Raw genomic sequence first — 230686 nt, 5'->3', positions numbered from 1 at the left:
GGCGTGGGCGAAGCCCGCGAACCCGGAATCTGGAGGTGAAGCGATCGGAGTTTCCAAACTTCGAGATTGCGGGTTCGCGATTTCATCGCGCCCCGGAATGACGTCAGCGTTGCACCACGTCCTGGTTGCTGTGATTGGAGGCTTGGCGCCCACGCGCGCCCATTGCCGCCACCTCCGTCTTGAGCAGCGCCCCCGGACGCACGCGCTGCAGGCCGTTGACGACGATGCGGTCGCCGGGCTTCAGGCCTTCGGTCACGACGCGCAATCCATCTACGGCGCCGCCGAGCGTGACCGCCCGGTACACCGCGCGGCTGTCGTCGCCGACCGCCATCACAAACTTCTTGTCCTGGTCGGTGCCGATTGCGCGCTCGTCGATCATCACCAGCGCCTGCTGCTTCGGCTGGCTCATGCGCACGCGCGCGAACTGACCGGGGATGAGACGGCCGTCCTCATTCCGGAACACCGCCCGGACCCGGATCGTGCCGCTCTGGCCGTTGACCTGGTTGTCGATGAGCTGGATGTGGCCTTTCGCCGAGAGGCTGCCGGAGGTTGTCATCTCCACGGGGATTTGGTCGAGCTTGCCGCGCTGGCCGGAGGCGTCGGCGATCGAGTTCAGTGCGCGCAGCACGACCTCTTCATCTGCATCGAACGAGGCGTAGATCGGATTGACCGAGACCAGCGAGGTCAGAACCGGGGAGGCGGTGCCGGCGGCGACGAGATTGCCGACGGTGACCTCGATCTTGCCGACGCGGCCGTCCACGGGCGCGCGCACCTCGGTGTAATCGAGATTGAGCTTTGCGGTCTGGAGCGTCGCCTCGGCCGCCTTCACATTGGCGATCGCTTCGCGGTTGGCGTTCTCGCGTTGGTCGAAATCGCGCCGCGTCACCACGGCGTTGCCGACGAGCTGTGCGCCGCGTTCGACCTCGCCGGTGGTGAACACCACGCGCGCCTTCGCCGCCTCGAGCTGGGCGTTGGCCTTGTCGACCTCGGCCGCATAGGGCGCCGGGTCGATCTTGAACAGGACGTCGCCGGTCTTTACCAGCGCGCCTTCGGTGAAGTTGGCGGAGAGGATCGCGCCCGCAACGCGCGGGCGCAGCTCGACGCGGTGGATGGCCTCGAGCCGGCCGGAGAAATCGTCCCACAGCACGGTCTGCTTCGGCTCGATCAGCGCAACGGTGACGGGCACGGCCTGTTCAGCCGCGGCGGCCGTTGCCGTCGCCTGGGCTGTGTGGAAGTAGTGGCCGGTCGCGATCGAGCCTGCGGCGGCGAGGGCGCCCACGACGGCGACGCCGCCGAGGAGACGGCGAAAACGGCCGGCGGAAGACGTTTCTTGGGAGGGGGCATTTGCGCGCTCCAGATATGTAGTGTTCACTACAGATGTGGAGCTGGATACCGCAGCGCAAGATACTTATGTACCGGTTGCTAAGAAAAATGTACGCCGATACCGCGACAATTGGAAGACACAAGAAAAAGAAAGCCAGAACAAATAGATAGGAACTGGCGTTAGGCTGATACGATCCGCCGATTCCGAGGAGACAGGCACATGCGCATGGGACGCCCCCGCGAATTCGACGCCGAAACGGCGTTGGACCAGGCGATGGAAGTGTTTTGGCGCCATGGCTATGAGGGCGCCACCATTGCCCAGCTCACCGAGGCCATGGGCATCAATCCGCCAAGTCTCTACGCCTGCTTCGGCAACAAGGAAGGCCTGCTGAAGGCTGCGCTCGACCGCTACACCAAATTGCGCGGCGTCTGGATGGACGAGGTGGTCGCAGCCCCCACCGCCCGCGACGTCGCCGAGCGGATGCTGATGGGCATTGCCGACAAGCAGACCGATCCCGCCAATCCGCCCGGCTGCCTGCTGGTGCAAGGCGGCATCGCTTGCGGCTCCGGCTCCGAGAGCGTCCCCTTCGAGCTCGCCGCGCGCCGCGCTCAGAACGAGGACCAGCTGCGCGAGCGCTTCATCCGCGCCAAGGTTGAAGGCGATCTGAAGCCGTCGGCCGATCCCGCAGCCCTCGCGCGCTACGTCTCGGCGGTGGCCGTCGGCATGGGCGTGATGGCGTCCTCCGGTGCCGATCGTGAAGCGCTGCGGCAGGTGGCGAGCGTGGCGGTGCAGGCGGTTGAGGCGCAGTCGGCGGGCAAGACGTAGTCGACCATCTTCATAGCGCGGACTGCTTCTCAGACAGCGACGGCGCCGTCGCAGAGAGGGGCGGTCGCTGGACATCGACGACCATGTTTGCCCTGACATTCCTCGGCACCTCGGCAAGCGTTCCCTCCGCGGAACGCAATCATCCGGCTCTCCTCGTCGAGGCCGCGGGCAAGCGTGTCCTGGTCGATTGCGGCGAGGGCACGCAGCGCCAGCTCTTGAGGAGCGGCTCGGGCTTTCGGCGGCTCGACCGCGTGCTGCTGACGCACGCTCATCTCGATCACGTGCTCGGCCTCCCCGGTCTGTTTTCGACACTGGGGCTGCGGCAGAGCGCCGAGGTGATGCGCATTCATGGCGGGCCAGGCACGCTCGACATCGTCATCCGAATGCTCGCCGGGTTATGGGGTGAGGGCAGGGCGCCGATCGCGGTCGAGTTCGCGGCGCTGTCCGAAGGAGAGGTCGTCGATGCCGGCGATTTCACCATCGGCTGCTTTCCGGTCCGTCATCGCGACACCGATAGTTTTGGATTCGCCTTCCAGAGCCCCTCGCGCCGCCACCTTCGGCCGGATCGGCTCGCGGCGCTGGGCGTTCCCGACGGTCCCTTGCGCGGCGAGTTGGCCGCAGGTCGAGCGGTCGTGATCGAGGACGATCGCAAGGTCGACCCGGAGGATGTCCTGGGGCCGCCGAGCGGCGGCAAGAAGCTCGTGGTGATCGGCGACACCGAAACCACCGAGGGATTGTCGCAATACGTCGCTGGCGCCGATATGCTGGTGATCGAGGCGACCTTCCTCGAGCGCGACGCCGCAACTGCGCGGGATTACGGCCATCTGACGGCGGCGGAAGCGGCCGCACTCGCGGCCGCCAGCAACGTCCGCCAGCTCGTGCTGACCCATCTGTCCGGACGATACGAGGACGACGAGATCCTGGCCGAGGCGGTGCGGATCTTTCCGAACACCCGGATCGCCGCCGATTTCGATCACATCGTGATCTAAAGCGCGCCGGCCGGCGCTCAGCTCGTCAATCCCGACTTGATCGCGAGATCCTGCACTTGGGCCGTCACCTGCATCAGCCTCGGCAGCGCCTGGTCGCGGAAGGCTGCCATCTCCATGCGCATCGCATCGACGGTAACGCTCAATCCTCCGATGACCAGTCCCTGCGCGTCGAAGATCGGCGTTGCCAGCGTGCGCAAGCCATAGGCGTTCTCGCCGTCGGAGACGGCGTGGCCTTTCTTCTTCACCTGGTCGAGCCGGGCGAGCAGGGCATCGAGATCGGTCAGGGTCCGCTCCGACAGTTTGACGCGCGGGCGCGATTCCAGCCGCGCGATCTGCTCCTCGCGCGACAGATGGGCCAGCATGACGTGGCCGAGCGCGGCGCTGTAGGCGGGAATGCGCGTGCCGGGCCGGCGGTCCATCTTGTGGCGGTCAAGGCCCGCGCCGACCCGCGCGAGATAGACGACGTCGCCGCCGTCGAGGATGCCGAGGGAGGCGGCATCGCCGACATCAGGCACGAGCTCGCGCAGCAGCGGCTCGGCGATCGGCCGCAACGATCCGCGCGACAGCACGGTGTAGCCGAGGTCGAGACAGGCAATCCCGAGGCGGAACCGCCGGCTCTGCGGAACGGCCTGGAGATAACCGAGCTCGACCAGGGTCTGGATCAGGCGAAACGCGGTCCCGCGATCGAGACCGGCAGTTGCGGCAATCTCGCTCAGGGTCAGCTCGAAATGCTCGCTGCTGAAGCTGCGGAGCACGGCAAAGGCCTTCCCGACGGAAGCAACATGGTTCTTTGGATTTTTCGGGAGCGAGTCCGATTTGCGCTTGGTGGCCTTCTTCTCGGCCTTGGCCATGCTCGAATACCTTGCCAATGGCAACCATCGCCCTTGACGTGGCGGCCGGCTGATTTTACGACAGGTCACGCTAATAACAAATGTTCGCATTCCGAACAATGCTGATGTGACGATCGGAGGAAGCTTGTCGACACCATCGCTGCACCCCCGTGGCGTGTTCTCCGCCGCGCTGACGCCGCTCGATGCCGAGCTCGCCCCCGATCACGCGCGCTTCGTCGCGCATTGCCGCCATCTTCTGGATGAAGGCTGCGACGGCATCGCGCTGCTGGGTACGACAGGGGAGGCGAACTCCTTCTCCGTCGCCGAACGCACGGCTCTGCTCGAGGCGGTGGTGGCGGCCGGAGTCGCTCCGCAACGTCTTCTGCCGGGCACCGGTGTTGCCGCACTCAGCGAGACCATCGCCCTGACACGGCACGCGCTTTCGGTCGGCGTCGATACCGTCGTGATGCTGCCGCCGTTCTACTACAAGGGCGTCAGCGACGACGGCATCTACGCCTCCTATAGCGAGATCGTGCAGCGCATCGGCGATGCCAGGCTCAAGGTCGTGCTCTATCACATCCCGCAGATGTCGGCGCAGCCGATCTCTCATGCGCTGATCGAGCGGCTGCGTGCGGCTTATCCGGCGACGTTCGTGGGGATCAAGGATTCCTCGGGCGACTTCGCCAACATGACCGCAATAGTCGACCGCTTCCCGGGCTTTTCGGTTTTGGTCGGAGCCGATCCCTTGCTGCTGCCGTTGCTGCGCAAGGGCGGCGCGGGCTGCATCACAGCGACCTCCAATCTGGTCGCGCGCGATCTGGCCTATGTCTACAAGCATTTTAACGACAGCGACGACGACGCGGCGCTCCAGGCGGCGCAGGCGCGCATCGTGAAAGCGCGCGAGCTGGTCTCGCGCTTCCCGCAGATGGCGTCGCTGAAGACGCTGGTGGCCGAGCGCACCGGCCATACCGGATGGCAGCGTTTGCGGCCGCCGCTGGAATCCTTGCCGTCGGCTCAGGCGAAGGAGCTGCTCGCAACGGCCGCTGCATTCGCAGCCGCCGCTTAAGGCCAGGCCCGAGAGGCGAGGATCCGATGTCCGACTCTTTGCAGGATGTGGTGGCCGGGCTTGCTGCGATCGTCGGCGACAAGCACGTCATCGCACCCGGATCCGACCAGGAGCCCTACGTGGTGGACTGGCGCGGGCGCTATCACGGCCGCGCCGCCGCGGTGGTGAAGCCCGGCTCGACCGCAGAGGTCGCCGCGATCGTCAAGTTCTGCGCGGCACGCCAGCTCGCGATCGTGCCGCAGGGCGGCAACACCGGCATGTGCGGCGCCGCGACGCCGGACGATCGCGCGGGCAATGTCGTAATCCGGCTCGACCGGATGCGGGCGGTGCGCAACGTCAGTCCGCTCGCCAACACGATCACGGTGGAGGCCGGCTGCATCCTGTCCGAGGTGCAGAACGCGGCCCGTGACGTCGATCGGTATTTCCCCTTGAGCCTGGGCGCCGAAGGCTCCTGCCAGATCGGCGGCAACATCTCGACCAATGCCGGCGGCACGGCCGTGCTCCGCTACGGTCCGACGCGCGATCTCGTGCTCGGGCTGGAGGTCGTGCTGCCTGACGGACGCGTCTTCGACGGCCTGCGCGCATTGCGCAAGGACAACACCGGCTACGCGATCAAGCAGCTCTTCATCGGGGCAGAGGGGACGCTCGGCATCGTCACCGCGGCCGTGCTGAAGCTGTTCGCGCCGCCGCGCAGCTCGGCGCTAGCGCTGCTGAAATTGCAAGGGGTGGAGCAGGCGCTCGAAATCATGCAGCGGCTGCGCGGCACGGTCGGCGACCGGCTCGGCAGTCTCGAAATCATGTCGCGGTCGCAGATCGAGGCGATCGCGGCGACGGTGCCGCATGTCGCGATCCCCTTCGAGCTGACGACGCCGTGGTATCTGATCGTCGAGCTGACCGACGCGCTTCCCGGCGTCGACCTCGACGAGCCGCTCGCCACGGTGCTGGCGGAGGCGATGGAGGCGAAGCACGCCGAAGACGTGATCCTCGCGTCAAGCCTCGCGCAGGCCAAGGCGATCTGGGCGGTCAGGCACAGCGTGTCCGAAGGCAACAAGCGTAGCGGCTACGTTGTGTCGCATGACAGCGTGGTGCCGCTGGAGCGGCAGGCAGCCTTCGTCGCCAACGTCGAAGCCCGGATCAAGGCCGCTGTTCCCCATGCTAACGTGGTGATGCACGGCCATATCGGCGACGGCAACATCCATGTCATCGCACTGATCGATCGCGCCCGTTGCCAGGACCCGGCCGCGACGGCCGCTCTGGTCGCCGAGATCAACGGGATTGTCGACGACGAGACCGCGGCGCAGAATGGGGCGATCAGTGCCGAGCACGGCATCGGCATCACCAATCGCGGCCGACTCGCCCGCGTCACCGACCCGCTCGACATCGAGCTGATGCGCGATATCAAGCGGCTGTTCGATCCGAATGGCCTGATGAACCCGGGCAAGATCTTCGGCGCGGGAGCGGCACGATGACGAGCATCCGCCTGCTGGCCGACGATCTCACCGGTGCGCTCGACACCGCGGCGGAGTTCGTCGGGCTGGGCGGACCGTTCGACGTCGTCTGGTCGGAAGCGTTTGCGCCGCGGGAGTCCGGCAGCTTCGCCATCGATAGCGGCACCCGCGAGCGCTCGAAGGCCGACAGCGTCGAGATCGTCGGGCGACTGGTGCCATACCTTCAGAGCGGGACGATCGCTTACAAGAAAGTCGACAGCCTCCTGCGGGGCGCTTGGGCGGCCGAGCTGGGCGCCTGCCTGCGCAATGGCCATTGGGCCTCGTGCGTGGTCGCGCCCGCGTTCGACTACCAGGGGCGCCGCACCGTCAGCGGCCAGCAATTCGCCCGAACCGTGCATGGCGATTGGCATAAGGTCGGCGACAATCTGCTGGATCAATTGAGGCAAGAGGGCATCGAGGCACGACAGGGCACGGCCGACACGCTCTCGCAAGGCGCCGTTCAGGTGTTCGATGCAGAGAACGATCTCGACCTCGATCGCGCCGTCGAGATGGCGCGGCGCATGCCGGGGCCGGTGCTGTGGTGTGGCAGCGGCGGCCTCGCCGGTGCGCTGGCCCGCAGCCATCGTGCCGATGCACCGAACCAATTGAAGCCGCCGGTGCTGGGCCTGTTCGGCTCCGATCAGGCGGCCACCGCATCGCAACTCGCGGCATGCGGCGAAGTCGCCATCGCGCTGGCCGAGGGCGAGGGCGGCGCGGGCGTTCGACGCAAGCTGGCCGACGAGGGCGTGGCGCTGGTCAAATTCTCCCTGGCCGACGGTCTGTCGCGCGTCGAGGCGGCGCGGCGGATCGCGCGCGAGATGAGCGGGCTGATCACGTCGCTCGAACCACCGGGCACGCTGATCGTGGCCGGTGGAGAAACCCTGAAGGCCGCCTGCGTTGCCCTCGGCGCGCATGCGCTCCAGGTGACAGGACGTATCGTGCCGGGATTGCCGCGCTCGATCCTGCAGGGCGGCCGCTGGGCCGGTGTCGACGTCATCTCGAAATCAGGCGCATTCGGCCCGAGCGCGCTGTGGCGCGACCTGCTCCGGGACAATCATCTGCTCAGAATGGAGAGTCCGACATGACCTCTCGTCATCTTGCCATCACCATGGGCGATCCGGCCGGGATCGGGCCGGAGATCATCGTCAAGGCCTGCGTCGGGCTGAAGGACCGGATCGCGAGCGGCGATCTGCGCCTGCTGGTCATCGGCAGCGGCGCGGCGCTCGATGGCGCGAAGGCTGCGCTCGGCACCGACATCGCGATCCCCCAGGTCTCAGCGGAGGACCGCGACTGGCCCAACCTCTGCTACCTGCAAGCCGACGCCGAGGGCGATCCGATCAAGCCCGGCGTGCTCAGCGCCGATGGCGGCCGCTTCGCCTACAAGGCGATCGAGCAGGGCGTGCGCCTGACGCAGGCCGGCCGGACCGCGGCGATCGTCACCGCGCCGCTCAACAAGGAAGCGCTCAACAAGGCCGGCTATCATTTCCCAGGCCATACCGAGATGCTGGCGCATCTCACCGGCGTGCGCGGCTCGGTGATGCTGCTCGCCCACGGCAACATGCGTGTCAGCCACGTCTCGACCCACGTGGCACTGGAGGACGTGCCGAAGCGTCTGACGCCGGAGCGGCTGCGCATGGTGATCGACCTCACCAACGATGCCTTGCTGCGGCTCGGCATCGCCAAGCCGAAGATCGCCATCGCCGCGCTCAATCCGCATGCCGGCGAGGGCGGCCTGTTCGGCCGGCAGGATATCGACGTGTCCGCGCCGACGATCGCCAAAGCAGTTGCGGATGGCCTCGATGTCGTCGGGCCCGTGCCCGGCGACACCATCTTCGTCAAGCTGCGCGCCGGCCAATACGATGCAGCGGTCGCGATGTATCACGACCAGGGGCACATTCCGGTCAAGCTGCTCGGCTTCCAGGTCGATCCCGCGACCGGCCGCTGGCAGGAGCTTTCCGGCGTCAACATCACGCTCGGCCTGCCGATCATCCGCACCTCGGTCGATCACGGCACCGCCTTCGACATCGCCGGCACGGGCATCGCCAACGAGCACAGCCTGATCGAGGCCATCGACTATGCCGAACGGCTGGCCGCCGGCGCCTCCGCATCCAAATCATGAGATCGAACGCACGATGACCAACGCCTTTACGCCCATCGAAATTCAGCGCCCCACCATCCTCGAGTTCGGCAACGGCACGATCGTCGCGGCGGCGCGCTTTGCCGAGCGGATCGGCGCCCAGCGGCCGCTGGTGATCTCGGATCCGTTCAACGCGCGGCGCGTCGACCTGCTGGCGCTGCCGGGCGCCGTCAAGGTGTTCGGCGAGGTCAAGCCAGAGCCGGACCTGCCCAATCTCGAGAAGGCGGTGGCGATGGCGAAGGACGTCAATCCCGATCTCGTCGTGGGTTTTGGCGGCGGCAGCGCGATGGACCTCGCCAAGCTGGTTGCGGTGATGTGCAGGGGTGACGTGACCTTTGCCGACATCGTCGGGCCGGAAAAGGTGGCGGGCCGCGGCGTCGCGCTGATGCAGATTCCGACGACGTCCGGCACCGGGAGCGAGGCCGGCACCCGCGCGCTCGTCACCGATCCCGTCAGCCAGAACAAGCAGGCGGTGCAGAGCCGCTTTATGCTGGCCGACATCGCTATCGTCGATCCGGACCTGACAATGACCGTGCCGAAGGAGGTCACCGCGGCGACCGGGGTCGATGCGCTGGCGCATTGCGTCGAGGCCTATACCAGCCGCAAGGCGCATCCGGCGATCGATCTCTACGCGCTCGAAGGCGCCCGCTTGGTCGGACGTTATCTCAAGCGCGCGGTGGCCGACGGCGACGACCGCGAGGCGCGTGCCGGCCTCTCGCTGGCCTCGCTCTACGGCGGCTATTGCCTGGGACCGGTCAACACGACCGCCGGCCATGCGGTGGCCTATCCGCTCGGCACGCGTCACCATGTGGCGCATGGACTGGCCTGCGCACTGATCTTCCCGCACACGCTGGCCTTCAACATGCGGGCCGTGGAGGCGAAGACGGTCGCGGTGCTGGGTGCGCTCGGCTTGCCGGAACGGACCGATCCGCAGCTCGCATTCGACGCCACCTACGCCTTCTGCAAGGATCTCGGCATCGAGATGCGGCTCTCCGCGCTCGGCGTGCCCAGGAACGATCTCGGCGTGATGGCCGACGAGGCGCACGCCATTCGTCGCCTGCTCGACAACAATCCGCGCGACCTCGGCCGGGATGCGATCCTGACCATGTACGAGGCCGCGTTCTAGCCCATCTGCCGCTCGCGGCAGTCAATCAACAACAACACAGTGAAAGCAGAGGAAACTTCGATGAGATCGATGTGGTTTGGTCTTGTGCCGGCACTGGTGCTGGCGATGTCGCCGGCGAAGGCGCAGGAGGCTTATCCGTCCAAGCAGGTGACGGTGATCGTTCCCTTCGCCGCCGGCGGCACAGCCGACATCTTCGCGCGCATGGTCTCCAACCATTTGCAGGCAAAGTTTGGCAAGCCTTTCGTGGTCGAGAATGTCGGCGGTGCCGGCTCGATCCTCGGGGTGACGCGGCTGGCGAAATCGGCGCCGGACGGCATCACGCTCGGCGTTGCCAGCACGTCCGCGCTTGCGATCAACCCGTCGCTCTATGGGCCCAAGCTCAGTTACCAGCCGGACAGGGATCTGGTGCCGGTCGCGCAGATCAGCGTCGTGCCCAACGTGCTCGTCGTCAATCCCAACAAGATCAAGGCGCGCACTGTACCGGAGCTGATCGCCTATCTGAAGGCGAATCCGGACAAGATCTCTTTCGGCTCGGCCGGTGTCGGCACCTCGCAGCATCTTGCCGCCGAGCTGTTCCAGCAGATGACCGGCACCAAGATGGTGCACGTGCCCTACAAGGGCTCGAGCCAGATGCTGACGGACCTGCTGAGCGGACAGATTGATCTCGCCTTCGACAACGTGCCGCTGCTGCTGCCGCAGGTGAAGACCGGCCAGCTCGCGCTGCTCGCGACCGCAACGCCCAAGCGCGCCGACTTCGACCCGCAGGCCCCGGCCGTTGCCGAATTCCTGCCCGGCTTCGAGGCGGTGGCCTGGCACGGCTTCTTCGTTCCTGCCGGAACGCCGAAGCCGATCGTCGAGAAACTCTCGGCAGAGATCCGCGCCTTCATGCAGCAGCCGGAGACGGTGCAGAAATTGGCCGAGCTCGGCGCCACCGCGGTCGCCGTCGATTCCGAGCCGTTCGCGGCCTACATCGCCGCCGAGACGGCGCGCTGGAAGAAGGTGATCGAGGCCGCAAACATCAAGCTGGAGTAGGAATGATCCATCCACCGCAGCGCTTGCCAGCCCGGGGACGAGCGGGTAGAACGCTGCCACGCCTGAGCCGTGATTTGCGCCATACGCGCTGCCGGCGACAGTCGAACAAATCAGCAAGTCATTGAATTTGTTCGACTATTCTGTTGGGGAATGGTGTAACGGTAGCACAACAGACTCTGACTCTGTTTGTCTTGGTTCGAGATCCAGGTTCCCCAGCCAGTTCCGGGCGCTTTTCAAAGTCCAGCTTCCGTGTAGAGCGTCGGCAGGGACGTTCGCGCCATTGGCCGCGCCGCCGCTCGCGACGGTTTGCCTCATCCTGAAATCGTATCTCGACGTCGGATCGCGGCGCGCTCCGTCGTCCTTGGGCCATACAACCCAAGGAGATCCGTGATGCCCTATGTCGATGGTTTCGTTCTGGCGGTGCCGAAGGACAAGCTCGAGGCCTACAAGACGCTGGCGACGACCGCCTGCACGATCTGGATGGAGCACGGTGCGCTCGATTATGTCGAATGCATCGGTGACGACGTTCCCTATGGCGAGCTCACCTCGTTCCCGCGTGCCGTGATCGCGAAGGAGGACGAGATCGTGGTGTTCGCCTGGATCGTCTATCGGGACCGCGAGAGCCGCGATGCCATCAACAAGAAGGTGATGGCTGACCCGCGGCTGAAGATGGAGGGCATGCCGTTCGACGGCAAGCGCATGATTTATGGCGGCTTCAACACCCTGCTGCGGGCAAGCGACGTGATCGGCTGACGAGAGGCGAGCTACTTGATCTTGTCGTAGGCCGCAGCGAAATCGCCGAGCGGCATCGGAATCGTGATGGTCTCCTTGGCCATGTTCTGGAAGGAGACCTTCAACTGCTTGCCCGCCCTGAAAGCGGCGAGCAGGTCCGCCGCGATCGGGGTCGAGGCGTAGCAGCCGCGGTTCTCGCAGGTCTGGATCTGCAGGTCGAAGGTCTTGCCTTCGTCGACCTGGAGCTTGGCGCCGACGGGAAGGTTGAGGCCGAGCGGCAATTGCAGCAGCGCGATCGGCGTGCGGGTGTCGGGCGCAATGCGGATGTTGATCAGGACGACGGTCTGGCCGGTCTTGGTCAGCACCGCGTTCTGCTCCATCGCGCATTCGAGCGGAGCCTCGCGGCTGGCGCTGGTGCAACGGACGATCCAGCCGGGCTGCCCGGGAGCACCGTCAGCCTGTGCTTGGGTCGGCGCGGGCGAGGACTGCGCGGCGGGGGCAGGCGCTGCGTTCTTCTTCGCGCTCTGCTGGGCCTGCGCGGCGGCCGCCGACAACAGGATAGCGGCGGCGAGAGCGGCAAGTCTGGATTGCAAGAGCATGGCGAAACCACGTTGGCGTTAACCGAGGCCTCGCTGTAGCGTCGCGGCGGCCGCGGCGCAAGCTTACTCGGCGGCTTCCTTCACAGTGCCCGGTGCGGGCGCCTCGTCGCCTTCGTCGTCACCCGAACGGCCCCAGGTCGAGAACCAGTTGTTGAGCTTGTCGAGATAGAGATAGACCACGGGGGTGGTGAACAGCGTCAGCGCCTGGCTGACGATCAGGCCGCCGACCATGGCGTAGCCGAGCGGCTGGCGGATCTCGGCGCCGGTGCCGTGGCCGAGCATCAGGGGCACGCCGCCCAGCAGCGCGGCCATCGTCGTCATCATGATGGGGCGGAAGCGCAGCAGCGCGGCCTGGCGGATCGATTCCTCCGGCGTCTTGTGCTCGTCGCGTTCGGCGGCGATCGCAAAATCGACCATCATGATGCCGTTCTTCTTCACGATGCCGATCAGCAGGATGATGCCGATCAACGCAATCAGGCTGAAGTCGAAGCCGGCCGCCATCAGGATCGCAAGCGCGCCGACACCGGCCGAGGGCAGCGTCGACAGAATCGTGATCGGATGGATGTAGCTCTCGTAGAGAATGCCGAGGATCAGGTAGACCACGACGAGCGCGGCGAGGATCAGCAGCGGCACGGTGCCGAGCGACTGCTGGAACGCCTGCGCCGTGCCCTGGAAGCTCGAATTGAGCGTAGGCGGCGCGCCGAGATCGGCCATCGCCTTCTGCACCGCCTCGGTCGCCTGGCCGAGCGCGACGCCTTGCGCGAGGTTGAAGCTGATGGTGATTGACGGGAACTGGCCCTGATGGCTGATCGAGAGCGGACGGACCGGATCGGTGGTCCAGGTCGCGAATGTCGACAGCGGCACCTGGTCGCCGGTCAGCGGCGATTTGAGATAAAGCTTGTTGAGGCTGTCGAGATTGCCCTGCATCTCCGGCAGGATCTCCAGGATCACCTTGTAGGTGTTGAGCTGGGTGAAATATTGCGTGACCTGCCGCTGTCCGAACGCGTCATACAGCGTGTCGTCGATCAGCTGCGGCTGGATGCCGTAGCGAGCGGCGGTATCGCGGTTGATCTTGAGCTGGACGGTGGTGCCCTGCGTCTGCTGGTCGGTCGCGACGTCGCGCAGCTCCGGCAGGGTCTGCATCTTGGCGAGGATCTTGGGCGCCCATTCGTTGAGCTCGTCAAGATTGGCGTCCTGCAGCGTGAATTCGAACTGCGTGCGCGTCGGCCGGCCGCCGAGCCGCACGTCCTGGGCCGCCTGCATGTAGAGGCGGGCGCCCTCGACCTTGTCGAACTGCGGACGCAGTCGCGCGATGATCTGCTGCGCCGAGGCCTCGCGCTGGTCGCGGGGCTTCAGCGTGATGAACAGGTTGCCGTTGTTGCCGGCGCGGCCGCTGCCGCCGATCGACATGGCAACGCTGGCAACGTCGGGATCGGCCAGGATGATCTTGCCGAGCTCCTCCTGGCGCCGGGTCATCTCCTTGAACGAAATGTCCTGCGAGGCTTCCGAGGTGGCGGTGATCAGCCCGACGTCCTGCTGCGGGAAGAAACCCTTCGGGATCAGGACGAACAGGTAGATCGACAGTCCGAGCGTGACGAAGAAAATCGCAAGCGTGGTGCGCCGCCAGGCGAGGGCGTGATCGAGCACATATTCGTAGCCGCGCAGCATCGCGTCGAAGGCGCGCTCGCTCCATTGATAGAAGCGGCCGTGCTGCACCTCGCCATGGGCGCGCAGGAAGCGCGAGGCCATCATCGGCGTCAGGGTCAGCGACACGAACATCGAAACGAAGATGGTCATCGCCAGCACCACGGCGAATTCGCGGAACAGGCGCCCGATGATGCCGCCCATCAGGAGCAGCGGGATCAGCACCGCGACCAGCGAGATGCTGATCGAGACGATGGTGAAGCCGATTTCCTTGGAGCCCTTGAAGGCGGCCTCCATCGGCGAGTCGCCTTCCTCGATGTAGCGGGTGATGTTCTCGAGCATCACGATGGCGTCGTCGACCACGAAACCGACCGCAATGGTGAGTGCCATCAGCGACAGATTGTCGAGCGAATAGCCGACGGGCCACATCAGGGCGCACGCACCCAGCAGCGCCAGCGGAACCGTGACGGTAGGAATGACCGTCGCCCAGAAACTGCGCAGGAAAATGAAGATCACCATGACGACGAGCGCGATGGTCAGCAGCAGCGTGAATTGGACGTCCTCGACCGCGGCGCGGATGGTGGTGGTACGGTCGCTGATGAGCTCGATCTTGATCGCGGGCGGGATCGCGGCCACGAGGCGGGGCAGGGTCGCCTTGATCCGGTCCACGGTCTCGATGACGTTGGCCCCGGGCTGCTTGAAGATCACCAGGAACACGCCGCGCTTGCCGTTCGCCCACGCCGCCTGCTTGGCGTCTTCGGCGGCACTGACCGCCCGGCCGACGTCGCGGATTCGCAAGGGACCGCCGTTGCGATAGGCGATGATGACGTCGTTCCAGTCCTTCGCCTGCGTGAGCTGGTCGTTGGCGTAGATCGTGTAGGCGCGCTTCTCGCCGTCGATATTGCCCTTGGGACTGTCGACGGTGGTGATCGCGATCTGGCTGCGGACGTCCTCCATCGACAGGCCCTTGGCGACCAGCTTCGCGGGGTCGACCTGGATGCGGATGGAGGGTTTCTGCTGGCCGCCGATGAAGACCTGCGCCACGCCCGACAGCTGACTGATCTGCTGGGCGAGCTGGGCATCGACCGCGTCGCTGACGCTGGTCAGAGGCAGCGTATCCGATGTCGCCGACAGCAACAGGATCGGCGCGTCGGCCGGGTTGACCTTGCGGTAGGTCGGCGGCGAGGGCAGGTTCTTCGGCAATTGGCCGCTGGCAGCGTTGATGGCGCCCTGTACGTCGTTGGCGGCGCCGTCGATGCTGCGGTTGAGGTCGAACTGGATGGTGATCGACGCGGTGCCGAGATAGCTCGTCGAGGTCATCTGGGCGATGCCGGGGATCTGGGCGAACTGGCGCTCCAGCGGCTGGGCCACGGACGAGGCCATCGTCTCGGGGCTGCCACCCGGCAAGTTGGCGGTGATCTGGATGGTCGGGAAGTCGACCTGCGGCAGCGGTGCGACCGGAAGCAGGGGATAGGCGACGAGACCGACAAAGAGGATGCCGGCCATCAGCAGCGAGGTGCCGATGGGATAACGGATGAAAGGTGCCGAAATCCCGCCCTCGGTCATTCCTGTCGCACCTTGTTCTGGGCCGGGTTCGAGCTCGCCACCGCCGTCGAGACCAGGCTTCCGGGCTGCACCTTGAACTGGCCGCCGGTGATCACCTGCTGCCCCGGGCTCAAGCCTTCCTCGATCACCGAACGTCCGTCGATGGCGTAGCTGACCTTGACCTTGTGCAGCTCGGCCTTGTTGTCCTGATTGACGGTGTAGGCGTAGAGGCCATTGGTGGAGTGCTGGACCGCGTCGTCCGGAACCACGGTCGCATCCTTCAGCGTCCGCACCAGAAGCCGCGTCGAGACCGATTGGCCCGGCCACAGCGCGTGGTCCTTGTTCTCGAACACGGCCTTGAGCCGGATCGTCCCACTGCTGGTGTCGACCTGGTTATTGATGACTGCAAGCTTGCCCTCGGCCAGCGTCTTCTTGCCGTCGGTGGTAAAAGCAATCACCTTGAGCGCGCCGCTCTTCTGGCCTTCGCTGATGTAGGGAAGCTGGTCTTCCGGCGCGGTGAAGATCACGGAGATCGGCTCGACCTGCGAGATCGTGACGATGCCCGTCTGCGTCGAGGCGTTGACGATGTTGCCGACGTCGACCTGACGCAGGCCGGCGACGCCGGTGATCGGCGCCTTGACCTGGGTGTAGTCGAGCTGGGTCTGGGCGTTGGCGATCGCGGCTTCGTCGGCGGCGATCTGGGCGGTGAGCTGGGCGACGGTCGAGCGCTGGGTGTCGACCCGCTGCGCGGTCGCGAATTCGCCGAGCTTCATGGCGCGCTGAAGCTCCAGATTGGCGTTGGCGAGGCTCGCCTCATCCTGTGCCTTCTTGGCCTTGGCCTGGTCGAGCGCGGCCTGATAGGGACGGGGATCGATCGAGACCAGAAGCTCGCCCTGCTGGACGATCTGGCCTTCCCTGAACGTGAGCTTGTCGATCTGACCGTCCACCCGGCTGCGGACTTGGACGGTGTTGAAACCCTGAACCGTGCCGAGACCGGTCAGGTAGACCGGGAAGTCGATCTTCTGGACCGGCGCAACGCTCACGGGGACGGAGGGCGGGCGTGGCGGCCCCTTCTGGGCGGTCTGGGTTTTTCCGGCCCCCGGTCCGAATTTCTGCCAACCATAGTAACCCGCGGAGGCCACGGCCGCGATGATCAGAAGCCAGAGGATCGGCCGGGACTTTTTCATGTCGTCTCGTGTCGGCTCGTGTGCCCTCAGCTTAGAATAATAGGGCAATCGCAGGGTTCCAGCGCGTTGTATAATACACGCCAAGTTCCAGTGTAAACAGCACTATCCGTTGATAATCCTAAACAATTGGAAAGCTTTGCACCATGTGGGCAGTGCTCTGGCGCGGCACTGTGCAGCGCTGCATTTTCGCGGACGGGGCGGTCGGAGAGCAAGTCTTGGACGATACCTCTTGGATGATACCCGCAGACGGTGTGCTCGAGCCGACGCCACGGCCGAACCCCGCCCGTGCGGCTAACAAGAACAGTTCTAAATCGTGCGGACGCCGTTTCGGTTGTCAGCAATTCCGACATCATTCATATCGGCGCGCCACCAATGGAGCGCAGCATGGACGAATTGAACGGCAAGCTGATCGCGTGTCAGATTCTGATCACGGGATTGATCGCGCGCGTGGCCAACGAGCAGCGCGATCCATTGCGCTTCCTCACCGACTTTCGGGACGAGATCAAAGCCGTGGTGAACGGCATCAACATCGTGGGCATGGACAGTACCGATCGCGTGCGCGCCGTGGCGCAGAAAACCGTCGACGAATTGTTTTCGCTGATGAAGCCGCCAAGCAGCGATTGATGCTGTGAGGGAGGCTGCGATTGCGCGGCGAGCGGCGCATTTCTTAGAAACGAGTCCAATCGCAGTTTAGAACGGTTTCAAACTCTAATTTAGAATTGTTTTGATCTGGATCGATTCAAGGGTTCTTGCGAGGTGCTCGCATTGACCCACTATTTTGCGGCCGATACCAACACTCGTTGTTCGCCGAAGAGGATGAGCGAACAGGAAGATGGGGCGTTTGGTAATGGGACAGGTGGTCGCACCGAAGTCGTTGCGTTCGGTCGCAGCATTCGATCTGGTGGATGAGAAATTCGCGGGCGTTTCCGGCAAGAAGGTTTCAGCGGTTGCGAGCTTGATCGCGGCGGCATCGGTGTCGAGCGGCGCGCAGGCGCAGCAGTCGAACCTGCCGCCGGTGACGGTCGACGCACCGATCGAGCGGCCGCGTCCGACGGCATCGAAGCCCTCGCCGGAGCAGGTCCGCGCCCGCAATGCTATTCGTCGCGCCGCGCAACGCGAGGCGGCCCAACAGACGGCTCCGACGACGCCGTCAGGCGCTCCCGACGGCAATCCCTATGCCGATCCGGCCGCACCCTACAAGGTCGACCACGTCCAGGCCTCGGGCAAGTTTCCCGAGAAGATGCTGAATACGCCGAAGTCCATCACGGTGCTCAGCAAGGAAGTGCTGGAGGACAAGAACGCCACGACCCTGAAGGAGATCGGCCGCTCGACCGCGGGCGTGACGCTGGGCTCGGGTGAGGGCGGCAACGCGTTCGGCGACCGCTTCTTCATCCGCGGCTTCGACGCGCGCAACGACGTGTTCATCGACGGCATCCGCGATCCCGCCGTGTCCATCCGCGAGAACTTCTTCACCGAGCAGATCGAGATCCTGCGCGGCCCGGCATCGTCCTACGCCGGCCGCGGCACTGCCGGCGGCGCCATCAACATCGTCACCAAGCAGGCCGGCGACGTCAATTTCAAGCGGATGGACTCCGAGTTCGGCACCGACCAGACCAAGCGCGTCACGCTCGACGTCAACCAAGTCATCGATCCGACCTTCTCGGTTCGCGCCGGCGGCCTGTTCCAGGACGCCAACGTCGCCGGCCGCGACCACGTGACCGACAATCGCTGGGGCAGCTTCATCTCGACCAAGTACACTCCGACAAACGACATCAAGATCACGACGAACTACGTCCACACCGACCTCAGCGGCTATCCGGATTTCGGCGTGCCTTACTACAAGCAGGGCAACGTGCCGGTGACCTCGGCCGGCATTCCGCGTCAAAACTGGTACGGCTTCCTCAACCGCGACTTCCAGACGGCGCGGCAGGATTTCGGCACCGGCATCATCGAATACAAGGTCAACGAGGCCATTACGCTGACCAGCAAGGTGCGCGGCGAGCACTCGCTGCTCAACTATATCGGCACGCTGCCGCAGAATCCGAATACCACCAGTCCCAATCCGCTGCTCTGGACCACGACGGCGAGCGCGCAGAGCCGCTACCAGAACGTGGACGTGTGGGCCAATCAGAACGAGGCCACGTTCAAGCTCGACACCGGCGGGGTCAAGCACACGGCGGTGTTCGGTGTCGAATATTCGAACGAGAACATTTCGATCGATCGCTATGCAGGACTGGCGTCGGAACTGTCCGGCTCCGCCTTCACGAGCAACGGTGCCGTGACCGGCGTCAATCTCTACGCGCCGCAATACACCTACATTCCGTTCGGGATTCCTTCGCTGCTCGGAAACCCGACGCGCTACGGCGTCAACACCAGCAGCGTGTATGTCATGGATACCGCGAACTGGCAGGACACGATCATCGTGAACGGCGGCGTGCGCTATGACGGCTACAGCCAGAGCGCGTCGAACAATGGTCCGCAATATGTGAAGCAGAGCTCCGATCTGGTGAACTACAACGTCGGCCTGGTCTACAAGCCGATGTCGATCGGCAGCATCTATGGTGCCTACGCGACCTCGGCCAATCCGTTCGGCTCGGAGCTCGACGCGACCGGCACCGAGTACGGCGGCGTTCCCGCCAACTCGACCATCTTGCTCGGGCCCGAGCGCAACAAGGCGATCGAGCTCGGCACCAAATGGGAGCTTGCCGATCGCCACCTGCTGGTCACCGGTGCGCTGTTCCAGACCACCAAGGACAACGCGCGCGAGACCGTCAACGGTCTGCTTACCTCGGGTGCTGCCTACAGGATCCAGGGCATCGACATCGAAGCCGAGGGCAAGATCACCGATCGCTGGAGCATCTTCGGCGGCCTGGTGCTGATGCAGTCCAAGGTCACGCAGAGCGGCGTTGCTTCGAATCTCGGGTTGCAACTGGCCAACATTGCGCACCAGTCGTTCAGCATACTAACCAAGTACAAGTTCGACGACGGCTGGGAGCTTGGCGGCCAGGCGGTATACCGTTCCAAGGTCTATGGCGGCACGTTCGCGGCCAACACCAACGAGCTGCCGAGCTATTGGCGCTTCGATGCGTTCGTCGAGAAGAAGATCGACAAGAACTGGACCATGAAGTTCTACGCGCAGAACCTGACCAACAAGCTCTATTACGACTCGTTCTACCGCAGCAACGTACCGTTCGTGGCGGTCGCGCCTGGCCGGGCGTTCTACGTCGTGACCACAGCGAAGTTCTGATCATGTTGACGTGCCTGCCAGGCGTTCTCGGCAAGGATGATGTGGCGGACTTCCGCCGCATCATGGACACCAGCGAATGGGAGGACGGGCGTTCCACCGCGGGCGCGCAGTCGGCCATGGTCAAGCGCAACGAGCAGTTGCCGCCGGACAGCGACGTCGCGCGCAAGCTCGGCAATCGCATCATCTCGGCGCTGACGTCCAACCCGCGCTTCATTGCGGCGGCTGTTCCGCTTCAGATCTTCCCGCCGCTGTTCAACCGCTATGCGGCGAGCAGTGGCCATCATTTCGGACTGCATGTCGACAACGCGATCCGCGGCGACCGTCTGACCGGCCTACGCATCCGCACAGACCTGTCGGTGACGCTGTTTCTCGCTGAGCCGGAAGAGTACGATGGTGGCGAACTTGTGATCGAGGACACTTACGGCTCGCATGAAGTCAAATTGCCGGCCGGCGATTGTGTGCTCTATCCCTCCACCAGCCTCCATCTCGTCACCCCCGTGACGCGGGGAACGCGGGTTGCGTCTTTCTTCTGGCTTCAGAGCATGATACGGGACGATCAAGCCCGGAGCATGATCTTCGACCTCGACACCGCGATACAGGCGCTGGTGGAACGGCTCGGGCGTGACGATCCCGAAACGGTCAAATTGACGGGTATCTATCACAACCTCATTCGCTACTGGGCCGAAGTATGAAGACCATGACCTTCCAAGCAAGCCTTGCCGCAGCCGTCATGCTGACGGCGGCCTGGCTCGCGCCCCTGTTTCCGCCCAGACACAGAGCCCGCCCGCGGCGGCGCAGCAGGTGGCCCAGCCGCCCGTGGCCAGTCCGGCACCGCCGGCTGCACCCTCGGCACCTGCGGCTGCGACGGCGACCGCGCCGGCTGCCCCGTCCGTGGCCGCCGCTCCGGCGCCCGCAAAGTCCGAGACGGCCTCCGCCGTCGCGCCGGCGATGAAGGAGCTGTCGCCCTGGGTCATGTTCATGTCGGCCGACGTCATCGTGAAGGCGGTGATGATCGGGCTCGCCTTCGCATCGCTGATGACCTGGACCGTCTTCATCGCCAAGTCGATCGAGCTGTCGGTCGCCTCCACCAGGCTTCGCTCGGCCCTGAAGAAGATCGCCGAGACGCGCTCCCTTGCCGAAGCGCAGATGGCGCTCGGCGCCAAGCAGGGCGTCCTGTCGTCCTTCCTGGCGGCGGCCCTGCGCGAGGCGCGGATGTCGGCCGGCCTGTCCAGCGATGCCGGCATCAAGGAGCGCGCGGCCTCCAGCTTTTCCGAGATCGTGCGCGCCGAGGCGCGCCGCATCCGGATCGGCATGGGCGTGCTGGCGACCATCGGCTCCACGTCGCCCTTCGTCGGCCTGTTCGGCACGGTCTGGGGCATCATGAACAGCTTCATCGGCATCTCGAAGTCGCAGACCACGAACCTCGCCGTCGTCGCGCCCGGCATCGCCGAGGCGCTGCTCGCCACCGCGATCGGCCTCGTCGCGGCGATCCCCGCCGTCATCATCTACAACCACTTCTCGCGCGTGACGAAGGGCTATCTCGAACTCGTCAACCGCGCCTCGGGGGCAGCAGGACGGCTGCTCTCGCGCGATCTCGACCGCAGCCACGGCAGCGTGCATTCGCGCGCAGCGGAGTGAACCATGGCCGTTTCGCTCGCAGACAACGATGACGACGATGACTTCTCGGAAACGCATGACATCAACGTCACGCCGTTCATCGACGTCATCCTGGTGCTGCTGATCATCTTCATGGTCGCCGCGCCGCTCTCCACGGTCGATTTGCCGATCGACTTGCCGACGTCGAGCGCGACGCCGCAGAAGAAGCCGGACAAGCCGACCTATCTCAGCATCAAGCCCGATCTGACCCTTGCGATCGGAGAAAACGCGGTGCACCGGGCCGAGTTGATCGGGACGCTCGACGGCCTGTCGGATATGAGCAAGGATAAGTACGTGTTCCTGCGTGCCGACAAGTCGGTACCGTATGGGGAGTTGATGGGGGTCATGGAGCTGTTGCGCTCGGGCGGCTATACGCGGGTGAAGCTGGTGGCGCTGGAAGGCGCTCCGGGAGCGCCTGCGGCCGGCGCCGCTCAGCCTTGAGAAGGCCTGCTATGTCGGACGAACCCAGACCATCCCGCAAGCTCTGGATCCTGGCCGCAGTGGCGGCGCTGGCGCTGCATCTGGGCGGCGCTGCGCTCGCGCTGGCGCATCTGCGCGCCGACGACGACGGCGACGGCCTGGGCGCGAACGGTGCCGAGTTCGCCGTGGAGATGGCATCGCCCAAGGCGCCCGAAACCGATTTGCCGCCCGGACCGGACAGCGAAGCGATGCAGGAGCAGCAGGCGCTTCCCGAGCAGAAGGCCGAGACCCAGGAGACGGAGCTTCCGAAGGATCAGCCGCAGGAGGTCGAGGATCCCGACCGCGTCGTGACCGAGAACAACGCGAAGAAGCCGACTGAAGACGATCCGAAGATTCAGGCGGTCGAAACGCCGGCCGCCGAAGCCTCGCCCAAATCGGTTGCGACGGCACGGCAGACGCTCGATGAGGATGCGCGCGAGGCCGAGAAGGCGCTGGCGCCCGTCCTTGGCATCGGCAAGGACATCCTGAAGCTGACCGCCGACTGGAACCGCAAGATCAGCGCGCATCTGTCGCTGCACAAGATCAATCCGGAAGGCAAACATCCCAACAATCAGAAGGTCAAGGTGAGCTTCGCGATCAACCGGAAGGGCAACGTGCTGTCGGTGGATGTCGTGGAATCGTCCGGGGACACCGCCTACGATGCCGCCGCGGTCTCGATCGTCCGCAAGTCCGATCCCATCCCGCAGCCGCCCGCCGGCCTGACGGAGGACCGGTTCGAGCGGACCGTCGATATCATCTTCACGCCGCCGGACGCGAAAAAGAAGAAGACCGCTCAACGCCAGTAGAGCCGGATCCCCACATAGACCACGACCAGGCACGCGAAGATCAGCGCGACCGGGAGCGGTCGCTTCTGGGGCCGGCGAATGCCGCCGCCCCGAAGGAGGCGGACTTCTTCGGCGCCGGTGCGGGGCGGCGGAAGGCGGTAACATTGTCCGCCTCCGGCTCGGCCGCGCGAGGGCGGACGTCAGGCGCAGTTCCCGCGCCGCCCATCTCGGCATAATAGGCCTTGTAGATCGCGCCGATGGTGGCCTCGGTGGCCTCGCCCTCGGTCATCTGCGCCAGCAGGTTCTGGTAGCTCGCCAGGAATTCCTGGGCCTCCGGGGGCAAAGCGGACGCCCCGTTGAGCTTGGCCATCATCTTCCAGGTGGCGAAATCGGCGCGGGCACGGGTGTCGGCGCGTCGCGCGATCAGCATATCGGCAGCTTTGACCAAGTCGGCCTCTGGCCCTTCGGCTTGTGTTCGGTGTCGTTCGTCAACTACGCGTTGCCGGTCAGGAAGAGAACAGCCTGAATCACATGCCCGGTCAACGTCCGCAGTATTGCTGAAATAACATCAAGATTTAGACCGAACTGGGAACCCGCAAGGGGCAGCAAGATCAACAGCCCGATCAGGATCAGCATCCCAAACGGCTCGAGCCGGGCCAGCGGAAGAGCGAGCGGCCGCGGCAACAGCCCGACCGCGACGCGCCCGCCATCCAGCGGCGGGATCGGCATCATGTTGAAGACCGCCAGGATCGCGTTGATGATGAGGGCGTTCTTGAGGTTGTCGGCGACCCATTTCGCCGAGCTCGCCGGCACCAGGGGCAGGGCATGGAAGGCGAAGGCGGCGGCCAGTGCCAGCAGGATGTTGGTGGCAGGCCCCGCCAGCGCCACCCAGACCATGTCGAGCCTCGGGTTGTTCAGCTTGCGGAAGTTCACCGGCACCGGCTTGGCGTAGCCGAACAGGAACGGCGAATGCGCGAACAACAGCATCGCCGGCAGGATCAGGGTGCCGAACGGATCGATGTGCCTGACAGGATTGAAGCTGACCCGTCCGAGCTGCGCGGCCGTGTTGTCGCCGAGCCGGTCCGCGACGAAGGCGTGCGCAGCCTCATGAAAGGTGATGGCGAGCAACAGCGGCAGCACCCAGACGGAAAGGTCATAAAGGGAAATGTTCACGGCTCGTTGATCCCGGTTAGCCTGCGGCCTTGCAGCCGTCCCAGCCAACCGGCGGTGCAGCAACGCTTCATCTCAACATAGGGTGGCCGGTTCCGAAATGCCACGCTGGAGGTGATCGGCCAGCATGGCCGCCGGGCATGACAAATTGTGCGCGCGGTGGAGACGGATGTCGGCCGCCGGCAGCGGTGGCAGGCCTTCGCGCTCCGACAGTATGCGCAGGCGGGCGGGCAGGGTGCCGGCCTTCATGACCGTGACCGCAAGGCCCTGCGCCGCGATCGCTTCCACCGCGGCAAGGGTCCGGCTGACAAAGGCCAGTCGCCAGGGCCGGCCGGCGGCATCAAGGGCCTCTGCCGCCCATTGCCGGAACAGGCAGGCCGGCGGGTAGAGCGCAACAGGCAGTGTGTCGTGCCCAGCCTCGACTTGATACGACTGGGCCGCCGCCCAGACCGCCTGCTCGCGCCGCAGCAGCTCGCCACCGCCGCGTCCTTCCGGATGCATGGCGATGACGAGGTCAAAGGCCTCGCCGAGCCGGGCCGGCATCGTTGCCGTCAGCCCGGTCTCGATCTCGACCCGGATCTGCGGATGGCTTCTGGCGAATTGCGCCAGCAAGGGCGGAACGACGATGGTGCCGTAGTCGTCCATCACGCCGAGGCGGACCACCGCTTCGCGCTTGCGCGCGCGGAGTGCATCGATGGCCTCTGCGTTGAGATCGAGCAGCCGCTTTGCATAGACGAGGAGTTCATCGCCTGCTGCGGTCAGCGCGACGCCGGCGCGGGTGCGGTGAAACAGTTTTGCGCCAAGCCGTTCTTCCAGGCGCCTGATCTGGACGCTGACCGCCGATTGGGTCCGGTTGAGCGTCGTGGCGGCGCGCGTGAAGGATCGATGCTCGGCGACGGCGGCAAACGCCGTCAGCAGATCAGGATCGAGAACGGGTGAGCTCATGACGAAAGCTTATCCTGGCATGACGGAAATTCCATTCCCTGTTTCGGCGCGCCTCCTATGCTGCCCGCAAAGCATCAACGGGAGGAAGTGTGGGCGAGATTCTTGGCGTTCTGGCCGCGGTGCTGTCGAGCGCGCTGGGCGGCACTTCGATCGGCGCCACGCGCTATCTCGTGAGCAGTCTCGATCCGCTCGCGATCGGCTCGTTCCGGTTCGGCATCGGATTCCTTTTGCTGCTGCCGCTGACGCTGCTGCGCGGCGATCGCTGGCCGGGGCGAGGGGACTGGGCCGCCGCGATCGGACTCGGCATCCTGTTCTTCGCGCTGTTCCCGATCCTGTTCAACGCATCGCTGATCTTCACGACCGCCGCGCGCGGTGCGCTCGCGCTGTCGACACTGCCGCTGTTGTCCCTGGTGATCGGGGCTGCGCTCGGCGCCGAGGCGCTGACCTGGCGCAAATCGATCGGTGTGGTGATCGCGACCTTGGGCGTCGCCATCGCGCTGCTCTCCGACCTGACCTCGGCGCCCTCAGGCGCCTGGCGCGGCGATCTCCTGATGACGGCGGCGGCGCTGTGCATGGCGCTCTACGGCATCTGGTCAAAGCCGTTGATCCGGCGCTCCGGCCCGATCGCCTTCACCACGATGAGCATGGCGGCGGGCGCGGCCTGCCTGATCCTGCTCTCGTATGTCCGCGGCAGCTTTGCGCCGGTCGCAGGCTTCGGCACGCCGCAATGGCTGGCGGCTGCCTATCTCGGTGCCTTTGGCGCGGCGTTGACGTTCTATCTCTGGGCCTTCGCGCTGGAGCGCACGACGCCGACGCGGGTCGCGATCTCGGTGACGGTCAACCCGATCACGGCGTCGCTGGTTGGCGCCTGGCTTTTGAACGAGCCGCTGCGCTGGAATCTGGCGGCCGGCATCGTCGCAGTCTTTGCCGGAATCTTGATCGCGACGACGAGCGGGCGTACTCAGCCGGCACGTGCGCCTGCGTCAGATCAGGCCTGACGTCACGCCGGGATCGTTCCCGGATATTGCACCAGGCCGTCGTCGAGCTTGAGCCAGGCGGGCTTCTCCGAGATCCAGATGTGCTCGGTCGGCACGAAGGCGTTGCGATCATCGAAAACGGAAAGGGATACGCCCGCCAGCGTGCCGTTGCGCCGCCAGGCGAACAGGCGCGTGCCGCAGCGCTTGCAGAACACGCGGTCGATGGCCTCGGATGAGGCATAGCGCTCGGTGTCGCCGTCGACGGAACTGCGCCCTGGCGAAGAAGGGCGAACCCATCGCCTTCTGACAGATGCGGCAATGGCAGATTCGGACGTTGAGCGGCTCGCCCTCCGCCTTGAACCGCACCGCGCCGCACAGGCAACCGCCTTCCCGGATCATGCTGTCCTCAATAGGTTGCGCGCCCGCCCGAAATGTCGAACACCGCGCCGGTCGAGAAGGCGCAGTCCTCCGAGGCCAGCCAGCTCACCATCGCGGCCAGCTCTTCCACCAGCACGAAACGCCCCTTGGGGATCTTCGACAGCATGAAGTCGATATGCTGCTGCGTCATCTGGTCGAAGATCGCGGTCTTGGCGGCCGCCGGCGTCACCGCGTTGACGAGGATGTCGTGCGCCGCGAGCTCCTTGCCGAGCGACTTCGTCAGCGCGATCAGGCCGGCCTTGGAGGCCGAGTAGTGCGCTGCGTTCGGATTGCCTTCCTTGCCGGCGATGGAGGCGATGTTCACGATCCGCCCGTATTTCTGCTTGAGCATGGTGGGCACGATCGCCTTGCTCACGATGAAGGGGCCGTCGAGGTTGATGCGCAGAACTTTCCGCCATTCCTCGAGGTCGGTCTCCCAGACCGGCTTGTTGATTCCGGCAATGCCGGCATTGTTGACGAGGATATCGATCTTGCCAAAGGCGGCCAGCGTCGCATCGCGGGCCTGCTCGACACCCGCAGTGTCGGTGACGTCGACCTTGAACACGCGAACGCCGTCGCCGATCTCCTTTGCGGTCTTCTCGGCCAGCGCCGCGTCGAAATCCCAGATCGCGACCTTGGCGCCGGAGGCGACGAAACGCTCGGTGATGGCGCGGCCAAAGCCCTGCGCGCCGCCGGTGACGACGGCGATGCGCCCGTTGAGATCGATCTTGTTCATGCCGCAGGCCCCTGGCGTCAGAGCATGTAGCCGCCGTCGACGATGAGGTCGACGCCGGTGGTGAAGGCGCTCTCGTCGCTGCCGAGATAAACCGCCATGGACGCGATCTCCTCGGCGGTGCCGAGTCGGCCCATCTTCTGGCGCGAGATGAACATCTCCTTGCCCTGCGGTCCCTGCGCGGCGGCGCGGTCGAGCATCGAGGGCGTCTCGACGGTGCCGGGGCAGATCGAGTTGCAGCGGATGCCCTTGGTGATGAAGTCGAGCGCCACCGCGCGCGACAGCAGCGACACCGCGGCCTTCGACGAGCTGTAGACGTAGCGGTTCGCCGGCGGCCTCAAGGCCGCGCAGGACGAGATGTTGACGATGCTGCCGCCACCGCCGGCGATCATGTCGGGCAGGAACGCCTTGATGGTCCGGTGCATCGACTTGACGTTGAGGTCGAACGAGAAATCGAAATCCTCTTCCGAGCATTCCAGGATGGTGCCGTGGTGCACGAATCCCGCCGCGTTGAGCAGGATGTCGATCTTGCCGACACGCTTGGCAAAGGCGTTGACGTCGGCCGTGTTGCGGACGTCGAGCTTGGCGACTTCAGTGATGCCTTCCTTGGTCAGGCTCGCGATGCCGGCCTCGTTGATGTCGGTGGCGATCACGGTAGCGCCTTCACGCGCGAATGCGACGGCGCAGGCGCGCCCGATGCCTGCCGCAGCAGCCGTGACGACGGCGCGCTTGCCCCTGAGGCGGTTGGCCATGTTGTGGTTCTCCTTGGCTTGAAAGTTCTATTTGATCGTTATTGCGAGCAAAGCGAAGCAATCCAGAATCTCACCGCGGAGACGGTCTGGATTGCTTCGTCGCTTCGCTCCTCGCAATGACGGTGTGGCTGTCAGTGATTATCCCGCGCCACACCGAACGTGCCGGCGACGTTCTGGTAGCGCGTGGCGAGCTCCATGCAGGCGCCGGTCGATTGCTGGCCGACGGTGTTGCGGTAGATCTCCTGCCACGGCGTCTGGTTCGGCGGATGCTTGAAGCCGCCGCTGGCCTTCAGCTCGGCGTGGCGCTTCTTCAGCTCCTCGTCCGAGATCAGGATGTTGGCGCTGCCCTTGTTCAGGTCGATGCGGACCTTGTCGCCGGTCTTGAGGATCGCAAGGCCGCCGTTGGCCGCCGCTTCCGGCGAGGCGTTCAGGATCGAGGGCGAACCCGAGGTGCCGGACTGGCGGCCGTCGCCGATGCAGGGCAGGGACAGGATGCCGCGTTTGATCAGCGCCGCCGGCGGCTGCATGTTCACGACCTCGGCGCCGCCGGGATAGCCGATCGGGCCGGTGCCGCGGATGAACAGCACGCAGCGCTCGTCGATGTCGAGCGAGGGATCGTCGATCCGCGCGTGATAGTCCTCCGGACCCTCGAACACGATGGCGCGGCCCTCGAAGGCGTTGAGGTCCTTCGGGTTGCTGAGATAGCGGTCGCGGAATTCCTTGGAGATCACCGAGGTCTTCATGATCGCGGAATCGAACAGATTGCCCTTCAGCACCAGGAAGCCGGCGTCCTTCACCAGCGGCTTGTCGTAGGCCCAGATCACGTCGTTGTCGGGCTTTGGCGCATTGGCGCAGTTCTCGCCGATGCCGCGGCCGTTGACCGTGACGGCGTCCTCGTGGATGCGCTTGTGCTTCATCAATTCACGCACCACGGCCGGCACGCCGCCGGCGCGGTGGAATTCCTCGCCGAGATAGAAGCCGGCCGGCTGCATGTTGACCAGGAGCGGCACGTCGTGGCCGACCTTCTGCCAGTCCTCGATCGTGAGCTCCACGCCGATGTGACGGGCCAGCGCGTTGATGTGGATCGGCGCGTTGGTCGAGCCGCCGATCGCCGAATTGATCACGATGCAGTTCTCGAACGCCTTGCGGGTCAGGATGTCCGAGGGCTTCAGGTCCTCCCAGACCATCTCGACGATGCGTTTTCCGGTCTCGTAGGCGATCTGGCCGCGCTCGCGATAGGGGCGGGGATCGCCGCGCAGCCCGGCAGCGAGAAGCCGAGCGCTTCGGCGAGCCCGTTCATGGTCGAGGCGGTGCCCATGGTGTTGCAATGGCCGACCGAGGGCGCGGAGGAGGCCACGATCTCCATGAACTCTTCATAGTCGATCTCGCCCGCGGCGAGCCGCTCGCGCGACTTCCAGACGATGGTGCCGGAGCCGGTGCGCTCGCCGGCATGCCAGCCGTTCAGCATCGGGCCCCCCGACAGCACGATCGCGGGCAAGTTCACGGTCGCCGCCGCCATCATGCAGGCCGGCGTGGTCTTGTCGCAGCCGGTGGTGAGCACGACGCCGTCGAGCGGATAGCCGTAGAGGATCTCGACCAGGCCGAGATAGGCGAGGTTGCGGTCGAGCGCCGCGGTCGGGCGCTTGCCGGTCTCCTGGATCGGATGGGTCGGGAATTCCATCGCAATGCCGCCGGCCTCGCGGATGCCCTCGCGGACCCGATGGGCCAGCTCGATATGGTGGCGGTTGCAGGGAGAGAGGTCATTGCCGGTCTGGGCGATGCCGATGATCGGCTTGCCGGACTGCAGCTCGGCGCGGGTGAGGCCGTAATTGAGATAGCGCTCCATGTAGAGCGCGGTCATGCCCGGATTATGCGGGTTGTTGAACCATTCCTGCGAGCGAAGATGGCGTCGCGCGCCGTTGCCGGCGGGCGCGTGCCCATTGGTTGGTTTCTTTGTCATTGGTTTCTCCTGCAATGCAAACGCACTGGCGTCCGTCCCGGGGTCTCGGCTTGTGCGATGCCCAGCGGCGCGAATGATGGATCGCTGGCCCGATGGCGGGTCGTTTCCTCACAAGTCGATACTAGTCATGACTACTTGGTAACGCTACCATTTTGTTCGCCGAACCCGCGCCTGATACGGCCGGCCTGCTGTCCGAATGGCGCGATGACGAGCTTTGCCGCTCGATCACCTTGAAGCCGAGATCGAGCACCGGCTGCTCGGGGCGCCGTCCGTCGATCGCCTCGATCAGCATGGTGGCGGCCGTGTTGCCCATCTCGTAGCGGTTGGTGCGCACGCTGGTGAGGGTAGGGACGGCGGACGCCATGAATTCGAGGTCGTTGAAGCCGACGATCGCGAGTTGGTCGGGGACCGCGATCTCGCGGCGCCGGCATTCGAACAGCACGCCGAGCGCGAGGTCGTCATTGGCGCAGAAAACCGCGTCGAGGTCGGGCTCGCGCGCCAGGAGATCGGTGAACAGGGCGCCGCCGAGCGTCACCGAGGTCGGCGTCGCCGTGGTGACGACGAGGCGCTGCTCGAACAGTCCGGCGTCCTTCATGGCGGAGACATAGCCGTCCAGCCGCCGCTGCACCCTGGGATCCATGCGCGCGCCGACGAATCCGATTCTGCGGCGGCCCTGTTCGAACAAGTGCGCAACCGCCGCGCGGGCCGCATCATAGTGCGAAAAGCCGATCATCATGTCGACCGGATCGGGGCCGATCTCCATGATCTGCACGATCGGGCAGTCGGCGGCCTCCAGCATCGCGCGCGATTCGGCGGTCTGGTCGATCCCGGTGACGATCAGACCAGCCGGCTTCTGCGCGAGAAACAGGCGCAGCAGCTTCTCTTCCTGGAGAATGCTGTAGCGCGTGTTGGACAGCTGGATCGAGTAGCGACTGCCTTCAGACGCATCGTAGATGCCGCGCAGCACGTCCGAGAACACGTTGTTGGTGAGAGAGGGGATCAAGACACCGATGACCTCGGTGCGTTGCGAGGCCAGCGCGCGTGCCGCAAGGTTCGGGACGTAGCCGAGCTCCTTGGCCGCGCTCTCCACCCGCGTCCGCTTGGCGACCGACAGGGCCTCCGGATTACGAAAGAAGCGGGACGCCGTAATCGGGCTGACGCCGGCAAGCTCGGCGACTTCCGCCAGCCGGATTTTGCCTGACTTGGTGCGTTTTCGACCCATTTGCTGCTCTTAACACAGTCGGTCCCGCAAACAAAGGAACGTTGACAGCGCTACCAGCAGCGACTAACCAAAGACAAATTGCCAAAACCGCACAAACTGCCGACAATGTTGTCCGCTACGGTCGGGCTTCGTTCGGCGAAGTCTGAAAAAACAAGACGGTCGCGGCGCCAAGGGCCGTCGTGGACTATCGAGGAGGGAGCTAGATGTCGTCTGTGCAAATCCGCGACGTGCGGAAATCGTTCGGCAATTTTGAAGTCCTGCACGGCGTGACCGTACCGATCGAGGATGGGCAGTTCGTCGTCCTGGTCGGCCCCTCCGGCTGCGGCAAGTCGACGCTTCTGCGCATGCTCGCCGGTCTCGAGAACATCACCTCCGGCACGATCTCGATCGGCGACCGCGTCGTCAACAATGTCCAGCCCAAGGAGCGGGACATTGCGATGGTGTTCCAGAATTACGCGCTCTATCCGCACATGACCGTCGCCGACAACATGGGCTTCTCTCTCAAGCTGCGGAACGCGAGCGCCGACGAGATCAACAAGCGCGTCAAGCGCGCCGCCGAAATCCTCGCGCTGGCGCCGCTGCTCGATCGCTATCCGCGCCAGCTCTCCGGCGGCCAGCGCCAGCGTGTCGCGATGGGCCGTGCGATCGTGCGCGACCCGCAGGTCTTCCTGTTCGACGAGCCCTTGTCGAACCTCGACGCTAAGCTGCGCGTCGCCATGCGCACGGAGATCAAGGAGCTGCACCAGCGGCTGAAGACGACGACCGTCTACGTCACCCACGACCAGATCGAGGCCATGACCATGGCCGACAAGATCGTCGTCATGCATGACGGTATCGTCGAGCAGATGGGTACGCCGCTCGAGCTCTACGACAAGCCCGACAACCAGTTCGTCGCCGGCTTCATCGGCTCGCCCGCGATGAACTTCCTGAAGGGGCATGTGCGCGTCAACGGTGTCGCGAGCTTCGAGGGGCCGAACGGCGTCAAGCTGCCGCTCAAGACCGCGCCCGCAGCGTCCGACGGCCGTCCTGCGGTCTACGGCGTGCGGCCCGAGCATTTCACCATCGCCGACGACGGTGCCGAAGCGGAGATCATCGTGGTCGAGCCGACCGGCTCGGAGACGCAGGTCTTCGCCAAGATCGGCGGCGAGCAGGTCGTCGCGGTCTTCCGCGAGCGTCATCAGTTCAATCCGGGCGACAAGATCCGGCTGAAGCCAGATCCGTCGCTGGTGCACTTGTTCGACGAGGCGACGGGAAAACGCCTGAACGCGTAGTATGAGTTTTACTTAAGAAAATAAGAGCATCACAGGGAGGACGACATGCAAGACTTTACCCGCCGCACGCTGCTTCAAGGCGGAACGGCACTGGCTGCGACCGGCATGCTCACCGGGCCGGCGCTGTTCGACTTCGCCAAGGCCTGGGCGCAGAGCGCGCCCTGGAAGCCGGAGGCGGGCGCCAAGCTGACCGTGATGCGCTGGAAGCGCTTCGTGCCTGCAGAAGACGATGCGTTCAACCAGATGGTGGCAGCGTTCAAGGCCGCGACCGGCACCGAAATGAACGTGTTCAGCGAATCCTTCGAGGACGTGCAGCCGAAGGCCTCGGTTGCGGCCAATACCGGCTCGGGGCTCGACCTCGCCTGGGGTCTGCACACGCTGCCGCAGCTGTTCCCGACCAAAGTGCTGAAGATGAACGACGTCGCCGATTATCTCGGCAAGAAATACGGCGGTTGGACCGATGCGGCCGCCAAGACCTGCAAGCAGGGCAACGACTGGCTCGGCATCCCCGTCGCGACCAACGGCGGCTACATGACGTACCGCAAATCGGCGCTCGACAAGGCAGGGTTCAAGGAATTCCCAAAGGACTTCCCGGGCTTTCTCGAGATGTGCAAGGCCCTGAAGAAGAACAACACGCCGGCCGGCTTCGCCCTCGGGCATGCCTCGGGCGACGGCAATTCGTGGCTGCACTGGGTGCTGTGGGGCCACGGCGCCTACACGGTCGACCAGAACGACAAGATCGTCATCAACTCGCCGGAGACGGCCAAGGCGCTGGAATATTGCAAGGCGCTCTACGACAACTTCATCCCGGGCACCGCGTCCTGGAATGATTCCTCCAACAACAAGGCGTTCCTCGCCGGCGAGCTCTATTGCACGGCGAACGGCATCTCGATCTACGTCGCCGCCAAGACCGATGCGAGCAAGAAGGAACTCACCGAGGATACCTATCACGCGCTCTGGCCGGTCGGACCGGTCGGCAAGCCGACCGAGCTGCAGCTGGCGCTGCCGATTCTCGCTTTCAACTTCACCAAATATCCGAACGCAGCGAAGGCCTTCGTCGCCTTCATGCTGGAGAAGGAGAACTACGAGAAGTGGCTGGACGGCGCGCAGGGCTATCTGACACAGACCCTGAACGCCTACGAATCGGCGCCGATCTGGAAGGCCGATCCCAAGAACGAGGTGTTCTCGCAGGCCTCCAAGCGCACGCTGCCGGCCTCCGGTATCGGCACGGTCGGCGAAAAGGCCGCAACGGCCATCGCCGACTTCATCGTCGTCGACATGTTCGCCAATTACTGCACCGGCACCAAGGATGCGAAGGGCGCGATGGCTGAAGCCGAGCGTCAGCTGAAGCGCATCTATCGCTAGAAATCACGGAGCGGGCGGCAGTCGCGCCGCCCGCTCGTCAACATTTCGATCAGGGATATCGGGCATGGCTGATGTCGCAATTCCCAGGGCCAAGCCTCAGATGAGCGAGGGCGGCGCCTGGACCCAGCTCAAACACAACCGCAACTGGCTCGGCTTCTGGTTCATGGTGCCGGCCATGGCGTTCCTGATCTTCTTCCTGGCCTATCCGCTGGGGCTCGGCATCTGGCTGTCCTTCACCGACACCCGCATCGGCAGGGTCGGGCAATTCGTCGGCACCGAGAACTATGAGTGGCTGTGGGACGATTCCATCTTCTGGCTGTCGGTGTTCAACACGCTGCTCTACACCTTCGTCGCCAGCGCCCTCAAATTCGCGATCGGGCTCTATCTCGCGCTGCTGCTGAACGAGAACATGCCGTTCAAGGCGATGCTGCGCGCGATGGTCCTGATCCCCTTCATCGTGCCGACGGTGCTCTCGGCATTGGCGTTCTGGTGGATCTTCGATTCGCAATTCTCGATCATCTCCTGGTCTCTGAGGCATCTGGGACTGATAGATCAGAACATCAACTTCCTCGGCGACACGACCTGGGCACGCATCTGCGTGATCTTCGCCAACATCTGGCGCGGCGTGCCGTTCGTGGCGATCACGCTGCTCGCCGGCCTGCAGACGGTGTCGCCGTCGCTCTATGAGGCCGCGACGCTCGACGGCGCGACGCGGTGGCAGAATTTCCGCTACATCACCTATCCGCTGCTGACCCCGATCATCGCCGTCGTCATGACCTTCTCGGTGCTGTTCACCTTCACCGACTTCCAGCTGATCTGGGCGATGACGCGCGGCGGCCCGGTCAACGCCACCCATCTGATGGCGACGCTGTCCTACCAGCGTGCGATCATCGCGGGGCAGCTCGGCGAGGGCGCGGCGATCTCCAGCGCCATGATTCCATTCCTGCTCGCTGCGATCATGGTGTCCTGGTTCGGCCTGCAGCGCCGCAAGTGGCAACAGGGAGAGAACAATGACTGATCTTCCTGCCTCCAAGGTCGATCTCAAGGGCGTCCTGTCGGCGTCCGCGCGGGTCGATAACAGCGAGGGCATGAGCTACCTGCAGTCGGTGCCGCGCCGGCTCGTGACGCTGTACCTGCCGCTCGCGATCATCGTCGTGGTCCTCCTGTTTCCGTTCTACTGGATGGCGCTGACCTCGGTGAAGCCGGACGAGCAGCTGCTCGACCTCGACAAGTACAACCCGTTCTGGACCTGGAATCCGACCTTCAAGCACTTCCACAAGCTGCTGTTCGAGAGCTACTATCCGTACTGGCTCTGGAACACGATGTACGTGGCGATCTGCGCCACCATTCTCTCGATCGTCGCATCGGTGTTTGCGGCCTACGCGATCGTGCGGTTGCGTTACAAGGGCGCCAATCTCGTCGGCGGGCTGATCTTCCTCGCCTACCTGGTGCCGCCGTCGATCCTGTTCATCCCGCTTGCCACCGTCGTGTTTCAGTACGGCCTGTTCGACTCGCCGCTGGCGCTGATCCTGACCTATCCGACCATCCTGATCCCGTTCTCGACCTGGCTCTTGATGGGCTATTTCAAGACCATCCCGTTCGAGCTCGAGGAATGCGCGCTGATCGACGGGGCGAGCCGCTGGCAGATCCTGATCAAGATCGTGCTGCCACTCGCCATTCCCGGCCTGATCTCGGCCTTCATCTTCTGCTTCACGCTGTGCTGGAACGAGTTCATCTATGCGTTGACGTTCCTGCAGTCGACCAGCAACAAGACGGTGCCGGTCGCGATCGTCAACGAGTTCGTGGACGGCGACATCTACCGCTGGGGCTCGCTGATGGCGGGAGCCCTGGCCGGCTCGCTGCCGCTCGTCATCCTTTACGCCTTCTTCGTGGAGCATTATGTGTCCGCGATGACCGGCGCCGTGAAGGAATGATCGCGGGCTTTGCCGAGGGCGCGCCAGGAGCGGCGCGCTCCGGCCGATGACAAGGAGTTGAGCTCTTGCACATTCTGGTTCTGGGCGCCGCCGGCATGGTCGGCCGCAAACTCTGTGAACGGCTGCTCCGCGACGGTCGGCTCGGCAAGAGCGACATCGCGAAGCTGACCATGCATGACGTGGTCGAGCCGAAGCAGCCGGAGAAGGCCGGTTTCCCCGTCGAGACGATGTCGGGCGATTTCGCCGTGCCGGGCGCCGCCGAGAAGCTGATCGCCGGCCGTCCGGACGTGATCTTCCATCTGGCTGCGATCGTCTCCGGCGAAGCCGAGCTCGATTTCGACAAGGGCTACCGTATCAATCTCGACGGCACGCGGATGCTGCTCGATGCGATCAGGCTCGTGGGCGGCGGCTACAAGCCGCGCGTCGTCTTCACGTCCTCGATCGCGGTGTTCGGCGCGCCGTTCCCGGATGCGATCGGTGACGAGTTCTTCCACACCCCGCTGCTCAGCTACGGCACGCAGAAGGCGATCGGCGAATTGCTGCTGGCTGACTATTCGCGCCGCGGCTTCCTCGACGGCATCGGCATTCGCCTGCCGACCATCTGCATCCGGCCCGGCCTGCCCAACAAGGCGGCCTCCGGCTTCTTCTCCAACATCCTGCGCGAGCCGCTGGCCGGCAAGGAAGCGGTGCTCCCGGTGTCCGAGGATGTCCGCCACTGGCACGCCACGCCGCGTTCGGCCGTCGGCTTCCTGCTCCATGCTGGCACCATGGATCTCGCCGCCGTCGGCCCGCGCCGCAACCTGACCATGCCGGGCCTGTCGGCCACGGTCGGCGAGCAGATCGCGGCCCTGAAGCGCGTTGCCGGTGAGAAGGTCGCCGCCCGCATCAAGCGCGAGCCCGATCCCTTCATCGTCGGCATCGTCGGCGGCTGGCCGCGCAATTTCAACCCGAAGCGGGCGCTCGAGCTCGGCTTCACCACCGCCGAGAAGACATTCGACGATATCATCCGCATTCACATCGAAGACGAGCTCGGCGGCAATTTCGTCGCCTGATCTCTGACTGAGCGGGCTTGGTGATGGCGAGCGTTGCTTGCATCGGCGAATGCATGGTTGAGCTCCGGCAGGCCCAGGGCGGGGCGTCCGCCGGGCAGGGCGGCGGGCTTTATTCACGCGGCTTCGGCGGCGATACCCTCAACACTGCCGTCTATCTGGCGCGGCTCGAGGTGAAGGTCGACTATCTCACCGCGCTCGGCGATGACGCCCTGAGCGACGAGATGATCGCGGCCTGGATGAGCGAAGGTGTCGGCACGAGGCGTGTCGTGCGGATCGCAGGCAAGCTGCCCGGCCTCTACATGATCCAGCTCGACGCCAAAGGCGAGCGCCAGTTCTTTCACTGGCGCGACAGCGCGGCGGCGCGCCAGTTGATGAACCTGCCGGAGACCGACGAGCTGCTCAATTCGCTGATGAGCTACGACATCGTCTATCTCTCCGCGATCACGCTCTCGATCTACGATGCGCCGGGACGCGAGCGCCTGTTCGCGGCGATCAGGCGCGCGCGCCTGCTCGGCACCCGCTTCGTGTTCGACACCAATTTCCGCGCGCGGGGATGGCCGGACCGCGACGTCGCGCGGGAGGTGTTCGCGTCGGCGTTTGCGGCCGCCGACATCGTGCTGACCTCGACCGAGGATCTGCTCGCGCTCTTTCCCGGCGAGAGTAACGACCAGCTGATGGCGCGCATCCCGGCGCCCGAGCTGGTGTTCCGCCTTGCCGAGCCGGTCAGCCTGCTGCGCTTCCCCGGGGCTACCCACGAGGTCCGCGCCGAACCGATGTCCAGGCCGGTCGTCGACACCACGGCGGCCGGCGACAGCTTTGCTGCCGCCTACATTGCCGCCCGGCTCGCCGGTTCCGATCCGGTCGAGGCCGCCCAGGCCGGGCATCGCCTCGCCAGCCTCGTGATCTGCTATCCCGGCGCCATCATTCCGGGATATGCCATGCCGCCGAAGAAGCGGCACCGGCCGGCGCCCACGCGTCAAGCGACCAAGTGAAATCGAGATTCCATGCCCACGACTGCCCAACAGAACCACCTCGTCGCGCTGTTCAGGGACGCGACCGTCATTCCCGTCCTCACCATCGAGCGCATCCAGGACGCGGTGCCGCTGGCGCGCGCGCTGGTTGCCGGCGGAATCCGCACGCTGGAGGTGACCCTGCGCACGTCAGTTGCGATCGAGGCGGCGCGGGCGATGATGGCCGAAGTGCCCGAGGCTGTCGTCGGCATCGGCACGATCCTCAATCCGGCCGACTTTACCCGCGTCGAGAAGCTGGGCGTCGCGTTCGGCATCAGCCCGGGCCTGACCCCCGATCTCCTCGAGGCCGCCACCCACAGCTCCCTGCCGTTCGCGCCGGGCATTGCCACGGCGTCCGAGCTGATGATGGCGCTGGCGCACGGCTTCGACGTCGCAAAATTCTTCCCGGCCGAGCAGGCCGGCGGCATCAAGGGCCTGCGCGCGCTCGGCGGTCCGTTCCCGAACGTGCGGTTCTGCCCGACCGGCGGCATCGGCGAGGCCAATGCGGCGAGCTGGCTCGCCGAACCCAACGTGGTCGCGGTCGGGGGCTCCTGGCTGTGCCCGACGGCGGAGATCCGGGCCGGGAACTGGGCCGGCATAACTGCCATCTGCCAGCGCACCCTGAAAGCCCTGAAAGCTGCGTGAAGTCTTGCCATCCGTGGGCTAAGACTTAGCTCAGGACAAGACCCCCAGGGAGAGATGACCATGACCGCCAGCATCGTCGGATGGGCGCATACGCCGTTCGGCAAGTTCGACACCGAGACCGTCGAAAGCCTCGTCACCCGTGTTGCCAATGAGGCGCTGGCGGATGCCGGCATTTCGGCCGGCGATGTCGACGAGATCGTGCTCGGCCATTTCAACGCCGGCTTCTCGCCGCAGGATTTTACCGCCTCGCTGGTGCTCCAGGCCGATCCGAAGCTGCGCTTCAAGCCGGCGACCCGGGTCGAGAACGCCTGCGCCACGGGATCTGCCGCCGTGCATCAGGGCCTGCGCGCGATTGCCGCAGGCGCCGCCAAGATCGTTCTCGTCGTCGGCGTCGAGCAGATGACCCGCACCCCCAGCGCGGAAATCGGCAAGAACCTGCTCAAGGCCTCCTATCTGCCCGAGGACGGCGACACCGTCGGCGGCTTTGCCGGCGTCTTCGGCAAGATCGCCAGCTCCTACTTCCAGAAATACGGAGACCAGTCCGATGCGCTGGCGCTGATCGCGGCCAAGAACCACAAGAACGGCGTCGCCAATCCTTTCGCCCAGATGCGCAAGGATTTCGGCTTCGACTTCTGCCGCGCCGAGAGCGAGAAGAACCCTACGTCGCCGGCCCCCTGAAGCGAACCGACTGCTCGCTGGTGTCCGACGGTGCCGCGGCGCTGATCTTGGCTGACGCCGAGACCGCCAAGGGCATGGCCAAGTCGATCGGCTTCCGCGCCACCGCGCATGCCCAGGACTTCCTGCCGATGAGCAAGCGCGACATCCTCCAGTTCGAGGGCTGCACCGTCGCCTGGCAGCGCGCGCTGGAGAAGGCGGGCGTGACGCTGTCCGATCTCTCCTTCGTCGAGACCCATGACTGCTTCACGGTCGCCGAGCTGATCGAATATGAAGCGATGGGCCTGACGCCGAAGGGGCAGGGCGCCCGCGCCATCAAGGAAGGCTGGACGCTCAAGGACGGCAAGCTGCCGGTCAACCCGTCCGGCGGCCTCAAGGCCAAGGGCCATCCGATCGGCGCCACCGGCGTCTCCATGCACGTGATGACCGCGATGCAGCTCGCCGGTCAGGCTCCCGAGGGCATGCAGCTCAAGAACGCCAAGCTCGGCGGCATTTTCAACATGGGCGGGGCCGCGGTCGCCAACTACGTCTCCATCCTGGAGCCGCTGAAATAAGCCTTGTAGGGTGGGTTGGCCCTGCAGATGCGCGAAGTGCATCTGCTGGGCGTAACCCACTTTTTTCTGTCTCCGCGGAGACAGAGTTGGTGGATTACGCCTGCGGCTAATCCACCCTACGACCTTTGCGCTAGATCATGGTGGGGACGCCGGGGGCCCTTAAAGCTCCTGATTGACTTGCAGGGAACGCATCATGGGCACTGACTACGAAGACTCGCTGTCGATGGACGCACTCAACGATCGCATCGCGATCCTCGAGGACAATATCCGCCAGCTCATCGAGCAGGCCGCGGCCGCCTCGGGCGAGCAGAGCGAGTCGCGCATCGCCGACCGGATCAGCCAGCAGAACGACGAGCTCGACCGGCTGCTCAGGATCCGCGAATCCCGCCAGAAGAAATAGCGGCCGGTATCGCCGCGCGGCGCATGCGGCCATACGCCGGCCGCCCTTGCGCGCACGGCCCCACTGTCTTTAGCTGGACCGAATTCGCGGGGCCGCGCCTTGAGCCCTGCGCAATCGGGAGCGAACGATGGGGCCGCTGAAGGGCGTCAAGGTCATCGACATGACGACCGTGCTGATGGGGCCCTATGCGACCCAGATGCTCGGAGACTATGGTGCCGACGTCATCAAGGTGGAATCGCTCGACGGCGACGTCACCCGGCTGATTGGCCCGACGCGCCACGCCGGCATGGGCCCGGTGTTCCTCAACACCAACCGCAGCAAGCGCTCGATCTGCCTCGACCTGAAGAAGCCTGCCGGCCGCGAGGCCGTGCTGCGGCTCCTGAAGGACGCCGACGTGCTCGTCTACAACGTCCGTCCGCAGGCGATGGCGCGGCTTCAGCTCGGCTACGATGTCGTGTCCGCCATCAATCCGCGTTTGGTCTATGCCGGCGTGTTCGGATTCGGCCAGGACGGGCCCTATGCCGCAAAGCCCGCCTATGACGATCTGATCCAGGGCGCCACGGCCCTTCCGGCGCTGATGGCGCAGACCGGCGACGGTGTGCCGCGCTACGTGCCGAACGCGCTGGTCGACCGCATCGTCGGCCTCACCGCCGTCGGCGCGATCTGCGCCAGCCTGGTGCATCGCGACCGCACCGGCCGCGGCCAGCGCGTCGACATCCCGATGTTCGAAACCATGGCCGGCTTCGTCATGGGCGACCACATGGGCGGTCTCACCTACGAGCCGCCGCTCGACAAGGGCGGCTATGCCCGCCACCTCTCGCGCGACCGCAGGCCTTACAAGACCTCGGACGGCTATCTCAGCGTCATCGTCTACAACGACAAGCAGTGGGAGAACTTCTTCAAGGCGACGGCACGCGACGACCTGCGCGCCGATCCCAAATTCGCGACCTTCGCGGGGCGCGCCGCCAACATCGACGTCGTCTATGCCGAGCTCGCGCGCATCTTCGAGACGCGCAGCACGGCCGAATGGATCGAGCTGCTGACCAAGGCCGACGTGCCGGTGATGCCGATGCATGACCTTGCCTCGATCCTTCACGATCCGCATCTGGAGGCGACGAATTTCTTTCCGGTCGTGACCCATCCGACGGAAGGCCCGATCCGCAGCATGAAGGTGACGGCAACCTGGTCGGAGACCGAGGCCGAGCCGGTGCGGCTGGCGCCGCGGCTCAACGAGCACGGCGCGGAGATTTTGCGCGAGCTCGGCTATTCCGCCGACGAGATCGCCGCCATGGTCCGCGACGGCGTGACGCGGTCGGCGCCGGAGTAGGGCATGACGATGAGTCTCTCATCCGTCATTCCGGGGCGATGCGTCAGCATCGAACCCGGAATCTCGAGATCCGGGCTCGGCCCTTCGGGCCGCCCCGGAATGACAGCGGAGAGAGAGCATGAGCTTCGTCACCGGCGTCGGCCTCACGCCGTTCGGCAAGCACGAGGGCTCGTCCTCGCTCGACCTGATGAGCAAGGCGGCGCAAGCCGCGCTCGACGATGCCGGCCTCAAGCGGAGCGACATCGACGGCATTCTTTGCGGCTATTCCACCGTCTCGCCCCACATCATGCTGGCGACCGTGTTCGCCGAGCATTTCGGCATCCGCCCTGCTTATGCCCACGCCGTGCAGGTCGGCGGCGCCACCGGCCTCGCGATGACGATGCTGGCGCATCATCTCGTCGCGTCAGGCGTGGCGCGCCACGTGCTCGTCGTCGCCGGCGAGAACCGCCTCACCGGGCAGAGCCGCGATGCCTCGATCCAGGCGCTGGCGCAGGTCGGCCATCCCGACTACGAGGTGCCGCTCGGGCCGACCATTCCCGCCTATTACGGCCTCGTCGCCAACCGCTACATGCACGAATACGGCGTGACCGAACAGGACCTCGCCGAGTTCGCGGTGCTGATGCGCAAGCACGCCTGCACCCATCCCGGCGCGCAATTCCACGATCCGATCACGGTCGTCGACGTCATGGCCTCGAAGCCGGTGGCGATGCCGCTCAAGCTGCTCGACTGCTGCCCGGTGTCGGACGGCGGCGCGGCTTTCGTCATCAGCCGCGAGCCAACCGGAGAGGCGGGGGTGTGCATCCGCGGCTGCGCCCAGGCGCATACCCATCAGCATGTCACGGCCGCGCCCGCGCTTCATGAGCTCGGCGCCGAGATCTCCATCGCGCGCGCCAAGCAGGCTTGCGGCCTTGCGATCTCCGATGTGCGTTACGCCGCGATCTACGACAGTTTCACGATCACGCTCGCGATGCTGCTGGAAGACCTCGGCCTTGCCGGTCGCGGCGAAGCCGCGGCCCGCGTGCGATCGGGTCATTTCGGCCGCGACGGCGCGATGCCGCTGAACACCCATGGCGGCCTGCTCAGCTACGGCCATTGCGGCGTCGGCGGCGCCATGGCGCATCTGGTCGAGGCGCATTTGCAGATGACGGGGCGGGCGGCTGCCCGCCAGGTGCGCGATGCCTCGATCGCGCTGCTGCATGGCGACGGCGGCGTGCTGTCGTCGCACGTGAGCATGTTCCTGGAGCGGGTGCGATGAGCGATTCTCCGGCGGACTGGACCAGGGGCGAAGCGGCCATCACCTACCAGGCCTGCACCTCATGCGCGCACGTGCAGTATTTCCACCGGGCCTTCTGCGCGGCATGCGGAGAATCGGATCTCCGCGTGCTGCGCGCCAGCGGCAAGGGCACGGTGTACGCGGCCTCGCTGGTCTGCCGGGCCGCCACGCCCGAGACGCGGGCGCACGTGCCCTATAACATCCTGCTGGTCGATTGCGCCGAAGGTTTTCGCATGATGGCGCACGGTGAGAATGACCTCGCCATCGGCGATTCGGTCATCGCGAGCTTCAGCCCGTTTGCCGGCAGACTCGTGCCGTTCTTCACGAAGGACACGTAGAGGGATTCGTCATTCGGGGGCGGTCATGCGACCGAGCCTGGAACGGGTATTCTGGGCCTGGCCTGTGCGAGAGCCACCCCGGAATGACGAAAACGCTAAAACTCCAACTAGCGCCCGTAGAACAAGATGCTGGCGATGACGAGCATCGCTGTCACCGCCAGCATATGCGCAAGCGCTCCCGAGGCCGCCCCCTTTGTGGCTTCCTTCATGCCGTTCTCTCCCTAGACTTGGGCGTGACTCATCGTTGTGCGGCTAGCGCACCCGACGGCCAATTGTTTTACTCGGAACACCCCACTTCTCAAGTACCCGCCGCGACGTGTCCCCACGCGGCGAATATCGATTGTCTCAGGGTCGATCAGCAATGCGGCGGCAATTTGACTCGATGATGTTGCTCCTGCGTCGGCGCAAGAATAGAGTTTCAAGGAACTCTCGCCGGCAATTGCAAAAAGCATCAAAGGCTCTGGGAAAACTTCAGGAAAATCATGGCCCGCATTCCGTACAGCGACCCGTCCAAGGCATCCGACCGCACCCGCGAGATCCTCGACAAGAACCGCAACGCCAACATCTTCCGCATGATGGCGCACTCGCCGAGCTACTTCGAACAGTATTGCCGGCTGGGGGGCGCGATCCGCCACAAGGGTGAACTCGATCCTGTTGTCCGCGAGATCGCGATCACCCGAACCGGGATCTTGTGCGAGGCGCCGTACGAGATCGTCGCGCACAAGCGGATCGGCAAGAATGTCGGCGTCACCGACGCGCAGAACGAGGCGCTCGAGAACTGGCAGGCGGCGACCTGCTTCAACGAGGTGCAGCGCGCCGCGCTCGCCTTCACCGACGAGATCGTTAAGCTGAGGAAGCCAACCGATGCGACTTTCAAGGCGATCGCGTCGAAGCTGACGCCGGGCGCGCTGGTCGAGCTGCAGCTCTCGGTCGGATTCTACATCATGACCTCGAAATTTCTGGAGACCTTCGAAATCGATCTCCAACCCGTCACCGAAGTGGTAGGCTGACCCAAAGACCCGGCGAGGGATGCTCATGACGATCGACGAGTACGCGGCCTGGGCCGCGACCATTGCCAAGGTCGGTGAGCATCCGTCCAACGAGCGGCTGTCCTATCTCGGCCTCGGTCTCGCCGGTGAGGCCGGCGAGGTCGCCGATCACATCAAGAAACTGCTGCGCGACGACTGGCTCGACAAGGCAGGTCTGGTCGATGAGCTCGGCGATGTCATCTACTACTGGGCCTGCCTGTGCGCCGCGACCGGCCAGCAGCCGTCGGCGCTGCTCGAAGCCAGCGCAAAGAAGATCAAGCGACGGCTGAGCGAGGCGGCCAGCCGCTGAGGCATCTCTCAGTGGCCCATCCTTCGAGACGCCCGCCGTTGGCGGGCCCTCAGGATGGGGATCGAGCGTGCGGCAGCAGTATCAACGAGCAGAGATGCCGCTTAGCCTCATCCTGAGGAGACCGCGAAGCGGTCGTCTCGAAGGACGAGGCGCGCGCTCACGTCGAGGTCAGAATATCCACCTTCGCGTTCGCGACGATCAGGCGGTCGGCGAGCAGCTGCGCGAGGTTGCGCATGACGCGCTCGCTGGCGCGCGGGTGCTGCTTGCGGAAGCGTTCGAACGCTTTCAGCGGCACTTCGAACGCGGTCGCCGCCATGTCGGCGAACACGTCGGCCGAGCGCGTCGGCTCCAGCAGCGCCATCTCGCCGAACGCCATGCCGGCGGTCAGCGTCGCGAGCCGCACGCCGTCGGGCAGCGTGACATGCACCGCGCCGCTGCGCAGGAAGAACAGGGACTCGGCGGGATCTCCCGTGGTGATGATCTTGGCGCCGGCCTGATAGGTTCGGATCGTGCAGATCGAGGCGAGGTCGGTCAGCTCTTCCTCGCTCATCCCGGCAAGCAGCGGCTGCTCGGCAAGCTCGGTGGTTTCGTGGAAGTCGATCGAGCCGCCATAGCGGTAGACGATCTGGTCTTCGGCCCATTCGATCGCGGTGTCGAGCAGGTAGAAATCGCGGACGTTCTTCAGCTCGGCGGTCCATTCCCGCAGGCTGTCCCATTCCCTGGAGGCGCGCCTGACGCCGGACAGCACCACCGTGACGTTCAGGGCCGCGAGCTCCTCGAAGGCTTCGGCGATCAGCCGCGCGCCCGCGCGGGTGGTGGACGTGACACGGTGCAGGTCGAACACGACGATTTGCGGCCGCGGCCGTCCGGCCAGCCGGCGCGAGACGTAGTCGACCGCCGACAGCGATAGCGTGCCGACCAGCTCGATGACCCGTACCTCCTGCTCGTGCGCGGCCAGGATCTCGCGCTCCTGCGGCCGGCGCACGCGGCGTGACGGGCTCTTGCCGATATCGTAATCGGCGATGACGGCGTTGCGGGCATCGTCGCTGCGGTTGAGCATGTGGAGGTCGTAATGCGAGGACAGGGCCTCGCAGACCTTGATGCCGCGCACGCTGTTGCCGTGCTTGTCGAGCTTTGGCGAATAGCTGCCGAGCCCGAGGCGGGCAGGGAGAGCGGCCAGGATGCCGCCGCCGACGCCGCTCTTGGCGGGAATGCCGATGCGATAGATCCATTCGCCGGCATAGTCGTACATGCCCGACGAGGTCATCACCGAGAGGGTGCGCGAGATCGCGTAAGGCGTCAGCACCTGCTCGCCCGTGACCGGATTGACGCCGCGATTGGCCAGCGTTGCCGCCATCACCGCGATGTCGCGCGCGGTAACGAGCACCGCGCATTGCCGGAAATAGACGTCGAGCACGGCGGCGACGTCGTCCGAGATCACCGCGTTGGTCTTCAGGAGATAGGCGATGGCGCGGTTGCGGTCGCCGGTCTGGCTTTCGGAAGCGTAGACGGCCTCGTCCACGGCGAGCTCGCGGCCGGCAAAGCGGCCGAGCGCGAGACGGATCTGCTCGAAGGCTTCTGCGCCCTTGCTGTCGTGGATCAGCCCGGTGCAGGCGATGGCGCCGGCATTGACCATCGGGTTGAACGGGTGGTTCTCGGAGTTGAGGCGGATCGAGTTGAAGGGATCGCCCGAGGGCTCGACGCCAATCGCGCGCTCGACCCTGCCGGCGCCGAGCAGGTCCAGCGCCAGCGCGAACACGAACGGTTTCGACATCGACTGGATGGTGAAGGGCACCCTGGAATCGCCGACCTCGTAGACGTGGCCGTCCAGGGTCGCGAGGCTGATGCCGAAACAGGCAGGGTCGGCCTTGCTCAGCTCGGGAATGTAGTCGGCAACGCTGCCTGAAGTTTCGGCAGAGAATTCGTTGAGGCAATTGTCCAGAAACCGCAGCAAGGGCGGTTTCGAGCGGGTCCAGGCGGCTGCAAGAGGCGAGAGCGGTGTCATCGCCTCACTTGTGCAACGCAATCAGGGGGCGCGCAACCCGTCCGGTACCATGGTCTGCCGCCGGACCAGCACAAGCGCCAGCAAGACGGTGGGCACGAGGATGGCAAGGCCAAGCAGTGTCACCTGCAGCTGCGACAGCGGCATGATGCCGCCGCCGGGCGTGGCTACCACGAAGCCGCCGATCACCAGCAGCACGCGGATTGGCCATTCCAGCGCGCCGGTGCCGCGCAAGTCACCGACAAAAGGCTGGTAACCCTGAATGCCGCCGCAGATGAACAGCGTACCGAAGGCCGCGAGCCCCATCAGGCCGAGGCCGGCCAGATACGGGCTCGGTCCCTGCAGCACCAGCGCCGGATTGAGCACGAAGAAGAATGGCAGGAAATAGATGATGCTGCCGACCCACATCGATTCCCAGCCGGTCTTCATCGCCGGCGAGCCGGCGATGCCGGCCGCGGCGAAGGACGCGATCGCGACCGGCGGGGTGATCGACGACAGCATGCCCCAATAGAAGATGAACATGTGCACCGCCATGCGGTTGAGCCCGAGCTTCTCCAGCGCGGGCGCGACCAGGATGGCGAGGAAGATGTAGCAGGCCGTCGTGGTCAGCCCGAGGCCGAGGATCAGGCTGGTCAGGGCGCACATGGCCAGCAGCAGGAAGGGATTGTCGCCGGCGATATGCAGGAGGTCGTTGGCAAGGCTCGACACCACGCCGGTCATCGAGAATGCGCCGATCAGCAGGCCGCAGCCGGCGAGGATGCCGACGAGCTCGACGAAGGTGCGCCCGTTGACCTCGAGGAACTTGCCGATGGTCGCAAGCGTCCAGCGCGTGTCCTTGGAGAAGAACTGGTTGAGCACGAGCAGCAGCGCGGTGGCATAGAATGGCGCATGGCTCTCGCGCTTGAAGTAGAGCAGCATCACGACCAAGAGCGCGATGACGAAGACGTAGTACCAGCCGTCCTTGATCGTATCCATGACGCGCGGCAGCTCGGCGCGCGGAATGCCCTTCAGCTTGTGGCGCGCGGCGTAGGCATCGACCTGCATGAACAGGCCGGCGTAATAGAGCACGGCCGGAATGATCGCGGCCACCGCGACGTCGGCGTAGCTGACGTTGAGGAACTGCGCGATCACGAACGCGGTCGCGCCCATCACCGGCGGTGCCAGCACCGCGCCGGTCGAGGCGCAGGCCTCGATCGCGGCCGCATAGGAAGCGCGGAAGCCGCTCTTCTTCATCACGGGGATGGTCATGGTTCCCGCGGTCAACACGTTCGAGATGATCGAGCCCGACATCATGCCGAGCAGGCCGCTGGCGAATATGCAGACCTTGGCCGCGCCGCCGCGAAACGTGCCGCACAGCGCGAAGGCGAGGTTGATGAAGAACTTGCCGGCGCCAGTCATCATCAGTGCGGTGCCGAACACCAGGAAGCCGATCACGGTGTCGGCAAAGGCCTGGATCGGAATGCCGAGCAGGCTCTCGCCCGACAGCACGTGATAGGCGGTCGCCTGCTCCAGCGTTGATTGCGTGCCGCGGAACGGTCCGAGCCAGCCGGCCTCGGCGAACAGCGGATAGACGGTGAAGGGCAGCACGCTCAGCAGCAGGCTCCAGCCCCCGGTGCGGCGCAGCGCCTCCATCAGCATCGCCCACATCACGAGGCCGGCGGCGATCACGTTGTGCGGCGCGCCGCCGAATTCCCAGCCGGCCTCCGCCGCCTTGCGTACGTTCGACATCAGCAGCAGCGCGGCGGCGAAGGTCGCGACGAACAGGACGAGGTCATACCAGGGAATGCGGTCGAGCGGCGCGCGCCCGGTGCCCGGGAAAATCAGGAACGTGAACGGCAGCATCAACGCGATCAGGAGGTAGAAATATTCGGTGTTGAGCTGGGTGTAGCCGACGAAGAATCGCAGCGAGAATTGCTGGTTGATGCACAGCAAGATCGTCGCCGCGGTCGCGGCCACCAGCATCCAGCGCCAGAGGCCGCGCAGCGTGCGCACGCGCGTGACCTCCGCTTCCTGCAGGTTGGCGGCGGCGCCATGCGGATCGTCGAACACGACCCGCGTGGCGGCGTCTTGCGGGATAGAGGTAGGGGCAGAAGACATCACCGATCCCGCGTCTGGGCTGGTCAGATAATTATGCGACGGCACGTTGGTTGACTCGATCGGGCCGCAGGCTCGTCAACCTCTCCCGCTTGCGGGAGAGGTCGCGCCCACCGGGTCGCGCGGAAGGCGCGCCCGATGACAGGCTCCGGCGCGGGTGAGGGCTTCCTCCTCTGGGGGATTGTCCCATTGCGGAGACACCCTCTCCCCAATCCTCTCCCGCAAGCGGGAGAGGAAGCGCACTTCTCGCGGGGCAGCCATCAAACCCAACAACGCCACCTTCTATTCCTCGAATCCGTTCGGCATATCCGCCTTTGCAAGCGCCGCCGCGCGGGCCTTCATCCAGCCCTCGAGAAACGCCTTGTCATCCGCGGGCGGATTGGACTTGCCGTAATCGGTCCACGCCGCGCCGAGCACCTCCTGCCGCTTGATCAGCTTGTTGTTGTGCGCCTCCTGCGCATCGCTCCATTGCCCGGCCTCCTTCAGCGCCTTCACCGCGCCGGGATGCACCGGCACCACCCAGTTCTTGGTCTGGCGATCGGCGGCAAGGCCGCCGGCGCCGGGCGCGGAATCCTTGTAGGCGTCGTAGTTGACGATCATCGCCTTGGTCATCGCATAGACCTGGTCGGCCGGCTGCGAGGCGTAGGCCACGAAGATCGGGTAGGGGTAGTTGCCGAGCTCGACCGGCTTCTCCGGCGAGATGCCGGCGCCGCAGGTCGCGACCTGCGGGAAGAAGAACGAGCCGACCTTCTGCATCCGCGCCCAGCCTTCCTTGTCCTTGGCGGGCAGCGGCGGCCAGATCAGGCCGCGCGGCGAGGTCTCGGCTTCCTTGGCAGGGCCCGTGATGGTGGTGCCGAAGGCGGCATCGACGTCGTTGTTGATCAGACCTTTCCACATCGCGCCGTAGCTCGCGAACTCGACGACCTTGACGTCCTTCTGCGTCAGGCCGGCGAAGGCGAGCACCGCGAGCGAGTTCTGGTTCAGCGCCGGCGAGCCGACCACGAAGCCGACGCGCTTGCCCTTGAGGTCCTTCAGCTCCTTCACGCCGGTGTCGGCGGCAACGCCGAGCGAACCGCAATTGCAGTCGACCGACGAGAGCAGGATCTGCAGCGGCTGCGGTCCCCATTCCTTCGCGCCGAACTCGAACACGCCTTCCTGCGCGAAATAGGTGCCCGATCCCATCGCCGAGGACACGGCGCGCTTGGCGCGCAGCGGCGCAAGCCGGGCGACGTCGTTGCCCGCGGGGAGCACGCGCACGTCGGTGCCGTACTTGTCCTTCATCATCTTGCCGACGCCGACCGCGATGTTGAAGCCGGCGGTGCCGGTGTCATAGGCGGTGAAGGCCAGCGTCGCCGGCAGCTTGAGATCCTCGGCGAACGAGTAGCGTGTAGACGCAAAAGAAATGCCTGCCACCAAGGCAGGCGCGAGCACGAGCAGCGCACGAAGCATGTTTCCCTCCCATCATCCTCGCTTTGCCGCGAAGATTTCTTTCTTTGTTTGAAACAACGTTTTGTTTGCAACAGATCATGTCACCGCGATCGGGCGATGGCAACGCCGTACCTCGCATGCGGGAATGAGGCTGACAGATTGTCGCGCAAACTCCGAACAGAACATTCAGCACGCGACGATCGCGATTGCCTGACCCTCCGCCACGACGTCGTCGAGCTTCACCAGCAGAGACGTGATCGTGCCGCTTGCGGGCGAAGACACCGGTATCTCCATCTTCATGGCTTCGACCACCACAACGTCATCGCCATCCGCGACGGTTCCTCCAACTTGCACGGGAGTTGCGCAGACGCGTCCCGCGATCTCCGTGACGATCTTAATTTCTGGCATGCCATCGCCTTTTTGTTGTCGTCGCAAAATGCCTGAGGTAGCGTCGTCTGCAAGTGGAATTTAATTCCGCAGAGCGGAACATACGGTAGGGAACATGGGACGACGATCGGAGCGGTTGAGTAGGCAAGGCGCACTCGCTGGCGATGCCGGCGAGGGTGATGTCATCCAGGTGGTCTCGCGCGCGTTCGACGTGTTGCGATGCTTCGAAGGCCACGAGGCGAGGCTCGGCAATCTCGAGATTTCAAATCGCTGCGGTCTGCCGCGCTCGACGGTGTCGCGGCTTACGCACACGCTGACGCGGATGGGACAACTGGTCTATCTGCCGCGCGATCAGAAATATCGCATCGGCCCGAGCGCGGTCGCGATGAGCGCCACGATGATGAAGGGCGCGCAGCTGCGCAGCATGATCCGCCAGCGGCTGCAGGAAGTCGCCGAGCAATTGCCGGGCACGGTCGGTTTCGTCGTTCCGGATCGCTTCCATCTCGTCTATCTCCTGTTCGCGCGCTCGGCGACCGCACTCGGCCTGCACGAAGGCACGGGCAGCCGCATCGCGATGGCCTCCACCGCCGCCGGCGCGGCCTACACCGCGGCGCTGGCGCCGGAGCTCGGCGATGCTTTCATCGCGGAGATGGAGCGGGAGGCTCCCGAGGCGGCGAAGATCCTGAAGCCGCGCATCGAAGCCAACCGGCAGATGCTGCGCGAGCGCGGCTATGTCGTGGCCTGCGGCCTGTGGAGCCCGCACATCAACGGTCTCGCGCTGCCGATATGGTCGCCGCAGTACCAGACCTTCGTGGTCATCACGATCGGCCTGCTCTCGGCTATGTATGACGAAGAGCGGCTGCATGCCGAGGTCGCGCCATTGATGCTGGAGCTCGGTCGTTCGCTCGGCGGCCTGCTCGAGGGCGCCGAAGGTGACGTCTTCAACAACCGAATCCCGCGCAAGCCGGTCGCAATGGCCCTGCACAACAATAACAAGCCGATCCATTCGGAGGGAGTGAATGAACTGGAAGCCGGAACTCGACGAGCTCGCCCGGCGCGAAGCCTTCGCGCGGGAGATGGGCGGCGTTGACAAGGTCAAGCGACAGCATGACCAGGGCCGGCTGACTGTTCGGGAGCGCATCGACAAGCTGACCGACAAAGGCAGCTTTCACGAGATCGGCGCCGTCTCCGGCATCGGCGAGTACGATGCCGGCGGCGAATTGCAGAAATTGACGCCGGCCAACTGCGTGTTCGGCCGCGCCCGCGTCGACGGGCGGCCCTTGGTCGTGGTCGGCGACGATTTCACGGTCCGCGGCGGTTCGGCTGATGCGTCCATCTCGGCAAAGCCGTTGATGGCCGAGGAGATGGCGCACGACTTGCGCCTGCCCATCGTCCGCATCATCGAAGGCTCCGGCGGCGGCGGCTCGGTCAAGACCATCGAGACCAAGGGCGCCGCCAACCTGCCGGGCGGCATCGGCGGCACGCGCTGGTATCGCTTCACGACGGAGAACCTGTCGCGCGTGCCGGTGATTGCGCTCGGCCTCGGCTCGGTGGCAGGCCTGGGAGCCGCGCGCCTTGCCGCCAGCCACTATTCCGTCATGACGCGGAAGTCCGCGATGTTCGTCGCGGGGCCGCCGGTGGTGAAGGCGCTGGGGCAGGACCTCTCGAAGGAGGAGCTCGGCGGCGCCGACATCCAGACCCGCGCCGGCGCAATCGACCATGCCGTCGACACCGAAGAGGAGGCGTTCGCCTGCGCGCGCCGTTTTCTGTCCTACCTGCCGTCATCGGTCTACGAGCTGCCGCCGACCTTGCCCTGCACCGACAATCCGGAGCGCAGCGACGAAGCGCTGATGAACGCGGTGCCGCGCAACCGCAAGCAGGTCTACAAGATCCGGCCGATCATCGAATCCGTGGTGGACAGGGGCTCGTTCTTCGAGGTCGCCAGGAATTTCGGCAAGCCTGTTATCGTCGGCCTGGCCCGGCTCGAGGGCAGGGCGGTGATGGTGCTGGCGAGCGACAGCTTCCACTATGGCGGCTCCTGGACGGCGGATGCCTGCCAGAAGGTGGTGCGCTGGGTCGACTTCGCCGAGACCTTCCACCTGCCGATCGTCTACCTGATGGACTGCCCCGGCTTCATGATCGGCCTCGATGCCGAGAAGGCGGCGACCATCCGCCACGGCGTTCGCGCCATGGCCGCGGTGAACCAGACCACGGTGCCCTGGTGCACTGTGATCCTGCGCAACGCCTTCGGCGTCGCCGGTGTCGTGCACCAGCCGGCCGATCGCTTCTCGATCCGCTACGCCTGGCCGTCGGCCTATTGGGGTTCGCTGCCGCTCGAAGGCGGCATCGAGGCCGCCTATCGCGCCGACATCGATGCGGCCGAGGACAAGGCCGCGAAGCTGGAGGAGATCCAGCAGCGCCTCAACAAGCTGCGCTCGCCGTTCCGCTCGGCCGAGAAATTCTGGGTCGAGGAGATCATCGATCCCCGCAAGACGCGATCGCTGCTGTGCGAGTTCGCGCGCCTCGCCGAGCCGCTGCGCAAGCCCGGGCCGCCGGAGAATTTTTCGATCCGGCCGTAGCGCAATGTTGTCGCATCCGTCTGCCAGAGACGACTCTCGGACCCCGGACGCAGCGCGCCGCTCCTTCAGCGGTGCGCTGCAGAGCCGGGGCCCATGCAGCAGCGAGCTCGCCGCCTCCTGGGCCCCGGCTCTGCGCCGCAAATGCACGAAGGCGTTGCAGCGCGTCCGGGACACGAGAGAAGTGGGCGCCGACGCAGTTCAAGATCCTTCCATAGCAAAACAATAACGGGCTAAGCTCGCCCAACAAGAACAACAGGAAACGCCAATCGTGTACGACTTCATCATCGTCGGCGGCGGCTCGGCGGGGTCCGTGCTGGCGCACCGGCTCTCGGCCAGAAGCGCCAACAGGGTCCTGCTGTGCGAGGCCGGACAGGACACGCCGCCCGGCAACGAGCCGGCTGAAATTCGGGACAGCTATCCGGGCACCGCCTATTTCGATCCACGCTTCCATTGGACCGAGCTCAAGGTCACGACCCAGGTCGTCAGCCACAACAATCCGAACGAGGCGCGGCCACCCTTGCGCAAGTACGAGCAGGCGCGCGTGCTCGGCGGCGGCTCCTCGATCAACGGCCAGATGGCCAATCGCGGCGCACCGACCGATTACGATGAATGGGACGCGCGCGGCGCCGAAGGATGGACGTGGAACGAGGTGCTGCCATTCTTCAAGAAGGTCGAGCGCGACCTCGATTTCGACGGTCCCTATCACGGCAAGGACGGCAAGATCCCGGTGCGCCGCATCCCCAGGGAGCACTGGACCAGGCACTCCCAGGCATTCGCAGAAGCCTTCCAGCAGGCCGGCCATCAGTTTCTGCCGGATCAGAACGGCGAGTTCGTCGACGGCTTTTTCCCGGTGACGCACTCCAATCAGGCCGAGCAGCGCGTCTCGGCCGCGATGGGTTATCTCGACCGCGACACCCGCAAGCGCGCCAATCTCACCATCTCCACCAATACCCAGGTGCGCGAGCTGCTGTTCGAAGGCACGCAATGCGTCGGCGTGAAGGCCGTCGTCGACGGACGCGAGCAGGAATTCCGCGGACGCGAGATCATTCTCTCCAGCGGGGCCATCCATTCGCCCGCGCATCTGCTCCGTGCCGGCATCGGGCCGGTCGGCCATCTCAAGGACTTGGGCATTCCCGTGCTGATGGGCCTGCCGGGCGTCGGCCAGCGCCTGATGGATCATCCCTCGATCTCACTGTCGTCCTTCGTTCGCCGCGGCGCGCGCATGAACGAGCACACCAGGCGCCACATGCAGCTCGGCCTGCGCTACTCCTCGGGCCTTGCAGGGGTACCGAAGGGCGACATGTTCGTCGTCCTGCTCTCCAAGTCGGCTTGGCACGCGGTCGGCGAGCAGATCGGCTCGCTGCTGACCTTCGTCAACAAGACCTATTCGGAGACCGGACAGGTCAAGCTGGCCTCGCGCGATCCCTCCGCGGAGCCGATCGTCGAGTTCAACCTGTTGTCCGACCGGCGCGATCTCGATCGCCTGATGAGCGGCTTCCGCAAGATGGCGGCGATCCAGATGAGCGACATCGTCAGGAAGGTGACGGACAAGCCGTTTCCGGCCGCCTACACCGACAAGGTGCGCAGGATCGGCGTGGTCAATACAAAGAACAAGATCCTCACCGCGATCGCCGCGGCCCTGATGGACGGACCGGCGGCGCTGCGCCACTACATGATCGACAATTTCGTGGTCGAAGGCTTCACCTTCGATCAGGTCATGAACGACGACGATGCCCTGGAGGCTTTCGTGCGCAAGGCCACCATCGGCGTCTGGCACGCCTCCTGTTCATGCCGCATGGGCCGTGCGGACGACCCGATGGCGGTGGTCGACAACCAGGGCCGCGTCAAGGGCATCCAGGGCCTGCGCGTGGTCGACGCCTCGATCTTCCCGGTAGTACCGTGCGCCAACACCAACTTTCCCGTGTTGATGTCGGCGGAGAAAATCGCGGCAGCGATCATGCAGCCCGGTTGAGTCCACGCGCGTGCTCGGCTTTCGCGCGATGTGAACATAACCTAAGTTAATGGCGTAGGCAGAAGTCCTTTTCTGCCGCCCTTTAGGCCCATTTCGGTCAAACCAATATTGGTTTCTCCGCAGCGGGGCAGGACCCTCCAGCTCAGAGTCCTGCAATGATCAAGCAAGTCGTTTCTGCGTGTCTTCTCCTTCTCGCCGCCTCCGGCGCTTCCGAAGCGCGGCCCAATCGCATTTCTCAAGCGCCCGAATGCAACGTCACCATGCCCTGTGACTTCTCGTATTCGCAAACGCGCACGCGGGCTTCCAGGCAGCCGCTACAGGCTTATCGCTCAATGCAGATGACGGTGAGTGATGCAGGTAGCTCCACCACGACAATCAGCGTCTCCGGCGATCGCGTCGTCGGCGGCCGTCCGGCCGGTTGTCCGTCGTCCTTCTGCGGCTGCGGCGCGTCCTTGCGCGTGTTCGGCCGCGTCGTGCCGGAATTGAATCTCGCGTCGAACTGGCTGCGTTTTCCGCGCGCGGCGCCGGCGCCGGGAATGGTCGCGGCGCGCCGCGGGCATGTCTTCGTGCTGGAGCAGCACCTCGGAGGCGATATGTGGATGGCGTATGATGCCAATTCGGGCGGCCGCGCGACGCGGATCCACGCGCGCTCGCTGCGGGGCTATACGGTCGTCAATCCCCGCGCTTAAGACGATGGCGAAGGTGCGCGGCGTGCATCACAGCCGCAGCACCTTGCCGGGATTCATGATGTTTTGCGGATCGAGCGCGCGCTTGATGGTGCGCATGATGTCGAGCTCGGTCTTCGAGCGGTAGTGGCTGAGCTCGTCCAGCTTGTCGATGCCGATGCCGTGCTCGGCCGAGATCGAGCCGTCCATGGAGGTGATAAGGTCGTTCACCGCCCGCGTGATGGCGGCCTTGTATTGCGTCAGCGTCTGCTGGTCCATGCCCACCGGGGCCATGAACGAGAAATGCAGATTGCCGTCGCCGATGTGCCCCAAAGGATAGGGCCGGATGGTCGGGAGAATGTCGAGCACGGCCTTAAGCCCGAGATCGATGAACTCCGGAATCCGGGAGATCGCCACCGAGACGTCGTAGCTCAGCCCCGGCCCCTCGGCGCGCGAGGCCTCTGCGACGCTTTCCCTGATGCGCCACATGTTGTGCGATTGATGTCCGGTCTGGGCGACGACCGCGTCGATCACGCGTCCGGCATCGAGTTGATCGGCGAGAAACTGCTCCATCTTTTCGGCGATGCCGCCGGTCCCGTCCTGCCGCGCCCGCGCGGACGACCATTCCAGCAGCAGGTACCATGGCGTGTCCGCCTTGAGCGGATCCTGCGTTCCGGGAATGTGGCGAAGCACCATGTCGACAGCGGCGCGGCTCATCAGCTCGCAGGAGCCGACATTGTCCTCGGATGCGCTGTGGGCCTCCGACAGGATCTCCAGCGCCGCGCGCGGATCCCGGATCGCCAGCCACGCCGTGCAGACGTCCTTCGGGGCCGGCCACAGCTTGAGCACGGCCTTGGTGATGATGCCGAGCGTTCCTTCGGCGCCCATGAAGAGGTGCTTGAGATCGTAGCCCGTATTGTCCTTCTTGAGCGCGCGCAAGCCGTCCCAGACCTCGCCGTTCGGCAGCACGACCTCTAGCCCCAGCACGAGATTGCGGGCATTGCCATAACGGAGCACCTGCACGCCGCCGGCGTTGGTCGACAGATTGCCGCCGATCATGCACGAGCCCTGGGCGCCGAGGCTGAGGGGCAGAAACCGGTCGTGCCGGCTTGCCGTCTCCTGCAGGGTCTGCAGCACGCAGCCGGCCTCGACCGTCATGGTGTAGCCGGTGGCATCGATATCCAGCACGCGGTTCATACGGCCGAGCGACAGCACGATGCCGGTGTGCGCCGGCCAGGGCGTGGCGCCGCCCATCAGGCCAGTGTTGCCACCCTGTGGGACGATCGCGATCCCATGCTCGTGGCAGAGCCTGACCACCGCCGCGACTTCCTCGGTGCTGCCGGGGCGAACCACGGCGCCGGCGCTTCCGGCCAGCAATCCGCGCCAATCCGTCACGTACGGCTGCTTGCCGTGCTCGTCCTCGATCAGGCCTTTCTCACCCACGATCGCGCGCAGCGAATCGCGCAATGGGTCGGTGAGCGGAACAGTTGGAATGATGGGTTCGGACGACGGACCGGCAACCGGCATTTGTTTCCCCTGGCGCATCTTGATGTGCACTGCGCACGCGGCGTGCGTCAGAGCATTGTCCACGTTTGCGCCGTGGAGTCTAACGGCAAAATGTCTCTCACCCGGGGTATCCAGGCGGGCGGGCCTGCGCAGGCGGCATGGGGTCGTCTTCGGATTTCCCGTTTGATCCGCGCCGCACCGGGCGACCGCGGCGCTCCGCCGGCCGGCGCACGTCACCTCCGGTATTTCTACGGGGCGATGCTTAGGGTTTAGCGCCAATGTCCGCGACCGGATTCAAGCGAAATTAATGATGCCTTCTCGATATGAGACATCCCGGTCCGCTTCGGCTGCTGTTTGCGGATTGCCCGTAAGCGTTGATTAAGAGAGCCATCGTCATATCCCGCCTGTGATGGGCGAGCGCCGGGATCGAAACCCGGCAGCCTCGTCCGGCGATTTCAGGAAAGGACCGCTGCCGCAACGACGGCAGCCAGGATGAACGACATGCTCCGCCGCGCAATGCTCTGTTTCGCGACAGACCGGAAGGCCAACGTCGCCATCATCTTCGCGCTGACGATGGTTCCTATCATCTTTCTTCTGGGCATGACCCTCGACTACACGCTGGCCTTGCGCAAGCGCGAGCAGCTGAACGCAGCCGCCGATGCGGCCGCGATCGCAGCCGTGCGGCCCGCGATGCTGACGCAGACCGACGAGGCCACCATCCGGAACACGGCGGCTGCCGTCTTCGCTGCGAAGGCGAAGCTTCCCGGCTCGCCTCCGTGCCGACGCCGACGGTCACGGTCACGGATGTCGGTCTGTCGCGGACCATCACGGTGTCCTACGCTGCGGAATCGGTCAACAATTTCCCCGGCGTGCTCGGCAAGCAGACCTGGAAGGTGGCGGGGGCGGCGACGGCGCAGGCGTCCAGCGCCCCCAACATGAACTTCTACCTGTTGCTGGACGATTCGCCGTCGATGGCGCTGGCGGCCACCCAGAAAGACATCGACAACATGGTTCTCGCCACGAAGAACCAGCCCACTTACGCGAAGAATTGCGCATTCGCCTGCCACGAGGCGCATCCCAACAACGCAAATCCCAGCACGACGAACAAGGACAATCTCACGGTCGCGCGTGCGAACAACATCACGTTGCGGATCGATCTCGTGACCAACGCCGTCAAGCAATTGATGGTCGGGCCGTGGACCTGTCCGCAGTCGGGCACCACGGGCGGCGTCATGCAGTGCATGTCGGCGATCAACAACACGACCTACAAGGCCGCCATCTACACCTTCGACTACGCCTTGAATACGATCCAGACGCTGACCACCCCGACCACCGCCGGCACGAAGATCGGCAACATTCAGCTCCTGAAGGTCGACCATCAGAACTGCCCCGTTCTCGACAGCAAGGGCGCCTGCATCTACACGACCGACTACGGCACCGACATCTCGAAGGGGCTGACGGACCTCAATGCCATCATGCCCAATCCCGGCGACGGTACCGCGGCCGGCACGCCGCAGGAAGTGGTCTTCCTTGTCACCGACGGCGTCGAGGACAAGCTGATTCCGAAGACGGGGGGCAGCTGCGATCCCAGTGCCACCTATCCGCTTCCGCAGGCCAACACCTCGACTTTGCGATGCCAGCAACCTCTCAACACCGCTATATGCGATACCATCAAGAGTCGGAACATCCGTATCGCGGTCCTCTACACCGAGTATCTGCAACTGCCGAGCGACGGCTGGTATAACGGCCGTATCGCGCAGTTCAACAACCCGACCTCGTCGACGGGCACGATCGCACAACGGCTGAAATCCTGTGCGTCGCCGGGCCTGTACGCAAACGTTCAGAATGGCGGCGACATCAGCAAGGCGCTGACGGACCTGTTCATCAAGGTTGCGTCCAGCACGGCCAGCCTCGTGCAGTAGGAAGAGGCCATGTCCGGATCCGCCGCCACAATGAGGAGACGCCGCGATCGCTGCGCCGGTTTCGCGCGGGATAGCAGCGGCGCTACGGCGGTCGAGTTCGCGCTCGTCGCTGCGCCGTTCCTCGCCCTCGTCATCGCGCTGATCCAGACCTTTCTGGTCTTCTTCGCCCAGCAGACGCTCGAGACCATCGTGCGGCAGTCGGCGCGCCTCGTCATGACCGGGCAGGTTCAGTCCGCGAACATGACTCAGGCCGTCTTCAAGCAGAAGGTCTGCGACCAGATCCTGATCCTGTTCAACTGCAGCGGCCTCATGGTCGACATGCAGGTGGCGACCTCGTGGACCTCCGCGAACACGGCGATGCCGACCCTAACCTACGACGGCTCAGGCAAGGTCTCCAACGTCTGGCAATTCAACCCGGGCCAGCCCGGTGATATCGTCGTGCTCCGCATCATGTACGAGTGGCCGGTCGTCCTCGGTCCGCTCGGCTTCAACCTGTCGAACCTCAGCAACGGCAACCGGCTGATCATGTCGTCCGCCGCGTTCCAGAACGAGCCATGAGCCATCCGATGATCTCCGCCCTGTCGTCCCGCGCCCGTCACCTGTTGACCGATGTCCGCGCCGTTGCAGCGACCGAGTTCGCCATCGTGACGCCGTTCATGCTGTTGCTCTACATCGGCGGCGTCGAGCTCGGCACCGCGCTCTCCATGAACGTCAAGGTCAGCGCGACCGCGCACAGTGTTGCCGACATGATCACGCAGAACACGTCCGTTAGCCCAAGCCAAATGGACGGTATCCTCGCGGCTGCGACCGCCATCATGGCGCCGTATCCCATCAAGAATGGCAGCACCTCCTTGATGACGATTACCGTCTCGGAAGTCTCGACCGACAGCAGCGGCAACGCAACGGTACAATGGAGCAAGTCGACCAGCGCGTCGGGGGCGAGAACGCCGGGGACCGCCATGACCTTGTCGTCCTTTACCGCACCGGGCGGCACCACCAACGCCAACATCTCACTCATCCTGAGCGAAGTGTCCTACGACTACACGCCCAATCTCGGTTTCACCATCGCGGGCACCGTCAAGCTGTCCGACAGCTATTACCTGTTTCCGCGCTGCTCGACCAACGGTCCCGGCGGCTCCTCCAGCCCGCCTTATTACGACGTGAAGTATTCCACGACTTATCCGACATCGACCACCTGCACCTGCGTCCAGCATTTGCAGCAGAAGACCTGCTAGTCCCGCGCGAGCGGGCAGGGCTATCGTATTTCGGAGCGGGTTTTGGCTTGCGGCCGTCCGTCGAGACGCTCGCCGCTGGCAGGCCCTCGGTATGAAGACCGCGTGCGCGGCACAGGCCTCGACGAACCCGGATACTGCCCCACCCGATCCTGAGCAGACCGCCACCGGCGCGCGGGGCTGGTCTACAGCAACCCGCATTGCCTTGCGACATCGAAGCGGGCATTGATTGCGAGGAACGACGCCCCGACGCGCTCGACGCATTCACCCCGTGGATTTCTTGCAATGACCGGGCCCAAGGACAAAGAAGGCGAGGGGAGTCCCATAGAAGAGCCCAAGGATATTCAGGCCATGACCCAGGCACCCGCCATCAGTCGCTTTCCCGTCCCTGATCTCGCCGACCTGCCGGACGACATCCGGGCCCGTATCCTGGCCGTCCAGGAGAAGTCCGGCTTCATTCCGAACGTCTTTCTGGTGCTCGCGCACCGGCCGGACGAGTTTCGCGCGTTCTTCGCCTACCACGATGCGCTCATGGACAAGCCGGGCAACCTCACCAAGGCGGAGCGGGAAATGATCGTGGTTGCGACCAGCAATCTCAATCAATGCCAATATTGCGTCATCGCGCATGGCGCGATCCTGCGCATCCGCGCCAAGGATCCGTTGATCGCCGATCAGGTCGCGGTCAATTACCGCAAGGCGGACATTACCGATCGGCAGAAGGCAATGCTCGACTTCGCCGTCCGCGTCTCGACGGAGGCCTACAAGGTTTCCGAATCCGATTTCGCCACGCTGAAATCGCACGGGTTCACGGAAGAGGACGTCTGGGACATTGCCGCGATCACGGCCTTCTTCGGCCTCTCCAACCGGCTTGCCAACGTCACCAGCATGCGTCCGAACGCGGAATTCTACGGCATGGGGCGCGGCTGACCGAGTCCGCACGTTCACGATCGGGGGCTGCGCGGCTCAGGTGCCGCGGGCGAAGCCGGAAGTCGATCCTGTTCGATCGGCCTCCTGGGAAGCGAAGGGAGAGGTGGAGACATGACGGATTTCGTAACGCCGCAGCAGATGGCGGAGATGATACCTTCTGGGTGCAAGCTCGGCCTGGCACCGGACGACTACGCTGCGGCCCCGGGATTGGTTCGGATGCTGATCGAGCGCGGCATCCGCGATCTGCACGTGGTCTGTGCGCCGATCGGCGGCATGCAGGTCGACATGCTCATCGGCGCCGGTGCCGTGGCGACGCTGGAGACGAGCGCCGTCAGTCTCGGCGAAGCGGGCGGCGCGCCATGTTTCAGCCGGGCCGTCCGCGACGGATCGATTCGCCTTCGCGACGCGACCTGTCCCGCGGTGTTCGCGGGCCTGACGGCCGCCGAGAAGGGCGTTCCGTTCATGCCGATCCGTGGCATCATCGGCAGTGACGTCCTTAAGAAACGGGACGATTGGAAGCTGATGTCCAATCCGTTCGACGACGGCGAGAAGATCGTGGCGGTCTCGGCGATCCAGCCCGACATCGCCTTGTTTCATGCGCCCGAAGCGGATCGCTTCGGCAACGTCCGGCTGGGGCGCCGGCGCGAGGTGATGTTGCTGGCGCACGCGTCGAAGCAGGCCTTCGTGACCGTCGAGCGCATTTCCGAAGTCTCGCTGCTCGAAGACGAGAAGATGGCCGCCGGCGTCCTGCCGGCGATCTACGTCAGCGCGGTGGCAGAGCTGAAGAACGGCGGGTGGCCCACCGGGCTCTACGCCGAATATCCCAGGGACGGGCAGGAGGTCGAGAAGTACGCGCGCGCGGCACGCTCGCCGGAAGGCTTCCAGGCCTATATCCGGGGTTCGGGGAGCGCGGCATGAGCGAGCCGTGCACCAGCCGTGAGTTGATGATCTATACGATCTCGCGGCTGCTGAAGGGGGTGCGGCATGTTGCGGTCGGTCAATCCTCGCCGATGCCCGCGGCGGGGGCCATGCTGCTGCGTGCGCTCAACGAGCGTGACGGACTGGAGCGCCTGCAGGTCTCGATCCTCGGCTCGGTCAAGCACAATTCGTTCACCGGCGGTGCCGAGGAGCTGTTCGATTGCGCCGCGCAGGGACGCCTGGATGCCTTTTTCCTCGGCGGCGGCCAGATCGACGGCCAGGGCAACGTCAATCTCGTCGGCGCCGGCGACTATCCGAACAATCCGGTCAGATGGCCCGGCTCGTTCGGCTCCGCCTACCTCTATTTCCTCGTTCCGCGGGTCATCCTGTTCCGGGAAGAGCACAGCCTGCGCTCCCTGGTGGAGCGCGTCGACTTCGTGTCTGCGCCCGGCGTCACCGACGAGACGGTCTATCGGCGCGGCGGCCCGCATGCGCTGCTGACCAACGCGGCGCTGTTTTCCTTCGTGCGCGAGGCGGGACGCTTTCGCCTCGAGAGCACCCATCCCGGTTATGATTGGCGCGACATTCGCGGCACGACGGGCTTCGCGTACGACAACGAGCAATGTGAGGTCACGACGCCGTCGCCGGACGAGGCGACACTCGCCTTGATCCGGGGCCGGATCCGCGAGGAGCTGCGCGAGTGCTATCCGCAGTTCGCAGGCAACATGCCGGGGCCAGGGTAGGATATCGCTGGCCTTTATGCGGTCGGCGCGAGCTTGCTCGGCCTCTCCCGCTTGCGGGAGAGGCCGACGCGCTCGCAATGACGAGCAGGAGGGAGTTGAGCGCCCTCTGTCCTACCGGTGCACGTCGCACCGGGGAGACATGCTTGTGCCGCCTTACGCTATCGCGGCCTGCGGCTTCGGTTGCCGCGACAGCGCCAGCACGATCAGCGCGGCGAACACGCAGAGCGCGCCGGCGATGAAGAACGCGGGCAGGTAGCTCTGATAGACCGTTCGCGAGAAGCCTGCCCCGAAGGCCGCGGCGCCGGCGCCGAGCTGATGGCCGGCGAAGATCCAGCCGAACACCAGGTTGGCGCGCTCGGGGCCGAACTTCTGCGCGGTGAGCCGCACCGTGGGCGGCACGGTCGCGATCCAGTCGAGCCCGTAGAACAGCGCGAAGAGCGAGAGGCCGTAAAACGAGAAATCGCTGAAGGGCAGGAAGATCAGCGAGAGCCCGCGCAGACCGTAATACCAGAACAGCAGATGGCGGTTGTCGTAGCGGTCCGACAGCCAGCCCGACATGATGGTGCCGAAGAAGTCGAAGATGCCCATCGCGGCGAGCAGGCTGGCGGCCTGCACCTGCGGGATGCCGAAATCGAGGCACATCGGGATCAGGTGCACCTGGACCAGACCGTTGGTCGAGGCGCCGCAGACGAAGAAGGTCGCAAACAGGATCCAGAACGCCGTCGACTTCGAGGCATCGGCCAGCGTGCCGAGCGCCACCGCCGTGATCGAGCTGTGGCTGACGGGCGGTGCGGGCAGGGGTTCGGTGCCTTCGTCGCCGAACGGTCGCTGGCCGACATCGCTCGGCCGGTCGCGCATTGCGAGCAGGACGGCTAGTGCGGAAACGCCGAGCATGATGCAGACGAAGCCGAGCGCGAGCCGCCAGCCGTAGCGTTCGGTGAGGCTCGCGAGCAGCGGCAGGAACACGAGCTGGCCGGTGGCGACGCTCGCGGTCATGATGCCGACGACGAGGCCGCGTCTTGCCGCGAACCAGCGCGTCGCGATCGTCGCGCCCAGCACCAGGGCCGTCATGCCGGTGCCGATCCCGATCACCACCCCCAGAGCGCGACGAGCTGCCAGACCTCGGTCATGCCGAGCGAGGCTACGAGGGCCGAGACGACGATCAGCTGCGCGGCCAGCGTGACGTTGCGCAGGCCATAGCGGTTGAGCAGGGCGGCCGCGAACGGCGCCATCAGTCCGAAAAGGATGAAACGAATCGACAGCGCAGAGGAGATTTCCGCTGTGCTCCAGCCGAACTCCTTCTGCAGCGGAACGATGAACACGCCGGGCGCGCCGACCGTGCCGGCGCTGATCAGCGCGGCAAGGAAGGTCACGCCGACCATCACCCAACCGTAATGGATGTTGCGGCGGGACAGTGCTGCCGCGAGCCAGTTCGAGATCATCGAGCCTCAATCATGGTTGTCGAGCCCCACGAGGACCCGCATCATCGTTGCAATCTGGCACAGGCGAGGGAAGTCTGAAATGGCATACTTCCCTCAATTTCAGACATTGACGTCAGCGGCCCGACCGCTCGACGGCGATGGCCGTGGCTTCGCCGCCGCCGATGCACAGCGCGGCGACGCCGCGCCTGAGGTTCTGCGCCTCCAGCGCATGCAGCAGCGTCACGATCAACCGTGCGCCGGTGGCGCCGATGGGATGGCCGAGCGCGCAGGCGCCGCCGTTGACGTTCAGCCTGTCGCGGGGAATGCCGAGGTCACGCTGCGCCGCCATCGCCACCACGGCGAAGGCCTCGTTGATCTCGAACAGATCGACATCGGAGGCAGCCCAGCCGACCTTGTCCAGCAGCTTGCGGATCGCCGGGATCGGCGCCGTGGTGAACCATTGCGGTTCCTGGCTGTGGGTGGCGTGACCCCGGATCTCGGCGAGAACCGGCAGGCCGTTCCGATCGGCGAGCGAGCGTTTCGTCAGCACCAGCGCCGCGGCTCCGTCGGCATTGGCGGAGGAAGCCGCCGGCGTGATCGTGCCGTTGGCGCGGAATGCAGGCTTGAGGCCCGGAATTTTGGCGGGGTCGACCTTCAACGGATGCTCGTCATTGGCGACGATGCGGGGGCCCGCCTTCTCGCTCAGCGTGATCGGCGCGATCTCGGCCTTGAACGCGCCGCCCTCGACCGCCTTGCGGGCGCGGGTCAGCGTCTCCATGGCGTAGGCGTCCTGGTCCTTGCGGGTGAACTGGTAGGCCTCCGCGGTGGCCTCGCCGAAGTCGCCCATCGAGCGACCGGTCTCGTAGGCATCCTCCAGGCCGTCCATCATCATGTGATCGATGATGCGGTCATGGCCGACGCGATAGCCGCCGCGCGCCTTGGCCAGCAGATACGGCGCATTGCTCATGCTCTCCATGCCGCCGGACACGACGATGTCGGCCGAGCCGGCGCGGATGATGTCGTGCGCCAGCATGGTCGCCTTCATGCCGGAGCCGCACACCTTGTTGACGGTGGTGGCGCCGGTGGCATCGGGCAAACCGGCGCTGCGGGCTGCCTGCCGCGCCGGCGCCTGGCCCTGGCCTGCCGGCAGCACGCAGCCCATGAAGACCTCGTCGACCTTCTCCGGCGCGAGCGTGGCGCGCTCCAGCGCCGCCCCGATCACATGCGAGCCGAGCTTGTGCGCGGCAAGCGGCGACAATTCGCCCATGAAGCGGCCGAGCGGGGTACGGGCGGCGGAGACGATGACGACGGGATCGGCGGCTTCGGCCATGACGGAACTCCCTGGCGATGGCGGGTAAGATTATGGTCATCATATGATGCGGCGCAGGAAATGCAACCGCGGCCGGGATGAGAAAATGTCGTGATGAGGATGAGATTTGTTGCGGCGGCGATGTCCGTGTCCCGGACGCGGCGCGACGTGCAATGTTGCGACGCAGAGCCGGGACCCAAATTCGCGCCGGCCTCGGTGCTGCTGGGCCCCGGCTCAGCAGCGCACCGCAAAGGGGCGCTGCGCTGCGTCCGGGGCACGCAAACCTGCGTCCTACCGCTTCCGGTTCACGAAGGCGGCCATCATCCGCGTCGGCTCGTCGGTCAGGAACGACTGCCCGAACACCTTCACGCTCAGATTCACCGATTCCGTCAGCGGCAGCTCCTCCCATTGTCGCAGCAACGCCTTCTGCGACCGCAGCGCCTCGGGGCCGCATGCGAGCAACGCCTCCACGAGGTGCTCGACCTCGGCATCGAGCCCGCCCTCCGGCGCGACCTTATTGACGAGGCCCCAGGCCAGCGCGGTGACTGCGTCGATATTCTCCGCCGTCATCACCAGCCAGCGCGCACGGGCCCAGCCGATCAGGCGCGGCAGCAGGGCCGCGTGGATCACCGAGGGGATGCCGACACGTACCTCCGGCATGCCGAAATGTGCATCATGGGCGGCGATCCGGAAGTCGCAGGCCGCCGCCACTTCCAGCCCGCCACCGAGGCACCAGCCGGGCATCCGCGCGATCACGGGCGTGGGGAATTGGCGCACGGCCTCGCAGAGATCGCGCAGGCGGCTGATGAAGACCTCGGCCGATGCCTGGTCGAGTTTTGCCATCTCCTTGATGTCGGCGCCGCCGATCATGCTCCTCTCGCTCTGTCCGCGCAGCACCACGACGCGGATGCTGCGGTCGGAGGAAAGCTGCTGCAGGCCCTCGCGCACGGCGCCGGTCACCGGCGAGCCGAGAATGTTGAGCGGGCCGGCGTTGCAGATCGCGACATGGACGACGCCGCGCGCATCGCGCGTTACGCCGCAATGGGGGTTGAGCATTTCCATGGTGGGATCCCGGTCGGCTTTGGGTGGCGCGCACGAGGCGCAGCGGTCGGAGTCACTTCCGGGCCGAAACCCCCAGCTTGTCAAGCCGGCAGTTGCCTGCGGGAAGTCCGTGACGTAGTATGAGGGTCATCATATGAAGAGGCGGCCATGACCCCTAGCGATCAACTCGACCTGTTTTCGCCGGCGCAGCGGCGTGAGCGCGTGGTGGACTGGCAGGTGCCTGCGCCGGTGGCGAGAGCGGCCATGGCGCTGTCCGGCATGGACGCCATGCTGGGCATTCGCGACGGCCGGCTGCCGCCGCCGCCTTTCGCGAAACTGATCGGCTTCACCATGGCCGTGGTCGAGCCGGGGCGGATCGTCATGGAATTGGAGCCGCGTGAGGATCTCGAGAACACCATCGGCCTCATCCACGGCGCGACCGCCGCGGCGCTGCTCGATACCGCCATGGGCTGTGCGATTTCGACCCGGCTCGAGGCCGGCCAGAGCTCGGTGACCCTCGACTTGAAGCTGGCGTTCCTGCGTCCGCTCTCGGTCCGTTCCGGGCTGATCTCGGCCGAAGGTAAGGTGATCAAGCTGGGGCGGCAGACCAGCTACACCGAAGGTTTCGTCCGCGACGGCAGGGGCGTCCTCGCGGTGCATGCAACTGCAACCTTTTCGATGATCGGAAGCAACTTGACATGAATTAATGCAGCCAATTCGGCCTCCGCGTGTTATGAGATGATTTCCGACATCCAATGAGACACGCATGCGCTATTCCCGGGAACACAAGCAGGAAACCCACGACCGCATCGTCAGGAAGGCTTCCGTGCGGCTACGCGAGAAGGGCGCCCACGGCATCGGCGTCGCCGATCTGATGAAGGAGGCCGGCCTGACCCATGGCGGCTTCTACGCGCATTTCGATTCGCGCGAGGCGCTGGTGATCGAGGCGTTCGGTTATGCGATGGACCGCTCGATGGAGCACTGGCGCAAGATCACCGACGAGGTTTCGCCGGAAAAGCGGCTGGCGCTGATCGCGGAGGCCTATCTCTCGGCGCTGCATCGCGACAATCCCGGTCATGGCTGCTCGATTCCCGCCCTCGGTGCCGAGATCGCCCGCGAGAGCCCGAAGGCGCGCAAGGCCTTTGCCGGCAAGCTCGACGAGATGATCGAGCTGTTGGCGGAGTATATCCCGAACCTGCCGCGCAAGGCCGCACGCAAGCAGGCGATCGCGACGCTGGCGACGATGGCCGGCACCATGCTGCTCGCGCGTATCGCCGGCTCCAGCGAGCTGTCCGACGAGGTGCTGAAGGCCGGTAGGGACGTTGCGCTCGAGGGTGCAAAGCGCGAGCCGAAGGTGGCGGCGGCGAAGAAGGCGAAGAGCTAGGATAGATCCTGTAGGGTGGGTTAGACTTGCGGGCTGCGCAACGCGCAGTCTGCGAGGCGTAACCCACCACTGAGCTTATCCGGAGACAGAAGAGGTGGGTTACGCCGTGCAAATGCGCTTCGCGCATCTGCACGGCTAACCCACCCTGCGCTCCGTCGCTACCGGCCCGCGAACAGCGCCCGCTCGCGCTCGACGATCTCGCCGATGTAATCCGCCACCGCGCGTATCCGCGCCAGATCCTTGCTGTCGGCGTGCATCAGCATCCAGAACGTGCGCGTGATCGAGATCTCGTCGGGCAGCACCGGAACCAGTTGCGGATAGTCGTTCGCCATGAAGTGGGGCAGCACCGCAATGCCGAAACCGGAGAGGGTGGCATTGAGCTGGGCGATCAGATTGGCGCTGCGGAAGCGCGCGGAGATCCGCGGCGACACCTGCGGCAGATAATCGAGCTCCGGCGTGAACAGGAGCTCCTCGATATAGCCGACGAAGCGGTGCTGCGGCAGCACCTCGCGCGAGGTGATCTTTGGGAAGCGGTCAAGATAGGCGGGCGCGGCATAGAGGCCGAGGCGGTAGTCCAGCAGCTTGCGGCCGACGATGCGGCCCTCCTTGGGCATGGTCAGGCTGATGGCGATATCGGCCTCGCGCTTGGAGAGGCTGAACAGCCGCGCGGTCGCCACCAATTGCAGATCGAGATCGGGGTACCGGTCGGCAAACGGTGCCAGTCGCGGCGCCAGGAAGGCGGTGCCGAAGCCATCGGGGGCCCCGATCCGCACCGTGCCGGTCAGCCGCGCCACCGAGCCGCCGACCTGCTCCTGGTTGGCGACGATGGTGGATTCCATGGCTTCGGCGCTGTCGGCGACGCGCTGGCCGGCCTCGGTGAGGAGGTAGCCGGTCTTGCGCCGGTCAAACAGTTTTGCCGAAAGGTGCCTTTCCAGCCGGTCGACCCGGCGGATCACCGTGGCATGGTCGACGCCCAGCTGTTTTGCCGCAGCCGAGACCGAGCCGCCCCGCACGATGGCCAGCACGAAGCGAAAGTCGTCCCAGTCGATAGCGCCTTGATCCAGCATTTTCGCACATCTATGGTGCATTATCTCAGACTTGAATCCTATAAAATGCAGGTCAATAGGATTTGTCAAAGCGTTCAGGCTCGGACCCCAGGAGATCATTCCATGCGTTCAATCGGACATTTCATCGGTGGCAAGGAGGTCAAGGGCACCTCGAATCGCACCGCCGACGTTTTCGAGCCGATGACCGGTGACGTTCAGGCCAAGGTGGCGCTGGCGTCCAAGGCCGAGGTCCGCGCCGCCGTCGAGAACGCGCGCGCCGCGCAGCCCGAATGGGCCGCCACCAACCCGCAGCGCCGCGCCCGCGTCATGATGAAGTTCCTCGAGCTGGTGCAGCGCGACTACGACAAGCTCGCCGAGCTGCTGGCCCGCGAGCACGGCAAGACCGTGCCGGACGCCAAGGGCGACATCCAGCGTGGCCTCGAGGTCGCGGAGTTCGCCTGCGGCATCCCGCACCTGATGAAGGGCGAGTACACCGAAGGTGCCGGCCCCGGCATCGACATCTATTCGATGCGCCAGCCGCTTGGGGTCGTCGCGGGCATCACGCCGTTCAATTTCCCGGCGATGATACCGATGTGGAAGTTCGCGCCGGCGATCGCCTGCGGTAACGCCTTCATCCTCAAGCCGTCGGAGCGCGATCCCGGCGTGCCGATGCTGCTCGCTGAACTCATGATGGAAGCAGGCCTGCCGGCCGGCATCCTCAACGTCGTCAACGGCGACAAGGAAGCGGTCGACGCCATCCTCGACGATCCCGACATCAAGGCCATCGGCTTCGTCGGCTCCACCCCGATCGCGCAGTACATCTACGAGCGCGCCGCGCAGACCGGCAAGCGCTGCCAGTGCTTCGGCGGCGCCAAGAACCATGCCATCATCATGCCCGACGCCGACATGGACCAGGCGGTCGACGCGCTGATCGGCGCCGGCTACGGCTCGGCCGGCGAGCGCTGCATGGCCGTCTCGGTCGCGGTCCCCGTCGGCAAGTCCACTGCCGACCGTCTGATGGAAAAGCTGATCCCGCGGGTCGAGAGCCTCAAGATCGGCACCTCGATCGATCCGTCCGCCGATTACGGCCCGCTGGTCACGCGCGAGGCGGTCGAGAAGGTCAAGAGCTATATCGACATCGGCATCAAGGAAGGCGCGACGCTCGCGGTCGACGGCCGCGGCTTCAAGATGCAGGGCTATGAGAAGGGCTTTTACCTCGGCGGCTCGCTGTTCGACAACGTCACCAAGGACATGCGGATCTACAAGGAAGAGATTTTCGGCCCGGTGCTCTCCGTGGTGCGTGCGCATGACTACAAGGAAGCGCTGGCGCTGCCGTCGGAGCACGACTATGGCAACGGCGTCGCCATCTTCACCCGCGACGGCGATGCCGCGCGCGATTTCGCGGCCAGGGTCAATGTCGGCATGGTCGGCATCAACGTGCCGATCCCGGTGCCGATCGCCTATTACACCTTCGGCGGCTGGAAGAAGTCGGGCTTCGGCGATCTCAACCAGCACGGCCCGGATTCGGTCCGCTTCTACACCAAGACCAAGACCGTGACCTCGCGCTGGCCGTCCGGCGTCAAGGAAGGTGCGGAATTCTCGATCCCGCTGATGAAGTAAGGCTGTAGCCCAGCCCGTCATTGCGAGCGCAGCGAAGCAATCCAGGATCTCACCGCGGATACAGTCTGGATTGCTTCGTCGCTTCAGTGCAAAATTGCTCCGCAATTTTGTCACGAGCTCCTCGCAATGACGAGAACAATGAGCAGCCCAGCATGCAGTTCGCTCTGAACGAGGATCAGATCGCAATCCGCGACATGGCGTTGGCGTTTGCGGCGGAAAAGATCGCGCCGCATGCGTTGCGCTGGGACGAGGAGAAGCATTTCCCCGTCGACGTCATGCGCGAGGCTGCGACGCTCGGCATGGGCGGCATCTACATCCGCGACGATGTCGGCGGCTCCGCCATGACGCGGTTCGACGCGGCGCTGATCTTCGAGGCGCTGGCGACGGGCTGCCCGACCACCTCGGCGTTCATCTCCATCCACAACATGGCGTCGTGGATGATCGACGCCTACGGCAGCGACACCCAGCGCCACCAATGGCTGCCAAAGCTGTGCACCATGGAGCTGATCGCAAGCTACTGCCTGACCGAGCCGGGCGCCGGCTCGGACGCCGCGGCGTTGCGCACCCGCGCCGTGCGCGACGGCGACCACTACGTCCTTAACGGCCAGAAGCAGTTCATCTCCGGCGCCGGCGGCACCGATCTGCTGGTGGCGATGGTGCGGACGGGCGGTGATGGCCCCGGCGGCATCTCGACCCTCGTCATCGACGGCAAGACGCCGGGCGTCTCCTTCGGCGCCAACGAGCGCAAGATGGGCTGGAACGCGCAGCCGACCCGCGCGGTGATGTTCGAGAACGCCCGCGTGCCTGTGGCCAATCGGCTCAGCGAGGAGGGCATAGGCTTCAAGATCGCGATGGCCGGCCTCGACGGCGGCCGCCTCAACATCACGGCGTGCTCGCTCGGCGGCGCGCAGACCGCGCTCGACAAGGCGCGCAGCTACATGAAGGAGCGCAAGGCGTTCGGAAAGCGCCTCGACGAATTCCAGGCGCTGCAATTCCGCCTCGCCGACATGGCGATCGAGCTCGAGGCTGCGCGCACCTTCCTGTGGCGGGCGGCTGCGGCGCTGGATCGCAAGGACCCCGATGCCACCATGCTGTGCGCGATGGCCAAGCGGTTTGGCACCGATGTCGGTTTCGAGGTCGCCAACCATGCGCTGCAGCTTCACGGCGGCTACGGTTACCTCAGCGAGTACGGCATCGAGAAGATCGTGCGCGATCTGCGCGTGCACCAGATCCTCGAAGGCACCAATGAAATCATGCGGCTCATCGTGGCGCGCAAACTGATCGAGGGCGCGCGATGAGCGGGGTGGAAGAGGGCGATCTCATCGCCCGCGTCGAGGGGGCGGCCGGCATCATCAGGCTCAACCGTCCCAAGGCGATCAATGCCGTGACGCTGGAGATGTTTCGCGACATCGAGAAGGCACTCGATCGCTTCGAAGCCGATCCTGAAGTCGCCGTGATCGTGCTGGAAGGCGCCGGCGAGCGTGGGCTCTGCGCCGGCGGCGACATCCGCGCGCTCTGGGAGAGCTCGAAGGTGAACGGCGACCTCGGCAAGATCCTGTGGCGCGAGGAATACATCCTCAACGCCCGGATCAAGAAATTCCCGAAGCCGTATGTCGCCTTCATGGACGGCATCGTGATGGGCGGCGGCGTCGGTCTGTCCGCCCATGCCAGCCACCGCGTCGTCACGGATCGCACCAAGCTGGCCATGCCCGAAGTCGGTCTCGGCTTCTTCCCCGATGTCGGCGGCACCTATCTGTTGTCGCATTCGCCGGGCGAGATCGGCACCTATTTCGGGCTGACCGGCCAGACCATGAATGGGCCGGATGCGATCCATGCCAAGTTCGCCGATTGGGTCGTGCCGGCGCTGAAGTTGCCCGAGCTGCGCGAGGCCCTGACGAAGCTGCGTTCCGGCGCGACCGCCGTCGAGGTCAGCAAGCTCATCAGCAGCCTTTCAACCGCCGAGGCCGGGGGGCCGGTGGCGGCGAAGGAGCCTGCCATCGACGCGCTGTTCGGATTCGACCGCATGGAGGACATCGTTGCGGCGCTCGAGCGCGACGGCTCGGACTTCGCGCTGGCCACGCTCAAGACTCTCAACGAAAAATCGCCGCGCGGCATGGTGGTGACGTTGAAGCTCTTGCGGCTCGCGCGCGCTTCATCGAGCCTGGAGGAATGTCTGGTGCGGGAATACCGCGCTGCGCTGGAAGTCTTCCGCAGCGATGATTTTCGCGAGGGCGTACGCGCCGCCGTGATCGACAAGGACCGCAACCCGACTTGGTCGCCGCGAAGAATCGAGGATGTGACGCCGGAGATGCTGGCGCCGTATCTCGCTGAGATCGGCACTGATGAGTTGAAGTTCAACTGACAACGCGACAGCGGAGGAAACGACAATGGCCACGATCGCATTCATCGGTCTCGGCAATATGGGCGGCCCGATGGCGGCTAACCTCGTCAAGGCCGGCCACAAGGTGGTGGCATTCGACCTCGTCGAAGCCTCGCGTAATCAGGCCAGGGCCGATGGCGCCGGCATTGCCGACAGCGCGTCCGCCGCGGTGAAGGGCGCCGATGTCGTCGTCACCATGCTCCCCGCGGGCAAGCACGTGCTCGGCGTCTGGAACGAGGTCGTTCCCGCCATGACCAGGGGCGCGCTGATCATCGACAGCTCTACGATCGACGTCGAGAGCGCGAGGGCCGCGCATGTGCTGGCGGCGAAGCACGGCGTGCTTTCGGTCGATGCGCCGGTCTCCGGCGGTACCGGCGGCGCCAAGGGCGCGACGCTCACCTTCATGTGCGGCGGGGAGGAAAAGGCCTTTGCCGCGGCCAAGCCGGTGCTGGAGAACATGGGCAAGAAGATCGTGCATTGCGGCGGCGCCGGCGCCGGCCAGGCGGCAAAAATCTGCAACAACATGATCCTCGGCATCTCCATGATCGCGGTCAGCGAGGCCTTTGCGCTCGGCGAGAAGCTCGGCCTTTCGCATCAGGCGCTGTTCGACGTCGCCTCGACCTCCTCGGGCCAGTGCTGGTCGCTGACGACCTATTGCCCGGTGCCGGGCCCGGTGCCGACCTCGCCCGCCAACAACGACTACAAGCCGGGCTTCGCTTCGGCGCTGATGGTGAAGGATCTGACGCTGGCGCAGGATGCCGCCAAGGCTGCCGGCGCCGCCACGCCGCTCGGCAAGCATGCGCAGGAGATCTATCAGTCTTTCGACGCAGCCGGCCAGGGTGGGGTGGATTTTTCCGGAATTATCAAGCACGTTAGAGTCTGGCCGGGAAAGCTTGATGACGACATTCCAGGAAGCGCGCGCGTTCCTTCTGCACCATCGCACGGATTACGAGACGGCGGTCAAAGACTTCCGTTGGCCGGATCCGGTCCCCTTCAACTGGGCGCTCGACTGGTTCGACGCCGAGCTGGCAACCAATGCGGAGAGCAGGGATCGTCCCGCGCTCTGGATCGTCGATGCCGCGCAGGATCGCCAGACAAAGCTGTCCTTTGCTGCGCTCTCCAAGCGCTCCAACCAGGTCGCGAATTTTCTCCGCGCGCAAGGCTTGCAGCGTGGCGATCATCTACTGCTGCTGCTCGGCAATGTGGTTCCGCTGTGGGAGACCATGCTGGCGGGGATGAAGCTCGGCGTCGTCGTGATTCCCGCGACCACGCTGCTCACCGCGGATGAGCTGCGCGACCGGCTCGATCGCGGCAAGGCCAAGGCAGTGGTTGCCGCCGAGGATCAGGTCGCGAAGTTTGCGAGCCTTGGTGCAGAAAACATCGCTCGCATCGCGGTCGGCGCGGCCTCCGACGGATGGCTGTCATACGATGACGCGGCAAAGGCTTCCGAAAGTTTTGCTGCCGATGGTGTAACCAACGCCGACGACCCGATGCTGCTCTATTTCACCTCTGGCACGACGGCGAAGCCGAAACTCGTCCGGCACAGCCAGCGCAGCTATCCCGTCGGCCATCTCTCGACCATGTACTGGATCGGGCTGAAGCCCGGCGACGTCCATCTCAACATTTCCTCGCCCGGCTGGGCCAAGCACGCCTGGAGCTGCTTCTTCGCGCCGTGGAACGCGGGCGCGACCGTGTTCGTGGTCAACCAGCCGCGCTTCGATGCGAAGGGCCTGCTGGCCACCATCGGCCGCTGCGGCGTCACCACGCTGTGTGCGCCGCCGACGGTGTGGCGGCTGTTCATCCAGGAGAACCTCGCCTCGTTCAAGGTGGCCCTGCGCGAGGTCTGTGGCGCCGGCGAGCCGCTCAACCCTGAAGTGATCGACCAGGTGCGGGCGGCCTGGGGCCTCACCATCCGCGACGGCTACGGTCAGACCGAAACCACTGCGCTCGCCGGCAACTCGCCGGGCCAGAAGATCAAGATCGGTTCGATGGGCCGGCCGCTGCCGGGCTATCGCGTGCAGATCAGCGACGCCGACGGCCATCCCGCCAGGGAAGGCGAGGTCACGTTGCTGCTGGGCACCGATCGCCCCGCCGGCCTGATGCAGGGTTACCAGGGCGACGATGGCAAGCTGTCCGGCGCCGAAGGTGAGCTCTATCGCAGCGGCGACGTCGTATTCGAGGACGACGAGGGCTATCTCACTTTCGTCGGCCGCTCCGACGACGTATTCAAGTCGTCCGATTACCGCATCAGCCCGTTCGAGCTCGAGAGCGTGCTGCTCGAGCACGAGCTCGTCGCGGAAGCCGCGGTGGTGCCGAGCCCGGATCCGATCCGCCTTGCCGTTCCCAAGGCCTTCGTGCTGCTGACCTCGGGCACGGAGCGGACGCCGGAGACGGCACTCTCCATCTTCAGGCATCTGCATAGCCGGCTGGCTCCGTTCAAGCGTATCCGCCGCCTCGAAATCGTCACCGAGCTGCCGAAGACGATCTCTGGCAAAATCCGGCGCGTGCAGCTACGGCGGCTCGAACGCGACGACGATCGCGAGGATCCGCTGCGCGGCCGCGAATTCCGCGAGGAGGATTTTCCGGACTTGTCGAAGGCGCGGGGCGAAAGCTAGTGAAGCTTGTCATTCCGGGGCGATGCGCAGCGTCGAACCCGGAATCCATTTTGCGGCCGCGTTTGCTGTCAAATGGATTCCGGGTTCGGGCTTTGCGCGCCCCGGAATGACGGCAATTGAGTCATCAATGAACCAAATCTGGAAGTCGCCGCCGATCACGCTCGATGCCTATCAGGCTCTGGTCGGCAAGGAGATCGGCGTGTCGTCCTGGCATCTGATCGACCAGTCCCGCATCGACACCTATGCTGACGTCACCGAGGATCACCAGTTCATCCACGTCGATCCCGAAAGAGCCAGGAAGGAAACCGCGTTTGGCACCACCATCGCGCACGGCTTCCTGACGATGTCGATGTTGTCGGTGATGTCGTATGAAGTGATGCCGGCGATCGCGGGCACCACGATGGGCGTCAATTACGGTTTCGACAAGCTGCGCTTCATCTCGCCGGTTCGATCCGGCAAGCGCATCCGCGGTCGCTTCGTGTTGGCGGAAGCCAAGCTGCGCAAGCCGAACGAATTGCAGTCCCGCACCAACGTCACGGTCGAGATCGAAGGCGAGGACAAGCCGGCGCTGGTGGCCGACTGGCTCGGGTTGATCTATTTCGAGTAACTCCGCCCGCCATGGCCGGGCTTGACCCGGCCATTTATCGCTGCTCAAAAGCTGACCAAAGTCGGGGCGTCCCCTCTCCCCTTGTGGGAGAGGGTGCCTCGCGAAGCGAGGCGGGTGAGGGGTCTCTCTCCGCGAACTCATCTGCCGAGAGAGACCCCTCATCCGGCGCTTCGCGCCACCTTCTCCCACAAGGGGAGAAGGGAAGAACAGGACGTAATTCATGGCAATCAGGTTCGACGGACGCGTCGCCATCGTCACCGGCGCGGGCAATGGTCTTGGCAAGGCGCATGCGCTGGGGCTCGCGAGCCGCGGCGCCAAAGTCGTCGTCAACGATTTCGGCGGCGCGCGCGACGGCACCGGCGGTTCGCTGTCGCCGGCCGAAGCCGTGGTCGAGGAAATTCGCAAGGCCGGCGGCACGGCGATGGCCGACGGCGCTGATGTCTCGAACTTCGAGCAGGTCACCGCCATGGTCGAGCGCGCCACCAAGGAATGGGGCAGCGTCGACCTCTTGTGCGCCAATGCCGGCATTCTGCGCGACAAGTCGTTCGGCAAGATGGAGGTCGCCGATTTCCAGAAGGTACTGGACGTGCATCTCGTCGGCACCTTCTATTGCTGCAAGGCGGCCTGGGCCGGCATGCGCGACCGCAATTACGGCCGCATCGTGCTGACGACCTCGTCCTCCGGCCTCTATGGCAATTTCGGCCAGGCCAATTACGGCGCGGCGAAATCCGGCATGGTCGGTTTGATGAACGTGCTCGCGGAAGAGGGCCGCAAGAACGACATCCGCGTCAACATCATCTCGCCGACGGCCGCGACCCGCATGACCGAGGAGCTGCTGCCGCCCCAGGCCCTGCAGCTGATGAAGCCGAACGCGATCACGCCCGCGGTCGAATACATGCTCAGCGAGGACGCCCCGACCCGCACCATCATGGGTGCCGGCGCCGGCTCCTTCGCAGTGATCAAGATTTTGGAGAGCGAAGGCATCAACCTGCCGGAGCCTGAATGGACGCCGGACGCGGTCGCCGCGCATTTCGCCGAGATCAGCGACATGTCGAAAGCCAGGGCGCTCACGGGCGCGTTCGAGCAGACGCAGAAATACGTGGCGCAGGCCGCGGCGCGGGCGGGGATCAAGCTCTGAGTTGTCATTCCGGGGCGCGCGGAGCGCGAACCCGGAATCCATCGCGCCTCAGAATCCGCCGCCTCATGGATTCTCAGGTGCGCAATTGCGCACCATAGTTCGCGCCAAGTGGCGCGCCCCGGAATGACGAGCGAGGCGTGAGAATCTGCCCTAAACTCCCGCCATGACCTCATCCGACTCCCACATCGCCGTCATCGGCGCCGGTCCCGCCGGGCTGATGGCGGCGGAGGTGCTGGCGCAGGGCGGCGCCCGCGTCACCGTCTATGACGCGATGCCGTCCGCCGGCCGCAAATTCCTGATGGCGGGCCGGGGCGGGCTCAATCTCACCCACAGCGAGCCGCTCGCCCAGTTCATGGCGCGCTACCGCGAGGCCGCCCCGAGGCTGCAGGCGGCGATCGCGGCGTTTTCGCCCGAGGCGCTGCGGGCGTGGAGCGAAGCATTGGGCGAGCCGACCTTCGTCGGCAGTAGCGGCCGGGTGTTTCCGAAAGCGTTCAAGGCTTCGCCCCTGCTGCGCGCTTGGCTGCGGCGGCTCGACGCCAGCGGCGTGCGGTTTGCCTTCCGGCATCGCTGGACCGGCTGGGACGGCGAGGGACGGCTGTTGTTTCGAACGCCTGCTGGCGAGGCGGCGGTTGTTGCCGACGCCACGGTCCTTGCGCTCGGCGGCGCGAGCTGGCCGCGGCTCGGCTCGGATGGCGGCTGGGTCGGGCTCCTCGCTGCCAAGGGCGTTGCCATTTCCAGACTGCGGCCCGCCAATTCCGGCTTCACGGTCGCCTGGTCAAACGTGTTCCGCGATCGCTTCGAGGGACAGCCACTCAAGGGCGTGGCGCTGACGATCGGTGCACACACGGTGCGCGGCGAAGCCATGATCACCCGCAGCGGTATCGAAGGCGGCGCGGTCTACGCGCTGTCGGCGGAGCTGCGCGAGACGGTGCTGGGTCTTGGCCAGGCGACGTTGCTGATCGCATTGCGGCCGAATCTCGACGCCGCTGCGCTGACCACGCGGCTGTCGGGCGTGCGCGGCAAGCAATCGCTGGCGAACTTCCTGCGCAAGGCGGCGCAGCTGTCACCGGTCGGCATCGGCCTGATGCAGGAGGCCGCCATTGCGTCCGGCCGAACGCTGGCCTCGTTCGCGCCGGCGGAGCTTGCGCAGCTGATCAACGCCATCCCGGTGCAGCTCACAGGCACAGCCCCGATCGAGCGCGCGATCTCGACCGCGGGCGGGATCGCCTTCGACGAGCTCGACGACCGCTTCATGCTGCGCAAATTGCCGGGCGTGTTCGCTGCCGGCGAGATGCTGGACTGGGAAGCGCCGACCGGCGGTTATCTCCTCCAGGCCTCGTTCGCGACCGGGGCTGCAGCGGGCAGGGGCGCGTTGGGCTGGCTCTACCCATCCTACCACCGCGCCGAACCGCCTACCGCAGCTTCCCCCGCGCGGCGACCGGCAGCGTGCCGATGATCTCCTCGCCGCGCACCATCACCACTTCGTCCATCATGTTGACGACGACGCAGACATGGTTCGGCACGATGCGGACGACGTCGCCGACATTGGGACGGGTGTTGCTGCGGGAGAGGTCGAGGAAGCCGTGCTCCTCGGCGAATTTGGCGATCTTCGCCTCGGGATGCTCCAGGATCAGGCCGTGGCCGTCCAGCCCGCCGGTATCCGTCGTCAGCGTCTTCGAGCCGGCGTCTAAAATGCCGCGCTCGGGCGCGGCCCGGCTCACCACCGTCGAATAGATGTGCAGCGCACAGTCGTCCCAGGTCGCCGAGCCCGCGGCAACCTGCATGCGGTCGTTGTAGATGTAGGTGCCGAAGCGGTGCTCGGTGCCGCCCTTGAGCTTGCCGATGTTGACGAGGTTCGGCGTGCCGCCGGTCGAGACGATCCTGGCATCCAGCCCGTGCGCGCGCACGCCGGCCAGTGCCTCGTCGTAGAACTTCTGCGCGTCCGCCCAGCCGGTCTCGGTCGGATACAGCATGAAGCCGGCGAATTCGAGCCCCTTGGACGCGGCGATCTCGCGCGCCAGCGCGATGGCTTCGGCCGGCGTCTCGACCCCTGCGCGCTTGCGCCCCGTATCGCATTCGACAACGACCGAGAGCGGGCGGCCGGACGCCGCCGCCGCCTTCGGCAGGCCGGCGACGACGGTGGAATTGTCGGCGGCGACCGTCATGTTGGCCTTGGCCTGCAGCGCCCCGAGGCGTGCCATCTTCTCGTCGCCGATCAGGTTGTAGCTGATCAGGATGTCGTCGATGCCGGCATTGACCATGATCTCGGCCTCGCCGAGCTTCTGGCAGGTGATGCCCTTCGCGCCGGCCGCGACCTGCATCTTCGCGATGGTCGGGTTCTTGTGCGTCTTGATGTGCGGGCGGTTGGCGATGCCGGCGTCGTCGCAGGCCTTTTGGATCCGCGCGATGTTGCGCTCGACCCTGTCCATGTCGATGACGGCGCAGGGCGTGCCGTATTCGCGGGCGATTTTTGCGGCGAGGGGAGTGGTCATGTGATGTCTCTATGTTCGGTCCTGTAGGATGGGTAGAGCGCAGCGAAACCCATCATTCGCAGCAACCGGGTAGGTATCGATGGGTTTCGCTGCGCTCTACCCATCCTACGGTTCAAGCCTGTTCAATCTCTTCACGCAGCATTTCGAGTTCGAGCCAGCGCTCCTCGGCGGCCGACAATTCTTCATGCGCCTTGGCGATGGCGGCCGACGTCTCGTCGAATTTTTTGCGATCTTTCGCATAGAGACTGGGATCGTCCAGCACGCGCTGCAGCCTGGCGATGTCGGCCTGCAACGTCTCCATCTTCTTCGGCAGCGTCTCCAGCGCGTGCTTCTCGTTGAAGCTGAGCTTGCGCTTGGGCACGGACGAGGGAGCGGCGGCGCGCTCCTCCTTCTTCTCCACAGAGGCTTGCGCTTTCGGCGCTTCGCGTTTCAAATCTGCACCGCGCTGCGTGAGCATGTCGCTATAGCCGCCGGCATATTCGATCCACTTGCCGTTGCCCTCGGGCGCGATCACGGAAGTGACGACGCGGTCGAGGAAGTCGCGGTCGTGGCTGATCAGGATCACCGTGCCCTCGTAATCGCCGAGCATCTCCTCGAGCACGTCGAGGGTTTCGAGATCGAGATCGTTGGTCGGCTCGTCCAGCACCAGGAGGTTCGAGGGCTTGGCCAGTGCGCGCGCCAGCATCAAGCGGCCACGCTCGCCGCCGGAGAGCACCTCCACCGGCGTGCCGCGCTGCTCCTGCGCGAACAGGAAATCCTTCATGTAGCCGACGACGTGCTTCGGCTTGCCGCCGACCATGATTTGGTCGCCGCGGCCGCCGGTCAGGGCCTCCGCCAGCGTCGATTTTGGATCGAGGCTTTCGCGGTGCTGATCGAGCGTGGCTACCTCCAGATTGGCTCCGAGACGTATCGTCCCGGAATCCGGCTGCATGCCGCCAGTGAGCAGGTTGACCAGCGTGGTCTTGCCGGCGCCGTTCGGCCCGATGATGCCGAGGCGGTCGCCGCGCTGGATGCGGGTTGAAAAATTGTCGACGATCTTGCGCTCGCCATAGGCCTTGGTGATGCCCTTCGCCTCGATCACCAGCTTGCCGGATTGCTCGGCTTCGCTGGCTGCGAGACTGGCGGTGCCAGCGGTGCCGCGATAATTGCGACGCTGGTCGCGCAACGCATGCAGGTTGGCGAGGCGCTTGACGTTGCGCTTGCGCCGGCCGGAGACGCCGTGGCGCAGCCAGTGCTCCTCGTCGACGATCTTGCGGTCGAGCTTGTGCTGGTCGCGCTCTTCCTCGGCCAGCACCTCGTCGCGCCAGCTCTCGAACGAGGCGAAGCCGCGGTCGATCTGCTTGATCCTGCCGCGGTCGAGCCAGGCGGTGGAGCGCGAGAGATTGGTGAGGAAGCGGCGGTCATGGCTGATGATGACGAGGGGCGCTGCGGCGGCTGTCGAGCTCCCGCTCCAGCCATTCGATGGTGGCGAGATCGAGATGGTTGGTCGGCTCGTCCAGCAGCAGAATGTCGGGCGAGGGCGCCAGCACATAGGTCAGCGCCGCGCGGCGGGCCTCGCCGCCGGAAAGATCGTGCGGGTTCTCCTCGCCGGTGAGGCCGAGCTGCTCCAGGAGATAGCGCGCCTGATGCTGGTCGTCGCCGGGCGCGAGCCCGGATTCGACGTAAGCAAGCGTGGTCTTGTGCGCGCCGAAATCAGGCTCCTGCGGCAGATAGCGCACGGTGGCGCCGGGCTGCACGAAGCGCGTGCCGCCGTCGGGCTCGACCAGCCCGGCCGCGATCTTGAGCAGCGTCGATTTGCCGGAGCCGTTGCGGCCGATCAGGCAGACCCGCTCGGATGGCGCGACATTGAGCTCGACGCCCGACAGCAGCGGCGTGCCGCCGAAGGTCAGCCTGATGTCCTTGAGTTGGATCAGCGGCGGCGCCATCGTCAACCCTGAGATGTTGCGGCTTGGCCCGCACGGCGGCGCTGGATCCGGCGCAGCGTCTGGTCGAGCGCCGAGAGGAAGGCGGAGCGGTCGCGCGGCGCGAACGATCTGGGGCCGCCGGTGACCTCGCCGGCCGAGCGCAGATCGGTCATCAGATTGCGAACCGCCAGCGTCATGCCGATCGATTCCTCCGTGAACGGCTTGCCGTTCGGCGCGATCACGTCGGCGCCGGCCTTGACGCAGCGGCTGGCGAGCGGGATGTCCGAGGTCACCACGACGTCGCCGGGGCGGGCGCGCTCGGCGATCCAGTCATCGGCGGCGTCCATACCGCTCCCTGCGGCAATACGCTCGATCAGCGGGTCCTGCGGCACGCGGATGAAATTGCCGGCGACCACGCTGACGGGCACGCCATGCCGGAGCGCCACGCGGTAGATCTCGTCCTTCACCGGACAGGCGTCGGCGTCGACATAGATGCGGGTGGGAGTGTCGGTCATTCGCCGCGTGGTACCCCATCCGGGCCGCAAAGGCGAGGGGATTGACCGCTGTTCCCCGGGGTCTACGATCGGCCTTGAAGCAACAAGAATATGGGGAACGCCGACCATGCCGAACCGGCTCGAAACCTACCGCGTCGAGGCCTACAACACCGCCAAACAATCCGAGAACAAGATGCATGACGACAAGGTGGCGCAGCGCTTCGGCTTTTCCGGCGGGCTGGTCCCGGGTGTCGACGTCTTCGCCTACATGATGCACGTGCCGATCGCGCGCTGGGGGCGTGATTTCCTGTCGCGCGGGCTGATCGAGGCGCGCTTCATCAAGCCGGTCTATGACGGCGAGACCGCCGATGTCGACGCCACCGAGCACAACGACGTGCTGACCATCGAGGTGTTCAGCCGCACCGAGCTCTGCGCGACCGGGACGGCCTCGCTGCCGGCGTCCGCGCCGGCGGTGTCGCTGGACGATTATGTCGCGGTGCCCGTGGCGGCCGAGCGCAAGCCGGTCGGTCCCGCGACGTTCGAGACGGGCAAATGGCTCGGCACGGCGCCGCGCCGATGGATCGGGCAGGACGCGGCGGACTATCTCGCCGACGTCAGGGAGAAGGATCCGATCTTCGCGCGCGAGGGGCTTGGCCATCCCGGCCTGATCCAGCGCGTGATGAACCGCGTGCTGGTCGACAACACCATTCTGGGCCCCTGGATCCATGTCGGCAGCCGCATGCAATTGCTGTCGGCCGCGCGCGCCGGCGACGAGATCACCGCGCGGGCCAGGGTCACTGCGAACTACGAGAAGAAGGGCCACCGCTTCGTCGAGCTCGACGCGCTGGTCGTCGCCAACGGCACCACGCCGCTGGCGCATTGCCAGCACACCGCGATCTACCAGCCGCGCGAGCAGGCGGCGGCGTAATTTACCGACAACGTCATTCCGGGGCGATGCGAATCATCGAACCGGAACGACTGGTGAGGTTCGAGCGCGGTGTCATGCCCCGGCTTGACCGGGGCATGCCCCGGCTTGACCGGGGCATCCAGTACGCCGAGACTTCTCGGCTGAATCACAACCGCCCCTAAAATACTGGATCGCCCGCCTTCGCGGGCGATCCAGTTGTGAGTGAGGAAGCGGAGAGTGTCCGTCTCTACAAACGGCCCCCCTTACGCCGCCTTGGCCTTCGCGTCCTGGATCGCGCGCCACACCCGCTCGGGGGTCAGCGGCATGTCGATGTGCTTGATGCCGTAGTCGGAGAGCGCATCGATCACCGCGTTCACCACCGTCGACAGGCTGCCGGCGCAGCCGGCTTCGCCGCAGCCCTTGCTGCCGAGCGGGTTGGTGGTGGCGGGCACCGGATGATCGCCGATCGTCATGTTGGGGACGTCCTCGGCGCGGGGCAGGGCGTAGTCCATCAGCGAGCCCGTGATCGGCTGGCCGCTGTCGTCGTAGCGGATCTGCTCCATCAGCGCCTGCCCGATGCCTTGCACGACGCCGCCATGAAGCTGGCCTGCGACCAGCATCGGGTTGATCACCGTGCCGAAATCGTTGACCGCGCTGTAGCGCACGATCTGCACCACGCCGGTGTCCGGGTCGATCTCAACCTCGGCGACGTGGCAGCCGTTCGGGAACGCCGAGGCGATCGGTTCGCTGGTGTGATCGACGTCGAGGCTGTCAGGCACGCCCTCGGGCACCTTGCCGTCATGCAAGCGCTTGGCGAGCTCCATGATGTCGATGCTGCGATCGGTGCCGGCGATCGTGAACCTGCCGCCTTCGAACTCGATGTCGGCCTCCGACGCTTCGAGCAGGTGCGCCGCCGCGCGCTTGCCTTTCTCGATGACGAGCTTGGCGGCGCCCACGATGGCCTGGCCGCTCGCCATGATCGAGCGCGAGCCGCCGGTGCCGTTGCCGGTGTGGATGATGTCGCTGTCGCCCTGCACCAGCTTGATGTTCTCGAAGGGAACGCCGAGCTGCGCGCTCAGCACCTGCGCGAACGGCGTGGCATGGCCCTGGCCGTAATCGAGCGTTCCGGTGATGAGCTGCACAGTGCCGTCGGCGTCGAACACGATCTTCCCGAGCTCGGGGCTCGGCGGCGCCGTGACCTCGAGGTAGGAGCCGACCGCGATGCCGCGCAGCTTGCCGGCCTTGCTGCTCTCCTTCTTGCGTTTGGCGAAGTTCTCGTGGTCGGAGATCTCGAGCGCCTTGTTGAACACGGCCTGGAAGTCGCCGCTGTCATAGGTGACGCCGGATGAGGCCGCGAACGGGATCTGGTTCGGCTTGATGAAGTTGCGCTTGCGCAAGGTGAGCCGGTTGATGCCCATCTCGTCGGCGGCGCGGTCGATCAGGCGTTCCATGTAGTAGTTTGCTTCGGGCCGGCCGGCGCCGCGATAGGCGCCCATCAGCGTGGTGTTGGTCAGCACCACCTTGATGTCGACCGCCATCAGCGGCGTACGGTAGACGCTGGAAAAATTCTTGCCGGTGTTGAGCGAGAGCGGCCCGGGCGCAACGCCGGTGATGTAGGCGCCGACATTGCCGTAGCCGGACAGCCTGGCCGCCAGGAAGTGCCCCTCGGCGTCGAGCGCGAGCTCGGCATGGATCTTCTGCGCGCGGCCGTGGCTGTCGGAGAGGAAGGCGGTCGAGCGCTCGTCGAGCCATTTCACCGGGCGGCCCAGCGCCTTCGCCGCATACAGGATGCACATGTATTCGGGATAGTTGATGTTCTTCATGCCGAAGGAGCCGCCGACATTGGCGGTGAGGATGCGCACCTTCTCGTTCGGCACTTTGAGGTTCTTGGCGAGGTTGGCGCGGTTGCCGGCGACGCCTTGCGTCGGCACCTGCAGCGTATAGCGCTCGGTTTTATTGTCGTAGGAGGCTAGCCCAACGCGCGGCTCCATCGAGACCACGGCGACGCGGGTGTTCTCGATGTCGATCCTGGTGACGTGGGCGGCGCTGGCGAAGGCGGCGTTGACCTTGTCGACGTCGCCATAATGGTAGTCGAGCACGACGTTATCAGGAATGTGCTCATAGAGCTGCGGCGCGCCGGGCTTGGCGGCTTCCTCGGGGTCGGTCACCGCCGGCAGCGGCTCGACGTCGAGCTCGACCGCTTCGGCGGCATCGCGGGCCTGCGCCAGCGTCTCGGCCACCACGAAGGCGACGGGATCGCCGACGAAGCGGACCTTGTCGGTCGCCAGCGGCTGGCGGTTGGTCTGCAGCAGGGGCGAGCCGTCGCGGCTCTTCAGCGGCAGGCCGCAGGTGAAGGGGCCGTAACCGGCGGCGTCGAGGTCCTTGCCGGTCCATACGCCCAGCACGCCCGGCATCGCGTTGGCGGCATCGATCCCGATGCCGCGGATGATGCCATGGGCGTGGGTGGAACGGACCACCACGGCATAGGCCTGGCCGGGCAGGTTGAAATCGTCGGTATAGCGGCCCTTGCCGCGCACCAGCGTGTCGTCCTCCTTCCGGCGGACGGGTTGCCCGACGCCATATTTTTGCAGTGCAATAGCGTTCTCGAGCGTGGACGATTTGGTGTGTTCTTGCATGGAATTGACCTGAAAAGCCGGCATTTGCGCATTTTCGCGGCAGCATGGCACCGGACTTATCTGAGATAGCCCACGACCCCGTTCACGACAACGCACGAATGGGCATGGTCCTATGTGATGCGTTGTTGCGCATACCCGCCGCGCTGCTAATGTTTCAGGCGAAAAAGCAATTCCAGACCGGCCCGACCGGCCGCGGAAAGACAGTTTGTATGAATGACCACACGCGGCTCCGCGACGGCCATGCGCCGCACGGCGAGCTGGAGCGGTCGATGGCGGCAGTGGCGTTGGCCACCGAACCGGCGGCAGGCGCACAGGCGTCGGGAACCGGCGTCTATGCGGCGCTGGACCTCGGCACCAACAATTGCAGGCTGCTGATCGCCTGTCCGACCCAGGACGGCTTTCGTGTCGTCGATTCCTTCTCGCGCATTATCCGGCTCGGGGAGGGTGTCTCGGCGACCGGCTGCATCAGCGAGGCCGCGATCGAGCGCGCCATCGCCGCGCTCAGCATCTGCCGCGACAAGATCAACCTGCGCAAAGCGCGCCGGCTGCGGCTGATCGCAACCGAGGCCTGCCGCGCCGCCTCGAATGCCGAGGGGTTCCGCAGCCGCGTGGCGGCCGAGACCGGCATCGAGCTGGAGGTGATCGACCGCGAGACCGAGGCCGCGCTTGCGGTGCTCGGCTGCTCGCCGCTGGTCGACCCGAGGGGACGCGGCGCCATCCTGTTCGACATCGGCGGCGGCTCGACCGAGCTGGTGCGGATCGAGCGCGACCCGGAAAACCCGGAGCCGCGCATCAAGGCCTGGATGTCGATCCCCTATGGCGTGGTCACGCTCGCCGAGCAGTTCGGCGGACGCGACGTGACGCCGGAGATCTACGCTGCGATGGAGCAGGAGGTCGCGAACCACGTCGCGCCGTTCGCGGAGGAGCACGGCGACGATCTCGCCGACATGCACCTGCTCGGCACCTCGGGCACGGTGACGACGCTCGCCGGCATCCATCTCAACCTCGCGCGCTACGACCGCCGCCGCATCGACAGCATCTGGATGAACGATTCCGACATCGCCGCGACCATCAACAAGCTGCTCGGCATGAGCTACGAGGAGCGCGCGTCCAACAACTGCATCAGCGTCGAGCGCGCCGATCTCGTGCTCGCCGGCTGCGCCATCCTCGATGCGATCAGGCGCGCCTTTCCGCTGCCGCGCCTGCGCGTCGCCGACCGCGGCCTGCGCGAAGGCATGCTGGTCGAGATGATGCGCGAGGACGGCGCGCTCAGGAGCTGGTGAGATGGCCAAGGACACCACCGGCCGCTTGCACGTCCAGGTCAAGACCAAGGTCAAGACCGGCGGCAAGCGCAAGCTGTCGTCGAAGCTGTGGCTAGAGCGGCAGCTCAACGATCCCTATGTCGCCAAGGCCAAGGCCGCGGGCTATCGCTCGCGCGCGGCGTTCAAGCTCTTGGAGATCGACGACAAGTATCGGCTGTTGAAGCCCGGCATGGCCGTGGTCGATCTCGGCGCCGCGCCCGGCGGCTGGAGCCAGATCGCCGCCAAGCGCGTCGGCTCCACGGAAGGCAAGGGCAAGGTCGTCGCGATCGATTTGTTGGAGATGCCCGAGATTCCCGGCGTCGATTTCGCGCAGCTGGACTTCATGGACAACGACGCGCCCGAAAAGCTCACCGCGATGCTGGGCGGCGGCGCCGACGTCGTGATGTCCGACATGGCCGCCAACACCACCGGCCACCGCAAGACCGACCAGCTCCGCATCGTCGGCCTGGTCGAGACCGCAGCCGCCTTTGCCTGCGACGTGCTCAAGCCCGGCGGCGCGTTCCTGGCCAAGACGTTCCAGAGCGGCGCCGACGCCGACCTGCTCGCCCAGCTCAAGCGCGACTTCGCCACGGTGCGGCACGTGAAGCCGGCCGCGAGCCGGCAGGATTCCTCGGAACGCTACGTGCTGGCCACGGGATTTCGCGGCGAGGTCACGGGATTTCGCGGCGAGGTGAAGGCTTAGCCAGTGGTACTCCGTCATTCCGGGGCGCCTCGAAGAGGCGAACCCGGAATCTATTTCTCAACACGTTCCGAGGCACGATGGATTCCGGGTTCGATGCTGCGCATCGCCCCGGAATGACGAGAGATTACCCCAGCCGCTGGTCCCGCACGTCCTGTGTGTCTTCGCTCGCCGCCTTGACGGCGGCCTTCTCTGCGCCCTTGCCGGCGCCCTTGCGGCTCGCGATCTCCACGGCCTTGCGGCCGGAGATCTCGTGGCCGGCATCCGCCGGCATCTGCCAGAAGAACCAGCTCGACGCCGCCGAGGCCAGCGCGACCACGATGAAGGCCGGCGCAAAGACCGTGGCGTTGATCTCGCTGACATGGCTGAACCACATCGTGGTCTCGACGCAAGCCGCGCCGACGGCGACGCCGGCCGAGATCGCCAGCTGCTGGTTGACGCTGACCAGCGTGGTGGCGCGGCTCATCTGTGCGGTCTCGACGTCGGCATAGGCGACGGTGTTGATCGCGGTGAACTCCAGCGAGCGGAAGAAGCCGCCGACCACCAGGATGACCATGATGATGAGCAGCGGCGTCGTCACCGTGAACAGCGCGCAGACGGCGAGGAAGAATGCGCTGACGATCGCGTTCACCGTCATCAGATTGCGGAAGCCGAAGGTGCGGATGATGCGTGCCGCCAGCGTCTTCATGCCCATCGCGCCGAGCGAGGAGGCGAAGGTGACGAGGCCGGAATGAAACGGGGAGAGGCCGAAGCCGATCTGCATCAGGAGCGGCAGCAGAAACGGCAGCGCGCCGATGCCGAGCCGGAACAGGAAGCCGCCGAACACGGCCGCGCGCAGGGTCGGCAGCCTCAACAGCGAGAAGTCCAGCACTGGCGACCCCGTGCGCCGGGCGTGCAGGACATACAGCGTCATCGAGATCGCACCGCCCACCACCAGCGCGGCGACCGTGCTCCACGGCAGGAGATTGAGCCCGGCCACCGAGAGTCCGAACGCGATGCCGGCAAGCCCGATGCCCGCGAGCACCATACCGTAGAGATCGAACGGCTCCCGGGTCTCGCTCTTGATGGGATCAATGAAGCGCAGCGCCATGAAGATGCCGAGCAGTCCGATCGGGATGTTGATCAGGAAGATCCAGTGCCATGACGCGTAGGTGGTGATGAAGCCGCCGAGCGGCGGGCCGATCACGGGACCTATCAGGGCAGGCACCGTCACCCAGGCCATGGCGTTGACCAATGCGCTCTTATCGACCGAGCGCAGCAGCACGAGGCGCCCGACCGGCGTCATCATCGCGCCGCCCATGCCTTGCAGGATGCGCGCGAACACGAAATCGGTGACGGAGGTCGAGAGCGCGCAGCCGACTGAGCCCACCATGAACACGCCGACCGCGACCGCGAACACCATCCGCGCACCGAAGCGGTCGGCGGTCCAGCCGCTCGCGGGAATGAACACCGCGAGCGACAGCAGATAGGAGGTGATCGCGAGCTTGAGCGTCAGCGGACTGGTGCCGATGTCGGCCGCGATTGCCGGCAGCGAGGTGGCGATGACCGTCGAGTCCATGTTCTCCATGAACAGAGCCGTAGCCACGATCAGCGGAATGACGCGTTGCTTGTCGACCATCAGGATAATGAAATCGGAAGGAGGGGTGGAGTTGCGGCTTATCACCGCCGCCCGCTGCCGACCATTGCGGATCGGCGCATGGCACCTAAATCCTGCGTAACAACGGTGTGACCCTCAGCCTCCGTCATTTCGGGGCGCGCCCGTTGGCGCGAACCCGGAATCTATTAGGCCGCAGCGTCGCTGCGGGATGGATTCCGGGTTCGCGACTTCGTCGCGCCCCGGAATGACTGCGGAGGGGCTTACACGGGCCATCTACGCCGAATTTACCTTGAAAAAGCCTGTGCATGGCTGGCCGGCGGTCCGAATTGCTTTGATTCGTCGCGCGGCCGTGCTATCGACCCGCGTCAACCCCACCGATGGGCTCCGATTCTCAAGGCGATGCCGCAAGGTACGCCGAGGGCGGCGCTCATCCATTAGCATTTGCGGCAGGGCCGCAGGAAGGAGTTGGCAAATGGCCACGGTGCAACTTCAGGGCATCCGCGAAGCCTTTACGTTCGACGACGTGCTGCTGAAGCCGGGCCTGTCGGACGTCATGCCCGGCGAGGTCGACATCCGCTCCCGCGTCACCCGCGCCATTCCGCTCAACATCCCGATCATGGCCTCGGCCATGGACACCGTCACCGAGGCGCGCATGGCGATCGCGATGGCGCAGGCCGGCGGCCTCGGCGTCATCCACCGCAATTTCGATCCCGAAGGGCAGGCCGTCCAGGTGCGGCAGGTCAAGCGCTACGAGTCGGGCATGGTGGTGAACCCGCTCACCATCAGCCCCGAGGCCTCGCTCGACGACGCGCTCAAGCTGATGAGCGACCACGGCATCTCCGGCATTCCCGTGGTCACCGGCGCCGGCAAGAACATGCCCGGTAAGCTGGTCGGCATCCTCACCAACCGCGACGTCCGCTTCGCCACCGACCGCCGGCAAAAAGTCTCCGAGCTGATGACGCATGAAGGCCTCGTCACGGTGCGCGAGAACGTCAGCCAGGAGGAAGCGCGGCGGATGCTGCATCAGCATCGCATCGAGAAGCTGCTCGTGGTCGACGAGCAATATCGCTGCGTCGGCCTGATCACCGTGAAGGATATGGAAAAGGCGGTCGCCCATCCGCTGGCCTGCAAGGATGCGCAGGGGCGGCTGCGCGTTGCAGCCGCCACCACCGTCGGCGACACCGGCTTCGAGCGGACCGAGCGGCTGATCGATGCGGGCGTCGATCTCATCGTCGTCGACACCGCGCACGGCCATTCCCGTCACGTGCTGCAGGCGGTGAACCGCATCAAGCGTCTGTCCAATTCGGTGCAGGTCGTCGCCGGCAACGTCGCCACCACCGAGGGCACCCAGGCGCTGATCGATGCGGGCGCCGATTGCATCAAGGTCGGCATCGGCCCGGGCTCGATCTGCACCACCCGCATCGTCGCCGGCGTTGGCGTTCCCCAGCTCACCGCGATCATGGACGCGGTGGAGGCGGCGAAGAAGGCCGACATCCCCGTCATCGCCGACGGCGGCATCAAGTTCTCCGGCGACCTTGCCAAGGCGCTCGCGGCCGGTGCCGACATCGCCATGGTCGGCTCGCTGCTCGCCGGCACCGACGAGACGCCCGGTGAAGTCTTCCTGTGGCAGGGCCGTTCCTACAAGGCCTATCGCGGCATGGGCTCGGTCGGCGCGATGGCGCGGGGATCGGCCGACCGCTACTTCCAGCAGGACATCAAGGACACGCTCAAGCTCGTGCCCGAAGGCATCGAGGGCCAGGTGCCCTACAAGGGCCCGGTCGGCAACGTCATGCACCAGCTCGCCGGCGGCCTTCGCGCCGCGATGGGATACGTCGGCGCGCGCGACATGAAGGAGCTGCACGAGAAGGCCCAGTTCGTCCGCATCACCGGTGCGGGCCTGCGCGAAAGCCACGTCCACGACGTCACGATCACGCGCGAGAGCCCGAACTACCCGGGCGGGGTTTAGGCTTTCTCCGCTCTGGCCCCGGACGCAGCGCAGCACCTCTTCGGTGATGCGCTGCAGAGCCGGGGCCCATGTCTCCGAATCCTGCCGTGTTGAATCCTGCCGTGTTGCAATCTGGGTTCCGGCTCTGCGCAGCAACGTTTCACGTTGCAGCGCGTCCGGGACACGAGACCTGTGCACGTCTCCGCATAACCGATCCACCGCTTTTGTATTGACGCGCTTCTCTCCCTCCGCTTCGCTCGCGCCAACGAAAACTCCGGAGGAAGTCATGTCCCAAGGCAAACGCATCGTTCTCGCCGCGCGTCCCGTCGGCGAACCCAAGCCGTCTGATTTTCGCCTGGAGGAATTCGCAGTTCCGACACCCGGGCAGGGTGAAGTCCTGCTGCGCACGATCTGGCTGTCGCTCGATCCCTATATGCGCGGGCGCATGAGCGAGGGGCCGTCCTACGCTGCGCCGGTGCCGGTCGGCGGGGTGATGGAAGGCGAGGCGGTCAGCGAGGTCGCGGCGTCCAACAATCCTGATTTCGCGGCCGGCGACATCGTGCGCATTCGTTCCGGCTGGCAGACCCATGCGATCTCGAACGGCAAGGGCCTGATCAAGGTCGATCCCAGGCTCGGCCCGATCTCGACTTCGATCGGCGTGCTCGGCATGCCCGGCATGACCGCCTACACGGGCCTGCTCGACATCGGCAAGCCGCAACCGGGCGAGACCGTCGTCGTTGCCGGCGCTTCCGGCGCAGTCGGCTCCGCCGTCGGCCAGATCGCGAAGATCAAGGGCGCACGCGCAGTCGGCATCGCCGGCGGCAAGGACAAGTGCGACTACGTGGTCAAGGAGCTCGGCTTCGATGCCTGCATCGATCACCGCGATCCCGATCTCGCCGCCAAGCTGAAGGACGCCTGCCCGAAAGGCATCGACGTCTATTTCGAGAATGTCGGCGGCGCCGTGTTCGAGGCGGTGTTCCCGCTGCTCAACCCGTTTGCCCGCGTGCCGGTCTGCGGCCTGATCGCCCATTACAACGATACCGAGGCCAAGCCGCCAAAATGGGCCGGCGCGATGATGCGCAACATCCTCACCAAGCGGCTGACCTTCCGCGGCTTCATCGTGTCCGACTTCGCCGCACGCCATGGCGACTTCCTGCGCGACATGTCCGGCTGGGTCCGCGATGGCAAGGTCAAGTACAAGGAGTTCGTCACCGAGGGCCTGGAGAGCGCGCCCGGCGCCTTCATCGGCCTGCTGAAAGGCGCCAATTTCGGCAAGCAGCTGGTCCGGGTCGGGCCGGACAAGGCCTGAGGCGACATGGGGCTGGGACTCCCGTGGCCGGAGCGCGACATGCCGTCTGGGAGATAGTTAACAAAGAGTCACCAAATGGCCACACCTGCCCGCAAAAGCCGCAGGTGTGACCGGCGGTTCATTGACGGGCTCGCGAAGGCATTGAATCATCGCGCATATTTTGGGTGTTGCGATGTTAGAGATCAGTGTTTTCTGCGTCATCCTGCTGGCGGCCGGCTATTGGACGACCATGTTCATCATGGGCCGTCGCGACGACGTCATCCACGGCAAGTTCGTCCATGCCGACGAGGAGGGCGATCAGACCCGTCCCGCGATGCCGGCACCGCCACCATTCCCGAAGCGCCCGGTCAAGGCCGTGCAACCTGCCAGGCAGCCATCCGCCAATGAGCTTGCGGCCAAGCCGGTGAACAGCGAGGCGCTACAATCCTTGCTCGCCGCGATCCAGCAGGATCTCAAGAGTATCGCCTAAGCCGATCGATGCGCTAGTGCTCGCCGTCCATCTGGGCGAGGAGCTCTTCGATGTCGACATCCACCTGGCCCGCGGCCCTGACGTGGCGGACCTCGAAACTGTCGGGGCGGAAGCGATATTCGACCAATCCGACTTCCTTGATCGCGACCCGGTCCTGCCGCCGATCGTTGATGATGAAGCCGGCCGACGGCGCCCAGACATGGCGGGTGTGGCGCCAGGTGAAGTCGCGCCGCTGATGCACGTGGCCGCTGGCGACGAGGCGCAAATTGATCGTCCCGAGCATCTCGAGCAGCCGTGCCCGCGCCGGCTGCGGCACGTAGCGGATCGAGGTCTCCGGCGTTTCAGGGGCGTCGGGCAGGTCGAGAAACAGCGGCTTGTGCAGGAACAGCGCGACCGGCCTGCCGTTCGTGCGCGCGAGCTCGAAGCTTAGCCAGTCGAATTGCTCCGCTTCGAAGGCGAGCCCTGAATTCAACACGAGCGAATTGAGGCCGATGAAGCGCCAGCCCGCGGCCTCGAATGTCCAATGATCCGCGCCGATGATGTCGCAGAACTGCAGCCGGTACGCCTCGCTGACCGGCGGCTTCGGCGCCGGCCCGATCGCGGTCGGATTATCGCCGATGTCGTGATTGCCGGGGATGTAGCGGCACGCGACGGGCAGGGCGTCGTGCAGGCTTTTCGCGAAGACCATATCGTCGCGGCCGGTCGGTCCGTCGAAGGAGACGTCGCCGGTGTTGACGACGAGATCGGGCCGATCGCCGTCGATACGCTCGCAAACCCGGTGGAAGTTGGCGATCAGGCCGGGGAAGCGGCGGCCGAGATGGGTGTCGGAAATCTGGGTCAGGCGAAATTCGGACATGCGATCAACTTACCCGGGGTCGCGCGTCGGAACGATGACGGCGCCGGCATGGATCGCAACGAACAAAGTTTAAAGCACGCGGTAGCGGATCGTGTAGCCGTCCTGCGGCGCGATCGGGCCGGCGAGCGGCGAGGCGATGCGGTCGGCGAGGTGCCAGGGGCCGAACTCGCCGGTGCGATGCGGTTCGGCGGGCAGGCGGAGGCGGAACTCGAACGTGCCCTTGCCCGGCAGGTTCACGACCAGCATGCGGTCCGCGGTGCGGTGGTTGAGCGCGACGGCGCCGCGCAGCAGGGCGCGGCCGCCATCGAGGTCGCGCACGCCGTCGATCAGCGCCAGCGTCTGGTTGCGGTCGGTGTGCAGCTCGATCTGGCTGTCGGTCATGGCCGTCAGCATCTCGCGGGGCATGCGGATCTCGAACTCGACGGCGGGCTTGGACGGATTGAGACCGAGATAGGCAAGCGCGGCGTGACGCATGTCGTAGGCGGCAAAGGCGAACAGGGCGAGCGCGGCGAGCGCCCCAAGGCCATGCCGGGCCACGTCGCGCCAGCTCCGGTAGCTCAGACGAAAATAGACCGTCATCGCCAGCGCGACCGCGAGTGCCATCGCGATGCCCGACAGCGCCGACATCAGGATACCGAGCTGGCCGTCGGCGGATACGGTCCAGAGGCTGGACAGGGTGGTCATGGCGCCATCTCGCCTTGGGCCCCGAGAGGGGCCGAAATCGCTTTAACTATCGGTGGTTGGTCGCAAGATCGGGAAGGCCGGTTCAACTCGCTGATTGTCAGCGTCGGAAGTCGCGGCTAATGACGGTCCGCACGGCGTTTCGCCTTCCGGGAAAGTTCCGATGTCCGTTCAAATGGTCTTGCTGCCGGTCTTCGTCCAGATCGGGCTCACCTTCGCCCTGCTGATCGGCATGGTCGTCGCGCGCCGCAAGACGCTGGTCTCGGGCGAGACCAGGATCCGCGACGTCGCGCTCGGCGAGCCGAACTGGCCCAAGGGCGCCACCCAGATCGCCAATTGCTACCGCAACCAGTTCGAGCTGCCGGTGCTGTTCTACGTCCTGATCGCGCTGGCTTTGCCGTTGCGCCGCGCCGATCTCTTCATCGTGCTGATGTCCTGGGTGTTCGTGGTGACGCGCTTCGCCCATGCCGGGGTGTTCGTCTCCTCCAACGATCTCGGCCGGCGCTCCACGGTCTGGCTCGCCGGCGTGCTGGTGCTGCTGGCGATGTGGATCTACTTCGCGCTGAAGCTCTTGTTGCTGATTTAGGCCCCATGCTGATCTGAAAGATCGAGAATGACCCCCGCTGCCCGGCTGTCCGCAGCCATCGAACTGATCGACACCATCGAGAAGGACCGCGTGCCCGCGGCCAAGGCGCTGAAGGAGTGGGGCACCGCGCATCGCTTCGCCGGATCCGGCGACCGCGCCGCCATCGCCGGCCTGGTCTGGGACGTGCTGCGCCGCTACGCCTCGAGCGCGTATCTGATGGATTCCGATACCGCGCGCGCCCGGCTGATCGGCATGCTCCGGCTCGAGCGCGACATGGACGCGGCGACGATGGGCGCCTTGTTCGACGGCAGCCGCTTCGCCCCGGCGCCGTTGACCGAGGCCGAGCAGGCTGCGCTCGCCTCGCGGTCCCTTGAGGGCGCGCCGGCCGCGATCGCCGGCGACTATCCCGAATGGCTGGATCCGCACCTTGCAAAGGTGTTCGGCGAGGACCGTGCGGCGGAGGCGGCAGCGATGGCCAGCCGGGCCCCGCTCGACCTGCGCGTCAACACGCTAAAATCCAATCGCGACAAGGTGCTGCGCAATCTTGCTCATCTTCATGCGAAACCGACGCCGTGGTCCGCAACCGGCTTGCGCATCGAGCTTTCGGCCGATGCGCGCAACCCCGGCATCCAGGCGGAAGAAGATTTCATCAAGGGCGCCGTTGAAGTGCAGGATGAGGGATCGCAGCTGGCGGCGCAGCTCACTGCGGCAAAACCCGGCGAGCAGGTGATCGACCTCTGCGCCGGCGCCGGCGGCAAGACGCTGGCGCTCGCTGCCCTGATGCAGGGCAAGGGCCGGCTGATCGCGACCGACCGCGACAAGCGCCAGCTCGCGCCGATCCACGAGCGGCTGTCGCGCGCCGGCGTGCACAATGCCGATGTGCGCACGCCCAAGGGCGAGGCCGATCCGCTGGCCGACATCCGCGCCTCGGCTGATCTGGTCGTGATCGATGCGCCCTGCACGGGAACCGGAACCTGGCGCCGTAACCCCGATGCGAAATGGCGCATGCGCCCCGGTGCGCTGGAGATTCGCCTGCGCGACCAGGCTGAGGTGCTGGCGCGGGCGGTTCCGCTGGTAAAGCCGGGCGGCCGTATCGCCTACATCACCTGCTCGGTGCTGGCGGAAGAGAACGGCGAGCAAGTGAGGGCGTTCGTCGCGCGCCATGGCGAGTTCGCGATCGTGCCGCCCGAGCAGACCGCAAGCGTGCTCTGGGACAAGGCGGACGATTTTGCGCAAGCCGCACGACGCTCGGACGAAGGCTGGCTGATGACGCCGCGGCGTACCGGCACGGACGGGTTTTTCGTGGCGGTGCTGAGGAAATCGGCCTGATCAACGCCGTCATTCCGGGCTCGCCCTGTGGGCGCCCCGGAATGACGGGGCCAAAAACAGACGGGACCAAAACAAAAGCCCCGCGAACCGGATCCCGGTCGCGGGGCTTTCTAACTCTGGCGTTCTGCCGGTACGTCCGCGGTCAGAACGTTGCGCGGGCGTTAGCCGACGCGGAGATTGTCAGCCGACGACTTGCCGCTGCGGCGGTCGGCGACGATGTCGAACGAGACCTTCTGACCCTCGTTGAGGGAGGAGAGGCCAGCGCGCTCGACGGCGCTGATGTGCACGAACACGTCCTTCTGGCCGTCGTCCGGCTGAATGAAACCATAACCCTTTTGGGTGTTGAACCACTTCACGGTGCCCATAGCCATGGGAATTTCCTTTAGTTAGTTAGAGAGAGTACGCACGTGGACCGGAACGCGGTTGCGCCCATAGCCCTGTTCAGTCGATGTTTGGAGAAGTCATCTGAAGCGTGCGCGCCCGTTAGCAACGAGGCGAAGCGGCCCAGTCGTTCGGCCAAGTATCGATGATCACAATATAGCGAGAATTTGGGGCCAGTTCAAGGCACCACCCGCGGCTCGGAACGTCGCAGGACTTTGCTATTTTGCGGTGCAAATTAACCGCTCGCCGCAACTCAGTCCACGATGAAGAGCGTCGCTCCGGTTGCGGTCGAGGACCGGTGCGCGGCGTCGCCGAAATCCGAGACCTGGTAGCTCATCCCCGCCGTCAGCTTGAAGGTGCGCCCGTCGCGCAGCTCGGAATCGAGCTCGCCCTTCAGCACGTAGAGCACGTGGCCGCGGTCGCACCAATGGTCGGCCAGATAGCCCGGCGAATATTCCACCATCCGCACCCGGAGCTCGCCGATATTAAGCGTGCGCCACAACGCCTGCCCCGTCTCACCAAGATGCGTGGTTGCCTCGATCTTGCTCCAGTCGGTGACGGTGAAGGGGGAGGTGGGGAGTTTCATGGGGGAGAATCCGGTCAATGCGGTTGTGCGGTCTCCCTCATAGCCCCAAACGCGACGGTCGCAAGTCATCGGCGCCGCCGGAGGGGGCCAGCGCCGACGGGCGGGCTGCTAGATATCGAGCTCGGCCCAGATTGCGGCATGATCGGAAGCGGCCTCGACTTCCCTGGTGATCGTCGGAAAATGAGGGAAGAGGTCGCCGTTCTTGCCGTCCCAGACGCCCAGGCGGAAGATGCCGCCGGCCGTCGCCTTGTCGAACAGGGCCGGTGACAGCAGGATGTAGTCGATCTTGTTCGACGCGGTGCCGTTCTTGAACGTGCCCGGGCGGCCGCCATCGTCGAACCCGTCGAGCTCGCTGATGTCCTTCAGCCCGGTTTGATGAAACAGCGGGCTGAGCGGATCGCTGTCCGGCGTGTCGTTGAAGTCGCCGATCACCGCGATGAAATCGTGCTGCTGGCGAAGCTGGCGATAGATGGTCGCGGTGCGTGCGGCCTGACGCTTGCGCTTGGCGTTGGACGTCGCCTGGGAGCCGAATCCCTTGCTCTTGAAGTGATTGGCGAGGATGATGAGCGAATTTCCTGCCGCCGTCTGGACCTCGAACTGCGCGCAATCCCGGCTGAAGATGAGGCCATCCTCGTCTTCGTCATCGACGTGGCTCGCGATCGAGACGATCTCGAACTTTTTCCTGGTCATGAGCCCGACATCGATGCCGCGATCGTCATTGCCGTCGATCAGCATGATGTGGTCGTAGGGCGTGGCCTCGACGGAGGGCATCACGTCCTTGCAGAACCGGACGAGGGCGGGCCGGCTTTCCGCTTCCACCACGCCGAGCACGTCCGCATCGACCTCCTTCATGACCCGCGCGGTGTTGCGTGTCGCCTCTTCGTTGACCTGCTCCATCGTCAGATCGACCCATCCGATCCAGTCGCCCCGTCCGTCTGCAACGACCTGGATCGGTCCGCTTTGCGGCCGCTTGACGAGATGGCCGCGATTCTGGCGCAGGATCGCGTATTTGTTCTCGTCGGACTTCTTGAGGCCGAGCACGTCCAGCAGCTCGACGATCTTCTTCTTGTCGTTCGCAGTGTATTTGTTCTTGCCGAGGATGGCGTTGATGTCGGCCTGCGCCTTCAGGATGGTCTTGCCTTCCTCCGAGAAGCCGGGACCGCTGAGCGCCCGCGCGCGCATGAAAAGGTTTTCCACGTTGAAGGATGCGAGCTTCATAGAAATCTCCCAGCGATGAAAAACAGAATTCAATCAATGGTAGAGATTATCAAAACCTTCGCATCAAGTCGAGGTGCTCGGTTGGTCGCAGGGCCGCGTGCGGCGAGCGGCGCCGGCCTTTCGTCATACTGTCACAATCAAGGTGCGGAGAACCGTCACCGCACCAGATGGTTTGCCGAGCCCTGCACGATCAGGCCCGCATCGTTCACCCGCAGATACTCGCAGATCTTCTTGCCGCGCTCGTTCGCGTAGAACACCACGACGCTGTCGGGGCTGACGAACAGATCGATCAGCGAAAAATGCAGCTGCGGCACCAGCCCGAGGGCCTTGCCCCAATAGGTGCGCAAGGCATCCTTGCCGCGCACCGTGCCGCTGGCGTCGAACCCGAGCATCGGGATGCGATCCGAGGTCATGACGGCGGCCTCGTCGTAGAGCGCGAGCACGCGCTCAAGATCACGCGCGTTCCAGGCCTCGACCCAGGTCCGGCCGAGCGCGGCCAGCGTTGCAGGTGGATGATGTTGTGACATGGCGTTTTCCCTGATCAGCCCCTGGTTCGAGCCGGTGGGCATAATAGGTCAATATTACTTACCTATCTGCGTTTGTCCATGCCCAAAGAAGCATGTGGGCGCGCCGCTACCGCGGTTGCGGCGCGCGCGGCGCCAGCGTATTTGCTGGCCATGACAGCAGCACAGAACGACCGCTCCGCGTCGACGCCATCCGTGGCCTCGGCGCATGACAAGATTCTCATCGTCGACTTCGGCAGCCAGGTGACGCAGCTGATCGCGCGCCGCGTGCGCGAGGACGGCGTCTATTGCGAGATCGTCCCGTTCAACAAGGCGGAAGCCGCCTTCGACGAGATGAAGCCGAAGGCGGTGATCCTCTCCGGCGGCCCTGAATCGGTGCATGAGGCCGGCTCGCCCCGCGCCCCGCAACGGATCTTCGAGTCCGGCGTGCCCGTGATGGGCATCTGCTACGGCCAGATGACCATGGCGGCGCAGTTAGGGGGCGAGGTCGAGGGCGGCCATCACCGCGAGTTCGGCCGCGCCGATGTCGAGGTGAAAGCGCCGAGCAAGCTGTTCGAGGACGTCTGGTCACCCGGCGGCAAGAACCAGGTCTGGATGAGCCATGGCGACCGCATCACAAAGATGCCGCCGGGCTTCTCCGTCGCCGGCACCTCGCCGAACGCGCCGTTCGCGATCATCCAGGACGAGACGCGCAAATATTACGGCCTGATGTTCCATCCCGAAGTGGTGCACACGCCGGATGGCGCCAAGCTGATCCGCAACTTCGTCCGCAAGATCGCCGGGCTCACCGGCGACTGGACCATGCGCGCCTTCCGAGAGGAGGAGATCGCAAAGATCCGCCAGCAGGTCGGCAAGGGCAAGGTGATCTGCGGCCTCTCCGGCGGCGTCGATTCCGCCGTCGCGGCCGTCCTCATCCACGAAGCCATCGGCGACCAGCTCACCTGCGTCTTCGTCGATCATGGCCTCCTGCGTCTCGACGAAGCCAAGACGGTGGTCGACCTGTTCCGCCACCACTACAATATCCCGCTCGTGCACGTGGATGCCTCCAAGCAGTTCCTGGGCGAGCTCGAAGGCGTCACCGATCCCGAAGCCAAGCGCAAGACCATCGGCCGCCTCTTCATCGAGGTGTTCGAAGCCGAGGCCAAGAAGATCGGCGGCGCCGACTTCCTGGCGCAAGGCACGCTCTACCCCGACGTGATCGAGAGCGTCTCCTTCACCGGCGGCCCCTCCGTCACCATCAAGTCGCACCACAATGTCGGCGGCCTCCCTGAGCGCATGAACATGAAGCTCGTCGAGCCCCTGCGCGAGCTGTTCAAGGACGAGGTGCGCAAGCTCGGACGCGAGCTCGGCCTTCCCGAGATCTTCGTCGGCCGCCACCCGTTCCCGGGCCCGGGCCTTGCCATCCGCTGCCCCGGCGAGATCACCCGCGACAAGCTCGACATCCTGCGCAAGGCGGATGCTGTCTACATCGACCAGATCCGCAAGCACGGCCTCTACGACGAGATCTGGCAGGCCTTTGCCGTGCTGCTCCCGGTGAAGACGGTCGGCGTCATGGGCGACGGCCGTACCTACGATTACGTCGTGGGCCTGCGCGCCGTCACCTCCACCGACGGCATGACCGCGGACTTCTACCAGTTCGACATGAAGTTTTTGGGCGAAACGGCGACGCGCATCATCAACGAGGTGAAGGGTGTGAACCGGGTGGTGTATGACGTCACCAGCAAGCCGCCTGGGACGATCGAGTGGGAATGATTCAAGCCCATCCGGGACTATCCCACAGTATCCCAAAAACCTCCGTAACACGCTGATAAACAAATTAAAATCATCCAGAGACGTTCGGGGACTATCGGCCGGCAGAGATCGCGGCTGACGTACTTCCTGACGGTGCGCCTCCGTATTGCGAAAACGGATTTTGTCCGATACCGTCAGGGTGAGAGCACCAAGTGACGGTCTTTTTTCGATCTAACTCACTGTAAGAGAAAGAGATTTTGTCGCGACGGTGCCCGAAAATGGCCTGACGGTCTTTTTTCGAGGAGATAGTCCCGATGTTGACGGATGCAGCCCTCAAGCACCTGAAACCAAAAGACAAAATTTACAAGGTGACGGACCGGGACGGCATGTATGTGCTCGTGAAGCCGTCGGGGACTCTCACTTTTCGGCTGGATTACCGGATGAATGGCCGGCGCGAGACCATCACGTTTGGCAAGTACGGCCCGGCTGGGCTGTCGCTCGCTCGTGCGCGAGAGTTGTGCATCGACGCTAAGCGGGCGATCGGTGAGGGACGATCGCCGGCGATTGAAAAGCAGCGGGAGAAGCGCCGGCTCCTGGAAGCGAAGAGCTTTGGTGAGTTCGGCGAGAAATGGCTGACCGCAGCGCCAATGGCGGACAGCACGCGGGCGATGCGCCGATCGATCTTCGAGCGTGAACTGCTCCCCAAATGGCGCAGCAGACTCCTGACCGAGATCACGCCCGACGATCTGCGAGCGCATTGCGGCGCCATCGTCGAACGCGGAGCGCCTGCGACGGCGATTCACGTCCGCGACATCGTCAAGCAGATCTACGGCTTCGCGATCTTGCATGGCGAGAAGGTCGCCAATCCAGCTAACGAGGTGGGGCCGGCCTCGATCGCGACGTTTGTGCCGAAGGACCGGTCACTCTCGCCGACTGAGATCAGGATCATGCTCAAGCTGCTCGAGAAGGTGGCGACGCTGCCGACCATCCGGCTCGGAATGCGGCTGTACCTGCTGACCATGGTGCGCAAAAGCGAGCTGCAGGATGCGACGTGGGATGAAGTCGATTTCGAAAATGCCGTCTGGACCATCCCAAAGGAACGGATGAAGCGCTCGAAGGCGCACAATGTTTATCTATCGCGACAGACCCTCGACATCATGATCGCGCTGAAGACCTGCGCCGGAAATTCGAGGTACCTATTGCCATCGCGCTACGATGCGGATGCACCTATGTCGCGCGCGACGTTCAACCGCGTCACATATGCGGTTGTTGAGCAGGCGAAGAAAGAAGGCCTGCCGCTGGAGCCATTCACGGTTCACGACCTGCGAAGGACGGGCTCAACCCTGCTCAACGAACTGGGGTTCAACAGCGACTGGATCGAGAAATGCCTTGCGCACGAGGACGGCCGCTCGTCACGGGGCGTTTACAACAAGGCGGAGTATGAGGTGCAGCGGCGCCACATGATGCAGGAGTGGTCGGACATCATCGACGCCTGGGTTGAAGGCAAGAAGCGCGTGCCGGTACTCATCCCGCCTTCGATGCCGCTGTTCGAGCCAGACCCGGCTCTCGAACAGGGCGCGACCGCCGTTGCCTGACGTCGGGCGACTGCGCGCGGGCAATGGGCGCCAATCTGCGCGTGGCCAACCAGGTTTCGACCTCCGCCAGATCCCAGACGACGCAGCGGGGTGAAAGGGCGAACCGTCGGGGAAACTCACCGCGCTGCTCCATTTCGTAGATTGTGCTGTCGGCAAGGGGCACGATTTCGCGCAGTTGCTGTCGACGGATGGTCCGCTTGATTGGAGTGTCATTTCGGTGAGCCATCATCGTCTCCTCAGCTCGTCTACTTGAGGAAATGAACGCGATAGGCCCCGAAAGGGAAGGGAGGAAATTCAGATGTCGGACAGCAGGATACTGTGGCGTACAAATAGAAAGCTGTCTGGCCTGGTATCGATGCGTTGCGCTGGTGGATTCGGATAGCGTGCTGCCCGGGACTTCGAGCCCGGCGCGATCACGCAGGTCATTGTGTAATCGCGTGCCACAGTCAGCCCGTTATGGTGCTTCCGATCCGTGTCAATCGTGATGAGGGGACCCGACCGCGACCGCCGTGGGCACGACGCTCTAACAGCCGGCGGCGATGATTTCGTCGGCAGCGCGCTCGCCCGACTCGATTGCGGTGGTCATCCAACCGATCAAAGGCGAGGTGTGCTCGCCGGCAAAATGCACGCGCTCCTCGGCCCTTCCTCTGGCTTGGAACGGGCCGCCCATCTCATTGAGCCCGGTCCAGGCCCAGCCGCCTTCCACCCAAGAGTCGTCCTGCCAGACCTTTTCGGCGGCGGCGGCAACCTGATCTGGTGTCAGCCCCGGCAAAAGCTTGTCATGGATGTGCTGGCGCATGGCCCCGATGCGATCGGGCAGCGACGCGTATTCGCTCGCGTCAACATCGAACATGTACGACTGGATCATCCCCATGTTCGGATCGGCCTGTTGAGAACTGGTGTTCCAGATGCGACTGGCGAAGGTGTCGGAACCGACAAGGCTCAGCCCGCCAAGTGGGCCAAGCGGATCGGTCATCCAGAAACGAGACTTAGTCTGGAAAGAGCAGCGTGCGACCGGCATGTAACGGAGGGTCTCAATGGCGCGCATCTTGTCGGCGGCGAAGGGCGTCGTAATGACGACCTTCCGCAGCGTCGAGAAGGGCAGCGTGCAGACGCAGCGGTCCGCGCGCACCTCGTTCTGCCGGCCCTGCGCGTCGAGGAAAGTCACTGTGACTTCGCTTGCGCTCTGCTCGAGGCGCACCACCTTGCACTGCAGCTTGACCTGGTCGCCGAGCGCCGCGGCCAACGCCTTGGGCAGCCTGTCGTTGCCACCAGGGATGCTGCTCGGCGGCTCGCCGTCAAAGCCGGCCAGGAGCCGCTCGGTGGCGAGGCCGGCGAATGCATTGAGCCGTTTGACGTTGCCCTCCAGCGCACAGAACCAGTCGACCCAGCCCTGCGAGGCGCCTTGGCTCAGCAGGAATTGCTCGACCGTCACCTTGTCGAGATCGAGCGCCCTCGGCTGGCTGTTCGGCCAGCCTACGGCGTTGGGATCGCCTAGCATCTCGAAACCGGCGCCCAGATATGTTCCCAAGAAGGCGAACGGGTTTGCCTTCTCCTCTTCAGACAGATCGGCAACAGGCCAGGGTCGCCCCGCAGGCGGCGGCGTGAACCGCTGGCCCCTCATGTAGAAGGCCCGCCCGCCCATATCGTATGGCACGAGCGGCCCCAACTCGAAGAGGTTAACGTACCTTAGCGTGGCCGTGTGTGTGCTGAAGATGCGAGTCGCGCCCATCTCGGCATGGCCGCCTGCTTCAAAGCCGTCCCGAACAGTCAGCACGCGTCCACCGACGCGGTTCTGTCCTTCGAGCACGATGACATCGTATCCTTGGCTCTTTAACTTGTAGGCGGCGGTCAGCCCTGCGAGTCCCGCACCGAGAACAACCACTCTTCGTCCGCCGCAATCTGGGCCTGCCTTATTGTCGGAGGTTTCCGCGCGCACTGAAATGCTCGGCAGAATAACGGCCGCTGCAATGCCTTGCAGAACCGTCCGACGGTTGGCGGTTTGCGCTTGCGGCGAAAATTGATCAGCCATGCTGGGCACCTCCTACTCGCTACGACCGGGGATTCGACGGTCGTCTCTGCTGCCCCCTTACGTTTTGTAGGTTCTACTATAAAATAAGAAATCCGCGCGAGCAAGCCGCGAAGAGTGCGGACCAACGGGGCTTGATGCTTTTTCGACAGACCGCGAGCAGGACCGCGCAAGAAACGGAGTCACGCTTTGCGTCGACTAATCGTCCTGGCTTGATATTGGAGGCAATCCCAGAAATCAGAGGGAGTGTCGCGACGCTGGGCTCGGGCGTGCAGCGGCCCCCCATGCGCTCATGTCCCAGCCTCACGACCAAGATTGGTCTGCTGGTGACTCAGGTCTCGCGCCCTGGAGCTGATCCGACGAACGATGTCGAGCTGCGCTCAGGTCGCGCGCCACAGGTACTCTAGTTGCAGCGCCACGAAGGCTGCCGACCTGATGCCGTATCGGTTGCTGATTCCCGACAGCGCGTTATCGAGGACGATTGCCGGCTTCTCGCCGTCGAACGGCGGGATCAGGTCATCGATTCCGTCATTGTTGACGCGGTCGATTGCGATCTCGATGCCGCCCAGGGTTCGGATTCGGGGCCGAGTCGCCATTGTAACGACGCGTGACCGGTATGTACGCGAGAAAGCATCCGCGACGAACGCGAGCGCAATCTCGTCGATGCCGTCGTCGATCTTCACTCCTAGCGTCTCATGTCCCCAGAACGTGAGCCAATTTTGAGCGGCTGTGACGGCGTGACGTGCCGTCAGATCAAAGGCGCCGCTGTTGTGGCGTGCGTCATAGCTTTCGGCACCAAGCTCGGTTGCCAGCCTCCGCGCTTGCTCGGGCCCTGCGATCGCCTCAACCAGCGCCAGCGAGACAGGGAGGGACGCTGTGACCCCTGTCGTGGTGACGACGCCCCTGTCCACGACGTAACGCCGGTCATGTTCTCGCACCATAGTGGGGTGTGTGCGCTGAAGTGCATCAATCGCGTGCCAGTGCGTGGTGGCCTTCCGTCCATCGAGAAGGCCGGCAGCGCCCAGCAGCTTCACGCCCTCGCACACTCCAACGATTGTGGCTCCGGTCGAAGCCTGTTTTCTGAGCCAGGCAACGATCTCGCTATCTTGCTCGTGCATGGCTGGGACAACGACATAATCAGCCCCGTCCGGATGTTCCGCATCGAAGCCGGCCAGTGTCGCCCGCGGCACAATTGAGAGTGCGGGCGTGAGGCGCACCGGTCCCTCGCTGACGCCAAGTGCCCGGACATCGGCAACCCCCGAGCGTGTGAGGACGCCGAATGGAACCAAAAATCAGTCGTTTCGCCGCCCTGCCGGCCTGCCACAACGGCCACAAGGGGACGCGCCCGTTTCGGAGGCGCTAGCGCTGCGATCGTGCGCGCATGCTCATCGGCGCCGATAGGCAAGGGAAGCGCGGGTTCGGTTGTCGGAAGCGAGAGAACAGCGAAGGGCGCACCGGCTACCAACGCGAGTCCCGCAACACTCGAAGTCATCAACATTCGCCTATTCACTCGGCCCCCTATCACGAAAGTGCTATCAGGCTTCAAGGCAGGTGCATGCCTTGCCTTTGCTATCTGCGCGTTCTGCTATGGCTCCCGCGACGCTTTTGGCCGAAAGCTCGCTGCCGCTTAGCCATCTCCGGCCAAGCCGCCATTGCCCCGTCGACGGCGGCTGTTAGATGCGCGCGGGACGCGCCGTCGCCGGCTCTGATCGCAAGACCTTGGGCGACGGTTGCGTAGAATGCTGTGATGCCGTCGATGTCGACGTTCTGCGGGACGTCGCCCTCTGCTACAGCTCGGCGGAGCCGTTCGCTGATCGCCTCGGGAGATCGCTGTCGAACGGCTAACAGATATTCCTGCGGCCCCTTGTTCGCGGGCGTGCACTTGGTCGCGCCGTGGAGGAGCAGACAGCCTTGGGGCTTGCCGGGTTGCGTAAACGACTCGACGGCTTGCCGTAGCATGGCTTCGATTCCGGCGCGCGCAGTTTCGGCTTCTTCCAGCGCGCGCAGGGGCGGCATGCACTCTGTTGCGATGTAGAGGTCGGCCACCTCCTTGAACAGTGCTTCCTTGGATCCGAAGGCGTTATAGAAGCTGGGAGGAGTGAGGCCGCCCATCGCGGTCTGTAGATCCTCTAGGGTCGCGCCCTCATAGCCGCGCGCCCAAAATAGCTCCATGGCGCGCTGCAATGCCTCGTCGCGGTCAAAACTTGCAGGTCTGCCCCTTTTAGCCATCGTTGGCCTTTCTGCGGGTTGTCGCTGGGAATCATTTCGTAATCTTCTAGATAGCAGCCGCGCATAATTTTCTATAGCCTGTCCTATAAATCTCTTGACACCCTACCGCAAGACGGGGCAAACATGCTCCATTAATATAGTCCAGACTATAAAACGTCAGGAGATGCGGGTGGAAAAGCTCAAGGGCAGGGTCGCGCTCGTCACCGGATCGGCTCGCGGCATTGGTGCCGCCATCGCGGAGCGACTCGCGGCCGACGGGGCGGCTGTCGCGGTGAACTACTCAAAATCCGCAAAGGAGGCAGAGGGCGTCGCCGAACGCATCCGTCGCAATGGCGGAAAGGCGGTGGTGCTCAAGGCCGACATGGGCGACTGGTCGCAGGCCAAGGCGCTCGTCGCCGATACGGTGAAGGCATTCGGGCGGTTCGACATCCTCGTCAATAACGCGGCGGTGCTCGGCTTCGGGCCCCTCGAGGAGGTAACCGAATCGGAGTTTGGCAGGCAGCTCCAGGTGAACGTCCTCGGCCCTGCTGCGACCATGCAGGCGGCAGCGCCGCATTTTTTCTGAGAAAGGCGGTCGCGTCGTTAATATCACCTCGCTCGCTCAACTTCACCTGATGCCCGGCAACACCACCTACGCTGCCGCGAAAGGCGCGATCGACGCGATGACGCGCGTCTGGGCCGCCGAGCTCGGGCCGCGTGGCGTGACGGTCAACGCGGTCGGCCCGGGCCTCACCGATACAGATGCGGTTCGCGCGAACCTGCCGCCGGAGGCCAAGGAGGCCTTTATTAGACGGACGCCTCTCGGCCGAATTGGCACCCCGTCGGATATCGCCGACGTCGTCGCTTTTCTCGCTTCGTCCGACGCGCGCTGGATCACCGGACACGTCGTGCTGGCGAGCGGCGGCTTCGCTCCGTGAGGACTCTCAAAGCCATCGACTCAAAACAACCGACAAGGAATCTACATGGCGACTCAATCGAAAAAGCCAGTCGCGCTCGTCACTGGTGGGACGACCGGAATCGGTTTCGCAACCGCGCGGTTGCTCCACGAGACGGGTTACGCCGTCCTGGTAACTGGCGCGAATTCTGAAACCTTGGCGGCAGCAAAGCGTACCCTGCCGGGCGAAGTCGTCGTCCTGAAGGCAGAGGCTCGGTCCTTGAGCGATGCGGCTGGTGTGGCTGACGAGCTGAGGCAGCGGTTCGGACGGGTTGATTTCGCCTATCTGAACGCGGGCGTCAGCCGCATGCTGCCGATCGAGGAAACGGACGAGGCCTTCTTCGACGAACATTTCGGCATCAATGTCAAAGGCCAATTCTTCACCCTCCAGAAGATTCTTCCGCTGTTCATCGATGGTGGGTCCGTCCTGTTCACGACTTCGGTCGGTGCGATCCGGGGTCTTCCCAATTATTCCGTCGCCTTGGCGACCAAGGGCGCCACAGCCTCGCTGGTGCCGGCACTCGCCGTCGAGCTCGCGCCGCGCGGAATCCGGGTCAATGCCATACGCCCCGGACCGATCGACACACTAGCGTTCGACAAGCTCGGACTGCCGGCCGATGTACTGGCGGGAGTGCGCGAAATGACGGCGCAGCGAGTGCCGCTGAAGCGTTTCGGGACGGCCGAGGAGGTAGCCGAAGTGGCCGCTTTCCTGGCGAGCCCGGCAGCGCGCTACATCACTGGAACAACGATCGACGTCGATGGGGGCATGGCTCACGCCGTGTGACCGCGCCAGGGCTGCCGCATGCTGCCCGCACGACCTCAAGTCTTCAAACGCTCGCAGCGCCGTTATCCATGAATGTAACGAAGTCGGAGATCCACATGATAAAAACCGTTCTGGTAACTGGCGCGACTGGAAAAGTCGGACGGCGAGTGATTCCGCGCCTGGCGCGGCGCGGAATGACGGTCCGCGCGGCCAGCCGATCGCCCAGGGTGTCTCTTCACAGCATCGATTCGGTCCGCTTCGACTGGACCGATGCGAGCACATATCAACCCGCGGTCGCGGGCGTCGATGCCATCTACCTCGTCCCCGGCCCGGTTCCGCAGGCCGACCATGCCGACAAGATCCGCTCTCTGCTGGATGTCGCGGGCGGGGGCGGGGTTCGGCGCGCGGTGTTGCTGTCGTCGTTTGGCGTAGGCCAAGCGCCACCGGAGAACCCGCTGCGGCGGATCGAGCTCGCGGTCGAAGCGTCGGGCGTGCCCTATACCATCCTTCGGCCCGTCGCGTTCATGGAGAACTTTTCTGAAGGCCTCCGGTGGCGCGAGTCCTTTGCCGTGGGCATCCGCGAACGCGACGAGATCGTGGGGCCGGGCGGCAAGGGAATCGTGAGCTACGTTTCGGCCGACGATATCGCCGCGGTCGCGGCGATTGCTCTCACCGAGGATGGTCATAGCGGCAAAGCCTATGCCCCTTTGGGGCCGGAGCCGCTGACGCTTGCGCAGGTCGCCGAGCAAATTTCCTGGGTCACGGGACGAAAGATCAAATACGTCGAAACCGATCGCACTCCGATCCGCGATGCGCTGCTCGCCTCGGGCGCGCCGCCCGAAACCGCGGAGCATAACAGCCAAGTCTACACCCATGCGTTCAGCTCGGGCATGTTCGGCGTGGTCAACGACGACATCCTCAATGTGATCGGCCGGCCGCCGCTGAGTTTCGGCGAGTTCGCCGCAGGGGCCGTGGCGGCATGGCGCCGATAGGTGCGTCCGAACGCGTGGGGCAGTGGGCGAGCCCATCGCGATCCGAGCGGTCCCGGCGACAGCGTGGCGGCTTTTGACGGCGGCGGCGCGGGCACGGCCCGCGCTGTGGTCGGTGTCACGTCGGCCGGCCGCCGTTGCGCCCGACCGAACCAGCGATCCCAAATCAGGAGACATGCAAATGACTCAGCCCACCATTCTCATCGTCGGCGCGACCGGCCAGCTCGGCACCAGACTCCGTCAGGCAGCTTGCTGCTGCGGACATCAAGCCGCGCGCGCTGGTGCGTAGCCGAGAAAAAGGCGAGTTGATCGCTTCGATGGCTTCTCCAGTCCTCGGCGATCTCCTGGTGCCCGAGAGCCTGGTGGATGCGTTCCGCGGTGCGGAGCACGTATTTATCGTGGCGCCGCCGACACCAGAGATGGAGGCGCTAGAGCGCAATGCGATCGACGCGGCGGTCGCCGCGGGCACCAAGCGGATCGTCTATCTCTCCAACTTCGCGGCGACCGAGGGCAGCGCGCTGCGGCCCATGCATATCCACGGCCTCCATGAGCGGGTGATCGCCTCGCTTGGCATCGATTGGACGGTGCTCGGTCCCACCCGCTACATGACCAACTTCCCGTTCAACTGGCCGTCCGTCCTGAACGATGGTCTGCTGCTCGAGACTGGCGGTTCGGGGATCATGACCTGCATTGACCCTGACGACGTCGCGGCAGTGGCAGTGAAGGCGCTGACCGAGAGCGGTCATGGCGGGCAGACCTATCGGCTGACCTCGGAGGATGCCTTCACGGCGGCCGATCTCGCAGCGCTGCTCTCAAAGTTCCTGGGGCGCAAGATCAAGGTCGTGGAGAACGCCGGCGATCCTGCGCCAATGGCCGCGTATTTCGGCCTGGTCGCTGCGAGCGTCTACACGACAACTGACACAGCCGCCAGGGTGCTCGGCCGCGCGCCGCGCGCTTATGCCGACTGGCTGAAGGATTTCCAACCACCGCTGTAGAGAGCTGTCATCGGAAGCCTGTCTCGGGCTTCCGTCAGCCGGCGCTGGTGGAGCGAGCCACTTGAAGGTCGAGATGCGCTATCTTGAAGCGAGAAGGTGATGAAGCTCCATGCTCAACGTTCGAAAGGACGCTCTCGCTGCGATGGCGTTGATTTGGCATTGTATTCGCTCTGGCTGACGCTCGGAAAGACATCGCGTGAGTATTCCGACGGGTTACGCTTCTATCCATCTATGGGGATGCCGGCTCGCAGCGATCAATCTCACCGGAGCTGGCCAAGAAAGTCGCGCTTGCCGAGGGGCACGCCGCGATGACGTAAGATGGCGTAGGCCGTAGTTACATGAAAAAAGAAGCTGGGCAGTGCGAAGCCGTACAGGTAACGAGATGCCGGCATTTGTGGCACGTCGAATGGCAACGTGATGATACGTTGAGGCGCAGTGTCAAACGCCGAGACAGGTAACGTTGCAATGTAGGCGAGTGTCGTCGAGATGCGCGTGTGAGCCTCGGCAAGACTCCGTTCATCGTCCGCGAACGGCGGCGGTTCGACGCCGGCGAGCCGTGCCGCGGCGCCCTTGGCATGATCGCTCGCTCGCTGCACTTGGCCGAGCAGCGTCAGCATATCGGGGGCGAGACGCGCCTCAAGCAGGGTTTCCGGATCTAGGCCCTGTTCGCACGCATGAACCTCGCCCTTGCGCAGCAGATCGGCAAGCACGTCGAGCATGTGGCGGAATACCGGAATGGAGGCGTCGTACAGCGGAGCGGTCATTGCTATCTCCAGCTTGGTCAGGATGCAGGTCTATTGGATTGGTCTCGACATCACTTGCTTCAATCAACTCGCTGCAGAGCGCTCGGATCAAGCGGTTCTGGCCTTTGAGCTGGCACAAGCATCGTCGTGAAGGTTCGTCATCGGCGCCAACACGGTTTCTGACATTCGGCCCATGCGTCGGCGCGCGAGAGGCGGATATCGCAAAGTTCTCGGTCCGACATCTTCCAGAGCTGCGCCCGTTGTCGCCGCCGGCAACGCCACTTGCTGACTTCACGCCCCAATCTCACAATGGCCAGCGGCAATGCAAAGCAGCAACGACTGATGCTCTTGGTGATCAGCATAGCCTAACAGGCCTTCCGCACCGGCTGAGGCACGTCGGCCGTTCGTCTTTCGCCGGGCAGCCACAGGGACAGCACGCCGCCCAGCGCCAACAGCGCCACATTGCAAGCAAGCGCGAGCGTGAAGGCCTGCCTATAGGCGTCGGAATCCGGCTTCGTCCCAAGCGCGCTATAGAAAACGCCGCCAATGACGGCGACCCCGAGCGCGGCTCCGATTTGGAAGGTGGAAATCATGATCCCCGACGCCAGCCCGGCGTGGCGCTGGTCGATAGCGCCGATGACCGCCTTGATGACGGACGGCATGACGATGCCAAATCCGATTCCAGCGCAGACGAGGCCGGCCTCCAGGGCACTTGGAAGGAACCCGGAGACGGAGAGCATCACGACACCGAACCCGGCGACCTGGAGCGCAAAGCCGAGCGTCAGAGCGCGAACGCCCAGCCGCCGCATGGCATACGACGATGCGAGAGAGCTCACGAAGAACCCCGTGGCGAAGGGCAGCGTGGCAAGTCCCGCCATCAGCGGCGACTTGTGCAGTCCGCTCTGCAGATAGACTGCGAATGTCAAGTAGAACGAGGAAAGCATGTAGAAGGCCAAGGTCATAGCGATGCCGATGGCGAAGGCGGTGTTGCGCAGCAGGTGGAGGGCGACCAAGGGGTCGCCGCCGCGGGCGGACAGACCCGCTTCGAAACGGACGAATGCCACGAGCGTGATCGGAGAAGCCAAAAGCATGGCGACGATCCATGCGGGCCACCCGGTCTCTCGACCTTGAATCAACGGATAGACCAGCAGGGCGAGGGTCAGCGATAGGAGGGCGACGCCACCGACGTCGAGCCTTTGTGCTTGTGGCGCATGCGACTCACTGAGGAGGAGCACGCCACCAATGAAAGCCAACAGGCCGATCGGCACGTTGATCAAGAAGATCGCCTGCCAGGCGAATCCGAAGGGCTGAGCTGAAACAAGAACGCCACCGAGCACTTGGCCGCAAATGTTGGCCAAGCCGAACGTAGCGCCATAGAGCCCGAGGGCTCGCCCTTGCTCGGCCTCCGGAAATAGCACGCGAATCGACGCCAGCACTTGTGGGGCCATTGCGGTGGCCGTCAGCCCTTGCAGTATGCGCCCGGCGATAAGAATGGAAGGCGACCATGCGATGCCGCACAACACGGAGGCGATTGTGAAGCCCGCCACCCCCAACAAGAACATTCGTCGTCGGCCAAAGAGGTCGCCGAGCCGGCCGCCTGTTATGAGGAACACCGCGTAGGTCGCGGCATAAGCCGATATGACGAACTGCACCTCGCTCGCCGTAGCATCGAGGTCCCGCCGAATTGCCGGCAACGCCAAGTTGACGACATTGAAATCAAGAATTGGAAGGAATGCGCCGGTGAGCAGCACCGGTAGAGCGAGCCACCGTCGAGGGTCTGCCTTCGAGTCGTTGCACAACCGGGATTGCGCTGGCTCGTCGACTTGGCTGGTCACACACCCTCCTCCACAGCTCGATCATTTGCGAGGCGTGCGCAGCCGATCGATGCCCGGAGTGGCTATGGCCTGTCCATTTGCGAAAGGATATTATCGATTTATAGGAACGGGGTTTGCAGCAATGCACAGCGGGTTGGAATGGGACGATCTACGTCTCGTCCTTGCAGTCTTTCGGGAAGGCACTCTCTCCGGAGCTGCGCGCATGCTGGGTGTGACACACTCGACGGTGTTTCGCCGGCTCGGCGCAGTCGAGGAAAGGTTGGGAGTTCGCTTGTTTGAACGCTTCCGCGACGGCTACACGCCGACTCCGGCGGGCGAGGCGGTGGCATCGGCGGCGGCCCGGCTCGAAGGTGAGGTGTTGACGCTGGAGCGCAAACTGTCTGGTCAGGACCTAAGGCCGTCCGGCACGGTCCGGATCGCGACGACGGACACTCTCACGCCGATCATCGTGCGGCATCTGCCGACGATGCGCGCCATGCATCCGGAGATCCGGCTCGAAATCACCGTATCGAACACGATGGCAAATCTCACCCGCCGAGAGGCTGAAATCGCAGTTCGGCCAACGCCGGAGCCTCCCGAGATTCTGGTGGGACGGCGCGTCGCGGATATCGCGCATGCGGTCTATGGATCACGCGCCTATTTGTCTCGGTGTGAAGAGACGGATCTGTCCTTATCCGACTGGATCGGGCTTGACGATGTGCTGGCGGGTACGGTCATCGCGCGGTGGATGCGCGAGAACCTGAGCGCGGTGCGCATCACCGCGCGTGTCGACGCGCTTCCTGCTCTACGCGACGCGGCCGTTGCCGGACTAGGTCTTGCACTACTTCCTTGCTACGTCGGCGATCTTGCATCCGATCTGCGCCGTGTCACGCCGAAGGCCCCAGCGGAGCCTCGATCGGCTCTTTGGCTGCTTACGCATGATGATCTCAAGCGCACCGCTCGCGTCCGTGCCACGCTGGACTTTCTGGCAAGCGCTCTTGCTTCGGAACGCAAGCTCTTTGAGGGGAAACGCAACTAATACCTCGCCGACGCGTCTTCGGCGATAGCCGGCGGTGATTTAGGTTCTCCTCTCCTGTTGAGAGGCGGTTGTGGTCGACGATGTCGACCGGCCGATCATACACCAGACATGCCATTGACGATTTGAGGGTCGCGTGAACGAGGCCGCTCGGTTCTTGCCGGGCTGCTCACGATCGCTGGGGGACGATGTTCACGAAAGGCCGATGCGAGCGTTCTAAGCGCCTCACGAGACTTTGCATCCGAAAGTGTCGAAAGCAGTAGGATCTCGGATGGAGGAAGGGCAGGGAGTCCGAGCCGCCGACTGACTTCGACCGTGCCGGGCGGTGCAAGCCGGCAAGAGAATACGGATGCGGCCAAGCCGGCCGAAACGGCTTCGGCGACGGCAAAGGAACCGCAACCGAGGAAGACCTCCGTCCAGGGTATGCCCGCGGCGTCCAGCGCGCGCGTGGCCAGATTCCGGATTCCGCAGGTCGGAGAGGATGCAGCCAACCGCAGCGGTTCGCCTTGCCGATAAACGAAGTCCGGAGTGGCAAACCAGCCAAAGTGTTCTGGAGCAAGGACCTCGCCGTCCCGTCGATCATCTTCGCGACGGATGATGGCTGCGTCGATCTCTCCGCGATCGAAGGCGTCGAGAAGGTCGCGCGAGTCATCGAGCCGCACTTCGATGGTGAGCGCCGGGTCATGCGCACTAAGCCGCGCGAGCAAAGTCGGAACTTCCGGTCCGCCGACATGGGTGGCAATGCCCAGTGAAAAGCGGCGACGAGCTGAAGAGAGGCCCGCGAGGGCGCGGTCATGCGCGGCCAAGAAGTCGCGCGCGGACTCGAGGAATACCGCGCCCTGGGCCGATAAGCGCACCAGACGCGGCGTGCGTTCGATCAATTTGTGGCCGAGCCGGTCTTCCAGTCTCTTCAGCTTCACACTGATCGCACCCTGGGTGCTGCCAAGTGCCTCGGCAGCGCGTGTGAAACTCTGGAAATCTGCGATGGCCACGAAAGCTTTGACAGCATCGACGTCCAGCGTGGTCATTAATCTATCCAAATTTGTTGTCTCTGAAATATTCAAGCATCCAGTTCTAAAATGATCAAGCGCCGCCTAGCTTACGCCCGAACGCGCAAATCCGCGGGCCGAACTGCGCTCCCTCTCGCCATCTCGGGTTCGTCGATTGCCGACCAGTATGTCGAAAGGCGGAACTATGCCTACCACTCTCACGCGTCGCGGCTTTGTTGTACTGATTGCGGTCTGTCTTTCGTGCCTGATGTTCGGGCTGGAGATCTCGAGCATCCCCGCGATCCTGCCGACGCTGGAGCAGGTGCTGCACGCGGACTTCAAGCAGCTCCAGTGGGTCATGAACGCCTATACGATCGCGGTCACGACGGTGCTCATGGCGACGGGCACATTGGCCGATCGCTATGGCCGCAAGCGCATCTTCCTGATCTCGATCGCCGCCTTCGGCATCACCTCGCTGGTCTGCGGCGTGGCCGAGAACGTCCCCACGCTGATCGTCGCCCGCTTCCTTCAGGGCATGAGCGGCGGCGCAATGCTGATCGGTCAGATCGCCGTGCTGTCGCATGAGTTCCAGGGAGGACGCGAGCGCGCCATCGCCTGGGGCTGGTGGGGCGTCATCTTCGGCATCGGTCTCGGCTTCGGTCCGATCATTGGCGGCGGCATCGTCGCGGTCGCGAGCTGGGAGTGGGTGTTCCTCATCCACGTGCTGTTTGCGGTCGTGGCCTTCGTGCTCACCCTGACCGGCGTCCACGAGTCGAAGGACCCGCAGGCCGGCCGCCTCGACATCGCCGGCATCCTCACGCTGTCGCTCGCCGTCTTCTGCCTCGCCTTCTACATCACCCAGGGACCGGACTTCGGCTTCGGCAGCCCGGCCGGCCTTGCCATCCTCGGTGTGTCGGTCGCGAGCTTCATCGCCTTCCTGATCGCCGAGAAGGTCAGCGCCCGGCCGATGTTCGACTTCTCGGTGTTCCGCATCCGTCCCTTCTCGGGTGCGATCATCGGCTCGTCGGCGATGAACCTCAGCTACTGGCCCTTCATGATTTATCTCCCGATCTGGTTCCAGGCCGGGCTTGGCTATGACAGCGTCTCCGCGGGCCTCGCGCTTCTCGCCTATACCTTGCCGACCCTCGTGATGCCGCCGATCGGGGAACGGCTGTCGCTGCGCTACCAGCCCGGCATCGTCATTCCGGCCGGGCTGTTCACGATCGGCCTCGGCTTCATCCTGATGAGGTTCGGCAGCGCCGCATCGCAGCCGGACTGGCTGACGATGCTGCCCGGATGCCTGCTCGCTGGCATCGGGCTCGGCATCACCAACACCCCCGTCACCAATACGACCACGGGTTCGGTCTCGAGCGACCGCGCGGGCATGGCCTCCGGCATCGACATGAGCGCCCGCATGGTCTCGCTCGCCGTCAACATCGCGGTGATGGGCTTCATTCTGGCGGGCGGCGTGCTGGCCAGTCTGAAAGCCGCGCTGCCGAACCTGGGCGCCAGCGAACTGCGACTGCTCGCCGAGCGCATCGCCGCCGGCAACGCCGTAGTGATGCCCGAGCTGTCAGATGCCGTCGTGCATCAGGCGCTCGCTAACGGTTTCGGATGGGTCATGCTCTACGGCGGCATCGGCGCCTGCATCATGGCCGCAATCAGCCTCCTCATCTTCAATCCGAGATCGGTTCGGCAGGTAAGGGTTCAGTGTTCGGAGTGAACCTCATCGTGCGTCGCTTTCCTATGCGTGCGGCACGGGCGGGTTGCGCGAGCGACGACGGCCGATCATCGCTACCTCAAGCTACGGTGGTTGTCGTGGAGGGGAGCACCTTCTCCTGCAGTCTGGTCGCGAGACGTGTTGGAGTGTGAGAGATTGACGGTCGAACTGCGCCATGTCCGGTACGTACTCGAGGCTGCCGAGCGCGGCAGCTTTCGGGCCGCAGCGCGGGCGTTGGGTGTCCAGCAGTCGGCCGTCAGCCGCAGGATACGTGATGTGGAGGACGAACTCGGTGTTTCGCTGTTCAATCGTGATCGTGCGGGGGTTCGTCTGACAGATGCCGGAAAGCGATTCGTCGCGCGGGCGCGCAGAGCGATGACCCATATAAGGATTGCGACTGACGATGCAGGGTGCTGTGGTCGAGGGGAAGTTGGCGTCGTGCGTATCGGGATTTTCTCATCCCTTGCAGGCGGCTTCCTAGCGGATCTGCTGCGCATTCATACGAAGCGCAATCCCGGTGTCCGTACGGATGTCGTGGAGGGCGGGCGAGCGGCCCACATCTCGGGAATCCAGAGGCTCCAGCTCGATATCGCTTTCCTGACAGGAACGCCAAGCGCCGAGGGATGCGAAAGCATGGACTTATGGAGCGAGCGTGTATTCGTGGCCGTGCCCAGCAGCGATGAAATTGCAACCGCGGATGAGGTTCGGTGGGACGATCTACGCGATCGACGCTTTGTCGTCGGCGAAGACGATCCTGGTCCTGAGGTTCATGACTATCTTGTGAGGCATCTTACCGAGCTTGGCGATACCCCAAACGTCGAGAGGCATGCAGTTGGACGCGATAATCTCATGCACTTGGTGGCACTCGGGCAGGGGCTGACGCTCACGAGCGAGGCGGCAACCGCTGCTCATTTTCCGGGCGTCGCCTTTGTTCCGCTGAGTAGTGAGATCTTGCGCTACTCCGCGATTTGGTTGCGACGGAATGACAATCCAGCGCTACGCCGACTTCTCAGCTTGGCGCGCACGATGGGGCGGCAATGGCCTGCAGCGACGGTGGCCCCGGAGATCGCTAAGCTTGAGGCGCGCCGTCTTGTCTCGATGCTTCACGCGCGTTCTGTCGCCCCTTGCGCGTCTTCGCAAATCCCCGATCGGTCGCCATGAACCTTTCGATCATTGGAGGGATGAGCTTTACAGGGTCCGACACGGGTCTTCCCGTCTCCTGCGCGAGCACTTCGGCATAGGCGAGCAGCTCCCTGTGGACGACAGCGGGGAGCTCCACCGATACCTTGACAGGCTTGTCGTCCTCCAGCGCGCCGAGCTTCAGCTTTGCCACTGATCATCCTCCGTAGGGCTCAAGAACGAGGTCGCGCGTCACGATGACGCGTACCGGGAAGCCAGGCCGGATCGTCAGTGTCGGCGGCACATTGAGCTGTCTGCGAATGATTTGCTGACCCGCGTCGTTGATCGTGTCCTGGCCGCCGTTACGAATCGCGCGTAATAGGCGGTCCTCGTCGTCAATCGCCAGCTCAGCACCAACACTCAGGAGCGTTGAGAGACCAGCGGCCTTGGCGAGCTCCCACCAGTGATAGTCCACGCCGTCCTCGAGGCCGGCATAGCCTTGCGGATCCGCGCCCGGCTGACGCTCGAGCACGATGGAGCGCCCGTTCGGAAAGATGAGGCGGTTCCAGACCAGCAGTACGCGACGCTGGCCGTACTGCACGGAATTGTCGTACTGGCCGATGATCCGCGTGCCTTGGGGCACAAGCAGAATGCGCCCGCTCGGACTATCGTAGATTTGCTCGGTGACCTGCGCCGTGATCTGTCCCGGTAGATCGGAGCGGATGCCGGTGATTAGCGCGGCCGAAATCACGGAGCCGGCCTGAAGCACGTAAGGCGAGGCCGGTGCAAGAACGCGGTCAGGCGCGACGGTGCGCCGATCGGCGGCGGCATTGAGGAACGCGACTTGTCGGTCCTGGGCGGTCGGCGCGCTGAACTGGCCGGGAAGACCGAGACTCGTCAGGTTCGTGGTTGTTGCGGGCACGCCCGATTGTCCGGGTCCAGCGATCGTCCGCGTTTCGGTTTGGAAGAAGACGCGGCTGGTGCGTGCTGCCTCTTCTTCGGCAAGACGGCGCTGCTCGTCGGGGTCGACAGTCGGACGGATCGTTGGCGGTACGACGGGCTGGCCGCGATTCTGGGCGTCGAGGATCGGGCGGCCAAGGTCTCCGGGTAGCGGCGGCCCGAGACGCGGGCCAGTATAGTCGCTCGGCAGTCCCGCCAAACCATCGGCCGTCGGCCGGTTGGTCGTCGAATAGAGTTCTTCATTTCCCGTTCCGGCGTTGCGAGTCTGGAGCGCATAGATCAGCGCGCCGCCGAGGCCAAGCTGAAGCGACCAGGCCAAGGCCGGCCAGCGCCTTGCGCGATAGGCGGGTGACGCGCGGGGGCTCGCCGCGCAGCCGCATCGGTTCGGCTGCAGACCCGTCCTCCGTTTCGGGGGCACGCCCGCGATTGTCATTGTCGGTCATGACGATGGCCTCCCGTCGCTGCGCACAATCCTGACGGTCTGCTGGCGGTTGCCACTGCCGAGGCGCAACTCGGCAGCGCCGAACAGGCGATCGACGATCAGAATGTTCTGGTGAATGCGGCTGTTGACGATCTGCAACTCGCCCTCGGAGCCGATGACGAAGAGTGGCGGCATCTCGCCCTGGACGATTCCGCGCGGGAATTCGACATATACGCGCCGGCCATCGTCGTAGACAGCAATCGGCCGCCAGGGCGGATTGTCGCCTGTGAGGCCATAACGATAATTGCGCGCCGCGGCGGCCGGAATGATTGGCGCCGCCGACACGCCCTGGCGCTGTGTGGCAGGGGGCTGCGGGTACGCCCAGGCCACGGCCGGCATGTAGGGATCTGCACCGGCGCGCAGCTCGATCATGTAAATGCGACGGTCCGTGGTGATAACGAGATTCGTGGTGATGTCGGCGCGTGTCGGCTTCACCAGCACATGGACGCGGCGCGTGACACCTGATCCGCTTTCGGTGTCGCCGATAATCCATCGCGCGGTGTCGCCCGCGGCGATTGGCCCAGCTCCCGTCAGGCTTTCGCCGGGCTCAAGCGCGATGTTCGTGATCTGCCCCGGTGCCGCATAGACCTGATAGAGCGCACCTTCGCTCCAGGGGTAGATCTGGATCGCGTTGAAGTAGCCTTCGCGACGCGGCTCGACGCGGGCGGCGACGTTAGCGTTCTCGACACGGGCCGTCGGCGAGTTCGCCGCTGCCCCACCGCGGCTGGGGGTCCACGTCGGCGGAACGTGCAGCGGTCGTGGTCGCTCGTCGGTGATCGCGGCTGGGACCGCGGGAAGTGGCGGCACATCGGAGTCGTAGCTGATCTGCGGCGGCTTCGTTGCGCATGCCGCTAGCAGCGTGGTCAACAGGAGCGTCGCGGCGAGCCCGGATTTGCGGAATGCCGCATTTGCGGCGCGGGCCTTGTCTCGGTTCATTGCCCCATCTCCCGCGACCAGTTGATCGCATTGATGTAGATGCCGAGTGGATTGGCGCGGAGCCGTTCGGCGTCGCGCGGCGCCTGGACGACGATGGTCAGGATTGCAGTCCAGCGTTCAGTCGTCGCGAGCTGGCCGTTCTCGTAGCGCCGCTCCACCCAAGCCACGCGAAAGCTGTCGGGTGACGCGCGGATCACGCTGGACACCTCGACCGCGATCTGCTGGCGTCCGACGCGTGTGAACGGATCGTTGGCGCGGGCGTAGTCATTCAGAGCGCTGGCGCCGCGATCGGTGGTGAACTCATACGCTCTGAGCCAGTTCTGACGGACGATGATCGGATCGGCCGGGATCGAACGAACCTGCTCGATGAAGCGGGCGAGGTGGAAGGCGATTTGGGGATCGGTCGGACGATAGTCCGCGACCGCGGGTGCGACCGCTTGCGCCTGGCCCACGTTGTCAACTTGGACGACCCAGGGAACGACGGTGCCACGCGCGGATTGCCAGACAAGTGCGACTGCGAGATCCGGCAGAAAGGAAGAGGGAGCCGAACGCCATCAGCCGCCAGTTCTTCGCCTGCACACGGGCGGAGCCGATGCGCTCGTCCCAAACTTGCGCGGCGCGCTGATATGGCGTTTCGGGCTCGGGTGTTCTCCCATAATGCGTGGTCAGTCGCTTGAACATTATCGGTCTCTTTCAGAGAGGTTGATGGAGGCGCCGCCGCTGTGGCTGTCGCCGCTGCGGATTGCGTGGGCAGCGGCCATGACGCCGTGGCTGAGCTGTTGGGATCGCTTCATTCGGCGCGCCCATGCTGGCGGCCGGTCAGACGCCGGGGCTGGTGCCGATGCATCGGCCGGGCCGCCGCCGGCGGTTCCCATGGTTGACGCGCCGCCTGTTGTTTCGAACGCCGACCGGGCGCCCTGAGAGTAGCTGGTCCGCATGCTTTCGGCGGCACGCGCCGCCGCGCGGCGAAGTGGAGAAGCGGCCGCGCCCCCGGCAGCGCGCGCAACGCCGCCAAGACCGGAAGCGACGCCGGCCACGCCGGATTGCCCTGCAGCACCGAGGCTGTAGCTCGTTGCCGCGCCTCCTGCGACGGCCGCTCCTCCCCGCGCCGCGGCCGCCGTCCCCCGAAATGGCGGCCGCTCCTCCGCGCAGTGCCAGTCCTCCAGCAGCGCCTGCAGCCATCGCCACACCGCCAGCCGCGAGGCCGGTGCCGACGGCCGCGCCGGCGCTGAGCTGGGGACCACCGCTCACGATGCCGTTGGCAATTCCAGGTCCAAAGATTCCGAGACCGACCAGCGCCAGGGCGGCAAGAACGATCGCCATCGCCTGATCGATGGTTGGACTTGCACCGCCGAAGCCGGCGGTGAACTCCGCGAACAGGGTCGAGCCGATGCCGATGATGACGGCAAGCACCAACACCTTGATGCCGGAGGAGATGACGTTTCCGAGCACGCGCTCGGCCATGAAGGCGCTGTGTCCGAACAGGCCGAAGGGGATGAGGATGAAGCCGGCCAAGGTGGTCAGTTTGAATTCGATGAGCGTCACGAAGAGCTGCACCGCCAAGATGAAGAAGGCGAGCAGCACGAGCGCCCAAGCAATCAGCAGAACGATGATCTGGATGAAGTTCTCGAAGAACGACCAATAGCCCATGAGGCCGGAGATAGACTCGATCAACGGCCGACCGGCATCGAGTCCAGTTTGTGCGACGCGGCCTGGACGAAGCAGATCGGCTGTCGAGAAGGTGGTCCCCGTCGCCTTTAGCCCGAGGCCGGCGAAGGACTCGAAGATGATGCGGGCAAGATTGTTCCAGTTGCTGATCAGGTAGGCGAAGACGCCGACGAACAGAGTCTTCTTGACCAATCTGGCAATAATGTCGTCGTCGGCGCCCCAGCTCCAGAACAGCGCGGCGAGCGTCACATCGATCACGATCAGCGTGGTCGCGATGAACGCAACCTCGCCGCCAAGCAATCCGAACCCGCTGTCGATATAGCGGGTGAAGACCTCGAGAAAATGGTCAATGACGCCCGTGCCGCCCATGATGCTACTCGCCGTTCGGCGCGCCGGCCTCGCCGGGTGCCTCTCCGTTCGGCAGGGTGGAACCAGAACCGCCTTGCGAACCCGGAGCGCTCGGCGTCAGAAAGCGCCGCCGGCTCTCCGCCCAGGCACGCAGGCAGGCCGGATTACGCGGCCCCGACTCGCCAAGGCTCTGGCATCGAAGCAGCTCTGCTTGCAGCGGGTCCGTTACGCTCCTTGGCGCCTGCCTCGCAGGCGCCAAGGCCGGAGGTTGCTCCTTCCGGGTCAGCTCGACGACCGTTGCGGTGATCGCGATCGCGACAAAGGCGATGGCGCCGAGACGGGCGAGCATGCTTCCGTCCATAACAGCGCCTCAGTTGCCGTCCGGGAACATGGTGGCGTTGCCGGGCTGGTAGCCCGCGCCCGGAGTGAGAAAACGACGACGCTGCTCACGACCTTGCTCCGCTGCGGCTGCGCGCTCGGCATCGGCGAGCGCGCGCGCGCGGCCATCTGCGGCAACGACGGCGGTCAGGTCGGTGAGCTGTTGCGCTTGAAGGGCTAGAATCTGATTGCCGGCCTGGGCGGCTTGCAGCGCGCCGGTGGCGCCTTGGCTCTGACCGACGAGCGCCGACATTTCTGCACGGTTGGTCTCGAGGTTGCCGACCACGGTGGCCTGAACACGCATGGCGTCCTGCAAGCCGCCGACAGTGTTCTGCCACCGTGTCCGCGCATCGGCTATGAGCTGCTGGTCGGACGCGGACAGCGACGCATTGCCGTAAGTCGTCTGAAACGCTCGATCGATCTGTTGAACGTCGAAGGCGATATTTTGCGCTTGCCCGAGAAGCTGCTGGGTGCGCTGCATCGACTGTTGCAAGCGCTGCAGGGACGAGTACGGCAGGCTGGCCAGGTTTCTGGCCTGATTGATCAGCATTTGCGCTTCGTTCTGAAGCGAGGTGATCTGGTTGTTTATCTGCTGTAGGGCGCGCGCCGCCTGCAGCACGTTCTGTACGTAGTTTGTCGGGTCGTAGACGATCCACTGCGCCGAAGCCGGGGTAGTCATGAGGGGCGAAATCGTGATCGGAAACGAGAGGATGGTCGCGGCAAGGAGCGCCGCGCGCGAGCGACGTATGATCATGACGTTGTCTCCACGTTGGTAAGTTCGGGAATGAGGTCGGCCGCCCAATCGAGGCCGCGAAGGCGCAGCCACGCCGGCAGAAAGCCATCGCGTCCATGTTCGGCCGTCACGCGTTCGATGGCGGCCTGATCGGTCTTGGAAGATGCGGCGCAGAGCGCCAGCGCGACGTCGGACAAGTCGAGTTCGAAAAGGCGATTTCCTCTTCGCGATTGACAGTAATAGTCACGCTTTGGCGTCGCGCGAGCGAGGATCTCGATCTGGCGATCGTTGAGGCCGAAGCGGCGATAGATCGACGTGATCTGCGGCTCGATCGCGCGTTCGTTCGGGAGCAGCAATCGCGTGTGGCAGCTCTCGATAATCGCCGGTGCGATGGCCGAATTGTCGATGTCGGAAAGCGACTGCGTGGCGAAGACGACGGAAGCGTTCTTCTTCCGGAGGGTCTTTAGCCACTCGCGAAGCTGGCCGGCGAAGCCGTCGTCGTCGAGGGCGAGCCAACCTTCGTCGATGATGAGCAGGGTCGGACGGCCATCGAGGCGATCCTCGATGCGATGGAAGAGATAGGCGAGCACGGCCGCTGCTGCGCCTGTCCCGATCAAGCCTTCGGTCTCGAAGGCTTGCACCGAGGATGCGCCGAGATGCTCGTGCTCGGCGTCGAGCAGACGGCCGTAGGCGCCGCAAACGCAGAAAGGTCGCAGCGCCTGCTTGAGGTCGTTGGCTTGCAGGAGGACCGCGAGACCTGTGATGGTCCGCTCGACCACCGGTGCGCTCGCGAGAGAGGTCAGCGCCGTCCAGAGATACTCCTTGACGTCAGGTGTGATCGGGACGCCTTCGCGCATGAGGATCGCGACGATCCAGTCGGCAGCCCAGGCGCGCTCCGGAACATGGTGGATGCCGGCGAGCGGTTGCAGCGAGACGCTACCGGCCGATCCGTCTGTCAGCCCTCCGCCCAGATCATGCCAATCGCCGCCCATGGCCAGCGCGGCGGCGCGGATGCTGCCGCCGAAGTCGAAGGCAAAGACCTGCGAGTCCTGATAGCGACGAAACTGGAGCGCCATGAGCGCCAGCAGCACCGACTTCCCGGCGCCGGTCGGTCCGACGACAAGCGTGTGTCCGACGTCGCCGACATGGAGGGAGAGGCGGAATGGTGTCGAACCCTCGGTCTTGCCGAACAGCAAGGGAGGCGCGCCGAAGTGATCATCGTGCTTGGGGCCGGCCCACACGGCCGACAGCGGGATCATATGCGCCAAGTTGAGAGTCGAGATCGGCGGCTGTCGGACATTGCCGTAGACATGGCCGGGCAACGATCCCAGCCAGGCGTCGACCGCGTTGATGGTCTCCGCCATCGCCGTGAAGTCGCGCCCTTGCACGACTTTCTCGATCAGGCGAAGCTTCTCGGCAGCGATGCGAGCGTCAGCGTCCCAAACCGTTACCGTCGCGGTGACGTAGGCCTCGCCGGCATAGTCGGCGCCAAGTTCCTGAAGCGCGAGATCGGCGTCCGCCGCCTTGTTTGCCGCATCGGTATCGAGGAGCGTGGAAGCCTCGTTCGTCATCACCTCCTTCAAGATGGCGGCGATCGACTTGCGCTTGGCAAACCACTGTCGGCGTATTCTCGTGAGGAGCTTGGTCGCGTCGGTCTTGTCGAGCAGGATCGCGCGCGTGCTCCATCGGTAGCTGAAGGCGAGGCGATTGAGGTCGTCGAGCAGGCCAGGCGTAGTTGCGCTCGGGAAGCCGACGATCGTCAGGACGCGCAGGTGTTCATTGCCGAGCCGGGGCTCGAGGCCACCGGTGAGCGGCTGGTCGGCGAGAAGAGCATCGAGGTGCATTGGCGTCTCGGGGACGCGCACGCGATGCCGCTTGGTTGAGATGCAGGAGTGGAGGTAAGTCAGCGTCTCCGCATCATCGAGCCAAAAGCACTCCGGCATGAACGTCTCGATGAGCTGGAGCACGCGATCGGAGCGATCGACGAAGGTGCGAAGGATTTCGTGCGGGTCGACGCTCCGGTCCGCCTTGCCCTCATAGAGCCAGTTCTCAGCTCGTGCCGCGTCCTCCGGCGGCGCCAGGTACGTGAAGGTGAGGAAATAGCTGGACTCGAAATGCGCTGTTTCTTCCTCGAAATCCGCCTTGCGCTCGGCATCGACGAGAGCGGACGCGGGATCGGGAAACCGGCTTGCAGGATAGGCGCCGACACCATGTCGCTGCGCTTCCACGAAGATCGCCCAGCCCGAGCCGAGGCGGCGGAAGGCATTGTTGAGCCTGCCAGCGACGGCGACGAGTTCGGCCGGTACGGCGGAGTCGAGATCAGGACCGCGGAAGCGAGCCGTACGCTGGAGGCTACCGTCCTTGTTGAGGACGACGCCCTCTCCGACGAGGGCCGCCCAGGGCAGGAAATCGGCGAGGCGCGCGGCAGTCCGGCGGTATTCGGCGAGGTTCATCATCTGCGACCTCACACGCCCAAGAAGCCGGGAATGCGCAGATGCCGGCGTATGACTTCGACGAACATCGGGTCCCGCTTGGCCGCCCAGACGGACGCGAAATGGCCGGCCGCCCAGAGTCCGAGACCGACCAGCCAGAGCCGCAGGCCAAGGCCGAGAGCCGCCGCGAGCGTGCCGTTGAGGATCGCGATCGACCGCGGCGCGCCGCCGAGAAGGATGTGTTCCGTCAGCGCGCGGTGAACAGGGACGGAGAAGCCGGGGATGTCGGCGGTGTCGAGGATGCCAGCCATCACACCACGGCCCCGCCGCCGAAGCTGAAGAAGCTGAGGAAGAAGGAGCTCGCCGCGAACGCGATCGACAGACCGAAGACGATCTGGATCAACCTCCTGAAGCCGCCGCTCGTGTCCCCGAACGCCAGGGTGAGGCCCGTGACGATAATGATGATCACGGCGATGATCTTTGCCACCGGCCCTTCGATCGACTGGAGGATTTGCTGGAGCGGTTGCTCCCAGGGCATGGAGGAGCCGCTCGCATAGGCGGGCGCGGCGTAGAAAAGCGCGGCCGCCGTGACGGCGACGCGGCCGATCTGGTCGAGCGCGGAGCCGGCGAACAGACGTCGCTTCAAGGTGGTTTCCAGGTGGGTGGTCATGCCAGGTCTCCTGCGGTTTCCGAGATTGCGGGGGTGATGCAGTAGTCGCCGTCGTGCGTGAGACCCTCGACGCGGGCGAGTTCTGCGAGGCGGCGCGCCGCGCCGCGTCCGCTCAGCACCGCGACGAGGTCGATGGTCTCGGCGATCAGCGCGCGCGGGACGGTGATGACGGCTTCCTGGATGAGCTGCTCCAGTCGGCGCAGCGCGCCGACTGCGGTTCCGGCGTGGATCGTGCCGACGCCGCCGGGATGGCCGGTGCCCCAAGCCTTGAGGAGATCCAACGCCTCGGCGCCACGGACCTCGCCGATTGGGATGCGGTCGGGGCGCAGACGCAACGAAGAGCGCACCAGGTCGGACAGGGTGGCGACGCCGTCCTTCGTCCGCATCGCCACGAGGTTTGGCGCGGCACACTGAAGCTCGCGTGTATCCTCGATAAGAACGACGCGGTCGGCTGACTTTGAGATTTCCGCGAGAAGCGCGTTCGTCAAAGTAGTCTTGCCGGTGCTCGTCCCGCCCGTGACCAGGATGTTGCGGCGATCGGCGACGGCCCTACGGAGTGCCTCCGCCTGGTCGGCGGACATGATCGCGGCGGCGACGTAATCCTGCAGCGTGAACACGGCGACGGCCGGCTTGCGGATCGCGAAGGTCGGCGCCGCCACCACTGGAGGCAATAGCCCCTCGAAGCGCTCTCCCGTTCCGGGCAGCTCGGCGGAGACACGCGGGCTGCCGGCATGGACCTCAGCGCCGACATGATGAGCGACCAGTCGGATGATGCGTTCGCCGTCTGGTGGCGGAAGTCGCTCGCCTGTATCGAAGAGGCCCTCGGACAGGCGGTCGATCCAGAGCCGCCCATCGGGGTTGAGCATCACCTCGACGATCGACGGGTCTTCAAGAAGCCGGCAATGGCCGGGCCGAGCGCCGTGCGCAGCATGCGCGTGCCGCGAAGGATCGCCTCGGATTGTTGGAATGCAACCGCCATGTCGTCCCCGTCCTGTGCGGGACCGCTCGCGAGCGGCCCTGGATCGGGGACAAGTAGAAGAGGCAGAAAAGTGCGCGGCGCAACAACCGCGATGCCGTCGTCGTAGTCTAGCGTGCAAAGACAGGAAGACGGCGAAGTCTACAACGACTTGTGAGCGGGGGTGTCGCCCCTAATCGAAGCTTGTGTCTCCCGGAACGTCCTCAGAAATTTCTTGTCGTAGTTTGGGACCCTTGGCGAGTCGGCGTCCAAGCGCCGCGACGAAGGCATCGTATCGTTCGCCGGCCTGCGCCCGCGCCGCAGCCTGAGCGGGCTCGGGAAGCGGCGGATTCGTCGCCAGCCAGTGCCGGACGAAAACCGCGAGCGTCTCGACTGCGATGCCGACATCACGTTCAAGGCGTGTCATGCGCCTGTCGAGCTGGTCGAGCCTCTTTGTAGTAGCGGCTTCCTGTCGTTCGGCTGCGTCCGGTGACAGGAAGGAGGCGATCGCCGCCTCAGCGACGAGTGAACGTGATTGGGCGCGGCGCGCCGCGTATTCAGCGAGCGCTTTCGTCACGGGTGGTTCAAGGTAAACAGAGAGGCGCTGCTTCTTGGTTGGATTCGGCATGGCGCACCTAGAGCTCCATGCCATCTTTGGGATCGAGGGATACCTGCCGAGCAATGCCCTGCATCAGGCGGTTCATGCGGCGTATCTGTGTGGTGTCGTCCTGCTCGTCGTCGGCCGGATCGATCTCGAACTCGTTCTCCAACAGGGGTTTTCCTTTCGACGGGCGCGGTTCGATTCAGTTCGGGTTGTCGCCGTTTCTCGGAGCCGGTCGGGTCCTCGTCGTTACTTTCGCCATTCGGTCGCAATGTTGCGTCGAGGACCGCGCGCGGCGGCACGGGCATGGTGCTCCAGTCACTCGGTCGCGCCTGATCCGGGCGTGCCAACGCTGGCGGCGGCAGGATACGTTCCTTGAAACGTGCATCCTCGAAGTAGCGTGCCTTCTTGGCGCGAACAGGAGGCGTGCCCGCGACCATGACGATCTCATCGGTGGGAGGGAGCTGCATGACTTCGCCGGGTGTGAGGAGGGGACGCGCGGTCTCCGATCGTGAAACCATAAGATGGCCCAGCCAGGGGCTCAGACGATGGCCGGCATAGTTCCGCATCGCGCGCATCTCGGTCGCAGTGCCGAGCGCATCACTGACTCTCTTCGCCGTCCTTTCGTCGTTGGTCGCGAAGCTCACGCGGACGTGGCAATTGTCGAGGATCGAGTTATTCGGTCCGTATGCCTTCTCAATTTGGTTCAACGACTGCGCGATCAAGAAGCTCTTCAGGCCGTAGCCCGCCATAAACGCCAACGCGCTCTCGAAGAAATCGAGGCGGCCGAGCGCTGGGAACTCATCGAGCATGAGGAGGAGCCTGTGCCGTCGCGTCTTTGTGTGGAGATCCTCCGTGAGGCGGCGACCGATTTGGTTGAGGATCAGCCGGATCAAGGGCTTTGTGCGCGCGATGTCGGAGGGCGGCACCACCAGATACAGCGTCGTCGGCCGAGATCGTCCGACGATGTCGGTGATCCGCCAGTCGCAACGGCGCGTGACCTCGGCGACGACCGGATCGCGGTAAAGGCCGAGGAACGACATCGCGGTCGACAAGACGCCCGATCGCTCATTGTCGGATTTGTTGAGCAGCTCGCGCGCCGCGCTCGCGATGACCGGATGCGGTCCGGCTTCGCCGTGATGCGCCGTCTTCATCATCGCGGCGAGAGTGGACTCGATCGGCCGGCGCGGATCGGAGAGGAACGAGGCCACGCCGGCGAGCGTCTTGTCCTCCTCGGCGTAGAGGACGTGGAGGATGGCGCCGACCAGAAGCGCATGGGAGGTCTTCTCCCAGTGGTTTCTTTTCTCCAGCGAGCCTTCCGGATCGACCAGGATGTCGGCGATGTTCTGGACGTCCCGGACCTCCCACTCGCCTTTTCGCACTTCGAGCAGCGGGTTGTAAGCGGATGAGGCTGCATTCGTCGGATCGAATAGGAGGACGCGTCCATGGCGGGCGCGGAAACCGGAGGTGAGCTGCCAGTTCTCACCCTTGATGTCATGGACGATAGCGCTGCCCGGCCAGGTGAGAAGAGAAGGGATAACGAGGCCGACGCCCTTGCCGCTCCTCGTGGGCGCGAAACAGAGAACATGCTCTGGTCCGTCGTGTCGAAGGTAGTCGCGGCCCATCTTGCCGAGCACGACGCCATCGGCCCCGACAAGGCCGGCCGACTTTACCTCATCGGGCCGCGCCCACCGTGCTGAGCCATAGGTATCGACGTTCTTCGCTTCGCGTGCGCGCCATACCGACATGCTGATCGCGACGGCGATCGCCATGAAGCCGCCTGATGCGGCGATGAAAGCGCCTTGCACGAAGATCGCAGGCGCGTAGGCGTCGTAGAAGTACCACCAGACGAAGAACGACGGCGGATAGTACATGGGCCAGCCGAGAAGCTCGAACCACGGTTCGCCGAGCTGCGCCTGGAAGCCCAACTGCCACGCCGTCCATTGCGTTGCAGTCCAGGTGGTCGTAAGCACGATCAGCGAGACAACGACGATCTGACCCCAGAGGATCTTGGTTGCTGACATTACGCGGTTCCCTTCTCCCGCCGGACCATCACAGGCCGATCCCGCGCTTTCGGCCGAAGCTCCAGTCGACTCCTCCGTCTCCGCGCGCGATGCCGGAGACATGGCGGCCAAGGTACCGTTCAAGGGACGGCGACCAAGGCACGAGCTGAAAGCCGAGACCGTCATCGAGCATCGCGAAACGGCCGGATGCGAGATCGAGGCGGCGCCGGTACGTGCCGGCGACATACTCGCCGGCTGATGTCTTCGTGGCGGGCTGACCGGTCTCGGCCGTCAGGCGGTCGGTCAGGGCGGCCAGCTCGCGACGACGAAGCGTGTCGATCAGGTTGCGGTTGAAGCTGACGCTGCGGCTCTGCCGCTGTGCCAGCCTTTGGCCGATAAGATGTTCGGCGCGCCGGTCGAGAGCTTCGCGGACCTCGGCGCCAAATCCGCCGCCGGCGAGCGGAATGGGCTCGCGGGCGATGGCCTGACGGTCAAGCCAGGTAGCGCCATTCGCGGTGACCTGCTGGTCGATCGGAAGGTCGGACCGCACGGCGAGCGCCGCGCGCCGTCGCCCCTGCGCGTCATCGAACTTGCGCAGCTCGACGATCGAACCGGGCGCAGAATCGGCGGCGGCTTCAAGGTCCGCCAGCGTGATGTGGTGCGTCCGCCCGTCGACGCCATCAATGACAGCGTAGGCCGTCCCCTTGAGCTCGTCGTTTAGGCCACGCGCGACCAGCCGGCCGATGATCGGATCGTCCAGGCTTTCGCCCGCGAGGACATAGCTTGCCGTGCCCCGGTCGATGCCGCGCTCCGTGAGGCCGCGGTGAATCCGCTTGATGATGTCGCCGCGCTGGCCAAGTTCGCGCAAGCGCGCCTCGGCTGACTCGGACATGACCCATTGGCCAGGCCCGAGCTGGTCAGCGAGGCCGAGCGCCTCAAGTTTGCGAAGCCGTCCGACTTTCAATGCATGGAATTCGTCGGGCTGACGGTCGGCTCTTGGTGCGAGATCGATTACGCCCGTTCGGTAGCCGTCGCGCGCGAGCTGCCGGTCGAGGTTGGTCCAACGCTCGGCCCCGATCTGTCGTTCCAGCGCGCGGCGGATGTCTTGGTCGGTGCGGGGTCCGAGCTCCTGCGTAATCAGGTCACGCACACGGTCGCGCATTCCCTCCCTGATGTAATCGCGCGAGATGACGAGGTTCTCGCCGTCGTCGCGAACGCCGCGCACAATCAGGTGAACGTGCGGGTGCTCCGTATTCCAATGATCGACGGCGACCCAATCGAGCTTCGTGCCGAGATCCTTCTCCATCTGGCCGACGAGGTCGCGCGTGAAGCTCCTCAGGTCGGACATCTCCAAGGCGTCCTCCGGTGACACGATGAAGCGGAAGTGATGGCGGTCGTCAGCGCACCGCTCCGCGAACGCTTTCGGATCGGCCTCGTCCGCGCCGGGACCGAACAGCCGGGCCTTCTCCCCATCCCGGGTCACGCCCTCGCGGCGCAGATAGCTGAGGTGGGTGGCAAGTGGGGCGCTGCGCGCATTCTGGCGGACGACGCGCGCCTTCACCACGGCGCCGCGCGAGCGCGACGTGATGAGGCGGTTGGCCTGGACGGATGCGCGCCGACCTCGGCCGAAGCGCGAGCGATGCCCTGGCCCGATCGTCCCCGTGCGGGAGACGGCTCCGCCAGCGCGCTGCGCGGCGGCGAGCGCCTGGGCGATGAAAGGCCGCGCGCGCTGGGCGCGGGTTGAGCGAATGCGGCCTGGCCGGATGCGGAAATCGTCCTCGGCGCTCATAGCCAAGGCCCCGCACATCGCGTCAAGGCGAGGATTTCGTTGAGAAAGTGCCGAAGCCGCAGGCTGCGCCGGTGAGGCGCACCTCGCGGTTTCGGTATGTAAGCCATTGAAAAAGCACAACCGTCATGGCGCGCACATCGCGCCCCTTTATCCTGCCATCGTGCGGCTGTGGTTGTGCGCTCCCGCCTCAACGCGCTCCACTGCACGCCGGGATACGCGATGCCGCGAATGGTGACACGAATTGTCATTGCGGCCTCTCGCTTCCGTTATGCGTGACAAAGAGGCTTGGTGAGCGTTCGGACAACGTCTCCCCGTCTTGCGCTTGTCGTGCACTCAGAACGTCATCGCGCTGACGTTCGCCGTGCACTGAGGTTGGCGTCTGCAAGCCGTCGGATCGAGCGACAAACAAGGGAGCGTTCATCCACGCGAGCGGATCAGGGCGCGCCAAGGTGGATGTGAACGCCAGTGGTTCGGCGCCGATAAGGGGCACGAGCGTGGCGACATAGGCGCGGGTTTCGGCCGGCAAAGCGCGCCTTCCCGCAAGATAGTCATCGTAGCGCTGTGGTCCCGCATTGTAGGCCGCCAGCATTGCGGTGACGTTGCCGTAGCGGTCGTACATTTCGCGCAGATACGCCGTACCCGCGAGGATGTTGTCGCGAACATCGAAGGGATCGCGGCCGAGACCGTAGCGTGCGCGCAGCTCAAGCCAGGTCTCGGGCATGACTTGCATGAGGCCCATCGCGCCGGCCGAGGATACGACGCGGACGTCGTGGGCGCTCTCGGCACGCATGACGGCGCAGATCCAGGTAGCGGGAATGCGGAAGCGTCGCGCGGCTTCGTCGATATGTCGAGCAAACTGGGTGCCTGCGTCGGCGCGCGTTACCCGCGGGGTCTGTGCCTCGCTTATGGCAGGCCATGCGACAGCAAGAACGAGGCCGGAAAGGAGAAGGGCGGCGAGACGCCGGGCGCTCGGATGTCGCCCGGTGTCCGCGATCCGCGTTGACGAGATACGACGGAATCGCATGTCGTCAGTCCCGCTCGGTCCGCTTTAGCGGGCGGGTCCAGTGCAGTCCCCAGAGGGACTTTCCTTCACCCGACTGAAACAGGTTTGCACGGATCGGCTGCCCGAGCGTGGGGTCGTCGATCTGAAGGGAGACGTAGTCGCCGGCCTTTTCGCCCGTCCGCTTCCAACCGGCGCCGATCTCAGGACCGTCGCCATCGCCGAGATGCGCGCGATAGTCCGGCGCATTTTCGGCGTCAGAATGTTCGGCGGGAACCAGCACCAATTCTATGTCGAGTGAAAGGGTGTGGAGACGCCCAGTATAGCCGTTCTTCGTGCGGGTGAACTCTCCAATCTGTGGCATGTTATCCTCCGTTGTGTCGCGGTGAAACAGGATAGGCGCACGCCGTCACCGCGTCGGTGCGCGCCACTCGAACTGTCCGGTGCCTTCTTCGTCGGTCCACAGCGGCGTCGCGCGGCCGACGATCGACGTGATGGGGAGTGGGCCGAAGTAGCGACCGTCGAGGCTGTCCTCGACCCACCAATTCATGAGGAAGACCTCGTGGTCGGCGATGCGCCGGCAGCCTTGCCAGGCCGGCAATTCGCGGCCGAGCTTGTCGCGGCCGAGCGCATCGCCCATGTCGATGCCATCGACGGTGACGTGCGCGCCGTTGCGGCAGACCTGCTGCCCGGGAAGGCCGGCTACCCGTTTCAGAAGAGGCACGCCTCGCGGCAGATAGCGGCGCTCGGCCAGGAAGGAGGCGAGCGGCTCTGGTGCAGCGACGGCGACCAGGTCGGTCACGTCGAGATGCTCCGCCGGCGCGATCGTGTAGAAGCCGATCGGCATGCTCGCGGACGCGTTCCAGATCAGCTTCGGTGTGATAGGAAAGAAGGAAAGGATGCCGACAGACATCGCAGAGAAGTACGTCGTCATGACGTAGCCGAAGCGCGTCAAGGCTCGACGCTCCGCCGCAGAAGGATCGCCCGATGCTGCTCGACGGTGTAGCTGCGCGGCTCCTGGCCGGCGGTCAGGCGATTGTGGACATGCCGCCAGTGATGTGGCGACACCTCGGCCGGATCGATGTCGATCGCCTCGATCGCATCGACAATCTGAAGGACACGCTCGACCTTCGGCCAGCCCTCCATCTTGAGGAGGATGTCACCACCGGGACGCACGAACGGGAGCGTCTGAAAATGCTCGCCGGGCGTGATCGCGCGCACGATGTCGATGCGCGAGATGACCGTGCCGTGGTCGTTCGACGCCCAGCGCACGAGCGCGAAGATGCTGTTCGACGCAAAGCTGAGAGTCCGGCGACGCCGGTCGAGGATGTGCTCCTCCTTCTCCTTGCCGAAGCGAATCCAGTATTCGACCTTTCTCTCGATCCACGTCAGCTCGACGCGCGTCAGGCCGTCGACGGGAAGCGGCGGCGGCACGAGGCGCAGATGGGACGGACTGTTCATGGGAGGTCTCCTTCGGCTGGAGGAAATTCGCGGGCGAGCAGGTCGCGCAGCATGTCCGCGACGGTCAGGCCGCGCTGAAAGGCGACGACCTTGATGCGGCCGCGCAGCTCCGGTGTGATGTCGACCGTCAGGCGGGCGGTGAAAGAGGCCGCTTCGCCGTTGCCGCCGGCGCGCGGGTCCGGCGCCTTGATCCAGCGCTCGGGATCGGCCGGTCGCGCGATGAAGGCGCGCCTGGAGGGGCGCTTGGTCATCGCGCCAGCCTCCCAACTTCGGCCGCAAGGGCTGCGATTTCTTGCGCCGCCGGACTCGCTGTGTGTGCTTCCCAGACGAGGCGGCCGGATTGGGCGGCGTCGGCGAATGCGACACGCTGACCGATCTTTGATGCGAGCAACGGCGGGTCGTGATCGGCGAGCGTCAGCGCCGTCTCACGCATGATGGTGCGCGCAGCACACCGATTGAGAACGAAGCGGGCGATGAGGTGCGGGCGATAGATGCGCGCCTCGCTCAGCAACGCGAGCATCTCGGCAGAACCCCAGCCATCGAAGGGCGACGGCTGCACCGGGATAAGGACACAGTCGGCTGCCAGCAGCGCCGAGCGCAGGAGCCCGGCGACGCGCGGAGGTCCATCGATGACTATGTGATCGACATTGCGCGCGAGCTCGGGCGCTTCACGATGGAGGGTATCGCGCGTCAGGCCGAGGACGCCGAAGAGGCGGGGAAGGCTCTCGCGTGCGCGCTGCTGCGACCAGTCGAGGGCCGATCCTTGCGGATCGGCGTCGATGAGCGTCAGACGCTGGCCGCGCCTCGCCCACTCGCCGGCGAGATGGAGAGCGAGCGTGGTCTTGCCGACGTCACCCTTCTGGTTCAGCAGCGCGACGATCATGGCGCGCCCCGCTGTTGGCGGTGCTCATGCACAGGTGTGGAATGCGGACTGGCCGTTAGAAAGATTCCGAAGGAATCTTGGTTAGAAGAGTTACGCCGCGCGCAACGTCTTGAATCGGCGTCCGGATTCGACGATTCCGGTCCCCGATAGCACGAGGATCGGGTCCCCGATGGCCCGATGGGTCGGGTCCCCGATAGCACGAGCCGATTCACAGCTTATCCCCAGCGCGAGCGGTCCTGCGCGGCCGTGGCGGAGCGAGGGCAGCGGCATCGACGGCAGCGAAGGCGAGGCGTTCGGGGGCGTCCGGCGGCTGCTCGATGGTCAGCCGGTAGCCGGGCAGCGTCTGCCGGCGAACGATGTTGCGCAGGTCGTAGGCGAAGTGCTTGAGCGGCGAGAGGCTGCCGGACTTCGCGTGAAGATAGGCGACGTCGAAGCTCCAGCCGAACTGCTGGCGGCCGCCGTGCTTGCGCACGAGGCGGTAGAGCCAACGCTCGAGACCGCCGGTCAGCCGGAAGTAGGTTCGGTCGATCGTGAGGACCAGCGCGTCGTCGAGGACCGCGGCAAAGAACCAGTCTGGGACGATCAGTTCGAGGCCCAGCGGACGGCCGTGGGCGTCCGCTCGCTCCTTCCACTCGTTGATCCAGGAGAAGCGGTGCATCCGCCGTTCGTTCGGCTGTCGGATCGAGGTCGCGACCGTGGTTGATTGCAAGCGGTCGAGCCCGGCTTTGAGACGGTCGTAATCTCGGACGCTCACGCCACGGCCGATGAAGGAGAGAATCTCATAAGGGGTCGCCGCCATCAGGCGTGACGGTCGCAGGCCGCGATCGCGCGCCTCGACGATTTGCGATGCCGCCCAGATCAGCACGTCGGCATCCCAAATCGTCGCCATGCCGTGCTCTGGCACCGCCTCGACACGGATGACGATCGTGCCGGCTTTGAAGTCGATGGGAGTGAGCCGCTTCGACTTCGCAAGCGAGAAGAACGGATAGGCCATGAGGTCCTGCGCGTCGCGCGGCGCGAGATCGCCGGGTAGTGCCCGGAAGAGATCGAGCTGGTCACGTTCGCTGTTGCGTCGCGCGGAGGACATGCGTCGCCTCTCAACGACGGCTGCGACCGGCCTGCGCTAAGGCCGGGTCGTGGCGCTTGGCGGGCAGCACGGAGCCGCGCGGGTCGGATGTCGACGTGACGGCGCCGCGGTCTGCCCAGGCTTTGAGATCGTCGAGGGCGTAGACAACGCGCCCGCCCAGCTTGCGATAAGCGGGTCCTGTGCCGTAGGTCCGATGCTTCTCAAGTGTCCGGCTGGAGAGGCCGAGGAAGTCGGCGGCTTCCGGCGTTCGCAAGAAGCGCGGCGGCAAGCCGGCGAGATTCGTCATATCGCACCTCCGGGCGTTCGTTCAGGTTGCCGGCGGGCACCGGCGAGCGAAGGCCACGGTGGCGGAGAAGAACTGCGCGCGGGGATGGCGAAGATGGGAATGTAAAAAAGCACCCCCCGCGAGGATGCGGCGAGCTAGTGACGTCTGCGGCGCCGGAGCAGCATGCGATAGCCGCCGGCGATGAGGGCCAAGCCGTCTTTCACGAGGTCAATCGTTACGTCGCGCAACGCCGACGTCTTCCACGGAGTCTCGCTGACACGTCGTTGGCCGAAGAGGGCGTGCGCGATCTCGCGATAGCTCGCAAGTTCGGCGTGACCATCGACTGCCTGAAGCATGTGGCGCAGGCGGCGGCGCTGTTGCGCGGTCAAGCGCGGGTCCGGCGGGACCTGGTGATCATTGACCGCGCGCCAGAGACGCGTGAGCGCGTCGATGCGATCGAGACCATCGGCGCCGAGCGGGACGATCGCGACGACCGGCTGATCTGGCACGGCATCGTGTGCGAGGAGGAGTCGAATTGAAGTCTCGCCGCGACCGTAGATGACGCTAAGACCATCAGCTCCAGTGCGCGCGGTGTCGAGATCGAGTTCACGCGCGATGGCGCTACTAATCGTCCGCAGCATCCTTGCTGGCCCGAGGATCACCGTGCCGGGGTCCGCTTCGGGTGCCCAAAACACCGAAGTATCGCGTGCCGCAAGGGCCGGATCTATCGGGAAAGCGCAACCCCCAGCGATCGCGGATCAGTGTAGCCGACTGATCCGGATCGACTGTCGAGCGCGCGGCATCGGCAAAATCGCGACGATAGTCGACGTTGCGCCGCAACCACTCCCACGCGAGATCGGGAGCGATCAGATTATCGACATAGTCATACGACGCGGATGAGCGCCATCGTGAAGTATCCGGTCCCATTGTTGTCCTCCACGACTGCGAGTGCGGAGCGAGTGACGGAGAACGACGATTACCGGTTGTACGCAGTCCGTGAAGTCGGGCGGATGGCAACAGGTGATGCCACGCCGGCAACGCCAATTTATCGGGCGGGGCCTGTCTCGCGTGCCAACTGGCGGTAGCCGTAGTCGCTCATCCAGCGGGCACGAGCGAGATGGCTCCGATGCACGCGGTTGGCGCGCTCGGGTTCCTTTGACGGATCAATACCAAAAAGGACTTCGACAGCCTCACGCCAATCGGCGCCGTCTGTTTCCGCGTCGAGCAGGCGCATATAGAGCGTCATGTGCGCGCGGTCATACGTCGTTAGCACCGCGCTCTGCGGCGGTTCGTCGATGAACGTCTCGTGTATCAAATCGAACCTCGCGGGTCGTCGAGGGCCTGCGGTAAGGGTTTCTTAACGCTATGCAGTTTGAGGCGTAGTGCAAGATGGCGCAGGCGAGTGACACCCGAGCAGCCGCGATTTTTTGCGACCTTATCGCTTACGACCGGCACCGACTTTCGCGCGGACAAGCATCACTCCTTCGCCCTGGTCGGACGACAGGAACACGATGCCAGCGGCCTCGATCGTGCGGCGGACCTGATCTTCGGTTGTCTCGTAAACGGCCTTGTTGCCTGATTCCAGGCGTTTCAGTGCCGTGAGCGATACCAGGGCCCGGTCAGCAAGCGTTTCCTGCGTCCATCCCAGCAACGCGCGCGCGGCCCGCAATTGTCGGGCGGTGATCATGCATGATCACCTCCCACTTGGCCGATCGAGCGTGCCAGAACTACGACTAAAATAGTCGTTCTTGGCCGACATAGCGAGTGAAAATGGTGGCCGAAGACGGGCGGTTGGTCGAATCGCGCCGAACTGATTCGGTCGCCCTGCCGACCTTACCCTCTGAGCGGACAAGTCCCCGCCCGGTCGGGCCGGGCGGGGGTTCGGACCTGCGCCTCACTCACCGTTACGGCGGTTGGGGCGTGACCAGATCAGGCTATAGCCCTCGCCTTCCTCGTCGTCGAAGAGGTTGGCGTAGATGGGAGCCGTGAACGACGGGTCGTCCAGCTTGAGACCCAGATAGTCGCGGCCCTCGTTGGAGCGCTTGGCCCAGGCGGCGCCGATCTCAACACGGCCCGCGAAGACGCGATGGCTGGGGGCGTTTTCGCCCGAGCGGCTGGCTTCGGGAACGATGCGGACGTTCTTGGCCTGGACGCTGAGGGTGACGATCTGGCCGACGAACTCGTTGCCGGACTTCTTGAAGGTGCCGATGGTCGCCATGGTAGTTCTCCTTGATCTCTGTTTCGAGCCCGCACCATTGCGGCCTCGATGGCGATCGGTTGGCCGGAGGCGATCGACGGCGCACCCCTTTAGGGGCCTGACAGCTAAGGAGAGACTTTCTTGTCTCGCGAGGAATGGCGGCGAAGCCGACGGGGAAGAAAGTCATGACGCGGCTGTTGCGCCATAGGCGATCAAGGCGAAGCCGGCCTTCGGCTAGATCAGCCCATCAAAGAGGCCGCTTGGAGCGTTCGATCAGACAGAGAAGGATCAAGGAGAATCTGGCGATCCCACGTGCATCGCAGAGGTCTGGCAGCGTCGGCGCAAAGTATCTCACTCTGTCGGGGCAATCGGTACGCGCATCATGGGCTCCCGATGAGGAGAAACGGCGAGCGCCCCCGGCCGCCACCTTCGTGGGTAGCGTCGTCGTCGTGCGACACCGGCCCTGCGTTCCGACGCGACCAGCGACCAATGGCTTAAGCGCACTTCCCGCGTTCTTTCGCAAACCGCCTTGCCAACAGACGATGAGGAAGGCGAGGGCTATAGCCTGATCTGGTTATGCACCGAGGCTGAAATAGCGTTAGGCGCGAGCCACGCCCTGACCGGTCTGACCGGGCGGTGCCAGCGTTGCGAGGCGGGCGAAGGCAGTGACGCCGACAACAATGGCCCCGACCACCGAGAAGGCGACCTGCCAGGTTTCCGAGGGCATCGTGTGCTTCACGATGCCATGTGTCGCGTGATAGCCGGCGATGGCTGCTGGCGCGACAAAGACCGCCGCGACCATCAAGCGGAGCCAGAGAGGTTTGACGAACGCGAGCAGGAGGTGACCGATGAGGAGCGTCGCGAGACCGGCAACGAAACCGACTGCGATGCCCCCGAGCCAGCCCGCGCCGGTGCCGTAGGCCCATACGCCGGCCGTCACGCCTGCGAACAGCGGCAGTGCATAGACGGCGAGATAGAACAGCAGGAAGCAGATGACGCCTATAGCGGCAATGCTTGCGAGAATGCTGAAGACAAGCATGATGGCGGCCTCCGTGAGAAGAATCTGACGGTCGCGCCTTCCACCACCACCACCTCGGCGCCGGCAATTATCTTAGCAAATGATCAAAGGCAGCGGCGAGTTGAAATCGCCGCGGGACTCCGATTCAGGCTGGTGTTGACGGCGCTTACTTTGGTCTGTCGCCATAGCGCCAGACGGGAACTCCGAGCTTGCGGGCCTTGTCGGCCAGGTTCTCCTGGATGCCCGTGCCTGGGAAGACCATGACGCCGATCGGCAGGACGGCCAGCATGGCGTCATTGCGCTTGAAGGGCGCGGCCTTGGCGTGCTTCGTCCAGTCGGGCTTGAAGGCGATCTGCGGCACGTTGCGGTGATCGGCCCAGCGTGCGGCGATGCGCTCGGCACCCTTTGGCGAGCCGCCATGCATGAGCACCATGTCCGGGTGCTTGGTATGCACCTGGTCGAGCTTGGCCCAGATCAGCCGGTGATCGTTGAAGTCGAGCCCGCCGCTGAGCGCGACCTTCGGACCGGCGGGCAGCATCACCTCGGTCTCGGCGCGCCTCTTCGCGGCGAGGAAGTCGCGGCTGTCGATCATCGCCGCGGTCATCGCGCGATGGTTGACGAGCGAGCCGTTGCGCGGCCGCCAAGCTGAGCCGGTTTGGCGCTCGAAGTGATCGCAGGCCTGGTCGCGCATCAGCTCGAAGGCGTCGCGGCGCTCGATAAGCGTCTGTCCTTCGGCGATCAGTCGCTCGAGTTCGACGGACTTGACCTCGGTGCCGTCCTGTTCGCGCTGGCTGCGGCGCTGCGCCTGCTCGTTATCGTCGAGCTCTCGGGCGATGCGGTCGGCGGCGCGGTGAAAGACGTTGGTGGTCGACCACAGCAGGTCCTCGAGATCGGGTTCGAGGCGTGTGCCGCTGAGCGTGGCGACGAGAGCATCGAAGATGTCGGCGATGGCGCCGGCCACGGCATTGCCCTCGGGGAGCGGCCGAGGGTCGGGTTCGTCCTGGAAGGGGCGGAAGCCGTACAGTTGAAGCTCGGCGAGGACGTGATCGGTCGGAGACGAGCTATGGTGGGGCTCGAAGTCGTCGTCGGCGGTCATGGGATGCTCCGTCGCTGGATTGGCCGCGACCCTCGCGGCCTTCATGGCGAGGGAAGACGGCGGACGGGCCGGCCCTGCACCCGGAGCGAAACGCAGGGCCGAAGCGCAGCGGAGGGCCGAAGGGGGCCGACTATTTTGCTTCGCGATGTAAAGGCGGCTCTGCCGCCGACGGAAAATAGTCGGCCCACGAGGTTGCCGGTCCGGGCTGTTTGCCGTCCCGATCGCCTCTCAGGAAGGCCGTGGGCGCGGCTCTCTTCAGCATCAGCATCGGCCACCGGCGACGAGGCTGACCTCACGGCCGTTCCGGCCGTCGTTCATGCCTGCGAGGTCTATGCGGCCTCGGCCATGAAACGCGTGACGTCCCAGGACGCGACCTGCGCCCGAAGGTTCGCCCGGAGCGCGTCGCGCCCGAGCATGCGGAGATCCTCGTTGAAGTCGCCGAGTCTCGGCGACAGCACGATCGCCTCGATGCCGGCGTCGGCCGCGCGTTCGATCAATGTCGTCATTGCGCCGTCGCCCGCCGGGTCGTCGTCGCGTGCGATATAGAGGCGGCGCAGCATGTCGGAGAAACGGATGGCGGAGAGGTGGGCTGCCGAAAGTGCGGCGACCATCGCCATGTTGGATAGCGCCATCCTGAGCGACAGCATGGTCTCGATGCCTTCGCCGGCGGCCATCACTTCGCCCGCCACGCCAAAGCGGACGGCGTGTCCGAGAAGATCGCCCATCGCGCGGCGCGGCGTGTCGATGGGCGCCTTGCCGAGGCGGATGGAGTTGAAGCCCTTGGGATCGAGCCAGGTCCGGTGGGCTCCGGTCAGGCGGCCGTCGAGATCGGTGACGGCAGCGATCATGGCCGGCCATGTCTCGGTCGCGGAATGCTCGTCGGGCCGATAGTAGCAGCGCGGATGGAAACGAAGCGATCCGGTTCCGTGCAAAGACGTGATGCCGCGTCTGCGGAGATACGCCTCGACCAGCGTGCCGTGGATCGGTCGTGACATGGCGAACAAGCGCCGTGCTGCTTCCGGGGACCCCGTCGGCGCTGGCTGGATCGTGCGACGACGCTCCTCGCGCCGTGGCTCGGGTTGCGGCAAGCTGAGGAAGGCGCGTGCCTCCCGCGCTACATCTGCGAAATCGACAAGCCCGCACGATTCGCGGATCACGTCGAGCAGATCGCCATGTTCGCCGGTCGCCGCGTCGGTCCACTTGCCCGACGCGCCCTTGCCGGTCTCCGGGCCGGTGAGGCGGACGAACATCGAGCGCCCAGGCGTGTTGCGCGCATCGCCGACCATCCAATAGCGGCCTTCGCGGCGGCCGTTGGGCAGATAGTGACGACACACCGCCTCGGCATTGCGCGCGAGACGGTGTGCCAGGTCAGAAGCGTCGAGCCGGGACATCACGCCGCCTCCCGCTCGCCGACGCGTTCGATCGGATAACGGTCCATCACCTTGGCGAGCACGGCGGGGCCGCGGGCGTCGGTCGGCACGAACATGCGCAGCTTCCACGAGATGATCTCGTGGAAAAGACCGTAGGCCGTGAGCCGTTCGCGCATGGTGTCGGTGAAGCCCGACAACTCGATGCGATGTCCGCCCATAACCCGGACTCGCCGAAGCTGGAGCCCCTCGGCGAGGTCGATGACGGCCTTGCCCTCGATGAGGGCCGCGAAGGCGTCGTCCGGCGTCAGTGAAGGCTGGCCGGTCGCGGTGGCCGTCGCTGCCCAGGCGGGCGAGACCCGGCGGCCGATGATGCGCTCGCCGTCATCGGTTTGCAGCCGATAGACGCGCGTCGACTCGTTGGGCAGCCGCTTCCAGATCGGAAGGAGCAAGCCGGCGACCATGTGGATGGTCGAGTCGGCGAACGCCGGCACCTCGTTCAGTTCCGCGGTCCAGGCTGCGGCGAAGGTTGCTTCGTCCGCCTCAACCCAATGGCTTTCTGCCATGATGCGGACCGGCAGGTTCGGCGCCTCCATCGGCCGGATCAGGCGCACGCGGTATTCGACCGCGCCATCGTCGAGCATGACAGACGGCGCGTGGACTTGCACGGCAACGCGGCCGGAGCGCTCATTGACGAGAAGCCGCGATCCGCGCTCGCGCACCCGACTCAACGCCTCATCGAGCGTCATCGGCCGATTGCGCTGTCGCTGCGCGATGGTGAGTAACCGCGTCTCGGCGCCGGTTCCAGGATGCGTGTAGATCGTCTCACGATTGGTGACGACGAAGCTCTCGGCCCACAGCGTCTCCAGTCCCATGTCGTAGGTGCCCGCGGCGATGGCGCCTTCGATGCGTGCGTTCAAGAGTTGCTCGAAGGCGGTGAACAGAACGCCTTGCAGCTCGATGGTCAGCGCGAGCATGCGGTTGAGGAAGGTGGTGATCGGCGGCAGGTCGTCCTTGACGCCGTTCGCATCCATGAGCTTCAGGCCGGTTGCCGCCTCGAAGCGCTGAAGCGAGCAGCCATCGATCTTGCCGCGAACAAGCAGCATGTAGAGCTGCCGCAAGGCGTCCCGCGCATAGTGGGACTCCAGATTGTCCTCCGGCCGGAAGAGGCCCTGGCCGCCGGTCTGCCGTTGACCGCGCGTGATCGCGCCAAGCGTATCGAGACGCCGTGCGATCGTGCTCAGGAAGCGCTTCTCGCCCTTGACGTTCGTCGCGACCGGCCTGAACAGCGGGGGCTGTTGCTGGTTCGTCCGATGCGTTCGGCCGAGCCCCTGGATCGCCGTATCCGCCTTCCAGCCGGGCTCGAGGAGATAATGCACACGCAGGCGCGTGTTCCTCGCCGTAAGCTCGGCATGATAGCTGCGCCCGGTGCCACCCGCGTCACTGAACACGAGGATGCGCTTTTGGTCGTCCATGAAGGCCTGCGTTTCGGCGAGATAGGCGGAGGCTGCGCGCGTCTCGACGACAAGGCGATCGCTCCTGGCGCCGCCGCCCGACTTGCGAACAATGCGGCGCGAACGGCCGGTCACTTCGGCGACGATGTCCGTGCCGAAGTGCTGCACAAGCTGGTCAAGCGCGCCGGGGACGGGCGGCAGGCTCGCGAGCTTGGCGATCAGAGCATCACGACGTGCAACAGCTTCGCGGCTCTCGACGGGCCGCCCGTCGTGATAGACCGGGCGGGACGACAGCTTGCCTTCCGAATCCGTGAACGGCTCGTAGAGCTGGACCGGAAAGGAATGGGCGAGATAGTCGAGGACGTATTCCCGCGGGGTGATGTCGACGCGAACATCATTCCATTCCTCAGTCGGCAGCTCGGCGAGGCGCCGTTCCATCAGGGCTTCGCCCGTTGAGACGATCTGGACGACGGCGGCATGGCCTTCATCGATATCGCGCGCGATCGAGCGGATCAGGGTCGGCGTCTTCATCGAGGTCAAAAGGTGCCCGAAGAAGCGCTGCTTCGCCGACTCGAACGCGCTCCGGGCAGCCGACTTGGCCTGTCGGTTCAGCGTGCCCGATCCGCCTTCGCTTCCGCCGGTGATATTGGCGGCCTGCATGGCGGCATCGAGGTTGTTGTGAATGATCGCGAAGGCACCGGCGTAAGCGTCGTAGATGCGGGTCTGCTCGGGCGTCAGCTCATGCTCGACCAGCTCGTATTCCACGCCGGCAAAGCTCAGCGAGCGCGAAGTGTAGAGGCCGAGCGCGCGCAGATCGCGGGCGAGGACCTCCATGGCGGCGACACCGCCGGCCTCGATCGCCTCCACGAACTCGGCTCGGGTCGAGAACGGAAAGTCTTCGCCGCTCCACAGGCCGAGCCGTTGCGCGTAGGCGAGGTTCTGCACGGTCGTCGCGCCGGTAGCGGAGACGTAGACGATGCGCGCATTCGGCAACGCATGCTGGAGCCGCAGGCCAGCGCGGCCCTGCTGTGAGGCCTCCTGATCGCCGCGTTCACTCTTGGCGCCGACCGCGTTCTGCATGGCATGGGCTTCGTCGAAAATGATCACTCCGTCGAAGTCGGAGCCCAACCATTCAACGATCTGCCGCACGCGGGAAAGCCTTTCGCCGCGGTCGTCGGAGCGTAGCGTGGCATAGGTGGTGAATAGGACGCCTTCCCGAACCGTGATCGGCTTGCCCTGCGCGAATCGCGAGAGGGGCGTGATGAGGAGGCGCTCCATGCCGAGGGCCGACCAGTCGCGCTGCGCATCTTCGATGAGCTTGTCGGACTTCGAGATCCACACCGCCTTGCGCCGGCCCTGCATCCAGTTATCCAGGATGATGCCGGCAGACTCGCGCCCTTTGCCGACGCCGGTGCCGTCGCCGATCATGAATCCGCGCCGGAAGCGAACCGCACCCTTGGCGTCCTCGGCCGCGGCGGTCACGACGTCGAGGGCGTCGTCCACGGTCCAGGCGCCAGCGAGATGGTCGGCATGCGCCTCGCCTGCGTAGATCAGCGTTTCGAGCTGCGCGCCCGAAAGCAGGCTGACGATGTTGGAGGGGAGGCGGGGGCGGTAGCTCGGCTTCGGTGGCGCGACGGAGGCCATCGCTGCCGACTGGACGAGTTGGGTCGGGTGATCCTGAGCGCCAGGAATCCGGATGCTCTGAAGACCGTAGTTTTCATAGATGGCGTCGGAAAGACGCGCGCCCTGCGACGGTGTCCAGTCGGTCGTCTCGTAGTTGAGTTCGACGCCTTCAGGCTCGGTGACGCTCGCCGGCCGCGTTGCAGCTTGGGCGGCGCGTGCGAGGTAGCCGCGAACGGTGCGCGGCGTGGTGACCGACGGCACGGCCACGGCGGGATCGACCGGCAGCCGTGCCGGAACGTGCTCCGCGATCCACGCCAATAGCGTGGCGACGTCCGGCGCGAGGCCGAGTGCAACCGGGAACACGGTGGGATCGTCGGCAGGGCACTTGTCGATGACGGTCAGCCTCGTCGGGAATGTCGTGCCGTGCTTGGCATAGACGCGGCCGTCGATAGCGGCGGAAAAAACGACGCGCCTGCGCTCCTGCAGCCGGACATAGGCGTTGCGCCAGGCTGGAGCGTCCGGCGCGAAATTGCCGCCGGTGATCGCGACCAGGCGGCCGCCGTCGGCAAGCCTCGCGAGCGCCGAGCCGATATGGCGGAGCGCGGCGTCGGCCATGCGGCCTTCCACGTTGGCCATCGTCGAGAACGGTGGGTTCATAATCACGACGCTCGGCACGATGGCGGCGTCGAGGTGATCGTGAATCTGCGCGGCGTCGTGTCGGGTGGTGGTGATCGTCGGAAACAGCAGGGAGAGAATGCCGGCACGGGTCTCGGCGAGCTCGTTGAGGACGAGCGATCCGCCGGCGATCTCTGCGAGGATGGCGAGTAGGCCGGTGCCGGCCGACGGCCTCGAGCACGCGGTCGGCTGGCGTGACCGCTGCGGCCGTCGCGACCGCGAGGCCGAGCGGGATTGGCGTCGAGAACTGCTGGAGGGCCTCGCTCTCGGTCGAGCGGCGCGTGTGGGTCGGCAGGAGGCCGACGATTTTCTCCAGCATGGGGAGGGCCTGGGCCGGAGAGCCGGCCTTGCGCGAAAGCGCCTTTCCATATTTGCGGAGAAACAGAACGGTCGCGGCCTCGCAGGCGTCGTAGGCCGTTTTCCAGTCCCAGGCGCCGGACGCGTCGGTGTCGCCGAGGGCTCGCTCCATCGCGGCGCGAAGGATCGCCGCGTCGACCTGACGGCCTTGTTCGAGATGAGGAAGGAGAAGGTGCGCGGCTGCGCCGATGCAGCGGGCGATATCAGGGGGCGACGCAAGCAGCGACGTCGCGACCGCAGGCGCGGCCGCGAAAGCGGTGGATGGGTTCATATCGGTGAGCCTCGGGAGAGCGGGAACGGGCGAGCCGGCCGGCGCTCTCCTCTGGACCGCACCGGCTCAAACCGGTCCCGGCCAAGCTCTCCTCTCATCACGCCGCCGCCCTCACGGCGCGCCACCACGCGATCTGCTCGTCGCGCGTCGCGTTGGCGAGCCACAGCAACAGATCGCCGTGGCACGGACGCGGCGCGCACTCGGCGGCGATCATCGCCAGCGGAGTTGTGGATTGAAGATGAGGAGGCTGATTACGGCCATGCTGCAGGCGCCGATGCCGCCGTAGAGCATGACCCACCCGAAGCCGCTGGCGAGCGCTTGGTGCACGACGGCGTCGGACAGATCAGGCATCGCCACGGCGTTGCCGGCGGCGATGCGCTCGGCGAGCGGACGCAGTTGGTCGTCGCTGAGGTTCGGCAGCGCGGCTTTCAGACTGGCCAGCACGCCGCCCGCCAGGATGAAGCCCATCACCGCGATATTGACGGAGAGCGAGACCATGCGGGCGCTCATGTCGATGCCGGAGGCCATGCCGGCGCGGTCGCTCGACACCGATCCTGTCGTCGTGTTGGTGACGGGGGTATTGGTGATGCCGAGCCCGATGCCGGCGAGCAGGCATCCCGGCAGCATCGTCAGCCAGTCCGGCTGCGATGCGGCGCTGCCGAACTTCATCAGGATGAAGCCGAGGCCGATCGTGAACAGTCCGGCCGGAATGACGATGCCAGGCTGGTAGCGCAGCGACAGCCGTTCCCCGATCGGCGGCATCACGAGGGTCGGCAAGGTATAGGCGAGAAGCGCGAGGCCCGCGGAGACGCTGTCATAGCCAAGCCCGGCCTGGAACCAGATCGGGAGATAAATCATGAAGGGCCAGTAGCTGAGGTTCATCGCCGACGAGCCGATGATCGCACCCGAGAAGGGACGGATGCGGAACACCGAGAAGTCGAACATCGGCCGGGCGCTGACCTTCTCGGCGATCAGGAAGGCGATGAAGCTCGCGACCGACACACCGAGGATGGCAAGGCCGGCCGGGCTGCCGAAGCCGAAGTCCGGTCCCTGGGTGATGTAGAAGGCGAGGCAGAAGACGGCGAGCGACAGCGTGAGGATGCCGGCGATGTCGAGGCGGCCGGCCTGCGGGTCCTTCGACTCGTGGACGCCGGTCAGGGTGAGCACGAAGGCCACGACCGCAAACAGCACGTGGATGAGGAACACCCACTCCCAGCTCGCGACCGCGACGATGCCGCCGCCAATGATCGGACCGAAGCCGAGACCGATGCCGAAGATGACGCCCCACCAGCCCCAGGCGATGGCGCGCTCGCGTCCTCCCTGGAACTCATGCGACAGCACGGCGATCTGACCGATCAGCATTGCGCCGCCGCTCATGCCCTGAAGGAAGCGGGCGACGATCAGCGTGGGGACGTTCTCGGCCACGCCGCAGATCAGCGAGGTGATGCCGAAGGCGGCGATGGAGATCAGGAAGATGCGCTTGCGGCCATAGCGGTCGGCCAATGTGCCCGTGGCCATGAGCACGGTCGTGACCGCGATCGTATAGGCGTTCATGACCCACTGGAGCTGCTTGAAGTCCGCGTGCAGCACCTGCTCCAGTGTCGGCAGGATCGCGGGGATGCTCGAGATCTCCAGCCCGAACATCAGGCACGAAAGACAGACCGCAACCAATACAACGTAACCGCGGCGGAAGAGCGTAGTAGTCATGGAAGGCTCCTGAAACGATGAAGCCCGGCGCGATGGCCGGGCCGGATTGATCTGCGTGGTGAAGGGAGTGCGGGACGGCGTGCCGCCGTCCCTCTGGTTCGATTCATTCGGCCGCGACTGGATGCGGCTGTTCGTCTTTGTCTACGTCAGCGACTTCATCGGTCTCGCTGGCGAGGAAAGCCGGCAACGCTTCATCGCCGTCGGCTCCGCTCGCGTCCGTGGTGCTCGCATCGGGATCGGCAAGACGCAGCGGTTCCGGCAGCCAGCCGGCGTCGGCGAGCAGGCGTTCGGCCTCCCTGGCCATTTCCGGCTTCTTGAGGTGGTCGATGAGCTGCGCCTTCTCCTCACCGAGCGCTTCGCGCACGGCTTCGATGATCCGGCTCTTCGTCACGCGGCCGAGATAGTTCGCCACGCTCGGCCGCCATCCGGCCTCCACCATGTCGAGGCCCGTGGCTCGGGCGAGCCGATCGGCATCGCGCATGCGCCGGTCGAGGCCATGCTGACTGACGCCGTTGCCGCCATACGGATTCGGGCGTTCGTAGAGCGCGTTGATCCCGTAGCTGACGCAGTGCGCGAGCAGCGCGAGGCGGCTCGCATCGTCGAGCGCTGCGATCCAATCCCAGAGCCGATCATCGTCATCGAGCGGCATGTCCGACTTCCAGGCGTCGGTGCGTGCCTGGATGGCCTTGGCTGAGGCGCTATCCTTCAGCTCGGTGGCCTGAACGGGGAAGTGGACCTCCCGGACCGAGGTCTCGACAGCGCAGCCGTGCGCCTTGCGCTTGAAGGCGTCGAGCACCAGCTTGTGCAGGAGCGCCGTCAGAGCGACCTGCGGGTGGTTGGCGACCGCGTCGCGCAGCGCCAGCGTGCGATGCGCGGTGAGCTCGACTACCAGCCGCTCGGGCAGCGGCTTGATGGCATCGTCCTCGTCGTCCTCTTCCGCGTTCGTGCTCTGGCCGCCGATCGTGATGACGGCGCGGTGGAAGGATGGCGTCTCAGCGTCATCGACTTCGCCAGATTCTCTGTCGCTCTCGGCGTCGCTGCCCTCGACGGGAACAGGCGCCTCGTCCTCGGGCCGCACATAGCCGCGATCAACCACGACGTCGCCGTTACGGTCGACGCTGACGAAGACGCCGGCGCGCGCGATGTCCGCGGGATCGTAGACGACGGGACGCTTCTCGAAGGCGTCGAGCGCCTCCTCGATCTCGCCCAGGCGCTGATCGATCTCGTCCGGCAGTTCGTCGGTGCCATCATATTCCGCCTCGAGTCGGTCGTACTCGGCGCGCAGCATCTCGCGTCCGGCCCGGTCTTCCTCGGTGAGATCGACGGAAGTGCCGGTGATCTGGCGCAGGCCTTGGTCATAGCCGTAGGGCAGGTCGAGATCGACCTTCACCCACTTCCAGCCTTCGCTCGCGATCTCCTCCGCGACCGTCCTCAGCTTATCGCTGACCAGGCGGTGAAGCAGCGCGGGGTCCGCGAGCCAGCCGCCGTCATCGTCCTCGAACAGGTCACGCAGAACGGCGCCGCCCGCCGCGACATAGGCGTCGAGACCGACAAAGCGCACGCGCTTGTCGGAAGCGGGAATCGTGGTCTCGGTTAGCATCTGCCGGATATGCCAGGGCTGCCGATTGTACGAATGCTGCACGGCTTCCCACACCTGCTTCTGACGCGCGTGATCCGGGTTGACCGTAAAGGCCATCAGCATGTCGAGTGTCATGCGCTCGTCGGCATAGGCATCGCGCAGCACGGGCGAGACCGCGTTGAGACGCAGCCGCTGCTTCACGACCTGGACGGTCGTGAGATAGGCCGCGGCGATCTCCTCCTCGGTCATGCCCTTGTCGAGCATGTCCTGGAACGCGCGGAACTGGTCGAGCGGGTGAAGGGCGGCACGCAACAGGTTCTCGGCGAGGGAGTCGTCCTCGGCGAGGATCTTCGTGTCGGACTTGCGCACGATGCAGGGGACGAGCCCGTCCTTCGGAAAGCGCTTGGCCTTGACCAGGCGCTCGATCGCACGATAGCGGCGGCCTCCAGCCGGTACCTCGAACATGCCGGTCTCGTTCCCATCCGCATCGAGGATGGCGCGCACGTTGAGGCCCTGCACGAGGTCCTCGCGCCGGTCGATGTCATGGGTCAACTCGTCGAGCTCAGCTTCCGGCCGGGTTCGCCGGACATTGGACTCCGAGAGCACGATCTTGTTGAAGGGGATGTCGCGCGAGCGCGAGAAGACGATCTTCCTGGCAGCCTTTGCCATATCGGGATACTCCGCGACGGGCGCCGAGAGCCTCTCTCGGCTTCTAACCCGTCACGAAGCGAAGCGCCGCCCTCTCACTCTGAGGACGGCGCCGCCTCCCGGCGTTCCGGGCGCAAAACCGGAGATGCGCAAACGCTCATCTCCCGCTCCGCGGATTTCACGATGGGCGTTACGCGCCATCGCCGCGAGCCCGAATGGCTTGGTAGAGGATGCGCTCGGCCGCCCGGATGCTTCCCGCCTGGCGGGCGGCTTCCGCCCAGACCGAGATCGGGAAATCGCCGGTGAAGAGAGTGTCGCGCTCAATTCCCATGCCGAACGGCAGGACGATCGAGATCAGTTCCTCGAGCGAGAAGCTGCCCAGCTCGGGATGGCCGAGATCGGCGAGGCCGAAGAGCGTATCGCCGTCCGCGTCCAGCTCGGTCGCGAGCCAGACGCCTTCGCCCAGCGGGTTGAAGAACTTGACGACGGGCACATAGTCGGCGCCACGTTCAAGCCCATTGGCGAGCAGACGCTCGCGCAGGTCGTCGGTCAGGAGGATCATGCCGCCCTCCTGTCGGTCGCCTGTTCGCTGGCCGTCTCGGTTTCGGGTAGGTACGCAAGCAGCCAGTCAGCCGCTTTGCTCGCCTGAGACGCGGCGCGAACGATGGCGCGATTGTCCTCGCGCAGCACCTCCAGCCACGAGCCGATGTAGTCGGCGTGGCGTACGGTCGGATTGATGCCGAGCGAGGCGCAGCAGAAGGCCGCGTTCATCTCGGCGACCAATTCTTCGAAGGCGTACTTCTTCGAGCCGAAGGAGCCCGACAAGTCGCGGCCGAGGCGGGACGCATGGCCGGTTGCATGGCCGAGCTCATGCAGGGCCGTGCGATGCCAGTTGATCGTCTCGAAATACGCCTGCGGCGGCGGCACCTGCACATAGTCGTGCGCCGGCACATAGAAGGCGCGATTGCCGCCGATGCGGAAGTCGATGCCCGTCACCTTGATCAGCGCGTCGACCTTGGGCTCGATCAGGTCAGGCTCAGGGGCGGGGGCGGCGACGACAAGGTCCTCGGGCAGACCTTCACATTGCGCCAGGTTGAAGACAGTGAAGCGTTTCAGGAACGGGATCGCCTGCGCTTCTTCGCCGGTCTCCTGCGCCCGCTTCTTCTCGTCGTCCGGAATGAAGCGGTCGGCATAGACGACTGTGGTGCCGTGTTCGCCCTTGCGGACATTGCCGCCAAGACTCAGTGCCTGGCGAAACGTCAGCCAGCCCTGGACGGGGAAGCCGTGCTCAATCACGGAGCCCCACAGGATCAGCACGTTGATGCCGGAATAGAAGCGGCCTGTGGCCGCGTTCTTCGGCATGGCGAGCGGCGCCTTCGCCGCCGCCGTCCCCCAAGGCTGGACCCAGGGCACGCGGCCGGCCTCCAGCTCGGCGATGATCTTGGTGGTGATTTCGTCGTAGAGGCTCGTCCGGTGGGAGCCGGAACGGGCGCGAGCGGTCTGTCTGGACATCGCGGGTCTCCGCGACAGGCGCCGGGAGCCTTTCTCCCAGCCTTCTACCCGTCACGGAAAACCCGTCCGCACTCTCACTCTCGGGGCGTTGCGGGGTGTCCCCGCAGAAGGGGTCGGCCGAGACCCGGGCTCGGCCGTAGGGAAGGCCTTCCCCTCAGACTTCCATATTGGGGGCGTATTCGAGGCCATGGCGTTCGATGACGCCTAGGGGCGCCTTGTTCTGGAAAATGCGTTGGAAGGGGTATTTTGTACCCTATGTGGCGCATTTTTCGCGACTAACAGGACGGTGCCGACTTCGTCAATGAGAAAGGGCTGTTGACAAATATGCGTCAGAATGGCTATTTACTGCCCACCTTGACGCAGAATCACAGACTCAATATGCAACCTCGCCAGCACAAAACGGCCAGCTTCCTGTCGGCTCATCCGGTCTTCACCCGGGCGGAGTTCGCGGCGGCTTTTGGCCATCCTGCGGGCGCGGCCAATGTTACGAGCCTGCTCCGGCATCATCTGCGGGCTGGCAATATCAAGCGCGTCAGTCGCGAGGTGTTTGCCGCGGTGCCCGCCCATCTGCCGGCGGAGCGGATGGTGATCGACCGCTTCGCCGCGGCGAGCAAGCTTCGTCCCGATGGCGTCTTGGGGTTTCACTCCGCGCTTGAGCTGCATGGCATAGCCTATTCCGAGTTCAACGAGGTTCAGCTCATCAGCGCCGGACGGACCGAACGCGTGGACCTGCCATTTGGCGCCTGCCGCTTCGTCACGCCACCGAAGGCTTTGGCGGCGTCCGGCCAAGCCGACTACCTGACCCTGACCATGGACCGGCAGGGGGTGGCGGTCCGTGTGACCGCCGTCGAACGAACGGTCGTCGATGTCCTGCACCGGCCGGAACTCGCGGGCGGCATCGAGGAAGTCCTGAAATCGCTGGATCTGGTGCGCTATCTCGATCCGGCGAAGGTCGCCGATTATGTCGAGCTGCTGGACAACCGGTCGCTCGCCTCCGTTTCCGGCTGGTGGCTCGAGAAGCGGCGCGCCGCGCTCGGCGTCACTGACGATGTGTTGGCGCGCCTGCGAACACGGCTTCCACGATCGAAACACTACGCGCTGGGCGCCGAACCCGGTCATGCCGTGCTTGTCGAGGCGTGGCGTGTGCTTCTGCCGCGGCAGGCTGTCGACGCTGCTTTTGAGGGCGTGTGATGGTCGCGTCGCGAGAAACGCTTCAGGATCTTGCGGCAGAGCGGCAGCTTCAACCCGCGACGCTCGAACGGGTGATCCGGCTGATCGATATTCTGGATGCGTTCGGCGCCGACACGCTGATCGGGCCGCGGATCGCCTTGAAGGGCGGCACGGCGCTCAACGTCTTCCACTCCGATCTGGACCGCCTTTCGGTCGATATCGACGTCAATTATGTCGGCGCGCTCGAGAAAGAGCAGATGGACGCCGACCGGCCGGGATTGGAAGACCGGATCGAGCGCTTGATGGAATCGAAAGGCTATGCCGCGCGGCGTGAGCCGTCCGAGCACGCCGGCGGCAAATGGATTTATCGCTATGCCTCCGCGCTGGGCGGCGCGGGGACCATCGAGATCGACATCAACTATCTCTATCGCGGCCCCCTCTACGGCGTGGATCGCATGCCATCGGTGGCGATCGGCTCGTACCAGGCCACGAATGTGCCGGTTCTCGATATCCATGAGATCATCGCCGGCAAGATGGTCGCGCTGGTCACGCGCCGCACCGCACGCGACCTGTTCGATGCGCACCGGATCATCGCCATGCCCTCGCTCGACTGGTCGAAGATCAAGGCGGCTACCTTGATGATCGGCGCGAGCGCCAAGAGCGTCGATTGGCGTTCGGCCTCGCCGGCTGCGATTGGATGCGAGGTCGGCGATATCACCGGTAAGCTGACCATGTGCCTGCACGATCGGTATTTCGATGCCTTTGGCGGTCCGGCGGCCTGGATCGAGAACGTCACGGCAGAATGCCGGGAGAAGCTCGCGCCGCTGTTTCAGTTGACGGCTTGCGAGACGGCATTTCTGGATGCCGTGCTGGACCGGGGTGAGATCGACGCGTCCGCTCTGGAGGTGCCGGAAAACGTGCGCGCCGCGATCGAAGCCAGTCCGGCCCTGCGATGGAAAGCACAGAACGTGAAGGCTTGGAAGTCTGGCGACAAATCGCTGGCGCCGCGTGCGAGGCGGGCAGGGCGGACGCGCGGAGAGAGCCGGTGAATACTGAAGCGGATACTTGTCGAAAATTCGTTGTTCCGCGTCTGCAAACGGTGGGTTGGGAAGGCGCGCCCCACGCTATTAATGAGCAGCGGACGTTCACCGATGGTCGGGTGATCTTCATCGGTGGCAAGGCGAAGCGCGGCCGGCAAAAGCGCGCCGACTACATCCTGCGCTACCGCGCCGATTACCCGATCGCGATCGTCGAGGCGAAGGCGGCGTACAAATCCGCCGCCGACGGTATGCAGCAAGCCAAGGATTACGCTGAAATTCTCGGACTGAAATTCGCCTACGCCACTAATGGCGCGGAGATTCTCGAATTCGACTTCCTCACCGGCTTGGAAACCGAGCGGACCGATTTCCCGACGCCCGCTGAGCTGTGGGATCGGCAACGGGCCGGTCTCGGTTTGACCGATGACGTAGCCGCCGAGCGCCTGCTCGCACCAGGATTTCCCGATCCCGGCAAGCCACTGCGCTACTATCAGGAGATCGCCGTCAACCGGGCGCTTCAGGAGGTTCTCACCGGCCAGCGTCGGGCGCTCCTCACGCTCTGCACCGGCGCCGGCAAAACGGCCGTGGCATTCCAGATCGCCTGGCGGCTGTGGACTGCCGGATGGAACAAGCGGGGAGACTTCCGCAAGCCCAAAATCCTGTTCCTCGCCGACCGCAACATTCTCGTCGACGACCCGATGGCCAAAACCTTTGCGCCCTTCGGCGATGCGCGGTTCAAGATCGAAAATGGCGAGGTCAGCCATGGCCGCGACATTTATTTCGCGATCTACCAGGCGATCGCCAGCGACGAGCGACGGCCGGGTCTGTATCGAGAATATGCGCCGGACTTCTTCGACCTCATCATCATCGATGAGTGCCACCGCGGGAGCGCGCGCGACGATAGCAGCTGGCGCGAAATTCTGGAGTATTTCGAGCCGGCCTATCAGCTCGGCATGACGGCGACGCCGCTGCGGGAAGATAACCGGGACACTTACGCCTATTTCGGCGCGCCGCTCTATACTTATTCTCTGGCGCAAGGCATCGCGGACGGATTCCTGGCTCCCTATCGTGTGCATCGTGTCGTCACGGACTATGATGCGGCGGGGTGGAGACCAACCAAGGGCGAGCTCGACCGCTTCGGACGCGAAATTCCCGATGACGAATATCACACAAAGGACTTCGAGCGTGTCGTCGCGCTACGTGCGCGCACCGAGGCGATCGCGCGCCACCTCACGCATTTCCTCGCTCAGACCGATCGCTTCGCAAAGACGATCGTGTTCTGCGTGGACCAGGAGCATGCAAGCGAGATGCGTCGTGCGCTCGCCAATCTCAACGCCGACCTCGTTGCGGATTATCCGGACTATGCCTGCCGCGTCACTGCCGACGAGGGCGATATCGGCAAGGGCAAACTCAGCCGTTTCCAGGACGTCGAGACGAAGGTTCCGGTGATCCTGACGACGTCGCAGCTGCTCACCACGGGTGTCGACGCGCCGACCTGCAAGAATGTCGTGCTGGCGCGCGTGGTCGGCTCGATGACGGAGTTCAAGCAGATCATCGGTCGAGGGACACGGCTGCGCGAAGATTACGGCAAATTGTTCTTCAACATCCTCGACTACACCGGCACCGCGACTGAAAAATTCGCCGATCCGGACTTCGACGGCGAGCCGACCGCAGAGACGATCACTGAGATCGACGCCGAGGGCGAGATCGTCACCACCCAAGAAGAAGAAAATCCAGCGCCGGAGGCGGCGGACGAGATCGAGACGGAAACCGAGGGTGGTCTTCCCGCCGACGAGGAGCCCGGAGAACCACGTAAACTCTACGTCGATGGCGGCGCGGTCGAAGTGGTGGCGCATCTGGTCTACGAACTCGATACGGACGGCAGACGACTGACCTGCAAAAAACTGACGGACTGGACCGGTGAGAAGGTCCGCACGCTCTACCCGACCGCGGCAAGCTTCCGCGCCGACTGGGTGCGAGCGGACAAGCGCCACGCGATCGTCGAGGCGCTCGCTGAACGGGGCATCGACCTGGAGAGCTTGGCCGAAGAGGCCGGGCGGCCGGAGGACGATCCTTTCGATCTGCTTTGCCATCTCGCCTGGAACGCGCCGCTCCGCACGCGACGTGAACGCGCCGAACGTCTCAAGCGCGATCGAACCGATTTCTTCGATCGGTATGGCGGCGATGCCCGGACCGTACTGGAGGCGCTGCTGGAAAAATACGCCGAGCACGGCGCCGCGCAGTTCGTCCTGCCGGGTATCTTGAAGGTGCCGCCGCTGGCCGGGTTCGGCAATCCGAGCGAAATCGCTCGCCGCTTCGGCGGGCCGGACAAGCTTCGCGAAGCTGTCAACGAAATGTCCGGCCTGTTGTACGCCGCTTAGGAAAGACCTGTGAATGCCACGTGAGAAGAAGATCAGCACGCCGAAAACAACGGCGCAGCGGCTCGACAGCCTCATCAAGTCGGCGCGCAACAAAATGCGCAAGGACCGGGAGCTGAAGACGGACCTCACACGGCTGCCTACGCTTACCTGGCTGATGTTCCTGAAATTTATCGACGACATGGAGCGCGTCCACGAGGATGAGGCGGTGCTCGCCGGCGAACCGTACCGGCTCCTGATCGATGCCCCTTACCGGTGGCGAGACTGGGCGGCCGATCCTGCGGGCATAACTGGGCCGGATTTGCTCTCGTTCATCAACGGCGAGCAATCCGTTCGCGCGGACGGCACGCAAGGCCCCGGCCTGTTCGCTTTCCTTCGAGGTCTGCGCGGCAATGGCGCTGGCCGCCAGCGGCGTGACGTTGTCTCCGCGGTGTTTCGCGACCTGCGGAACTACGCGACCAGCGGGTATGTGCTGCGGGATGTCATCAACCTGATCAACGGCATCCATTTCGACAGCACCGAGGACATACAGACCCTCGGTCGGATGTATGAGACTTTGTTGCGGGAGATGCGCGACGCCGCGGGTCAGAACGGAGAGTTCTATACGCCGCGTCCCGTCGTGCGTTTCATGGTCGAGGCGATCGATCCCAAGCTCGGCGAAGTCGTGCTCGATCCCGCCTGCGGCACGGGCGGGTTTCTGGCTGCTGCTTTCGACCATATGAAGCCGCAGGCCGGCACGGTTGAGAAACGCGAAATTCTTCAGCGCAAGACATTGCGTGGCGGCGAAGATTCCTCGCTTCCGTTCCTGCTCGCGCAGATGAACCTGCTGCTGCACGGGATCGAAGCGCCTGACATCGAATTCGGCAACGCCCTGCGGTTCAAGCTGACCGAGATCGGCGAGCGGGACCGGGTCGAAGTCATCCTGACTAATCCGCCGTTCGGCGGTGAAGAAGAAGCCGGCATCCTCACGAATTTTCCGGATGATCGCCGGACCGCCGAAACCGCGCTGCTCTTTCTACAGCTCATCATGCGACGGCTCAAACGAGGCGGACTCGGACGCGCCGGCGTCGTCGTGCCGCACGGCATCCTTTTCGGCGACGGCATTGCGGCGCGGATCAAAGCCGACCTGCTCGAGCAGTTCAATGTTCACACCGTCGTCCGGTTGCCCGACGGCACCTTCGCGCCATACACGGACATCCCGACCAACATCATCTTCTTCGATACGTCCGGCCCGACGCGCGACATCTGGTATTGGGAACAACCGCTTCCGGAAGGGCGGCGGAAATATTCCAAGACGCTGCCACTGCAATACGAGGAATTCGCCGACTGCCGGGCCTGGTGGTCTGACCGAAAGGAAGGACCGCGGGCCTGGAAGGTGTTCGGCCCCGATTTGATCAGGCGCGATGAACAAGGGCGCGCGGTTGCGGTTGATTTGGATCTGAGAAATCCGCATGCGAAGGCGGTCATCGATCACCGCTTACCGGCGGAGATCGTCGATAGCGCCATCTCCAAAGAGCAGCAGGTGCTGGCCGTCTTGAATGAGATCAAGGCGCTTGTGGCGGAGCGCGCCTAGGTCATGGCGAGCGTTCCGCTTGTCCCGTTGGGTGAGCTCCTCACCTACGCGCCGGATCCGCAGGATGTGGATCCTGATGGCGCGTATCCGATCGCGGGCATCTATGGCTTTGGTCGCGGGATGATTCAGCGCGCGCCGGTTGCTGGACGGGAGATGGCCGCCACGCAGCTGTTCCGCATCCGGGCGGGCCAGTTCATCTATAGCCGCCTGAAGTCGTTTGAAGGCGCTTATGCGATCGTCTCGCCAGAGGTCGACGGGTATTTCGTCTCGAACGAATTCCCAACCTTCGATCTGGATTGTGAACAACTCGAGCCCGGCTTCCTCGGCTGGTACTTCAAGCAGGACCGCGTCTGGCAGCAACTAGCCTCCGACGTGAAGGGAATCGGCGCGCGCCGAGAGCGGCTGCATCCCGCACGTCTTCTCGATCATGCCATTCCGCTTCCTCCGATCGCACAGCAACGTCGGATCATCGCGAAGCTCGACGGCGCGGCGTTGCAACTTAAGTCGATGCGTCGGGCCGCCGATTCCGCGCGCGCGGAACTCGCAGCAACATTGGAGGCGGCGTTTCGGAAGGTGATTGCAGGCGTTCCGCGCATCGCGATGAGAGACATTGCGCCGCTCGTGCGGCGACCGATCGCAGTAGATCCAGACGGAAGTTATCCGGAACTGGGCGTGCGGTCGTTCGGCAAAGGGGCATTCCGAAAGCCGTCCCTCTCGGGCATTGAGGTCGGAAACAAACGCCTTTTCGCGATTCACGAGGGCGATCTCCTCTTCAATATCGTCTTTGCCTGGGAGGGAGCGGTCGCGCTGGCGAGCGCTGCCGATCATGGCCGCGTAGGATCCCATAGGTTCCTGACCTGCGTTCCAGACCCTCGGCGCGCAACGTCCAAATTCCTGCTCTATTACTTTCTCACGCCGGAGGGGACGGAGCGTCTTGGCGCTGCCTCTCCGGGGGGGCGGGGCGCAACCGCACGCTCGGCATCAAAGCTTTGGAGTCGATCGCCGTGCCGGCGCCTTCCCTGGACGCGCAGCTCTGGTTCGACAAGCTTCAACAAACGGCCGACGCCGTTCAGGCGGGTCAGCTTGAGGTCGCGGCCGAACTTGATCACTTGGTCCCGGCGCTGATGCATCAGGCCTTCGAAATTCTCGCAACCCGCGGCGCCCCAATTTCATCGCGAGAGGACGAGCTCGACGATCTTCTCGGCAAGGGCGCCGCGCTGTTGTGACGGGAGAGGAACGATGGGAGCCATCGACCTGAGGGCACAGGCGCAATCGGACCTGTTCCGGACCGTTGTTGTCGACGGTCCGCTAGCCCTGCGCATGGCTCGGCTCGAAGCGGCGCGCGCGGGCGCGGTCGGACATCAGATTATGAGCCTTCCCCAGCTAGCGGCGCGTCTAGCGGGAGGATTTATGCGCCCCGCGCAACGAGAGGAGCTGGAGCCCGCGCTCGCCGAATCGCTCGCCCAAGGCGGGTTCGCGGAGCTGACGCCGCTTCAGAGTCTCCCGGGTACGGTGCGGGCCTTGGCGCGAACCTTCGAACGGCTGTGGTCGGCAGGGGTTGATCTGGGCTCAGCCGGGCCCGCGCCGCGGGTTTCGGACCTCGTTCTCATCGAGCGGAGGGTGAGAGACCGGCTCGGTCCCGGCGTCCTGACGCCGCCTGACCTGGCGGCCGCCGCTACCACGCGTGTCGGCCTCGCCACGAATCTGCTTGGACCCGTGGCCTTCCAGCACATCGTCTGGATCGCTCCGGTCTGGCGTGGCCTGGTTGCGGCTCTCGGTGAAGCGACGAGCGTGACAGGGCTATCCTTTGACGAACCGCGCCCTGCGCCGGCTATCGCGACCGCATGGATATGTGCCGATCCGCATGCCGAAGTGGTCGAGGCCTTGCGTTGGGCGCGCGAGCTAATCGCGACGGGAAGGGCTAGGCCCGAGGAGATCGCCATCGCCACGGCGGCGCCGGGCCCCTGGGACGAGTCTATGCAGACGCTGGTGGCGAGCGCCGACCTGCCCGTTCATTTCTCCCACGGAACACCGATTTTATCGACGGTCGATGGTCAGGCGTGCGCGGCGCTGGCCGAACTCCTGGGACAAGGGCTCTCGCAGGAGCGGGTGCGGCGCTGGCTGGCTCATAGCGCGGGGCGCTGCACCGCCTTGGCGGTGCTTCCCGAGCATCCGCTGGCGGGGGTCCGGGCCCAAGTCCATCTTAACGACCTGACCCAGTGGCGCCGGGCGCTTGAGCTGGCTGCGGCCCAGCGGACCGACGGCGCGCGGCCGGTGCTCTCGCTCCTCCCGGCCCTGGAGCTGGCAAGCCGAGGATGGGCGGCGGCTGAAGAGGCCGGACAAAAACTATTGCCGGCCTCCGCGGCGCGGGTTTGGAGCGCCGCCTTGCGCGCCGGCCCGGCCGAAGCGCTTGCCTTCTCGCTCACGGCGTTGCGGATTCCCAGCGACGCGGACCCGGGAAACAGCGTCGTCTGGGGCCCGGCCGCGCATCTGGCAGGCGCCCCGCGACGCTTCGTGCGCCTGATTGGCCTCACTGGAGGAGGTTGGCCCCGAGGCGTTTCCTCAGATCCGCTCCTGCCTGACCACATCCTCTCGCTGGACGACGATCGGGCGCCGACACGGCCACAGGCCGATCGGCGGTCATTCGCTTCGATCGTGCGCCACGCCGAGAATCTTTCCCTCTCCTATAGTCGGCGCAATGCGCGCGGAGGCCTGCAGACGCCAAGTCCGCTGTTGCCCTCGAACCTGACACCGGTTCGGTTGGCCCGTCAGCGCATTCCAGAGCACGCGTTCAGCGCTGCGGACCGGCTGGCCGCTCGGCCCGAGGAGGCGAGACAGAGCCCGCGTATCGCCCGCGCCACTGGATGCTGGAGAGCCCGCCGGTCGGCGCAAGCCGGCGCGCATGACGGCATCATTCAAGCTGACCATCCAGTGGTGATCCGCGCGTTGGAGCAGCCGCAATCGGCGACGTCCTTGCGGCGGCTGCTGCGCGACCCGCAGGGATTCGTCTGGCGCTATGCCCTCGGCTGGCGGGAGACCGTCTTCGCCGACCAGGCGTTCGACCTAGAGCCGCGAGCCTTCGGGGACCTGGTTCACTGGTTGCTTCAGCGGACTGTCAATGTGCTCGAGCAAGGACCCGGCTTCGGCCGGGCGTCCGGCGACGAGGTCGAGGCCGCCCTAGGCACGGCCCGGGACGCGGTTCTTGTCGAATGGCCCCTCGAACGGCCGGCGCCGCCGCCGCTGCTCTGGCGCTACACCCTCGACCAAGCTCGGACGGTGGCGTTGCGCGCCCTAAAGCTGGATCCGAGCTTCGAGGCGGGCACGCGCAGCTGGACAGAAGTGCGGTTCGGGGACCCCGAGGGCGCCGCGGCGGACCCGCGGGCTCCTTGGGATCCGCGCGCGATCGTTCCGGTTCCTGGTACGCCGCTCACGATCCGCGGCGCCATTGATCGCCTCGAAGCTCGACACCGGCGACCGGAGAGCCCGGGTCACCGATTACAAGACGGGAGCGGTCCCCAAGGCGCCCCAAGACCTGCGGCTCGGAGGCGGCGCCGAGCTGCAGCGTGTGTTGTACGCTGTCGCGGTGGCCCACCATCGGCCGGAGACCCAGATCCAGGCGCGACTGGTCTTCTTGGCGGAGGAGACGCCGCAGCCTTACACACTTCGGGGCGAAGATCTGGATCAAGCCCTTGCTGCCGCTGTCCAGCATCTCAACGCGGGCGTGGCCCTCGCCTCGAGCGGGGACCAGTTTGCCGGGTCCGACCGATCCTTGGGAGGATTGGAACGAGCTATGTATCGCCCTGCCGGCGATCGGCGAGCCTTTCATCAGGATCAAGGACGCGGCCTTCCGTCGTGCATTCGGCGACTTCGCCGCGGTGTGGCGGGCGCGATGACGGAGCCTCGCGATACCGCCGCCCGTATGCGCGCCTTGTCTGACTTCGGCTCGACTTTGTTGGTGGAGGCGGCCGCGGGCACCGGCAAGACGTCGCTGCTGGCCGGGCGGATCGCGCTGCTGCTGGCGAGCGGTGTGCCGCCGACGTCCATTGCCGCCATCACCTTCACGCGGCTCGCGGCCGACGAACTCGCGGGTCGGGTGCGCGAGACCATCGACGACCTCTTGGCAAAGAGAGTCCCGCGCCCGCTGCAGGCGGTTCTGCCTGAAGGACTCGACCACGACCAGCGTCGGGCGCTGGAAGCGGCCGCAGCGGGATCTGGACGGCCTGACGACCACGACTATCCACGGTTTCTGCCAGGAGATCCTGCGCCGCTACGCCGTCGAGGCTGATGTCGACCCCGGCGCGGATGTCTTGGACCGGGAAGGGGAAGAGCTGGCGTTCGGGCAAGTGTTCGAGGCTTGGCTCGGCCGGCGGCTTGGCGAGGGCGGGCAGGCGGAAGATCCGATCGCAATCCTGGCGCAGCGGGATCCGCGCAAGTCCACAAAAACCTTGCGGCAGATGGCCGATTTCCGTCGCAAACACCGTGACGCGACGGCGCCCGTGCTTGACCTGACCGGTCGGCCGGACCTAGTTTTCAGCAGCGCCGTGGACACGTTCAGACGGGCCGTAGCCGTTGCACCGCCCGATGATCGCAACACCGTCGTCCTGCAGAATCTCGAGGCGCTGGACCATCACTTCCGGGGCGGCTTCGCCGTCATCCCGGACTTTGCCCGTCTGTGGCGTCTGGCCCATCCGCCGCAGCTGAGCTGTATGGCCAAGGACTCCTTCGAACTCCAGCGCCCGCGACATCTTGGGACGCTAGGGCCAACGGCTGCAGCTGAGCATCTGCAGCTGGTGGCGGCCTATGAGGAGACCGACGCCGCCTATCGGCGGTTGATGGGCCGCATAGGCAGCGGTGTTTTCGCCGCGCTCTTCCCAGAGCTAGACGAGGTGCTGGCCGACTATGAGGCGTATAAGCGCCGGGCGGCGCTCCTGGATTTCGACGATCTTCTCATCCGCACCCGGCGCCTGCTGCGCGCCCATGAACCGGTCCGGCGGCATTTGGCGGCGTGTTATCGCTACCTGCTCGTGGATGAGTTCCAGGACACCGACCCGGGACAGTGCGATATCATCTTCCGGATCACGGCGGCCGAGGCTGCTGAGGATTGGACGGAGCTCGCGCCCCGCGCTGGGGCTCTCTTCTTGGTTGGCGATCCGAAGCAGGCGATCTTCCAGTTCCGCGGTGCTCATATTGCCAATTACGAGCTCGCCAAGGCGCTGATCGTGCGGACGTGGCCCGACAACGTTCTCCAGATAAGCGCCAATTTCCGCTCGCGCGAGGGCGTGCTGACATATGTCAACGGGACTTTTCGCGCAGCCCTCAACGCGGCGTCTCAGCCGGGTTATGTCGAGCTGGAAGCCACCCGCAGAGACGATCCTGGGCGGCCGAGCGCTGCTCGTCTGACGATCGGCGCGCCTCCTGCTTCCAAACGCGAGGTCCTGCAGATCGAGGAAGCCGACGCGGTCGCCGCTGTCTGCGCGAAGCTAGTGGGCGCGCGGCTCCTGCGCGATGCCGAGGGCTGCATTCGGCCGGTGGCGGCGCGCGATATCGCTTTGCTCGCGCCGACCAGCAACAGCCTCTGGCTGTTCGAACGTGCGCTGCGCCGCGTCGGACTTCCCATCGCCTCCCAAGCGGGGAAGGGACTCTATCGCCGCCAGGAAACCCAGGATGTCGTGGCGCTGGTGCGGGTGCTGGCCGACGCCAAGGACACGGCCGCCTTCGGCGCCTTGATGCGAGGCCCGCTGGTTGGCTTCACCGACCAGGCCCTGCTCGACATCACGGCGGCTCTGCCTGAGCGGGACGGGCGGCCAAGCGTCTTCAGCGTGGCCACCCCGCTCGACGACATCGCCGATCTGGAGGCGCGCGCGGTGGTGGCCGACCTCGTGGCGCTTCGCCGTCGCGCGCGGTTCACCAGTCCTGCCCAGCTCCTCGGTGAGGCGATCGAGCGGCTGGGCGTGCGCGTCGCGCTTTCCCTGCGCGACGATCCGCGTCGCGGCGGCGGCCACTGCGAATATCGACGTCATCCTGGAGCGTGCGGCCCGCTACGGGGTCCGCGGGCTCCGCCGGTTCGCCGCGGACCTGCACGCAGACTGGCGGGACAACCGCGAGGCGTCCGAGGGCTGGGGCGAAGTCGATGGCGATGCCATTTCTATCGTCACCATGCACAGCGCCAAGGGGCTCGAGTGGCCGGTCGTCATCCCCATCAACGGCGTGGTGCAGCTGCGCTCGCCTGAGCGGTTCGTCCGCCATCCGGATCGTGGTACGCTCCACTGGCTTGTCGGCGACATCGCCGCCCCGGAGCTCGCCGAGACGGTCCGGCAAGACACAGAAAGCCAGCAGCGCGAAAAGGTACGGCTCTGGTATGTGGCGTGCACGCGCGCCCGGGATTTTTTGATCTTGCCGCATCATCCAGACGCGAATGCGCGGTCGTGGGCGCGCGTGCTCGAGCTCGGCGCTGCGGGCCTGCCGGAGATCGATCTGGGCGCCTTCGCGGGAAGCCCATCGGTCCCGGACGAGCCGCCTGCTAACGGTCAGGACGCTGTGACTTTCGCGGCGGAGGCTGAACGCATCGCCGCGGCGAGTCCGCCCATCGCCTGGTTGCGGCCCAGCGACCATGATGCCGACCGCGCCCAGCGGGTCGAGGTGGTGTCGGACCCTCGACGACGAGGAAGAGGCATGGATCGCCCCTGGCGGGCGCCTGCGGGGCCTTGTGCTGCACAAGCTGATGGAGGAAATCCTCCAGGAGGGCTTGGCCGAAGAGGCCGGCGCGCTCGCCGAGCGTGCGCGGGAGCTGAGCGCGCAGCTTCTCGCTCCGGGCGAGGCCGACGAGAGCCTCGCGGATGTCGGCGAGCTCGCCCAGACCGTACTTCGCACGCTCGCCTTGCCCGATGTCGCGGCGTTGAGACCGCGGCTGCGCGCGGAGCTGCCGATCTACGCGCTGATAGGGCCTGTCAGCGAGGCCCAGCCGATGGCCGGCCGCGCTGACGCCGTGGTCCGCGCCGAGGACGGCGCGTTCGAAGCAGTCGTCGACTGGAAGAGCGATATCGCGCCGGGCCCACAGCAGCTGACCGATCATGTGGACCAACTTCGGCTCTATCTCGAGGCGACCGGCGCGCCGCGCGGCGCCCTTGTCTATATGAGCCTCGGGAGGGTTCGGTGGGTCGAACCCGCGAGGTGATGGCGTCCTAGAAGGTCACGCCGCCCAGCTTACGCAGCTCGTTCAGCGGGAAAGGGCGAGCGGTGTCGGCGTCGTACTGCGCGTGCGCCCCACGTCGTCGGTGGACCAGGGTCGCTAGGGTCAGGGGATCGTCTCCCTCCTCCCGAAAGGCGACGCAGATCTCGTCCATCTGCGAGCTGACCCGGCCCAAGCTCTCCTTTGGAGAGCGCACGCCCTCTTCCGGTTCGGCGTGGCGCGAGACGCGGGCGGCGAAATGCTGCGCATTGGAAACTGTCACCGGCTTCAGATGAGGTGCCGCGATCTGCGCAAGCTCGGCCGCGCGCGCCGGCCCGATACGACGAAGCGCCTGGACGACGGTCCCGGCCAAGCTGCCCGGAGCAATCAAATGCTTATCCGCCCGCGTGATCTTTGCCACCGTGCGCGGCGATGAACATGGCGACGGCCGATCGGCAATAGGATTCGATTTCGTTGTCGTCCTCTGATCGCGAAACCGGTAGTCGCCCTGATGCAACGCGCCCAGGACACCGGCGTGATCCGAATTGAGATGTCGCCCGGCCTCGCCGCGATCATAGACGGCGCGCTGTACAGTTCTGGCTCGACATCAGCTTGAGATCCGCGCGGCTTTGGCTTTTACCGCCGATGAAGGGCTCTCGGATGAGGACGCCATTGGCCACATTCTTCGCCTGCTTCACGGCCCGGACTGAGTTCGAGATGCATGGCGGCGTTCAGGTGGCAAGCGCCGCGTCAGCCAGCAGCAACGCCGGCGTCGCGAACGTGCATCTCCACGCGCAAGCCCGCCGCAGCGGCCATGTTAACCAAGGCGTCGAGGCCGAACAGGTCGACCTTGCCGCGGGTGAGGTCCGAGATCCGCGGCTGGGTCACGCCAAAGACTTTAGCCGCTTGAGACTGGCTTAGATGCGCGCGGGAAATATGCTCCTTGAGCGCCGTCATGAGCGCCGCGCGTAACTTTGCGCTCTCGCTCTGCGCCGGGCTCGCCGCGGCTGGTGCTGACGGCTCCAGATCCTTCACCGGGCCTGCTGACGATTCGCTATTCGCACCGATGCCCAGCGAGAATTGCTCGTGGGCGATGCTGGCGATCTTCGCGGCGAGGCCGATCTTCTCTTCCGCCTTTGCGCGAGCATGATCCGACATGAAGGCGACAAGGCGCTCCAAGTCGCCCTTGTCTGATATGGTGACGAAATCCTTGTTCTTGTTCACGAAGACTACGGACTTCTTCTTTTCTCGAAGAAGCTCGATGACATTGCTGAGCGTACCGGTGCTTTTGCAATCCCAGACCATGAGGCCATAGTCGCTGTCGCGCGCCATCTCCAGGTCTTTGGCGGTGAAATAGGCGCGCGTGCCCGCCTTCGCCTTCGAGACGACCCTGTGGACCGGCCATTCTGCGACATTGTTCCGGGGCGAGTCCCCGGTGCAATACACGGTCACCTTTCCGGCCTGGTACCGCTGGAGGCATTCCTGAATGGAGGTATCGGCGCCATCGGCGTCTCCGACCACGACGTTGAAGTCTGAAGACACGATCTTGTTGATCCTATCCGCCACCTTCTCATGCAGGCGGCTGATGGAGATTGATCCGGCGATGAAGACGGTGGTCATGGCATTACTTCCATGTGATCGAAGCGGCGTAGACGTGGTTGATTTTCTTGTACGTGCGCAGCGTTTTGCAGACGGCGTCCATCGTGGCGCCCGTGTCAAAGAGATCGTCAAGGACAAGCGCGTTCCAACACCCTTCGTTGGTGATGGACGGGTTGATGCTGAACCGTCCCTCCAATGCGGCGTCCTTCGCGTCGCGGCCGTGCAGGTTCTTGAGCTGCGGGCTGCCTTCGGGCGCGGGCGCCTTGACGATGATGTCGTCGAACACCGGCGTTTTCGTCAGTTTGCCGAGTTCGTTGGCGATCTCATTGACCGGCTGGCGCGCGCGCACCGTGGAGGCGGGCATTGGGATAATCAGGCCGATCTTGCCGAACAACGGCAGCAAGGATTGCTGCACTTGCGCTGCGATCGGCTGCACCTGATTCCAATCAGCTCGATATTTAAGCTGGTATAGCGCCTCGCCGGGCTCTGAGCGCGTCGTGTCAAATCGAGGGTGGCCGTACTCGTCGTCGCCCAGGTAGACGCTCGACAGCGTATGCTTGTGGAGCGCGTAACCGAGATCCCAACTGCCTTCGAGCTTTCGAACCTGAACCTGCATGACGAAGAGTGTTCCTTGCAGGCCCCTCGGAACGCCGCCCACGGGACCACCCTAGATATATACAAAATCTTGTATGAGACGCAAGAGCCTCATGGCGGCGTCATCAATGGGCTTCCGGAGCTCTCACGTACGCAACCGCAAGGATCGTCGCTGAAGGGATTGACCTAATGCATGGAGTTGCATAATGTTGCCACATGTCACAGAATGATGCCCCAGATTTCCTAACCCTTGCCGAGGCCGCCGAGTATGTCGGCGTCTCGAAGGACACGCTTCGACGGTGGGATGCCTCCGGCAAGCTCAAGCCGGTGCGTCGCCCCGGGAGCGGTTATCGCTTCTATCGGCGGCCTGACCTCGAGCCCTTCCGGCTCGGTATCGGCGCGCCGAACAGGCCGCCGACGAGCCGGACCATATGTTTCAAACCCTGACCGCGGATATTGAAGCGAACCCCAAGATCCGCGAGCCACAGCAGGGCGCCCACCGGGCAGTGCGGACTTACTTCGAAGCCTCGAACGAGCCGGTGATCCTGCAGATTCCCGTGGGATGCGGAAAGACCGGCGTCATTGCGACATTGCCTTTCGGCGTCGCCAAAGGGCGAGCGCTCGTTATCACGCCGAACTTGACTATCCGGTCGGGCGTCGCGGAGTCGCTCGACATCAGCAACCCGAAGAATTTCTGGCGGCGGACCGGCGCGCTCCACGATTTTTCCGCGGGGCCATTTCGCGCTGTTTTGGATGGCATTGATGCCAACCTCCACGATTGCAACGCAAGCCAGTTCGTCGTGACCAACATCCACCAGTTGGCCAGCTCGGCCGATCGTTGGCTCCCGCAGTTTCCGCCGAACTATTTCGACATGATCATGATCGACGAGGGCCACCACAACGTGGCCCCCAGCTGGGCGAAGGTGTTCGATCGCTTTCCGAACGCTAAGGTCGTCAGCCTGACGGCGACGCCATTCCGGGGCGACGGAACCCGGCCGGTCGGCAAGGTGATCTATCGCTACCCGTTCACCCGGGCGATGGTGAAGGGGTATATCAAGCAGATCCACTCTCGGAACGTCGCGCCGTCAGAGCTGTCCTTCACCTACCGTGACGATACTAAACGGCACACCCTCGAAGAGGTGTTGGCCTTGCGCGAACATGCCTGGTTCCGGCGGGGCGTCGCGTTGGCGCCGGAGTGTAATCGTCACATCGTAGACGCCAGCATCAAATACCTCCTGGAGCTGCGAGAGCGTAGCGGTTTCCGTCACCAGATCATCGCCGTCGCCTGCTCCGTCGACCATGCCCGTCAGGTGCGCGGGCTGTACGAAGAGCGGGGCCTGAAGGCGGCCGAAATCTATGGTGAGATGGATCGGGATAAGCAGGACGCCGTCCTGACCGATCTCCGCAGCGGCAAGCTCGATTGCATTGTGCAGGTGCAGATGCTCGGCGAAGGCTTCGATCATCCGCCGCTGAGCGTCGCGGCCATCTTCCGGCCGTTCGCAAGCTTGTCGCCTTACATCCAGTTCGTCGGGCGCGTGATGCGCGTCGTCCATGAGGCGAAGCCGGACCACCCGGACAACCATGCCTTCGTGGTCTCGCATGTGGGCTTGAACACCGACGCCCATTGGGACGATTTCCGCGAACTCGATTTCGATGACCAGGCGATGGTCAAGAAGTGGCTGGAGGCCGGTGACGAGAATGGCGATGGCGACGGCTCAGGAGAGCCCCGTCGTTTCGACATCGGGATGCTTGTCGATAACGAGATCGTCGGATCGTTCATCAACAGGTCTTTCTTGGACCCGGAAGACGATCGCGTCCTCGAAGAGATGTTGGATCACGAGATCGGCGCTGGCCTCCGCCTGCGCGACGTCATCGCGAAGGACAAGCTCAGGGAGACGCTGCGCCGAAAGCAGCAGGAGCTGTCCCAGGTCAGCAGTTCCGGCGACCTTCCGGTGCAGCCGCAGGCCCGGAGAGTTGGCGCGCGCAAGAGGCTCTCCGAACGCACCGGCTCCCTGGTCGCCCGTATTCTGAAGGATTTGAAGCTCTCGCCCGCCGGCCGCGAAGTCGGCCAGCGCGATAAGACCGTCGCAGGGCGCGACAACCGGGCCGCCGTTACATCGCTGCTGAACAAGGCGATCAACGAACATCTCGGGATCAAGTCTGGGAGCCGTAAGGCGCCCGACGCAGGCGACAACGAGGACGCATTGGCTGCGCTCGACATGCTGGGAGACAACGTGCGCGACTCCCTGAAGGGGAAGACCGATGGCTAAAGTAAGGGACATTCTGATCGACGTGAAGATCGAGCAGGCGCAGCGCCAGCGCAAATGCCGGAGGAATAGCTCACACGTCATTGCCAAGGGCGAGTGGTGTCTCGTTGTTCGGACGAACGCGACCAACGATGACTACAGCTATAGCCGAGACGCCGCGAAGCCCATGCTCGATGCGGCTTGGGCAAAGCTAAAGGTACTCTACGAAGGGCTTGGAATGTCACCGCCTGGGAACTGAAGGATGGGGGAATGGGAGACGGGTATAACTTCCAGCAGCTCAAGGCCGCTATCTTGGCGCTGAGCCGGGCCACCGATTAGGAAGTGGCCAAAAAAGAGTGGCGGCTTGTCGAGATCTCCGAAGCCGACGAGCCCGAGACCTGTCTGTGCGGCCATTTCCCGATCATCGAATTGTGTACCATCTCCAATGCTTGCTACTCGCCGACGCTCTGTTCCGCGTCGCCCGGAGTGAGATCGCCTCCTTCGCGGTGATCGTCGATGCCAAGGATGACAGCGCCCGCCGCTTCTATGAGCGGGAGAGCTTCTTGCCGTTGCCGGACCAGCCCATGAAGCTGTTCCGGCCGATGGCCGACATCAGACAGCTCTTCGTGTGAGAAGACCTGTAAACCGAGGGAAATTGGCCGACCAGCATGTCCACCTACTACACAGATCGCGAATACGGCGCGCGCCCCCAGTCGATTGACACGATCGATGAGCGGCTGTGGGCGGGACTCTACAGCTTGATCCAAACCCGCATTGGCGATGGCTCGTTTGGGCTACGCTTTCCTGAGCAGTGCCCCGATGGGAATGGTCCGTGTGGCTGCGATGAACAGGCGTTCCGCCTGGTGTTGGCGGCCGAGGTCCCATGGATCGAGTGGCCGCTCTCCCCGACAGAGGCACCCGACACGCCGGTCATCCTCGACCTTCTCGAGTTCTGCGCGAGAGCGGTCGGCGAGCCGATCCAAGGCGCATATCATTCTTTCTTCCGGCATCACCATCTGAGCTGGGACCGCGAAGCTGGGCTCGGCCGTTTCGTCGCTGATGTAAATATGCTGTTCCTGCGCAATGCGCTGGCCTTTGAACTCACGCCCGCCGGCGAAGCCCGCCGCCTTCTTCCGGCGCCGTTGGCCGACGTGGTCGGTTGGACACTCTTCCAGACGGGCGATGCCGAGACCGATCGGCTTCCGAGGCCGCAAGGCGACGGATTCTGTCGCCCAAACCCGAAGACCGTAAGGACGCGCTGGAAAAGCTTTGGGACGCATTCGAGCGATTGAAAACCCTCGAACCGGGCGCCAACAAGCGCGTGCAGGCTGAAGCGTTGTTGGATCGAGTTGCGGCTTCGGGCTCGGCCTTTCGCCAAGCGCTGGCGCACGAAGCGATGGAGCTCACAGGCATCGGCAACAGCTTCCGTATCCGACATTCTGAAGTCACGCAGGAAGCGCTGACCTCGCCGGATCAGATCGACTACCTGTTTACCCGGATGTTCGCCTTCGTCCGGATGGTGCTCAGGGGGACCGGGCGTGGCGGGTAAGAGAACCGCGGCGACGAGAGGAGACTCCCAGACGCAGGCGCGCCAACGGCGGACGGCCGCCAGCGGCGGCGCACCCACGCGGTCGCGCCGCAGTCCCGGCAACCCCGGCTTCGCAGGCTACGAGTATCAGATCGAGGTTACCGTCTGGGTGGCACTCGATCTCATGCTCGCCAAAGGCGCGACCGAAGAGATCGAGATCGAGCCTCGCTCCGAAGAGGATCTCCAAGCGGCTGTTACCGATCCCGCGGCGGCTTCGCTTGGCCTCGTCGCGCAAGGCGCTAAGCTGCACCTAAATTTGCAGGCCAAGACCCGCTCGGGCGCGCCATGGCCGGCGACGGCCATCGCGGACGTTCTACTCGGTACGCACGCCGACCTCACGGATCAGGGCGGCAGGCGCGCCCGGCCGCTGGCGATGCTCCAGGCCGATCCGCAGAGTCGCTATATCTTCGTGACGAACGAAGCTTCGGCGGAAGCTTTGAGGCCGCACGAAGGCGCGCACCTGTTTGACTTTCCCGAGGTCGATGAACTCCCGCCTCACGTGCGCGCCGGCTATGACGCGACCACACAAGCAGCTCTTGCCCCGCGCATCGTCCTGCTGACCGGCGTCACCCGAGAGGTGCTCGACGGCCGCATCGGCGCGCTGCTCACCCAGCACGGTCACGTCCCGATCTCAAAGCACAATGACTGCGTGCGCGACCTGCGTGAAGCGGTACGCCAGCGGATTGCCGGCGCCCAGGGCGGCCGTTGGACGCGGTCCGAAGTGATGGACGCGCTCGTTCGTCATGGTGGCTCGCTCGCGCCCACCCGCGATATGGACCACTATGTTCGCCCGAAGTCGTTCGACGCGATCAAGGCCCAGCTCGACACGGCGCACGCCGTGGTTATCGCGGGGCCTTCGGGGACAGGCAAAACTCTGACCGCAGACATTCTCGAGCTCGCTTTGCGTCGTGGGCAGCCGCCGTTTGACGTGATCGGCGAGGAAAACGGACCCGGCTATGTACGGCGGAATCTCACGCGCGCAGATCCGGTTCTGTTTCACTTGCGCGATCCCTGGGGCGGCAATCGCCTGACGCCTGGCGCGGATCGCTGGAGCGGCGAGCTTCCCAAGCTGCTCGACAATGCCGGCCCTGGGCGGAAATTCCTGATCACGTCGCGCTCGGACGTGCTGCAAAGCGCCGGCCACGAACTGACCAAGGACCTGCGCCCCTACATCGTCTCGATCGAGGTCGAGGACTATGGGCCCGAGCGCCTTGCCGAAATCTATGATGGGATGACGGCGGACCTGACCGGCTATGCGAAGCGCTCGGCGGCCCAGCATCGCCAGCGCGCGCTCGCGGTCCTGACCCGACCGTATGAGGTGAAGCGGTTCCTCGTCGCCTTGAGCCGCGAGGATGGGGTGAAGCCTCGCAAGGTCGACGAAATCCTAGCCGACTCACAGATCGAAGCGATCTCGAGAGTCATCGCCGACCAGATAGGCTCGGACGGAGCCGAGGCGGCCGCACTCGTCTGGGCCATGCTGAGCGCGCGCGGTGCGGTCGCGCGCGACGTCTTCGCCAAATTCGACGACGTTTGAGATCGACAGATCCGGATTTGCGCCCCGATATCGACGGTCTGATCGACTTCCTCGTGGCGGGTCAGAACCTGCGCCAGGACGGCGCAGCGCTCGCCTTCTACCATCCGCGCGTCGAGGACGGGCTACGGCTGACGTTTATGCGACGTCCACGCGATGCCGAGCGCACGCTGTCGACCGCAGTGGATGTCTTGTTGGCCTGGGATCGAGCGGGAGACGACTGGGGCTTGGAGACCGGCCTCAATGTCTTGCGGGCCACCGCGAAAGTCGAGGAGCTCGAACTTGATCTAGCCCCTGTCACGACGCACCGCCTCGATCAGCATCTCGAAGCTGTGGCTCTGTCTGCCGACAAGCGCGCCGACTTTGAAGGCGCCTTGCGCGATCTTGCGCGGTTCGGCTCAGAGAATCATCCGCCGGCGCGCGTAGCCCGAATTCTCATCGAAGGGGGCCCCGAGACCGACGAGGTTGTCTTTCGAGAACGCTGGCGCGCGCCGCCTCACCGAGGCGGATATCTCCGCCTTTCGCGATGACAGCCGCACCCAGCGGATGGTTGAGCGGTTCATCCAGGACTTGCTGCCGTTCTCGCACCGTGACTATCAGCCCGAGCTGGTTCCGCTGCTCGAACGGCTGGCGACCAATCTCGTCAATCCGTTTTGGAACGCGTTGGATTCGATCGCTGGTCCCGGTGGTCCGCACGACAACATTGATGTGATCGTCACGGGTGCTCTAACGGGAGACGCGCCAGATTACGAGCGTGCGATCGAGCGCTTCGCCCGCTCCGAGGTGGAGGCTGACGCGTGGCTAGAGGGTTTTTCCAAGGATACGTACGACGCTCAGGAACACGCGGTCGATGCCGACGCAGCCGACCACATCACCGATGAACCTGGCGATCGTTATTTCAACTCGCGCGAAGGCATGAAGATGGTCGTGCGGCTTCGACGTAAGCGCGAAGGCGTAGGATGGATCGCCGGCCACCCGCACCGAAAGCTTCTGCTTTACGCCCTCGGCGATCTCATCGCGCAGAGCCATCGCACGCCGCCGCTCGTCGAGCTGGAATTGCTGTTGGCAAACGCCGACGATTGGGTCCGGGATCAAGCTTGGCGGGCTGTCGAGCGCCATTGGGACGAATCCTTGAGCAGCTTTCTCCGCGACGAGTTGGCCCGTTTGGATATCGACAGCGCGAGCCAACGTCGCCGGCTTGTCGAAATCGCCGCCGCTCACGGTCATGGCGATCCTGTGCCTGATCTTATTGCCGTGTCCGGGCGCGTGCCGTTCGCACGGCGTTTGGAGCTGGTCCTCGATGTGGTCACGACCAAGCTGGACGACGACCCAAAGGGCGATCATGGCGCGGCGGCGAAGCGGGCGAGGGCCATGCGGCTGTTGCAGAGCTTCGCAGTTGACGAGCGGGAATTGGCGCAGGCGTTGTTGGACATCCTGGCGGGCGGCGAAATCCGCGCGACGGCGAGGGCGCTGTCCGAGCCGGGTCGCCAGCTTCTGACCGCGACTCTTATGAACGCCTCGATCGACTTGGCCGGGCCGTTGGCGTGCCTGGCGGCAGGGGCCGGCGTGAACATCGATGCCGCGGCTGCTCGGCTGCTTTCGACCGACGATGCCGCGGATGGGGAGGCGGCCATCCAGGCTTTGGTGATCGCGGACGGCTCCGACCTACGCACGAAGCCTCGAGCCCGCGTTGAAACACAAGCGCTATCCCATCCGGCGAAGTGCGCTTCGGCTGCTGGCGGCCGATGCGACGATAGACCAAAGGGCCAGCCTCATTGCGGTCGCCGGCGATCACAGTGCAGACGTGCGACTGGCCTTTGCCGAGCTCATGAACGACCAGCGCTGGCCTGAGGCGATCGACGCTTTGGTGAAGCTGCTAAGCGATAGGCGCAATTTCGCCAGCCACGCCGGCGTTGGCACTCCGTGGTCGAAGTTTAGTGTGGCGCGCGCCGCTGCGCGTGCCCTGGAGGCCTACGCGGCCTTACCGGATCGGACGGTTCACGCTCTACTTCGGACCGCACAAGCCGACAGTCCAGACCCGTTTGTCGCATGCGCGGCGCTCTCCGCGCTCGCCGAACGGGACGATCCGCAGATTGTCCCGGTGCTGCTGTTGGCGCTGGCAAGCCCAGGTCTTGATCGGTCTCCGGATCACCGACCCCGGGCGCAGGCTGCGGCGTGGGCGCTGTTCGACAGGTCGATAAACGGCCGGTCGGACATGCTGATCCCCGACGTCGTGCATGTCGCCGAAGGGGATGTGGCGCCCGTCGCGGGTCCATTGCTGCTTGCCCTCGGTGTGCATTCGGGTGAGGTGCGCAGGGCGCTGTTGACGCGACTCAAGGCGTCCCGCCACCATGACCGTGAGACGCTGGTGCGCACGGCGGCAATTGCGGCCGACGCTGTTGCGGGGATGTCGCTTGATGATCGCGAGGACATCCTTTTGCGATTGGCCCGCGGCCAAGCGGTGGACTCGCTGAGTCCAGAACATCGTGCGTCGGCCGAGGCGTGGAGTCGGGCGCTGGATGTTCGCTCCGGGTTCGGGCGCTTCATCGCCTGGATCGCCGAGTTCGCCTTCAAGCTGCCGCTGAATGGCGAGGTCGGGAATATCCGCGCCTATGTCCTTCCCGAACGCATTGGAGTCATGACGATGCGCTCCCTCACGCCTCACAGGGAAGAGGACGGAGGTCGAGTCGACGACGGCATGTGAGCAACGCGCCTGCATAGCGGCTGAGCGCAGTCCCAGCGGCTCAGTGCCCGACGCGATGCAATCGAAAGAGCTTCTCGAAGAAATCAGTAATCTCGATTCGGAACCTCGCTGACCAGCTCATTCTACCGAACCGCCAAACTTCGTATCCGGCGAGGCGCAACTCTCGGTCGACCGATACCATGTCGGCATAGAGCTTCAACGACGGGCGAAGAGTCGAACAGCCACGATCGTGACAAAGCGCGCCGGCCGGTCTATTAGGCTGTGACGGTCTTTTTCAAGTTGTGTAGCTAAACGTTCTCGGCCGAGCATTTGTGAAAATCGACCGATCGATAGCGATAGTTGTCGAAGCCGCGGAAATTTTGAAGTGCGCGATTTTCCCTTTGAAATCATAAGCGAAAGAATTTGACGGCCCGGCAGTCGGACTTAGACCGTCGGCAGAAATATTTTGCGCTTATAAATCAGCGCGTTACGATGCGCTGAAAGGATCGAGTGGGAGTAGGGCTGCAGGCAGTTATCGCGTAGTTTGGCGTAGTCTTGGGAGCTTCTCTCGCATTCCAGATGCTCTTACCGAGATAGTTAGATTGGCGGCGCCCACCTGAGATAGGCAAGCCATGGCTATCTGGACAACAGAGTGCGGCAGCGCGGTCGAGCGTGCAGAAGGGACAGTGTGTTCAGCGGCGGGCGCAACACATGCCGGATACGACAGCAGAGTCCAGGAAATTGAGGCGCGCCGCACAACTCGTGTTCGGCGCGAATATCCCCCCAGGGTCGTGATATTGAATGGAGGCCTGGATCAAAGTACCTGCTCGCCGGCGTGAAGTCCTTGATGCGTGCGTTGGCCATGAAGAAATCTGTCGATTGTTGTAGCCAGTTCGTGACGGCCCCACCTGAATACATGCGTTTCCAGTCCTTGGACGTGAGCATCTTCTGAGCCTTGAACGACTCATTAATGTCGGCCATCGGCGTCTGTTTGTAGTGACCCTTCTGAAGATTCTCCATCGCTTCCGCGCTCTTGCCACGATTGAGTCGTTCCTCACGGCCTTAGGTTGTGCTCGATCGATTAACTCGTAGAGGGAGTGCGCCTTGAACCTTTCGCGTTGATGAAGCCTCATCCCCCCGGCACTGAACTCGTAGGCTGGTAGCGGGAATGTCCACGGAGAATTCTTCGACTTCTGAGAAGGTAATAGTCACAGGTATGCTGAAATTCAGGACGAGCCCAGCCTGAGCTCAGTGATCAGCTGTGATCCGCGATTGCCTTCGAGTGATCCGCGGCTAAGGCATCGAATGCTCAGTAAAGATCGTCCGCGAAGACCTTCGCAGCAAGCAACTGAATTATCCTTGCTTCGATAATCCCTAAAACGAAGATTTCGCAGCACGCGAAGAGGGCGCAGGTAGCTTGCGCGGAGAATTCGCGCGCCTTACGATTGCAGCGACGATAGCGGAGTGAATCTCGATTACTGCACTTTTTGCCCGAGGTCTCTCAGCAGCGTGTGGAGAAAGTCGCTGGCATGGTCGTATTGAGCGCTGCCTCTTGTGATTTGCCGAACGAGCGGATCCATTAACCGACCGACGGTTTCGGAGCCGACTAGCTCAGTTCTGTCTGACCACTGCAGCAGTAAAGTTTCTGGTATATCTTCCGCAGATCTGAACAGCCTTAAGAGGCAATGTTCGCTCTTGGAGTCATGGTCGTGATGAGCCCTTGCCGCATAGAAAGCGAATAGCCCACGGAAGGCATCACGGGAAACAGGAGGTTTTCCCATCTGAATTCCCCGAAAAAATAGGTTCTCAATAAAAGCAAGTCTGAATCGTTCGGGCGGGAAAAGCTAGTAAAAAATGAATCGCCTATATCTTCATCAAACCACACTCTGATTAAATCGCGATTAAATCTAACAGTCAGCACTCATTACCTAACTTCTTCGAGCGCTTCTGCCGGTTCTTCGCTGGGATAGCCAAGCAGCGCTCGTACGCCAAACTCACGGCAAAGATCATTCTTCGTGCCGCGCTTGATGATCGGGAATAATGGCAATCTTGACGATTGTTTCTGTGCTCCCGCGTCGACGTCCGCCTGAGCGGGAGCACACCCGGCGGCCTGAGCCGTTGAAGCTGAGGCCGCTCACTTGCGATTTTCCTATCACAAACGTTGTGCGGGATCCGCAAGTCTGCGGCGCGCGAATCGTGCTTCCGCTTTGGATGACTGGAATTCGAATCGGAGAGCGATGCGGGATCTAAAAGCTAATCAACGACCCCGCTAAGTCGGCAGAAATAGCCAAGAAGCTTGGAAGACATGTGGCATCGATCCGAGCCGCACCTCGCATAGTTTGGGGCTTTTATTCAGAAAATGATGAGTGCGATGCCGATGGCGGGGAGTGCGGCCCCGGTACGGCACTGGAGGGAGGGACATTGCCCGGGGCCGCCCCGCGGGTCCAACGTGGACCAGCACAAGCGCAACCGAGAGTTCGAGGGGATCGTTCCTAAGTGGTAATCGGCTGTTGACGCGCTGGTATCGTGACTGGAGCGCCACCCGGCGCCCGACGTGTGCGGTACGTTGCAATCCAATTGTCCACCCCGTCGTGCTCATCCTCGACGCTCAATGCGCAGCTTCGAGCCACCAGCGTGCTTGTGATCACCATGGCGCGCGCCGAGCTTACCCGAAGACCAGCGCGATCTGCGTGCGCCGACATGCCGAATCTACCATCGTGCGCAATGGGCAGCGGCTCGCGACTTCATTTTCAAGATGGAAGATTTGATCGGTCACGTTCAAAGCAGCGACACTCCACCGAGCGACGGATGCTTTGGACACCAACTCATTGCGATCGAATTGGTGAAATAGAGAATGGCGAACCATCAAGCGTGATGTCGCAAGGAAGAGTGCTCCAGCAGTTCGCGGCGTCCCAGAGAACAGGCCGCGCATCCGCGTTAGTCTTCTATCCAGGCAGCGTTGCGAATCCCCTGCTTGGATATCTCATTGCTCGGGGCCTCGGCGCGCCGGACGCCGACGATTATCGTCGTCTTTCTCCCGAGCACCGTGCTCCTGCCGTTCGTACTCTCTCGCGGAGCCGCTTAAATTGCGCCAGAAGGCTGGCGAGTTCGATGCTTGTGTCACGCAGAACAGCCAGGCTGCAAACTCTGATACTCACAATAACATCCCTAAACAGGCGCTGGCCGAAATCGTGACGGGAAGCTCGGATTTGTGACGAAGTGCCAGCAATGTCTAACCAATGGCTGCCGGAGGCGCCGGTTCGCTTTACGACGATGCGCGAAATATTTCTCAAAGCGGCTAGTGCGCTGCGAGAACAACGACTGCATCGGAAAGGGAAGCTGGCGCAGTCGCGGAAGCGCCCTCGTCATTTGCGTTAGTACGTTGGCGCCGTACGAGCGACCTCTGTCGTTCTGATGACCGGCTCCTCGACCCAGGCCTCGCGGGCAAACCAGTTGTGATTGGCCTGACAGGCCGGACAAAGCGTATTGCCGAAAAACACGATGCTTCGCAGGAAAGTCTCACGATCGGATTTGAGGCCGGTAGGAATCGCGCGACCGGACTGCGGACACTTGACCATAATCATACCCACGCCAACCTCCCTGGATGTGTGGTCGAATAAGGGGGGCCGGTCGGCTGGAGTGCGCTCTCGTCGATGCGGGTTCACTTGGGGGGCATCGCATCTGGGTCGCTGTCGAGCAAAGGGCAGCTTGCTCGTGACGGCGCTTCTCCAACCGACCGGATTCCTACTTCCGTGAATTGTGGAATACCGCCGGGCTTTGGCTCGGCAGTTCTGAATGATGTTCCAGACTCAACGTAAAGTCGCGGGTAAGCCGCAAACAAATATAAGGGCTCAATTCTTCAGGCTTCGAGCGAAATGCCCCGCCGGCAGCGCAGCCATTATCATTTTTGACAGTCACCTGTTTCGGCTCCCATTTGCGTAGCTTCTGAATATTCTCCGCTGAAATTTAATTTGTAAATAGAAAAGCGCATTGTCAGTCGCGATTTGCGACTCTCCTGGATATATTTTTACGCGAGCCTACGCGAAGCGGGCCGCAATCGAAATGTAAGCGGGATATGCAAGGGTGCAGCTTCTTCACACTTGCTGGCAATTGCGGCGGTTGCGAGCTGTATTTTGGTGGCCGCATCAGGTTCAAATATGAAACAAATTGTGATTTACGGTTAATTGTATAAATAGCGTTGTCAATTCACGCCGATCACGTAATCTTTGGCTTATTGAAGCTTCATTCGGCTGGAGGAAACGATGTGGGAATTAAATCACAATAATTGCCTCGTCTCGCACGCACCGCTGTTGGCCCAGATGCGCGCGGAGTTGGCCAGCATCGGCGAGAAGGAGCGCATTCTGAAAGAACGGAGTGCCGATCGCGAAGCTTATCGTTACCTTTTTGGATGCTCATCGGTTGACCGCGAGAGAGTGTCTTCTTGGAGAGCTGCTTTTGAACGTTTGCGCCACGGGGGAGGCGAGGACGGCCAGCTGGCGGCATGACGGGCCGGATTGTCATTTCGAAACGAGCCCGATCGGGTTTGTGCTCGGCTGAACGGGAATTGCAGCGCCGCAGGCTGGGCTAGATCGAATCTCGTAGTCGAGGCCTCCCTCGGTCGCGGCCGCGACATAGCGTTGCCCTTCGTCGGGCGAGACTGACCTTCGTACATTGGCTGGAGCCGTGCTGGAAAGATCGTCGGCAGAGATGGTGTTGAGGCCGGCTTCAGATGCAGTGTTCGTGCTGCTGGATGGTCGATCAATGCTCTTCAGCGAAGCAGGGCAGAAGATCTTCGAGCTGGACCAGGTAGCGGCATTCATCTGGTGCAAGCTGGCGCAAGGTGCCTCTCTGGAAGATATCTATCAGGGGCTTGGGGCGCTAGGCATTGAAGAGGATGCGTCACGCCAGTTCACCCGTCAGGTTGTAAATGTCTGGGCCGATCAAGCGCTGCTCCAAGTGGACTGGCAAGTGCCGATGGATTGTTCCTTCTCAGTGACCCTGGGGCGGCACAAAGTAGGCGTCCGGACCGCAAATCGAGACCTCTTGAGACGGCTGCTTTCGGTATTCTGCGTCGTGGACCAGGGCGCGTGCGACAACGACCTCGTGATCGAGGCAACGATGCTGGACGAGCAAGTGCTCTTCCGCGGAGAGGATTCTAGAATCTCCAGATGTGAAGTCGAAGCGCTGGCGCCGACGATCAAAGCGCACATCAGCGAGCGGCTTATTCGAAGCGATCGCTGGGTCTTTTCCCTTCATGCAGCTACTCTCCTGAGAAACGGTGCGGGCCTGCTGTTGTGCGGTCAGCCGGGAGCTGGAAAGTCGACCCTGACACTGCAGCTCTTGGACGCCGGCTTTAGCTACGCCGGCGATGATGTTGCGCTGGTTGGAGCTGACGGGACCATCTGCGGAATTCCCTTTGCGCTCACAGTCAAGGAGGGATCGTGGGACTTGCTCTCCCGGCTGCATGGCGACAGGTATGACGAGACGCATTGCCGCTCCGACGGGGTTCGGGTGCGGTACATCCCCATTCCAAATGCGCAGAACCAATGCGTCTCCGCGAACTGGATCGTCTTCTTGAATCGGGTCGCGAGCGGTCCGGAAGAACTGACCGCGATAGACCGGTTGGATGCAATGAAGCGGCTTATCGAAAACGCATTTGCCGCTGACGGAAGGCTGTCGCAAGCCGGCTTTTTCGCTTTGAAGCGGATTGTCGCGGGCGCACGATCATTTCAACTCACCTACTGCGAGTCGGTGGAAGCTCGGCGCTTGCTTATGGAATTGTGCGATGGTGAGGCATAGCAGCGCGCTCTCGAGCCTCTGCAATTGCTTGCGAGGCATGCCGCCCGTCGACGTGGATTGGACGTCCGTAATCGGGCTCGCAAATCGGACTCTGACGACGCCGGCGCTCATCGACTTTGTGGACAAATATGCATCGATGCTGCCGGAGGACGTCTGCGCATATATCCGCAATATCCACCGCCGAAACGAGCTGCGCAATAATCGCCTCCTCGCTCAGCTGGAAGAAGCCGTCGTTGCGATGAACCGCTTGGGAATTACCCCGATCATGCTCAAGGGCACATCGACACTGGCGACCGCACCCGGGGAGCGCCGAGGCGTTCGGCTAATGTCCGACCTGGACATCATCGTCATGCCGGACGAAGCCAGAATGGCAATCGCCGCTCTATGTGCAATTGGCTACGATATTGATTACCAGACTCCCGCCGCAAGCCAGAGATGGCACGTCGAGCTGAACCGGTCACAGGATGTCGGGACCATCGACCTGCAGCAGGCCGCTCCGGGTCCCGCGTACCTCTACCAAAGTATCGGGAAGACGCTGAACCATTGCGTCCTCGCGCCGCTGGGAAGTGGACGCGTGTATATCCCCACGCCTGTCTACCGAGCGCTCACGCTGATCATCCATGATCAGTTTCAAGACTACGGTTATTGGCTCGGCGACCTCGACCTGCGGCACCTTGTTGAATTGCGGGATCTAAATGATTCCACCGAAGGCCTTGATTGGGAGAAGCTTGCCTCGCTTGTTTCGGGCGAATTGATGAAGAATGCGGTTGAAACCCAACTGGTCGCTCTTACCGGGCTGCTTGGCGTCGATATTCCGCAGACGATGCGCTCCAGCCTGATTCCCCGCCTGCAGTTCATGCGACAGTTGATGCAGGCACGTTTTCCGTCCACGCGTTTGCTGTTCCTCGCGATGACGGCGCTGGATCTCGGAAACTACCGGAACGCGGCAAATGGCGCCTGGCAAGCCGCCGCCCATCCGCGTAGATCGTGGTCCCTCCCGAAAGTGGACACCTTGCAGTTTTTGTTGAAGGCGGCCGTCGCTGTGCGCACAGGGAAGGTGTAGGCAGCAATCGCGCTGCGAGCCGAGCGACCGGTAACTCCCACCGTTCGCCAACGATTCGCGCCCGCGGGTGTTTGCGTCGATGAAGCAATCAATGCTCGTGACTACCAGCATTCCGGTTGGACGCTTCGCCGTTCTCGCGAATCCTGAACTCCTCGAGTGTGTGTCCTGATTGAAGCGCTGCGACCAGCCAGCGCGGCTGTTTGCCTCGCCCAGACCAAGTCTCTGTCGGCTTGAGGGGGTTGAAGTATTTCGGCACGACCTTTGGGTATTTGCGGCGAGGGGACTGGCCTGGGCCCATCTCTGTCGCATCGCCCTCCGCCTCGCCGAATTGGTCCGGCTGATTGAGCTGCGCCAGGCGTTTTTCCAACTCGCGCTTTTCGGCTGTTATCTTTTCAGCAAGAATCTTCGTGAGCTCCTCGTGGAGGAGCCAAAGTTCTTCAAAATCCATGACTTCGAGATCTTGCCGGCGCATAGCATTCTCGTCACCGACCAACCTACCCAACAGTCGTCTCTGACGCCGAATAAAGGTTTTTTCGCGTGGCGAACAAAAGACTGGGAGTCAGGGTCGATCTTTGATTTGACGTAATAATAAATAAATAATATATTATTAAATGTATATTGCGAGGATTATTTTCTATTTCATTGGTGGACGAGGAAGGCTTGCTGCGCTCTCGAAGAGAAACATTGGATATTATCGGTTGCCCGTTGGTACGCCTTCGAGTTGCGATCAGGCAGTTTATAGCTCCTGCGGAACCGTTGACCGAGTTTAAGGATCTGCAGTTCCAAATCCAGCTGCGAAAGCTCGCGCTTAGAGATATCGCAACCATAACCTCGCGGCTGCAGCGGGCTGACATCCGCATTTCAGGACGAATGCCGGGATGCGGCCTCCCGCAGTCCTGTTCCTCACGAGGGCGGCGGCGCGGAAGATCGGCCTCGCGACGCTTTAATCAATCATAATCCGATTGAATCGCGGCGCCGGCGCACGTAGGACGCGTGTTCTACTCGGGCCGCTATTGAATTTAGCGTATAATTCATTTTTCAGTCTTGATTGGAGCTGGCGACGCAGTTATGTGGAGCATAAAAATGCTGTTGGGTTCCAGATATTTTTCGCTAGGCCCGACATTGGGTTCTTGATTACTCCGCTGGGACAATATTAAATGGGCGCAACTACAGGATGCTAGCATGTCGACCAAGAAGCTCGAACTAGAAGCGATGTCCCTCGATGATCTATGGTCGCTTCATGAGGAAATTAGCGGCATTTTATCGGATCGGATCAAAGCGGAAAAGCAGGAACTGGAGAAGCGCCTGGCGGTTCTCGGCGGCGGGATGGCTGTGTTAGCCGAAACCGGCAGGCCGGGCATCTCTCCCACGGGCAAGCCGAGGCGCAAATATCCGCGCGTGCTGCCGAAATACCGTAACCCGCAGACGTCCGAAACTTGGTCGGGGCGTGGCAAGCGACCTCGTTGGCTGGTTGCTGCGGTGAAATCCGGTCGGCGAATCGAGGAGTTTCGCATCGGGGAAGCGGCTCCGAAACTTCGGCAGCGGGCGTGAACTAGCTGCACCAGGGGACTGGCGCAGGCGCCTTTGGTCGAGATTGGAGCTAATAGGCGTTGCGCCCCCGTAATACTTCCACAGGAGTTCGCAACAGGATTGCAAGATCCAGCCGAAGACTCCAATTGTCGATGTACCAGAGATCGTATTGGACGCGTGCTTCGATCATCGACGCCGTGGGCGTTGCCCCGCGGCAGCCGTGAACCTGCGCCCATCCGGTCAGCCCAGGCCTGACCCTGCGGCGAAAGGCGTAGTTTCGCACGAGCTTGTCAAACTGTCCGTCGTGGGCCAAGGCGTGGGGACGCGGGCCCACCAGCGACATACTGCCCTCGAGAACATTTAGCAATTGCGGCAGTTCATCGAAGCTCGACCGGCGCAGCAATTTGCCCACGCGGGTGACCCGTCGATCGAGAGGGACGGCCTGAGTGATCACGTTGCCGTCCTCGAGAACATGCATGGTCCGAAACTTCCGGATCAGGAATGTCCGACCATTGAAACCGCAGCGTTGCTGTCGGAAGAACACCGGGCCCGGAGAGTCCAGCTTGATTGCGATTGCAGCCAGTACCAGCAGTGGTGCAGCAATCGCCAGCGCGAGCCCTGCGCCGACAACATCAATCATTCGCTTGAATGCGCACTCGAGGGACGTGAGGGGACCGCGCTGCAACTCGACGCAAACGGCACTTCCAAGATTCTGTGTCGGATGTCGAAGCAATTCGGATGTTGTGCCGACAGGCACGAACATGATCGGGAAGGGCAAAACCCGGAGATCGGCCACAAGTGCTCGCAGCTCGGGCCATCGCTCTGGAGAGGCCTCGACCACCACCTGGTCGAGCGGGACGTTGTAAATATAGTCGATTACGCGAGAGGCGAGCCGTTTTCGACCGGCGGGCCCGAAGCCGATCGGCGGCAGGCTAAACCGTGCTCTGACGCAATATCCGTGCATAGCCAAGGTCTCCGGGAGGCCGGCGTTTTTGGAAAGCGGTTGGTCGCTGATTAGAACGATATTGGTGCTGGCGAACTTTCTTTCGCTCAGACCCCTTATCAGCAGTGCCCTGATCCCCCATCGCTCTGCCACAAGCAAGGCCAAGCCGAGGATGGCGAACAGCGGGCCTGGTTTCTGAGAGGCACCTGGGGGAATTGCAAAGCCATATGCGGCCCAGATCAAGAGCAACCATGACGCCCAAGTGACACAGACGGCCCGAACCTGGTTCTTGAGCACAAGGAGCTCAATCGGCCGATAGAGGCCTTGAGCCTTCAGGAGGGGAGCCACGCAAGCCGCGCTAATCAGCGCCAAGCCAAATGCGTTGCCGTGGTCTGCCCCGGTCTGTACGTTCTGGAACCGGTACAAGACGGTGGAGATGACGCTCGCGAGCAAAATCGTCGCGATATCGGCACAGAGCGCAACGTGTTCGATCCGGTCATACCGCAGGGGCCATTTGTGCCGGGATATCGGCGGATCGAGACTGACACGAGCCGTATCAATTTGATCGGGGAGGTGTCGGTTCACGAAGTTCATGACGAGGTACTCTGATCAGAATTTAATCTATTATTAATTTATTGAATTTTTCAAGTGAAAATATAGCATTTAAATATTGGCCGCACTTGGTAAGGTTCGAGTCGGGCGGTCGTCATAGGATCGAGCAAAATACCTCGGGAGTTACCGACCGGTGCCGCGGCCCGGTGCACTGTTCGGCGGAGAGACGACCGTTCCGGGCAAAGGAGCCCGGATTTCCTTCCTTTGAAGAGCGGCGGAGTCCCACTCCGCAATCAGATTGTTCACCATGCTCTTTCCTTCCGCGGATGCCGACTGATAGGCGGCAACAAGAGCGGGGCGGAGATTGGGCTGTTTGGTCAGGGCAATCTTGATGTCACGCTGCACGAGTTCACGCAGTTCCGGTTCGTTTGCCGCCGAGACCTCGCGGAGCGCGACAGTCAGCCGCAGCGGAAGTAAGGCCAAGTCGCTTGGCGCTGTGTAGTACGACAGTTTCAGTAGAGCTGCGACGTCGTATTCCGCCGATCTCTGCTCCTTCGAGAGCGCCGCAAGCATGAGCCAAAGATCACCCCGTAGCGGTGAGTACCGCAATGCCCGTACCAATGCAGTCGGCGCAGCCGGATCGGCTCCGATCTCCGGCTTTGACGCTGCGGGTTCGTTGGCGATGGGCAATTGTGCAAGAACAGGTGTCTTCGGATGCAAATCGCCGTCCCCGCGCAGTGAGCCCGAAAGCGGCGCCCCTACGGACGCCTGGCGTGCCGCTTGGTTGGCGGAAGGCGCTTCAAGCGGCAATCCGCCCGGATACCGTGGGTGAGCGTATAGCCAGACCGTTTGCGCGCACAGGGCGACAGCGACAGAGCCCAATCCAATACGCATGGATACATTGCCATATTGGCGGGCTGGCTTAGATGCCGGATCTGAACTATCCAGCTCACTTCCGGGGCGCGTTGATCGCGGCGACAAGGCCGCGGTAGCCGTATCACGCTGGCTTTGGGCAGCCGCCAACCCTAACGTGGCGGCAGCCAACAGCGATGTGCCGAACTCGAGAATGCCGTCGTCGACCAAGGCCAGCATGGCTAGCGCAGCCGCAGCACCAGAACCAATAGCGGCGTAGGCGTAGTCCCGCCTTCGCTGCAGGGAGCATCTGAGCAAAGCCGAGGCGGCAAGCACCGTAACTATCAACAGCCCATACAGGAAAGGGCGGCCCATTTCGATGGCGATGACGGCGGCCGCGGTCGGCCGCTCTCGCGATGAAGGCCCTCCGATATCGCGATGGATCGGCAGCAGCGCCACGTACGTTCCTGCACCGGACCCAACCTGGCCGGCATCTTGCAGCATCCGTTCAGTCGCCGCCGGGTGCTGCGCAGATAGGGCGATCGCCAGATCGGTATTCGGCCTCACCGGCAGCAGGGTGAAAGCCGCCAAAAAGAGAATTGCGGCCGTGGCAAACACGCTCGCCATTCCCCAAACCCCATAGAACCAGTTCTGGATCGCGAACGCGGCGAAAACGATTCCCGCTCCAAGCAGTGCAGCTATGGCGGTTCCCGTCCCGTCTGCCCTGGCAAGGATCGCCGACAGGCAGAGAAACGTTGCCAGCATTGCGAACGATATGGGTGCCGCCAGCCGAAACGAGAGTTGCTTGGCCTGGCGACGTTCCTCGAACGCGCGGGCCGTCATCGCTGCCGACATAACCAAGCCCAGCACCGACGGTGCTGCGTCGGTCACGACGGGTACGGGAGTGCCGACGGGCGAGAGACCGTCAGCTCCCATCATCTGCCGCATTAGCAAGTACGCACTGACGACCGCTGAGACCGAGACCAGCATGGTGAGGAGTTGCCACGCGCGCTGTTTATCCAGCGCGACGATGGCCGCGACGAGCGCGAGGGCGACAGCAGCAATGTATTGCAAGAATGCTTGCACGGTTGCGTCGATGTCCACCGTGAGCCGTTCAGAAGGGGGGCATTCAATGCAGCCGATGCGGCTGCCCATATTGGATTGCCGGACCCGTGGATCGGAATTGGAACGAGTTGAACAGTCATGTAGACCGCCGGTACAACGAGAATGACGAGGAGAAACAGTCGTAACCGTCGTACCAGGCGCGCGATTGCGAAGGATGAGGTGAAAACTGCGGCTGCCAGCACCGCGATCGCGAGAAGAGCAGGACATAGAACTCGCGCTTGCGGAAACTCGGGTGTTGCAAAAGCCGCGGCGACGGACACCAAGAGTGCCACAATCAGAAACTTGTCCAGCATACAACGTCACCTCTCGGGCTTGGCGTCACTCCAAACGCTTGGACCGGTAGGCTCATGATGCATGGCGAAAGGCCGCTCAGGAGCTCAAAAGACCATATCGAACGTAGTGACTGTCATCGTAATAATCGCTGCGGTGGGCGTCGTATCGGGCCATCGCCTTGATGTCAGTCTTGTTCAGTACTGCGCCGATCAGCGAGTCCGAGATCGTCGGGGCGGTGTGCAGTGCATGCTGCACGACGTCGATCTTCGTGCGTCCCCACTCGACGACGAGAACGTAGCAATCGATCAGAGGAGCAGTGACCCGTACGTCGACAAGCGGGCTCAGCGGCGGAAGATCGACAATGATATAGTCATAGCTTTGTCGCAGACGATCAAACAGCCTGCAGATCGAGCCGTCGCACAAGAGTTCGCTTGAGTGAAGTACGGACCCACGCTGAACGGCCGGAAGAACGGCAAGAGTCGTGTTCGGATCCCGCCATATCGCCTCTTCGAGCGAACAGGTCCCTTTCATGACTTCAATAATGCCATCCACGGCCTTTGGGACGAGCCGAGCCGAGAGCGATGGATTCCGAAGGTCGCAGTCGACGATGATCACTTTCTTCCCGCTGTGCCCGATAAGTTGTGCCACGGAAGCGGCAATCGTGGTCTTGCCCTCATTTGGAAGGGCCGAAGTCACGCCAATCACCTGGTTGGGAGTCTTCGCCGGGCTATGGTCGATCGCGATCTTGATCGATCGGATCGCCTCAGTGTACCGAGAGAGGCATGCTCACGACGGCGCGATAAATGTCCGGAGCGCTCGGGAGTATGCGTTGGTTCGGGGCTTCCTGTGCCTGCTGCGGCCGAGCCGCCGACCTTTGCTGCCTGGGCAAACTCTGGATCGGCACGAGGGATAGGCACGGCAGGTCCAGCGCTGCCTCTAGCTGTGATGACGTGCGGAAAACGCGATCCATGACGTCTCGCACGAAACCGAGGAGCAGTCCCAGCGCGAGCCCTCCCAGAAGACCGAAGCTCAGCACGATCTTCGCTTTCGGTTTGCTCTTGGTTTGAGCGGCAGAAGCGGGGAAGATGACGCGGGTTTCTGAGATCGGGAAGGTCTCCTGCTGCGCCGAGCCCATATGCTGCTGAAGGAATGTGTCGTAGAGGGCCCGCAGACTCTTCGCTCGACTTTCCAAATCTCTTATCGTCAGCTCTGCTGAGTTCGTGAGGCGCGACTGCGCAATGGCCACGGAAAGACGTTTTTCGATCTCCTGCTGCCGCTGCTTTGCAAGTTCGGCTTCGCTGCGGCTGATCTCGGAAAGTCTTTTAACCTCGTCCAGAATGGAAACGCGAAATTCGCGCAGCCTGTTTCGAACGTTGACCACCGCGAGATGATCTCGGCCGACGCGGGCGGACAATTCGGCCTCACGCCTGGCGAGTTCGAGATACTGCTGGCGTAGCGATGTAATGATCGGACTGTTCATCGCGTCGGAGCCGATGGCGTCCAGATTGCCGATCGAGGATGGTTTTGCCGGGTCGACGCCAAGGAGAGCTTCGTAGCGCGACAGCTTGGCCGCGGCTTCTGAACTCTGCGCGCGAGCGGTAGCCAGCCGGGTGTTGAGTTCTGTGATCTGCTGCTCGTCGATCGGCTTTCCTCCGGGCGATACGATGTTATTTTGAGATTTGTAGGCCTCGACTCCACGTTCGGCGGTCAGCGCCTCCTCTCCAAGGCTCCGCAGCCGTTCCTGCAGCCAACTCGTTGCAGTTCGCGTGGCTTCAAATTTCGCCTCGAGCTGATCATTGATGTAGGCTCTCGCAATAGCGTTCGCGATCTCTGCCGCCAGCGCTGGATCGCTCGCGGTGAATGCGATTTCAATGACGTGACTATAGCCAACTCGACCTGCAGACAGGCGATCCAGGAAGCTTGCAATCGTTGCTTCCGAGGGCCGCTCCCGCGAAGCAGGTGGCGCACCTTCTGACGGACCCGACCGCCATCGTTGAAGCCACCCCATTAACCAGGACTGCAGCGACCGTCCCTCCCTAAAGTCTTGGTGATCGGCCAATTTCAACTGCTTGATCACGGTCGCAGCGGTCGCCTGCGATTTGATGATCTGCAGTTGCGTCTCGATCTGGGTAACGTCGAGGAGCGGTTCGGAAAGAAGCGATTGTTTCTGAAGGAACTGCGCCCTTGGATTTTCGAACAGGACCTGAACCTGCGCGGTATAGGCCGGCGAGACCAATCTCAGGTAAACGAGGCTGGCGGCACCTGCGAGGACAGTGACGAAAATGACGACGAGGTATTGCCGCCGTATAAATACCAGCGCAAATTTAATGAGCTCGCCGATGCCTTCTGTGTTCTGTCGGTTCAGCTGCATTTGAATGGGGGGAGGGAGACGTGACCCGTCGTTCTGGAGCGTATTGGTCTGCAGCATCGGACATTTCTCTCGGCTGTCGGCAATCGCGCGGGAGTAATCCGCGGCGGATATTGGACCGCTGTCACATTTAAAATAATATATAGGATAAAATTTGTATTGCCAATTAAATCTGGCTTTGACATTAATTGTGAGATAATTGATTGAAATGAGGAAAGGTACGACGGCCGATTGAAACGATGTCTACCGCGAACGGAGCGAAGCGGAACTGGTTGGCGAAGCGCTCGGTTCAGGACATTGGGGGATCAGGCCGATCGTCCGAGCGATAGCGCTGCGTATCGGAGCGTGCGGTGATGCTGGAAGTGCGAAGTTTGGCGATTCCGGACGTAAAGGTCGTCCGATTAAAGCGCTTTTCCGATACGCGGGGCTATTTCTGCGAAACGTTCCGTCGCTCTGCGTTTGCGGAAAATGGGATTTCTCATGACTTTATCCAGGACAATCAGTCATGCTCGGAGCGGGTCGGCACGGTTCGCGGATTGCACTTCCAGCGGCCTCCCTTCGCGCAGGCCAAGCTCGTTCGCGTGTTGAGAGGAGCGATCCTTGATGTGGTGCTCGATCTGCGGCGCCGGTCGCCGACGTTCGGCAAGCACGTCTCGGTCAAGCTGGATAGCGAGAGTGACGAGCAGTTGCTCGTTCCTAAAGGGTTCGCTCACGGCTTCTGTACGCTCGAGCCTCAAACCACCGTCCTTTACAAAGTCGATGAAGTCTACTCGCCGGAGCACGATGGCGGCGTCTACTGGGCCGATCCGGAATTGGCAATTGAGTGGCCGGTGAAGGCCGCAGAGGCCCAGCTTTCGCCGAAGGATCGAGCGCTTCCCACCTTCGATCAGCTTGCTTCCGTGTTTGAGTAGAGGACGTCTCATGCGAGTTCTGGTGACGGGGGGAGCGGGATTTATCGGGTCTGCGGTCTGCCGCCAATTGGCCTTGGAAGCTGAGGCCTCGGTCGTCAATGTCGACAAGTTGACCTACGCAGCCAATTTGGCCTCATTGGCCTCCATCGACGGTACCAGTCGCTATCGATTTGAGCAGCACGACATCTGCGATCAGGAGGCGGTCACTCGCTTATTCCACAAATGGGAGCCGAGCGCGGTTATCCACTTGGCGGCCGAAAGCCATGTCGATCGGTCGATTACCGGCTCGGCAACGTTCATCAGTACCAACATTGTCGGCACTTACACTCTACTGGAGGCAGCCAGGCGATATTACGACGGGCTGTCGAGTCAGCGGAAGAGACAGTTCAGGTTCATACACGTGTCGACGGACGAGGTGTACGGTTCATTGGGGCCGGCCGACTGCTTCCGCGAAGATACCCCTTATCGGCCGAGTTCTCCCTATTCAGCGAGCAAAGCGGCCTCGGACCACCTGGCGCTCGCCTGGTACAAGACCTATGGCTTGCCGGTGATCGTGTCGAACTGTTCGAACAACTACGGACCATTCCAATTCCCGGAAAAGCTCATTCCGCTGACGATTCTCAACGCGATTGAATACAAGTCGTTGCCTGTCTACGGCGACGGAAGCAACGTGCGGGATTGGCTTCATGTCGAGGACCACGCAGCAGGCCTGATCAGGCTGCTAAGCGATGGCAGGGCCGGAGAGAAGTATAATTTCGGCGGCGACAGCGAACGCTCAAACCTGGAAGTCGTCACCCAGATTTGTGAAACGCTTGATCGATTGCGTCCCGGGCCAGCAGCGAGGCGATCGTTGATTTCGTTCGTGCCGGATCGTCCGGGACACGACGCACGTTACGCGATCGATGCGTCCAAAGCTCGCAGCGAGCTGGGCTGGCGGCCGACCCGAAGCTTCGAACAAGGTCTCGCCGAGACGGTGGAATGGTATCTGGCCAGCGGCGCCTGGTGGGCGCGGGCTCGCAACATGGTTTACGACGGCTCGCGTCTTGGCCTTCCAGCCACCCAACACTGAGGCTGCCAATGATCGAACGACCGATTCTGATTGCTGGTCGAAATGGCCAATTGGGCAGCTGCCTTCGTGATGCCGCTGCTCTTCGCGGCCTGTCTGCGGTGGCCCTCGGACGCGAGGAACTCGACCTTGAGGTCCGGGACGGGATCGACAGGACGGTCGCCTCGATCGCCCCCTGCATGATCATTAATGCCGCGGCCTATACGGCTGTGGACCTGGCGGAGTCCGAGATCGGAAAGGCCTTCAGCATCAATCGCGACGGCGCGGCTGCGCTGGCGGATATTGCATGGCAGAGGAACGTTCCATTTGTGCACTTGTCCACCGATTACGTCTTCGACGGCGCCAAGCGCGAGGCTTACGACGAGGCCGACGTGCCGGCGCCGTTGAACACATACGGTGCATCAAAGCTGGCCGGCGAGGCGGCCGTATTGGCGGCGCATCCGCTGGCAACCGTCGTCAGGTCGTCGTGGATCTACAGCTCGATAGGCAGCAACTTCGTTCGGACAATGTTGCGGCTGGCCGAAACGCGCCCGATCGTAAGGGTCGTTTGCGACCAATACGGAAGCCCGACGTCGGCCGCGGATCTGGCCGCAGCGCTGCTGAAAATCGCACAGCGGTCGCTCGCCGATGACCGCCGCACAGCGGCGGGCATTTTCCATGTGGCCGGCCAGGGAACAACGACTTGGCATGGCTTTGCCGAGGCAATCTTCGATGGTTTATCCCGTCGGGGAGGGCGACCGCCGACGCTGGAAGCGATCACGACAGCGCAGTATCCGAGCGCTGCGCGCAGGCCTGTAAACTCGCGCCTGGACTCATCCAAAGCAGAACGCGTGTTTGGAATTCGATTACCTTGCTGGCGCCATTCTCTCGAAACCTGTCTCGACCAACTTGTCGAAGGAGCAGACACCGATGCTGAAGGGAATCGTCCTGGCTGGCGGCAGCGGAACACGGCTCTACCCGATCACACGTGTGGTCAGCAAGCAGCTGCTGCCCATCTATGACAAGCCGATGATCTACTATCCGCTGTCGACACTGATGCTGACAGGCATCCGCGAGATCCTGATCATCACGACCCCGGCGGACCGATCCCAGTTCGAGCGATTGCTCGGGAACGGAAGCCAGTGGGGAATCCGGCTCAGCTATGCCGAACAACCGCGCCCGGGCGGGCTTGCTGAAGCGTTCATTGTAGGCGCCGATTTCATCGGAACTGATCGCGTCGCGATGGTACTCGGGGACAACATCTTTTTCGGCGGCGGTTTGCGCGAACTGCTCGTGAAAGCCGCGGCCCGCGAGGAAGGCGCAACCGTGTTCGCGTATCACGTGCGCGATCCTGAACGGTACGGCGTTGTTACGTTTGACGACGCCGGCCGCCCACTACGAATCGACGAGAAGCCGAGAAGGCCGACGTCGAACTGGGCCGTCACCGGTCTGTATTTTTTCGACAACCGGGTTGTGCGGTATGCCCGCAGGGTTGAGCCGTCCCCCCGGGGAGAACTCGAGATCACCGATCTGCAAATGCGCTATCTCGCGGCCGGCACTCTCCACGTCGAGCGCATGGGAAGGGGATTCGCATGGTTGGATACGGGCACTGTCGAGTCGCTTATCGATGCAGGGACGTTCGTCCAAACGCTGGAAAAGCGGCAAGGCATGAAGGTGGCTTGCGTTGAGGAGGTCGCCTTTCGCCAGGGATTCATCAGTCAAGATCAGCTTCGCGGACTGATTCAGCCGCTGGAGAAGAGCGGATACGGCAGGTATCTGAATGAACTCCTGCGCTTGCCCGGGATGCCTACCGACGTCGCAGCCGACGCTGATTTAAATCTGTGATTTTTGTTTTAAATAATTGACCGGCGCCGCATATTTAATTTAAATGCTTTACCTGCGAATTGGTAGGCTGGCCATGTTATATCAAAAGGCGAGCGTTTTTTATCGAGCAAGGCCTCTCCTCTGGGCGGAGAGCGATTCCAGCGAGAGTGATCTGCTCCCGTCGGGAGTGCCGCCCTGGAATGCGTCCTGGAGCGGCGGTTTAGCCGCCCGGCAGGTGTCCGATCTGCGGGGCGCGATTGGGCCTTCACGTTCCAGGACCGGTGCGACGCATTGGATCAGTTCGAGCGGCGGCTATTGGAACGTCGCTGCGAACTGGAGTGGCGGCATGCCGGACGCCGGGTCCGCCGCCATCATCGACGCGCCGGGATCTTATGTCGTCACAACCACGGTCAATGTTGATGTCGGCAGCCTGACCGTCGATGCGGGTGCGACTGTTGCGCGCGGACGAGAGGCTTCCTTTGTCGTTGAAGGTGACACCATCAACAACGGCAGCATAAAGCTCGGACCGTCCGGCGGTGCGGGGAGTGCTGCAGCGGACTTCAAGGGCGACGTCCGGGGAGCGGGTGACTTCGCGATTGCCGACAGATCAGTTCTCGAGATCGGAGGGGCGGTCTCCGGGCACCTCGTCAACGGTTCATACTCTGGCATAACCGTTTCCTTCGAGACGGACGTCGGCACCCTGGTGCTCGATCGCTCTGCCCAATTCCATAGCCTGATCGGAAGTTCGTCGCCGGATCGGCCGCTTTCAGCCGGTAATCTGATCGACCTCAGGGATTTCGCCTTCACGTCGACGATGTCAGCATCCGTCCAATACGACCGGAGCTCAAACATCAGCACGGTCGATTTCAGCAACGGATCCGGCAATGTCACCTTGCTGTTCTCCGGCCAGGATACGAACTGGACCTTTGCAAGTGACGGGCAGGGCGGCACGGTCGTTGCAGACCCGGTCACGAACCCGATCGTACTGGAAAATCAGAAACCAGGCACATCGCCAAATATCTGGCAGATTGATGTTGGCGCAAACTCGACCAGAATCCAGGGGTTCACGACGGCGATAAGCACCAATGTCGGCGGGACCGTCCAATTCAAGGTCGATAACCAAACAGGCACGCCGAACTATCGCATCGACATTTACCGGCTTGGCTACTACGGCGGCAACGGTGCCAGGCTGATTACGACGGTGCAGCATCAGGCGGCGACCTCCGTCGTGCAACCGGCGCCGTTGAAAGACAGCTCGACCGGCCTCGTCGATGCCGGCAATTGGAGCGTGACCGATACCTGGGACGTGCCGACCGACGCGGTTTCTGGCGTGTACATCGCCAACGTGATCGACGGAACGCAGGTGTTTCAAATTCCATTTGTGGTCCGCAATGATGCATCGCAAAGCGCGATCGTGTTCCAGACCGCCGATCAGACCTGGCAGGCCTACAACCCCTGGGGCGGGGCCAATCTCTACTTCGGCAACGGGCCTGGCGTGGGCGGCTCCGCTTACGCCGTGAGCTACAATCGTCCGATCACGACGCGCGACGGCGGGTTCGCGAGCTCTTCCAACGACATGGTGTTCTCGGCCGAGTATCCGGCGATCTACTGGCTCGAGCAGAACGGATACGACGTTTCCTACATTTCAGGCATCGATGCTGCCACCAACGGATCGCTGCTGCTCAATCACCAGATCTATATGGATGTGGGTCATGACGAATACTGGACCGACAGCCAGTTCGCCAACGTCCAGGCGGCCGGCCGTGCCGGTGTCAATCTGGCCTTTCTGAGCGGCAACGAGGTGTACTGGCAGACCAGGCTGGCTGCCAGCATTGATCCCAGTCAGACCGCCAATCGGACTTTGATCTCGTACAAGGATACCCATGCCAACCAGTTGATCGACCCGACAGGGACGGCGACGGGAACGTTCATGGACGCGCGCTTTGCATCGACCGGAGGGATGTCAGGTATCCCCTCCAACGCGCTGACCGGAACGGTCTTCCAGGTGGACGGGGATTCTTACGGCGCGATCGAGATCCCGTATGGGATGACGCAGTTGAGGCTCTGGCGCAACGCGCCGATTGCCGGGACTGCTCAGGGCCAGACTGCGTCTCTGACGCCAAACCTGCTCGGCTATGAATGGGATGCGTCACCGGACAACGGCTTCCGCCCGGCCGGTCTGGTGAGTGTCTCCTCGACCACTGTGCAAACCACAAAATACCTGCTCGATTACGGCAACACCACCGGCAACGGTACAGCCACTCACAATCTGGTTCAGTTTCGTGACCCGGTGAGTGGTGCTCTTGTCTTTGGCGCCGGTACGGTATTCTGGTCCTGGGGCCTTGCGTCGGATCATGACCAGTACAACATCGCGCCCCAGACGCCGACCGATCGGAACGTCCAACAGGCCATGGTCAACCTGTTCGCCGACATGGGCGTGCAGCCTGCGACGCTGCAGGCCAGCCTGGTGATTGCGAGCCAATCGACCGATCACACCGACCCAACGTCCACGATCACCAATCTCTCCGCCACGAGCGTCGTGGAGGGGCAGTCCATCACCGTGACCGGAACGGCAAGCGATGCCGGTGGGCTCATCGGCGGTGTTGAGGTTTCGTCCGACGGCGGCAGCACCTGGCATCCGGCCAACAGCACCGTCGGAGTGTCCAATGCCACCTGGACCTATACGTTTGCCGCAGGCGCGCCGGGGCAATTGACGATTCGGAGCAGGGCCGTTGACGATAGTTTGAACCTCGAAGCCCCAGGAGGCGGCGTTGCCTACACGGTGACCCCTTCTTCGAACCTGACGATATTCAGTCCAACGGACATGCCGGCGGTCGTCGATACGCCGGACGCCGCTGCCGTGGAGCTCGGAGTTAAGTTCGTCACCGCCACGCCGGGTGATATTACAGGCATCCGGTTCTATAAGAGCGCCCAGAATACGGGAACGCATCTCGGCAATCTCTGGACGTCGAGCGGCACGCTGCTTGCAAGCGCAACATTCACCAACGAAACAGTGAGCGGTTGGCAACAAGTCAACTTCGCGACGCCGGTCCATATACAGGCCGGAGTGACCTACATCGCCTCGTATCATACCAACACCGGCCACTATTCCACGACAGACTTCTATTTCGACAACCCAGGTCACACCAACGGCTCGTTGACAGCGACAGGGAGTGGCCTGAACGGCGTCTACGCCTACGGACCGGGTCCGCTCTTCCCCTCCAATATCTCGATGAAGGATGGTGACAATTACTGGGTCGATGTCGTCTTCAGGAATACGAGCCAGCTGCCGCAAGCCAATAATGATAGCGGATTCACGGTCACGCAGAACGGCGTGCTGAACATTCCGGCATCGGCTCTGCTCGCCAATGACACTGACCCGGCCGGTCTGTCCTTTTCGATCAGCGGCGTGAGCAACCCGGCCAATGGCAGCGTAAGCTATAACGTCCAGTCTCAGACGGTGACATTCACGCCAGCCGCAAACTACGCGGGAACGGCCCAGTTCGCTTACACGATCACGGACACCGCGGGTGCCAGTGGAACGGGCCAGGTCTTCCTCAATGTCAGCTATCCGATATCGGCGCAGAGCCTGTTCGGAACCAACGACACGCCGAGCGTGGCCAATTCGGGCGACACCAGCCCGGTCGAGGTCGGCGTCAAGTTCAGCGCATCGGTCAGCGGGACGATAACCGGCCTGCGCTTCTACAAGGGGTCGCTGAACACAGGTACTCACGTCGCGCATCTCTGGAGCTCGACGGGAACGCTGCTCGGCACGGCGACCTTCGCGTCTGAGACAGCCAGTGGTTGGCAGCAGGTCAGTTTCTCGAGCCCGATAGCCATTACCGCAGGCACGACATACGTTGCTTCCTATCACACCAACGGCAATTATTCGAACACTCAGAGCTATTTCACCGCGTCGATCAGCAATGGTCAGCTGAGCGCTCCCGCCACAGGGAATGGCGTTTATGCCTACGGAACCGGAGCCGTATTCCCAACCAACGTCTACAAGTCGACCAATTACTTCGTCGATGTGATCTTTAATGGATCCGCCGCTACGAACACGTCGCCGACCGCTGTGGCCGATTCCGGCGACGGCACCGAGAAGGGCGGCGTCAATAACAGTACCGGCGGTTCGCTCGCCACGGGAAACGTCCTGACCAACGACACCGATCCGGACGCGGGCGATACGAAGACCGTAACTGCGGTCAGCTTCGGTTCGACCTCCGGCACGATCGGCTCCGCGCTGAATGGCGCGCATGGAAGCCTCGTGCTCGACGCCTCAGGCACCTTTACCTATACGGTCAACGAAACCGATCCCGCCGTGCAGGCGCTGCGGCTTGCGAGCAACACGCTGACCGATGTCTTCAATTACACGATGCGTGATGCCGTCGGCGCGACATCCTCGACCACGCTCACGATCACCATCCATGGCGCCAACGATGCGCCGGTGCTGGCGGTCCAGACCGCCAACCAACCCGCAACAGTGGGTTCGGCGTTCTCGCTAACGCTGCCTGCGAGCACCTTCACCGATGTCGATTCCGCCGACTCGCTCAATTACACCGCGACAACGGCTAGCGGCTCCGCACTTCCTGCCTGGCTCACCTTTAACGCATCAACCCGAACGTTTAGCGGTACACCATCGTCAGCCGACGTCGGCACGCTGGGTGTGAAGGCAACTGTAACGGATCTCGGCAGCCTCACCGCAAGCGAATCATTCAATATCGTCGTAACGACGACCGCGAACGCGCCGCCAAACGCTGTCACCGACGCGGGCGACGCAACCGAGAAGGGCGGTGTCAATAACGGCACTGGCGGCTCACCCGCCACGGGAAACGTACTGTCCAACGACACCGATCCGGACGCGGGCGATACGAAGGCCGTGACTGCGGTCAGCTTCGGTTCGACGTCCGGCACGCTGGGCTCGGCGCTAAATGGAGCACACGGAAGCCTTGTGCTCAATGCTTCAGGTGCTTTCACCTATACGGTCAATGAAACTGACCCCGCCATTCAAGCCTTGCGGCTTTCGACCAACACACTGACGGACGTCTTCAGCTACACAATGCGTGATGCCGCCGGTGCGACATCCTCGACCACGCTCACGGTCACCATCCACGGCGCCAACGATGCGCCGGTGCTGGCGGCGCAGACCGACAACCAAACAGCAACGGTAGGTTCGGCGTTTTCGCTGACGTTGCCGGCGGGCACGTTCACCGACGTGGATACCGGCGATTCACTCAGCTACAGCGCTACCGCCGCCGACGGTTCGGCACTGCCAGCCTGGCTGACCTTTAACGCCTCGACTCGGACGTTCAGCGGTACACCGACTTCGGCCGATGTCGGCACGTTCGGCGTGAGAGCCGTCGCAACTGATCTCGGCGGCCTCACGGCCAGCGAGACGTTCAACATTGCGGTGGGGACAGTCTCCTCGACCGTCAGCTTGTTCTCGGCTTCCGATGCTCCTTCGGTGCTGTCGACATCCGATCCATCTCAGGTCAACCTGGGAGTACGGTTTACTTCCTCCGCCGCCGGCACGATTACCGGGATCAAATATTACAAGAGTGCGAACGACACAGGCACCCATACCGGCTCCCTGTGGAGCAGCACGGGAACGCTCCTTGCGAGCGCAACCTTCTCCAACGAGACCAGCAGCGGTTGGCAAAGCCTCGTATTCAACAGTCCGGTCTCGATTTCGGCCGGAACCACCTACGTCGCGAGCTTTCACAGCAACGGCCGCTATGCGGTTACGTCAAACTACTTCACGTCCGAACGCACGAATGGGCCGCTCACGGCTTCCGCGAGCAACAATGGTGTGTACACCTACGGAACGGGAAATCTGTTTCCGACGAGCACATTCAACGCGACGAACTATTGGGTCGATGTCGTGTTCAGCAATGCGAGCGGCGGCACGAATCAGTCGCCGATCGTCAACAACGACAGCGGCTTCAACGCGACCCAAAGCGTCCCGCTCAGCATTTCCGGCTCGGCGCTCCTCGCAAACGATACCGATCCGAACGGGGATGCCCTGACGATCACCGGCGTCAGCGGCGCCGTCAACGGCACCGTCAGCTTCAGTGCTCAGAACAACACGGTGACGTTCACTCCCAGCAGCGGATACACCGGACCGGCATCGTTCAACTACGCCGTTTCCGATGGCCGGGGCGGTTCGGCAAATGCCGATGTGAGCGTAATTGTTCGTGCGCCGTCGGCAACCACCGTAAGCCTGTTCAGCTCGAATCCAACGCCCAGCATTGTGACGGTGAATGACCCGAACTCGGTCGAGCTTGGTATGAAGTTCCAAGCGTCCACTTCGGGAGACATCATGGGTCTCCGCTTCTACAAGGGCCCGTCCAACACCGGGCAGCACGTCGCGAATCTCTGGAGCAGCACGGGGAGCCTATTGGCCACTGCTTCCTTTACCAACGAGACGGCGAGCGGCTGGCAGCAGGTCAACTTTGCGACGCCGGTCACGATCACGGCAGGAACGACCTATGTCGCCTCCTACCACACTGCCGGCAACTATTCGGACGATCCAAACCTGTTTGCCAATGCGGTGACGAACGGACCGCTGACGGCGCCGTCGTCCTCGTCGAGCGGCGGCAACGGCGTCTACGCGTACGGATCCGGCAGCCTATTTCCAACCAACACCTTCGGCGCGACCAGCTATGCGGTCGACGTTCTCTTCAGGCCGCAGCTCGCTGCTTAGACAAGAAAGGGGAGTTCATGTCGGGCCTATCACGGACTATCGCGTCGCCGGTCACGCTCGCGAGACGCGTCACGCCGCAACCGGTACGGAGCGTGCTCCGCGCTGCATACGACAGGATCTCATATGCCGTCGCCGGGCTGCCGCCGCGGCGCCTGCGCGCATGGATCTCGCCCACATGGTTCGATTTTCACGATACCGGACGGGATCAGTTGGAGTTCTTGGTGGAGATGGCCGGTCTGCGGCCGTCGGATCGAGTTCTTGACATCGCGTGCGGAGTCGGCCGCCTGGCGATCCCCCTCACCACATATCTGAACCGGAGGGGAAGCTATGACGGTTTCGATATCAAGGAAGAGCTGATTGACTGGTGCCAAAGCAAGATCAGTGCTCGGCGGCCCAACTTTCAATTCCAGCTCGCGAAAGTCGCAACACGGTGGAGCCCGAACGAGCAGGTATCGGTGGACCGATACCGCTTTCCGTACCCCGATGATCGATTCGATTTCGCTTACGCCGGTTCGATTTTCACGCACATCCTGCCGGGCGGAGCCAGCAACTATCTGAGGCAGACGGCACGGGTCCTAAGGCCGGGCGGTCGGCTGGTGGCGACTTGGCTGGTCTATAACAAGCGCACCCTCCAGTTGACCCGGACGACGGACAGCGTTGAGCGCAGCTGGAAGTTCGATCACGACGACTTCCGGGTGAAGGACGATGATCAGCCGGAGGCGTCGATCGCGTACGAGGAAGGAGCAGTCCGCCGAATGTACGCCGAGGCGGGCCTTGAGATCCTGGAGCCGTTGCGCCCGGACGCCTCCTACAACGCGGCCCGAATTCCCCACAATCGCTCTGAAGGCATTCATCTCCATCATTGCCTTTGCGTCATCGCGATGCGCCCGAATGACATGAGCGGAGTAGGCCAACCATCTCAATCGACATAAGGAGTGGGTCGATGCATGCGGAGCTCTATACAGACGGGGTTGACGAGGTCACGATTGGCGGGTCGATCGTTAGGGTGGACCTGATCAGTCTTTCGCCCACGGAACGTGACGCCAACAACGCGCCCAAGAAAGTCTTTTGCCAAAGGCTGATCTTCTCCGTGGAGTCATTCGCGAACTCCGTGGAGGTGATGCAGAACGCGCTTCAGGGGCTGGTCGACGCTGGGGTCGTCCAGCGCTCTCGGCCGAGAGGGCCGATTGTCTCACCACAGGCGAGCGCGCGAGCCGAGCCCGCCTCGCCAGTTTCGGACAACTTACGATCTCCAAATGTCTCAACCAACTTCCGTTGAAATCGACAGGCGTGAACCGGCACCGCCCAGGTCGGAGGACGAGCCACGTCGGGCTGCTCAAACCGCACTTGAATGCCTGTCGAGGATCGCTTCCCATCACGGTATCGATCTGCCTTCCGACCGCCTGCGGCACGCCTATGCGGTCGACGAGACCGGTATCTCGACCGATCTCCTGCTGCGCATGGCTCGTGATGCTGGCCTTCGCGCCCGCGCGGTGCAGCTCGATTGGAAGGAGGTATGCGGGCTCGGCGAAGCCTATCCAGCTCTCGTTGAGCTCTCGAACCGGAACTGGGTCTTGGTCGTCGGTGCGAAGCCGGAATGCGACGCTGTAACGGTTTTCGATCCGCTGGCGGAGCGGAGCGGCGAGCATCTGCTGGTCGATGCTGACCGCTTTTGTGCCAGATGGTCGGGAAAGGTTGTTTTGTTCAAGCGCGAGACCGCTCCAGCGCAGAGCCAGAGATCCTTTGGGTTGCGCTGGTTCGTGCCCGAGATGCTGCGAGAGTGGCGGTTGTTCTCCGATGTCGCAATCGCTGCGGTGTTCCTGTATGCGTTGGGGCTGGCGCTTCCGATCTTCTTTCAACTCGTCATCGACAAGGTTCTGGTCCACGAGAGTCTTACGACGCTCTACGTGCTCACCGCCGGCGCTATCCTCGCGCTCTGCTTCGACGCAATCTTCGGCTTCTTACGGCGCTACCTGCTGCTCTACGCCACGAACAAGATCGACATCCGGGTCGCCACCAGAACGTTTCGGCACCTTTTGGGGCTTCCGGTTACGTTCTTCGAGCGCATCTCGGCCGGCGTCCTGGTGAAGCACATGCAGCAGGCCGCACGAATACGAGAGTTCCTGACCGGCCGACTGTTCCTGACTGCCTTGGACGCGCTTTCGCTGTTCGTCTTTCTGCCTGTTCTGGCGCTATACAGCGTTAAGCTGACATGCGTCGTGCTGGCCTTCACTGCCATCAGCGCGAGCGTGATTGCCATTCTGATGGGACCGTTCCGGCGGCGGCTCTACCAGCTTTATCAGGCAGAGGCCGGGCGCCAGGCGCTCCTCGTCGAGACTGTGCACGGCATGCGCACGGTAAAGTCGCTGGCGATGGAGCCAAGCCAGAACAGAACATGGGACGATCGTTGCGCGCAGGCGGTATCGATGCGGTTTGGCGTCGAAAAAAAATCTCGGCGGGGGCTCAGGCGTTGACCGGGTTCCTCGAGAAAATGATGACACTCGGCATCGTCGCCTTGGGCGCGCTCGACGTCTTCGGCGGCGAGATGACGATCGGCGCACTGGTGGCCTTCAACATGCTGGCGGGGCGGGTTTCGGGGCCGCTGGTGCAGATGGTGACCATGGTGCACGAATATCAGGAAGTGGCGCTGGCCGTTAAGATGCTCGGCGAGGTCATGAATAAGGAGCTGGAACGCGACGATCATCGCGAGGGTCTGCGGCCCGACTTATCTGGCCGGATCGAGTTTGAAAACGTTACGTTCCGTTACGACGAGGGGGCGCCGGCCTTGGATGAGGTGTCGTTCTCAATTGCTCCAGGTTCGATCTTTGGAGTTGTCGGCCGGAGCGGTTCGGGAAAAACGACGCTGACGCGGCTGATCGCGGGGATGTATCCGGTGCAACAGGGATTGGTGCGGATCGACGGTCACGATTTGCGCGAGATCGATCTCACCCATCTGCGGCGAAACCTCGGGGTCGTGCTCCAGGAGAATTTCCTGTTTCGCGGCACGGTCCGAGAAAATATCGCTTGCGTGAGGCGTGACGCCACTTTCGAGGAGGTTGTCCGGGCAGCTCAGCTTGCCGGCGCCGACGAGTTCATTGAACGACTGCCGAGGGGATTCGATACCATGCTTGAGGAGCAGGCATCGAACTTGTCGGGAGGGCAAAAGCAGCGGCTTGCGATCGCGCGGGCATTGATGGGGAACCCGCGTATCCTGATCCTTGACGAAGCCACCAGTGCGCTGGATTCCGAGAGCGAAGCGATCATTCGGCGCAATCTGCGACGCATTGCGGAGGGGCGAACGGTCATCATTGTATCGCATCGACTTTCGATGCTGTCGGATGCGAGCCAGATTCTGGTGATCGACCGCGGACGGATCGTCGATGTCGATCGTCACGACGCGCTGCTGTCGAAGTGCACCTTCTACCGACATCTCTGGAACCAGCAGACGAGGCAGGTTGCATGACCGTGTCTGATAAGACCAGAGTTGAAGCCGCACCGGGCGGATCCGGGTCTCCGCCAGTCTCGCGGCCGCGACGCCGACTCCAGCGGCCCACGCCAGCAGGGCCCGGCGTTGTCGCGCAATTTCAGTCAGACGCAGCCGAGATCGAGCAGCGGGCTCCACCACGGGTGGGACGGATCACGCTCTATTGTGTCTCCGCCCTCATCGCTGCCGCAATCTCTTTTGCATGTGTTTCGCGCGTGGATATGATTGTGACAGCACAGGGTAAGCTGATCACGACACGTCCAAACCTGGTCGTGCAGCCGCTGGAAACGTCGGTCATTCGGGAGATCCGTGCGAAGGCGGGTGACTCCGTCAATCGCGGCGACGTACTCGCGATCCTCGATCCGACGTTTTCTCAAGCCGATCTTGATCAATTGCGCGGCCGCTTGGCCGCTCTCGATGCCTCCATCGACCGGCTTCGAGCTGAGTTGGACGGCGCTGACTACGTCGTCGAAGAGACAGCGAACGCCGATCAGGCCTTGCAGAGGCGGGTATATCTCCAGAGGAGGGCAGCTCACGGCCTTCAGATCCAGAACTATGACGCGCAGATCGCGTCCGCGCAGGCCAACCTGAAAACCGCGCAGAACGAGGAACTGGTCCTGACCCAGCGGCTGGAGAATATGCAGTCCATTGAGGACATGAGGAACGCGCTGATGGCCAAGGAGGTCGGTTCAAGACTGAATTTCCTGCTATCCCGTGACGCCCGGTTGGAGGTTGAAAGCAACCTGGCGCGAGTTCGTGGCAGCATCGTCGATAACATTCATCGCTTGGACAAAGCCCGTGCAGACCAGAAAGTGTTCGCCGCCGAGTTTCTGCGCGCTACCTATCAGGAGTTCGTCGAAACATTGGCCAAACGCAATGGCATTGCCGAAGAGCTCAAGAAGGCGGAGCTCCGCCGTCAATTGATCGTGCTGAACGCACCGGCGGATGCGGTAGTACTCGAAATTGCTAATCGGACGGTGGGTTCGGTGGTTCGCGAGGCTGAAACATTGTTTGTGCTCGTCCCTCGGGACGAGGTGCTCCGCGCGGAGGTCAATGTCGAGGGCAGGGATATCGGCCAGGTCACGGTCGGGCAGACCGTGCGGGTCAAGTTCGAGGCGTTTCCATTCCAGAAGTACGGCACTGCGGCTGGCGAGGTCGGCGTCATTAGCCGGGACTCATTCTCGCCAGACGCGAAGGCCGAAGGTGCGCGCCGTTCGTCAGCTCCCTATTACCGCGTACTGATCGATCTGCGGGACACGCACCTTCGGCTGCCGTCCGAACGGGTTCAGCTGATGCCCGGTATGGCGGTCACGGCCGAGATGAAGGTCGGACAGCGGACGGTGATCTCATATTTCCTCTATCCCCTGCTTCGCGGCTTGGATGAAAGCATCCGGGAGTACTGAGCCGGATTTACCATGGTGCACGTCGATGATGATCAGCCCGAATTCTAGTGTGAAGCTCATGGTGCCGGCTGCAGCGAAGGAGCTGTCGTCAAACTCGCCGCTGGTGAGCTATGCGCTCAGGGGGCTGGAGCGCTGCTGGTTGCCAAGGGAGCGACGTTGGTCGCATATTTATCACCTCGACGGGCGGACGTCGCCGAACGAGTCGATGGCCCATAGCGACGTGTTCTACACCCTCAACGTCTTGCTCGGGATGTCGCGGGTCGCGGAACTTCCGCCTGACATCGATCTCCCAGAGATCTTTCAACGGAATGCCATGAGTCTGACCGCCCTTCCTGTCCGCAAATATGCGTTCGGTATGGCGTTGTGGGCCGCCGCCGAGCTCCGCCTTCCCATCCCGGAGCAGGTCAGGTTCGAGCTGAGAGCCATTCTTTCGGATGAGTCGCAATGGTCAGCGTTTCGAGCCCAGGATCTCGGCATGCTGCTGACGGGAGTTATCGCGCAGGCCAGGGCAGGCGAGAGGGAGTGGCTGGGCTTCGCCGGCCAGCTCTATCGTTTCCTGAAGGAGCGTTTCCGTAGCCAGTCCGGATTGTTTTTCGATGCGCCGTCCGGCTTCCGTCGCCGCTTTGCATCATTTGCGACGCAGACCTATCTTTCGATCGCCTGCTATCAGTACGGAGAGTTCACCGGGGACGTATCCGCACTCGTCATGGCCGACGCCTGCGTGAGCAATTTGATCGCGCTTCAGGGACCCCAGGGTGAGTGGCCGTGGTTCTTCGACGCGGTGAGTGGCCGCGTTCTCGACTTTTACGAGGTCTATTCGGTCCATCAGTATGGAATGGCTCCGGCGCTGCTGGAGTGGGCCGAGCGCTTCGGACGACGGGGAGCGAGGGATGCCCTGGTAAAGGGATTCAACTGGGTGCTTGGCCACAACCAATTGGGCCGAACCATGCTCGCGCCGGAACTGAGCCTGACGATCCGCTCGCAAGTTCGTAAGCATGAACTGAAGACCAGGGCTCCGCGGATGTTGCGTGCGCTCAGAAACACCTGGCTCGAAAACGGGAAGGCGTTCATCGATAGTGCCGACGTGACAGTTCGACTCGAATGCCGCAGCTACGAACTCGGCTGGATCTTGTGGTCATTCGGTCGGCGTACCGACTTGCCTGACCTCAGCCACAACGCCATTTTCAAACAGTCGTCATGCCTGTCCGAGTCTCCGGTCGTCAAGCAATGGCAGCCGCATCAGTTAGCGATTCCAGACGACCGCGCCCTCTTTCCGAAGCAAGGCCAGCATCTTGGCCGTGCGGTGGCCCCGAACCGCGCAGAGAACGGCGATCGCCTTGAGGCGGGCGCCTATCCCATGAAGGCGCCGGCTCGTCATAACGGTGAACGCGCCGGCCGCGGGGGATACGAGGACGAGTAGGGCCGTGGCAATCCAGCGTAGCCGCCAGCCGCGCGCGCCCTGTGCCATGTTGCGGTAATGCGTGATTTGCCGGTCCCACTTTGCATACAGCTCCCGAAGCGAGCGCCGCGCAGGATGGAACACGACCATCGCGGGGACGTAGCGAAATTCGCAGCCGGCACGGAGGGCCATTTGTCCCCATTCCATGTCTTCCGCGAACTGAATGCCGGGGAAAGGTCCGACCCTCGCGAAGTCGCCGCGGCGGACCGCGAGATTTGCCGTGACCGAGTAGCCGTGCTTGGTGACGTACAAGCGATTGCGAAAGCCGAAAACGCTTTCGTAGGCTTCGATCGCCGTGAAAGATCCTTCGACGGCGGACCAGATGCGGACCTCTCCGCCAAGGATCGTCGCCGGCCTGACTTGCTGGAAGGCGTCGTCTATCGCGGTCAGCCAGCCCGGATGAGCCCAACAGTCCGCATCCATGAAGGCGAGAATATCACCTCTCGCATAAGCCGCGCCCGCGTTTCGCGCCGGACCGGGACCGGGATGCGGTTCGTACATCAACCTCGCATCGGGATGGCCGGCAACGACGTCCACCGGGGGCATTGCCGAGCCGTTGTCCACCACGATGACTTCGAACAGGTCCCGGGACAGGGTCTGTGCATCGAGGCTCTGCAAGCAGGCTTCCAGAGCCTCCGGCTGGTTGAGGTGGGGAATAATTACCGAAATCATTCATCTCGCCTATTTAATTTCCGTCGGCGCGTTGCGTATCCGACGCGGTGGCGCTCATACCGTCGATTGTATACGCGCATTTAATCCTTGCATTTAAATATCTGCTATATATTATCGCTATTATATTCTTAAATACAACTAAACCAAGTAGCATTTTGGAGGTCGATTCAAATGCGTGCATCGTTCCTGACGTGCCCCATCGACCTGCTGACAATGGCGGAGACCGTAGAGTTGGCGTGCAGCGCCATGCGCAGCCGCCGCCGACTGCAGCATGTTGCGCTGAACGTCGCCAAATTCGTCAAGATGCGAACCGATCCCGTGCTCGCGGCCGATGTCGCCAACAGTGACATTGTCGGCATAGACGGCATGGGAATTCTCTGGGGCGCTCGGGCAGTGGGGCTTCCGGCGAGGTCGCGAGTCGCTGGGGTCGATCTCCTGGTCGAATTGCTCGCAGTATGTGCGCGGGAAGGCTTCAAGCCTTATTTCCTGGGAGCCACCCAACCCGTACTGCATCTGGCAATGCAGCGCGCGCGCGAGAAGCATCCCTCACTCGTCTTCGCGGGATGGCATGACGGCTACTTCAAACCCGAGCAGGAGAGCGATGTCGTTGGGGACATCCGGTCCAGCGGGGCCGATTGTCTCTTCATCGGCATGCCGACACCACGGAAGGAGCGCTTCCTGGCGGGTCACCGTGATGGTCTCGGCGTACCCTTCATCATGGGTGTGGGCGGCGCGTTCGATGTTCTTGCAGGTACCGTTCGACGCGCGCCTGCACCGATTCAGAGGCTGGGTCTCGAATGGCTGTACCGAGTCTATCAAGAACCCGGGCGGATGTGGTGGCGATATGCCACGACGAACACGCTGTTTGCGGGCATCCTGGCGCAGGCGCTCGTCAAGCAGGCGGTTCAGCATACGCTTGGGCCGAGCGCCGCCCCTCGGGGCCCGAGCCGGATCGGAGGGTAAGACGTGCACAAGCATTTCTTTGTCCTCTTGGGGACTCGGCCCGAAGCGATCAAGCTCTTTCCGGTCATCAACCGGCTCAGGGCCGAGAATCGCAAGGACATTTCCTTGACGATCTGCGCGACGGCACAGCATCGGCAGCTGCTTGACCAGGTTCTCAAGCTCGCCAAAGTGGTTCCAGATTTTGATCTGAACGTCATGACGGCCAATCAGACGCTGGATCATCTAACCTCACGGCTGCTCGCGCAAGTCGGTGAGCTCCTCGAGAAGGTGAAGCCTACCAGGGTTATCGTCCAAGGCGACACAGCGACTGCCATGGCTGGCGCACTTGCGTCCTATTACCACCGGATACCAGTTTCTCACATCGAGGCCGGACTGCGCAGTGGGGACATCTATTCTCCTTGGCCGGAGGAGGTGAACCGCAAGATCGTCGGCTCAATCGCCGATCAGCACTTTGCTCCAACAGAGCGCGCGGCGCGCGCGCTTCGCTCCGAAAACGTCTCGGACGATCGAATCCACGTCACCGGAAACACGGTGGTGGACGCCCTCATCCTCGCAAAGGCCATGGTCGAATCCGATCCGGGGCTCTCGGGCCGCTGGGACAGCATCAAGAAGCGCCACGGCAACCGGCGTATCATCCTGGTGACTTGCCACCGGCGGGAGAATTTCGGCGGCGGCGTCATCAACATCGTCAACGCCTTGGAAACCATCCTGCGCAGGGAAGACGTTGCCGTGGTGCTCCCCGTGCATCCGAATCCGAATGTCCGCGACCTGTTTGCGTCCCGGTTGTCGGATCACCCGAGAGTCGTTCTCATTTCCCCTCAGGAATACACGGATTTCGTGAGTCTTCTCTCGTTGTCGCATCTGGTCTTGACGGATTCGGGCGGCGTCCAGGAGGAGGCCCCCACTTTCGGGAAACCAGTCCTGGTGATGCGGGATACGACCGAGCGCCCTGAGGGGGTGGAAGCCGGAACGGCGCGTCTCGTCGGTGCGAACTACGACAAAATCGTTGCCGAGACATTTCGCCTGCTCGACGACGACGAGACTTATGCGGCCATGGCTCGTTCGCACAACCCATTCGGTGACGGGCACGCGAGCGAGCGTATCGTGAAGGTGCTTCTCAATGCCTGAGTTCCAGAAGATCAATGTCGTTGGTCTCGGTTATATCGGGCTACCGACGGCGGCCCTCATTGCAAGCCGAGGAATGCAGGTGGTCGGGATCGACACCAATGAGCGCATCGTCGATACGGTTGCATCCGGAAGAATTCACATCGCCGAGCCCGATCTCGATGGTCTCGTTTCCAAGGTCGTGTCGAGCGGGGCCCTGACGACATCCACCAAGCCGCAGGCGGCCGACGTCTTCATCATCGCTGTGCCGACGCCGATCGATCGCGAGAACCGTCCGGACTTGTCGAGCGTGCATGCGGCGGTCGACCGAATCGTCGATATTCTTGCGCCAGGTAATCTCGTCATCCTCGAATCGACGTCGCCGATCGGAACCACCGAGGCGATCGCAAAGCGGATCATTGACCGCAGGCCCGATTTGCACATCGGAGTCAACGGCAAGGAAGACGGGGCGATCTACGTCGCCTACTGCCCGGAACGCGTGTTACCGGGGCGGATCCTCACCGAGCTCATCAACAATGACAGATGCATTGGGGGCATCACGCCAACTTGTACGCGTCGTGCTCAACGCTTCTACAAAATGTTTGTTCGCGGGGCCTGCGTCGGGACGACGGCGCGCACAGCCGAGTTGGTCAAGCTGACGGAAAACGCCTTCCGCGATACCAACATTGCCTTTGCGAACGAACTCTCGCTGATCTGCGACAGGTTCGACATCAATGTCTGGGAAGTGATCGATATCGCGAACCGCCACCCCCGCGTCAACGTCTTGCGGCCAGGACCGGGAGTGGGCGGGCACTGCATTGCGGTCGATCCCTGGTTCATCATCGACTCCGCGCCCGATCTCGCCCGGGTGATGCGAACCAGCCGCGAAGTCAACAACACCAAGACGCAGAAGATCATCGAACGTACCGAGGCGCTGATCGACGATCACCCTTATGCAAGCATTGCCTGTTGTGGATTGACCTTCAAGGCCAATGTCGACGATTTGCGCGAAAGTCCCGCCATGGAAATAGCCACGCATCTCGCGGCAAAGTACGGAGAGCGAGTCAAGGTCGTTGAGCCGAACCTTCGCCGTCTGCCGCCACAGTTGGCCGATCATCGTGTCGCCTTTGTGAACATCGAGGAAGCTCTGCGCAGCTGCGAAATCGCAATTCTCCTCGTCGACCACGATGAGTTTAAGATGGTACCCCTGTCAGAGCGTCGACATCTCGACGTCATAGACACGCGGGGCATATGGCAGGACATGCCGGCACGGACCTAGCGACCGACTTGGTCTGATCGTCCGTGGCGGAAGGATTGAAGCGTATTCTCTGGATGCATCGAGGTTAGCATGCGAGACAGTCAACTGGGAATCGGCGTAGTTGGCTACGGTTATTGGGGTCCCAATATCGTTCGCAATTTCTCGATCAATCCCGCCACCCGCGTCGTCAGCGTGAGCGACCTGAGCCCAGGAAGGCTCGGCGCCGTAAAGCAGCTTTACCCGGCGGTGGAAACGACCAGTCGCTACGATGATCTGCTGAAGGACACCAGCATTGACGCCATCGCTATCGCAACGCCGGTGCATACCCACTACGAGCTGGCACTCGCGGCGTTGAGAGCCGGAAAGCATGTGCTGGTCGAAAAGCCGCTTGCGACGAGCGCTGAGCTCGTCACGCGCTTGATCGAGGAGGCGGATCGGCGCGGATTGACGCTCATGGTCGATCACACCTTTCTCTATACGCCCGCGGTCCAGAGGATCCGAGAGCTCCTGCTGAGCCGGGAACTCGGCGACATCTACTACTACGACAGCACGCGCGCGAGTCTCGGGCTGTTTCAAAAGGACGTAAATGTGATCTGGGATCTGGCGGTGCACGATATCTCGATTATCCACCATATCCTCGATAAGGAACCGATCGCCGTCTCGGCAACCGGTTCGTGTCACGTCGTCGGCTCGCCAGAGAACATGGCGCACATCACTTTGTTCTTTGCCGACGCGTGCGTCGCTCACGTCAGCGTCAATTGGCTCTCACCCGTTAAGGTGCGCCAAACGTTCATCGGCGGCAGCAGAAAGATGATTGTCTACGATGATCTCGAGCCGACCGAGAAGATCAAGGTCTATGACAAGGGCATCACACTCGATGGGCCGCCCGAGGATGCGCATCAATTCCGGATCGGGTACCGCGCCGGCGACATGTGGGCTCCGCATATTTCGCCAACGGAAGCACTACAGACGGAGGTGGAGCATTTTGTGGATTGCGTGCGCACCGGCGGTCAGCCGATTTCCAGCGGTATCTCCGGGCTCCGCGTGATCGAAGTCCTGGAAGCGGCATCGTGCTCGATCGCAAAACAGGGGGCGCCGGTATTGCTGCGAGAGCCTTATGGGATCTGGCAGCGCCCAAGAGCGATAGCATGAGGCGTGCGGCGACCTAGCGGACCAGTCGACATGGCAGACAGTGCAACGAGGTCCGTGCGGCGCTCGATCCTGTTCTCCGCGCTCGACCGTTACGCCAGCCTGTTGGTGGTCTTTTTCGCGACCGCCGTGCTGGCCCGTTTGCTGTCGCCGGAGGAGTTTGGCATCTATGCCGTCGTGAACGCGATCACATCCATCATTGCCGCCTGCTTCCAGGAGTTTGCAGGCGCAAGCTATCTGATTCAGAAGCGCGAGTTGTCCCGGGCAAGCGTGCAGACCACGTTCACGATTACCCTCATGATCTCGGTGGCCACCGCCTTCGTTCTGTTCGTGTTTGCGCAGCCCATCTCACGTCTCTTCGAGCTGGACCGGCTCCGCTACGGCATCGAAATTTCCGCCCTTAACTTTCTATTGCTGCCGTTCTCTGGAACCATGGCCGCTTTGTTCCGTCGCGAGATGCAATTTGGAACACTCGCAATCTGCAACCTTGTGGCAGGTGTGACGATCGCTGCCGTTTCGGTCGCTCTGGCGATGGCCCACTTCAGCTACATGGCCCCGCTCTGGGGAGCGGTGGCCGGTAACGCCGTGCTGGCCGTGATGTTGCTCATCTTGCGGAACGACTTTGGCGCGATGCGTCCGTCCTTGGTGGACTGCCGGGAGATCGTCGGCTTCGGCCTCTACTCGGGCGCGGTGAGTGTTGTAAACGTATTCTATGGCTTGGCACCGCAGCTGTTTCTGGCGAGAGTGCTCGACTTCACGGCCGTCGGACTTTACAGCCGAGCAACCGCATCGACGCAAATATTCGACAAGCTGGTCACGCAAGTCATAAGTCCGGTCGTGATGCCCGCGGTTGTCGCGCGACATAAAACAGGGGGCGATCTCAAGGCCGTCTATCTGGAGGCCATTCAGATGCTCTCCGCCGTGCAGTGGCCGTTCTTGGCGTTTATGGCGGTCATGGCCCGGCCAATCATTCTGATCTGGCTCGGTCCGACGTGGCTGGAGATCGTCCCGCTCGTGCAGCTGCTCTGCATTGGCAATCTCGCACTTTTTGCCGCGTGCCTGACCTACCCGGTGTTTGTTGCGCTCGGAAAGGTGCAGGATGCGCTGATCTCATCCCTGATTTCGTTGCCCCCCTCGCTCTTGGTCATCTTCGGCGCATCATTTCTGGGCGTGCACGCCGTTGCGGCGTCCGCGCTAGTGACGTTGCCATTTCAAGCTGCGGTGGCGTTTCTTTTTCTTGGGCGGCACCTTCGTATTCGGCCCGGCGAATTGATACGCAGCCTCTTCAGAAGCGGAGCTGTAACGGCTCTCGTGATTGGTGGCGTATCGATCTGTGCCGTACTGACGGACATGCAAAGACTTTCGTCGCTTGCGGGCCTGGGATTAGCCTTTGTGGTCGCCCCGCTTTGTTGGTGGCTGGGGCTAACGGTGACCGGGCACCCCCTTTTGCAACAGTTTCGCTACGCCGCAACCGGCCTGGCGAGAATGGCGCCGGGGCTATGGCCTTCGGGGACGGCGCCATAGCGGCTTCGGCCAAATCATTCGGAGTTCGGACATGCCCATCAAAGACGACGTTGAACTTGGTCGCGATGTTCGCATTCTTCATCCGGAGCTGGTCAATCTGTATGGCTGCACTATCGGTGACGAGAGCAGGATCGGAACGTTCGTCGAGGTTCAGGCGGGAGCGAAGATAGGTGCACGCTGCAAGCTATCCTCGCACAGCTTCATCTGCGAGGGCGTAACGATCGAGGACGAGGTATTCATCGGCCATGGTGTGATGTTTACAAATGACAAGCATCCGAGGGCGACGGCGGTGGATGGCCGTCCTCAACAAGCCTCGGACTGGACGTTGCAGCGCACTCACGTCGGTAGGGGGGCCTCCATCGGTTCCAACGCTACCATCTTATGTGGAGTGACAATCGGTGCTGGGGCGTTAATTGGCGCGGGTTCAGTCGTGACGAAGGACGTCCCCGCGGGTGCCACTGTTGCGGGGATTCCGGCTCGAATTATGTCTGCAGCCGAAAATAGAGCTCCTGCAGATCGTGCCTTCAGCGGCGAGGCTAAAGCTGCAAATTAAATGTTATTTATTGTCTAAATAGCTCTTGATTTAATATTATAATGCAAGCTAACTTTAAATATTCCCAGCCAAATCCAAGGTGTTCAATCTTGATACCCTTCCTGGATCTGAAAGCCCAATATCGTCAAATCAAACCGGACATCGATGCCGCGGTGGCCAGAGTGGTCAGCAGCGGACACTTTGTGCTCGGGCCGGAGGTGACGGCCTTCGAGCGCCGCTTTGCGGATTATTGCCGGACCTCGCATTGCCTTGCGGTCAATAGTGGGACGTCGGCGCTCCATCTTGCACTGCTGGCCGCGGGCGTTGGACCGGGTGATGAAGTGATCACGGTCTCCATGACGTTCGTGGCAACCACCGCGGCCATTCTCTACAGCGGCGCCAAACCCGTCTTTGTCGACGTTGACCCGGTCACGTGGACGATGGATCCTGGTCTGATCGAGGCTGCGATAACACCGCGAACCAAGGCCATCCTGCCGGTTCATCTCCATGGGCTGATGGCCGAGATGGATTCCATAATGTCGATCGCGCGGCGTTATGGTCTGGTCGTCATCGAGGACGCCGCGCAGGCCCACGGCGCCGAATACCGGGGGCGGCGTGCTGGTTCGATCGGGGATCTGGGGTGCTTCAGCTTTTATCCCGGTAAGAATCTCGGGGCCTTCGGCGAGGGTGGGGCGGTTGTAACTGATCAGCCTGAATTCGCTCGCCGCGTGTCACTGCTGCGGGACTGGGGACAGGAGGCGAAGTACGACCACGTCATTGCCGGATACAATTATCGCATGGATGAGATCCAGAGCGCGGTGCTGAATGTCAAGCTGGACTACATCGAGCGCTGGACCGAGGCCCGCCGCTCGCTGGCAGAACGGTACAACGAACTGCTGTCTGAGCTCCCATTCGCGCGTCCTCAGCCGCCCCGGCACTCCCGCCACGTGTATCACGTCTATTCTGTCAGACTGCAACGGCGCGACGAAGCGCTGGCCATATTGCGGGACGCCGGCATCGGCGCAGGGATTCACTATCCCATCCCAGTGCATCTGCAAAAAGCCTATGCAGAACTCGGTTGTCGAGCCGGCGATCTGCCGGTAACTGAGAATCTTGCGAACGAGTTTCTCTCCCTTCCCATCTATCCGGAGTTGCTGCCGGACGGGGCGGCCGCAGTTGTCTCCACTTTGAGGAACGCCGGAGCATTGCGACCCACACAGGCCGTCAGCAACCGATCGTTGCATTCACACAACTTCTTAACGAGTTCCTGCAACAGGAGGGCGTCTTGATTGAGCTCAAGGGGAAGCGTGTTCTCGTCACCGGCGGAGCAGGATTCATCGGCTCCCACATCGTTGATCTGCTCTGCGATGAGGGGTGTATTGAGATCGTTGCCCTCGACAATATGGTGAGAGGCCGACCGGAAAATCTCCGGCGCGCGCTCGGACGCGGGCCGGTGAGACTGGTTCATGGCGACATACGCGATCGCAAGTTGATTGAAGCCTTGGTGAAGGCTGCTGACATCGTGTTTCACCAGGCCGCGCTGCGCATCACGCATTGCGCGGCGGAGCCGCGCCTGGCCAAGGAGGTCATGGTTGACGCCACCTATGATCTCCTTGAGCTGTGCATCAAGCACGACATCGAAAAAATCATCGCAGCGTCCTCGGCATCCGTCTATGGCATGGCAGAGGAGTTTCCGACAACCGAGCGGCAGAATCCGTACAACAACCGGACTCTCTATGGAGCAGCCAAGGCCTTCAACGAAGGCTTGCTGCGCGCCTTCAATGACGTTTGCGGCCTTGATTACGTGGCCTTCCGGTATTTCAACGTCTATGGCAGCCGGATGGATATCCACGGACGGTATACTGAGGTCTTGATCCGCTGGATGGAGCGGCTGGAGGCTGGATTACCTCCCGTTATCTTTGGTGACGGCTGTCAGACCATGGATTTCGTTCACGTCCGCGATGTCGCGCGCGCCAACATCCTAGCCGCCCGTGCAAAGATTACCGATGAGGTCTTCAACGTCGGAAGCGGTACTGAAACCAGCCTGACAGAATTGGCTACCGTGCTTGCGTCGGTGATGGGACGCCGCGGCTTGACACCCGAATTCGCACCTGAGCGCTCGGTCAATCCGGTGCCGCGACGGCTGGCATCGACGGGAAAGGCGGAGCGTCTGCTGGGGTTCCGCGCCACGGTCTCGCTCGAGCAGGGGCTCGCCGACCTCGTGAAATGGTGGCGATCAGAACGCGATGTCGCTTCGGACCGTCAGCGGCAGGCAGCGGCATCGTGATCCCGATCGCTATGCCGCTGCTCGCGGACGAAGAGGCCGATGCCGCGCGCGCCGTCGTGCTGTCGGGCTGGGTCTCGCAAGGTCCGCAGGTAGCTGCGTTTGAGGAAGAGTTCGCCGCACTTGTCGGGGCCCAGCACGCCTGCGCGGTCGCGAATTGCACGACCGCCCTGCAGCTCGCCTTGGCGGCGCTGGGCGTCGGCAGCGGGGATGAGGTGATCACGGTCAGCCATTCCTTCATAGCAACGGCGAACGTGATCCGATATCAGGGCGCCACCCCTGTCTTTGTCGATATCGAGCCCGAGACATATAACTTGGATTGCGATCGGCTGGCGGAAGCGATCACCGAGCGCACACGCGCGATCATCGCGGTCCATCAGATGGGCATGCCGTGCGACATGGCCGCGCTCGTGGCCGTGGCGCGTCGACACGAGATCGCCCTGATCGAGGATGCGGCCTGTGCCGCGGGATCGCAGATCTGCATGAATGGGCAATGGGAAGCGATCGGCAAGCCGCATGGAGACATTGCCTGCTTCTCCTTTCATCCACGAAAGGTGATCACAACAGGTGAGGGGGGAATGCTCACCACCTCCGATCCCGAGCTCGATCGCAAGTTCAGGCTGCTACGTCAACACGGGATGAGCGTCCCGGATATTGTGCGTCACGGCTCGCAGCGTGTCATTTTCGAAGAGTACGCCCTCGTCGGCTACAATTATCGAATGACGGATATGCAGGCCGCGATCGGGCGCAAGCAGCTGGAGCGGCTTCCGCAACTGATTGCGCGCCGGCGCGCGCTGGCATCGCGTTACGATCAATTGATTGGGAATATAGAGGGGCTGCGGTTACCGTTCGAACCGGAGTGGGCGCGATCGAATTGGCAGAGCTACTGTGTGCGCTTGCCCGATCGATTGGATCAGCGGGCAACGATGCAATCGCTGCTCGACCAGGGCATCGCTACGCGGAGGGGCATCATGTGCTCGCATCGCGAGCCGCCCTACGCGGAGGCGAAGCCGCGCCATGATCTACGACAATCCGAGCTTGCTCAGGATCACGCGATCCTGCTTCCACTTTATGTGCAGATGGGCTCAGCGGACCAGGAGCGTATCGCCGACGCGGTCAAGAATGAACTCGTCCGTTGAACCTGGGTCATCGCGGCCGGTCAGGGATCGGTTTGCCGGGAGACCTCACTTGCCGGATCCGGCGCGGCTCTGAGTGAACAAGGGGTAATCGCTCTTGCGGACAGCACCTGGGAGATTCGCGCCCGATCATTGTCGTCCTCCGCGGAAGCCAAACCCATCCAACGCTGATATTTTCGCTGTATCTTATAGCGGGCAAGGCCGGCAGCACATCGACCGGCATCTGCCAGTCGGCGCCCGCGCGCAATCTTGCCGCGCAGTGCGCGCAGATAGGTTTGCTCTATCGTCCTCGCCGCGTGTGCTAGGCTGAAGCGATTCTCCACCAGTCGTCGGCCGAAACTGCCAAGCTCCTGGCGAAGGGACGTTGAGACGAGAACAACCTCAAGAGCCGACCGAAGTGCATCGGGGCCGGCACCACGCGAGCCTCTTCCCAGCCCATACCAACCCTGCTGCAGGAATGTCGGCGCACTCTCAGGCGTCAACAACTCACTGAACCCGTCCTCTCCAATGACCACTAGCGGCTTGCCAAAAGCCATGCCGCGCAGCGCCGAACCACCTTGGCCGATAATGACATCCGCGGCAGCATAGCCGGGCCGAGGATCGGACATCTCGCCCACCAATATGACGGCGGTCCGGCCGAGTAGCGCATTGATTCTGGCCGCCCGCGCTTCGACGGTCGGGCGGGCCGGTCCATCACCTATGATCAATAACCGCACCGTACGACCGTCGAGGCCCATTGCTCCGACGGCATCACACGCCGAGAGCAGGCCCTCCAGTTTCAGGTTCGGCACCAGCCGGCAGACCATCGCAATGACGATCTCGTCAGGTCCGATATTCTGAGCGACGCGAAAACTCGTGCCATCGAGGAGGGGATGGTCAGATTTCGTATCTACTGGCGGCTCGAGCAGGGTAACATCTTGATGGCCTGCAGCGACGGCAGCGCGGCGGATCATCTCGGTGCCCACGGTCAGGGGAACACTGCGAGGTAGGAAAGAGGGAACGGACATCGACATGACCGTTCCCACCACGGCAGTTCGCGTCGATAGTCCAACGTTCAGAAAAGCCTCGACTATAGGGGGCCATTCGTGACCGTGCACCACGTCCACTCCGCCTCCGTTAACGATGTTGCGGAGCATCTGGCTGACACGCGGCGAGGGGCGGGCTCGATGCCGGGGAATTTCAATGTGTTCGAGGCCCGTCTCTCTTACCCTGTCCATAAGAGGCCCGGTCTCCGACGCCACAGTGACCTGATGGCCGAGGTCTCGAACCGCCTCGGCAAGCTGGACTGCGTTGAACTGCGATCCACCCAGTTCCATGGAATGCGGATAGACCAGCACCTTCATGCGAGAGGTTCTCCGAGCGTCGCGCGATAATAATCCAAAATTAAATCACAATAATCTCGACCAATCCAACTTTATTATATATTCTGCGCTTATATTAAATTTGAAAGGGCTGGACGCCTCCACCGAGATCCCGGCGCAATGAACGAGCATGCTGCCCAGCATTTGACGAGCCCAACCAGCGGTACCGCGTCCCGCGTGCTGGTCGCGATTGCAAGCCATGGAACGTCGAATGACCGCTACCTCGAGGCGGATCATTAGAGAGTACAGGTCGATGTCTTGCGCCATTGATATCGTGGTGTTGTCTAACATCGACAAGGGCCCGACAGCCGGGGCGGAATGCATTGTTGGCATGCCAACCAAGGACCCATGGTCCCTGCCGTTCGCACACAAGAAGCTCTTCGTGGAACGTCATGACCAGTACGATCTGTTCATCTATTCTGAAGACGATATTCTGATCACAGAGAAGAACATCCGTGCCTGGCTGGATGTAACGTCGGTTCTGCCTGAAGACGAAGTAGCTGGGTTTCTGCGGGTTGAATTCGCTGAAGACGGCCAGCGCAACTACCCTGACATCCACGCTCACTTTCACTGGGATCCCTCATCGGTCAAATGGCGTGGCGACTATATTCTGGCGCATTTTACCAACGAACACGCCGCTTGCTTTGCTCTCACCCGGGAGCAGCTGGGCAAGGCGCTGCGTTCGGGCGGCTTCGACGTAGCTCCACATCAGGGGAGGTATGATCTCGCCTGTTCGGCTGCCACGGATCCATACACCCAATGTGGTCTGAAGAAGCTGGTGCCAATCTCGCACCTGGAGGATTTCACGGTCCATCACCTCACCAACCGGTATGTCGGCCGGATGGGGGTCGGGTTGGACGAACTTGGCAGGCAGAAGGAGATTCTGCTGGAGATCGCGCACGGCCGTCGCCTACCTTACTCGCTGCTTCAAACGGAGACGCGCCTTCGCCGCGCAAGTTTTTCCAAGAACTATTACGAACCCGAATCCGAGGAGTTGATCTCCCTCGTGCCGGCATCGGCGCGCAGCGTTCTTTCACTCGGTTGTGGCTCTGGCAGAACAGAAAGGCGGCTGCAAGCGCGAGGTCTGCATGTCGCGGCGATCCCTCTGGATCCGGTCATTGCGGCTGGGCCCGCCAAGGACGGGATTGAGATGATCTACGCCGATCTGGATAGCATCGATTCCGACCGCGGCGCCTACGATTGCATCCTCTGCCTCAACCTGTTGCATCTGGCTCCGGATCCGCGAAAGCTGCTTCGGAAGCTGCAGACGTTCATGCACGAGCAGTCGATAGCAGTGATCCAGATGCCCAACACGATGTCCCCCAGGGGCATTCGTTCTTATCTCGGAGCGGGTCTGCAATCCGGACGGCGCAGCGGCTACGACGCTGCCGGCACCCATTTTGCTTCGGCGCGCAAGCTGACGAGGTGGTGCACCGACGCGGGGTTGCGAATTGAGAAGATGTTCGGAATTCCAGCAGATCGTGACGACGGATTGTTCGGCATGACCTCTAGGCTGAGCACCTTCGCACCGGAATTCCTTTTGCTTGGCCTTGCGGCTTCGATCGTCGTCACCGCCTCGGGCGGGATGCCAAATGACGACGAGACGGCCGCATTTGCTGGCCTCCAGGATCAGAGAGCCGAGGTGGAGGGTCACCGTTTCGGCCAAAATGGACCGATTTAGTGCAGCTTAACATTGAATGTATCCGATAAATGACAGAAAATCACGAAACGAGAGATCGATGATTCCGGTCAGGGCGACGACGATCGGTGATCGGCTGGCCGTCCTTTCGGCCCGAGGGCCCGGCTTTGATCAAATTCGACTTGCAGCCGCACTCGTGGTGGTTGGTCACCATGCTTGGTGGGGAGTGAACGACGTCCTTTATCGGTTCAGCGGTGGGTTCATCCAGCTTGGTTTATTTGCAGTCATCATCTTCTTTTGCGTCAGCGGCTTCCTGCTGGCGCCTGGCCTAGCCCGATCCGGCGATCTCGTCCGGTTCGGCGTAAATAGGGCGTTGCGCATCCTGCCTGCACTGTTCGTCGTCGTCATCACGTCGATGTTCGTGCTGGGGCCAGCCCTGACGACTTATTCCCTGGCTGAATACTTCGGTAGCGCCGAGCTTTACCTGTATCTGAAGAACGTTCTTACCCTGATGTCTCACTACCTGCCCGGCGTGATGCGGCATGGACAGCAGGTGCAGGTCAATGGACCGCTATGGACGCTCAATGTCGAAGTCTGGTCATATGCGGTGCTGGCGGCGCTGAGCGTGGCCGGCTTTCTCCGTCGACGTGTGCTGACGGTGATCAGTTTCGCTCTGGTCTATCTCGCCTATGTTGGGCTGGCGCTCTCGCCATCGCTGCGTGCCGCCTGTCCGCAACGGCTCTTGGATTTCATCGGTCTCTTCGTCTACTTCATCGCCGGTACGAACCTCTACCTCTACCGTCAAACTATCCCGTTCTCCGGAATCGGGGCCGCAGTCGCCTCGGGATTCGCGTTGATTGGTCTTGCCAGCGGGATGGGTGCGGTGGCGCTGCCGCTGTGTGTACCGTACCTCGTAGTCTATCTCGGACTCTCCGAGGTCACCAGCCGAGTGCCACTTAAGCACGATCTGTCCTACGGGGTATACCTGATCCATTCACCGGTCATATTGGTATTCCTGACGGTATTTGATCTCGCAGCCGGCTGGCCGCTGGCCTTGCTAGCGGGATCGGTAACTCTCGTTCTGGCGTATGCCTCCTGGCGATTTGTCGAAGCGCCGGCGCTGAAGCAAAAGGTGTCGGTTTCGCGTTGGGTGTCGTCGCACATTGCGCGCCCAGGCAGCGGACGAGGCGTTGAGAGTGAGCCAGCTGCGGGCCGTCATGAGCAGAGTAACAGTCTGACAGGAACAGTTGGGGCCGGCGCAGCGGAATGAAATGACACCAGCACCCGATCTCAGGCCGAGGCGATAGCGCGACGAGCGGCGAGAGGAGCGAAGCTGCTATGTGCAACGCATACCATGATGACGGACGTCAGGGAGTGGATCGGCAGCTGGATCTCTCCATCATTGTCGTGAGCTACAATACCCGCGAGATGACGCTCGACTGTTTGGCATCGATCGTCGCGGAGACGGTGACGGTGCGCTATGAGGTGATCGTTGTCGACAACAACTCTTCCGACCAGTCGGCCGCCGCAATTGCCCGCCAGTTTCCAGAGGTCAAGCTCATTGCCCTAGACAGTAATGTCGGCTTTGCGCGCGCCAACAATCTGGCTGCAAAACAGGCGCGGGGCCGACGATTGCTCCTACTCAATCCTGACACCATTATTCTCGATTGCGCGATCGATCGTCTTTTGGAGTTCGCCGACGCGAACGCTTCCTTTCACGTCTGGGGCGGCCGCACTGTCTTTCCGGATGGCAGCCTCAATCGCACCTCGTGCTTTCGAAGAATCAGTCTGTGGAATTTGTTGTGCTTCGCGCTGGGGCTTACCTACTTCGGTCGTCGCAATCCGATTCTCAATTCCGAGGCCTATGGCGGTTGGGACCGAGATACCTCGCGGCATGTCGACATCGTTACGGGGTGTTTTCTGCTGATCGACCGGCCTCTGTGGGAGAGGCTAGGCGGGTTCGACCCCACCTTTTTCATGTACGGAGAGGAAGCGGACCTTTGCCACCGCGCACGATCGCTCGGTGCGCGGCCTGCGATCACGCCTGAGGCGACCATTGTCCACTATGGCGGAGCATCGGACGTCGTGCCCGTCGACAAGAGAGTGAAGGTGTTCAAGGGGAGAATTACCCTGATCAACCGCCACTTTGGCTGGCCCGCGCGGACGATTGGGCAGGCGTTGCACCGGATCGTGCCGCTCACACGCTGGTACGGCTACAGGATGGCAGCCGCGTTGGCGCGCAATGCGGAATGGCAGGAGAATGCGGTGTACTGGGAAGCCGTCTGGAGGCGTCGGCGAGAGTGGGTTGGCGGTTACGAGGTACAGAGAGCCGAACCGGCATGAGGGCGTGGGGCTGCGGCAGGTGAGAAGAACGATGAGATTCAATAGCGCAGCGGGACCGTGGCGGAGCTGGCGAGGAGCCGGAGAGCATGCGTTTGAACGCAAGCGTGCTAGGAGCGAAATTGCGCTCTACGGTGCCCGTGTAGCCGCTGCAGTCGCAGCGCTCCAAATCCCGGCCGGCGTGGTAGCTGAACCGAATAACCCGTCAAAGCCGGCATTCGCCTCCGAATGGCCGGACGCAAGCAACACCGGGCCGCCTAGGGATCTCAAGCTGAAGCCATCGGGTCCGCTCACGATTGCCGTCGCCGGCACGACAATTTCGGGACTGGACATTCAGGGCGGCGTAACGGTCAACGCCGACAACGTGACGATCGAGACGTCCCGCATCTCGGCCAAAGCGTGGGCCGTCATCAAGATCGATCCGCATCGGACAGGAATTGTCGTCAGGGATTGCTCGATCGACGGTCTAGGTGCCGGTCCCGATGGCAATGGAAACCAGGGCATCATGGGACAGGGCACGTTCCAACGTAACAATATCTTCAATGTCGAGAATGGAATCGTGCTGACCGGAAAGGACAATCTGATCGAAGGCAATTTTATTCACGATCTCAATGCCGGCGGGGCACCACACTACGACGGTATCCAGATCGATGGCGGCATCTCGGACACGGTCATCCGGCACAACACGATCATCAATTCGCACGGCGCGGCCGGCGCTATCATGATCGACAACGAGTTTGGCCCGGTCTCCAATATCGTCATCGAAGGCAATCTTCTCGCCGGCGGCAGCTATACGATCTATTCGGACGGGAAGTTCAACGACAATCCGATCTCGAATGTTTCAATCACCGACAATCACATCGGTTCCGGACAGTATGGGCCCACCCTGTTTCGGAAAAATCGGCCGACCTATCTTCGAAATGCGACTGACGGCTGGCACCTGGTCCGCAATCTGAATTTTGGCAAAGTCGCGGCGCAGGAGGCAATCAGATGAAGCGCCCGCACGTGCCTGGCCAACCGGACAGCCTGCCAGAGCTGATGGGCTGCTTCAGCCCCTTCGGGAAGATCGCCTCATGAGCTATCCCAGCGATGCTTTCGTTGCGGGGGACGCGCGAATTCGCGCGACGGGGGCGGGAGTCCGATCGACCATTCCTCATCGCATCAGTTGGGCCGTCCCCCTCCTTCTCATGGGCATCGTCTTGCCATCGGGACTGCAGGTGCTGATTGCCGGCGCAAAGCTAACGCCGACCAGGATAGCCCTCATAGTCCTGCTGATGCCGGCGCTTGCGCAGCTATTGCAGCCTACCCGGCGGCTCCTGCTGTCGGACGGGTTGGCGGGGACGCTTGCGCTCGCCATGGTGGGAGCGGCCGCCTATGCCGCCGGACCGCAATCGGCATTTTCCGCTGTTGCGGAGGTCCTCGACTTTGTCGGAGCATATTTTGTCGCGCGAGCCTTCGTTCTGGAGCCGCCGGCGGTCCAGCAGTTCATTCGTCTGGTCAAGGCATTCGCGGCAATTGCGATATGCGTTGCGGTAGCGGACGTGTTGACGGGGCATTGGATCGTTCGCGAGATCATGGCGACACTCCTACCGCAGCCTGACGCCTTTGTGGACGACGGCAAGTCGAGTGCAGATGGAGTGCGAGCGGGTCTGCGGCGCGCAATAGCGACATTCGACCATCCAATTCTCTACGGCGTTTTCTGTTCGTTGGCTGCCGCCATCGTGCTGTTCTCGACGACGAGCCCCATCAAGCGTCTGTCGTGGGCGTGTCTATGTTTCTTCGGCGCATTACTGTCGCTATCTTCGGCCGCCGTCATGGGGATGGTCCTCGTCGTGTCGAGCTACGTCTACGACCGGTTGTTGTGTCGCTTCCCCTGGCGATGGCATCTCCTTTGGACCGGGGCGGGCATGTTCCTGGTTGCCGTCACTGCCGTGACAAACAATCCTCTCAGCTGGCTGCTGTCTCACGCGACGCTGGAGCCTCAGACTGGATTCTATCGCCTCATGATCTGGGACGCAGTCTCCGCGCAGGTGTGGCGGTCGCCGCTGACCGGAGCGGGATTCGTGACGTTCGGCTATTATCTGCTCGACCGAACCGTTGACAGCGTGTGGCTCGTCACGAGCCTGCATTACGGCATACCGGTCACCATCCTCCTTATCGTTCTAAATCTCTCGGCGATGCTGCCCGTGCGCGGACTTCGTTCGACCGAGATTCAAAGGGGCTTTACGATCGCCTGCATGGTCTTCCTGTTCACAGGTTTGACGGTGCATTTCTGGAACTACATGTGGACGTTCTGGGGCGTTTGCATCGGAGTGCGTGCTTCGCTCAGGGAATGGCAGATGTTGGGAGTGCAAGATGAGCAATTTTGACGTGGCAACATCGTCGACTGCAAGCATCAAGGGCCGGTTGCGCCCCTATATCTGGTCATTGCGAAGCGGGCTACGGACGATCCGCTTCCTGTTCGGACGATTCGAGAGATCTTGTCCGGTATGCGGGTATCGCGGCCGCTTCTTTGCGTACGCAAATCCGCTGGCATTGGGGATCAACTTCGATTCGCTCTGTCCGAACTGTCTGTCACATGAGCGGCATCGGTTGTTGGCGCTCTGCGACGCCGAGCAGAACTTGTTTACGGGAAAGGATATCCTTCACTTCGCGCCCGAAACGGGTGTTACGAAGTACATAAAGGCGAGGAAGCCGCGCAGCTATCTCACCTGTGAATTCGGCGGTAGCGGCGCTGATCTCGACATCAACATCGAAAGGATCGATCTCGAGGATAACAGGCTCGATTTGATCATCTGCTGCCACATCCTGGAGCACGTGAACGATCGCTTGGCAATCCCCGAACTATTCCGGATACTGCGCAAAGGGGGCACCTTGGTCGCGATGATCCCGCTCATTGAAGGGTGGCAGGAGACGTTTGAGGATCGGTCGAGGCAGAGAACAGTAGAGGATCGGATCCTGTACTTCAATCAGCATGATCACGTCCGCTTTTTCGGTCGTGATTTCCGGCGCCGCCTGGAACGTGCGGGCTTCGTCGTCGATGAATATACCGCGATCGAGCCGCAAGTTGCGCAATATGGGCTTATCCGGGGTGAGAAAGTATTTCTGTGCCGGAAGGCTTAGACGCCGGTAATGCTTTGATGGCCGCCGGCGAAAACAATCGGCGGTTGGACGACGGCCCTTGCCGCCGACTCTCGTCGGCGACGTTATTTGAATGACTCCGCTTTCTGTTCTGCATTCGCGCGAAGTCGAAGCAATCGCGCTCCATCATTCAAGTTCATTCACTACGTCATCTTGGGCGTCGCCGATCACAGCAACCATGTGCGGAGTGTCTTGCCGCGATTTGCTGCAACGAGGATTCGTGCGCTGCATTTAATAATGCGCTGACATGTTTATTTATACATCCGTTGATTATTTAATGTGTTGCGGACGGTGAAATTGGTCTTCGTGCCTGCTCGTCAATCATGATCGCTGGCCCGGTCGCTAGTTGGGGCGAATCTTTTCTGTGAAGTGCATGATGGGCGTATTTTACGCCAATCTGATCGCCGCTAAAACGAAAACGCTTTTGATTCCCGTGGCGTAGATTTTTCCTGCGTATTTCCGAAAACAAGAATCTGGCGGCGCTTGCGGCGAAATGACCTTGGCGGAGCCGTGGTCTTGTCAAAAAAAGGCCTTCTGCTGACGACCATTAACGCCCTGCAAGCGCGTCACCGGCGTATCTCGATCATGATTAAATCGAGAGCGCAAATCCACAATAAATGCTGGTGACGATTAACGGGGAATAATACAGAAAAGACGGAGAGACCATTTTGGCGACCACAACGAATGCATGGCCTGACGCAACGAACACCGGCGTGCCTGCGGGGGTAACGCTCACTCCTTCGGGAGACGTAGTGATTACGCAGGCGGGGGCGGTGGTTTCGGGACTCAACATCACCGGAAGCGTCTACATCAAGGCGGACAACGTGACGCTTGAGAACTGCAAGATCACGTCTGGCGGATGGGCCGGGGTGACCATCGATTCCGGAGTCTCGGGCGCAGTCGTCCAGAATTGCACCATCGATGGTACCGGCCGGGCACCGGATGGCACGGGCAATCAGGGCATCATGGGGAGCGGCACGTTCATCGGAAATAACATCTTCAACGTGGAGAATGGCATCGTTCCCGGGAGCAACTCCGTCATCCAGGGCAACTACATCCACGATCTCCAGGCAGGCGGATCGCCGCACTATGACGGCATCCAGATCGATGGCGGCCTTTCCAACATTCAGATCAACGGCAATTCGATCATCAACCAGTGGGGGTGGACCTCGGCGGTCATGATCGACAACGGCTTCGGGCCGGTCTCGAACGTCACAGTCACCAATAATCTGCTAACCGGTGGCGCTTACACCGTATACGCGGACTCCAATCTGGGCACGGCCTCGATCACCGGTGTGTCGTTCACCAACAATCACATTGGTGGCGCGCAGTACGGCGACGCGTTGATCCGCGGGAACAGTTCGGTGTTCTCCGGGAATTACACGGACGGCGCGCAGCTGGCGTCGACGCTCAATACGTCGGCAAATAGCGGTACGCCGACGACCTCACCGACGACGCCCCCCGCAACGCCGGAAGTCCCGGCAGCGCCGGCCATCGCATCCTGGTCGCCAGATACCGGCAAGACCGGCGACGGCATCACTGACGCCAATCAGATCACTCTGCACGGCACCGCCGCGGCTGGCAGCACCGTGAAAGTCTATGACGGTTCGACGCAGATCGGCACGGCGACCGCGACTTCGACCGGAAGCTGGGACTACATCACCAAGGTCTTGACCGATGCGAAGCATACGTTGACGGCGACCGCGACCAACTCGTCGGGTCAGACGAGCGTGGCATCGGCTGCGGTGGCGGTCATTGTCGACACCAAGGCGCCAGCTGCACCGACGATCGCGAGCGACACTGTCAACTCTGCCAACCAGGTCGTTCTGTCGGGGACCGCTGAAGCGAACAGCACGATCAAGGTGTTTGACGGAACGACTCAGGTCGGGACGGCGACAACCAGCTCGAGCGGTGCGTGGAGCGTCACGACGTCTGCATTGTCGACCGGTTCGCACGCCTTGGCGGCGAAGGCGACCGACGTTGCCGGCAACGTCAGCGCTACGTCGGCGGCCGTGGATGCGATCATTGGCTCTGGAACGACGACGGGCTCCACCGGTTCGGGCACGTCCGGTTCAGGGACCTCGGGTAGCACCGGCTCGGGCACGTCGGGCACGGGCACCACAGCGCCCGCCGCGCCGAAGATCGCCTCGTTCTCAAACGATACCGGCACTGCCGGTGACCACATCACAAGCGACAAGACGGTGACCCTGGCGGGGACTGCGGTTGCGAACAGCACGGTCAAGGTGTTCGACGGCGCGACCAAGCTCGGCTCGGCCACGGCGGATGCGAACGGAGCGTGGCACTACACCACCGCCGCGCTGCCGGACGGCAAGCACAGCTTCACGGCGACCGACACGGTCTCTGGCGTGACCAGCAAGGCATCGACTGCGCTGGATGTCACGGTGGATACCGCTGCCCCCGATGCTCCGGTGCTGTTGAGCGATCCGACCACGCATAACCGCGCAACGGTCTCCGGAACGGCGGAAGCCGGCAGCTCGATCAAGCTCTATGAGGGCACGACCCTGCTTGGCACCACGACCGTTGCAAGTGACGGCGACTGGAGCGTGACGACCCCGAATCTCACGCACGGGTCACACACCTTCACCGCGACGGCGACCGACCCAGCCGGCAACACCAGCGCCTTGTCGCAGCCGATTGATCCGCCGATTGGCTCGCACAGCGGCGGCGGCACTTCGACGGTGGAGATTACCAATGTGCGCCAGCACTGGGATCACACGGCAACGATCAAGGGCACGGCCGATCCCAACAGCGAGATCAAGCTGTATGACGGCACGACCTCGGTCGGTTCGTCCACGACGGACGCCGACGGCAAGTGGAGCTTCCAGACCTCCGACCTGTCGGGCAAGTCCCACGCCTTCACCGCGGAGCAGGTCGACACGACAGGCCACGTGGTCGGAACCAGCTCGGGCGCGGCGATGATCGGCTCGGGCCGCAGCGACACGCTGACCGGCACCACCGGTAACGATGTCATGGTTGGCAAAGCGGGGGCGGATACGTTCCAGTTTGCGCCGAACTTCGGCCAGGATGTTATCAAGGACTTCGCTGCCCGCGGACCTAGTCACGACACGATCGAGTTCAGCAAGAGCGTATTCGACAGTTTTGCGAGCGTTCTCTCTCACGCGGCCCAGTCAGGCCACGACGTCGTTATCGCGACGGGGAGCGACACTCTCACATTGAAGAACACGCAGCTCGACAAGCTGAACAGCCACGACTTCCACTTCGCGTAGGGGACGGCTCGCCAGACAAAAACTGGTACTCAACAATTGCCTCGGGGGATCTCTCAGGGGATCCCCCGCATAGGCATGACTAAAGGGGCAGGTGTCATGACTGATACTGGACGGCGGGGGATAATTCCCCCGCCTGCAGAATCTTTATCGGATCCCAATTATGCATTTGTCAGGACTATGGTCGGCCGGGCGCCGGCTGGCGAATGAGACCGAACCGTCGACGTCGCGGCTCGTCGGCTGGGCAAGGCGCTTCGTTGAAGCCCTTCGGCAACGGATATTCGTCGGTCGTTTCCGGCCGACGGAGGACTATGAGGAGCCGCAGTCAGAGATGGCCGCATTTCTGCGGTCTTGCCGCAGGATATTCTGGGCGCTCGCGGCCTTCAGCGGGATGAGCAATCTCCTCATGCTCACCGGCTCGTTCTTCATGCTGCAAGTCTATGATCGGGTGCTGCCCGGGCGCAGCATACCGACGCTGATCGCCTTGATGGTCCTGGCCGCGGTGCTCTACCTGTTTCAGGGTGGGCTCGACTTCGTCAGAAACAGGATCAGCGCGCGGGTCGGCCGGTACTTCGATGAAAGGCTCGGCGTTCGCATCTTCGACGCGCTTGTTCGTCTGCCTCTGAAGACGAGGGCCGATGGCGACGGCTTGCAGCCGGTGCGAGATCTTGATCAGGTCCGCAGCTTCCTGTCGAGCGGCGGGCCGACCGCGCTCTTCGATCTGCCGTGGATGCCGATCTATCTGGGCGTTTGCTTTCTCTTTCACTTTTGGATCGGCGTCACCGCTCTGGCAGGTGCGTTGGTGTTGATCGGCATTACCATGCTCACGGAAACCCGGACGCGGGGGCCGGCGAAGGCGTCCTCGCGTCTCGCAGTCTCACGAACGGCGCTGGCGCTCGAGGGCCGACGAAATGCCGAGGTTCTGCAGGCCATGGGCATGCGGCAACAGGCGGCGTTGCGGTGGCGCGATGTCAACGCGAAGTACCTCGCGGCCCATGAGCGGGCCAGCGATGTCGCAAACAGCCTCGGAGGCGCTTCCAAGGTCTTTCGGGCAATCCTGCAGTCGCTGGTTCTTGCCGTCGGCGCAGTCCTTGTCATCAATCAGGAATCGACGGCCGGCATCATCATCGCTGGATCGATACTCAGCGCGCGGGCCTTGGCGCCCGTCGAATTGGCCATTGCGAACTGGAAAGGGTTCGTCGCTGCGCGGCAGTCGGGACAACGGCTTGACGCTTTGCTGAAGCTTCTGCCCAGCGAGGAAGAACGGCTGGCATTGCCTCCTCCTGTTGAAGCACTCACCGTCGAGCATCTATCTATTGGCGCGCCGAACTCGGAGAGGCCCAGCGTCCATGAAGTGTCGTTCCAACTGCGGAGCGGGCAAGCTGTCGGAATCATTGGACCGAGCGGATCCGGAAAGTCGACGCTCGTCCGAGCGCTGGTGGGGGTATGGCCGTGCATTCGAGGCCGGATACGGCTGGACAACGCCGCGCTGGAGCACTGGTCTTCGGACGCCCTCGGCAAGCACATTGGTTACCTTCCTCAGGATGTCGAATTGTTCGACGGCAGCATTGCGATGAACATCGCGCGGTTCGATCCGCAGGCGACGGCCGCCGCTGTGCTGGAGGCCGCGCATGCCGCGGGTGCGCACGATCTTATCCTCTCCCTTCCGGATGGGTACGGCACGAAAATCGGCGAGGGGGAATGGCGCTGTCGGCAGG

At 63.6% G+C, this 230686-nt stretch carries 181 protein-coding genes, 1 tRNA gene and 23 pseudogenes (1 of these 205 only partly in view); 118 read left to right on the top strand and 87 right to left on the bottom strand.

Annotation, left to right across the window (positions count from 1 at the left end):
• Positions 1 to 103: 103 nt before the first annotated feature.
• Positions 104 to 1279, bottom strand: coding sequence for an efflux RND transporter periplasmic adaptor subunit (locus ACETMP_RS10670; RefSeq protein WP_375160904.1), 1176 nt, complete (start codon positions 1277 to 1279; stop codon positions 104 to 106).
• Between the two features lie 264 nt (positions 1280 to 1543).
• Here ACETMP_RS10670 and ACETMP_RS10665 point away from each other — a divergent pair, with 264 nt between their 5' ends.
• On the top strand, positions 1544 to 2149 hold the full coding sequence (locus ACETMP_RS10665) for a TetR/AcrR family transcriptional regulator (protein ID WP_375160903.1): 606 nt from the start codon (positions 1544 to 1546) through the stop codon (positions 2147 to 2149).
• A gap of 83 nt (positions 2150 to 2232) precedes the next feature.
• Positions 2233 to 3138 (top strand): ribonuclease Z, encoded by a 906-nt coding sequence (gene rnz, locus ACETMP_RS10660; protein ID WP_375160902.1) that lies wholly within the window; start codon positions 2233 to 2235, stop codon positions 3136 to 3138.
• 17 nt (positions 3139 to 3155) lie between these two features.
• Here rnz and ACETMP_RS10655 read toward each other — a convergent pair whose 3' ends face one another.
• Positions 3156 to 3989: an IclR family transcriptional regulator gene (locus ACETMP_RS10655; RefSeq protein WP_375160901.1), complete on the bottom strand. Its 834-nt coding sequence runs from the start codon at positions 3987 to 3989 to the stop codon at positions 3156 to 3158.
• Between the two features lie 124 nt (positions 3990 to 4113).
• On the opposite strand from ACETMP_RS10655, the gene ACETMP_RS10650 reads away from it, so the two are divergent.
• The 8 genes from ACETMP_RS10650 to ACETMP_RS10615 all read left to right on the top strand — a co-directional run bounded on the left by ACETMP_RS10650 (position 4114) and on the right by ACETMP_RS10615 (position 11569).
• Positions 4114 to 5034 (top strand): dihydrodipicolinate synthase family protein, encoded by a 921-nt coding sequence (locus ACETMP_RS10650; protein WP_375160900.1) that lies wholly within the window; start codon positions 4114 to 4116, stop codon positions 5032 to 5034.
• A gap of 26 nt (positions 5035 to 5060) precedes the next feature.
• Complete coding sequence (locus ACETMP_RS10645; RefSeq protein WP_375160899.1) at positions 5061 to 6503, top strand: FAD-binding oxidoreductase; 1443 nt, start codon at positions 5061 to 5063, stop codon at positions 6501 to 6503.
• Positions 6500 to 7606, top strand: coding sequence for a four-carbon acid sugar kinase family protein (locus ACETMP_RS10640; RefSeq protein ID WP_375160898.1), 1107 nt, complete (start codon positions 6500 to 6502; stop codon positions 7604 to 7606). The genes ACETMP_RS10645 and ACETMP_RS10640 overlap by 4 nt, the downstream gene beginning before the upstream one ends.
• On the top strand, positions 7603 to 8640 hold the full coding sequence (gene pdxA, locus ACETMP_RS10635) for a 4-hydroxythreonine-4-phosphate dehydrogenase PdxA (RefSeq protein WP_375160897.1): 1038 nt from the start codon (positions 7603 to 7605) through the stop codon (positions 8638 to 8640). Before ACETMP_RS10640 ends, pdxA begins: the two co-directional genes overlap by 4 nt.
• A 13-nt stretch (positions 8641 to 8653) precedes the next feature.
• Positions 8654 to 9784: an iron-containing alcohol dehydrogenase gene (locus ACETMP_RS10630; RefSeq protein WP_375160896.1), complete on the top strand. Its 1131-nt coding sequence runs from the start codon at positions 8654 to 8656 to the stop codon at positions 9782 to 9784.
• A gap of 60 nt (positions 9785 to 9844) precedes the next feature.
• Positions 9845 to 10816 (top strand): Bug family tripartite tricarboxylate transporter substrate binding protein, encoded by a 972-nt coding sequence (locus ACETMP_RS10625; RefSeq protein ID WP_375160895.1) that lies wholly within the window; start codon positions 9845 to 9847, stop codon positions 10814 to 10816.
• A 144-nt stretch (positions 10817 to 10960) separates the two neighbouring features.
• Positions 10961 to 11035, top strand: a tRNA-Gln gene (locus ACETMP_RS10620).
• A gap of 171 nt (positions 11036 to 11206) precedes the next feature.
• Entirely contained in the window at positions 11207 to 11569 is a 363-nt protein-coding gene (locus ACETMP_RS10615; RefSeq protein WP_028135745.1) for a DUF1428 domain-containing protein, read from the top strand.
• Between the two features lie 11 nt (positions 11570 to 11580).
• Here the strand turns inward: ACETMP_RS10615 and ACETMP_RS10610 are convergent, their stop codons facing one another.
• From ACETMP_RS10610 to ACETMP_RS10600, 3 genes are all read right to left on the bottom strand, one after another.
• Positions 11581 to 12147: an invasion associated locus B family protein gene (locus tag ACETMP_RS10610; RefSeq protein WP_375160894.1), complete on the bottom strand. Its 567-nt coding sequence runs from the start codon at positions 12145 to 12147 to the stop codon at positions 11581 to 11583.
• A gap of 63 nt (positions 12148 to 12210) precedes the next feature.
• A complete protein-coding gene (locus ACETMP_RS10605; RefSeq protein ID WP_375160893.1) occupies positions 12211 to 15357 on the bottom strand; it encodes a multidrug efflux RND transporter permease subunit in 3147 nt (1048 codons plus the stop codon).
• Entirely contained in the window at positions 15354 to 16523 is a 1170-nt protein-coding gene (locus tag ACETMP_RS10600) for an efflux RND transporter periplasmic adaptor subunit (protein WP_375160892.1), read from the bottom strand. The genes ACETMP_RS10605 and ACETMP_RS10600 overlap by 4 nt, the downstream gene beginning before the upstream one ends.
• A gap of 384 nt (positions 16524 to 16907) precedes the next feature.
• On the opposite strand from ACETMP_RS10600, the gene ACETMP_RS10595 reads away from it, so the two are divergent.
• The 6 genes and pseudogenes from ACETMP_RS10595 to ACETMP_RS10570 all read left to right on the top strand — a co-directional run bounded on the left by ACETMP_RS10595 (position 16908) and on the right by ACETMP_RS10570 (position 22691).
• Positions 16908 to 17147, top strand: a complete 240-nt coding sequence (locus ACETMP_RS10595; protein ID WP_375161882.1) for a hypothetical protein — start codon at positions 16908 to 16910, stop codon at positions 17145 to 17147.
• 223 nt (positions 17148 to 17370) lie between these two features.
• Complete coding sequence (locus ACETMP_RS10590) at positions 17371 to 19770, top strand: TonB-dependent receptor (protein WP_375161881.1); 2400 nt, start codon at positions 17371 to 17373, stop codon at positions 19768 to 19770.
• 2 nt (positions 19771 to 19772) lie between these two features.
• Positions 19773 to 20462, top strand: coding sequence for a Fe2+-dependent dioxygenase (locus ACETMP_RS10585; RefSeq protein WP_375160891.1), 690 nt, complete (start codon positions 19773 to 19775; stop codon positions 20460 to 20462).
• Positions 20459 to 21408: pseudogene (gene exbB, locus ACETMP_RS10580) on the top strand (tonB-system energizer ExbB). The gene ACETMP_RS10585 and the pseudogene exbB overlap by 4 nt, the downstream one beginning before the upstream one ends.
• 3 nt (positions 21409 to 21411) lie before the next feature.
• Complete coding sequence (gene exbD / locus ACETMP_RS10575; RefSeq protein WP_257194083.1) at positions 21412 to 21867, top strand: TonB system transport protein ExbD; 456 nt, start codon at positions 21412 to 21414, stop codon at positions 21865 to 21867.
• An 11-nt stretch (positions 21868 to 21878) separates the two neighbouring features.
• On the top strand, positions 21879 to 22691 hold the full coding sequence (locus ACETMP_RS10570) for an energy transducer TonB (RefSeq protein WP_375160890.1): 813 nt from the start codon (positions 21879 to 21881) through the stop codon (positions 22689 to 22691).
• Here the strand turns inward: ACETMP_RS10570 and ACETMP_RS10565 are convergent.
• From ACETMP_RS10565 to ACETMP_RS10555, 3 genes and pseudogenes are all read right to left on the bottom strand, one after another.
• Positions 22679 to 23100, bottom strand: a pseudogene (locus ACETMP_RS10565) (hypothetical protein). The gene ACETMP_RS10570 and the pseudogene ACETMP_RS10565 sit on opposite strands and share 13 nt — an antisense overlap.
• A 62-nt stretch (positions 23101 to 23162) precedes the next feature.
• On the bottom strand, positions 23163 to 23843 hold the full coding sequence (locus ACETMP_RS10560; protein WP_375161880.1) for a site-2 protease family protein: 681 nt from the start codon (positions 23841 to 23843) through the stop codon (positions 23163 to 23165).
• Positions 23844 to 23915: 72 nt separating this feature from the next.
• Positions 23916 to 24785: a LysR family transcriptional regulator gene (locus ACETMP_RS10555; protein ID WP_375160889.1), complete on the bottom strand. Its 870-nt coding sequence runs from the start codon at positions 24783 to 24785 to the stop codon at positions 23916 to 23918.
• An 89-nt stretch (positions 24786 to 24874) separates the two neighbouring features.
• Here ACETMP_RS10555 and ACETMP_RS10550 point away from each other — a divergent pair, with 89 nt between their 5' ends.
• On the top strand, positions 24875 to 25783 hold the full coding sequence (locus ACETMP_RS10550) for a DMT family transporter (RefSeq protein ID WP_375160888.1): 909 nt from the start codon (positions 24875 to 24877) through the stop codon (positions 25781 to 25783).
• Between the two features lie 2 nt (positions 25784 to 25785).
• On the opposite strand, the pseudogene ACETMP_RS10545 reads toward ACETMP_RS10550, so the two are convergent.
• The 5 genes and pseudogenes from ACETMP_RS10545 to ACETMP_RS10525 form a co-directional block, all read right to left on the bottom strand.
• Positions 25786 to 26161 (bottom strand): annotated as a pseudogene (locus ACETMP_RS10545) (GFA family protein).
• Positions 26162 to 26168: 7 nt separating this feature from the next.
• Complete coding sequence (locus tag ACETMP_RS10540; protein ID WP_375160887.1) at positions 26169 to 26915, bottom strand: SDR family NAD(P)-dependent oxidoreductase; 747 nt, start codon at positions 26913 to 26915, stop codon at positions 26169 to 26171.
• 17 nt (positions 26916 to 26932) lie between these two features.
• Positions 26933 to 27664 carry an SDR family oxidoreductase gene (locus ACETMP_RS10535; protein WP_375160886.1) on the bottom strand — a complete coding sequence of 244 codons (732 nt, stop codon included), beginning with the start codon at positions 27662 to 27664 and terminating at the stop codon, positions 26933 to 26935.
• Between the two features lie 131 nt (positions 27665 to 27795).
• Positions 27796 to 29624: pseudogene (locus ACETMP_RS10530) on the bottom strand (IlvD/Edd family dehydratase).
• A gap of 121 nt (positions 29625 to 29745) precedes the next feature.
• The gene (locus ACETMP_RS10525) at positions 29746 to 30846 is read right to left on the bottom strand and encodes a LacI family DNA-binding transcriptional regulator (protein ID WP_375160885.1); all 1101 of its coding nucleotides are present in this window, start codon (positions 30844 to 30846) and stop codon (positions 29746 to 29748) included.
• 203 nt (positions 30847 to 31049) lie between these two features.
• Between ACETMP_RS10525 and ACETMP_RS10520 the strand changes: the two genes are divergently transcribed.
• From ACETMP_RS10520 to ACETMP_RS10455, 14 genes and pseudogenes are all read left to right on the top strand, one after another.
• Positions 31050 to 32117, top strand: a complete 1068-nt coding sequence (locus tag ACETMP_RS10520) for an ABC transporter ATP-binding protein (protein ID WP_028135762.1) — start codon at positions 31050 to 31052, stop codon at positions 32115 to 32117.
• A 45-nt stretch (positions 32118 to 32162) separates the two neighbouring features.
• Positions 32163 to 33482, top strand: coding sequence for an ABC transporter substrate-binding protein (locus ACETMP_RS10515; protein ID WP_375160884.1), 1320 nt, complete (start codon positions 32163 to 32165; stop codon positions 33480 to 33482).
• 100 nt (positions 33483 to 33582) lie between these two features.
• On the top strand, positions 33583 to 34500 hold the full coding sequence (locus ACETMP_RS10510; protein WP_080672162.1) for a carbohydrate ABC transporter permease: 918 nt from the start codon (positions 33583 to 33585) through the stop codon (positions 34498 to 34500).
• Positions 34493 to 35416 carry a carbohydrate ABC transporter permease gene (locus tag ACETMP_RS10505; protein ID WP_375160883.1) on the top strand — a complete coding sequence of 308 codons (924 nt, stop codon included), beginning with the start codon at positions 34493 to 34495 and terminating at the stop codon, positions 35414 to 35416. Before ACETMP_RS10510 ends, ACETMP_RS10505 begins: the two co-directional genes overlap by 8 nt.
• 65 nt (positions 35417 to 35481) lie before the next feature.
• Positions 35482 to 36468: a D-erythronate dehydrogenase gene (denD, locus tag ACETMP_RS10500; protein WP_375160882.1), complete on the top strand. Its 987-nt coding sequence runs from the start codon at positions 35482 to 35484 to the stop codon at positions 36466 to 36468.
• Positions 36469 to 36491: 23 nt separating this feature from the next.
• Positions 36492 to 37460, top strand: a complete 969-nt coding sequence (locus ACETMP_RS10495) for a sugar kinase (RefSeq protein ID WP_375160881.1) — start codon at positions 36492 to 36494, stop codon at positions 37458 to 37460.
• Positions 37461 to 37472: 12 nt separating this feature from the next.
• Positions 37473 to 38123 carry a bifunctional 4-hydroxy-2-oxoglutarate aldolase/2-dehydro-3-deoxy-phosphogluconate aldolase gene (eda, locus tag ACETMP_RS10490; RefSeq protein ID WP_375160880.1) on the top strand — a complete coding sequence of 217 codons (651 nt, stop codon included), beginning with the start codon at positions 37473 to 37475 and terminating at the stop codon, positions 38121 to 38123.
• 60 nt (positions 38124 to 38183) lie between these two features.
• A pseudogene (locus ACETMP_RS10485) lies at positions 38184 to 39352 on the top strand (acetyl-CoA acetyltransferase).
• Positions 39353 to 39545: 193 nt separating this feature from the next.
• A complete protein-coding gene (locus tag ACETMP_RS10480; RefSeq protein ID WP_375160879.1) occupies positions 39546 to 39752 on the top strand; it encodes a hypothetical protein in 207 nt (68 codons plus the stop codon).
• A gap of 127 nt (positions 39753 to 39879) precedes the next feature.
• Positions 39880 to 41079 carry a CaiB/BaiF CoA transferase family protein gene (locus ACETMP_RS10475; RefSeq protein ID WP_375160878.1) on the top strand — a complete coding sequence of 400 codons (1200 nt, stop codon included), beginning with the start codon at positions 39880 to 39882 and terminating at the stop codon, positions 41077 to 41079.
• A gap of 118 nt (positions 41080 to 41197) precedes the next feature.
• A complete protein-coding gene (locus tag ACETMP_RS10470; RefSeq protein WP_375160877.1) occupies positions 41198 to 42334 on the top strand; it encodes a thiolase family protein in 1137 nt (378 codons plus the stop codon).
• A complete protein-coding gene (locus tag ACETMP_RS10465; protein WP_375160876.1) occupies positions 42331 to 42690 on the top strand; it encodes a Zn-ribbon domain-containing OB-fold protein in 360 nt (119 codons plus the stop codon). Before ACETMP_RS10470 ends, ACETMP_RS10465 begins: the two co-directional genes overlap by 4 nt.
• A gap of 482 nt (positions 42691 to 43172) precedes the next feature.
• A complete protein-coding gene (locus tag ACETMP_RS10460) occupies positions 43173 to 43700 on the top strand; it encodes a carboxymuconolactone decarboxylase family protein (RefSeq protein WP_375160875.1) in 528 nt (175 codons plus the stop codon).
• Positions 43701 to 43725: 25 nt separating this feature from the next.
• Positions 43726 to 44028, top strand: a complete 303-nt coding sequence (locus tag ACETMP_RS10455) for a nucleoside triphosphate pyrophosphohydrolase family protein (protein WP_257177843.1) — start codon at positions 43726 to 43728, stop codon at positions 44026 to 44028.
• Positions 44029 to 44185: 157 nt separating this feature from the next.
• Here the strand turns inward: ACETMP_RS10455 and glsA are convergent, their stop codons facing one another.
• The 4 genes from glsA to ACETMP_RS10435 form a co-directional block, all read right to left on the bottom strand.
• The gene (gene glsA / locus ACETMP_RS10450) at positions 44186 to 46033 is read right to left on the bottom strand and encodes a glutaminase A (protein WP_375160874.1); all 1848 of its coding nucleotides are present in this window, start codon (positions 46031 to 46033) and stop codon (positions 44186 to 44188) included.
• A gap of 21 nt (positions 46034 to 46054) precedes the next feature.
• The gene (locus tag ACETMP_RS10445; protein WP_375160873.1) at positions 46055 to 48127 is read right to left on the bottom strand and encodes a TRAP transporter permease; all 2073 of its coding nucleotides are present in this window, start codon (positions 48125 to 48127) and stop codon (positions 46055 to 46057) included.
• A 279-nt stretch (positions 48128 to 48406) separates the two neighbouring features.
• Positions 48407 to 49573, bottom strand: a complete 1167-nt coding sequence (locus tag ACETMP_RS10440; protein ID WP_375160872.1) for a TAXI family TRAP transporter solute-binding subunit — start codon at positions 49571 to 49573, stop codon at positions 48407 to 48409.
• Between the two features lie 165 nt (positions 49574 to 49738).
• On the bottom strand, positions 49739 to 49960 hold the full coding sequence (locus tag ACETMP_RS10435; RefSeq protein ID WP_257194100.1) for an acetyl-CoA carboxylase biotin carboxyl carrier protein subunit: 222 nt from the start codon (positions 49958 to 49960) through the stop codon (positions 49739 to 49741).
• A gap of 94 nt (positions 49961 to 50054) precedes the next feature.
• Between ACETMP_RS10435 and ACETMP_RS10430 the strand changes: the two genes are divergently transcribed.
• The 4 genes from ACETMP_RS10430 (at position 50055) to ACETMP_RS10415 (ending at position 55179) form a co-directional block, all read left to right on the top strand.
• Positions 50055 to 51029: an IclR family transcriptional regulator gene (locus tag ACETMP_RS10430; RefSeq protein ID WP_028135780.1), complete on the top strand. Its 975-nt coding sequence runs from the start codon at positions 50055 to 50057 to the stop codon at positions 51027 to 51029.
• Positions 50959 to 52518: an acyl-CoA carboxylase subunit beta gene (locus tag ACETMP_RS10425; protein WP_375160871.1), complete on the top strand. Its 1560-nt coding sequence runs from the start codon at positions 50959 to 50961 to the stop codon at positions 52516 to 52518. Before ACETMP_RS10430 ends, ACETMP_RS10425 begins: the two co-directional genes overlap by 71 nt.
• Before the next feature lie 268 nt (positions 52519 to 52786).
• Positions 52787 to 54490: a GMC family oxidoreductase gene (locus tag ACETMP_RS10420; protein WP_375160870.1), complete on the top strand. Its 1704-nt coding sequence runs from the start codon at positions 52787 to 52789 to the stop codon at positions 54488 to 54490.
• Positions 54491 to 54645: 155 nt separating this feature from the next.
• Positions 54646 to 55179 carry a hypothetical protein gene (locus ACETMP_RS10415; protein WP_375160869.1) on the top strand — a complete coding sequence of 178 codons (534 nt, stop codon included), beginning with the start codon at positions 54646 to 54648 and terminating at the stop codon, positions 55177 to 55179.
• A 27-nt stretch (positions 55180 to 55206) separates the two neighbouring features.
• Here the strand turns inward: ACETMP_RS10415 and ACETMP_RS10410 are convergent, their stop codons facing one another.
• Complete coding sequence (locus ACETMP_RS10410; RefSeq protein ID WP_375160868.1) at positions 55207 to 56682, bottom strand: FAD-binding oxidoreductase; 1476 nt, start codon at positions 56680 to 56682, stop codon at positions 55207 to 55209.
• A 480-nt stretch (positions 56683 to 57162) separates the two neighbouring features.
• On the opposite strand from ACETMP_RS10410, the pseudogene ACETMP_RS10405 reads away from it, so the two are divergent.
• From ACETMP_RS10405 to ACETMP_RS10380, 6 genes and pseudogenes are all read left to right on the top strand, one after another.
• Positions 57163 to 58583, top strand: a pseudogene (locus tag ACETMP_RS10405) (TadE/TadG family type IV pilus assembly protein).
• Positions 58584 to 58592: 9 nt separating this feature from the next.
• A complete protein-coding gene (locus tag ACETMP_RS10400; protein ID WP_375160867.1) occupies positions 58593 to 59141 on the top strand; it encodes a TadE/TadG family type IV pilus assembly protein in 549 nt (182 codons plus the stop codon).
• 8 nt (positions 59142 to 59149) lie between these two features.
• Positions 59150 to 59818 (top strand): TadE/TadG family type IV pilus assembly protein, encoded by a 669-nt coding sequence (locus ACETMP_RS10395; RefSeq protein ID WP_028135787.1) that lies wholly within the window; start codon positions 59150 to 59152, stop codon positions 59816 to 59818.
• A gap of 348 nt (positions 59819 to 60166) precedes the next feature.
• Positions 60167 to 60742, top strand: coding sequence for a peroxidase-related enzyme (locus tag ACETMP_RS10390; RefSeq protein WP_375160866.1), 576 nt, complete (start codon positions 60167 to 60169; stop codon positions 60740 to 60742).
• A 111-nt stretch (positions 60743 to 60853) separates the two neighbouring features.
• Positions 60854 to 61660, top strand: coding sequence for a CoA transferase subunit A (locus ACETMP_RS10385; protein WP_375160865.1), 807 nt, complete (start codon positions 60854 to 60856; stop codon positions 61658 to 61660).
• The gene (locus tag ACETMP_RS10380; RefSeq protein WP_375160864.1) at positions 61657 to 62403 is read left to right on the top strand and encodes a CoA-transferase; all 747 of its coding nucleotides are present in this window, start codon (positions 61657 to 61659) and stop codon (positions 62401 to 62403) included. The genes ACETMP_RS10385 and ACETMP_RS10380 overlap by 4 nt, the downstream gene beginning before the upstream one ends.
• A 153-nt stretch (positions 62404 to 62556) precedes the next feature.
• Here the strand turns inward: ACETMP_RS10380 and ACETMP_RS10375 are convergent.
• From ACETMP_RS10375 to ACETMP_RS10365, 3 genes and pseudogenes are all read right to left on the bottom strand, one after another.
• Positions 62557 to 63845, bottom strand: a pseudogene (locus ACETMP_RS10375) (MFS transporter).
• Between the two features lie 112 nt (positions 63846 to 63957).
• Positions 63958 to 65154: an acetyl-CoA C-acyltransferase gene (locus tag ACETMP_RS10370; protein WP_375160863.1), complete on the bottom strand. Its 1197-nt coding sequence runs from the start codon at positions 65152 to 65154 to the stop codon at positions 63958 to 63960.
• A 270-nt stretch (positions 65155 to 65424) separates the two neighbouring features.
• A complete protein-coding gene (locus ACETMP_RS10365; protein ID WP_375160862.1) occupies positions 65425 to 66195 on the bottom strand; it encodes an enoyl-CoA hydratase in 771 nt (256 codons plus the stop codon).
• 147 nt (positions 66196 to 66342) lie between these two features.
• Between ACETMP_RS10365 and ACETMP_RS10360 the strand changes: the two genes are divergently transcribed.
• On the top strand, positions 66343 to 66876 hold the full coding sequence (locus ACETMP_RS10360) for a PaaI family thioesterase (protein WP_375160861.1): 534 nt from the start codon (positions 66343 to 66345) through the stop codon (positions 66874 to 66876).
• Positions 66877 to 66940: 64 nt separating this feature from the next.
• A complete protein-coding gene (locus ACETMP_RS10355) occupies positions 66941 to 67558 on the top strand; it encodes a TetR/AcrR family transcriptional regulator (RefSeq protein ID WP_375160860.1) in 618 nt (205 codons plus the stop codon).
• Between the two features lie 158 nt (positions 67559 to 67716).
• Here the strand turns inward: ACETMP_RS10355 and ACETMP_RS10350 are convergent, their stop codons facing one another.
• The gene (locus ACETMP_RS10350) at positions 67717 to 68625 is read right to left on the bottom strand and encodes a LysR family transcriptional regulator (RefSeq protein WP_126261121.1); all 909 of its coding nucleotides are present in this window, start codon (positions 68623 to 68625) and stop codon (positions 67717 to 67719) included.
• A gap of 102 nt (positions 68626 to 68727) precedes the next feature.
• Here ACETMP_RS10350 and ACETMP_RS10345 point away from each other — a divergent pair, with 102 nt between their 5' ends.
• The 8 genes and pseudogenes from ACETMP_RS10345 to ACETMP_RS10310 all read left to right on the top strand — a co-directional run bounded on the left by ACETMP_RS10345 (position 68728) and on the right by ACETMP_RS10310 (position 78420).
• The gene (locus tag ACETMP_RS10345) at positions 68728 to 70224 is read left to right on the top strand and encodes a CoA-acylating methylmalonate-semialdehyde dehydrogenase (RefSeq protein ID WP_135163804.1); all 1497 of its coding nucleotides are present in this window, start codon (positions 68728 to 68730) and stop codon (positions 70222 to 70224) included.
• Positions 70225 to 70376: 152 nt separating this feature from the next.
• On the top strand, positions 70377 to 71522 hold the full coding sequence (locus ACETMP_RS10340; RefSeq protein WP_375160859.1) for an isobutyryl-CoA dehydrogenase: 1146 nt from the start codon (positions 70377 to 70379) through the stop codon (positions 71520 to 71522).
• Positions 71519 to 72586 carry an enoyl-CoA hydratase/isomerase family protein gene (locus tag ACETMP_RS10335; protein ID WP_375160858.1) on the top strand — a complete coding sequence of 356 codons (1068 nt, stop codon included), beginning with the start codon at positions 71519 to 71521 and terminating at the stop codon, positions 72584 to 72586. Before ACETMP_RS10340 ends, ACETMP_RS10335 begins: the two co-directional genes overlap by 4 nt.
• Positions 72587 to 72602: 16 nt before the next feature.
• Positions 72603 to 73493: pseudogene (gene mmsB, locus ACETMP_RS10330) on the top strand (3-hydroxyisobutyrate dehydrogenase); the annotation flags it as partial.
• Between the two features lie 7 nt (positions 73494 to 73500).
• A complete protein-coding gene (locus ACETMP_RS10325) occupies positions 73501 to 75219 on the top strand; it encodes an AMP-binding protein (protein ID WP_375160857.1) in 1719 nt (572 codons plus the stop codon).
• Positions 75220 to 75346: 127 nt separating this feature from the next.
• Positions 75347 to 75826 (top strand): MaoC family dehydratase, encoded by a 480-nt coding sequence (locus ACETMP_RS10320; RefSeq protein ID WP_375160856.1) that lies wholly within the window; start codon positions 75347 to 75349, stop codon positions 75824 to 75826.
• Between the two features lie 220 nt (positions 75827 to 76046).
• Positions 76047 to 76964, top strand: a complete 918-nt coding sequence (locus tag ACETMP_RS10315; protein WP_375160855.1) for an SDR family NAD(P)-dependent oxidoreductase — start codon at positions 76047 to 76049, stop codon at positions 76962 to 76964.
• A 163-nt stretch (positions 76965 to 77127) separates the two neighbouring features.
• Positions 77128 to 78420 carry an NAD(P)/FAD-dependent oxidoreductase gene (locus ACETMP_RS10310; RefSeq protein WP_375160854.1) on the top strand — a complete coding sequence of 431 codons (1293 nt, stop codon included), beginning with the start codon at positions 77128 to 77130 and terminating at the stop codon, positions 78418 to 78420.
• On the opposite strand, the gene ACETMP_RS10305 is transcribed toward ACETMP_RS10310, so the two are convergent.
• From ACETMP_RS10305 to ACETMP_RS10295, 3 genes and pseudogenes are all read right to left on the bottom strand, one after another.
• The gene (locus tag ACETMP_RS10305; RefSeq protein ID WP_375160853.1) at positions 78377 to 79456 is read right to left on the bottom strand and encodes a D-TA family PLP-dependent enzyme; all 1080 of its coding nucleotides are present in this window, start codon (positions 79454 to 79456) and stop codon (positions 78377 to 78379) included. The two genes, ACETMP_RS10310 and ACETMP_RS10305, sit on opposite strands and share 44 nt — an antisense overlap.
• 112 nt (positions 79457 to 79568) lie before the next feature.
• A pseudogene (locus tag ACETMP_RS10300) lies at positions 79569 to 81381 on the bottom strand (ABC-F family ATP-binding cassette domain-containing protein).
• 2 nt (positions 81382 to 81383) lie between these two features.
• Positions 81384 to 81875, bottom strand: coding sequence for a YaiI/YqxD family protein (locus ACETMP_RS10295; protein ID WP_375160852.1), 492 nt, complete (start codon positions 81873 to 81875; stop codon positions 81384 to 81386).
• 106 nt (positions 81876 to 81981) lie between these two features.
• Here ACETMP_RS10295 and ACETMP_RS10290 point away from each other — a divergent pair, with 106 nt between their 5' ends.
• On the top strand, positions 81982 to 82782 hold the full coding sequence (locus tag ACETMP_RS10290; RefSeq protein WP_375160851.1) for a hypothetical protein: 801 nt from the start codon (positions 81982 to 81984) through the stop codon (positions 82780 to 82782).
• 242 nt (positions 82783 to 83024) lie between these two features.
• Here ACETMP_RS10290 and ACETMP_RS10285 read toward each other — a convergent pair whose 3' ends face one another.
• Positions 83025 to 85397 (bottom strand): xanthine dehydrogenase family protein molybdopterin-binding subunit, encoded by a 2373-nt coding sequence (locus tag ACETMP_RS10285; protein ID WP_375160850.1) that lies wholly within the window; start codon positions 85395 to 85397, stop codon positions 83025 to 83027.
• Between the two features lie 209 nt (positions 85398 to 85606).
• Between ACETMP_RS10285 and ACETMP_RS10280 the strand changes: the two genes are divergently transcribed.
• Both ACETMP_RS10280 and ACETMP_RS10275 read left to right on the top strand, forming a co-directional pair.
• A complete protein-coding gene (locus ACETMP_RS10280) occupies positions 85607 to 86680 on the top strand; it encodes a Ppx/GppA phosphatase family protein (RefSeq protein ID WP_375160849.1) in 1074 nt (357 codons plus the stop codon).
• A gap of 1 nt (position 86681) precedes the next feature.
• The gene (locus tag ACETMP_RS10275) at positions 86682 to 87401 is read left to right on the top strand and encodes an RlmE family RNA methyltransferase (protein WP_375160848.1); all 720 of its coding nucleotides are present in this window, start codon (positions 86682 to 86684) and stop codon (positions 87399 to 87401) included.
• A 124-nt stretch (positions 87402 to 87525) separates the two neighbouring features.
• Here the strand turns inward: ACETMP_RS10275 and ACETMP_RS10270 are convergent, their stop codons facing one another.
• Positions 87526 to 89016: an MFS transporter gene (locus tag ACETMP_RS10270; RefSeq protein WP_375160847.1), complete on the bottom strand. Its 1491-nt coding sequence runs from the start codon at positions 89014 to 89016 to the stop codon at positions 87526 to 87528.
• 451 nt (positions 89017 to 89467) lie between these two features.
• Between ACETMP_RS10270 and guaB the strand changes: the two genes are divergently transcribed.
• The 3 genes from guaB to ACETMP_RS10255 all read left to right on the top strand — a co-directional run bounded on the left by guaB (position 89468) and on the right by ACETMP_RS10255 (position 92718).
• On the top strand, positions 89468 to 90961 hold the full coding sequence (gene guaB, locus ACETMP_RS10265; protein ID WP_375160846.1) for an IMP dehydrogenase: 1494 nt from the start codon (positions 89468 to 89470) through the stop codon (positions 90959 to 90961).
• Positions 90962 to 91226: 265 nt separating this feature from the next.
• The gene (locus ACETMP_RS10260; RefSeq protein WP_375160845.1) at positions 91227 to 92249 is read left to right on the top strand and encodes an NADP-dependent oxidoreductase; all 1023 of its coding nucleotides are present in this window, start codon (positions 91227 to 91229) and stop codon (positions 92247 to 92249) included.
• A gap of 172 nt (positions 92250 to 92421) precedes the next feature.
• Positions 92422 to 92718: a hypothetical protein gene (locus ACETMP_RS10255; RefSeq protein ID WP_375160844.1), complete on the top strand. Its 297-nt coding sequence runs from the start codon at positions 92422 to 92424 to the stop codon at positions 92716 to 92718.
• A gap of 13 nt (positions 92719 to 92731) precedes the next feature.
• On the opposite strand, the gene ACETMP_RS10250 is transcribed toward ACETMP_RS10255, so the two are convergent.
• The gene (locus ACETMP_RS10250) at positions 92732 to 93574 is read right to left on the bottom strand and encodes a metallophosphoesterase family protein (RefSeq protein ID WP_375160843.1); all 843 of its coding nucleotides are present in this window, start codon (positions 93572 to 93574) and stop codon (positions 92732 to 92734) included.
• A gap of 69 nt (positions 93575 to 93643) precedes the next feature.
• Positions 93644 to 94258 (bottom strand): acriflavin resistance protein, encoded by a 615-nt coding sequence (locus tag ACETMP_RS10245; RefSeq protein WP_375160842.1) that lies wholly within the window; start codon positions 94256 to 94258, stop codon positions 93644 to 93646.
• Positions 94259 to 94418: 160 nt separating this feature from the next.
• On the opposite strand from ACETMP_RS10245, the gene ACETMP_RS10240 reads away from it, so the two are divergent.
• Entirely contained in the window at positions 94419 to 94841 is a 423-nt protein-coding gene (locus ACETMP_RS10240) for an MAPEG family protein (RefSeq protein ID WP_375160841.1), read from the top strand.
• 27 nt (positions 94842 to 94868) lie between these two features.
• Positions 94869 to 96170, top strand: a complete 1302-nt coding sequence (locus tag ACETMP_RS10235) for an RsmB/NOP family class I SAM-dependent RNA methyltransferase (protein WP_375160840.1) — start codon at positions 94869 to 94871, stop codon at positions 96168 to 96170.
• 161 nt (positions 96171 to 96331) lie between these two features.
• Here ACETMP_RS10235 and ACETMP_RS10230 read toward each other — a convergent pair whose 3' ends face one another.
• The 4 genes from ACETMP_RS10230 to ACETMP_RS10215 form a co-directional block, all read right to left on the bottom strand.
• On the bottom strand, positions 96332 to 96541 hold the full coding sequence (locus tag ACETMP_RS10230) for a cold-shock protein (protein WP_008141931.1): 210 nt from the start codon (positions 96539 to 96541) through the stop codon (positions 96332 to 96334).
• A gap of 263 nt (positions 96542 to 96804) precedes the next feature.
• Positions 96805 to 97137 (bottom strand): DHCW motif cupin fold protein, encoded by a 333-nt coding sequence (locus tag ACETMP_RS10225; RefSeq protein ID WP_375160839.1) that lies wholly within the window; start codon positions 97135 to 97137, stop codon positions 96805 to 96807.
• 108 nt (positions 97138 to 97245) lie between these two features.
• Entirely contained in the window at positions 97246 to 98355 is a 1110-nt protein-coding gene (locus ACETMP_RS10220) for an endonuclease/exonuclease/phosphatase family protein (protein WP_375160838.1), read from the bottom strand.
• A gap of 155 nt (positions 98356 to 98510) precedes the next feature.
• Positions 98511 to 98882, bottom strand: a complete 372-nt coding sequence (locus ACETMP_RS10215) for a nuclear transport factor 2 family protein (RefSeq protein ID WP_375160837.1) — start codon at positions 98880 to 98882, stop codon at positions 98511 to 98513.
• A 150-nt stretch (positions 98883 to 99032) separates the two neighbouring features.
• Between ACETMP_RS10215 and guaA the strand changes: the two genes are divergently transcribed.
• Positions 99033 to 100631, top strand: coding sequence for a glutamine-hydrolyzing GMP synthase (gene guaA, locus ACETMP_RS10210; RefSeq protein WP_375160836.1), 1599 nt, complete (start codon positions 99033 to 99035; stop codon positions 100629 to 100631).
• Positions 100632 to 100924: 293 nt separating this feature from the next.
• On the top strand, positions 100925 to 102205 hold the full coding sequence (locus ACETMP_RS10205) for a tyrosine-type recombinase/integrase (protein ID WP_375160835.1): 1281 nt from the start codon (positions 100925 to 100927) through the stop codon (positions 102203 to 102205).
• On the opposite strand, the gene ACETMP_RS10200 is transcribed toward ACETMP_RS10205, so the two are convergent.
• The 4 genes from ACETMP_RS10200 to ACETMP_RS10185 form a co-directional block, all read right to left on the bottom strand.
• Positions 102135 to 102431: a helix-turn-helix transcriptional regulator gene (locus ACETMP_RS10200; protein WP_375160834.1), complete on the bottom strand. Its 297-nt coding sequence runs from the start codon at positions 102429 to 102431 to the stop codon at positions 102135 to 102137. The two genes, ACETMP_RS10205 and ACETMP_RS10200, sit on opposite strands and share 71 nt — an antisense overlap.
• A 297-nt stretch (positions 102432 to 102728) precedes the next feature.
• Positions 102729 to 104237 carry an FAD-dependent oxidoreductase gene (locus ACETMP_RS10195; protein WP_375160833.1) on the bottom strand — a complete coding sequence of 503 codons (1509 nt, stop codon included), beginning with the start codon at positions 104235 to 104237 and terminating at the stop codon, positions 102729 to 102731.
• Between the two features lie 377 nt (positions 104238 to 104614).
• Positions 104615 to 105523: a DJ-1/PfpI family protein gene (locus ACETMP_RS10190; protein WP_375160832.1), complete on the bottom strand. Its 909-nt coding sequence runs from the start codon at positions 105521 to 105523 to the stop codon at positions 104615 to 104617.
• 280 nt (positions 105524 to 105803) lie between these two features.
• Positions 105804 to 106463 (bottom strand): TetR/AcrR family transcriptional regulator, encoded by a 660-nt coding sequence (locus ACETMP_RS10185; protein ID WP_375160831.1) that lies wholly within the window; start codon positions 106461 to 106463, stop codon positions 105804 to 105806.
• Positions 106464 to 106632: 169 nt separating this feature from the next.
• Here ACETMP_RS10185 and ACETMP_RS10180 point away from each other — a divergent pair, with 169 nt between their 5' ends.
• The 5 genes and pseudogenes from ACETMP_RS10180 to ACETMP_RS10160 form a co-directional block, all read left to right on the top strand.
• Positions 106633 to 107028, top strand: coding sequence for an SDR family NAD(P)-dependent oxidoreductase (locus tag ACETMP_RS10180; protein ID WP_375160830.1), 396 nt, complete (start codon positions 106633 to 106635; stop codon positions 107026 to 107028).
• A gap of 49 nt (positions 107029 to 107077) precedes the next feature.
• A complete protein-coding gene (locus tag ACETMP_RS10175; RefSeq protein ID WP_375160829.1) occupies positions 107078 to 107380 on the top strand; it encodes an SDR family NAD(P)-dependent oxidoreductase in 303 nt (100 codons plus the stop codon).
• A gap of 45 nt (positions 107381 to 107425) precedes the next feature.
• A complete protein-coding gene (locus ACETMP_RS10170) occupies positions 107426 to 108181 on the top strand; it encodes an SDR family oxidoreductase (protein ID WP_375160828.1) in 756 nt (251 codons plus the stop codon).
• 95 nt (positions 108182 to 108276) lie between these two features.
• A complete protein-coding gene (locus ACETMP_RS10165; protein WP_375160827.1) occupies positions 108277 to 109152 on the top strand; it encodes an NAD(P)H-binding protein in 876 nt (291 codons plus the stop codon).
• Positions 109153 to 109400: 248 nt separating this feature from the next.
• Positions 109401 to 110144, top strand: a pseudogene (locus ACETMP_RS10160) (NAD(P)H-binding protein); the annotation flags it as partial.
• Positions 110145 to 110404: 260 nt separating this feature from the next.
• Here the strand turns inward: ACETMP_RS10160 and ACETMP_RS10155 are convergent.
• From ACETMP_RS10155 to ACETMP_RS10145, 3 genes are all read right to left on the bottom strand, one after another.
• A complete protein-coding gene (locus tag ACETMP_RS10155; protein WP_375160826.1) occupies positions 110405 to 110908 on the bottom strand; it encodes a DUF1993 family protein in 504 nt (167 codons plus the stop codon).
• A gap of 137 nt (positions 110909 to 111045) precedes the next feature.
• Positions 111046 to 111249: a DUF1127 domain-containing protein gene (locus ACETMP_RS10150; protein ID WP_375160825.1), complete on the bottom strand. Its 204-nt coding sequence runs from the start codon at positions 111247 to 111249 to the stop codon at positions 111046 to 111048.
• A gap of 3 nt (positions 111250 to 111252) precedes the next feature.
• Complete coding sequence (locus tag ACETMP_RS10145) at positions 111253 to 112722, bottom strand: MFS transporter (protein ID WP_375160824.1); 1470 nt, start codon at positions 112720 to 112722, stop codon at positions 111253 to 111255.
• A gap of 121 nt (positions 112723 to 112843) precedes the next feature.
• On the opposite strand from ACETMP_RS10145, the gene ACETMP_RS10140 reads away from it, so the two are divergent.
• Complete coding sequence (locus ACETMP_RS10140) at positions 112844 to 113740, top strand: LysR family transcriptional regulator (RefSeq protein WP_375160823.1); 897 nt, start codon at positions 112844 to 112846, stop codon at positions 113738 to 113740.
• A 95-nt stretch (positions 113741 to 113835) separates the two neighbouring features.
• Here the strand turns inward: ACETMP_RS10140 and ACETMP_RS10135 are convergent, their stop codons facing one another.
• Entirely contained in the window at positions 113836 to 114765 is a 930-nt protein-coding gene (locus ACETMP_RS10135; RefSeq protein WP_375160822.1) for a LysR family transcriptional regulator, read from the bottom strand.
• Between the two features lie 166 nt (positions 114766 to 114931).
• On the opposite strand from ACETMP_RS10135, the gene ACETMP_RS10130 reads away from it, so the two are divergent.
• Together ACETMP_RS10130 and ACETMP_RS10125 are read left to right on the top strand one after the other, a co-directional pair.
• The gene (locus ACETMP_RS10130) at positions 114932 to 116449 is read left to right on the top strand and encodes an MFS transporter (protein ID WP_375160821.1); all 1518 of its coding nucleotides are present in this window, start codon (positions 114932 to 114934) and stop codon (positions 116447 to 116449) included.
• A gap of 153 nt (positions 116450 to 116602) precedes the next feature.
• Positions 116603 to 117607 carry a LysR family transcriptional regulator gene (locus ACETMP_RS10125; protein ID WP_375160820.1) on the top strand — a complete coding sequence of 335 codons (1005 nt, stop codon included), beginning with the start codon at positions 116603 to 116605 and terminating at the stop codon, positions 117605 to 117607.
• On the opposite strand, the gene ACETMP_RS10120 is transcribed toward ACETMP_RS10125, so the two are convergent.
• From ACETMP_RS10120 to ACETMP_RS09950, 35 genes and pseudogenes are all read right to left on the bottom strand, one after another.
• Positions 117516 to 117779 carry a DUF2274 domain-containing protein gene (locus tag ACETMP_RS10120; RefSeq protein ID WP_375160819.1) on the bottom strand — a complete coding sequence of 88 codons (264 nt, stop codon included), beginning with the start codon at positions 117777 to 117779 and terminating at the stop codon, positions 117516 to 117518. The genes ACETMP_RS10125 and ACETMP_RS10120 overlap by 92 nt on opposite strands.
• A gap of 3 nt (positions 117780 to 117782) precedes the next feature.
• Positions 117783 to 118968 (bottom strand): annotated as a pseudogene (locus tag ACETMP_RS10115) (TrbI/VirB10 family protein).
• Positions 118965 to 119942 carry a P-type conjugative transfer protein TrbG gene (trbG, locus tag ACETMP_RS10110; RefSeq protein ID WP_375160818.1) on the bottom strand — a complete coding sequence of 326 codons (978 nt, stop codon included), beginning with the start codon at positions 119940 to 119942 and terminating at the stop codon, positions 118965 to 118967. Before trbG ends, ACETMP_RS10115 begins: the two are co-directional and overlap by 4 nt.
• Positions 119939 to 120623: pseudogene (gene trbF, locus ACETMP_RS10105) on the bottom strand (conjugal transfer protein TrbF). Before trbF ends, trbG begins: the two are co-directional and overlap by 4 nt.
• A pseudogene (gene trbL, locus ACETMP_RS10100) lies at positions 120623 to 121979 on the bottom strand (P-type conjugative transfer protein TrbL). The pseudogenes trbF and trbL overlap by 1 nt, the downstream one beginning before the upstream one ends.
• A 4-nt stretch (positions 121980 to 121983) precedes the next feature.
• A complete protein-coding gene (gene trbK-alt / locus ACETMP_RS10095) occupies positions 121984 to 122307 on the bottom strand; it encodes a putative entry exclusion protein TrbK-alt (RefSeq protein ID WP_375160817.1) in 324 nt (107 codons plus the stop codon).
• Between the two features lie 21 nt (positions 122308 to 122328).
• Positions 122329 to 123090, bottom strand: coding sequence for a P-type conjugative transfer protein TrbJ (gene trbJ / locus ACETMP_RS10090; RefSeq protein ID WP_375160816.1), 762 nt, complete (start codon positions 123088 to 123090; stop codon positions 122329 to 122331).
• Positions 123087 to 125525, bottom strand: a complete 2439-nt coding sequence (gene trbE / locus ACETMP_RS10085; RefSeq protein WP_375160815.1) for a conjugal transfer protein TrbE — start codon at positions 125523 to 125525, stop codon at positions 123087 to 123089. Before trbE ends, trbJ begins: the two co-directional genes overlap by 4 nt.
• Positions 125526 to 125533: 8 nt before the next feature.
• Positions 125534 to 125812, bottom strand: a complete 279-nt coding sequence (locus tag ACETMP_RS10080) for a VirB3 family type IV secretion system protein (protein ID WP_375160814.1) — start codon at positions 125810 to 125812, stop codon at positions 125534 to 125536.
• Positions 125812 to 126171: a TrbC/VirB2 family protein gene (locus ACETMP_RS10075; protein ID WP_375160813.1), complete on the bottom strand. Its 360-nt coding sequence runs from the start codon at positions 126169 to 126171 to the stop codon at positions 125812 to 125814. The genes ACETMP_RS10080 and ACETMP_RS10075 overlap by 1 nt, the downstream gene beginning before the upstream one ends.
• Positions 126168 to 127150, bottom strand: a pseudogene (gene trbB, locus ACETMP_RS10070) (P-type conjugative transfer ATPase TrbB). The gene ACETMP_RS10075 and the pseudogene trbB overlap by 4 nt, the downstream one beginning before the upstream one ends.
• A gap of 169 nt (positions 127151 to 127319) precedes the next feature.
• Positions 127320 to 127754: a CopG family transcriptional regulator gene (locus ACETMP_RS10065; protein WP_375160812.1), complete on the bottom strand. Its 435-nt coding sequence runs from the start codon at positions 127752 to 127754 to the stop codon at positions 127320 to 127322.
• A 7-nt stretch (positions 127755 to 127761) separates the two neighbouring features.
• Positions 127762 to 129751, bottom strand: a pseudogene (locus ACETMP_RS10060) (conjugal transfer protein TraG).
• A gap of 28 nt (positions 129752 to 129779) precedes the next feature.
• On the bottom strand, positions 129780 to 131519 hold the full coding sequence (locus ACETMP_RS10055; protein ID WP_375160811.1) for a relaxase/mobilization nuclease domain-containing protein: 1740 nt from the start codon (positions 131517 to 131519) through the stop codon (positions 129780 to 129782).
• Between the two features lie 244 nt (positions 131520 to 131763).
• On the bottom strand, positions 131764 to 132543 hold the full coding sequence (locus tag ACETMP_RS10050) for a lytic transglycosylase domain-containing protein (protein WP_375160810.1): 780 nt from the start codon (positions 132541 to 132543) through the stop codon (positions 131764 to 131766).
• A gap of 4 nt (positions 132544 to 132547) precedes the next feature.
• Positions 132548 to 132883, bottom strand: coding sequence for a DUF736 domain-containing protein (locus tag ACETMP_RS10045; protein ID WP_375160809.1), 336 nt, complete (start codon positions 132881 to 132883; stop codon positions 132548 to 132550).
• 45 nt (positions 132884 to 132928) lie between these two features.
• A complete protein-coding gene (locus ACETMP_RS10040) occupies positions 132929 to 133474 on the bottom strand; it encodes a S26 family signal peptidase (protein ID WP_375160808.1) in 546 nt (181 codons plus the stop codon).
• The gene (locus tag ACETMP_RS10035) at positions 133471 to 133980 is read right to left on the bottom strand and encodes a DUF2840 domain-containing protein (RefSeq protein ID WP_375160807.1); all 510 of its coding nucleotides are present in this window, start codon (positions 133978 to 133980) and stop codon (positions 133471 to 133473) included. Before ACETMP_RS10035 ends, ACETMP_RS10040 begins: the two co-directional genes overlap by 4 nt.
• A complete protein-coding gene (locus tag ACETMP_RS10030) occupies positions 133977 to 134231 on the bottom strand; it encodes a hypothetical protein (RefSeq protein ID WP_375160806.1) in 255 nt (84 codons plus the stop codon). Before ACETMP_RS10030 ends, ACETMP_RS10035 begins: the two co-directional genes overlap by 4 nt.
• Positions 134228 to 134863, bottom strand: coding sequence for a ParA family partition ATPase (gene parA, locus ACETMP_RS10025; RefSeq protein WP_375160805.1), 636 nt, complete (start codon positions 134861 to 134863; stop codon positions 134228 to 134230). Before parA ends, ACETMP_RS10030 begins: the two co-directional genes overlap by 4 nt.
• A gap of 208 nt (positions 134864 to 135071) precedes the next feature.
• Positions 135072 to 135950, bottom strand: coding sequence for a replication initiator protein A (locus tag ACETMP_RS10020; protein WP_375160804.1), 879 nt, complete (start codon positions 135948 to 135950; stop codon positions 135072 to 135074).
• Between the two features lie 10 nt (positions 135951 to 135960).
• A complete protein-coding gene (locus ACETMP_RS10015) occupies positions 135961 to 136236 on the bottom strand; it encodes a helix-turn-helix transcriptional regulator (RefSeq protein WP_375160803.1) in 276 nt (91 codons plus the stop codon).
• A 134-nt stretch (positions 136237 to 136370) separates the two neighbouring features.
• Positions 136371 to 136856 carry a DUF2285 domain-containing protein gene (locus ACETMP_RS10010; protein WP_375160802.1) on the bottom strand — a complete coding sequence of 162 codons (486 nt, stop codon included), beginning with the start codon at positions 136854 to 136856 and terminating at the stop codon, positions 136371 to 136373.
• Entirely contained in the window at positions 136840 to 137142 is a 303-nt protein-coding gene (locus ACETMP_RS10005; RefSeq protein WP_375160801.1) for a transcriptional regulator domain-containing protein, read from the bottom strand. Before ACETMP_RS10005 ends, ACETMP_RS10010 begins: the two co-directional genes overlap by 17 nt.
• A gap of 118 nt (positions 137143 to 137260) precedes the next feature.
• Positions 137261 to 137527 (bottom strand): DNA -binding domain-containing protein, encoded by a 267-nt coding sequence (locus ACETMP_RS10000; RefSeq protein WP_375161879.1) that lies wholly within the window; start codon positions 137525 to 137527, stop codon positions 137261 to 137263.
• 123 nt (positions 137528 to 137650) lie between these two features.
• Positions 137651 to 137902, bottom strand: a complete 252-nt coding sequence (locus ACETMP_RS09995) for a multiprotein-bridging factor 1 family protein (RefSeq protein ID WP_375160800.1) — start codon at positions 137900 to 137902, stop codon at positions 137651 to 137653.
• A gap of 207 nt (positions 137903 to 138109) precedes the next feature.
• Positions 138110 to 138433, bottom strand: coding sequence for a DUF736 domain-containing protein (locus tag ACETMP_RS09990; RefSeq protein ID WP_325679978.1), 324 nt, complete (start codon positions 138431 to 138433; stop codon positions 138110 to 138112).
• 577 nt (positions 138434 to 139010) lie between these two features.
• Positions 139011 to 139451 (bottom strand): hypothetical protein, encoded by a 441-nt coding sequence (locus ACETMP_RS09985; protein ID WP_375160799.1) that lies wholly within the window; start codon positions 139449 to 139451, stop codon positions 139011 to 139013.
• A gap of 145 nt (positions 139452 to 139596) precedes the next feature.
• Positions 139597 to 140526 (bottom strand): DUF2493 domain-containing protein, encoded by a 930-nt coding sequence (locus tag ACETMP_RS09980; protein ID WP_375160798.1) that lies wholly within the window; start codon positions 140524 to 140526, stop codon positions 139597 to 139599.
• Positions 140527 to 140855: 329 nt separating this feature from the next.
• Positions 140856 to 141917: a toprim domain-containing protein gene (locus ACETMP_RS09975; RefSeq protein WP_375161878.1), complete on the bottom strand. Its 1062-nt coding sequence runs from the start codon at positions 141915 to 141917 to the stop codon at positions 140856 to 140858.
• Positions 141917 to 146273: pseudogene (locus ACETMP_RS09970) on the bottom strand (strawberry notch-like NTP hydrolase domain-containing protein). Before ACETMP_RS09970 ends, ACETMP_RS09975 begins: the two are co-directional and overlap by 1 nt.
• Before the next feature lie 210 nt (positions 146274 to 146483).
• Positions 146484 to 147980, bottom strand: coding sequence for an MFS transporter (locus tag ACETMP_RS09965; RefSeq protein WP_375160797.1), 1497 nt, complete (start codon positions 147978 to 147980; stop codon positions 146484 to 146486).
• Between the two features lie 103 nt (positions 147981 to 148083).
• Positions 148084 to 150228 carry a ParB/RepB/Spo0J family partition protein gene (locus tag ACETMP_RS09960; RefSeq protein ID WP_375160796.1) on the bottom strand — a complete coding sequence of 715 codons (2145 nt, stop codon included), beginning with the start codon at positions 150226 to 150228 and terminating at the stop codon, positions 148084 to 148086.
• Between the two features lie 169 nt (positions 150229 to 150397).
• On the bottom strand, positions 150398 to 150769 hold the full coding sequence (locus ACETMP_RS09955) for a DUF2958 domain-containing protein (RefSeq protein ID WP_375160795.1): 372 nt from the start codon (positions 150767 to 150769) through the stop codon (positions 150398 to 150400).
• On the bottom strand, positions 150766 to 151719 hold the full coding sequence (locus tag ACETMP_RS09950; protein WP_375160794.1) for an ArdC family protein: 954 nt from the start codon (positions 151717 to 151719) through the stop codon (positions 150766 to 150768). Before ACETMP_RS09950 ends, ACETMP_RS09955 begins: the two co-directional genes overlap by 4 nt.
• Positions 151720 to 152043: 324 nt before the next feature.
• Between ACETMP_RS09950 and ACETMP_RS09945 the strand changes: the two genes are divergently transcribed.
• The 10 genes and pseudogenes from ACETMP_RS09945 (at position 152044) to ACETMP_RS09900 (ending at position 165051) form a co-directional block, all read left to right on the top strand.
• Positions 152044 to 152910, top strand: coding sequence for a type IV toxin-antitoxin system AbiEi family antitoxin (locus ACETMP_RS09945; protein WP_375161877.1), 867 nt, complete (start codon positions 152044 to 152046; stop codon positions 152908 to 152910).
• Positions 152910 to 153938 carry a nucleotidyl transferase AbiEii/AbiGii toxin family protein gene (locus tag ACETMP_RS09940; protein ID WP_375160793.1) on the top strand — a complete coding sequence of 343 codons (1029 nt, stop codon included), beginning with the start codon at positions 152910 to 152912 and terminating at the stop codon, positions 153936 to 153938. Before ACETMP_RS09945 ends, ACETMP_RS09940 begins: the two co-directional genes overlap by 1 nt.
• The gene (gene hsdR / locus ACETMP_RS09935) at positions 153935 to 156307 is read left to right on the top strand and encodes an EcoAI/FtnUII family type I restriction enzme subunit R (protein ID WP_375160792.1); all 2373 of its coding nucleotides are present in this window, start codon (positions 153935 to 153937) and stop codon (positions 156305 to 156307) included. Before ACETMP_RS09940 ends, hsdR begins: the two co-directional genes overlap by 4 nt.
• Positions 156308 to 156320: 13 nt before the next feature.
• Positions 156321 to 157877, top strand: coding sequence for an N-6 DNA methylase (locus ACETMP_RS09930; RefSeq protein WP_375160791.1), 1557 nt, complete (start codon positions 156321 to 156323; stop codon positions 157875 to 157877).
• Between the two features lie 3 nt (positions 157878 to 157880).
• Positions 157881 to 159002, top strand: a complete 1122-nt coding sequence (locus tag ACETMP_RS09925; RefSeq protein ID WP_375160790.1) for a hypothetical protein — start codon at positions 157881 to 157883, stop codon at positions 159000 to 159002.
• A gap of 114 nt (positions 159003 to 159116) precedes the next feature.
• Positions 159117 to 161285 (top strand): annotated as a pseudogene (locus ACETMP_RS09920) (PD-(D/E)XK nuclease family protein); the annotation flags it as partial.
• A 37-nt stretch (positions 161286 to 161322) separates the two neighbouring features.
• A complete protein-coding gene (locus tag ACETMP_RS09915) occupies positions 161323 to 162162 on the top strand; it encodes a UvrD-helicase domain-containing protein (RefSeq protein WP_375160789.1) in 840 nt (279 codons plus the stop codon).
• Positions 162089 to 164107: a UvrD-helicase domain-containing protein gene (locus ACETMP_RS09910; RefSeq protein WP_375161876.1), complete on the top strand. Its 2019-nt coding sequence runs from the start codon at positions 162089 to 162091 to the stop codon at positions 164105 to 164107. Before ACETMP_RS09915 ends, ACETMP_RS09910 begins: the two co-directional genes overlap by 74 nt.
• A pseudogene (locus ACETMP_RS09905) lies at positions 164034 to 164213 on the top strand (hypothetical protein); the annotation flags it as partial. The gene ACETMP_RS09910 and the pseudogene ACETMP_RS09905, both read left to right, overlap by 74 nt.
• 370 nt (positions 164214 to 164583) lie before the next feature.
• Positions 164584 to 165051: a PD-(D/E)XK nuclease family protein gene (locus tag ACETMP_RS09900; protein ID WP_375160788.1), complete on the top strand. Its 468-nt coding sequence runs from the start codon at positions 164584 to 164586 to the stop codon at positions 165049 to 165051.
• 7 nt (positions 165052 to 165058) lie between these two features.
• Here ACETMP_RS09900 and ACETMP_RS09895 read toward each other — a convergent pair whose 3' ends face one another.
• The 4 genes and pseudogenes from ACETMP_RS09895 to ACETMP_RS09880 form a co-directional block, all read right to left on the bottom strand.
• The gene (locus tag ACETMP_RS09895; protein ID WP_375160787.1) at positions 165059 to 165466 is read right to left on the bottom strand and encodes an RNaseH domain-containing protein; all 408 of its coding nucleotides are present in this window, start codon (positions 165464 to 165466) and stop codon (positions 165059 to 165061) included.
• A pseudogene (locus ACETMP_RS09890) lies at positions 165441 to 165536 on the bottom strand (TetR family transcriptional regulator); the annotation flags it as partial. The pseudogene ACETMP_RS09890 and the gene ACETMP_RS09895, both read right to left, overlap by 26 nt.
• 259 nt (positions 165537 to 165795) lie before the next feature.
• On the bottom strand, positions 165796 to 166665 hold the full coding sequence (locus tag ACETMP_RS09885) for a helix-turn-helix domain-containing protein (RefSeq protein ID WP_375160786.1): 870 nt from the start codon (positions 166663 to 166665) through the stop codon (positions 165796 to 165798).
• 4 nt (positions 166666 to 166669) lie between these two features.
• Complete coding sequence (locus ACETMP_RS09880) at positions 166670 to 167260, bottom strand: ComF family protein (protein ID WP_375160785.1); 591 nt, start codon at positions 167258 to 167260, stop codon at positions 166670 to 166672.
• Between the two features lie 194 nt (positions 167261 to 167454).
• On the opposite strand from ACETMP_RS09880, the gene ACETMP_RS09875 reads away from it, so the two are divergent.
• The 12 genes and pseudogenes from ACETMP_RS09875 (at position 167455) to ACETMP_RS09820 (ending at position 182148) form a co-directional block, all read left to right on the top strand.
• On the top strand, positions 167455 to 167685 hold the full coding sequence (locus ACETMP_RS09875) for a MerR family DNA-binding transcriptional regulator (protein ID WP_375160784.1): 231 nt from the start codon (positions 167455 to 167457) through the stop codon (positions 167683 to 167685).
• On the top strand, positions 167670 to 169508 hold the full coding sequence (locus ACETMP_RS09870) for a DEAD/DEAH box helicase (protein ID WP_375160783.1): 1839 nt from the start codon (positions 167670 to 167672) through the stop codon (positions 169506 to 169508). Before ACETMP_RS09875 ends, ACETMP_RS09870 begins: the two co-directional genes overlap by 16 nt.
• Complete coding sequence (locus ACETMP_RS09865) at positions 169501 to 169743, top strand: hypothetical protein (protein WP_375160782.1); 243 nt, start codon at positions 169501 to 169503, stop codon at positions 169741 to 169743. The genes ACETMP_RS09870 and ACETMP_RS09865 overlap by 8 nt, the downstream gene beginning before the upstream one ends.
• 193 nt (positions 169744 to 169936) lie before the next feature.
• Positions 169937 to 170116: pseudogene (locus ACETMP_RS09860) on the top strand (GNAT family N-acetyltransferase); the annotation flags it as partial.
• Between the two features lie 36 nt (positions 170117 to 170152).
• Positions 170153 to 171033 (top strand): annotated as a pseudogene (locus tag ACETMP_RS09855) (hypothetical protein).
• A 148-nt stretch (positions 171034 to 171181) separates the two neighbouring features.
• Positions 171182 to 172606 carry a hypothetical protein gene (locus ACETMP_RS09850; protein ID WP_375160781.1) on the top strand — a complete coding sequence of 475 codons (1425 nt, stop codon included), beginning with the start codon at positions 171182 to 171184 and terminating at the stop codon, positions 172604 to 172606.
• Positions 172607 to 172623: 17 nt separating this feature from the next.
• Entirely contained in the window at positions 172624 to 173133 is a 510-nt protein-coding gene (locus ACETMP_RS09845; RefSeq protein ID WP_375160780.1) for a hypothetical protein, read from the top strand.
• Entirely contained in the window at positions 173069 to 174454 is a 1386-nt protein-coding gene (locus ACETMP_RS09840) for a hypothetical protein (RefSeq protein ID WP_375160779.1), read from the top strand. Before ACETMP_RS09845 ends, ACETMP_RS09840 begins: the two co-directional genes overlap by 65 nt.
• On the top strand, positions 174432 to 175307 hold the full coding sequence (locus ACETMP_RS09835; protein ID WP_375160778.1) for a hypothetical protein: 876 nt from the start codon (positions 174432 to 174434) through the stop codon (positions 175305 to 175307). Before ACETMP_RS09840 ends, ACETMP_RS09835 begins: the two co-directional genes overlap by 23 nt.
• 4241 nt (positions 175308 to 179548) lie before the next feature.
• Positions 179549 to 179791, top strand: a complete 243-nt coding sequence (locus tag ACETMP_RS09830; protein ID WP_375160777.1) for a hypothetical protein — start codon at positions 179549 to 179551, stop codon at positions 179789 to 179791.
• Between the two features lie 178 nt (positions 179792 to 179969).
• Entirely contained in the window at positions 179970 to 181085 is a 1116-nt protein-coding gene (locus ACETMP_RS09825; RefSeq protein ID WP_375160776.1) for a serine/threonine protein kinase, read from the top strand.
• Positions 181086 to 181122: 37 nt separating this feature from the next.
• On the top strand, positions 181123 to 182148 hold the full coding sequence (locus ACETMP_RS09820; RefSeq protein WP_375160775.1) for a nucleotidyltransferase family protein: 1026 nt from the start codon (positions 181123 to 181125) through the stop codon (positions 182146 to 182148).
• An 88-nt stretch (positions 182149 to 182236) separates the two neighbouring features.
• Here ACETMP_RS09820 and ACETMP_RS09815 read toward each other — a convergent pair whose 3' ends face one another.
• On the bottom strand, positions 182237 to 182620 hold the full coding sequence (locus tag ACETMP_RS09815; protein ID WP_375160774.1) for an H-NS family nucleoid-associated regulatory protein: 384 nt from the start codon (positions 182618 to 182620) through the stop codon (positions 182237 to 182239).
• A gap of 710 nt (positions 182621 to 183330) precedes the next feature.
• Between ACETMP_RS09815 and ACETMP_RS09810 the strand changes: the two genes are divergently transcribed.
• A complete protein-coding gene (locus tag ACETMP_RS09810) occupies positions 183331 to 183699 on the top strand; it encodes an H-NS family nucleoid-associated regulatory protein (protein ID WP_375160773.1) in 369 nt (122 codons plus the stop codon).
• Between the two features lie 49 nt (positions 183700 to 183748).
• Here ACETMP_RS09810 and ACETMP_RS09805 read toward each other — a convergent pair whose 3' ends face one another.
• The 4 genes from ACETMP_RS09805 to ACETMP_RS09790 form a co-directional block, all read right to left on the bottom strand.
• A complete protein-coding gene (locus ACETMP_RS09805) occupies positions 183749 to 185215 on the bottom strand; it encodes an exopolysaccharide biosynthesis polyprenyl glycosylphosphotransferase (protein ID WP_375160772.1) in 1467 nt (488 codons plus the stop codon).
• Between the two features lie 141 nt (positions 185216 to 185356).
• Positions 185357 to 187180 (bottom strand): hypothetical protein, encoded by a 1824-nt coding sequence (locus ACETMP_RS09800; protein WP_375160771.1) that lies wholly within the window; start codon positions 187178 to 187180, stop codon positions 185357 to 185359.
• A 339-nt stretch (positions 187181 to 187519) separates the two neighbouring features.
• The gene (locus ACETMP_RS09795; protein WP_375160770.1) at positions 187520 to 188128 is read right to left on the bottom strand and encodes a CpsD/CapB family tyrosine-protein kinase; all 609 of its coding nucleotides are present in this window, start codon (positions 188126 to 188128) and stop codon (positions 187520 to 187522) included.
• Positions 188129 to 188186: 58 nt separating this feature from the next.
• Complete coding sequence (locus ACETMP_RS09790; protein WP_375160769.1) at positions 188187 to 189851, bottom strand: GumC family protein; 1665 nt, start codon at positions 189849 to 189851, stop codon at positions 188187 to 188189.
• A 293-nt stretch (positions 189852 to 190144) separates the two neighbouring features.
• Here ACETMP_RS09790 and rfbC point away from each other — a divergent pair, with 293 nt between their 5' ends.
• From rfbC to ACETMP_RS09745, 9 genes and pseudogenes are all read left to right on the top strand, one after another.
• Positions 190145 to 190702, top strand: coding sequence for a dTDP-4-dehydrorhamnose 3,5-epimerase (rfbC, locus tag ACETMP_RS09785; protein ID WP_375161875.1), 558 nt, complete (start codon positions 190145 to 190147; stop codon positions 190700 to 190702).
• 10 nt (positions 190703 to 190712) lie between these two features.
• Positions 190713 to 191771 (top strand): dTDP-glucose 4,6-dehydratase, encoded by a 1059-nt coding sequence (gene rfbB / locus ACETMP_RS09780; RefSeq protein WP_375160768.1) that lies wholly within the window; start codon positions 190713 to 190715, stop codon positions 191769 to 191771.
• A gap of 8 nt (positions 191772 to 191779) precedes the next feature.
• The gene (gene rfbD / locus ACETMP_RS09775; protein WP_375160767.1) at positions 191780 to 192769 is read left to right on the top strand and encodes a dTDP-4-dehydrorhamnose reductase; all 990 of its coding nucleotides are present in this window, start codon (positions 191780 to 191782) and stop codon (positions 192767 to 192769) included.
• A complete protein-coding gene (gene rfbA, locus ACETMP_RS09770) occupies positions 192678 to 193592 on the top strand; it encodes a glucose-1-phosphate thymidylyltransferase RfbA (protein WP_375160766.1) in 915 nt (304 codons plus the stop codon). The genes rfbD and rfbA overlap by 92 nt, the downstream gene beginning before the upstream one ends.
• 325 nt (positions 193593 to 193917) lie before the next feature.
• Positions 193918 to 200274, top strand: a complete 6357-nt coding sequence (locus tag ACETMP_RS09765) for a DUF4082 domain-containing protein (protein ID WP_375160765.1) — start codon at positions 193918 to 193920, stop codon at positions 200272 to 200274.
• 17 nt (positions 200275 to 200291) lie between these two features.
• Positions 200292 to 201206 (top strand): class I SAM-dependent methyltransferase, encoded by a 915-nt coding sequence (locus ACETMP_RS09760; protein WP_375160764.1) that lies wholly within the window; start codon positions 200292 to 200294, stop codon positions 201204 to 201206.
• An 11-nt stretch (positions 201207 to 201217) separates the two neighbouring features.
• Positions 201218 to 201553 (top strand): hypothetical protein, encoded by a 336-nt coding sequence (locus ACETMP_RS09755; protein ID WP_375160763.1) that lies wholly within the window; start codon positions 201218 to 201220, stop codon positions 201551 to 201553.
• Positions 201531 to 203737 (top strand): annotated as a pseudogene (locus ACETMP_RS09750) (peptidase domain-containing ABC transporter). Before ACETMP_RS09755 ends, ACETMP_RS09750 begins: the two are co-directional and overlap by 23 nt.
• Positions 203734 to 205161 carry an HlyD family type I secretion periplasmic adaptor subunit gene (locus ACETMP_RS09745; protein WP_375160762.1) on the top strand — a complete coding sequence of 476 codons (1428 nt, stop codon included), beginning with the start codon at positions 203734 to 203736 and terminating at the stop codon, positions 205159 to 205161. The pseudogene ACETMP_RS09750 and the gene ACETMP_RS09745 overlap by 4 nt, the downstream one beginning before the upstream one ends.
• 1243 nt (positions 205162 to 206404) lie before the next feature.
• On the opposite strand, the gene ACETMP_RS09740 is transcribed toward ACETMP_RS09745, so the two are convergent.
• Entirely contained in the window at positions 206405 to 207292 is an 888-nt protein-coding gene (locus ACETMP_RS09740) for a glycosyltransferase (RefSeq protein WP_375160761.1), read from the bottom strand.
• 171 nt (positions 207293 to 207463) lie between these two features.
• Between ACETMP_RS09740 and ACETMP_RS09735 the strand changes: the two genes are divergently transcribed.
• From ACETMP_RS09735 to ACETMP_RS09695, 9 genes are all read left to right on the top strand, one after another.
• A complete protein-coding gene (locus ACETMP_RS09735) occupies positions 207464 to 208255 on the top strand; it encodes a WecB/TagA/CpsF family glycosyltransferase (RefSeq protein WP_375160760.1) in 792 nt (263 codons plus the stop codon).
• Positions 208256 to 208258: 3 nt separating this feature from the next.
• Positions 208259 to 209383 carry a non-hydrolyzing UDP-N-acetylglucosamine 2-epimerase gene (gene wecB / locus ACETMP_RS09730; protein WP_375160759.1) on the top strand — a complete coding sequence of 375 codons (1125 nt, stop codon included), beginning with the start codon at positions 208259 to 208261 and terminating at the stop codon, positions 209381 to 209383.
• Positions 209376 to 210638 carry a UDP-N-acetyl-D-mannosamine dehydrogenase gene (wecC, locus tag ACETMP_RS09725; protein WP_375160758.1) on the top strand — a complete coding sequence of 421 codons (1263 nt, stop codon included), beginning with the start codon at positions 209376 to 209378 and terminating at the stop codon, positions 210636 to 210638. The genes wecB and wecC overlap by 8 nt, the downstream gene beginning before the upstream one ends.
• Before the next feature lie 69 nt (positions 210639 to 210707).
• Positions 210708 to 211769: a Gfo/Idh/MocA family protein gene (locus ACETMP_RS09720; RefSeq protein WP_375160757.1), complete on the top strand. Its 1062-nt coding sequence runs from the start codon at positions 210708 to 210710 to the stop codon at positions 211767 to 211769.
• 30 nt (positions 211770 to 211799) lie between these two features.
• Entirely contained in the window at positions 211800 to 213290 is a 1491-nt protein-coding gene (locus ACETMP_RS09715) for an oligosaccharide flippase family protein (RefSeq protein WP_375160756.1), read from the top strand.
• Positions 213291 to 213321: 31 nt separating this feature from the next.
• Positions 213322 to 213843, top strand: coding sequence for an acyltransferase (locus tag ACETMP_RS09710; RefSeq protein ID WP_375160755.1), 522 nt, complete (start codon positions 213322 to 213324; stop codon positions 213841 to 213843).
• An 89-nt stretch (positions 213844 to 213932) separates the two neighbouring features.
• The gene (locus ACETMP_RS09705; protein WP_375160754.1) at positions 213933 to 215111 is read left to right on the top strand and encodes a DegT/DnrJ/EryC1/StrS family aminotransferase; all 1179 of its coding nucleotides are present in this window, start codon (positions 213933 to 213935) and stop codon (positions 215109 to 215111) included.
• A complete protein-coding gene (locus ACETMP_RS09700) occupies positions 215108 to 216109 on the top strand; it encodes an NAD-dependent epimerase/dehydratase family protein (RefSeq protein ID WP_375160753.1) in 1002 nt (333 codons plus the stop codon). Before ACETMP_RS09705 ends, ACETMP_RS09700 begins: the two co-directional genes overlap by 4 nt.
• Positions 216106 to 217245 carry a DegT/DnrJ/EryC1/StrS family aminotransferase gene (locus ACETMP_RS09695; RefSeq protein ID WP_375160752.1) on the top strand — a complete coding sequence of 380 codons (1140 nt, stop codon included), beginning with the start codon at positions 216106 to 216108 and terminating at the stop codon, positions 217243 to 217245. The genes ACETMP_RS09700 and ACETMP_RS09695 overlap by 4 nt, the downstream gene beginning before the upstream one ends.
• A 20-nt stretch (positions 217246 to 217265) precedes the next feature.
• Here ACETMP_RS09695 and ACETMP_RS09690 read toward each other — a convergent pair whose 3' ends face one another.
• Positions 217266 to 218585, bottom strand: a complete 1320-nt coding sequence (locus tag ACETMP_RS09690) for a glycosyltransferase family 4 protein (protein ID WP_375160751.1) — start codon at positions 218583 to 218585, stop codon at positions 217266 to 217268.
• Positions 218586 to 218814: 229 nt separating this feature from the next.
• Here ACETMP_RS09690 and ACETMP_RS09685 point away from each other — a divergent pair, with 229 nt between their 5' ends.
• The 8 genes and pseudogenes from ACETMP_RS09685 to ACETMP_RS09650 all read left to right on the top strand — a co-directional run.
• On the top strand, positions 218815 to 220284 hold the full coding sequence (locus ACETMP_RS09685; RefSeq protein WP_375160750.1) for a class I SAM-dependent methyltransferase: 1470 nt from the start codon (positions 218815 to 218817) through the stop codon (positions 220282 to 220284).
• Positions 220285 to 220342: 58 nt separating this feature from the next.
• A complete protein-coding gene (locus ACETMP_RS09680) occupies positions 220343 to 221512 on the top strand; it encodes an acyltransferase family protein (protein WP_375160749.1) in 1170 nt (389 codons plus the stop codon).
• Between the two features lie 104 nt (positions 221513 to 221616).
• Positions 221617 to 222585, top strand: coding sequence for a glycosyltransferase family 2 protein (locus tag ACETMP_RS09675; RefSeq protein ID WP_375160748.1), 969 nt, complete (start codon positions 221617 to 221619; stop codon positions 222583 to 222585).
• A gap of 31 nt (positions 222586 to 222616) precedes the next feature.
• On the top strand, positions 222617 to 223576 hold the full coding sequence (locus ACETMP_RS09670) for a right-handed parallel beta-helix repeat-containing protein (RefSeq protein WP_375160747.1): 960 nt from the start codon (positions 222617 to 222619) through the stop codon (positions 223574 to 223576).
• Between the two features lie 79 nt (positions 223577 to 223655).
• Positions 223656 to 224951, top strand: coding sequence for an O-antigen ligase family protein (locus tag ACETMP_RS09665; RefSeq protein ID WP_375160746.1), 1296 nt, complete (start codon positions 223656 to 223658; stop codon positions 224949 to 224951).
• Entirely contained in the window at positions 224938 to 225705 is a 768-nt protein-coding gene (locus ACETMP_RS09660; protein ID WP_375160745.1) for a class I SAM-dependent methyltransferase, read from the top strand. The genes ACETMP_RS09665 and ACETMP_RS09660 overlap by 14 nt, the downstream gene beginning before the upstream one ends.
• Before the next feature lie 770 nt (positions 225706 to 226475).
• Entirely contained in the window at positions 226476 to 228971 is a 2496-nt protein-coding gene (locus ACETMP_RS09655) for an Ig-like domain-containing protein (RefSeq protein WP_375160744.1), read from the top strand.
• A 96-nt stretch (positions 228972 to 229067) separates the two neighbouring features.
• A pseudogene (locus ACETMP_RS09650) lies at positions 229068 to 230686 on the top strand (type I secretion system permease/ATPase) (it continues 314 nt past the right edge of the window).

Origin of the sequence: Bradyrhizobium dasycarpum (genome assembly GCF_042019905.1) — a bacterium.
Taxonomy (GTDB): domain Bacteria; phylum Pseudomonadota; class Alphaproteobacteria; order Rhizobiales; family Xanthobacteraceae; genus Bradyrhizobium; species Bradyrhizobium japonicum_B.
This window is presented reverse-complemented; position numbering and strand designations above follow the sequence as displayed.

Coding starts and splice junctions, on each gene's coding strand:
- ACETMP_RS10665 (WP_375160903.1), top strand. CDS start 1,544: ATGCGCATGGGACGCCCCCGCGAATTCGACGCCGAAACGGCGTTGGAC.
- rnz (WP_375160902.1), top strand. CDS start 2,233: ATGTTTGCCCTGACATTCCTCGGCACCTCGGCAAGCGTTCCCTCCGCG.
- ACETMP_RS10655 (WP_375160901.1), bottom strand. CDS start 3,989: ATGGCCAAGGCCGAGAAGAAGGCCACCAAGCGCAAATCGGACTCGCTC.
- ACETMP_RS10645 (WP_375160899.1), top strand. CDS start 5,061: ATGTCCGACTCTTTGCAGGATGTGGTGGCCGGGCTTGCTGCGATCGTC.
- ACETMP_RS10640 (WP_375160898.1), top strand. CDS start 6,500: ATGACGAGCATCCGCCTGCTGGCCGACGATCTCACCGGTGCGCTCGAC.
- pdxA (WP_375160897.1), top strand. CDS start 7,603: ATGACCTCTCGTCATCTTGCCATCACCATGGGCGATCCGGCCGGGATC.
- ACETMP_RS10630 (WP_375160896.1), top strand. CDS start 8,654: ATGACCAACGCCTTTACGCCCATCGAAATTCAGCGCCCCACCATCCTC.
- ACETMP_RS10625 (WP_375160895.1), top strand. CDS start 9,845: ATGAGATCGATGTGGTTTGGTCTTGTGCCGGCACTGGTGCTGGCGATG.
- ACETMP_RS10615 (WP_028135745.1), top strand. CDS start 11,207: ATGCCCTATGTCGATGGTTTCGTTCTGGCGGTGCCGAAGGACAAGCTC.
- ACETMP_RS10610 (WP_375160894.1), bottom strand. CDS start 12,147: ATGCTCTTGCAATCCAGACTTGCCGCTCTCGCCGCCGCTATCCTGTTG.
- ACETMP_RS10605 (WP_375160893.1), bottom strand. CDS start 15,357: ATGACCGAGGGCGGGATTTCGGCACCTTTCATCCGTTATCCCATCGGC.
- ACETMP_RS10600 (WP_375160892.1), bottom strand. CDS start 16,523: ATGAAAAAGTCCCGGCCGATCCTCTGGCTTCTGATCATCGCGGCCGTG.
- ACETMP_RS10595 (WP_375161882.1), top strand. CDS start 16,908: ATGGACGAATTGAACGGCAAGCTGATCGCGTGTCAGATTCTGATCACG.
- ACETMP_RS10590 (WP_375161881.1), top strand. CDS start 17,371: ATGGGACAGGTGGTCGCACCGAAGTCGTTGCGTTCGGTCGCAGCATTC.
- ACETMP_RS10585 (WP_375160891.1), top strand. CDS start 19,773: ATGTTGACGTGCCTGCCAGGCGTTCTCGGCAAGGATGATGTGGCGGAC.
- exbD (WP_257194083.1), top strand. CDS start 21,412: ATGGCCGTTTCGCTCGCAGACAACGATGACGACGATGACTTCTCGGAA.
- ACETMP_RS10570 (WP_375160890.1), top strand. CDS start 21,879: ATGTCGGACGAACCCAGACCATCCCGCAAGCTCTGGATCCTGGCCGCA.
- ACETMP_RS10555 (WP_375160889.1), bottom strand. CDS start 24,785: ATGAGCTCACCCGTTCTCGATCCTGATCTGCTGACGGCGTTTGCCGCC.
- ACETMP_RS10540 (WP_375160887.1), bottom strand. CDS start 26,915: ATGAACAAGATCGATCTCAACGGGCGCATCGCCGTCGTCACCGGCGGC.
- ACETMP_RS10535 (WP_375160886.1), bottom strand. CDS start 27,664: ATGGCCAACCGCCTCAGGGGCAAGCGCGCCGTCGTCACGGCTGCTGCG.
- ACETMP_RS10525 (WP_375160885.1), bottom strand. CDS start 30,846: ATGGGTCGAAAACGCACCAAGTCAGGCAAAATCCGGCTGGCGGAAGTC.
- ACETMP_RS10520 (WP_028135762.1), top strand. CDS start 31,050: ATGTCGTCTGTGCAAATCCGCGACGTGCGGAAATCGTTCGGCAATTTT.
- ACETMP_RS10515 (WP_375160884.1), top strand. CDS start 32,163: ATGCAAGACTTTACCCGCCGCACGCTGCTTCAAGGCGGAACGGCACTG.
- ACETMP_RS10510 (WP_080672162.1), top strand. CDS start 33,583: ATGAGCGAGGGCGGCGCCTGGACCCAGCTCAAACACAACCGCAACTGG.
- ACETMP_RS10505 (WP_375160883.1), top strand. CDS start 34,493: ATGACTGATCTTCCTGCCTCCAAGGTCGATCTCAAGGGCGTCCTGTCG.
- ACETMP_RS10495 (WP_375160881.1), top strand. CDS start 36,492: ATGGCGAGCGTTGCTTGCATCGGCGAATGCATGGTTGAGCTCCGGCAG.
- eda (WP_375160880.1), top strand. CDS start 37,473: ATGCCCACGACTGCCCAACAGAACCACCTCGTCGCGCTGTTCAGGGAC.
- ACETMP_RS10480 (WP_375160879.1), top strand. CDS start 39,546: ATGGGCACTGACTACGAAGACTCGCTGTCGATGGACGCACTCAACGAT.
- ACETMP_RS10475 (WP_375160878.1), top strand. CDS start 39,880: ATGGGGCCGCTGAAGGGCGTCAAGGTCATCGACATGACGACCGTGCTG.
- ACETMP_RS10470 (WP_375160877.1), top strand. CDS start 41,198: ATGAGCTTCGTCACCGGCGTCGGCCTCACGCCGTTCGGCAAGCACGAG.
- ACETMP_RS10465 (WP_375160876.1), top strand. CDS start 42,331: ATGAGCGATTCTCCGGCGGACTGGACCAGGGGCGAAGCGGCCATCACC.
- ACETMP_RS10460 (WP_375160875.1), top strand. CDS start 43,173: ATGGCCCGCATTCCGTACAGCGACCCGTCCAAGGCATCCGACCGCACC.
- ACETMP_RS10455 (WP_257177843.1), top strand. CDS start 43,726: ATGACGATCGACGAGTACGCGGCCTGGGCCGCGACCATTGCCAAGGTC.
- glsA (WP_375160874.1), bottom strand. CDS start 46,033: ATGACACCGCTCTCGCCTCTTGCAGCCGCCTGGACCCGCTCGAAACCG.
- ACETMP_RS10445 (WP_375160873.1), bottom strand. CDS start 48,127: ATGTCTTCTGCCCCTACCTCTATCCCGCAAGACGCCGCCACGCGGGTC.
- ACETMP_RS10440 (WP_375160872.1), bottom strand. CDS start 49,573: ATGCTTCGTGCGCTGCTCGTGCTCGCGCCTGCCTTGGTGGCAGGCATT.
- ACETMP_RS10435 (WP_257194100.1), bottom strand. CDS start 49,960: ATGCCAGAAATTAAGATCGTCACGGAGATCGCGGGACGCGTCTGCGCA.
- ACETMP_RS10430 (WP_028135780.1), top strand. CDS start 50,055: ATGGGACGACGATCGGAGCGGTTGAGTAGGCAAGGCGCACTCGCTGGC.
- ACETMP_RS10425 (WP_375160871.1), top strand. CDS start 50,959: ATGAACTGGAAGCCGGAACTCGACGAGCTCGCCCGGCGCGAAGCCTTC.
- ACETMP_RS10415 (WP_375160869.1), top strand. CDS start 54,646: ATGATCAAGCAAGTCGTTTCTGCGTGTCTTCTCCTTCTCGCCGCCTCC.
- ACETMP_RS10410 (WP_375160868.1), bottom strand. CDS start 56,682: ATGCCGGTTGCCGGTCCGTCGTCCGAACCCATCATTCCAACTGTTCCG.
- ACETMP_RS10400 (WP_375160867.1), top strand. CDS start 58,593: ATGTCCGGATCCGCCGCCACAATGAGGAGACGCCGCGATCGCTGCGCC.
- ACETMP_RS10395 (WP_028135787.1), top strand. CDS start 59,150: ATGATCTCCGCCCTGTCGTCCCGCGCCCGTCACCTGTTGACCGATGTC.
- ACETMP_RS10390 (WP_375160866.1), top strand. CDS start 60,167: ATGACCCAGGCACCCGCCATCAGTCGCTTTCCCGTCCCTGATCTCGCC.
- ACETMP_RS10385 (WP_375160865.1), top strand. CDS start 60,854: ATGACGGATTTCGTAACGCCGCAGCAGATGGCGGAGATGATACCTTCT.
- ACETMP_RS10380 (WP_375160864.1), top strand. CDS start 61,657: ATGAGCGAGCCGTGCACCAGCCGTGAGTTGATGATCTATACGATCTCG.
- ACETMP_RS10370 (WP_375160863.1), bottom strand. CDS start 65,154: ATGGCCGAAGCCGCCGATCCCGTCGTCATCGTCTCCGCCGCCCGTACC.
- ACETMP_RS10365 (WP_375160862.1), bottom strand. CDS start 66,195: ATGGAAATGCTCAACCCCCATTGCGGCGTAACGCGCGATGCGCGCGGC.
- ACETMP_RS10360 (WP_375160861.1), top strand. CDS start 66,343: ATGACCCCTAGCGATCAACTCGACCTGTTTTCGCCGGCGCAGCGGCGT.
- ACETMP_RS10355 (WP_375160860.1), top strand. CDS start 66,941: ATGCGCTATTCCCGGGAACACAAGCAGGAAACCCACGACCGCATCGTC.
- ACETMP_RS10350 (WP_126261121.1), bottom strand. CDS start 68,625: ATGCTGGATCAAGGCGCTATCGACTGGGACGACTTTCGCTTCGTGCTG.
- ACETMP_RS10345 (WP_135163804.1), top strand. CDS start 68,728: ATGCGTTCAATCGGACATTTCATCGGTGGCAAGGAGGTCAAGGGCACC.
- ACETMP_RS10340 (WP_375160859.1), top strand. CDS start 70,377: ATGCAGTTCGCTCTGAACGAGGATCAGATCGCAATCCGCGACATGGCG.
- ACETMP_RS10335 (WP_375160858.1), top strand. CDS start 71,519: ATGAGCGGGGTGGAAGAGGGCGATCTCATCGCCCGCGTCGAGGGGGCG.
- ACETMP_RS10325 (WP_375160857.1), top strand. CDS start 73,501: ATGACGACATTCCAGGAAGCGCGCGCGTTCCTTCTGCACCATCGCACG.
- ACETMP_RS10320 (WP_375160856.1), top strand. CDS start 75,347: ATGAACCAAATCTGGAAGTCGCCGCCGATCACGCTCGATGCCTATCAG.
- ACETMP_RS10315 (WP_375160855.1), top strand. CDS start 76,047: ATGGCAATCAGGTTCGACGGACGCGTCGCCATCGTCACCGGCGCGGGC.
- ACETMP_RS10310 (WP_375160854.1), top strand. CDS start 77,128: ATGACCTCATCCGACTCCCACATCGCCGTCATCGGCGCCGGTCCCGCC.
- ACETMP_RS10305 (WP_375160853.1), bottom strand. CDS start 79,456: ATGACCACTCCCCTCGCCGCAAAAATCGCCCGCGAATACGGCACGCCC.
- ACETMP_RS10295 (WP_375160852.1), bottom strand. CDS start 81,875: ATGACCGACACTCCCACCCGCATCTATGTCGACGCCGACGCCTGTCCG.
- ACETMP_RS10290 (WP_375160851.1), top strand. CDS start 81,982: ATGCCGAACCGGCTCGAAACCTACCGCGTCGAGGCCTACAACACCGCC.
- ACETMP_RS10285 (WP_375160850.1), bottom strand. CDS start 85,397: ATGCAAGAACACACCAAATCGTCCACGCTCGAGAACGCTATTGCACTG.
- ACETMP_RS10280 (WP_375160849.1), top strand. CDS start 85,607: ATGAATGACCACACGCGGCTCCGCGACGGCCATGCGCCGCACGGCGAG.
- ACETMP_RS10275 (WP_375160848.1), top strand. CDS start 86,682: ATGGCCAAGGACACCACCGGCCGCTTGCACGTCCAGGTCAAGACCAAG.
- ACETMP_RS10270 (WP_375160847.1), bottom strand. CDS start 89,016: ATGGTCGACAAGCAACGCGTCATTCCGCTGATCGTGGCTACGGCTCTG.
- guaB (WP_375160846.1), top strand. CDS start 89,468: ATGGCCACGGTGCAACTTCAGGGCATCCGCGAAGCCTTTACGTTCGAC.
- ACETMP_RS10260 (WP_375160845.1), top strand. CDS start 91,227: ATGTCCCAAGGCAAACGCATCGTTCTCGCCGCGCGTCCCGTCGGCGAA.
- ACETMP_RS10255 (WP_375160844.1), top strand. CDS start 92,422: ATGTTAGAGATCAGTGTTTTCTGCGTCATCCTGCTGGCGGCCGGCTAT.
- ACETMP_RS10250 (WP_375160843.1), bottom strand. CDS start 93,574: ATGTCCGAATTTCGCCTGACCCAGATTTCCGACACCCATCTCGGCCGC.
- ACETMP_RS10245 (WP_375160842.1), bottom strand. CDS start 94,258: ATGACCACCCTGTCCAGCCTCTGGACCGTATCCGCCGACGGCCAGCTC.
- ACETMP_RS10240 (WP_375160841.1), top strand. CDS start 94,419: ATGTCCGTTCAAATGGTCTTGCTGCCGGTCTTCGTCCAGATCGGGCTC.
- ACETMP_RS10235 (WP_375160840.1), top strand. CDS start 94,869: ATGACCCCCGCTGCCCGGCTGTCCGCAGCCATCGAACTGATCGACACC.
- ACETMP_RS10230 (WP_008141931.1), bottom strand. CDS start 96,541: ATGGCTATGGGCACCGTGAAGTGGTTCAACACCCAAAAGGGTTATGGT.
- ACETMP_RS10225 (WP_375160839.1), bottom strand. CDS start 97,137: ATGAAACTCCCCACCTCCCCCTTCACCGTCACCGACTGGAGCAAGATC.
- ACETMP_RS10220 (WP_375160838.1), bottom strand. CDS start 98,355: ATGAAGCTCGCATCCTTCAACGTGGAAAACCTTTTCATGCGCGCGCGG.
- ACETMP_RS10215 (WP_375160837.1), bottom strand. CDS start 98,882: ATGTCACAACATCATCCACCTGCAACGCTGGCCGCGCTCGGCCGGACC.
- guaA (WP_375160836.1), top strand. CDS start 99,033: ATGACAGCAGCACAGAACGACCGCTCCGCGTCGACGCCATCCGTGGCC.
- ACETMP_RS10205 (WP_375160835.1), top strand. CDS start 100,925: ATGTTGACGGATGCAGCCCTCAAGCACCTGAAACCAAAAGACAAAATT.
- ACETMP_RS10200 (WP_375160834.1), bottom strand. CDS start 102,431: ATGGCTCACCGAAATGACACTCCAATCAAGCGGACCATCCGTCGACAG.
- ACETMP_RS10195 (WP_375160833.1), bottom strand. CDS start 104,237: ATGGCTGATCAATTTTCGCCGCAAGCGCAAACCGCCAACCGTCGGACG.
- ACETMP_RS10185 (WP_375160831.1), bottom strand. CDS start 106,463: ATGGCTAAAAGGGGCAGACCTGCAAGTTTTGACCGCGACGAGGCATTG.
- ACETMP_RS10175 (WP_375160829.1), top strand. CDS start 107,078: ATGCCCGGCAACACCACCTACGCTGCCGCGAAAGGCGCGATCGACGCG.
- ACETMP_RS10170 (WP_375160828.1), top strand. CDS start 107,426: ATGGCGACTCAATCGAAAAAGCCAGTCGCGCTCGTCACTGGTGGGACG.
- ACETMP_RS10165 (WP_375160827.1), top strand. CDS start 108,277: ATGATAAAAACCGTTCTGGTAACTGGCGCGACTGGAAAAGTCGGACGG.
- ACETMP_RS10155 (WP_375160826.1), bottom strand. CDS start 110,908: ATGACCGCTCCGCTGTACGACGCCTCCATTCCGGTATTCCGCCACATG.
- ACETMP_RS10150 (WP_375160825.1), bottom strand. CDS start 111,249: ATGCTGATCACCAAGAGCATCAGTCGTTGCTGCTTTGCATTGCCGCTG.
- ACETMP_RS10140 (WP_375160823.1), top strand. CDS start 112,844: ATGCACAGCGGGTTGGAATGGGACGATCTACGTCTCGTCCTTGCAGTC.
- ACETMP_RS10135 (WP_375160822.1), bottom strand. CDS start 114,765: ATGACCACGCTGGACGTCGATGCTGTCAAAGCTTTCGTGGCCATCGCA.
- ACETMP_RS10130 (WP_375160821.1), top strand. CDS start 114,932: ATGCCTACCACTCTCACGCGTCGCGGCTTTGTTGTACTGATTGCGGTC.
- trbG (WP_375160818.1), bottom strand. CDS start 119,942: ATGAACCGAGACAAGGCCCGCGCCGCAAATGCGGCATTCCGCAAATCC.
- trbK-alt (WP_375160817.1), bottom strand. CDS start 122,307: ATGCTCGCCCGTCTCGGCGCCATCGCCTTTGTCGCGATCGCGATCACC.
- trbJ (WP_375160816.1), bottom strand. CDS start 123,090: ATGATCATACGTCGCTCGCGCGCGGCGCTCCTTGCCGCGACCATCCTC.
- trbE (WP_375160815.1), bottom strand. CDS start 125,525: ATGATGAACCTCGCCGAATACCGCCGGACTGCCGCGCGCCTCGCCGAT.
- ACETMP_RS10080 (WP_375160814.1), bottom strand. CDS start 125,812: ATGGCTGGCATCCTCGACACCGCCGACATCCCCGGCTTCTCCGTCCCT.
- ACETMP_RS10075 (WP_375160813.1), bottom strand. CDS start 126,171: ATGACCACCCACCTGGAAACCACCTTGAAGCGACGTCTGTTCGCCGGC.
- ACETMP_RS10065 (WP_375160812.1), bottom strand. CDS start 127,754: ATGCCGAATCCAACCAAGAAGCAGCGCCTCTCTGTTTACCTTGAACCA.
- ACETMP_RS10055 (WP_375160811.1), bottom strand. CDS start 131,519: ATGAGCGCCGAGGACGATTTCCGCATCCGGCCAGGCCGCATTCGCTCA.
- ACETMP_RS10050 (WP_375160810.1), bottom strand. CDS start 132,543: ATGCGATTCCGTCGTATCTCGTCAACGCGGATCGCGGACACCGGGCGA.
- ACETMP_RS10045 (WP_375160809.1), bottom strand. CDS start 132,883: ATGCCACAGATTGGAGAGTTCACCCGCACGAAGAACGGCTATACTGGG.
- ACETMP_RS10035 (WP_375160807.1), bottom strand. CDS start 133,980: ATGAACAGTCCGTCCCATCTGCGCCTCGTGCCGCCGCCGCTTCCCGTC.
- ACETMP_RS10030 (WP_375160806.1), bottom strand. CDS start 134,231: ATGACCAAGCGCCCCTCCAGGCGCGCCTTCATCGCGCGACCGGCCGAT.
- parA (WP_375160805.1), bottom strand. CDS start 134,863: ATGATCGTCGCGCTGCTGAACCAGAAGGGTGACGTCGGCAAGACCACG.
- ACETMP_RS10020 (WP_375160804.1), bottom strand. CDS start 135,950: ATGTCCTCCGCGCGACGCAACAGCGAACGTGACCAGCTCGATCTCTTC.
- ACETMP_RS10015 (WP_375160803.1), bottom strand. CDS start 136,236: ATGACGAATCTCGCCGGCTTGCCGCCGCGCTTCTTGCGAACGCCGGAA.
- ACETMP_RS10010 (WP_375160802.1), bottom strand. CDS start 136,856: ATGCTGCGGACGATTAGTAGCGCCATCGCGCGTGAACTCGATCTCGAC.
- ACETMP_RS10005 (WP_375160801.1), bottom strand. CDS start 137,142: ATGGGACCGGATACTTCACGATGGCGCTCATCCGCGTCGTATGACTAT.
- ACETMP_RS09995 (WP_375160800.1), bottom strand. CDS start 137,902: ATGATCACCGCCCGACAATTGCGGGCCGCGCGCGCGTTGCTGGGATGG.
- ACETMP_RS09990 (WP_325679978.1), bottom strand. CDS start 138,433: ATGGCGACCATCGGCACCTTCAAGAAGTCCGGCAACGAGTTCGTCGGC.
- ACETMP_RS09985 (WP_375160799.1), bottom strand. CDS start 139,451: ATGCTTGTCTTCAGCATTCTCGCAAGCATTGCCGCTATAGGCGTCATC.
- ACETMP_RS09980 (WP_375160798.1), bottom strand. CDS start 140,526: ATGACCGCCGACGACGACTTCGAGCCCCACCATAGCTCGTCTCCGACC.
- ACETMP_RS09975 (WP_375161878.1), bottom strand. CDS start 141,917: ATGTCCCGGCTCGACGCTTCTGACCTGGCACACCGTCTCGCGCGCAAT.
- ACETMP_RS09965 (WP_375160797.1), bottom strand. CDS start 147,980: ATGACTACTACGCTCTTCCGCCGCGGTTACGTTGTATTGGTTGCGGTC.
- ACETMP_RS09960 (WP_375160796.1), bottom strand. CDS start 150,228: ATGGCAAAGGCTGCCAGGAAGATCGTCTTCTCGCGCTCGCGCGACATC.
- ACETMP_RS09955 (WP_375160795.1), bottom strand. CDS start 150,769: ATGATCCTCCTGACCGACGACCTGCGCGAGCGTCTGCTCGCCAATGGG.
- ACETMP_RS09950 (WP_375160794.1), bottom strand. CDS start 151,719: ATGTCCAGACAGACCGCTCGCGCCCGTTCCGGCTCCCACCGGACGAGC.
- ACETMP_RS09945 (WP_375161877.1), top strand. CDS start 152,044: ATGCGTCAGAATGGCTATTTACTGCCCACCTTGACGCAGAATCACAGA.
- ACETMP_RS09940 (WP_375160793.1), top strand. CDS start 152,910: ATGGTCGCGTCGCGAGAAACGCTTCAGGATCTTGCGGCAGAGCGGCAG.
- ACETMP_RS09930 (WP_375160791.1), top strand. CDS start 156,321: ATGCCACGTGAGAAGAAGATCAGCACGCCGAAAACAACGGCGCAGCGG.
- ACETMP_RS09925 (WP_375160790.1), top strand. CDS start 157,881: ATGGCGAGCGTTCCGCTTGTCCCGTTGGGTGAGCTCCTCACCTACGCG.
- ACETMP_RS09885 (WP_375160786.1), bottom strand. CDS start 166,665: ATGACCACCGTCTTCATCGCCGGATCAATCTCCATCAGCCGCCTGCAT.
- ACETMP_RS09880 (WP_375160785.1), bottom strand. CDS start 167,260: ATGCAGGTTCAGGTTCGAAAGCTCGAAGGCAGTTGGGATCTCGGTTAC.
- ACETMP_RS09875 (WP_375160784.1), top strand. CDS start 167,455: ATGTCACAGAATGATGCCCCAGATTTCCTAACCCTTGCCGAGGCCGCC.
- ACETMP_RS09870 (WP_375160783.1), top strand. CDS start 167,670: ATGTTTCAAACCCTGACCGCGGATATTGAAGCGAACCCCAAGATCCGC.
- ACETMP_RS09865 (WP_375160782.1), top strand. CDS start 169,501: ATGGCTAAAGTAAGGGACATTCTGATCGACGTGAAGATCGAGCAGGCG.
- ACETMP_RS09835 (WP_375160778.1), top strand. CDS start 174,432: ATGAACGACCAGCGCTGGCCTGAGGCGATCGACGCTTTGGTGAAGCTG.
- ACETMP_RS09830 (WP_375160777.1), top strand. CDS start 179,549: ATGTGGGAATTAAATCACAATAATTGCCTCGTCTCGCACGCACCGCTG.
- ACETMP_RS09820 (WP_375160775.1), top strand. CDS start 181,123: ATGCCGCCCGTCGACGTGGATTGGACGTCCGTAATCGGGCTCGCAAAT.
- ACETMP_RS09815 (WP_375160774.1), bottom strand. CDS start 182,620: ATGCGCCGGCAAGATCTCGAAGTCATGGATTTTGAAGAACTTTGGCTC.
- ACETMP_RS09810 (WP_375160773.1), top strand. CDS start 183,331: ATGTCGACCAAGAAGCTCGAACTAGAAGCGATGTCCCTCGATGATCTA.
- ACETMP_RS09805 (WP_375160772.1), bottom strand. CDS start 185,215: ATGAACTTCGTGAACCGACACCTCCCCGATCAAATTGATACGGCTCGT.
- ACETMP_RS09800 (WP_375160771.1), bottom strand. CDS start 187,180: ATGGGCAGCCGCATCGGCTGCATTGAATGCCCCCCTTCTGAACGGCTC.
- ACETMP_RS09790 (WP_375160769.1), bottom strand. CDS start 189,851: ATGCTGCAGACCAATACGCTCCAGAACGACGGGTCACGTCTCCCTCCC.
- rfbC (WP_375161875.1), top strand. CDS start 190,145: ATGCTGGAAGTGCGAAGTTTGGCGATTCCGGACGTAAAGGTCGTCCGA.
- rfbB (WP_375160768.1), top strand. CDS start 190,713: ATGCGAGTTCTGGTGACGGGGGGAGCGGGATTTATCGGGTCTGCGGTC.
- rfbD (WP_375160767.1), top strand. CDS start 191,780: ATGATCGAACGACCGATTCTGATTGCTGGTCGAAATGGCCAATTGGGC.
- rfbA (WP_375160766.1), top strand. CDS start 192,678: ATGCTGAAGGGAATCGTCCTGGCTGGCGGCAGCGGAACACGGCTCTAC.
- ACETMP_RS09765 (WP_375160765.1), top strand. CDS start 193,918: ATGCCGGACGCCGGGTCCGCCGCCATCATCGACGCGCCGGGATCTTAT.
- ACETMP_RS09760 (WP_375160764.1), top strand. CDS start 200,292: ATGTCGGGCCTATCACGGACTATCGCGTCGCCGGTCACGCTCGCGAGA.
- ACETMP_RS09755 (WP_375160763.1), top strand. CDS start 201,218: ATGCATGCGGAGCTCTATACAGACGGGGTTGACGAGGTCACGATTGGC.
- ACETMP_RS09745 (WP_375160762.1), top strand. CDS start 203,734: ATGACCGTGTCTGATAAGACCAGAGTTGAAGCCGCACCGGGCGGATCC.
- ACETMP_RS09740 (WP_375160761.1), bottom strand. CDS start 207,292: ATGATTTCGGTAATTATTCCCCACCTCAACCAGCCGGAGGCTCTGGAA.
- ACETMP_RS09735 (WP_375160760.1), top strand. CDS start 207,464: ATGCGTGCATCGTTCCTGACGTGCCCCATCGACCTGCTGACAATGGCG.
- wecC (WP_375160758.1), top strand. CDS start 209,376: ATGCCTGAGTTCCAGAAGATCAATGTCGTTGGTCTCGGTTATATCGGG.
- ACETMP_RS09720 (WP_375160757.1), top strand. CDS start 210,708: ATGCGAGACAGTCAACTGGGAATCGGCGTAGTTGGCTACGGTTATTGG.
- ACETMP_RS09715 (WP_375160756.1), top strand. CDS start 211,800: ATGGCAGACAGTGCAACGAGGTCCGTGCGGCGCTCGATCCTGTTCTCC.
- ACETMP_RS09710 (WP_375160755.1), top strand. CDS start 213,322: ATGCCCATCAAAGACGACGTTGAACTTGGTCGCGATGTTCGCATTCTT.
- ACETMP_RS09690 (WP_375160751.1), bottom strand. CDS start 218,585: ATGAAGGTGCTGGTCTATCCGCATTCCATGGAACTGGGTGGATCGCAG.
- ACETMP_RS09685 (WP_375160750.1), top strand. CDS start 218,815: ATGACCGCTACCTCGAGGCGGATCATTAGAGAGTACAGGTCGATGTCT.
- ACETMP_RS09680 (WP_375160749.1), top strand. CDS start 220,343: ATGATTCCGGTCAGGGCGACGACGATCGGTGATCGGCTGGCCGTCCTT.
- ACETMP_RS09670 (WP_375160747.1), top strand. CDS start 222,617: ATGAGATTCAATAGCGCAGCGGGACCGTGGCGGAGCTGGCGAGGAGCC.
- ACETMP_RS09665 (WP_375160746.1), top strand. CDS start 223,656: ATGAGCTATCCCAGCGATGCTTTCGTTGCGGGGGACGCGCGAATTCGC.
- ACETMP_RS09660 (WP_375160745.1), top strand. CDS start 224,938: ATGAGCAATTTTGACGTGGCAACATCGTCGACTGCAAGCATCAAGGGC.